Origin of the sequence: Streptomyces sp. Inha503, from assembly GCF_047215865.1 — a bacterium.
GTDB lineage: Bacteria > Actinomycetota > Actinomycetes > Streptomycetales > Streptomycetaceae > Streptomyces > Streptomyces lycopersici.
On sequence record NZ_CP178360.1, the window covers coordinates 4,175,557 to 4,402,961 of the forward strand.

216 protein-coding genes, 1 tRNA gene, 1 other RNA gene, 7 pseudogenes and 1 riboswitch (1 of these 226 running past the window's edge) are annotated in these 227,405 nt (G+C 69.9%); of the genes and pseudogenes, 142 read left to right on the forward strand and 83 right to left on the reverse strand.

The window, feature by feature from the left end:
- Both ACJX2R_RS17270 and ACJX2R_RS17275 read left to right on the forward strand, forming a co-directional pair.
- Positions 1-28 carry the final stretch of an MAB_1171c family putative transporter gene (locus tag ACJX2R_RS17270; protein ID WP_413100830.1) on the forward strand. 1,145 nt of this gene lie to the left of the window's left edge, so the window shows 28 of its 1,173 coding nt (coding positions 1,146-1,173); the start codon falls outside the window, past its left edge; its stop codon occupies positions 26-28.
- Positions 25-597: a hypothetical protein gene (locus tag ACJX2R_RS17275; RefSeq protein WP_413100831.1), complete on the forward strand. Its 573-nt coding sequence runs from the start codon at positions 25-27 to the stop codon at positions 595-597. Before ACJX2R_RS17270 ends, ACJX2R_RS17275 begins: the two co-directional genes overlap by 4 nt.
- Positions 598-961: 364 nt before the next feature.
- Here the strand turns inward: ACJX2R_RS17275 and ACJX2R_RS17280 are convergent, their stop codons facing one another.
- The 15 genes from ACJX2R_RS17280 to ACJX2R_RS17350 form a co-directional block, all read right to left on the reverse strand.
- Positions 962-1,456, reverse strand: coding sequence for a hypothetical protein (locus ACJX2R_RS17280; RefSeq protein ID WP_413100832.1), 495 nt, complete (start codon positions 1,454-1,456; stop codon positions 962-964).
- A 71-nt stretch (positions 1,457-1,527) separates the two neighbouring features.
- Positions 1,528-1,980, reverse strand: a complete 453-nt coding sequence (locus ACJX2R_RS17285; protein WP_413100833.1) for a hypothetical protein — start codon at positions 1,978-1,980, stop codon at positions 1,528-1,530.
- Positions 1,981-2,049: 69 nt separating this feature from the next.
- A complete protein-coding gene (locus ACJX2R_RS17290) occupies positions 2,050-3,105 on the reverse strand; it encodes a phosphoadenosine phosphosulfate reductase family protein (protein WP_413100834.1) in 1,056 nt (351 codons plus the stop codon).
- Positions 3,106-3,297: 192 nt separating this feature from the next.
- Positions 3,298-3,609, reverse strand: a complete 312-nt coding sequence (locus ACJX2R_RS17295) for a hypothetical protein (RefSeq protein WP_413100835.1) — start codon at positions 3,607-3,609, stop codon at positions 3,298-3,300.
- A 78-nt stretch (positions 3,610-3,687) separates the two neighbouring features.
- Complete coding sequence (locus tag ACJX2R_RS17300) at positions 3,688-4,092, reverse strand: hypothetical protein (protein WP_413100836.1); 405 nt, start codon at positions 4,090-4,092, stop codon at positions 3,688-3,690.
- Positions 4,093-4,171: 79 nt separating this feature from the next.
- Complete coding sequence (locus ACJX2R_RS17305) at positions 4,172-5,080, reverse strand: hypothetical protein (RefSeq protein ID WP_413100837.1); 909 nt, start codon at positions 5,078-5,080, stop codon at positions 4,172-4,174.
- Between the two features lie 101 nt (positions 5,081-5,181).
- Positions 5,182-6,732 (reverse strand): hypothetical protein, encoded by a 1,551-nt coding sequence (locus ACJX2R_RS17310; protein WP_413100838.1) that lies wholly within the window; start codon positions 6,730-6,732, stop codon positions 5,182-5,184.
- Between the two features lie 98 nt (positions 6,733-6,830).
- Positions 6,831-7,751, reverse strand: coding sequence for a hypothetical protein (locus ACJX2R_RS17315; protein ID WP_413100839.1), 921 nt, complete (start codon positions 7,749-7,751; stop codon positions 6,831-6,833).
- Positions 7,752-7,842: 91 nt separating this feature from the next.
- Positions 7,843-8,496, reverse strand: a complete 654-nt coding sequence (locus ACJX2R_RS17320; RefSeq protein WP_413100840.1) for a hypothetical protein — start codon at positions 8,494-8,496, stop codon at positions 7,843-7,845.
- A gap of 155 nt (positions 8,497-8,651) precedes the next feature.
- Positions 8,652-10,337, reverse strand: a complete 1,686-nt coding sequence (locus ACJX2R_RS17325; RefSeq protein ID WP_413100841.1) for a hypothetical protein — start codon at positions 10,335-10,337, stop codon at positions 8,652-8,654.
- 195 nt (positions 10,338-10,532) lie between these two features.
- Entirely contained in the window at positions 10,533-11,024 is a 492-nt protein-coding gene (locus ACJX2R_RS17330; protein WP_413100842.1) for a hypothetical protein, read from the reverse strand.
- 76 nt (positions 11,025-11,100) lie between these two features.
- The gene (locus ACJX2R_RS17335; protein ID WP_413100843.1) at positions 11,101-11,523 is read right to left on the reverse strand and encodes a hypothetical protein; all 423 of its coding nucleotides are present in this window, start codon (positions 11,521-11,523) and stop codon (positions 11,101-11,103) included.
- Positions 11,524-11,636: 113 nt separating this feature from the next.
- Entirely contained in the window at positions 11,637-12,014 is a 378-nt protein-coding gene (locus tag ACJX2R_RS17340) for a hypothetical protein (RefSeq protein WP_413100844.1), read from the reverse strand.
- 126 nt (positions 12,015-12,140) lie between these two features.
- The gene (locus ACJX2R_RS17345; protein WP_413100845.1) at positions 12,141-12,560 is read right to left on the reverse strand and encodes a hypothetical protein; all 420 of its coding nucleotides are present in this window, start codon (positions 12,558-12,560) and stop codon (positions 12,141-12,143) included.
- A gap of 69 nt (positions 12,561-12,629) precedes the next feature.
- A complete protein-coding gene (locus tag ACJX2R_RS17350; RefSeq protein ID WP_413100846.1) occupies positions 12,630-13,061 on the reverse strand; it encodes a hypothetical protein in 432 nt (143 codons plus the stop codon).
- 274 nt (positions 13,062-13,335) lie between these two features.
- On the opposite strand from ACJX2R_RS17350, the gene ACJX2R_RS17355 reads away from it, so the two are divergent.
- The 20 genes from ACJX2R_RS17355 to ACJX2R_RS17450 all read left to right on the forward strand — a co-directional run bounded on the left by ACJX2R_RS17355 (position 13,336) and on the right by ACJX2R_RS17450 (position 28,056).
- Complete coding sequence (locus ACJX2R_RS17355; RefSeq protein WP_413100847.1) at positions 13,336-13,758, forward strand: hypothetical protein; 423 nt, start codon at positions 13,336-13,338, stop codon at positions 13,756-13,758.
- Between the two features lie 57 nt (positions 13,759-13,815).
- Positions 13,816-14,505, forward strand: coding sequence for a hypothetical protein (locus ACJX2R_RS17360; protein WP_413100848.1), 690 nt, complete (start codon positions 13,816-13,818; stop codon positions 14,503-14,505).
- On the forward strand, positions 14,502-14,723 hold the full coding sequence (locus tag ACJX2R_RS17365; RefSeq protein ID WP_413100849.1) for a hypothetical protein: 222 nt from the start codon (positions 14,502-14,504) through the stop codon (positions 14,721-14,723). The genes ACJX2R_RS17360 and ACJX2R_RS17365 overlap by 4 nt, the downstream gene beginning before the upstream one ends.
- A 206-nt stretch (positions 14,724-14,929) precedes the next feature.
- A complete protein-coding gene (locus tag ACJX2R_RS17370) occupies positions 14,930-15,313 on the forward strand; it encodes a hypothetical protein (RefSeq protein WP_413100850.1) in 384 nt (127 codons plus the stop codon).
- 64 nt (positions 15,314-15,377) lie between these two features.
- Positions 15,378-15,905: a hypothetical protein gene (locus ACJX2R_RS17375; protein WP_413100851.1), complete on the forward strand. Its 528-nt coding sequence runs from the start codon at positions 15,378-15,380 to the stop codon at positions 15,903-15,905.
- A gap of 92 nt (positions 15,906-15,997) precedes the next feature.
- Complete coding sequence (locus ACJX2R_RS17380; protein WP_413100852.1) at positions 15,998-16,639, forward strand: hypothetical protein; 642 nt, start codon at positions 15,998-16,000, stop codon at positions 16,637-16,639.
- A gap of 96 nt (positions 16,640-16,735) precedes the next feature.
- On the forward strand, positions 16,736-17,260 hold the full coding sequence (locus tag ACJX2R_RS17385; RefSeq protein WP_413100853.1) for a hypothetical protein: 525 nt from the start codon (positions 16,736-16,738) through the stop codon (positions 17,258-17,260).
- A gap of 160 nt (positions 17,261-17,420) precedes the next feature.
- Positions 17,421-17,981 (forward strand): hypothetical protein, encoded by a 561-nt coding sequence (locus ACJX2R_RS17390; RefSeq protein WP_413100854.1) that lies wholly within the window; start codon positions 17,421-17,423, stop codon positions 17,979-17,981.
- Positions 17,982-18,074: 93 nt separating this feature from the next.
- Positions 18,075-18,929, forward strand: a complete 855-nt coding sequence (locus tag ACJX2R_RS17395) for a hypothetical protein (protein ID WP_413100855.1) — start codon at positions 18,075-18,077, stop codon at positions 18,927-18,929.
- Positions 18,930-19,000: 71 nt separating this feature from the next.
- Complete coding sequence (locus tag ACJX2R_RS17400) at positions 19,001-19,600, forward strand: hypothetical protein (protein ID WP_413100856.1); 600 nt, start codon at positions 19,001-19,003, stop codon at positions 19,598-19,600.
- A gap of 165 nt (positions 19,601-19,765) precedes the next feature.
- Positions 19,766-20,389 (forward strand): DNA cytosine methyltransferase, encoded by a 624-nt coding sequence (locus tag ACJX2R_RS17405; RefSeq protein ID WP_413100857.1) that lies wholly within the window; start codon positions 19,766-19,768, stop codon positions 20,387-20,389.
- A gap of 16 nt (positions 20,390-20,405) precedes the next feature.
- The gene (locus ACJX2R_RS17410) at positions 20,406-21,026 is read left to right on the forward strand and encodes a hypothetical protein (RefSeq protein ID WP_413100858.1); all 621 of its coding nucleotides are present in this window, start codon (positions 20,406-20,408) and stop codon (positions 21,024-21,026) included.
- Positions 21,027-21,226: 200 nt separating this feature from the next.
- Positions 21,227-22,552, forward strand: coding sequence for a DNA cytosine methyltransferase (locus ACJX2R_RS17415; protein WP_413100859.1), 1,326 nt, complete (start codon positions 21,227-21,229; stop codon positions 22,550-22,552).
- A 296-nt stretch (positions 22,553-22,848) separates the two neighbouring features.
- Positions 22,849-23,202: an HNH endonuclease gene (locus ACJX2R_RS17420; protein ID WP_413100860.1), complete on the forward strand. Its 354-nt coding sequence runs from the start codon at positions 22,849-22,851 to the stop codon at positions 23,200-23,202.
- A complete protein-coding gene (locus ACJX2R_RS17425) occupies positions 23,199-23,477 on the forward strand; it encodes a hypothetical protein (protein WP_413100861.1) in 279 nt (92 codons plus the stop codon). Before ACJX2R_RS17420 ends, ACJX2R_RS17425 begins: the two co-directional genes overlap by 4 nt.
- A 293-nt stretch (positions 23,478-23,770) precedes the next feature.
- Positions 23,771-24,373, forward strand: coding sequence for a hypothetical protein (locus ACJX2R_RS17430; protein ID WP_037946916.1), 603 nt, complete (start codon positions 23,771-23,773; stop codon positions 24,371-24,373).
- A gap of 291 nt (positions 24,374-24,664) precedes the next feature.
- Positions 24,665-24,904, forward strand: coding sequence for a hypothetical protein (locus ACJX2R_RS17435; protein WP_164433818.1), 240 nt, complete (start codon positions 24,665-24,667; stop codon positions 24,902-24,904).
- A 215-nt stretch (positions 24,905-25,119) separates the two neighbouring features.
- Positions 25,120-26,913, forward strand: a complete 1,794-nt coding sequence (locus ACJX2R_RS17440) for a hypothetical protein (protein WP_413100862.1) — start codon at positions 25,120-25,122, stop codon at positions 26,911-26,913.
- Positions 26,914-27,006: 93 nt separating this feature from the next.
- Positions 27,007-27,288 (forward strand): hypothetical protein, encoded by a 282-nt coding sequence (locus ACJX2R_RS17445; protein ID WP_413100863.1) that lies wholly within the window; start codon positions 27,007-27,009, stop codon positions 27,286-27,288.
- A 168-nt stretch (positions 27,289-27,456) separates the two neighbouring features.
- Positions 27,457-28,056 carry a hypothetical protein gene (locus tag ACJX2R_RS17450; RefSeq protein ID WP_413100864.1) on the forward strand — a complete coding sequence of 200 codons (600 nt, stop codon included), beginning with the start codon at positions 27,457-27,459 and terminating at the stop codon, positions 28,054-28,056.
- Positions 28,057-28,126: 70 nt separating this feature from the next.
- Here ACJX2R_RS17450 and ACJX2R_RS17455 read toward each other — a convergent pair whose 3' ends face one another.
- The 11 genes from ACJX2R_RS17455 to ACJX2R_RS17505 form a co-directional block, all read right to left on the reverse strand.
- Positions 28,127-28,510, reverse strand: coding sequence for a hypothetical protein (locus ACJX2R_RS17455; RefSeq protein WP_413100865.1), 384 nt, complete (start codon positions 28,508-28,510; stop codon positions 28,127-28,129).
- A gap of 235 nt (positions 28,511-28,745) precedes the next feature.
- Positions 28,746-29,144: a hypothetical protein gene (locus ACJX2R_RS17460; RefSeq protein ID WP_413100866.1), complete on the reverse strand. Its 399-nt coding sequence runs from the start codon at positions 29,142-29,144 to the stop codon at positions 28,746-28,748.
- A 147-nt stretch (positions 29,145-29,291) separates the two neighbouring features.
- The gene (locus tag ACJX2R_RS17465) at positions 29,292-29,483 is read right to left on the reverse strand and encodes a hypothetical protein (protein WP_413100867.1); all 192 of its coding nucleotides are present in this window, start codon (positions 29,481-29,483) and stop codon (positions 29,292-29,294) included.
- A gap of 118 nt (positions 29,484-29,601) precedes the next feature.
- Entirely contained in the window at positions 29,602-31,572 is a 1,971-nt protein-coding gene (locus tag ACJX2R_RS17470; protein ID WP_413100868.1) for an FtsK/SpoIIIE domain-containing protein, read from the reverse strand.
- Positions 31,573-31,907: 335 nt separating this feature from the next.
- Positions 31,908-32,129 (reverse strand): hypothetical protein, encoded by a 222-nt coding sequence (locus ACJX2R_RS17475; protein ID WP_413100869.1) that lies wholly within the window; start codon positions 32,127-32,129, stop codon positions 31,908-31,910.
- Between the two features lie 85 nt (positions 32,130-32,214).
- Entirely contained in the window at positions 32,215-32,466 is a 252-nt protein-coding gene (locus ACJX2R_RS17480) for a hypothetical protein (protein ID WP_413100870.1), read from the reverse strand.
- Entirely contained in the window at positions 32,463-33,377 is a 915-nt protein-coding gene (locus tag ACJX2R_RS17485) for a hypothetical protein (RefSeq protein WP_413100871.1), read from the reverse strand. The genes ACJX2R_RS17480 and ACJX2R_RS17485 overlap by 4 nt, the downstream gene beginning before the upstream one ends.
- A 238-nt stretch (positions 33,378-33,615) precedes the next feature.
- Complete coding sequence (locus ACJX2R_RS17490; RefSeq protein ID WP_413100872.1) at positions 33,616-34,500, reverse strand: phosphotransferase family protein; 885 nt, start codon at positions 34,498-34,500, stop codon at positions 33,616-33,618.
- A complete protein-coding gene (locus ACJX2R_RS17495) occupies positions 34,494-35,915 on the reverse strand; it encodes a helix-turn-helix domain-containing protein (protein WP_413100873.1) in 1,422 nt (473 codons plus the stop codon). Before ACJX2R_RS17495 ends, ACJX2R_RS17490 begins: the two co-directional genes overlap by 7 nt.
- A gap of 197 nt (positions 35,916-36,112) precedes the next feature.
- Complete coding sequence (locus ACJX2R_RS17500) at positions 36,113-36,316, reverse strand: DUF397 domain-containing protein (RefSeq protein WP_413100874.1); 204 nt, start codon at positions 36,314-36,316, stop codon at positions 36,113-36,115.
- Between the two features lie 13 nt (positions 36,317-36,329).
- A complete protein-coding gene (locus ACJX2R_RS17505; protein ID WP_413100875.1) occupies positions 36,330-37,229 on the reverse strand; it encodes a helix-turn-helix domain-containing protein in 900 nt (299 codons plus the stop codon).
- A 361-nt stretch (positions 37,230-37,590) separates the two neighbouring features.
- Here ACJX2R_RS17505 and ACJX2R_RS17510 point away from each other — a divergent pair, with 361 nt between their 5' ends.
- From ACJX2R_RS17510 to ACJX2R_RS17535, 6 genes are all read left to right on the forward strand, one after another.
- Positions 37,591-38,019 (forward strand): ATP-binding protein, encoded by a 429-nt coding sequence (locus ACJX2R_RS17510; RefSeq protein ID WP_413100876.1) that lies wholly within the window; start codon positions 37,591-37,593, stop codon positions 38,017-38,019.
- A gap of 4 nt (positions 38,020-38,023) precedes the next feature.
- A complete protein-coding gene (locus tag ACJX2R_RS17515; RefSeq protein WP_413100877.1) occupies positions 38,024-38,455 on the forward strand; it encodes a DUF6415 family natural product biosynthesis protein in 432 nt (143 codons plus the stop codon).
- 364 nt (positions 38,456-38,819) lie between these two features.
- Positions 38,820-39,680 carry a hypothetical protein gene (locus tag ACJX2R_RS17520; RefSeq protein WP_413100878.1) on the forward strand — a complete coding sequence of 287 codons (861 nt, stop codon included), beginning with the start codon at positions 38,820-38,822 and terminating at the stop codon, positions 39,678-39,680.
- Between the two features lie 325 nt (positions 39,681-40,005).
- Complete coding sequence (locus tag ACJX2R_RS17525) at positions 40,006-40,629, forward strand: hypothetical protein (protein ID WP_413100879.1); 624 nt, start codon at positions 40,006-40,008, stop codon at positions 40,627-40,629.
- A gap of 58 nt (positions 40,630-40,687) precedes the next feature.
- Entirely contained in the window at positions 40,688-41,164 is a 477-nt protein-coding gene (locus ACJX2R_RS17530) for a hypothetical protein (RefSeq protein WP_413100880.1), read from the forward strand.
- A gap of 362 nt (positions 41,165-41,526) precedes the next feature.
- A complete protein-coding gene (locus tag ACJX2R_RS17535; protein WP_413100881.1) occupies positions 41,527-42,429 on the forward strand; it encodes an endonuclease/exonuclease/phosphatase family protein in 903 nt (300 codons plus the stop codon).
- Positions 42,430-42,521: 92 nt separating this feature from the next.
- Here the strand turns inward: ACJX2R_RS17535 and ACJX2R_RS17540 are convergent, their stop codons facing one another.
- Positions 42,522-43,961, reverse strand: a complete 1,440-nt coding sequence (locus ACJX2R_RS17540; protein WP_413100882.1) for a Twin-arginine translocation pathway signal — start codon at positions 43,959-43,961, stop codon at positions 42,522-42,524.
- 353 nt (positions 43,962-44,314) lie between these two features.
- On the opposite strand from ACJX2R_RS17540, the gene ACJX2R_RS17545 reads away from it, so the two are divergent.
- The 11 genes from ACJX2R_RS17545 to ACJX2R_RS17595 all read left to right on the forward strand — a co-directional run bounded on the left by ACJX2R_RS17545 (position 44,315) and on the right by ACJX2R_RS17595 (position 53,734).
- The gene (locus ACJX2R_RS17545; RefSeq protein WP_413100883.1) at positions 44,315-44,953 is read left to right on the forward strand and encodes an rRNA adenine N-6-methyltransferase family protein; all 639 of its coding nucleotides are present in this window, start codon (positions 44,315-44,317) and stop codon (positions 44,951-44,953) included.
- Positions 44,899-46,134 (forward strand): metallophosphoesterase, encoded by a 1,236-nt coding sequence (locus ACJX2R_RS17550; RefSeq protein WP_413100884.1) that lies wholly within the window; start codon positions 44,899-44,901, stop codon positions 46,132-46,134. The genes ACJX2R_RS17545 and ACJX2R_RS17550 overlap by 55 nt, the downstream gene beginning before the upstream one ends.
- Positions 46,134-46,955, forward strand: coding sequence for a TauD/TfdA family dioxygenase (locus ACJX2R_RS17555; protein ID WP_413100885.1), 822 nt, complete (start codon positions 46,134-46,136; stop codon positions 46,953-46,955). The genes ACJX2R_RS17550 and ACJX2R_RS17555 overlap by 1 nt, the downstream gene beginning before the upstream one ends.
- On the forward strand, positions 46,952-47,497 hold the full coding sequence (locus tag ACJX2R_RS17560) for a dCTP deaminase domain-containing protein (protein ID WP_413100886.1): 546 nt from the start codon (positions 46,952-46,954) through the stop codon (positions 47,495-47,497). The genes ACJX2R_RS17555 and ACJX2R_RS17560 overlap by 4 nt, the downstream gene beginning before the upstream one ends.
- Positions 47,494-48,018 carry a dCTP deaminase gene (dcd, locus tag ACJX2R_RS17565; RefSeq protein WP_413100887.1) on the forward strand — a complete coding sequence of 175 codons (525 nt, stop codon included), beginning with the start codon at positions 47,494-47,496 and terminating at the stop codon, positions 48,016-48,018. The genes ACJX2R_RS17560 and dcd overlap by 4 nt, the downstream gene beginning before the upstream one ends.
- Before the next feature lie 4 nt (positions 48,019-48,022).
- Entirely contained in the window at positions 48,023-48,751 is a 729-nt protein-coding gene (locus ACJX2R_RS17570; RefSeq protein ID WP_413100888.1) for a PIG-L deacetylase family protein, read from the forward strand.
- Entirely contained in the window at positions 48,748-49,482 is a 735-nt protein-coding gene (locus ACJX2R_RS17575; protein WP_413100889.1) for a WbqC family protein, read from the forward strand. Before ACJX2R_RS17570 ends, ACJX2R_RS17575 begins: the two co-directional genes overlap by 4 nt.
- A complete protein-coding gene (locus ACJX2R_RS17580; protein ID WP_413100890.1) occupies positions 49,479-50,588 on the forward strand; it encodes a glycosyltransferase family 4 protein in 1,110 nt (369 codons plus the stop codon). Before ACJX2R_RS17575 ends, ACJX2R_RS17580 begins: the two co-directional genes overlap by 4 nt.
- On the forward strand, positions 50,581-52,233 hold the full coding sequence (locus ACJX2R_RS17585; RefSeq protein ID WP_413100891.1) for a proline--tRNA ligase: 1,653 nt from the start codon (positions 50,581-50,583) through the stop codon (positions 52,231-52,233). The genes ACJX2R_RS17580 and ACJX2R_RS17585 overlap by 8 nt, the downstream gene beginning before the upstream one ends.
- A 191-nt stretch (positions 52,234-52,424) precedes the next feature.
- A tRNA-Thr gene (locus ACJX2R_RS17590) sits at positions 52,425-52,499 on the forward strand.
- 128 nt (positions 52,500-52,627) lie between these two features.
- Positions 52,628-53,734: a UDP-N-acetylglucosamine--N-acetylmuramyl-(pentapeptide) pyrophosphoryl-undecaprenol N-acetylglucosamine transferase gene (locus tag ACJX2R_RS17595; RefSeq protein WP_413100892.1), complete on the forward strand. Its 1,107-nt coding sequence runs from the start codon at positions 52,628-52,630 to the stop codon at positions 53,732-53,734.
- A 2-nt stretch (positions 53,735-53,736) separates the two neighbouring features.
- Here ACJX2R_RS17595 and ACJX2R_RS17600 read toward each other — a convergent pair whose 3' ends face one another.
- A complete protein-coding gene (locus tag ACJX2R_RS17600) occupies positions 53,737-54,060 on the reverse strand; it encodes an HIT domain-containing protein (protein WP_413100893.1) in 324 nt (107 codons plus the stop codon).
- A gap of 464 nt (positions 54,061-54,524) precedes the next feature.
- Between ACJX2R_RS17600 and ACJX2R_RS17605 the strand changes: the two genes are divergently transcribed.
- From ACJX2R_RS17605 to ACJX2R_RS17770, 34 genes are all read left to right on the forward strand, one after another.
- On the forward strand, positions 54,525-54,857 hold the full coding sequence (locus ACJX2R_RS17605) for a hypothetical protein (protein ID WP_413100894.1): 333 nt from the start codon (positions 54,525-54,527) through the stop codon (positions 54,855-54,857).
- Positions 54,858-54,913: 56 nt separating this feature from the next.
- On the forward strand, positions 54,914-55,252 hold the full coding sequence (locus ACJX2R_RS17610; RefSeq protein WP_413100895.1) for a hypothetical protein: 339 nt from the start codon (positions 54,914-54,916) through the stop codon (positions 55,250-55,252).
- Between the two features lie 128 nt (positions 55,253-55,380).
- Positions 55,381-57,711, forward strand: a complete 2,331-nt coding sequence (locus tag ACJX2R_RS17615) for a phage portal protein (protein WP_413100896.1) — start codon at positions 55,381-55,383, stop codon at positions 57,709-57,711.
- The gene (locus ACJX2R_RS17620) at positions 57,711-57,923 is read left to right on the forward strand and encodes a hypothetical protein (protein ID WP_413100897.1); all 213 of its coding nucleotides are present in this window, start codon (positions 57,711-57,713) and stop codon (positions 57,921-57,923) included. Before ACJX2R_RS17615 ends, ACJX2R_RS17620 begins: the two co-directional genes overlap by 1 nt.
- Before the next feature lie 94 nt (positions 57,924-58,017).
- Entirely contained in the window at positions 58,018-74,535 is a 16,518-nt protein-coding gene (locus tag ACJX2R_RS17625; RefSeq protein WP_413100898.1) for a hypothetical protein, read from the forward strand.
- An 11-nt stretch (positions 74,536-74,546) separates the two neighbouring features.
- The gene (locus tag ACJX2R_RS17630; protein WP_413100899.1) at positions 74,547-74,783 is read left to right on the forward strand and encodes a hypothetical protein; all 237 of its coding nucleotides are present in this window, start codon (positions 74,547-74,549) and stop codon (positions 74,781-74,783) included.
- Between the two features lie 65 nt (positions 74,784-74,848).
- Complete coding sequence (locus ACJX2R_RS17635; protein ID WP_413100900.1) at positions 74,849-75,466, forward strand: hypothetical protein; 618 nt, start codon at positions 74,849-74,851, stop codon at positions 75,464-75,466.
- Between the two features lie 11 nt (positions 75,467-75,477).
- Positions 75,478-75,690 (forward strand): hypothetical protein, encoded by a 213-nt coding sequence (locus ACJX2R_RS17640; protein ID WP_413100901.1) that lies wholly within the window; start codon positions 75,478-75,480, stop codon positions 75,688-75,690.
- A gap of 60 nt (positions 75,691-75,750) precedes the next feature.
- On the forward strand, positions 75,751-77,724 hold the full coding sequence (locus ACJX2R_RS17645) for a 2'-5' RNA ligase family protein (RefSeq protein ID WP_413100902.1): 1,974 nt from the start codon (positions 75,751-75,753) through the stop codon (positions 77,722-77,724).
- Between the two features lie 252 nt (positions 77,725-77,976).
- A complete protein-coding gene (locus ACJX2R_RS17650) occupies positions 77,977-79,281 on the forward strand; it encodes a phage major capsid protein (protein WP_413100903.1) in 1,305 nt (434 codons plus the stop codon).
- 82 nt (positions 79,282-79,363) lie between these two features.
- Entirely contained in the window at positions 79,364-79,639 is a 276-nt protein-coding gene (locus ACJX2R_RS17655) for a hypothetical protein (protein WP_413100904.1), read from the forward strand.
- 134 nt (positions 79,640-79,773) lie between these two features.
- A complete protein-coding gene (locus ACJX2R_RS17660; RefSeq protein ID WP_413100905.1) occupies positions 79,774-80,883 on the forward strand; it encodes a hypothetical protein in 1,110 nt (369 codons plus the stop codon).
- A gap of 122 nt (positions 80,884-81,005) precedes the next feature.
- On the forward strand, positions 81,006-81,482 hold the full coding sequence (locus ACJX2R_RS17665) for an IPT/TIG domain-containing protein (protein WP_413100906.1): 477 nt from the start codon (positions 81,006-81,008) through the stop codon (positions 81,480-81,482).
- 178 nt (positions 81,483-81,660) lie between these two features.
- Positions 81,661-82,137, forward strand: a complete 477-nt coding sequence (locus ACJX2R_RS17670) for a hypothetical protein (RefSeq protein WP_413100907.1) — start codon at positions 81,661-81,663, stop codon at positions 82,135-82,137.
- Positions 82,138-82,147: 10 nt separating this feature from the next.
- On the forward strand, positions 82,148-83,011 hold the full coding sequence (locus ACJX2R_RS17675; RefSeq protein ID WP_413100908.1) for a hypothetical protein: 864 nt from the start codon (positions 82,148-82,150) through the stop codon (positions 83,009-83,011).
- A gap of 20 nt (positions 83,012-83,031) precedes the next feature.
- Complete coding sequence (locus tag ACJX2R_RS17680) at positions 83,032-83,667, forward strand: poly-gamma-glutamate hydrolase family protein (RefSeq protein WP_413100909.1); 636 nt, start codon at positions 83,032-83,034, stop codon at positions 83,665-83,667.
- A 5-nt stretch (positions 83,668-83,672) separates the two neighbouring features.
- Complete coding sequence (locus tag ACJX2R_RS17685) at positions 83,673-84,005, forward strand: hypothetical protein (RefSeq protein ID WP_413100910.1); 333 nt, start codon at positions 83,673-83,675, stop codon at positions 84,003-84,005.
- The gene (locus ACJX2R_RS17690) at positions 84,005-84,535 is read left to right on the forward strand and encodes a hypothetical protein (RefSeq protein WP_413100911.1); all 531 of its coding nucleotides are present in this window, start codon (positions 84,005-84,007) and stop codon (positions 84,533-84,535) included. The genes ACJX2R_RS17685 and ACJX2R_RS17690 overlap by 1 nt, the downstream gene beginning before the upstream one ends.
- 207 nt (positions 84,536-84,742) lie before the next feature.
- The gene (locus tag ACJX2R_RS17695; protein WP_413100912.1) at positions 84,743-84,964 is read left to right on the forward strand and encodes a hypothetical protein; all 222 of its coding nucleotides are present in this window, start codon (positions 84,743-84,745) and stop codon (positions 84,962-84,964) included.
- The gene (locus ACJX2R_RS17700) at positions 84,964-85,392 is read left to right on the forward strand and encodes a hypothetical protein (RefSeq protein ID WP_413100913.1); all 429 of its coding nucleotides are present in this window, start codon (positions 84,964-84,966) and stop codon (positions 85,390-85,392) included. The genes ACJX2R_RS17695 and ACJX2R_RS17700 overlap by 1 nt, the downstream gene beginning before the upstream one ends.
- Positions 85,393-85,579: 187 nt before the next feature.
- Positions 85,580-86,482 carry a radical SAM protein gene (locus ACJX2R_RS17705; protein WP_413100914.1) on the forward strand — a complete coding sequence of 301 codons (903 nt, stop codon included), beginning with the start codon at positions 85,580-85,582 and terminating at the stop codon, positions 86,480-86,482.
- Positions 86,483-86,489: 7 nt separating this feature from the next.
- Positions 86,490-87,239: an AAA family ATPase gene (locus ACJX2R_RS17710; RefSeq protein WP_413100915.1), complete on the forward strand. Its 750-nt coding sequence runs from the start codon at positions 86,490-86,492 to the stop codon at positions 87,237-87,239.
- Positions 87,236-88,105: a phosphotransferase gene (locus ACJX2R_RS17715; protein ID WP_413100916.1), complete on the forward strand. Its 870-nt coding sequence runs from the start codon at positions 87,236-87,238 to the stop codon at positions 88,103-88,105. The genes ACJX2R_RS17710 and ACJX2R_RS17715 overlap by 4 nt, the downstream gene beginning before the upstream one ends.
- Before the next feature lie 143 nt (positions 88,106-88,248).
- Positions 88,249-88,848: a hypothetical protein gene (locus ACJX2R_RS17720; protein WP_413100917.1), complete on the forward strand. Its 600-nt coding sequence runs from the start codon at positions 88,249-88,251 to the stop codon at positions 88,846-88,848.
- Positions 88,849-88,951: 103 nt separating this feature from the next.
- Positions 88,952-89,470: a hypothetical protein gene (locus ACJX2R_RS17725; protein ID WP_413100918.1), complete on the forward strand. Its 519-nt coding sequence runs from the start codon at positions 88,952-88,954 to the stop codon at positions 89,468-89,470.
- Between the two features lie 288 nt (positions 89,471-89,758).
- Complete coding sequence (locus ACJX2R_RS17730; RefSeq protein WP_413100919.1) at positions 89,759-93,802, forward strand: hypothetical protein; 4,044 nt, start codon at positions 89,759-89,761, stop codon at positions 93,800-93,802.
- Entirely contained in the window at positions 93,789-94,730 is a 942-nt protein-coding gene (locus tag ACJX2R_RS17735; protein WP_413100920.1) for a hypothetical protein, read from the forward strand. Before ACJX2R_RS17730 ends, ACJX2R_RS17735 begins: the two co-directional genes overlap by 14 nt.
- 107 nt (positions 94,731-94,837) lie before the next feature.
- Positions 94,838-95,812 carry a hypothetical protein gene (locus ACJX2R_RS17740; protein ID WP_413100921.1) on the forward strand — a complete coding sequence of 325 codons (975 nt, stop codon included), beginning with the start codon at positions 94,838-94,840 and terminating at the stop codon, positions 95,810-95,812.
- Entirely contained in the window at positions 95,812-97,011 is a 1,200-nt protein-coding gene (locus ACJX2R_RS17745; RefSeq protein ID WP_413100922.1) for a hypothetical protein, read from the forward strand. Before ACJX2R_RS17740 ends, ACJX2R_RS17745 begins: the two co-directional genes overlap by 1 nt.
- Before the next feature lie 54 nt (positions 97,012-97,065).
- Positions 97,066-99,585 carry a hypothetical protein gene (locus ACJX2R_RS17750; RefSeq protein WP_413100923.1) on the forward strand — a complete coding sequence of 840 codons (2,520 nt, stop codon included), beginning with the start codon at positions 97,066-97,068 and terminating at the stop codon, positions 99,583-99,585.
- Between the two features lie 16 nt (positions 99,586-99,601).
- The gene (locus ACJX2R_RS17755) at positions 99,602-99,976 is read left to right on the forward strand and encodes a hypothetical protein (RefSeq protein ID WP_413100924.1); all 375 of its coding nucleotides are present in this window, start codon (positions 99,602-99,604) and stop codon (positions 99,974-99,976) included.
- Positions 99,977-100,095: 119 nt separating this feature from the next.
- Positions 100,096-100,512 (forward strand): hypothetical protein, encoded by a 417-nt coding sequence (locus ACJX2R_RS17760; protein ID WP_413100925.1) that lies wholly within the window; start codon positions 100,096-100,098, stop codon positions 100,510-100,512.
- Positions 100,513-100,595: 83 nt separating this feature from the next.
- Positions 100,596-100,916, forward strand: coding sequence for a hypothetical protein (locus tag ACJX2R_RS17765; RefSeq protein WP_413100926.1), 321 nt, complete (start codon positions 100,596-100,598; stop codon positions 100,914-100,916).
- Positions 100,917-101,239: 323 nt separating this feature from the next.
- Positions 101,240-102,073 (forward strand): hypothetical protein, encoded by an 834-nt coding sequence (locus ACJX2R_RS17770; protein WP_413100927.1) that lies wholly within the window; start codon positions 101,240-101,242, stop codon positions 102,071-102,073.
- A gap of 585 nt (positions 102,074-102,658) precedes the next feature.
- Here ACJX2R_RS17770 and ACJX2R_RS17775 read toward each other — a convergent pair.
- The 7 genes from ACJX2R_RS17775 to ACJX2R_RS17805 form a co-directional block, all read right to left on the reverse strand.
- On the reverse strand, positions 102,659-104,266 hold the full coding sequence (locus tag ACJX2R_RS17775; protein WP_413100928.1) for a hypothetical protein: 1,608 nt from the start codon (positions 104,264-104,266) through the stop codon (positions 102,659-102,661).
- 349 nt (positions 104,267-104,615) lie between these two features.
- Positions 104,616-105,134 (reverse strand): hypothetical protein, encoded by a 519-nt coding sequence (locus ACJX2R_RS17780; RefSeq protein WP_413100929.1) that lies wholly within the window; start codon positions 105,132-105,134, stop codon positions 104,616-104,618.
- Positions 105,135-105,636: 502 nt separating this feature from the next.
- Positions 105,637-106,635 (reverse strand): hypothetical protein, encoded by a 999-nt coding sequence (locus ACJX2R_RS17785; protein WP_413100930.1) that lies wholly within the window; start codon positions 106,633-106,635, stop codon positions 105,637-105,639.
- Between the two features lie 142 nt (positions 106,636-106,777).
- Complete coding sequence (locus ACJX2R_RS17790; protein ID WP_413100931.1) at positions 106,778-107,557, reverse strand: hypothetical protein; 780 nt, start codon at positions 107,555-107,557, stop codon at positions 106,778-106,780.
- A gap of 19 nt (positions 107,558-107,576) precedes the next feature.
- A complete protein-coding gene (locus ACJX2R_RS17795) occupies positions 107,577-108,560 on the reverse strand; it encodes a hypothetical protein (protein WP_413100932.1) in 984 nt (327 codons plus the stop codon).
- The gene (locus ACJX2R_RS17800; RefSeq protein WP_413100933.1) at positions 108,557-108,847 is read right to left on the reverse strand and encodes a hypothetical protein; all 291 of its coding nucleotides are present in this window, start codon (positions 108,845-108,847) and stop codon (positions 108,557-108,559) included. Before ACJX2R_RS17800 ends, ACJX2R_RS17795 begins: the two co-directional genes overlap by 4 nt.
- 69 nt (positions 108,848-108,916) lie before the next feature.
- Complete coding sequence (locus ACJX2R_RS17805) at positions 108,917-109,495, reverse strand: hypothetical protein (protein WP_413100934.1); 579 nt, start codon at positions 109,493-109,495, stop codon at positions 108,917-108,919.
- Positions 109,496-109,923: 428 nt separating this feature from the next.
- On the opposite strand from ACJX2R_RS17805, the gene ACJX2R_RS17810 reads away from it, so the two are divergent.
- From ACJX2R_RS17810 to ACJX2R_RS17830, 5 genes and pseudogenes are all read left to right on the forward strand, one after another.
- A complete protein-coding gene (locus ACJX2R_RS17810) occupies positions 109,924-110,568 on the forward strand; it encodes a ParB N-terminal domain-containing protein (protein ID WP_413100935.1) in 645 nt (214 codons plus the stop codon).
- Positions 110,569-110,579: 11 nt separating this feature from the next.
- On the forward strand, positions 110,580-111,221 hold the full coding sequence (locus ACJX2R_RS17815) for a hypothetical protein (RefSeq protein ID WP_413100936.1): 642 nt from the start codon (positions 110,580-110,582) through the stop codon (positions 111,219-111,221).
- Between the two features lie 166 nt (positions 111,222-111,387).
- Positions 111,388-111,930: pseudogene (locus tag ACJX2R_RS17820) on the forward strand (GH25 family lysozyme); the annotation flags it as partial.
- Positions 111,916-112,233, forward strand: coding sequence for a peptidoglycan-binding protein (locus ACJX2R_RS17825; protein ID WP_413105880.1), 318 nt, complete (start codon positions 111,916-111,918; stop codon positions 112,231-112,233). The pseudogene ACJX2R_RS17820 and the gene ACJX2R_RS17825, both read left to right, overlap by 15 nt.
- Before the next feature lie 61 nt (positions 112,234-112,294).
- Positions 112,295-112,733: pseudogene (locus tag ACJX2R_RS17830) on the forward strand (single-stranded DNA-binding protein).
- 63 nt (positions 112,734-112,796) lie between these two features.
- Here ACJX2R_RS17830 and ACJX2R_RS17835 read toward each other — a convergent pair.
- From ACJX2R_RS17835 to ACJX2R_RS17845, 3 genes are all read right to left on the reverse strand, one after another.
- Positions 112,797-114,341 carry a hypothetical protein gene (locus ACJX2R_RS17835; RefSeq protein ID WP_413100937.1) on the reverse strand — a complete coding sequence of 515 codons (1,545 nt, stop codon included), beginning with the start codon at positions 114,339-114,341 and terminating at the stop codon, positions 112,797-112,799.
- 34 nt (positions 114,342-114,375) lie between these two features.
- On the reverse strand, positions 114,376-114,678 hold the full coding sequence (locus ACJX2R_RS17840; protein WP_413100938.1) for a hypothetical protein: 303 nt from the start codon (positions 114,676-114,678) through the stop codon (positions 114,376-114,378).
- Between the two features lie 67 nt (positions 114,679-114,745).
- The gene (locus tag ACJX2R_RS17845; protein ID WP_413100939.1) at positions 114,746-115,414 is read right to left on the reverse strand and encodes an RNA polymerase sigma factor; all 669 of its coding nucleotides are present in this window, start codon (positions 115,412-115,414) and stop codon (positions 114,746-114,748) included.
- Between the two features lie 252 nt (positions 115,415-115,666).
- Between ACJX2R_RS17845 and ACJX2R_RS17850 the strand changes: the two genes are divergently transcribed.
- Both ACJX2R_RS17850 and ACJX2R_RS17855 read left to right on the forward strand, forming a co-directional pair.
- Positions 115,667-115,912, forward strand: a complete 246-nt coding sequence (locus ACJX2R_RS17850) for a hypothetical protein (RefSeq protein ID WP_413100940.1) — start codon at positions 115,667-115,669, stop codon at positions 115,910-115,912.
- Between the two features lie 503 nt (positions 115,913-116,415).
- Positions 116,416-117,651 (forward strand): tyrosine-type recombinase/integrase, encoded by a 1,236-nt coding sequence (locus ACJX2R_RS17855; protein ID WP_413100941.1) that lies wholly within the window; start codon positions 116,416-116,418, stop codon positions 117,649-117,651.
- Between the two features lie 420 nt (positions 117,652-118,071).
- Here the strand turns inward: ACJX2R_RS17855 and rnpB are convergent.
- Together rnpB and ACJX2R_RS17865 are read right to left on the reverse strand one after the other, a co-directional pair.
- An RNA gene (gene rnpB, locus ACJX2R_RS17860) (RNase P RNA component class A) lies at positions 118,072-118,477 on the reverse strand.
- An 82-nt stretch (positions 118,478-118,559) separates the two neighbouring features.
- Positions 118,560-119,417: pseudogene (locus ACJX2R_RS17865) on the reverse strand (substrate-binding domain-containing protein).
- Here ACJX2R_RS17865 and ACJX2R_RS17870 point away from each other — a divergent pair.
- From ACJX2R_RS17870 to ACJX2R_RS17885, 4 genes and pseudogenes are all read left to right on the forward strand, one after another.
- Positions 119,377-120,462: pseudogene (locus ACJX2R_RS17870) on the forward strand (alpha-amylase family glycosyl hydrolase); the annotation flags it as partial. The pseudogenes ACJX2R_RS17865 and ACJX2R_RS17870 overlap by 41 nt on opposite strands.
- Positions 120,463-120,711: 249 nt before the next feature.
- On the forward strand, positions 120,712-121,515 hold the full coding sequence (gene yaaA / locus ACJX2R_RS17875) for a peroxide stress protein YaaA (RefSeq protein ID WP_413100942.1): 804 nt from the start codon (positions 120,712-120,714) through the stop codon (positions 121,513-121,515).
- A 131-nt stretch (positions 121,516-121,646) separates the two neighbouring features.
- Complete coding sequence (gene eda, locus ACJX2R_RS17880; protein WP_413105881.1) at positions 121,647-122,306, forward strand: bifunctional 4-hydroxy-2-oxoglutarate aldolase/2-dehydro-3-deoxy-phosphogluconate aldolase; 660 nt, start codon at positions 121,647-121,649, stop codon at positions 122,304-122,306.
- A 175-nt stretch (positions 122,307-122,481) separates the two neighbouring features.
- A complete protein-coding gene (locus ACJX2R_RS17885) occupies positions 122,482-123,105 on the forward strand; it encodes a hypothetical protein (RefSeq protein ID WP_413100943.1) in 624 nt (207 codons plus the stop codon).
- Here the strand turns inward: ACJX2R_RS17885 and ACJX2R_RS17890 are convergent.
- From ACJX2R_RS17890 to ACJX2R_RS17920, 7 genes are all read right to left on the reverse strand, one after another.
- The gene (locus ACJX2R_RS17890; protein ID WP_413100944.1) at positions 123,085-123,303 is read right to left on the reverse strand and encodes a hypothetical protein; all 219 of its coding nucleotides are present in this window, start codon (positions 123,301-123,303) and stop codon (positions 123,085-123,087) included. The genes ACJX2R_RS17885 and ACJX2R_RS17890 overlap by 21 nt on opposite strands.
- A 115-nt stretch (positions 123,304-123,418) precedes the next feature.
- Positions 123,419-123,832: a DNA-binding protein gene (locus tag ACJX2R_RS17895; RefSeq protein WP_413100945.1), complete on the reverse strand. Its 414-nt coding sequence runs from the start codon at positions 123,830-123,832 to the stop codon at positions 123,419-123,421.
- Positions 123,814-124,110: a hypothetical protein gene (locus ACJX2R_RS17900; protein WP_413100946.1), complete on the reverse strand. Its 297-nt coding sequence runs from the start codon at positions 124,108-124,110 to the stop codon at positions 123,814-123,816. The genes ACJX2R_RS17895 and ACJX2R_RS17900 overlap by 19 nt, the downstream gene beginning before the upstream one ends.
- 59 nt (positions 124,111-124,169) lie before the next feature.
- The gene (locus ACJX2R_RS17905) at positions 124,170-125,480 is read right to left on the reverse strand and encodes a bifunctional RNase H/acid phosphatase (protein WP_413100947.1); all 1,311 of its coding nucleotides are present in this window, start codon (positions 125,478-125,480) and stop codon (positions 124,170-124,172) included.
- Positions 125,481-125,484: 4 nt separating this feature from the next.
- Positions 125,485-126,228 carry a zinc ribbon domain-containing protein gene (locus tag ACJX2R_RS17910; protein ID WP_413105882.1) on the reverse strand — a complete coding sequence of 248 codons (744 nt, stop codon included), beginning with the start codon at positions 126,226-126,228 and terminating at the stop codon, positions 125,485-125,487.
- Positions 126,229-126,267: 39 nt separating this feature from the next.
- The gene (locus tag ACJX2R_RS17915; protein WP_413100948.1) at positions 126,268-127,116 is read right to left on the reverse strand and encodes a Nif3-like dinuclear metal center hexameric protein; all 849 of its coding nucleotides are present in this window, start codon (positions 127,114-127,116) and stop codon (positions 126,268-126,270) included.
- A 91-nt stretch (positions 127,117-127,207) separates the two neighbouring features.
- Positions 127,208-128,242: an ABC transporter substrate-binding protein gene (locus ACJX2R_RS17920; RefSeq protein ID WP_413100949.1), complete on the reverse strand. Its 1,035-nt coding sequence runs from the start codon at positions 128,240-128,242 to the stop codon at positions 127,208-127,210.
- A 227-nt stretch (positions 128,243-128,469) separates the two neighbouring features.
- On the opposite strand from ACJX2R_RS17920, the gene ACJX2R_RS17925 reads away from it, so the two are divergent.
- Both ACJX2R_RS17925 and ACJX2R_RS17930 read left to right on the forward strand, forming a co-directional pair.
- A complete protein-coding gene (locus ACJX2R_RS17925) occupies positions 128,470-130,707 on the forward strand; it encodes a hypothetical protein (protein WP_413100950.1) in 2,238 nt (745 codons plus the stop codon).
- Between the two features lie 137 nt (positions 130,708-130,844).
- Positions 130,845-131,006 (forward strand): hypothetical protein, encoded by a 162-nt coding sequence (locus ACJX2R_RS17930; RefSeq protein WP_210947434.1) that lies wholly within the window; start codon positions 130,845-130,847, stop codon positions 131,004-131,006.
- A gap of 144 nt (positions 131,007-131,150) precedes the next feature.
- Here ACJX2R_RS17930 and ACJX2R_RS17935 read toward each other — a convergent pair whose 3' ends face one another.
- The 3 genes from ACJX2R_RS17935 to ACJX2R_RS17945 form a co-directional block, all read right to left on the reverse strand.
- A complete protein-coding gene (locus tag ACJX2R_RS17935) occupies positions 131,151-132,104 on the reverse strand; it encodes a 3-oxoacyl-ACP reductase (protein ID WP_413100951.1) in 954 nt (317 codons plus the stop codon).
- Entirely contained in the window at positions 132,089-133,174 is a 1,086-nt protein-coding gene (locus tag ACJX2R_RS17940) for a Zn-dependent alcohol dehydrogenase (RefSeq protein ID WP_262703238.1), read from the reverse strand. Before ACJX2R_RS17940 ends, ACJX2R_RS17935 begins: the two co-directional genes overlap by 16 nt.
- Before the next feature lie 118 nt (positions 133,175-133,292).
- Complete coding sequence (locus ACJX2R_RS17945; RefSeq protein ID WP_413100952.1) at positions 133,293-134,147, reverse strand: MaoC/PaaZ C-terminal domain-containing protein; 855 nt, start codon at positions 134,145-134,147, stop codon at positions 133,293-133,295.
- 317 nt (positions 134,148-134,464) lie between these two features.
- Between ACJX2R_RS17945 and ACJX2R_RS17950 the strand changes: the two genes are divergently transcribed.
- The 3 genes from ACJX2R_RS17950 to ACJX2R_RS17960 all read left to right on the forward strand — a co-directional run bounded on the left by ACJX2R_RS17950 (position 134,465) and on the right by ACJX2R_RS17960 (position 137,537).
- Positions 134,465-135,652 carry a sensor histidine kinase gene (locus ACJX2R_RS17950; protein WP_413100953.1) on the forward strand — a complete coding sequence of 396 codons (1,188 nt, stop codon included), beginning with the start codon at positions 134,465-134,467 and terminating at the stop codon, positions 135,650-135,652.
- 41 nt (positions 135,653-135,693) lie between these two features.
- Entirely contained in the window at positions 135,694-136,299 is a 606-nt protein-coding gene (locus ACJX2R_RS17955; RefSeq protein ID WP_413105883.1) for a response regulator, read from the forward strand.
- A gap of 140 nt (positions 136,300-136,439) precedes the next feature.
- The gene (locus tag ACJX2R_RS17960) at positions 136,440-137,537 is read left to right on the forward strand and encodes a dihydrodipicolinate reductase (RefSeq protein ID WP_413100954.1); all 1,098 of its coding nucleotides are present in this window, start codon (positions 136,440-136,442) and stop codon (positions 137,535-137,537) included.
- On the opposite strand, the gene ACJX2R_RS17965 is transcribed toward ACJX2R_RS17960, so the two are convergent.
- The gene (locus ACJX2R_RS17965) at positions 137,534-138,553 is read right to left on the reverse strand and encodes a 3-hydroxyacyl-CoA dehydrogenase NAD-binding domain-containing protein (protein WP_413100955.1); all 1,020 of its coding nucleotides are present in this window, start codon (positions 138,551-138,553) and stop codon (positions 137,534-137,536) included. The genes ACJX2R_RS17960 and ACJX2R_RS17965 overlap by 4 nt on opposite strands.
- The gene (locus ACJX2R_RS17970; protein ID WP_413100956.1) at positions 138,553-139,962 is read right to left on the reverse strand and encodes an aspartate aminotransferase family protein; all 1,410 of its coding nucleotides are present in this window, start codon (positions 139,960-139,962) and stop codon (positions 138,553-138,555) included. The genes ACJX2R_RS17965 and ACJX2R_RS17970 overlap by 1 nt, the downstream gene beginning before the upstream one ends.
- 338 nt (positions 139,963-140,300) lie before the next feature.
- On the opposite strand from ACJX2R_RS17970, the gene ACJX2R_RS17975 reads away from it, so the two are divergent.
- The 5 genes from ACJX2R_RS17975 to ACJX2R_RS17995 all read left to right on the forward strand — a co-directional run bounded on the left by ACJX2R_RS17975 (position 140,301) and on the right by ACJX2R_RS17995 (position 144,525).
- Complete coding sequence (locus tag ACJX2R_RS17975) at positions 140,301-140,894, forward strand: class I SAM-dependent methyltransferase (RefSeq protein WP_413105884.1); 594 nt, start codon at positions 140,301-140,303, stop codon at positions 140,892-140,894.
- Between the two features lie 123 nt (positions 140,895-141,017).
- Complete coding sequence (locus ACJX2R_RS17980; RefSeq protein ID WP_413100957.1) at positions 141,018-141,953, forward strand: N-acetylmuramoyl-L-alanine amidase; 936 nt, start codon at positions 141,018-141,020, stop codon at positions 141,951-141,953.
- A 162-nt stretch (positions 141,954-142,115) separates the two neighbouring features.
- Positions 142,116-142,955: a hypothetical protein gene (locus ACJX2R_RS17985; RefSeq protein WP_413100958.1), complete on the forward strand. Its 840-nt coding sequence runs from the start codon at positions 142,116-142,118 to the stop codon at positions 142,953-142,955.
- Between the two features lie 188 nt (positions 142,956-143,143).
- Positions 143,144-144,154 carry an LLM class F420-dependent oxidoreductase gene (locus tag ACJX2R_RS17990; protein WP_413100959.1) on the forward strand — a complete coding sequence of 337 codons (1,011 nt, stop codon included), beginning with the start codon at positions 143,144-143,146 and terminating at the stop codon, positions 144,152-144,154.
- 77 nt (positions 144,155-144,231) lie between these two features.
- Positions 144,232-144,525 (forward strand): hypothetical protein, encoded by a 294-nt coding sequence (locus ACJX2R_RS17995; protein ID WP_043237004.1) that lies wholly within the window; start codon positions 144,232-144,234, stop codon positions 144,523-144,525.
- Positions 144,526-144,925: 400 nt separating this feature from the next.
- Here the strand turns inward: ACJX2R_RS17995 and ACJX2R_RS18000 are convergent, their stop codons facing one another.
- The 3 genes from ACJX2R_RS18000 to ACJX2R_RS18010 form a co-directional block, all read right to left on the reverse strand.
- Positions 144,926-146,038, reverse strand: a complete 1,113-nt coding sequence (locus tag ACJX2R_RS18000; RefSeq protein ID WP_413100960.1) for a prenyltransferase — start codon at positions 146,036-146,038, stop codon at positions 144,926-144,928.
- Positions 146,035-146,769 (reverse strand): class I SAM-dependent methyltransferase, encoded by a 735-nt coding sequence (locus tag ACJX2R_RS18005; protein WP_262703228.1) that lies wholly within the window; start codon positions 146,767-146,769, stop codon positions 146,035-146,037. Before ACJX2R_RS18005 ends, ACJX2R_RS18000 begins: the two co-directional genes overlap by 4 nt.
- 94 nt (positions 146,770-146,863) lie before the next feature.
- Positions 146,864-148,207 carry a glycosyltransferase family 4 protein gene (locus tag ACJX2R_RS18010; RefSeq protein WP_413100961.1) on the reverse strand — a complete coding sequence of 448 codons (1,344 nt, stop codon included), beginning with the start codon at positions 148,205-148,207 and terminating at the stop codon, positions 146,864-146,866.
- Between the two features lie 392 nt (positions 148,208-148,599).
- On the opposite strand from ACJX2R_RS18010, the gene ACJX2R_RS18015 reads away from it, so the two are divergent.
- Together ACJX2R_RS18015 and ACJX2R_RS18020 are read left to right on the forward strand one after the other, a co-directional pair.
- Positions 148,600-149,214, forward strand: a complete 615-nt coding sequence (locus tag ACJX2R_RS18015) for a TetR family transcriptional regulator (RefSeq protein ID WP_413100962.1) — start codon at positions 148,600-148,602, stop codon at positions 149,212-149,214.
- A gap of 201 nt (positions 149,215-149,415) precedes the next feature.
- On the forward strand, positions 149,416-150,036 hold the full coding sequence (locus ACJX2R_RS18020) for a response regulator transcription factor (RefSeq protein WP_413105885.1): 621 nt from the start codon (positions 149,416-149,418) through the stop codon (positions 150,034-150,036).
- 48 nt (positions 150,037-150,084) lie between these two features.
- Here the strand turns inward: ACJX2R_RS18020 and ACJX2R_RS18025 are convergent, their stop codons facing one another.
- Together ACJX2R_RS18025 and ACJX2R_RS18030 are read right to left on the reverse strand one after the other, a co-directional pair.
- The gene (locus tag ACJX2R_RS18025) at positions 150,085-150,318 is read right to left on the reverse strand and encodes a ferredoxin (RefSeq protein ID WP_037947116.1); all 234 of its coding nucleotides are present in this window, start codon (positions 150,316-150,318) and stop codon (positions 150,085-150,087) included.
- Positions 150,318-151,784: an aldehyde dehydrogenase gene (locus ACJX2R_RS18030; RefSeq protein WP_262703225.1), complete on the reverse strand. Its 1,467-nt coding sequence runs from the start codon at positions 151,782-151,784 to the stop codon at positions 150,318-150,320. Before ACJX2R_RS18030 ends, ACJX2R_RS18025 begins: the two co-directional genes overlap by 1 nt.
- Positions 151,785-151,916: 132 nt before the next feature.
- On the opposite strand from ACJX2R_RS18030, the gene ACJX2R_RS18035 reads away from it, so the two are divergent.
- The 8 genes and pseudogenes from ACJX2R_RS18035 (at position 151,917) to ACJX2R_RS18070 (ending at position 161,602) form a co-directional block, all read left to right on the forward strand.
- The gene (locus tag ACJX2R_RS18035; protein WP_413100963.1) at positions 151,917-152,969 is read left to right on the forward strand and encodes an MBL fold metallo-hydrolase; all 1,053 of its coding nucleotides are present in this window, start codon (positions 151,917-151,919) and stop codon (positions 152,967-152,969) included.
- Between the two features lie 111 nt (positions 152,970-153,080).
- Positions 153,081-154,607, forward strand: coding sequence for a cytochrome P450 (locus ACJX2R_RS18040; protein ID WP_413100964.1), 1,527 nt, complete (start codon positions 153,081-153,083; stop codon positions 154,605-154,607).
- 86 nt (positions 154,608-154,693) lie between these two features.
- Positions 154,694-155,233 (forward strand): GNAT family N-acetyltransferase, encoded by a 540-nt coding sequence (locus tag ACJX2R_RS18045; RefSeq protein WP_413100965.1) that lies wholly within the window; start codon positions 154,694-154,696, stop codon positions 155,231-155,233.
- A 56-nt stretch (positions 155,234-155,289) separates the two neighbouring features.
- Positions 155,290-155,364, forward strand: a riboswitch (cobalamin riboswitch).
- Positions 155,365-155,537: 173 nt separating this feature from the next.
- Positions 155,538-156,809 (forward strand): prenyltransferase/squalene oxidase repeat-containing protein, encoded by a 1,272-nt coding sequence (locus ACJX2R_RS18050; RefSeq protein ID WP_413100966.1) that lies wholly within the window; start codon positions 155,538-155,540, stop codon positions 156,807-156,809.
- On the forward strand, positions 156,806-157,549 hold the full coding sequence (locus ACJX2R_RS18055; protein ID WP_413100967.1) for an SCO2322 family protein: 744 nt from the start codon (positions 156,806-156,808) through the stop codon (positions 157,547-157,549). Before ACJX2R_RS18050 ends, ACJX2R_RS18055 begins: the two co-directional genes overlap by 4 nt.
- Positions 157,546-158,713, forward strand: a pseudogene (locus ACJX2R_RS18060) (energy-coupling factor transporter transmembrane component T); the annotation flags it as partial. The gene ACJX2R_RS18055 and the pseudogene ACJX2R_RS18060, both read left to right, overlap by 4 nt.
- Positions 158,714-159,119: 406 nt before the next feature.
- Positions 159,120-160,748 carry an ABC transporter ATP-binding protein gene (locus tag ACJX2R_RS18065; RefSeq protein ID WP_413100968.1) on the forward strand — a complete coding sequence of 543 codons (1,629 nt, stop codon included), beginning with the start codon at positions 159,120-159,122 and terminating at the stop codon, positions 160,746-160,748.
- The gene (locus ACJX2R_RS18070; protein WP_413100969.1) at positions 160,745-161,602 is read left to right on the forward strand and encodes an ECF transporter S component; all 858 of its coding nucleotides are present in this window, start codon (positions 160,745-160,747) and stop codon (positions 161,600-161,602) included. The genes ACJX2R_RS18065 and ACJX2R_RS18070 overlap by 4 nt, the downstream gene beginning before the upstream one ends.
- Before the next feature lie 58 nt (positions 161,603-161,660).
- Here the strand turns inward: ACJX2R_RS18070 and ACJX2R_RS18075 are convergent, their stop codons facing one another.
- The gene (locus ACJX2R_RS18075) at positions 161,661-162,227 is read right to left on the reverse strand and encodes a hypothetical protein (RefSeq protein WP_413100970.1); all 567 of its coding nucleotides are present in this window, start codon (positions 162,225-162,227) and stop codon (positions 161,661-161,663) included.
- 362 nt (positions 162,228-162,589) lie between these two features.
- Here ACJX2R_RS18075 and ACJX2R_RS18080 point away from each other — a divergent pair, with 362 nt between their 5' ends.
- Entirely contained in the window at positions 162,590-163,771 is a 1,182-nt protein-coding gene (locus ACJX2R_RS18080; RefSeq protein WP_413100971.1) for a UDP-N-acetylglucosamine--N-acetylmuramyl-(pentapeptide) pyrophosphoryl-undecaprenol N-acetylglucosamine transferase, read from the forward strand.
- Between the two features lie 47 nt (positions 163,772-163,818).
- Here the strand turns inward: ACJX2R_RS18080 and ACJX2R_RS18085 are convergent, their stop codons facing one another.
- The 4 genes from ACJX2R_RS18085 to ACJX2R_RS18100 all read right to left on the reverse strand — a co-directional run bounded on the left by ACJX2R_RS18085 (position 163,819) and on the right by ACJX2R_RS18100 (position 165,554).
- The gene (locus ACJX2R_RS18085; protein WP_262703217.1) at positions 163,819-164,307 is read right to left on the reverse strand and encodes a hypothetical protein; all 489 of its coding nucleotides are present in this window, start codon (positions 164,305-164,307) and stop codon (positions 163,819-163,821) included.
- 93 nt (positions 164,308-164,400) lie between these two features.
- Positions 164,401-164,529, reverse strand: a complete 129-nt coding sequence (locus tag ACJX2R_RS18090) for a hypothetical protein (RefSeq protein WP_413100972.1) — start codon at positions 164,527-164,529, stop codon at positions 164,401-164,403.
- Positions 164,530-164,872: 343 nt separating this feature from the next.
- Positions 164,873-165,055 (reverse strand): hypothetical protein, encoded by a 183-nt coding sequence (locus tag ACJX2R_RS18095; RefSeq protein ID WP_262703215.1) that lies wholly within the window; start codon positions 165,053-165,055, stop codon positions 164,873-164,875.
- 85 nt (positions 165,056-165,140) lie between these two features.
- Positions 165,141-165,554, reverse strand: a complete 414-nt coding sequence (locus ACJX2R_RS18100; protein ID WP_413100973.1) for an ATP-binding protein — start codon at positions 165,552-165,554, stop codon at positions 165,141-165,143.
- A gap of 459 nt (positions 165,555-166,013) precedes the next feature.
- Here ACJX2R_RS18100 and ACJX2R_RS18105 point away from each other — a divergent pair, with 459 nt between their 5' ends.
- The 3 genes and pseudogenes from ACJX2R_RS18105 to ACJX2R_RS18115 form a co-directional block, all read left to right on the forward strand.
- A complete protein-coding gene (locus ACJX2R_RS18105; protein ID WP_317259599.1) occupies positions 166,014-167,006 on the forward strand; it encodes a hypothetical protein in 993 nt (330 codons plus the stop codon).
- A complete protein-coding gene (locus tag ACJX2R_RS18110) occupies positions 166,991-167,530 on the forward strand; it encodes a GNAT family N-acetyltransferase (protein ID WP_262703734.1) in 540 nt (179 codons plus the stop codon). Before ACJX2R_RS18105 ends, ACJX2R_RS18110 begins: the two co-directional genes overlap by 16 nt.
- 118 nt (positions 167,531-167,648) lie before the next feature.
- Positions 167,649-169,205 (forward strand): annotated as a pseudogene (locus ACJX2R_RS18115) (IS1182 family transposase); the annotation flags it as partial.
- Positions 169,206-169,417: 212 nt separating this feature from the next.
- On the opposite strand, the gene ACJX2R_RS18120 reads toward ACJX2R_RS18115, so the two are convergent.
- Together ACJX2R_RS18120 and ACJX2R_RS18125 are read right to left on the reverse strand one after the other, a co-directional pair.
- Positions 169,418-169,819, reverse strand: a complete 402-nt coding sequence (locus ACJX2R_RS18120) for a DUF3592 domain-containing protein (protein ID WP_413105886.1) — start codon at positions 169,817-169,819, stop codon at positions 169,418-169,420.
- Positions 169,820-170,247: 428 nt separating this feature from the next.
- A complete protein-coding gene (locus tag ACJX2R_RS18125) occupies positions 170,248-171,417 on the reverse strand; it encodes a steroid 3-ketoacyl-CoA thiolase (protein WP_413100974.1) in 1,170 nt (389 codons plus the stop codon).
- Between the two features lie 251 nt (positions 171,418-171,668).
- On the opposite strand from ACJX2R_RS18125, the gene ACJX2R_RS18130 reads away from it, so the two are divergent.
- Positions 171,669-172,901, forward strand: coding sequence for a cytochrome P450 (locus ACJX2R_RS18130; RefSeq protein WP_413100975.1), 1,233 nt, complete (start codon positions 171,669-171,671; stop codon positions 172,899-172,901).
- A gap of 107 nt (positions 172,902-173,008) precedes the next feature.
- Positions 173,009-173,608 (forward strand): HD domain-containing protein, encoded by a 600-nt coding sequence (locus tag ACJX2R_RS18135; protein WP_262703738.1) that lies wholly within the window; start codon positions 173,009-173,011, stop codon positions 173,606-173,608.
- Positions 173,609-173,690: 82 nt separating this feature from the next.
- On the opposite strand, the gene ACJX2R_RS18140 is transcribed toward ACJX2R_RS18135, so the two are convergent.
- The 3 genes from ACJX2R_RS18140 to ACJX2R_RS18150 all read right to left on the reverse strand — a co-directional run bounded on the left by ACJX2R_RS18140 (position 173,691) and on the right by ACJX2R_RS18150 (position 177,601).
- Positions 173,691-174,326 (reverse strand): superoxide dismutase family protein, encoded by a 636-nt coding sequence (locus ACJX2R_RS18140; RefSeq protein WP_413100976.1) that lies wholly within the window; start codon positions 174,324-174,326, stop codon positions 173,691-173,693.
- Between the two features lie 99 nt (positions 174,327-174,425).
- Positions 174,426-176,513, reverse strand: coding sequence for a bifunctional glycosyltransferase 87/phosphatase PAP2 family protein (locus tag ACJX2R_RS18145; protein ID WP_413100977.1), 2,088 nt, complete (start codon positions 176,511-176,513; stop codon positions 174,426-174,428).
- 275 nt (positions 176,514-176,788) lie between these two features.
- Positions 176,789-177,601 carry a helix-turn-helix domain-containing protein gene (locus tag ACJX2R_RS18150; protein WP_413105887.1) on the reverse strand — a complete coding sequence of 271 codons (813 nt, stop codon included), beginning with the start codon at positions 177,599-177,601 and terminating at the stop codon, positions 176,789-176,791.
- A 148-nt stretch (positions 177,602-177,749) separates the two neighbouring features.
- Between ACJX2R_RS18150 and ACJX2R_RS18155 the strand changes: the two genes are divergently transcribed.
- Complete coding sequence (locus ACJX2R_RS18155) at positions 177,750-178,160, forward strand: DUF2000 family protein (protein ID WP_413100978.1); 411 nt, start codon at positions 177,750-177,752, stop codon at positions 178,158-178,160.
- A gap of 60 nt (positions 178,161-178,220) precedes the next feature.
- Here ACJX2R_RS18155 and ACJX2R_RS18160 read toward each other — a convergent pair whose 3' ends face one another.
- Positions 178,221-179,135: an AraC family transcriptional regulator gene (locus ACJX2R_RS18160; RefSeq protein ID WP_413100979.1), complete on the reverse strand. Its 915-nt coding sequence runs from the start codon at positions 179,133-179,135 to the stop codon at positions 178,221-178,223.
- A 134-nt stretch (positions 179,136-179,269) separates the two neighbouring features.
- Here ACJX2R_RS18160 and ACJX2R_RS18165 point away from each other — a divergent pair, with 134 nt between their 5' ends.
- The 5 genes from ACJX2R_RS18165 (at position 179,270) to ACJX2R_RS18185 (ending at position 184,624) form a co-directional block, all read left to right on the forward strand.
- Positions 179,270-180,253 carry a zinc-dependent alcohol dehydrogenase family protein gene (locus ACJX2R_RS18165; protein ID WP_413100980.1) on the forward strand — a complete coding sequence of 328 codons (984 nt, stop codon included), beginning with the start codon at positions 179,270-179,272 and terminating at the stop codon, positions 180,251-180,253.
- Between the two features lie 482 nt (positions 180,254-180,735).
- Entirely contained in the window at positions 180,736-181,062 is a 327-nt protein-coding gene (locus tag ACJX2R_RS18170; RefSeq protein WP_262703744.1) for an antibiotic biosynthesis monooxygenase family protein, read from the forward strand.
- Positions 181,063-181,435: 373 nt separating this feature from the next.
- Complete coding sequence (locus ACJX2R_RS18175) at positions 181,436-182,632, forward strand: helix-turn-helix domain-containing protein (RefSeq protein WP_413100981.1); 1,197 nt, start codon at positions 181,436-181,438, stop codon at positions 182,630-182,632.
- 133 nt (positions 182,633-182,765) lie between these two features.
- The gene (locus ACJX2R_RS18180; protein WP_413100982.1) at positions 182,766-183,674 is read left to right on the forward strand and encodes a zinc-binding dehydrogenase; all 909 of its coding nucleotides are present in this window, start codon (positions 182,766-182,768) and stop codon (positions 183,672-183,674) included.
- 32 nt (positions 183,675-183,706) lie between these two features.
- Positions 183,707-184,624, forward strand: a complete 918-nt coding sequence (locus ACJX2R_RS18185) for a cupin domain-containing protein (protein ID WP_413100983.1) — start codon at positions 183,707-183,709, stop codon at positions 184,622-184,624.
- 135 nt (positions 184,625-184,759) lie between these two features.
- Here ACJX2R_RS18185 and ACJX2R_RS18190 read toward each other — a convergent pair whose 3' ends face one another.
- Both ACJX2R_RS18190 and ACJX2R_RS18195 read right to left on the reverse strand, forming a co-directional pair.
- On the reverse strand, positions 184,760-186,055 hold the full coding sequence (locus ACJX2R_RS18190) for a sialidase family protein (RefSeq protein ID WP_413100984.1): 1,296 nt from the start codon (positions 186,053-186,055) through the stop codon (positions 184,760-184,762).
- Positions 186,056-186,236: 181 nt separating this feature from the next.
- Positions 186,237-187,592, reverse strand: coding sequence for a phosphatase PAP2 family protein (locus ACJX2R_RS18195; protein ID WP_413100985.1), 1,356 nt, complete (start codon positions 187,590-187,592; stop codon positions 186,237-186,239).
- A 249-nt stretch (positions 187,593-187,841) separates the two neighbouring features.
- Here ACJX2R_RS18195 and ACJX2R_RS18200 point away from each other — a divergent pair, with 249 nt between their 5' ends.
- The 6 genes from ACJX2R_RS18200 (at position 187,842) to thrS (ending at position 193,681) form a co-directional block, all read left to right on the forward strand.
- Positions 187,842-188,576 carry a response regulator transcription factor gene (locus tag ACJX2R_RS18200; RefSeq protein ID WP_413100986.1) on the forward strand — a complete coding sequence of 245 codons (735 nt, stop codon included), beginning with the start codon at positions 187,842-187,844 and terminating at the stop codon, positions 188,574-188,576.
- Positions 188,573-189,352 (forward strand): sensor histidine kinase, encoded by a 780-nt coding sequence (locus ACJX2R_RS18205; protein WP_413100987.1) that lies wholly within the window; start codon positions 188,573-188,575, stop codon positions 189,350-189,352. The genes ACJX2R_RS18200 and ACJX2R_RS18205 overlap by 4 nt, the downstream gene beginning before the upstream one ends.
- A 182-nt stretch (positions 189,353-189,534) precedes the next feature.
- Positions 189,535-190,779 carry a cytochrome P450 gene (locus tag ACJX2R_RS18210; protein ID WP_413100988.1) on the forward strand — a complete coding sequence of 415 codons (1,245 nt, stop codon included), beginning with the start codon at positions 189,535-189,537 and terminating at the stop codon, positions 190,777-190,779.
- Between the two features lie 47 nt (positions 190,780-190,826).
- The gene (locus ACJX2R_RS18215; protein ID WP_413105888.1) at positions 190,827-191,024 is read left to right on the forward strand and encodes a ferredoxin; all 198 of its coding nucleotides are present in this window, start codon (positions 190,827-190,829) and stop codon (positions 191,022-191,024) included.
- Positions 191,021-192,211, forward strand: coding sequence for an NAD(P)/FAD-dependent oxidoreductase (locus tag ACJX2R_RS18220; protein WP_413100989.1), 1,191 nt, complete (start codon positions 191,021-191,023; stop codon positions 192,209-192,211). The genes ACJX2R_RS18215 and ACJX2R_RS18220 overlap by 4 nt, the downstream gene beginning before the upstream one ends.
- A 213-nt stretch (positions 192,212-192,424) precedes the next feature.
- Entirely contained in the window at positions 192,425-193,681 is a 1,257-nt protein-coding gene (gene thrS / locus ACJX2R_RS18225) for a threonine--tRNA ligase (RefSeq protein WP_413100990.1), read from the forward strand.
- Positions 193,682-194,073: 392 nt separating this feature from the next.
- On the opposite strand, the gene ACJX2R_RS18230 is transcribed toward thrS, so the two are convergent.
- The 3 genes from ACJX2R_RS18230 to ACJX2R_RS18240 all read right to left on the reverse strand — a co-directional run bounded on the left by ACJX2R_RS18230 (position 194,074) and on the right by ACJX2R_RS18240 (position 196,611).
- Positions 194,074-195,219: a serine hydrolase domain-containing protein gene (locus ACJX2R_RS18230; RefSeq protein ID WP_413100991.1), complete on the reverse strand. Its 1,146-nt coding sequence runs from the start codon at positions 195,217-195,219 to the stop codon at positions 194,074-194,076.
- 115 nt (positions 195,220-195,334) lie between these two features.
- Positions 195,335-195,874: a hypothetical protein gene (locus tag ACJX2R_RS18235; RefSeq protein ID WP_413100992.1), complete on the reverse strand. Its 540-nt coding sequence runs from the start codon at positions 195,872-195,874 to the stop codon at positions 195,335-195,337.
- Positions 195,871-196,611 (reverse strand): hypothetical protein, encoded by a 741-nt coding sequence (locus ACJX2R_RS18240; RefSeq protein ID WP_413100993.1) that lies wholly within the window; start codon positions 196,609-196,611, stop codon positions 195,871-195,873. The genes ACJX2R_RS18235 and ACJX2R_RS18240 overlap by 4 nt, the downstream gene beginning before the upstream one ends.
- A gap of 126 nt (positions 196,612-196,737) precedes the next feature.
- Between ACJX2R_RS18240 and ACJX2R_RS18245 the strand changes: the two genes are divergently transcribed.
- The gene (locus tag ACJX2R_RS18245; protein WP_413100994.1) at positions 196,738-197,277 is read left to right on the forward strand and encodes a GNAT family N-acetyltransferase; all 540 of its coding nucleotides are present in this window, start codon (positions 196,738-196,740) and stop codon (positions 197,275-197,277) included.
- A gap of 73 nt (positions 197,278-197,350) precedes the next feature.
- Here the strand turns inward: ACJX2R_RS18245 and ACJX2R_RS18250 are convergent, their stop codons facing one another.
- A complete protein-coding gene (locus tag ACJX2R_RS18250) occupies positions 197,351-199,459 on the reverse strand; it encodes an MFS transporter (RefSeq protein ID WP_413100995.1) in 2,109 nt (702 codons plus the stop codon).
- 188 nt (positions 199,460-199,647) lie between these two features.
- Here ACJX2R_RS18250 and ACJX2R_RS18255 point away from each other — a divergent pair, with 188 nt between their 5' ends.
- Entirely contained in the window at positions 199,648-200,754 is a 1,107-nt protein-coding gene (locus ACJX2R_RS18255) for a peptidoglycan-binding domain-containing protein (protein WP_413100996.1), read from the forward strand.
- A gap of 410 nt (positions 200,755-201,164) precedes the next feature.
- Positions 201,165-201,815, forward strand: coding sequence for an HAD-IA family hydrolase (locus ACJX2R_RS18260; RefSeq protein ID WP_413100997.1), 651 nt, complete (start codon positions 201,165-201,167; stop codon positions 201,813-201,815).
- A 92-nt stretch (positions 201,816-201,907) separates the two neighbouring features.
- On the opposite strand, the gene ACJX2R_RS18265 is transcribed toward ACJX2R_RS18260, so the two are convergent.
- Entirely contained in the window at positions 201,908-202,489 is a 582-nt protein-coding gene (locus ACJX2R_RS18265; RefSeq protein WP_037947190.1) for a TMEM165/GDT1 family protein, read from the reverse strand.
- 1,404 nt (positions 202,490-203,893) lie between these two features.
- On the opposite strand from ACJX2R_RS18265, the gene ACJX2R_RS18270 reads away from it, so the two are divergent.
- The 6 genes from ACJX2R_RS18270 to ACJX2R_RS18295 all read left to right on the forward strand — a co-directional run bounded on the left by ACJX2R_RS18270 (position 203,894) and on the right by ACJX2R_RS18295 (position 211,153).
- Entirely contained in the window at positions 203,894-204,553 is a 660-nt protein-coding gene (locus tag ACJX2R_RS18270) for an HNH endonuclease family protein (RefSeq protein ID WP_413100998.1), read from the forward strand.
- A 130-nt stretch (positions 204,554-204,683) separates the two neighbouring features.
- The gene (locus tag ACJX2R_RS18275) at positions 204,684-206,492 is read left to right on the forward strand and encodes an alkaline phosphatase D family protein (protein WP_413100999.1); all 1,809 of its coding nucleotides are present in this window, start codon (positions 204,684-204,686) and stop codon (positions 206,490-206,492) included.
- Positions 206,493-206,748: 256 nt separating this feature from the next.
- Complete coding sequence (locus tag ACJX2R_RS18280; RefSeq protein WP_413101000.1) at positions 206,749-208,803, forward strand: FAD/NAD(P)-binding protein; 2,055 nt, start codon at positions 206,749-206,751, stop codon at positions 208,801-208,803.
- 138 nt (positions 208,804-208,941) lie between these two features.
- Complete coding sequence (locus ACJX2R_RS18285) at positions 208,942-209,421, forward strand: DoxX family protein (protein WP_413101001.1); 480 nt, start codon at positions 208,942-208,944, stop codon at positions 209,419-209,421.
- A gap of 258 nt (positions 209,422-209,679) precedes the next feature.
- On the forward strand, positions 209,680-210,369 hold the full coding sequence (locus ACJX2R_RS18290) for a DedA family protein (protein WP_262703765.1): 690 nt from the start codon (positions 209,680-209,682) through the stop codon (positions 210,367-210,369).
- A gap of 85 nt (positions 210,370-210,454) precedes the next feature.
- Positions 210,455-211,153 carry a lytic transglycosylase domain-containing protein gene (locus ACJX2R_RS18295; RefSeq protein WP_413101002.1) on the forward strand — a complete coding sequence of 233 codons (699 nt, stop codon included), beginning with the start codon at positions 210,455-210,457 and terminating at the stop codon, positions 211,151-211,153.
- Here the strand turns inward: ACJX2R_RS18295 and ACJX2R_RS18300 are convergent.
- Entirely contained in the window at positions 211,137-211,919 is a 783-nt protein-coding gene (locus tag ACJX2R_RS18300) for an alpha/beta fold hydrolase (RefSeq protein ID WP_413101003.1), read from the reverse strand. The two genes, ACJX2R_RS18295 and ACJX2R_RS18300, sit on opposite strands and share 17 nt — an antisense overlap.
- 343 nt (positions 211,920-212,262) lie before the next feature.
- Between ACJX2R_RS18300 and ACJX2R_RS18305 the strand changes: the two genes are divergently transcribed.
- From ACJX2R_RS18305 to ACJX2R_RS18320, 4 genes and pseudogenes are all read left to right on the forward strand, one after another.
- Positions 212,263-213,255, forward strand: coding sequence for an MASE1 domain-containing protein (locus ACJX2R_RS18305; RefSeq protein ID WP_413105889.1), 993 nt, complete (start codon positions 212,263-212,265; stop codon positions 213,253-213,255).
- A gap of 163 nt (positions 213,256-213,418) precedes the next feature.
- Complete coding sequence (locus tag ACJX2R_RS18310) at positions 213,419-214,450, forward strand: methyltransferase domain-containing protein (protein WP_413101004.1); 1,032 nt, start codon at positions 213,419-213,421, stop codon at positions 214,448-214,450.
- A gap of 21 nt (positions 214,451-214,471) precedes the next feature.
- A pseudogene (locus ACJX2R_RS18315) lies at positions 214,472-215,145 on the forward strand (nitroreductase).
- A gap of 328 nt (positions 215,146-215,473) precedes the next feature.
- Positions 215,474-216,067: a helix-turn-helix domain-containing protein gene (locus tag ACJX2R_RS18320; RefSeq protein ID WP_413101005.1), complete on the forward strand. Its 594-nt coding sequence runs from the start codon at positions 215,474-215,476 to the stop codon at positions 216,065-216,067.
- Between the two features lie 29 nt (positions 216,068-216,096).
- Here the strand turns inward: ACJX2R_RS18320 and ACJX2R_RS18325 are convergent, their stop codons facing one another.
- The gene (locus ACJX2R_RS18325) at positions 216,097-216,702 is read right to left on the reverse strand and encodes a ClpP family protease (RefSeq protein WP_262703773.1); all 606 of its coding nucleotides are present in this window, start codon (positions 216,700-216,702) and stop codon (positions 216,097-216,099) included.
- 1 nt (position 216,703) lies between these two features.
- Positions 216,704-217,357 (reverse strand): ATP-dependent Clp protease proteolytic subunit, encoded by a 654-nt coding sequence (locus ACJX2R_RS18330; protein WP_413101006.1) that lies wholly within the window; start codon positions 217,355-217,357, stop codon positions 216,704-216,706.
- 332 nt (positions 217,358-217,689) lie between these two features.
- Here ACJX2R_RS18330 and ACJX2R_RS18335 point away from each other — a divergent pair, with 332 nt between their 5' ends.
- On the forward strand, positions 217,690-218,355 hold the full coding sequence (locus ACJX2R_RS18335; protein WP_413105890.1) for a restriction endonuclease: 666 nt from the start codon (positions 217,690-217,692) through the stop codon (positions 218,353-218,355).
- On the opposite strand, the gene ACJX2R_RS18340 is transcribed toward ACJX2R_RS18335, so the two are convergent.
- Positions 218,334-219,062 carry an SDR family oxidoreductase gene (locus tag ACJX2R_RS18340; RefSeq protein ID WP_413101007.1) on the reverse strand — a complete coding sequence of 243 codons (729 nt, stop codon included), beginning with the start codon at positions 219,060-219,062 and terminating at the stop codon, positions 218,334-218,336. The two genes, ACJX2R_RS18335 and ACJX2R_RS18340, sit on opposite strands and share 22 nt — an antisense overlap.
- A gap of 195 nt (positions 219,063-219,257) precedes the next feature.
- Between ACJX2R_RS18340 and ACJX2R_RS18345 the strand changes: the two genes are divergently transcribed.
- Positions 219,258-219,734, forward strand: coding sequence for an RrF2 family transcriptional regulator (locus ACJX2R_RS18345; protein WP_262703865.1), 477 nt, complete (start codon positions 219,258-219,260; stop codon positions 219,732-219,734).
- Positions 219,735-219,817: 83 nt separating this feature from the next.
- On the opposite strand, the gene ACJX2R_RS18350 is transcribed toward ACJX2R_RS18345, so the two are convergent.
- Entirely contained in the window at positions 219,818-220,486 is a 669-nt protein-coding gene (locus ACJX2R_RS18350; RefSeq protein WP_413105891.1) for a nitroreductase, read from the reverse strand.
- Between the two features lie 112 nt (positions 220,487-220,598).
- Here ACJX2R_RS18350 and ACJX2R_RS18355 point away from each other — a divergent pair, with 112 nt between their 5' ends.
- Positions 220,599-221,249, forward strand: a complete 651-nt coding sequence (locus ACJX2R_RS18355; RefSeq protein ID WP_413101008.1) for an FMN-dependent NADH-azoreductase — start codon at positions 220,599-220,601, stop codon at positions 221,247-221,249.
- Between the two features lie 134 nt (positions 221,250-221,383).
- Here ACJX2R_RS18355 and ACJX2R_RS18360 read toward each other — a convergent pair whose 3' ends face one another.
- Together ACJX2R_RS18360 and ACJX2R_RS18365 are read right to left on the reverse strand one after the other, a co-directional pair.
- Positions 221,384-221,869 (reverse strand): MarR family winged helix-turn-helix transcriptional regulator, encoded by a 486-nt coding sequence (locus ACJX2R_RS18360; RefSeq protein WP_413101009.1) that lies wholly within the window; start codon positions 221,867-221,869, stop codon positions 221,384-221,386.
- A gap of 97 nt (positions 221,870-221,966) precedes the next feature.
- Positions 221,967-222,833, reverse strand: coding sequence for a TetR family transcriptional regulator (locus tag ACJX2R_RS18365; RefSeq protein WP_413101010.1), 867 nt, complete (start codon positions 222,831-222,833; stop codon positions 221,967-221,969).
- A gap of 143 nt (positions 222,834-222,976) precedes the next feature.
- Here ACJX2R_RS18365 and ACJX2R_RS18370 point away from each other — a divergent pair, with 143 nt between their 5' ends.
- Together ACJX2R_RS18370 and ACJX2R_RS18375 are read left to right on the forward strand one after the other, a co-directional pair.
- Positions 222,977-224,119 carry an FAD-dependent oxidoreductase gene (locus tag ACJX2R_RS18370; RefSeq protein WP_413101011.1) on the forward strand — a complete coding sequence of 381 codons (1,143 nt, stop codon included), beginning with the start codon at positions 222,977-222,979 and terminating at the stop codon, positions 224,117-224,119.
- Between the two features lie 26 nt (positions 224,120-224,145).
- Complete coding sequence (locus tag ACJX2R_RS18375; RefSeq protein WP_413101012.1) at positions 224,146-224,490, forward strand: hypothetical protein; 345 nt, start codon at positions 224,146-224,148, stop codon at positions 224,488-224,490.
- Positions 224,491-224,549: 59 nt separating this feature from the next.
- Here the strand turns inward: ACJX2R_RS18375 and ACJX2R_RS18380 are convergent, their stop codons facing one another.
- A complete protein-coding gene (locus ACJX2R_RS18380) occupies positions 224,550-225,071 on the reverse strand; it encodes a cupin domain-containing protein (RefSeq protein ID WP_413101013.1) in 522 nt (173 codons plus the stop codon).
- A 1,015-nt stretch (positions 225,072-226,086) separates the two neighbouring features.
- On the opposite strand from ACJX2R_RS18380, the gene ACJX2R_RS18385 reads away from it, so the two are divergent.
- Both ACJX2R_RS18385 and ACJX2R_RS18390 read left to right on the forward strand, forming a co-directional pair.
- The gene (locus tag ACJX2R_RS18385) at positions 226,087-227,091 is read left to right on the forward strand and encodes a tetratricopeptide repeat protein (protein ID WP_413101014.1); all 1,005 of its coding nucleotides are present in this window, start codon (positions 226,087-226,089) and stop codon (positions 227,089-227,091) included.
- Between the two features lie 65 nt (positions 227,092-227,156).
- The gene (locus tag ACJX2R_RS18390) at positions 227,157-227,387 is read left to right on the forward strand and encodes a cold-shock protein (protein ID WP_413101015.1); all 231 of its coding nucleotides are present in this window, start codon (positions 227,157-227,159) and stop codon (positions 227,385-227,387) included.
- Positions 227,388-227,405: the final 18 nt, after the last annotated feature.

Here is a 227,405-nt window from a genome sequence, read left to right on the forward strand (position 1 = left end):
GCTCACCTCCATAGGAACGGCCGCATGACGCTCACCGCCACGGCTCGGACTGTCACCGACGTTCTCCAGCCGCGTAACGTCCTCCTCATCGGCATGCTCGGCATCGGTCTGGCCGCCGCCGGCGACTGGACTGGCATCCTGTGGGGCCTGCTGGGTGCCCTATGCGCAGGAATCATCCCCGCCGCCTACATCTCGTGGGAGCGTCGGCGCGGCACCTGGGGTGACCGGCACGTAGTGGACCGCACGAAGAGGGCCCCGATCTTCTTCGTCATCCTGGCGTCGATCGGCCTCGGCTCGCTCGCCATGGTCCTCGGCCACGCGCCGACCGGCATCCTCATCGCCATGCTCGCCCTCTGGGCCATGACCATCGGCCTCTTGGCCGTGAACACCATCTGGAAGATTTCGGTGGACAGCGCGGTCGCCTCTGCGGTCGTCGCGATGCTCGCCGCCGTCCACTCTCCCTGGTGGATCGCCGCGTACGGCCTAGTCATAGCCGTGTGCTGGTCCCGCGTTGCGCTGACCTACCACACCATCGCACAGACCGTCGCGGGCGCGTCCCTCGGCGCAGCCACCGCGGCAGCGTTCGTCGTTTTGTAGCCACTCCACGCACGACCAGAGCCCGGCCGGTACGGAAGCGTCGGCCGGGCTCCGCTGCTGTCTGCGGTGATGGTTATGCCCTCGATGTTGTCGATGAGCCTGTGGTGACCCTTGGGAGTAGCGCCGCGGCTGAGGGTCGGCAAGGTGCTCTATGCCACTCACGTCAGTCGCACCCCCGCGGGTCGGCCAGCAGACGACCGCCATGCGGATCCACTCCAGGACCAGGAGGCGGCCGTCGTCCGTGGCGGCGACCTCCGAGACCCTGTCGGGTGTCAGGGTGGTAGGCGACTGCACGGCGAGCTCGTAACCGCCCTTCAGGGCCGTGCCACGTCCAGGTCTGGGCCCGCCGCACGTGCTGCGCACGTCAGGTGGCTTGGTCGCCGAGCTCGGCGCGGGCCTGCCGCTCACTGCCCCACGGCCCCACCGGCTCGTGCCAGTTCGGGTCGCTGGGCATGCCCCACCACTCCCGCGGCGCCCGCCGGACGATCCGGTAGCGGGGGCCGTCCCACCGCGGGTCGCGGGGCAACGCCAGCCAGGCTTCGCGGCCCCGCGTCCACTCCTCCGTGCCCACGGAGTTCGCGATCTGCTCGCGTAGGTCCCGACGCCGGATGTGCGCGAAGATGAGCCCGCACCCCGGATGTGCGCTCAGGTGCTGTACCCATGTCACGTTCGCCTCCGAGGATAGATGGCCCATGTACGGCTTCGCCGTCCACTCCGGGTACCGGGAGCGGTGGTAGTGGTGCACTACCAGGACCACCCCGTCGATGTCGGCGTACTGCACCTCGCGGTACCGCTTCTGGTGCGGCGCTTGACCAGTCAGCGGGTCGGTATAGCTCAGGTGGATCTCGTCAGCCTTCACGGTGCCGGTCCCTTCGGTACCTCGTGACGACCATGGTGCGCGGGCGTCACCGACACCGCGCGGCCGCAGGGTCAGAACAGTCCATACTGTCCCGCGTCCTCGAGAGCCTGCCGCTCGGCGGCCGCCTCTTCGGCGGCGGCCTGCTTGCGCAGCAGCGCGACGAGCGGAGCTTGCCGCTCGGCCTGGGCCCGCTTGCGGGCCTGTAGTTCCTCCGACGTCGCCCACCGGACCATGACCTCGTGATCGCCAAGACCCGGCGCGTCGGAGAGGACGGTGCACTTCACGTACGGCTGCTCCAGGCGGTGCCGGATCTCCCGCATGGTGGCGAACCAGTCCGGGCCGTACGCGCCCGCGATGACGACCAAGGTCCCGGCCTCGTCGCGGTGCTGCCGTACGGCGAATCCGTCGTGTTCGTGCCGACCGGTCGGCCCCCTCTGCTGCTCGACCTCGGTGAGGTGGAGGTGGGTGAGGCCACCGGCCGTGAGGTGCCTGGCGATGGTGTGGGATCGGGTGGTGCGGGACATGGGGTCACTCCAGTTCGGGTCTGCGGGCAGGTTGCTCTCCGGCCCGTGGTGGAACGGCGCGAGCGGGTGTCAGACCGCCAGGTCGAGGTGTCCTCGTTCGAGGCGCGCCAGGTACTTGCTGGTGGCTTTCTTGCCCACGTACCCGGAGAGCGCGGTGCCGCGCGGGGGTCGCTGTAGCTCGCCGTGCTCGTCGTCCAGTGCCTTGGCCCGCGCGACGATCTCCCTCATGGACAGGCCGTGCTTGAAGTCGGCGCGAACCTTCGCTTCCACGTCGACGTACTGGGCGGCCTTCTCCGGGCGCAGCCGGGCGGCAAGGACAACGTCCGCCTCGCACCCGAGCACGCAGAATGAGCAGGACAGACGGCTCATACCCCAGTCGTACGCCTCGTGGTACGGCAGGCCGGAGCGGGCGATCTCTTTCCAGACCTGGGCATCTGTCCACCCGTGGATCGGCCTCCACGTCGTGACATGCCTCTTTCCGTTGCTCGCCGGGCGGTCGATCTCGACGGCCGTGAGTTTGGCGCGCGGAGCCGACTCGGCGGCCCGCTGACCCATGCAGTTCAGGATGTGCGCTGGGCGCCCCAGGTCGCCGAGTTCGGCTACGAGCCGCGTCATCAGCTTCCGGATCGGGCCCCGCTTCAAGTCCGAAGTGCACCACCTGGCTGAGGACGAAGGCCACGCCGGGGCGACTTTCGCCGTGGCCGGGTCGAGACCCTGTTCGCGGGCCTCCTTCTCCGTCTTCGCTTTGAGCTTGAAAAACCTCTCGACAGTGCGTGCCAGCAGGTCGCCGCCCGCTGCCTTCACGACCTCGAACCGCACGCCGAGGCGGCGGGCCTGCTCCTCGGCGAGCTTGCGGGTCCCCTCCCACTCGATGTCGCCCAGGTCGGCGTGGACGATCACGACGCGGTGCAGCAGACCGAGCTTGGCGGCCAGGTCGCACACGTGGGACGCCATCGCCTGGGAGTCCTTCCCACCACTGGAGTTCAGGAGAATCCAGTCGGCGACGCGCAGCAGCTCGGCGGGGACGGTCGTGGTCGGCACATCGGGCACAGACGGGTGGATGCAGCGGGCGCGCTTCTTCTTCGGGGCGGGGACCTCAGCGAATAGGGCGAGTTGGGCGGTCATGGTGTCCTCGGCAGGAGCATGCGGGGCGACGGCTGAAGGGGCACGGGGCGCGGTAAACGTGACAGCGCCTCCGCGATGGAACGGCTACGGGCAGCCGGGGCGTCCGGCCCATTCCTCGCGTCGGGAGGCAGGAACGGTCGACCGGCGGTTGGGGCGGGGCCGGGGCGCGGGTGTGCGCCCCGGCAGAGCGATCTAGGAGGGGTTCTCGACGATCCACTCGGCATATTCGTTGCCCTGGACGACCCACACGTCCTCGCGGTCGGTCACCCAGCCCTGGCCGGACTGCCACCGCTCGGTGCGCAGGAAGGACATGGGCACATGTCCCTCTTCGCGGACCTCGTCGAGGTTCAGAACGGTCCCGGTCCAGGCGTAGACGGTGCAGTCGGATCGCTCCTGGGTAGCGCCGAGATCGAGCCGGACGCGCATCCCGTGGGTGCGCACGATGTCGCCTTGGGCGAGCTTGCTGGTGTCCTTGATGGTGACGTTCGTCGTAGGGCTGGTCATGACTACCTCCTGATGTGGTGGCGAAAGGTGGGGAAGGCACCGGGGAGCGGCGGGCGGCGTCGCACCCCGGCCGGGGGCTCAGGCCACGAGCGCGGCGCGGGCCTCGGTGTCCCAGTCGGGGATGGCGCGGCCGATCTCCGCGTAGCGGGCAGCGCGCGCCGTGGCCTTGCCGGGCCCGGAATACGGGCAGCCCTTGTGACGGCGCGGTGGGGCCGGGTTGGCGTCCTTCCGGTCCCGCATGTGGCTGTAGTAGACGTCGATGTCCTTGCAGCACAACAGGCAAGTGAGAGCCCATCGGTGCTCGCTGCCCGGGTAGCCCCTATGGACTCCGGCGCAACGGGTGCGGGTGCAACCCTCGGGCTCGTCGACCGGGGTCGCACGCGGCGCGTAGCCGAGTTCCAACATCCGCGCCCACGCGACGACGAGACTATCCCGGTTGCGAGAGGTGTCGGGCAGGAAGACGGACAGGTACGGCGCGGTCATGGCGCTGACCTTTCAGGAGTTGGTGTGAGGGGGAGAAGATGCCGGGGCACGGCGGTCAACGTCGCGCCCCGGCGGGCGGTCAGGCGGCAAGGTCGAGGGAGGAATCTGCGCTGTCCTGCCGCCACTCGGACAGGGAGGCCAGAAGGCAGTTGCGCCAGGCGAGCGCGTACCGGGGGCAGTTGGAGCACGTCTTGTGCGTGCAGCCGGGTAGCGGCGCATGACGGCGGGCGTTGAACGACCAGGCCAAGGAGTCGGAGCTGTAGAGCAGGTGGTGAACCTCGCGCAGGCCGGTCACCTTGAATCCGAAGCCGTGCAGGCGGATGCCGAGCCCGTACAGCGTCTCCACGATCCGGACGGCCTCCCTGGTGGACTGGCGTCGGCATACCGAGCCGAGCCCAACCAGCGGCTCCACCGTGAGGTCAATGCCCATCGCGGCGTACATGTCGACGCACCGGAGATAGTCGTCTCGCGTCCAGCCCTGGAGGACAGGCATCCACGGAAGGTCATCGTCGTGCCACATAAGGTTGAGGTACGAGGCGACTGTGCGGCACTGGTGGTCGTAGACCGTCTGGCCGGTCTTGGCGAGGATCTGCGGCTCACACATCCAGTCCTGAATGGCTGCCCGCTCCAACTCGCCGATCTCGTCGGCGTACCTGCGCACGGCGGCGGCGTACTGGGCCGGGGTCACGGTCCACTCGCCGTACAGGCTCAACTCGGTGAATCCGCCGGAATCGAGCATCCAGGAGGTGACGGCGCGCGGGAGACGGCGGCGCCGGACGAGGCGGCGGTGTGAGACGCAGAGTGGCACAGCCAGGCTGCCGCCGAACTCAGGCCGCTCCAGCCATGACGGCTGGTGTGTGCCCAGGTACGACCAGCGGTCGGTTTCGCCGTACTGGAGGTACGTGCGGCCGGGGTCGACAGGGCCTGGCGGTAGTGGGGGCTCGACCACTGCGGACGCGGGTATGTCGAAAAGGGCAGCGGGCTGCACAGGAGTCCCTTTCGGTTCGGGTCTTGTCGTCGGCGGTTGCTCTCCACCAACACCAAAAATACTACAGCATGCGTCACATGCTGGTCTACTTGGCCACCGGATTAGGCAGTCAGCTCCACATCCGACGCACGCTGTCCCTCGCTCGGCGCGAGCGGACGCACCGGTACCGGCCCCGAGGACCGGTCCCGCTCACGCACCACGAGCGGCCGGATCGGCTCCCATCGCGTTCCCGTTAGCCCTGTGACCTGGGTCCATTTCGCCTCGAACCCGGCGTCCGGCTTCTTCGCGGTGCGCTGCTTGTCCTCGACCCCCGCCGGGGCCGCCACAAGATACGCGTTCGCCGACGGATAGCCATCCACAGCCTCCAGGTAGTGCGCCCGCCGGATCACCGACTTCTCCCCGGCCCGTATCCGCGCACCGGCCGCCCGGCCCCACCGCAGCAACGTCATCTCCGCGTCGAACCGCGAGCCCTCCCATACGGTTCGCACCGACCTCCACGCCTGGCCCTTCGCCTGCTCCCCGCGGCAGCGGGGGTCGGAGCCGGCACACCACGGGGCGCTCGCGCCCGCTCGGTGGTGGCGCCTGCACGCCGTCGACCGCTTCGCGCGGCACCACCACCGCGGCGACGAGCATCGCTTGCCGTGCCAGGTCTTGCAGTCATTCGTGCGGCCGGACAGGTACAGGCGCCGCACCTCGTACAGCGCGAACGGCGCCTCGTCCAGGTTCCGCTCGAACCGCGTCAGCAGCTCGTCGTTCCACGCTACGTCCTCGGCGAGCTGCTGGTACAGCGACCGCTCCCCGTACAGCGCCACCTTCTCGTTCAGGGCGCGCGATGCGTACTCCATCATCAGCACCGCCGAGCCAATCTCCGGGTGCTCCCTCAACCGTTCCTCGTGCCGATCCCGGGACGCGCACACGCCGCTGAACGGGCACTGCGCGCAGTAGCTCTTCTTGATCTTCTCGCCGAGCCGAGCGTGGACGTACGCCTCGACCGCCGACCGGTCCATCCCGTCCGTCTCGATCAGCGGGTAATACGGCTCGCACACGACACGGCCTGCCTCGGCATTGATCCGTTCCTGGATCTTCGTGTCCTTCTCCGCACGGTCGCGCTCCCCAGCGTGGTAGCCGATGACTCGCCGGAACGTGGCGGTGTCGAACTCGTAGGCGGCCCACGCGTCCAGACACCATCCCTTGAACCGAATAGAGCAGGTCCTACGGCCGGAAGCCATCTGGGGCACGGTGCCGGCCGCGCGCAACTCGGCCGACAGCCGCCACGGACCCGCCGCCCATATGCGCGACGGTGTACGGGTGTCGTCGAGTATCAGCACTCCGTCGGCATCCCGACGGCCGCCGCGTGCGATCTGGACCGTGCGTACCCTCCGGGCCGCGAGGAGCGGCAGCACCCGACGCTCAACGTACGAGAGCGAGTCAGGCCACTCGTCGCCAGTCACCGCATGCACGACGATCAGGTCGGACAGATCCGGCTCCAGGCCGTACGTCTGTGGGTCGGCAAGGAACTTCAACAAGATCGCCGTACTGTCCGCACCCAGTCCGTACGAGAGGACAGTAGGCCGCTTCCCGACGGTGGGGGCGGTCGCTGGCACGAACGATTCGGGCAGGGTGAACAGGGCGGTCTGAGCCGTGGCAGCCACGAGCAGGGCCTTTCGGAAGTGGGTCTGGGCGGGTCGCTCTCCCGCCAGGGAAAGCCGGGGCGCCGCGCAGGACGCCCCGGTGGTGAGGGTGGAGACGCTTACGGGCGGCCGGGGCGGCCAACATGGCGAGCAGTACCCGTCCGCTCCTCCCGGGGGAGCGCGGAGCGGTCCACGGGCGGACGCGGGACGGGACGGCCGTACGCGCCGCTGCGCCACGCGGACGCTCCACCGACCCCGAACTCCCTGATGGCAGCTTCCTGAGCACTGTGCCGCCACTCACCACGAAGCGCCATCGTGCGTAGATGGGGATACCGGCTACGAAGGACCGTGCCGTGCGCGCGGGCCAAGCGGGCACGCGCGGCCCTGACCGGCCCGCCCCCAGGGGACGATGCGGGGAGGCCGCGGACCCGCCGGGGTTCGGGCCGCAGCTCGACTGCGGGCACCTCCCGCTCGCCGCAGACCCCGGTGAGCGGCCACACGCGCACGGTGCCGTCAGCCATCGGCCAGCCGTTGATCTGCACGCGCGTGTCCGGCTGCCCGGGGCGCCTCCAGATGCCCCTGGAGTGCACGGGAAACCGCTCGGCGAAGGCCGGTGCCGTGAGCGGCATGCCCACCAGCTTCCGGCCGCGCGTGGTGATGTATGCGCTGACGCCGAAGCGCCATCGGTCGGTGGCCTCCACGCGATTCCCGGCCCGGTCGCGGAAGACGACCAAGCCATCACGGCTCAGGCCGCGCCCCGCCGCGTAGTTGAGGCCCGGTACAACACCCGTCCTCGGGTCGGCGCGCTTCAGCGCACGGAACCGGTCGACCGGCAGCAGCACGCCCCGCCCTGCGCCGGTGAGCCACCGCGTCCCGGTCCGGGGGTCGGTGCGGACCCACTCCTCGGGGAGCGAGTTGAGGACTCCCCTGTGGATGTCGGTGGGCAGGCGGCCGCCCGTGTCGATGGCGGCGAGCATGGCGCGGCGCTGTCCCTTCGGTATCTTCTGGATGAGGTAGGACAGCTTGTGTTCAGGCAGCATGGAAGGGCCTTTCAGTTCGGGTCTGGGCGGGTTGCTCTCCCGCCTGCGTTGGTGCCGGGGCGCAGCGGCGCGGCCGCGCCCCGGAGGGCGGTCAGTGGGTGGGGTGGGTGAGGTAGTCGGCGATGGCTTCGGCGGCGGACGCCGAGTCGGCGCCGCAGTCCACCGGCCCTCCGTCGCCGCTGATGAACAGCGGGTCGCCGACCGGATAGCCGTTCTCGTCGTGGACGAACACCGACCAGCCGGTGTGTGCGGCCGGAACATGCTCCACCGACGAGTCGCGGTCGGCCACGGACAGGTGGGCACCGTTTCGGACGTCAGCCGTGCAGGTGGCCAGGTCCAGGGGGATGGCGTAGCTCATGCCGATGTCGTCGCTATGCGTGGTGATGCCCCACTCGACCAGCGCGGCGAGCAGCACGGCTCCGGCCGTCAGGCGGGGCGTGGTGAACCACTCGGCGACAGCCCGCGCGCACAGGTTCACGTCATCGGCCAGCGCCGATCCGCTCTGCGGCTCGTACACCGTGGCGATCTGCTGGTAGTCCGGTGCGCCCTCCGGCGCCCATGCCGTGGCGTGGCAACCGGGAGAAGCAGTGCCAGGCGTGGTCAGCACGATGTGCTCGCCCGCCATGGCTTTCTCTTGGGGGATGGTGGCCGGGTGCGCGATGAGCAGGCCCTCGTCCACGTCGTAGAAGGCGGAGATTCCGTGCGTGGCCAGCGCATCGAACAGCATGGTGGTGATGTTGGGCATGGTGTGCCTTTCTGCGGTTGGGGTCTTCGTTGGCGGGTGCTCTCCACCAACACGTCAAATAGTACAGCACGCAACACCACATTCGTACTCGTCCCTGGAAAATTGGGCCGGTCTACCCTCCAGTGCTGCGCGCTGTGCCAAACCAGTGCGCTGGCCTAGTTGGTCATCATGTTGGTGAGGTGGGGCCCGATGTACCCGACTACCAGACGGCCGACCGCCTCGCCTTGCGCACCTTTCGTGCCGTCCAGGAAGTACACCCGCGGCGCGATGCGGCCGCGCGCGGCGAGCTTCAGGTGCGCCTGCATCTCCACTCGCCCGCCACCGGGGGCCGGGAACAGTCGCTCGTGCCCGTACTTCTCCATCGTCGGCACGCTCTCTGTCATCGCGACCTGCCTGACCGGGTACGGTTTCGCACCCACGGGCGGGGTCATGCAGAACTGGTAGAAACCGCCGTTGAACCCGTCCTTTGCCGCCGCAGCGTACGACTCGAGCGACACCAATGCCGTCCATCCTTTCGCCGCCCAGGTGCGCGACATCGGGTGCTCGTCGAGCCCGATAGCTATCCGCGGGTCCGCCGTCACCATCAGGTGGTCCAGCTCCCCAAGACGCTCCCACAGCTCTTCGAACGACCTCGGGGCGCCCGGCACACCGTCGGCGGCCTCGGCGACCTCTTCTGCCCGGCCCTGACGCAACAGCAAGAGCCGGAGCCGATCCGCCTCGGCCAGCGCCTGCGCCAGTGCGTCCAGCGTCGTCAGGTGGTCCTCGATCTCGCTGTCCCGCTCGCCGATGACCGCCTGGAGCTGCGCCTGCATCGACGCGCGCGTCCGCTCGCCCAGGTCGATCTCGCTTCCAAGCTCGGACAGTTCCTTGTCCGCCTGTTCCAAAAGCCCGTTCAACAGGCTCACCTCGGCGCGCATGTCCTCGTTGCCCTCCCCAGACCTCTGCACCGCAAGGGCCGTCAGTGCCCGTGCCTTGTCCATCACCTCCGCCCGCTCCTGACGGTGTTGCTCGGCCACACGGTCCGGGAACGTCACCCCGGCGAGCAGCGGCGGCAGCGGCCTTTCCAGGGCAAGGGCATGCACACGGCGTGCGACACCGTGCCATGCGTTGTCGGACGGGTCGGTCCACCGCGTGGGCCCCAGCACTCGGTGTCGTGCCGCGTCCGGCGCCCAGTCGGGGTCGACCAGCGGCATGAAGGTGCGCACCGCGCCGGGTCCGACTCGGTGGTTCTCACCGATCGCCTGGAGGAACGCGTCGACCGCCGCGAAATCCCACAGCAGGTATAAGGACGCGTCCCCGGCGAGTAACTGCATGGTGCTGGCTACGCGCTTGGACCACAGGGGGTCGGGCTGCACCGGTCTGGCAGCGACGACGACAGGCAACTGCCGCTCCGGGGCACACAGCACGTCGACGAGCTGATTCACGCGATCGTGGGTGACGCGCAGTGCGTTGATGCTCAGTCTCGACACCCCGTCGTGCGGCTCCAGCTCGCCCACCAGGTCGCGGACGAGTCGGGGCTTGCTGGGGCGCAGCGTCTGGGTGGTGTTCGAGAAGCACTCCAGGTCGACGCACACCGCGCCGGGGCCCGCAGCGGAGCGGACGGCTGTCACCGTGGTGCGCCAGGTCGCCTCGGCTTTGTCCTCGCGAAGCTGGAGGCGGGTGGCTGACTCGGTGCCGGCCTCGTCGTACGCGGCCTGCGAGAACAGCAACGACGACTCGCTGAGCTGGCATTGGCCAGTGCCGAGCTGCACGGCCGTGCGCGGGAACTTCTTCATCAGCCACGCTGCGGACAGCCAGCGGACGGTGTCGAGCAGTGTCCCGGCATCGGGGACGGCGAACACGGACCGGTGGGCGAGGGTGCTGGCAGGTGTACTCACGGAATCCTCAACGGGGGCAGGACCTGGCGCGTGACCACGCCAGTCGGAAGGGCTCCGTGCGCAGGGCAGAGCACCTTTGAACGGGCACTGACAGCGCACGGGAGATCAGGGGAAGATGGCCGACAGTTGACCCCCACAACGGGGGGTGTCAGGCAAGGTTCAGCGGTGGATCTGCCGGAGGTGGCGGTACCAGTGCAGGAGAACGCCCGTCGGCTGCTCGTCGAGCCAAGCGTGCCGTTCCTCGGCGGCCGCGTCCTCCCACACAATCACTGGGCCTGTCGCGCTAGCCACGGGGGTGAATCCGGACTCCAACACGATCTCGGTCACGAGGGCGCGTTCGTGGTCGGGCAGCGACGGGTTCGCCGACTGGTTACGGCGTGCGAACGTGTCGAGTTGCTGGAGGAGCCAGTCCCTCTCGGTGATGTGCGGACCGATCTCCTCGGCCGCCGCCGCGATGGCCGACCACCGGTCAACCGCCCGGACCTCTGTGGACCGAAGGCGACGGGCGAACATCTCCTGCCACACCTTGGCGTACGGGCCCAGGGAACCGCCTGGTTGGACGATGGCGCGCGCCGGGACTACGTGGAGCACTTCCCCGCGCTGGTGCACAACGGTGAACGGGCGGGTGGGTTTGTCGAGAGAGACGGGCATGACGGATGGGTCCTTCCAGGAGCCGGGGAGGGAGTGGAGAAGGGGGCGCCCGCCGGAACGGGCGCCCGGAGCGCGATCACGACCCGAAGTGGCTGCGCCCGTCGTGGTGCAGGTGGATACCACTGCGCACACGCACGTGCTCCGTTGCGGCGTAGTCCTTCCAGGTGCGCGCGGCCATGTCCCAGCCGCTCGCGCCGACGATCGAGCCGTAGAAGTAGCCGACGTCGTACGTGCGGTACTGGCCAACACCCTGTGCTTCGGGGTACGCCTGAACAACGGCTTCAAGGAGGGCGCGGATGGCACGAGTCTCGAAGGTGTCGGCCTCGAAGCGCCGCGACTCGAAGTGGCAGTAGCCGTAGTCCCTGACGCTCTCGCGGGACGATACGGCCAGCCGGATGGCGATGCCGTCGGGCAGCACCGCGACGGGGCGGTGCCACTGGTCGACGGTGATGGTGATCTGCGCCGGGGTCAGCTCAGAAACGGGTATCGAAGCGGTCATCAGAACGGGTCCTTCCAAGGGAGGGCGGACGGAATTTCGAGCGTTTTGAGCGGCCTCTACGCGCGCGCACGCGTAAGTGCGCGCGCTGTTCCGGCTCGCTGTGGCGGGTGTGGTTAGTCGCCCCGGTGGAAGTGGGCGGCGACGCCGGGGAACGCGTTCTCGTCGGCGTAGAAGACGTCTTCGAGGGCGAGCAGCGCCCATTCCTCGTAGTGATCACGCAAGGCGAGTCCGGCCGCGTGCGCTTCGCTGCGAGCGGTGTACGTGAGGATCTTGTAGTGCGTCTCGAACAGCTCCTCGTCGAGGACATCGCGCTGCATGGTGGCTTCGACGGGGTGAGCGGCTACGCGCTCGACTCTCAGGATTCTCCGCTCGGGAATGTCGTCCTCGTTGACGAGTCGGCTGTAGCCGCTCTCGTCGTCGACGACGAGTAGGAAGTTATCCCACTCCTTGCTGAGACGGATTCGGTAGAGGGGGGCGGCGTCGAGAGACACGGGGGTCCTTCCGGGACGGGGATGGTGTGCTGTGGGGGCGGTGCGCCCGGCGCTGGCATCGGGCTGCCCGGCGCGCAGGGTGGGGCGGCGCGCCGCCCGCCGGGAGAGGGCGGGCGGCGCGGCAGGTCACTCCGTGATGGGCTCGCCGAGATCGCGCATCGCCTCGATGAGCGCGAAGTGCTTGAGGGGCGCGTAGCTCTTGAGGATGTCGGTGTGCCAGGAGGCGCGACCTTCGGGGGTCAGGGCTCGGGCCCAGGCGTGGCAGTCGCGGTAGACGGTCCATGCTGCCTGGTGGCTGATGCCGACGCGGTTCATGTAGTCCTGGATGACGATCGCCCGCTCGTGGGCGGCGACGGCTCGGACGCGCGCGGCGTCGGCGTCGGTGGCCGTCACCTCGAACAGGTCGAGGCAATCACCCCAATACGCGTCGAAGTACAGGAGATCGCGGTCTTCCTGGGTGTCGGGTGTGGGGAGGACGTCGTGCACGGTGCCGTCCTGCATGAGGACGGTGAAGGAGCGGGGCGTCTTCTCAGGTGTGAAGGGCATGGGTGCCCCTTTCGGTTTCGGGTCTGCCCCGGTTGCTCTCCGGGGTCGTGGTGGGGCGGAGCGAGCGGATCAGGCGGGGATGGGCTCGCCGAGATCACGCATGGTCTCGACGAACGCGAAGTGGATGAGAGGGCCGATGGGCGGGTTGTTGGCGAGGTCGGGGTTGAAGTTCGCGGCGCGCTCTTCGGGAGTCAGGGAGCGGACGTAATCGCGGAAACTCCGGTAGATGCGGGAGGCGTCGCGGAAGGTGTTGTTCTCGTCGTAGTCCAGGTAGGTCTTGATGACGGCTCGACGCTCGGCTAGAGGCATGGCTTGAACGCTCGCGTCGTAGCCGTCGATGGCCCTTACCTCGATCATGTCGCGGCAGTCCTTCAGGTACCACTCGGCGCTCAGTCTGCTGCGTTCTTGGTCGCCAGCGGGGGTGAGGAGTACGGCGTGCACGGTGCCGTGCTGCATCAGGATGGTGAAGCTGCGGGTGGTTTTGGCGAGCGAGATGGACATGGGTGTCCCCTTCGGTTCGGGTCTGGCCCGGTTGCTCTCCGGGCGGCGGGTCGGTGCGCCCCGCCAACACAGAGAATAGTACAGGTCGCGACAGACAATCACCTAGCCGTGCCCAAAAAATCCCTCTGACCTGCACGTATATAGCCCGAGATTCCTCGGCGAGTGACGCGAACTGTACTTATCGTGTTGAGGTGTGTAGTGTCCTGCTCCGCACCACCGGCCCGGAGAGCAACCGGGCCAACAGACCCGAATTGAAGGGGACTTCCCTATGCGCATGCCGCGCCTTCTCACCCGCCGTCCGCGCCCCCTCACACTCCTCGCCGGGGGACTATCCACTGCCGCATTCGGCACCCTCGCAACCTTCGGAAGCGTCTACGACGGACAGAATGCCGGAGCCACCCTCGGCACCCCCGGGTGCTCCGTCGGCATCGAATGGCGCGGGGACCCCGGCTTCTTCGGCTCCTGCACCGGCACCGACCCGGAGGTGCCCGACGAGTGCAAAGGCGCGGGTACCGCCACCGACTTGTGCGTGACGGTAGCGAGCCGACCCGCGTACGGCTGGATCAACCCCGGAGGCTCCCGCACCGAGAACCCCGAAGGTCGAACCCAGGTGCGCGACCTCGACGAGGTACCCGGTACGCCGGAGTTCATGGCCGCGCTGCGCGCCCTCGACGCCGAATGGTGCGAGCACCACTGACCACCCCTGCCGGGGCGCAGCCGCGCGGCGGCGCCCCGGCCCCCGGAAAGGACTGCCATGCCTGTGTTCTTCGACCTCGATCCGACCATTCGTCCTGTGCGCCTGAGCGCCCGCCCGGCCGACACACACCCGTACGACTTCGATCAGGCCGCCGTGCGCATCGTCCGCGCCGACCGGATACAGCATGGGGACGTGGTGCTCGGCGAGGTCTACGGTTACGACCCGGGTCACGACGCCGGAGTCAGCTACCTGCCGTACGGTTGCGTCCCGTATGCCGCCCGGCCGCGTCCCGTTGACCCTGCGTGCCCGTGCGAGCTGTGTCGCCAGCATCGTGCGGCCCCACACACATACCTCACCGACCCGATCGCGCTCACCGTCTGGCCGCGCCAGGAACTGGGACTGGACCCGGTGTGCCAGCTCAACAACGCCGACGAACTCCTCGTCGTCGTGCCTGCCCGCTGGGCGGCGTACGGGGCGGTCCAGGTCCGGGCTCACGAGAGGCGCTACAGCCGTGAGCACGTCGAGCAAGCCGCCAACGACGCCTTCGACTGTCTGCGTGCCTTCTTCGACTTCAGCCACCGAGGCGACCGGCGACTCTTCACGGGGGCCCTGCTCGCCTTCCTGGACGACCCGAACAGCCCGTACCCGTTCAGCAGTTGGGAGCCGGAGGTGGAGGCGCAGGATGAGGACGGCCAGGCGACCGTGATCGACTCGCAGAACGCCGAGAAGACGGAGGAGGGCCAGTGACGGGCCCCAAGTGGTCGCAGATGGGCCGCGCCGAATTCGACGGGTCCGCGCCGCTCGCTCTCATCGACGAGGCCACCGCGCGGACCGGCGCCCGTGTGCCGGCCACCCCGGACGCGTATGGCACCGCCGCCCTGTTCGGCGACGAGGTGCCCGCGCGTCGGGCCGCGCCCCGCCGGAAGACGCAGCCCGCCGAACCGCAGGGTGACACCTTGTTCTGACTCACATTCCCGTAGCACAGCACGCGTTGCTGAACAGTGACACGCGCACCCCACCGCATGCGCAGCGGTCACGAAATTCCCTGCTCAGTAAGCATTTAGCCATCGCGCCGCGTACCCCAACTGAACCCATGACGACGCGTGCTGTACTATTTTAGGTGTTGGCGGAGAGCAACCGCCGACAAGACCCGAACCGAAAGGTGACCCTGATGGCTTCTGCCAACTTTCGCCGCGCCGCCACCGTCATCCGCGACCGCGCCCGCGCCAACCGCGCTGAGGCCCGCGCACGCCGCTCCGCCGCCACCGCCGCCCGCCGTGTCCGCACCGGTCCCCGTTCACTGGCCACTCACATCATCGCCACTGGCGCCCCGCTCGACATCGTGAGCGGAGCCGCCGATGCGCTTCGCACTCAGGCCCGCAAGGCAGGCGTACGGGGCCGTGCCGCCCGCATCCGACGCACCTTCAACGGCCGCGCCCGTCGCGTCGTCACCGTCTACCGCTACACCGCTGAGCAGGTCGCCCAGATCGTCGCGAACTACAAGCCGCGCAAGGCCGAGTACAAGGTCATCCGCGCCGCCCTCGCCGCCGCCTGACGGACACAAGCCTGCGCCGGGGCGCACACTCTGCGCCCCGGCCCCAGACACCGGAGACCACCACATGAACGCCAACGCTCCACGCGCCACGCTCACCGCCACCGAGGCTGCCGCACTGCGCGCCCGCATCACCGCCAACATCGCCCGGGACCGGTCCGCCCCGCCCGCCACCCGGGGCGCACTCCGTTTCATCGCATCCCACCTGGACCGGGCCGCTGAAGCACTCGAGCGTAAGGCGCTCAAGGACGCGGCCCAGATCCTCAGTGACGCCCGCGAGATGGCACAGCTCCACCCGGACACCCAGTTCCCCGCGAACTTCACGGACTACATCGAAGCCCCGCTCACTGGCGTCGCCTTGCCGACGCTCGCCCCGTTCAACCCCGTCACTCCTGCACTCGCCCAACAGGAGACCGACCTCCGGCACCGCCTCATCCTCGTTCACGAAAAGCTCACACGCGCCACCAGCGAGCCCGCCATCGACGCGTGGCTCCCCATCGCACTCGCCCTCCAGCGCGACCTGATGAAGCTCGCCAGAGCCGTCCGTGTCGACAACGCACGGCCCTGCAACCAGGGCAAGCCCACCGACGCTTGACCACGCCAGCCACCGGGCGGGACCAAGCACTACCCGCATGACCACATGACCCGGCCGGAGAGCAACCGGCCCGACCCGAAAGGCACCAACTGATGAGCACCGTCACCACGCTCGTCCCCGAGGCCCGCGCCGCCTACGGCGTGTACGCCACCTTCCCCCGTCGCCGGTACGCCGCCGACATGCTCATTGAGCGGATCACCCCGATGCAGGCGCACGCGTCGGCCCGAGCCGAGAACAGCCGCGCCTGGAGCACCGCCGCCAAGCAGCTCAGCGGTGCCATCGACGCCGTAAGCGCGGCCATCGACACGCCGCTCTTGGGCGGACGCCCGATCCGTCGGGCCGCCATCGCGATCGTGCTGGACGCCATCCTCGCCTTCGAAACGGCGCACGCCACTTCCCTCCCGTGCGACGACCACGGGCGCTACAACCCCGCGCCCGGCACCGAATACGAGTTCAGCGTCTCTGACATCGGCCGCGCCGCCGTGCAGCTGCTCGGCCCCGACTGGCACGCCGAATCCACTTCGTGGGGCGTCGGGGCGCGTCTGGCGCGCAACGGCGAGCCCCGCAGCACCTTCACCCTCGGCGTTGATGAGATCGATGACGACCTGTACGTCAGGTCCGACCTGATCGAAAGCACCGTCTACCTGTCCGACGCGTGTGCCGTCGACGGCCTTGACGTGCTCGCCACCCGCGTCGCCGACACCGTGCGCAGCCTCCGTAACGGCGAGGGCTGATCACCCACCAAGACCCCGCCCCGGCCACCCGGCCGGGGCCCTGGGCCCGGAGAGCAACCGGGCCCGCCCGACCCGAGCAGAAAGGGCCCACACGCCATGAGCATCATCGACTTCCCCGACGACGACCGTATTCACATCGTCGACATCGACGTCAGCACGCTGCGCCCAGGCGACATGCTGGCACTCACCGAGAACAGCCCCGTCAAGCTGTACTCGCGCGACGCCGTCCGCACTGCGATGACCGACGGCGTGACCATGGCAGCTGACGAAGCGAACATCAGCAGCGGCGACAGCCGATTCGTCTGGGCCCACGCCGCCGCCATGACGCTGCTCGACAACCCGTCCGCGAACTGGGCCACCGTGAGGAACGCGCACTACGCGCCCGGCCCCGCCCCGACCGACGATGACGACCCGCAGTACACCCGCGATCAGGTCTCCCAGGCCGTGAACAACGGCATCGACCTCGCCGCCAAACGCGAGCGACACACCGTCGCGGACGACCTGGACAACCTGATCGTGAACGCGGCGCTCACGCTCCTCGACGATCCGGACGCCGACTTCCACAAGGTGGCCACGGAGAACTACGACGAGTGCCCGAGCGTCATCCGCTCCTGGCTCTGACCACCTGCGGGCGCGCCTACGCGGCGCGCCCGCCCTGGGGCCGGGGGACAGCCAGGACCGGCTGAACCAGAAGCCCCTATCGCGCGGGGTCCCACTCCCCGCGCGATCCCTTCCCGGCGGACAACAGCCGCCGGGCCGACCCGATTTGAGAGGCCCCCTGATGACCGACACCTACATCTGGAAGCCCGCTACCTGCTATGTCTGCGCCGATCCGGACTCACGGCTTGCCTCTGGTGACAGTGACCGTCCCGACATCCTCATCTGCAACCGGTGCCCGTCTCACGGCCACCCGCCGTACCGCGACCTACTCGACGTCGCCACTGCGCTCACGCCGCCCCAGAAGCTCACCATGCGCGCGGACACGCTCATGGTCGGCACGCCTGCCGAGCCCGACGGTCTCACCCCGTACACCCTGGGCGTGGCCAACCTTGCGGAGTCCAAGCGGCTGCGACCGACCTGGCGTACCGGCAAGGTGACCCACACGCTCGTCCTCAGCTCGCCCGGCCCGCACGGCGTGTCCGGCCATGTCACCGTCGGCGCCCGCTCCGGAAAGATCCTGCGCGCCTTGCTCAAGTACCCGTCAGACAGCGTCACCACGCAGGCCAACGCCACTGGAACCAACGCCGTACGCGAACTCCTTGCGGGCGTATCCCCGTCGCAGTGCCCGCCCAACTGTGACGCCCCCACCGTGGACACCTGCCTCAATCGCGCTCCCCAGTAGCCCCGCCCCAGGCAGGGGGCGACGCAAGTCGCCCCCTGCCGTTCCACTCCCCGGCGGAGAGCAACCGCCGACCAAGACCCGAGGAACCACCTGATGGCCACTGCCACCGCCCCCGTGCCCGCCCCGTCGGCGCTCGCCCATCGCGTCGCCGCGCAGCTCCCGCACCGCGACGGCAACGGGTGGACGACCACGCCGTACGCCGCGTGGTGGACCCCCCGCCCTGCCTACCGCCTCGCCCAGACCGGGCGTCCAGGGGCGCTCATCCTTGCCGAGCACCCCTGGCGTACCGAGATCGCGTGGCAGCTCGACGACCGCGAGCCGTATGACCCGGACCTATCCCTTGACCGGATGGACCCGGAGCCCGTGACCCGCGAGATCCTGCGGCTCATCCTGCCGCGCCTGGACGACGCATCCGCAGTGGCGTACGCCCACCGCCCCGCCGAGGCCAACCGGCTGCGTCACCTCGAGCTGATCGGCAGCGCTATGCGCGCGCACGGCGCTGCGCCGCGCACTCTCGTCGGCAACCAGCCGAATAGCCACCTCGTGGCATGGCGCAGTCAGGGCGTGCGGTACGTGGTGACGCTCGTCGGTGCGCAACCGGCGTGCGACCTGTCCGTCACCGGCCCCTTGACCGTCATGGAACGAGTGCTGCCGTTGTTCCTGCCGGAGCCCGCTGCCGAGCCCTCCACCTTGCCCTCTACCTTCCCGGTGCCCGCCGTCAGCACCCACCTGGGCCGCCATGTGGCCGCGTACCTGGCGCAGTTCACACCCGTCGACCAGCTCGACGACGGCGGACTCGCCTTCGGCGCAGCGACCGGTCCGTTCGGTTACGTCGCCCCATCCGACGCCCCGGGCGACCGCCTCCGCGACACCGCGCCCATCTCCGCCGAGCTGCACGGCGTCGGCGTTGACCACCTGGTCCACCTCGCCCCGATCCTCGCCCGCTGATCCACCCACCCCATGGTCAGCCCTGGCCCGAACGCCGGGGCGCACCCTCCCACGGACCGGAGACCACTCCCATGCTCGAGAACACCCCCACCCCCGTGGAGACCTTCCCGCCGCTCATCGGCGCCCAGGTCGAGCCGCATGCCGCCGCCGTCCGCCAGGACACCTACACCGAGGTGGCCGCGATGCTCCGCCGTGGCGGCCTGCCGATGTCGGGTGGATTGGTGGAGGCACACCGCGACCTGACCGACCTGCACCGGCCAGAGCAGCGCGCCGAGTTCGCCCGCGAGGTGCGCCATGCAGGGCCAGCGGTGGCGCTGCGCCCGCTCCTCGATGCCCTCGCCCCGCAGACGCTCACCGATATCCGCGAGACCGTGGCCGATGCCGAGGAGGCCGCCTGGCGACGTGTCATCGCCCGGCGTCTGCGTGCCCTGGCGCCTCGCTACGAGGCCGCCGTGTTCACGGCGGTGGAAACCAAACTGGGGCAGGGACACGACGACTACAGCACCAACGATGTGGAGCTGTACGCGCCCGGCCAGGACGACCCGAACGAGACCGTCGATCTCGACGACGCGCCGCTGACGCGGGCGCTCGGCGCACTCACCGAACTGCTGCACCCGGACGAAGGCGCTCGGCTCACCATCGACTTGGACGCCAGGGGCCGCACCGGCTGATCACCCCGAGCCCCGAAACCCCGCTGATCTGCTGCCGGGCGTGACTGACCTCACGCCCGGCAGCGGCGCTCCCAGCGGACAGAAGCTGACCCCGAGCGACAGCCTTCCGACTCCTTCGCGCGCCCGGATCTCCGAGGCCGCCGCTCCCCTCGGGAAGGAGTCCCTTTGTGCCTCTGCGCCCCTGAGCGCACCCCCCGCCCTCGCATCCCGTCCCACCCCCGTATCGGCTCCCTTTGCAGCGGTTACGGCGGCTTGGACCTGGCGGTACAAGACCTGCTTGGCGGAGAGGTCTTGTGGCACTGCCAGTACGACCCCGACGACGCCGAACAGCATGCCGCCCGCATCCTGGCTCACCACTGGCCGCAGGTTCCGAACTACGGGGACATCGCCCGCGTCGACTGGAGCACTGTCCCACCCATCGACGCCCTCACGGCCGGTTTCCCTTGCACTGACGTCAGCCTCGCGGGGCAGCTCGCGGGTATCGGGCCCGGCACCCGCTCCGGTATCTGGGCCCACGTCGTCCGAGCCATCCGCGCCCTTCACCCAAGATTGGTAGTGATCGAGAATGTCCGAGGTCTTCTCTCCGCACCGGCCGCTCGCAGCCTGGGACCAGGGGGCGGGCCAGTGGATGGCGAGCAGCGACCCGGGCCTCTTCGAGGTCTTGGTGCCGTACTCGGAGATCTGGCCTCCCTCGGGTTCGATGCGGAGTGGAAGATGCACCGTGCCTCGGATGCCGGAGCGCCGCACCGCCGTGAGCGCGTGTTCATCCTCGCCTGGCCGGCAACATAGAGCCGTCGGTTCCGGCATGACCTACCGGCGCGCCGAGGTGGAGCGCGGCCGCAGGCAGCCGCCCCTGCGGCGGCACGCGGCCCCCTCCGGTTCGCCGGGTGACTGCCCGTCGGCTCCGCCGTTGCTGAAGACGCCCACGGCACAACTCGCGGTGAATGGTGGGTCCCAGCACCCTGACAAGCGGCGCGAGGGCGGGCACGGGCCCACTCTCGCCGATGAGGTGGAGCACTTGCTGCCGGGCGCTGCCCACTACATCGAGGAGCCACCCAGTGGCCCCGGCAGCGCCGAGGAGGGGTACCAGCTCGCAGTGCCGCTCACCACGCCCCCGCGCGGCGCCTGTTGCCCCCGCCTCCAGGCCCCGGGTGAAGCCGTATGGGGACGGTACGCCCCGGCCATCGCCAGGTGGGCGCAACGGATCGGTCGGGCGGCTCCGCTCGCAGTCGACGCTCGTGGCCGTCTCGCCACGGTATTCGTGGAGTGGATGATGGGGCTCCGCGACGGCTGGGTGACCGCCGTGCCTGGTCTGCCGCGGGCGGCGCAGCTCGCTGCTCTGGGGAACGGAGTGGTGCCCGCGCAGGCGACGGACGCTCTCCGGGTGTTACTTGAGCGCGCGCACGGCGAAGTTACGGCCACATAGCGGTGCGGCCGTGCCCGGCTCTCTGCCGAGTGGGCCGGGCACGGCTTTCGACTCACGCGTGACGGACAGACGGGATACGCCAGGGAGCGGCACCGGTCACGTATGAAGTGCTGAAACACAGCAAGAATGACGCGTGCTGTAGTATTTTTGAAGCTGGTGGAGAGCAACCACCGCAAGACCCAGATCGAAAGGCCCGGAACGTGCCCGAGCTGACCGCAGCCGAACAGAGCGTCGTCACCACTGCCCTCTCCTACAAGGGGACCGGCACCCCGATCCCCGCCCACGTCAGGGATCAGTTAGACCAGATCGCCGCGCCATGGCCCGGCCGATGGCTCCTTCCCTGGGAGGAAGGCGAGCCGGAACGCGTCGTAGAGCTGTGCGCAGGTCCGGGCGGATGGGGCGAGGGACTGAAGACCGTTCTCGGCATCACCCGCTTCGACGTCGTCGGCATCGACATCGACCAGGACGCATGCGCCACCGCCCGCGCCGCCGGTCACGTCCGCATCTGCGCCGACGTGACCCAGCTCGACCCCGAGCACCCCGCACTGCGCGGCACCCGCGGCGTCATCATCAGCCCCCCATGCCCCAGCTTCTCGACAGCGGGCAAACGCGCCGGGCTCCTGGAGGCCAACCTGAACATCCTGTGCGAGACCATCTCGTACGTCGGCGAGGCCGCCGGGTTCATCCGCCTCGACGAGGTGTGCTGCGATGAGCTGTACCCCGACCTCGAGGGCGACTGCCCGCTATGCGGGGAGTACGGCTACCACGAGGGGTACGCTCCGCGCTCCGGCGCCACCTGGGCCGAGGTCCGCGCCATGCTCGACGGGCTCACCGACCCACGCATAGCCATCATGGCCGAGGTCGCCATATGGCCGCTCGGACTCCAGGCGGCGGGTGCACCGATCGAGTGGATGGCCATGGAGCAGTCCAGCAACCTGCCTGAGCGCGTCCTTGAAGACCTCTCGATCGAGTTCGGGTGCGCCGACTGGTTCCGTACCTCCTGGGCCATCCTGGAAGCCGCAGACCTCGGCGTCGCCTCCCGCCGCAAGCGAGTGTTCATGATCGCTACCCGACACAAGTGGGTCGACATCGCGCCTCCCGCCGCGGCCCTACCGGTCACGACGATGGCCGCAGCACTCGGCTGGGATGAGGGCGAGCGGATCAACACCCGAGGCAACCGGCCCATGGATCCGGTCACCGGCCGTGCCAAGGGCGGCAACTGTTTCAACGCCGACAAGCCGTCCTGGTGCCTCACCGGCAAGACCCGAACCTGGGTCCGCGAACGCGATGGTCTGCGCCTCACCCCCGCGGAGGCCGGAACCCTTGTCAGCTTTCGCGCCACCTACCCTTGGCAAGGCTCCCGTTCCTCCTCCTTCCAACAGGCTGGAGACGTCGTCTGCCCCGTCGTCGCCGCGTTCGTCCTCGCTGCGATTCACGGCATCGACTGGGAGCCTCTGGTTCGCGACTACCTCACCGGCCTCTATCACTACGACGACCTATGGGCCGAGTACGAGCTAACCGTCTGACCCACCAGCGCGGCCTCGCCACCACTCGGCGGGGCCGTGGTCGGGATGTCTTCCCCCGGCTCGTCCTCCCGCACCTCCCGGGACGGCTGGAACCGGCTCGGGTGCGCCCCCATAGCCCCGGCTGCGGCCACCTACTCTTCCGCGCGACAACGACCGAATCCCCGGGTGCGTCGCCGCAGGCCCCCGGAGAACGCGACGTAAGGCGGGGCCACCGTTCACTCTCCCGTCGCTCGCCCTGTCGTTCCCCAACGGACCGCACCCTGCGGCCCGGCGGCCGGGCAGGACGGAGACCGATCGTGGCCCGACGACGCACCGGCCCCTCGGACACAGTCCGCGACCTCGTCTACCAGCGCGACGGTGGATGTTGCGTGCGGTGCGGTTCCCTGCATCGGCTGACGATCCACCACCGCGTCAACCGCGGCATGGGCGGCGCTCGCGAGCCCTGGATCAACCAGGCCCAGAACCTGCTGCTGGTTTGCACGACGTGCAACGGCTGGTTCGAGGACAACCCGAAGCCGTCGTACGAGGCCGGATGGAAGGTCCGTCGCCCCCAGCTCCCCCACGAGGTCGAGGTCCAGTACGCCGACGGGCGCATGTACCGGCTCACCCCGGACGGCATGCGCACCACAACTGCGGTAGCGACCCGATGAGGCGGTCGAACCCCGGGTTCATCGACTTCGGCCGCTGGACGGCTGGCACTTGGACCACGGCGCCTGGCATCTGGTTCGCGATTGGCTACGCCTACAGCCGCGATGAGAGTCCGTACGGCGTCTGCGGGCCCGCCATCACGATCGGCCGTCGCACATGGGCGGTCTTCGCCCTGTACTCCCGCGCCGAGCACGAGGCACGGAAGCGCGATCCGTGGGCGAAGGCGAGCGAGGAGTTCCAACCGCTCCCCCGGTGTCGACGGTGGTGGTCGTGGTGACGCGCCTGACCGGGCTCGGCGTGCTGCGCCGCGCCGTGGTCCCGCGCACGACGGTCGGCCGGATAGCCTTCACCGACGCCCCGCACCCACGCGATCCAGGTACAGGGTGCGACGTCTACGGTCGGATGTTCTTGGTGGGGCGGTTAGGGTTCGCCCTGCTCAGAAGGAGTGCGCGGCGGGCACTATGACAAGGTCGCGTCTACCGCTGTACTATTTCCGGGTTCGTTCGGCATGGGGTTGCCCCAGCCTTCGCCCGGTACCCGCGCGGTGCCGCCGTCCAACGGAGGCCAGTCATGCCCGCTGCGCACCACAACCTCACGATCCCCGACCACAAGATGCTGCGCGCCGAGGCTGAGCGCGAAGTCAAGGAGGAGCTGGGCGCCATCGCCCGGCCCGACGAGCGGTTCAAGCGGGGCTGCGAGATTGTCCAGCAGGCTGACCTGGAGATCGCCGCACACACTGAGGAGCGCAACCAGGCCGCCCTGTCCCTGTGGTTCTACGAGGGAATCCGCGGCCTGGACAAGGTTCTCGGCATCCTCCCCAATGCGTACTCGGAGATGCGCCGCATCGCCCTGCACGGCGACAAGAAGGCGACGATCAACCCAGGCGGCGACCTGAAAGCCCGCATGACCGCCGAGGAGCGTCGCCGCGCCGCCGAGAAGGCCGGCGTGCCGTACATCGAGGACGCCGCCGACCGGCTGCCGTCCCTGGCCGCGACGGTGTCGGTAGCGACGGCGCGCAGGAAGGCCGCGATGCCGTTCCTGTACGACGTCACGCTCGTCCTCACCGAGGAGCCGTACGAGTGGACCACAGACCGCATCGCCGCGCATGGTGACGTCACCCCCGCGTACGTGCGCAACCTGAAGAGCCGGGCGAACCGACGCCGCGGGCGCTGACTCGCCCGTCCCTCAATCCGGCCCTGATGCATCACCGGGGCCGGGTTTTCAGTCGCCGGTGACCGGCGCCTGAATTTCCGGTGCCGGTGAAACCGGGTCCCGGGAGTCCGGGTTCCGGCAGATCAGGCGCCTTTAGTAAGATCATCAAGCATCACTATCAAGTAGTTACGGTGCCTTCGCTTCGCTCAGGCACCGTCGGCGTCAGAGCGGTTCCGGTGTCCCCCCGACCACAGGGATTGGCGCGGCTGTCACAAAGTCGGGAGAGGCGGCGTTCCCCCCGGCATGACGACCATGCCCAGCCCTCTGCCCCTGGCCCGCCACTACTACGAGATCCGCCGTGAGGTCCTGGCCGCGTGCGGCACACAGATCACACCCTGGTACCGGCTCACCGCCGACGAGCGTGCCGTCGCCGTCACCGAGGCGGAGATCGTCCTCGAGGCAGTGCGCCGCGCGAACGAGGAGCACGCCGCGCTGCTGGACGTCGCCGCCCACAAGCCCGCTGTCGACACCCCGGGCATGGTGCAGGCGTAACAAGATCGGGCCTGCCAACGTACATATAGGTGCTGAGGCCCGCGCGATTTCTCCCCCTCTGGTCGCGCGGGCCTCGAGCCAGACTTCCGGCGCGGAGCGCAGATGACGCGTGACGTTCATATTGCGCCGGAAGCCGCGGTTTGGCCGGGACGTCAGGGCATGGGCACCCAGCCAGACCGCGACATAAACCAGGCCCGATCGGCACCGTCCACCGCATGTCCCGCATGCAGCCTGACCAGCCGGCACGCACCCGCGTGGCCCCCTCGGCGTCCAAGCTGCGGCACGCCCGCCCCGGCATCGCCTCCCGCGATGCCGCCAACGTCGCCGACATCCTGTTGCGCCTTCCGCCCACCGAGCGCCGCAACGCCTTCAAGCACCACCTCACCGACCGGGAACGCGCCGTCGTCTTGACGGAGGTCGAGCGCGCCACGGGCTCCCTGTATGGCCTGTGGCGCGACACCCCGAGCGGCTTCGTTGAAGACGTCCTTGGCGAGAGCCTGTGGTCGAAGCAGCAAGCCGTGCTCGACGCGATCGTCGACCACAAGAGGGTCGCCGTCCCGGCCGGGTTCGGCGTCGGCAAGACGCACCTCGCTGCCCGCGCAGCCGTGTGGTTCACCAACGTGTATCCCGTCGGGACGGCTCTGTGCATCACCACAGCGACGCGTTTCCGTCAGGTGCAGCGGCAGCTCTGGCCGCACATCCGCAAGGTCGTGCCCCGCGCCGGCCTGCCGGGCGCTTGCGACACGGTCCAGTACAAGATGCCCGACCCGTACGGCAATGACTTCGTGGCCGCGTACGGCTTCTCCGCCCCGGCCAACGACGAGGCCGCGATGCAGGGCATCCACATGCCTCACCTGCTGCTCATCGTCGACGAGGCGGGCGGTATCGCCCCGATGATCGGCCACGGCACGAACAACCTGCTGACCGGCGGGCACGCCGCGATGCTCGCCATCGGCAACCCCGCGATGGACGACCCGGCGAGCTGGTTCGAGGAGCTGTGCATCGAGGGCGACGACCCGAGCGAGCCGACCACCGTCACGATCCCGATCTCGTCGCTCGACTCCCCGGCGATCACTGGCGAGCTCGCCCCGTACTGCACCGACTGCCCCCACGGCGTCGCCCGGCACTCCCTCGCCGATCACATGCCCGACCAGGACTGGGTGGACCGCACCATCCGCTCGTACGGCGAAGACCATCCATATGTAATCGCCAAGGTGTTCGCCAAGTTCCCGAAGGGCGGCGGTGGCATTGTCGTCCCGCCGAGCTGGGTCGAGGCCGCCATGTCGTACGAGGATCCGACAGGCGACGGCTGGCATCGGATCTGCGACCTCGGCTTGGAAGGAGAGACTGCCGAGCACACCGTCTGCGAAGGCGCCTGGGTCCGCCTCGGCTCCGACATTGCCGCCGATGGAGGAGATGAATTCACCGTGTACCGCTCCGTCGGCGATGCCGTCGAATTCCGGCACGCGTCCGCCGGTGCCGCGAACGACAACCAGGTGTCCGTCGCCGAGCGCGTCCTCGAGGAGATCCACGCCGCGCAGCGCCTCGCCGACGCCCTGAACTCCCCGCACCCCGTGCGCGTCAAGATTGACCAGAACGGAATCGGCCACGGTGTGGTTTCCATGCTCCAGCGGTGGGCAGAGACCGGGCGGCACCGCGCGCAGATCGTCGGCGTCATGGTGTCGGAGTCCCCGAGTCAGGACGACCCAGGGGCCGTCATGCGCCCGTGGCGTAAGCGTGACGAGATGTGGCTAGCAACCAGGAGCCTCCTCCAGCCGGACCCGTCGTCTGGTCGGGGGCGGCTGCGGCTTCACGTCGACAAGAAGGCGGCCGCCCAGCTCTCCACACCTAAGCTGCTGTCGACGACGAGCGGCTACACCCAGGTCGAGAGCAAGCGGGCGATGAAAGCACGCGGCATGAAGTCGCCGGATCGTGCCGAAGCCGTGTTGCTTGCCTTGTACGAGCCGGAGCCCCTACACAAACCACGCCGCCGTGGCCTCCTCAACTGAAGAATGCATGGCCGATGACACCTTGAAGGCATGCGGGGGCAGCGGCGCACTTCACAACCCTCGCATTCCCGCGTCGCGCTACTCTGCCTGTCCATGGCGGATCCGTTCCTTGCAGCTCTCGACCAGGCCACCCGAACCGTCGTCGCGCGAGTCCGCGGTGAGCTCCCGGCTGTGGCCCCCACCACGAAGGCGACACGGCCGACCGAGACGATCACCCACTACTACTGTTGCGATCCGAAGCGGGCGCTGTGCGGGCTCGATCTGAGCGACATGCCTCCCGCCGGCGACGGCGAACAGGACTGTGTCGTCTGCGCCGACCTCGACGCCGCGAACGCGGGCTGTCCGATCTGCGCCAACGGCCAGAGCATGGTCTGAACCCGCCGCGGCCGACGCGTCGAGGGGAAGATGGCCGTATGGCCCAGCGCCGATCTGAAACGCCCGGGGCATGCTCCGCGTGACCGCTGTGTAACAAGCACACCAGCGTTCGGCGCCAGAGCCGCAACAGCCGCTCAGTCTCCTGGCGACAAACAGGACGCTGCCCGCGTGGACAAGATTGAAGACCTCGCGGTCGCGGTCGCCGTCGCCGTCCTGACCTGGTGGCTGACCAACCTCTCCCGTAAGCGCGCCGATCGCGAAGCCGAGAGAAGCGCTCTCCAGATCCAGGCTGACGCCCTGGTTGTCGCCGTGGCGGACGTGCGGGGCGCGGCTGCCTCCGCCCGAATCTTGTACGAGGGCTGGCCTGAACGTGCCCGCTCCGGGCTCTTGGCCGCCCTCGCCTGCGCGGGAGCAGCGGCCCGCACACGGGTTGCTGGCGGCTCTGACCGGCTCGCGTTCGTCGCTGGGCTCGGGGCAGCGGCCCACCTCCTTGGCGCTGACCGACGAGCGAGCAAGCAGCACGCCGCCACAGTGCAAGGGCCGATGCTGCGCCTCGCCACCGCCGCGGCCCCGCTGGTACGCCACCCCGACGAAGGCGTCGCCACCGCCGCCGACAACCTGTTGGCCGCAGCATCGAGGGTGGAGGATGCTACCCGCCTGGACGCCGCCCTCGACCGATTCGGCCGCGAGGTCTCCCGAGCCCTCCAGTCCCGAAGGTTCCGGCTGCGGCTCCGCTCCCGCGTTCAGGAGCCCCACGGCAGCCGGTAATGATGGCCTCGGCGGAACGCCGAAGGGCCGCCGGAACGTGTCCTCCGGCGGCCCCTCATCGGCTCCTGGATCAGGCCGCCGGGTACGAGCCGGTCACCGTGATGATCTCCGCATACTTCGCGCCCTCGGCATCGCCGTAGAGGTGGTTGACGTTCTGGAGGGCGGCACCGTTGGATGTCCCGGTCACGCGCAGCCTGTCGATCTGCGAGCCGTCCGACCCGGCGTAAATCTGCGCCTCACCGGTCCAGATGCCATGGTCGGCGTCGCGGCCATCCAGGCTGAGGCTGAACACGTAGCGGACGCCCGACTTCGCGGGCTTCGGCAGCGTCAGGCCAAACCCCGCGCTGGACGCCGCAGTGGTCTCCATCTGCGCCACGATCTGCGCTGTGAAGGTCACCAAGCCGTTCACCTCGACGTACTCGCCGGTGCCAACCGTGCCGTCCGAGCCGTTCACGTTCGTCAGCCTCGGGGTCCACTGAGTCATGAGAAAGGTCCTCCTGAGTATCGGGAACCTGCCAGATCGACAGGCCCGCGCACTCTGGAGGACTGGGTGTCTTAGCGTCGCGTCCTCACTGCCGCGGCTCGCTTCGGCTGTGCGGCAGAACCCACCGCAGGAGCGGCCGAGGCGCTGCGCCGTGCCGCTCCGCGGTCACTTCCTCTCCGCGCGGCCGAGGCGTACCGTCCTTGCGCTACTGCGTCGGGTGCTCGTCGAGCCAGTCGGACAGGTCATGCGCCGAACCGAGGACCGCCGGACGATTGGTGAAGGCGTCCTCACCGACATCCATCCCATCCTGCATTTTGTCGAGCAGGACGTACGCTTCCCGCCAGAACTCCGGACCGGTCGCCTTGTCGGCGTTCATCGCCTTCCGCAGTGCTCGCGCGGGCTTGACCACAGCCTGCATCTTGTCCCAGCACTCCCCAGCCGCCTCCGGACAGCCGTCGCTGGTATCGAACTCGTCGACCGCGTTCTGGAACGTCTTCGTCGCCTCGCTGACGCTTGGTGCCTTCGGCTTCGCGGCCGGCTGCTTCTGCGCCTCAGTCTCACCGCCGCAGGCGTTCATCCCCATCACTGCGGCTGCGAGCAGCACGCCCGCCGCGGTCCTCCCCCACGTGTATCTCCCCATAAGAGGGGATCATGCCATGAACAGCCTGTCCGTCCCATGGCGTACTGTTCGGTTCGCCGATGATGCCCGCGCCTGGGCAACGGCCGAGGGGCCCCTTTCGAGGCCCCTCGGTCACTTCTTCTTCCCTCCGAACAGGCCCCGTAGGGCCCGAGCGGCTACCGCGATACACAAGGCGCACACCCCGGCGGCAACCAGCGCGACCACCAGGCCAATGAGCAGCATCACGGCGATGGCCGCCGCGGCGAACCCGAGCGCGACATAGCGGCCCCATCGGTCCGGCTGCTTCACGATGATCTGCTGCACGGGCTGGCCGTGTGCGTGGCCGCACTGACAGGCCGTCGGCAGGGCACCGTGGTATCGCTCAGCAGGCATGTGCGGCGCTATCTGCTCGTACGGGAAGACGTGCGCAGGGATCACGGGTTTACCGGGCAACGGTGTTCTCCTTCTCCAGGGACGGGACAATGGGAGCGGGGGCGTGTTCGGTGGCGGTGAGGACGTAGACCTTGGCGCGGCCGCGGACACCGGAGTCGTCGACCCAGCCCTTCGCGACCCACTGGGAGATCGGGCCCTGTACGGAGGTGCGGTGGCCCGCGATGCCCTGGGCAACGGCCTCTTGGAGCGTCAGCCCTCCGGGGCCTGCCTTCCGCAGGGCCTCCCACAGCGCAAGTCGGTTGTCCGGGATGCGGGAGCCGTCCGGGAACGTCGGTACCGGGCGCAGCCGCGGCCGCGCGGCGGGCTCCGTCGGCCCCGGTGCCGGCGGAACCGGGGTTCCGCCACCGGACCCTCCGCCCCTCGGGCCGCCCGCCGGGGCGGTCGGCTCCAGCAGCGCACCGTCCCGGGAGACACCGCCGTACTCGGCGATCGTCGCGGCGATGTCCTCGTCGGTCGGGTAGTAGGCGCGGCGCTCCAGGGGCGTCTTGTGGGCCTTGTCGCGGGAGGCGATCATCAACTTCCCTGGCAGGTTCAGTAGGTCGAGCCGCCAGCCCTCGCCGTGAGCGCCCACTCCGAAGATCAGGTTGGTCGCGGTCGGCTCGGTGACGCCCAGGCCGATGCGCACCTGGTACTGCTGCCGGGCATCGGTCGAGTCGCCGAACACCTTCGCCGACGGGGACTGAGTCGCCTCGACGAACATGATCGCGGCGAAGCGCGCGAGCTGCTTGAGGGATTCCAGTTCCTTCGCCAGGTCCGGGGCACGCCGGATCAGCTCCGCCAGCTCGTCTATGACGATGAACCAGGCTGGGCGTCCGTGCTTGGCAGGATCCCACTTGCGCACCGGGACGCCGGTCTCCCGGCGCCACTGCGACATCAGCTCGCCGCGCTCCTTGATCTCCTGCCGGACCATGTCGAACAGGGTCTTGGCTCGGCTCGCGGTGTCCGCCAGGGCGAGTGCGCACGACTCCCACGGGCCCAGCTCGACCGCGCCCGGCTTCATGTCGACGAGCAGGACTTCGGCGTCCTGACAGGCGACGAGGTTTCCCAGGATCACGTTCAGCACACCCGACTTGCCGTTGTCCGTCGCGCCCGCGACCAATACGTGGTTGTAGAGCGGGTGAAAGCCGAACGGAGTCCCGTCCGGGGACAGGCCGAGGGGAAGCCACTCAGTGCACGACGTCATGGCCGGGCCCGGCCACGCGATCGTCTCGGTCAGCGGGTCCCGCACCTGCATCTGTACGAGGAGCTGGTTCTCCCGCTCGCCGACCCGCAGCCGCAGCGCGCCGGGCAGGTCGAGGTTGGCCGCGAGCTGCTTCTGCTTGGCGATGACGACGGCGGCGGAGGTGTTCTTGCCCGGCGGCAGCGTCACCACGCAGTTCCAACCGGTCTCGGTGTACGTGATCCGGGACACGTCCTGCGCTGGGATGCCCAGGGCGACCAGGGCGCGGCGCAGCGCGGTCTCCTCTGTGCTGTCGCCGGTAACGCCCGGGGTGTCGATGTTCAGACCCATGGAGTTGGGCGGGGAGCCATTCTTCGCGGCTTTGATCTGGAGGTTCATGCGGTCGTGGCGGGTCTTCACCAGCCAAGGTCCGTACGCCCAGTACGCGCCGACCATCGTCGCGCCAGTCGCCATGAACGACGGCACGGACGGGCCCAGGGCGGCGCCGAGCCACGTGTCGACGGACATCACCGTGCCGCCGAGCCCGGCTAGGGCCGCCGTGGTGTTCTTGTGTTCAAGGCCCTTCCAGCACAGAGCGCCTGTGGCGGCCGTGGCTAAGCCGTAGCCCGCGTGATCGGTCCAGCCGATACCAGTGGCGTGGTGCCACCACGACATCGTGGTCAGGCCGAACGTCGCGGCGGCCGGAATGAGTTCGTAGCGCAGCCGCCCGCAGAAGCGGCAGACAGCGACGGACGCGCTGGTCACCGCGGCTGCAACACGGCGCAGTCGGGCGTCTTTCATCGGGGGCCTTCCACAGAGAAGTGACGTGACGAGGGAGAGGGGAAACCCCTGCCTGGGACACGTCACATCACCTGAAGAAGGCGACGAGGAGGGTACACGCGAACATCGCGGTGGCCTTTCGTTCGAGTCTTCCGGCGGTTGCTCTCCGCCGAGGAGGTGGGCCCATAGCCCTGTATTCGGTTAGGTGGTCACTGTAGCGCGACAGCCCGTCGTACGGCTGCGATGGTTACCGCTCTCCACCGTCAGGAACCATCAGCGCGCCGACGGCCCGCCTCGTACCCGCGGTCCCAGGGATCTTTCAGTTTCCGGCGCGGGATGGGTGACGAGCCACGGCATCAGGGCCTCCACGAGGTACCGGTGCGCTGCGGGGCCTGGCCGGGGATCTCCCGCTCGGTCTCCTCGATGCTGGCGCCCATCTCCATGGTGTGGCTGATGTAATCGGCGAGAGCTTCCACCCGCTGGTCGACACGGCCGGACTCCTCGGACGGCGGGACCGACAGCAGGACCTGCGTGAGGTCCGGGTGCCGGTCGGACGGACCGACTCCGTCGTGGGACAACGCAGCTCGATGTTGAGCCAGCCCTCCGGGAGCAGCCACTCCCCCTTGTGGCGGGTCGGCGACGGCTGCGGACCGATCTCCCCGCTCAGACGGTGCACACCCCCACCGTTTCGTTGATGATCGTCTCGGCCTTGGTGTGGCAGTCCTGGCACGCTCCGCCGTGGTTGCCGCAAATGGCCGCCGCCAGAGCATCCAGTGCGCCCGTAGAGGCGATGTTCAGCAGGGCCGGGGCCTTGCGCGCGCACGATGCGCACGAGCCCGTCTTGCCCTCCCTGCGGCCGCACGCGATCAGCGCGACCTCCCTCAGCAGGTTCGCGGATGATTCGGTGGTGGTCACGTGCGGACTCCCTTCGGGGACTTGGGCTTGAAGTGGGCGATCAGATCCAGGTCCGCCGCGCCCGTCTGCTCGTACACCCGCATCTCCTGGCAGTACGGGCATCGGTAGGCAACAAACCGGCACAGCGGCTCGTCCTGACGGCCGCCCGCCATCACGCACGGTCCAGCGTCGCCACACCAGTCGCACGCCGATGAATAGTGCGACAGCTTCGGTGCCTCGACCCACGGAGACCATTGGATCGGCCGCCCACCGCGCTCGGCCGGCAAGCTTGGCAAGGTGTATGTCGGCAGGTCCGGGACGGCCCACATGCGGCGCGCCTTTCGGTCCGGCGCCGGATCCGGCAGCGTCTCGATCGTGCCTGTGGACAGGAGGCGGGCCGGTTCTGGCTCGGTCTCGCCGCGCAGTGCCCGTAAGCACGCCACGCAAAGCCGCTCCTCGTCGACAGGGCCGCTCCAGGGCCGTACGCCTGGCGCCGACTCGAGGTCCGGGTGGCATTCCACCGGCACGGTGAACATCGCCGTGGAGGGCACCGCAGCGCCCTCGACCACGATGTGCAGCGCCATCCGGCCCGCCGCACGCACGATGACCCGCCCGACCCATTTCGGGGCCGACGTCTCGACAGCCAGCGCGGTCACGCCTTGTTCTCCTTCCACAGAAGCGGCAGCCGCGACTTCATCACGAAGACCTGCGGCAGCAGTCCAAAAGTAGACCTGCTCCGAGTCCCCAACTGGGGCGGTGATCTCCTCCACCTCCAGCGCGGCCGTGCCAGCGTCGGTGAGCTGCCACCGCAGCCCTTGCCGACCGTCCACCTCAAATTCGGCATTCGCGGCTATCGCCCGCTCCTTCTTGGTTTCGGGTCTTCCGGCGGTTGCTCTCCACCGGGTTGCCAGGGCCCAGAGCACACCGATCATGGGAACGACGCGGCGCTCAAGGATGTGACAGTGCAGCTCAGGCTATGCGAGGCAGTACACCAGCGGCTGAAACGACCAGCGCGCGAACGAACCAAGTCGTGGCCCTGGTAAACCCAGCAGGGAAGGCGCACACGATCACGGCCACCCCGATGGCGCGCGCCATCGACGGGTGCGTCAACACCAGGCGCTCGCTCTCACGAGGGATGAGTGAGGGGTACTGCGGGCGTGGTCCAAACGATCAAGCGACAGCACTCCAGCCCCATGGACGTGGCCCACGCCGTCCCCGCACACAGGCGATGCGATACCGGGCCTGAGCGAGGGCCTGCGGGTTCTCGTCCGCAATCTGAAGAGCAAAAGTGACCTTTCGGAGCTCACGAATTCCGCGTAGCGTCGGATATCCGACCCAGCTCATGACGTCGCATCCGTAAGCCTCGCAGAAACGGCCGTATCCTTCTTTCGAGACTGAGCCGAAAGTTTCGTAATCAACCGCAATGCAAGCCAGGTCCCACTCCGGTGGCCCCTGCGAGGTGCGTTCGAAATCCATCAGCACTGCCCCGCTCGGCGTGACTACGCAGTTTCCACCCCATGCATCGCCATGTATCAAGCACTCCGGAAAGCCGAGCGGCAGCTCCTTCCACTCCTGCCGCAGGTCCTCGAGCCAACGGAGGAGCCACTGCTGGTCGTCATTGTCGAGGGAACGAGCCCCCGATAACCGACCTTCGATCCGAACAAACGGATCCAAATGTCCTATGGCGAACGGCGGTAGCGGAAGGGCATGCAGTCGCCGCAGAAGGGGGGCTATATCTACCTCGGTACCATGCCGGTGGGGAGGAAGCTCCTCCCAGAATGTCGCTGCTCGCGTACCACTGTGCACGGGCTGTTCTACTGGCAACGGTCGGACAGCCGGAATGCTGGCTTCAGCGAGCCAACGAGCCACTGCTACCTCACGAGCCGCTGCATACTCCTGGCCAGCGCGCGCGATACGAACCACGATGTTGCCTGGCAACCGCCACAGGTCGTTCTCGGCGAGCCGGATAGGTTCTGCTCCCTGTGAAGATAGGCCAGCAGCAGCAGTAACCTCTCGCAAGATGGCGAGAGATTCCTTGGCTCGAGGCGTCAACATGCCGAGACCGTCCTCCGGATCCGCTCACGCAGTCCCGCCACTTCCGAATTCTTCGCGTACTTCGCCGACGCCCTCGCCAGGTCCTGCACGTCGGTGACAGCTCGCTTGGACCGCAGTTGGCCGATCTCATCCAGCGCCCGGTGAGCGATACACACCGCCTCTTGAGGATCACCAGTAGCCATGGTCAGCGTTCCTAGCTTAGTGCCGGAGAGTGCACGAGAACGCACGTAAGACTCAGCGTGGTTATCGATTGCTGTTTCCAACCGCTCGATCGCGAGCCTCGGCGATTGACCGGGGAGCAAGGCGATATCGAATGCGGCATGTCCAGTGTCGCCATGATGTTGAGCGTAGTCGTAGTACGCCAGCCAGGATGCGTCCTCTCCGTCCTCGGCCAGGCTGAAAGCCTCGTCTGACTGGCCGATGGCGGTCAGGGTCTCCTGCCGGTTCCCAATCTTGGCCCAGGCTCGAGCACGGGCTATGTGTAACATCGCCCGCTCGCGGGGGGTGAGGCGATCGGACCGCACCAGCCCCATATCGGCATAGGTCAAGCCTCCATCCAGGGCTCCGCACCAAATAGCTTGCCGGGCACGCCAGTTAAGGGCAAACGCTCTCAAGTGCCAGTTATCCGCCTTCTCTGCACACTGTGCTCCAAAGTCCAGCAAACGGGCAGCGTTTCCATGCTCGTAGGCATCGAACGCGCTCGCACCCATCACGATGGCGAGATGCCCGACGACAGTGAACAACTCCGCCTCGTACTCCGATGGGCACTTGACGTCGAGCAGGCCCTGGGCCCAGGCCAGTTGGCCGAAGGCAGCTGTTCGAACGATCCCACCGCCGCCGTACAGATTGTCCCAACTGGCATGGTTCTCGGCAGCAGCACGGACCTGTTCAAGGTCGTCCGGCCGCACCACATCAGGCAACTGCGCGTGGACCGTCTCCCGAATCAGATCACCGAAGGATGCCGGGTCGAGGACGGCTAGGCCGCCAGCGGCAAGTAATGCACGACGCTCCACGGCGGACAGGCTCCGATCCAGGAAGGCGAACGGGTCTGTATCAGGCATGCCCGCAGCTTGTGCCTTCCTACCTTCCATCGCAGTTGCCGCTGAAGAGGTGCCCTTGCCGACGATCGGCCTGTCCGCATCAGCACGCCGCTTGTCCGCATCCTCTTCCACTCGGCGCCACAGCCTACGGAGAGCACCGCCAGCATCTAGCGCGTCGTCCAACACCGCAGCGAGGTGGGCGTTGCACGATCGCTCAGCCTTCTCGATTTTCACAATGGAAGCCCCACTGAGGTGCACTTTTGCACCGAGCGCCTCGGCAGACATGCGCCGGGCTGTGCGCCAGTTGCGGAGTTCCATACCAAACCAATGGGCCATGGACTCGGTATCGTCCAAGGGCTTCGGTTTCTGTGGCACAGCGTCCTCCTCGACACCCTCATGCGGACAGCTTTAGCGTCATCAGGCGGTCCGCATCAGGAGCCAACTTCGCGAGTTGGAGTCCGGCGGACCGGTACTGCACCTCTTGGATACCGCAACCCAGTGTCACGAAGCCACCACAAAGCCCGGCCCGAGGCCCTCGCGGGCCTCGGGCCGGGCTGGCGGTCCGCAGCAGATCAGTTCCGCCGAAGAGTCCTGGTACGCACAGCGACGGTGAAGGCACCCCATGCCGCTTGGGAGAAGGTGAGGTGCGGGCCATCGGGCGTCTTCGAGTCCCGGACCAGGAGGCTCTGGGGCAAGTTGGCGCACTCCACGCATTCGTTGTTGGGTGAGCCACTGTAGGAGCTCTTGAACCACTCAAGTTGGGGCTGTTCGGCCACGTACGTTTCCTCGCTACTTCCGGTTTCGCAGATGCGTCTTGCTGACCTCGGCAATCAACTCGGCCGAGGAGGCGGTGTCCAGCGCCTCTTGGCGCAGGAAGGAAATCGCACTGGCGTACTCTTCCCGAGCGCTTGGTTCCTCGAGGAACAGAGAGCCGACCGGGTTCTCGATGAAGATGACGTCCAGTGATGGATCCGGGCCGCCGTACACAACGAAGCTGTTGAGGGCCGCGCTGTATGCACCAGCGGAGAAGGGCAGTATCTGGATACTGATGTTGGGCTCCTGGCTGCGCTGTAGCAGGTGGTCGAGCTGTGCCGTCATAACGTCCGGCCCGCCCACCTCACGCCGAATGACCGCCTCGTCCATCACCACCTGGTACTTCGGAGGGGACTGGCGATCAAGGATTCGCTGCCGTTGCATCCGCATGGACAGGTACTCGTCGACCTCGGCAGGAGGGAGCGCACTGCTGGGTGTGGCCTTGATAGACCGCGCGTACTCCAGCGTCTGCAAGAGACCAGGGATCACGCCCACCGTGTAGTGGCTGATGCGCGAGGATTCGTCCTCCAGGGCGAGCAACAACCGCATCGGGCTCGGCAGCTTGCCCGCATAGGGAACCCACCACCCCTCCACGGCCTTCGAGTTCTTGGCGAGGTCGACCAGGGCCTCGCGCTCCTCGTCCGAGGCGTCGTACGCACGACACAGTTGATCTACCCAGTTCCACCGCACGTTGCCCTTGGCGCGCTCGTACCGGCTCACAGTTGCCTTCGAGACGCCGGCACGTTCACCAGCCTCCTCAGCGCTCCAACCACGGGCTTCCCGAAGCGCCAGAAGGCGGAAGCCAAGCTGCCGCCGCCGAGCTGTCGGCCCCGCAGCCTCCACCGACTCGGCCGGTTCCATCGGCTTCTCCGTCATCGCGGTACTCCCTCGGACTAGTCGCAGCCAGTCTCCCCTTTGCTGGCGCGTAGCCGCCATAAGGGGGAAGTTACACGGCAGAGTCGACGAACCGTGATCGAGTACCGCAACGGTGGTAACAGCCATGCGGACACTCTCTCTGTGAGCGTTACAGAGGGAGAGGACCCACTGCAATACTCCAACCGATCGCTCCGGACGGTGTCTGTGATCTCTGGGACGGAGTGATCACGAAGTGAGTGCGGGTCGCCTCATGACAAGGACATTCGCGATGGTCGAGACCTTACGGAGAACGCCTCCCCGAGAGCGGAGCCTGGCCATGGAACCAGGGGCGCGGCCGAGGGGTCTTCGCACGCATGACGTCGTGACGGTGTGCTTCGAAATCAGTCCGCGCAACGCTGGAGAGGTCATACCTGACCAGGACGCGCAACGCATCTCCCAGATGCGCCACCTGGCCAGGGCGCGGCTCGTCTACTGGAAGCTGCCTGCGTTGGCCGGTGACGTGACGCTGCTCGTGTCCGAGCTGGTTACCAATGGCGTCAAACACAGCTGCGGTACCCAGATCACCATGACGCTCTGCATTGACGATGGCGAATTGCAGCTTGAAGTCAGGGACGAGACCGCCCAGCGGCCTCAGGTCCAACATCCAAACGACGACGCCGAAAGCGGTCGTGGACTCCAGCTCGTACAGTGGATCACCCAGCAGCACGGCGGTTCTTGGGGCGTCAGCTCCGACGGCACCAGCACCTGGTGCTCGATCCCTGTCCCCTCGCCCGGACGGGACGGTGGCTAAGGGAATGGTCGCTGCACACGCCATCGGGACGAGCGGAGTGCGGGAAGCCGTCCGGTGGGTGCCTCCACTGGACGCGAAAACGCTGGAGCACATCCTGGTCAAGATGCGGGGCTGGGATCCGCTCGACTGCGACGCGATCTTCGAGGACCTGGCCGACGCCTTGGACCACCAGGCGCCTGAGGACAGCGAGGCCGATCAACTCGCCTGTCGCCTGAGCGACAACCTCGGGCAACTCGTCAACATCGCTCAGGCCGGGTGCGCGGACCAGCGGGATCACGAGACGACAGTACTCGTCGAGCGGGCCCACACCGTGCGCTCCAAAGAGAGGCCGATCGGCCCCTGGACGGCCATCAGCCACTTGCGACGACTGGCGTGGGTCACCAGCGAACTGCTGGAGCGCCTTCCCCAGACAGGGCGCATCGATGTCACTCCATGATCGCGTCAACTGGACCACCCCCGCGTCTGGTGGGTGCCGGCCGCCGCCCCTGCTCCAACTGCCAGGAAGGGAGGGGCGGCGGCAAAACCAGCCGTGACACCAACCCTCAAATCCTGGCGCTGCCTTCTCGCCCGCGTCGACACCGACGTCAACTACCCCTCTGCCAATTCCACCATCAGGCCAGACAGGACTGAATCCCCCTCGACCGCGGTGTTCACTTTCCCGCGTCCGAGATGCCTCTGCCGCCGCCGGGCTGACCGGCGGAGGCAGAGGGAAGGCCCCTCCGCCTCGAACACTCCGAGGCGCGGGTGGGTCGCCACCAACCCGAACGACCCGGCGAACCAGACCATATGGAGATACACGCGTGACCGTGATCGATGTCCTTGATGAGACCGGGCGCGAGCGTCAGCTCGCCGACCAGATCACAGGGATGCTGGAAGATACAGCCGAGCTGGTGTCGGACATCACTGCTCTGAGTCCACCGGCCGTGCTGAGGTTCCGGCTGCTGAGCCCCTCGGCATGGCGCGCGGAGTCGCTGGCGTATATACGCCGCCAGGTCGAGGCCAGCTTCGCCCGGTCCGCACCCTCCGCGGACGAGGAAGCCGAGGCGCGGAAGACAGAGATCACCTACCGTGCATCGACTCTGGCGAGCTGGTGGATGACGGAAGGCAGGACGATGCTCGACAGTACGGGCGAACCGCAGAGCCTCATCGCGCCCAAAGCGCTGCACCATACGGGGCTGCGTTACGCCGGCAACCATCTATACCGGCTCGTCGTGCACGAGGCTGTCCACCAGTGGCAGATAGCCTCCAGCAGTCCCGCGATCATGCCCGTTCCGGTACTGGACCGCGACCTCACGGCTCCCCACCAGGGCCTGATCTATCTGGCGGAGGGCCACGCTGACTGGGTGGTGCAGGAGGTCGCGCGTCGGCTGTTCGGGCCGGACACAGCGCCTGCTGCGGATCTGCGGCGGTCGTGGCGCTACCGCGGGCAGACCGCGTTGATCAAGTGGATGGCCCGCAGGGTCGCCAACGCCGACGCGGTTGAGCGGGCGGAGGAGCAGATGCACGATCTACGCGGTCAGGGCCTGCACTGGGTGGCATTAGCCATCAAGGGGGCCGGTGGCGTGATCCCGTTCAACAGGGTCTGGCAGGACACCTCGTACGTCCCCACGGCGGACGAGGTTGCCTACCCGGAGAGGTGGCTCAGCCGCGTGGGTTTCTGACCCATGAGCACCTGCGCCCCGCCCGTCCTCGTGGCGTCCTTCCGCGGCCACGGACCACATACCCTGCCGGTCGGCCTGACGCCGCTTCCCATGGTTGCCGCGTAACCCGGCCGCACCACACTCCCTCTCCGGCTGGCATTACACGGCAGGACCACATTCCCCCGCCGTCCTGCCACAGCCGGAGAGGGGCTTTCACCGCACGTCGGAAAGGACTGACATGCATCGGAGCGAGTTCCTTTATCCCCCCGGCGGACCGCCGCCGGATCGCCCCACTGCTGGTCTTCCACGTCCACGGCCCCATCAGCACTTCGCGGGCAGCATCCGCGTGCCCTTCATCGCTCCGTGGACTGGAGAAAATGCACGTCAGCCCACGATAACGACGCGACTGGGCCGCATCGGCTATGGGATCGGCTATGCGGACGAATACGGCATCGCTGATCGTATGCGGGGCGCATTGTGGGTCAGGATGCCGGTCAAACCCGGAGCGGGTGGGCCGTTGCTCGGCCGGATACACGCCCTGCGTCAGCGGCAGGCGATGTATCACATGCTGTGTCAGGGCTGCGGCCAATCCACCGTTGGTTGCCGACGCGATCAACGGCATCTCTTCCTTATGGCCTCGGCAACCGGACAGCCGATTGCCGAGGGAGACAAAACCGTCACACCCCCTTCATGCGCGGGCTGTGCTGTCGAGGCGGTACAGGAAGGCCCGCCCTCGCGGAGACGGCATGTGGCGGTACTGGTGGAGCACGCCCTGGTCTGGGGTGTCGCCGGCATCGTGTACTCGCCCGACACCCTTGCGCCGGTGCCCCGTGACAACGGCAACGAATTCGCACTCGTGGAGTACAACGACCCGAGACTCCCATGGACACTCGCATATCGCGAAGTCGTCTCGCTGCACGGCTGCACGGCCGTGGACCTTGAAGACCTGATCGAACAGGCCACCGCCTAAGCCGTCCAACCCCGTGTCATCGCATCCCTACATATCCCGGAACTGGAAAGGAGCCATAATGACCAGCCAACCGCGCAAACCACCGGGCCGTTTAAGGCTGTCTGCTCGCGAGCGCGAAGCCCTCCAGCTCACAGCGAGTGGTATGACGCCGACGGAAGCGGCCACAGAGATGGGCGTTTGTACATCCAGGGTGAACGACTGCCTGCGGGACGCCTCAGCCAAGCTCCTCTCCCCCGAACGGCCGGGTGCCGTGCACCGGGCCTACCTGCTGGAGGAAATTCCTCCGCCCGACCGCACAAACGACGGTGTGGACCTCGTACTCAGTACGGGGCAGCACGAGGTTCTCCGCGGCTTGGCAGATGGCCAGGACGTGGGATGGATCGCTGCGAACAGAGGGGTGTCTACGGATATCGTGCGGAGAGACGTGCGAAAGCTGATGGCACTTGTGGACGCCAAAACCGGAGCCCATCTCATCCGTCGTGGATGGGAGTTGGGCCTTCTCGAACCGCAACGGGACCTCCTTGAGCGACTGTAAACAATTACGCGCTGTCCTCTTTGAGGAATAGAGCCATGACTGACAAGTTGAAAGCTCCGTCGCGTACAGATCAGATCGATCGCAGTTTCAACGCGATCACGGCCGAGGAGCACGCCGTCCTCGTTGACGCGAACGCGCTCGCCGCCTGAAGGAATCCTCTGCGCTGCCGCGCTGAAAACGTGCGAGCGCTCCCAGGACTGGGGCTTCCTCCCGGTCGTGAGGACCATCCCCCTGTATTGGAAGGTCCCCGGCCGTGCCTCTCGGAGGAGGCGGCGCCTGAGCGCCCCGGCTGCGGCTCGTGGGGAAGCCGCGGCCGGCCCACCATCCCCATACCGGTTCCACCAACCACCTGAAAGGGCTCCATGGACGCCAGCAGCACCATCGATGTGGCTGTCTGGAACATCGAGGCAGACGGCGGCTGCCAGGGTGAACGCCGTGACCTCGCCCTGGACATCCTGGCCGAGCACGAGCCGGACGTCTGGCTCCAGCAGGAAGCGAAACACAGCCGGGAAGGCGGCCAACGACTCAAGAACAGCGCGGCGAAGCGGCTCGGGCTCCGCGGCTTCCTGGCAGAGCCCAACCCCTACGTTGATGCCGACATCGCCACCGCCGTGTACCTACGCCCCGAACTCTTCCACGTCCGCGAGGAGCCGCCGCGCGCGAAGCCATGGTGGCTGCACCCCTGCCACGTACAGGCGCAATTGGGCGACTGCCCTGTGCCGCTGAACATCGTCTCCGCGCATCTGTGCTTCTTCGACGCCAATCAGCGGCTCACCGAAGCTGGGTGGCTGACCACTCTCGCCGAGCCCGGCATGGTGACCCTCATCGGCATGGACAGCAACAGTTACCCGAGGGCTCCTGAACCGGTGACCTTGCCGGACTGGGACTCGGTCACCGATCGCGCGCACATGGTCCACCGCACCTACGTGGATGCCGACGGCCACCGGCGTAGCGACACTCGTCCTGACGCCGCCCTCATAGACGCCGGATATGTCGATCTCGCTCGGCACGCCGCTGACCATCTCGGGGTGGACAGCAAGGTGGCGCTCGCCCCTACGGCGGGGTTCGACAAACCGCATCAGGGCGGTCCACAGCGCATTGACCGCGGTTACGCGGCTGGTGGTGCGGCCGTTGCTCTCGACCATGTCGAGGTCATCGACACCGATGACACCCGCGCCGCCTCCGACCACGCCCTAGTCCTGTACCGCTTCAACCGCGCTCGCCTGGAACGCGTACTCACGCAAGCCGCACCATGCGCACGGTGATCAGACGGCCCGTCGGCATCACCGAAGTGGGCCGGTGCCCCATCCAGCAGCTGTTACGACCGCGATACGCGGCTCTGGTCGTGAGAGCAGCTTCACGCGGGGGCAGCGGTGCCGTGGGCGTCGATGATCGCAGGGAGGGCGCGCACACGGTCATGCAGTTCGTCGACACCGGTTGCGTGCGTCGGGCTGAGAACGGCGTCGAGCTGCGTGAGGCGGCTTCTGGAAGTGGAGCGAAGCCGTGCTGCGGGTACGCGGGCCAGGACGTCCAGAGCGCGTTGCGCGGCATCGGCCGGTTGGGTGGGGGCTTCGGCTTGGGCCAGGAGCAGGGCGGCGGCGGCCCAGCCGGGGGTGGCCGCGGTACAGGCGTTCATGGACGTCTCGGCGGTGGCCACCGCCCTGTCGGTCCTTCCCAGGGCGCGATCGGCGTCCGCTTCGTGCAGCCGGTGTTCTGCGATGTCGTAGCCGAACCTGCCTGGCGCCCAGCCCGCTGCGTCGGTCTCCAGTTCATGCGTCGCGGTCGCCAGCGCAGCGTCAGCCTCCTCTTGACGGTTCAGTGCGGCCAAGGACGGAAGCAGTGCCCATGCGTGGAGCTGCGCCCGAGGCAATCCGGAGGGGGCGCAGGCCAGGCCGCGTTCAGCGTGGGCCAGAGCGAGGATGTGCTGGCTGGCCACACGGGCGACCATCGCCTGAGCGCCCCAAGCCCACGCTGTGAGTCGCGCGTCTCCACTGCGGTCGCCGTAGGTCGTGGCCGTAGCCAGATGTGCCCGTGCTCCGGCGTGGTCGCCAAGGTGATATGCGAGGTTGCCCAGGAGTGCGGAGAGCCAGCCGACGCCTCGCCGCAGTTCGGTCTCGATTCGCTCCGGCGTCGACGCGTCGCAGGTGAGGGCTTGCACCAGCAGGCCCCTGGCCGCACGCACTTCGGTGAAGAGCACGTGGGGCGGGTGCTTGCTGTAGCCGAGCGCGTAGTGCTCGATCGCTGCCTCGGTCAGGTCCACGACCGCAGTACTGCCCGACGGGTCGGCGAGCAACGCGAGATGCAGAGATTCCCGGACGGCCGGCAAACCGGCGGAGGTCGTCATGGTCACCATGCTTTCCCGTGCGGGAAGGACGCACGCTTGGGGCCCGGGAGCACTGTATCGAGTGGCCTGAGTCCACTCGGGTTGTTCGTGGTCAGGGGCACGGTCAAGCCCGAGCTGCTCCGGCCGGGCCTGGTAGACCGTGCACAGGACCTCGACGTACTCCAGGCTGGGCCTCTCGTAGGGCCGGTGTTCCCATCGGCAGAGCATCGACTCCGACATGCCCGGTGGCATCAGCCCGCGCGACCGGTACAGGGCGCCGACCCGCTCGATGGTGCGGGACCGAGGCCAGCCGAGCGCGAGGCGCCACGCCTCCAACGAGTGCACTTCGGGCAGCTCGGCGCGGATCACGTCGGCCGTCTGCTCGACTCCGCTGCCGCTGTGCAGGCACCGTTCCCTGATCTCGGCGGCGGCCTTCTTGATAGCGGCGCGACGCGATCGACTGACCGTAATCATTTACGCACCCCCCGCAATGAGGCTGGCTGCGCGTCACAGTATCCGAGCTTCCGTGCCGGTGGGAGTACGTCCTGTCGCGACGGCGCCGACATTGCGAGTTGCCCGCAATACGCGCAAGTAGATCCGGCAATGACCTGGGAACCACCTGCCAGCACGATGAATGAGTGCCGTGGCCAATCCGGTACGGCGCCCACGATCAGGAGATTGGCGTACCCCGCCTCTGGCCAGAGGCACTTGTCGTCGGCCTGTCGACGTCGCGTGCGCGCTGCCCACCTTCACCACGGTTGTTCGACCGTGCCCCTCGTCCAATGGGAGCGACCTCAGTGACCGTCATACCTCCGAATCTTGAAGGGATGCCCGCGAGCGCGACGGGACACACCCACCAGCGGGCACGTATGCCGTCGGCTGGCGAAAGCCGGGTCACCGCCGACCTTCTCGCGGAAGCCGGCTTCGACGTCTGTACCGATCTCGGCCAGCACTTTCTGCGATCACAGGATGCGGCGTACCGGCTTTTGGACTGCGCCGACCTGGGGGATGAGGACCAGGTCCTGGAGGTCGGTGCGGGCCTGGGGACGCTGTCCGGCACGGTGGCGGAGAGCGGACGTCGAATCTGGGCGGTGGAGAAGGACCAACGGCTGGGGTCCATCCTCCAGGACGTGCTGGACCGGTTCGGCCCGCGGGCACGCGTCAGCATCTCGGACGTACGCGACGTTGACCTTGACGAAGGGCTCGTTGCCGGCACTGTGCTCCTGGCGATCATGCCGTTCGACTGGGAGCTCTCGGTGGTGCTCACCCGGCACGTTTTCGCCTCCACACCGAAGGTGGAGCGGGGGCTCGTGGTCGTGCCGAGCAGGACGCTGGAGCAGTACCAGGCGGCGGGAGAAGAAGGAGGCACACTGCGGCTGCGCGAGGTCGACGGGATCTCTCGCTCTGAGTTTTGGCCGAAGGCGCCCGAAGCATTGCGCGTTGTGTCTATCGAGAGGTGCCGATGAACACCTCGCTGATCGTAACGACCGACTTCCATTCGAACGTGCCAGAAGGACGGGCCCTTCTGGCCACTCTGCGCAAGTATCGCCAGGCAGGCGGTGCAGTAATGGTGGACGCCGGAGACTTCTTCGGCGGCACCGCCTTCCACGCATTCTCCCAGGGGACAGTAGAAGAACGACTTCTCGGAGACCTGTACGACGCGCTCGTGCCGGGTAACCACGACTTCTCCGACCTGCTGCGACTGCGGAGCCCGGACCGGTTCCCGCCGGTGGTGTGCGCGAACCTGCGACCTCCGCGAGGGTTCTCGGCCCGCTGGGAGAGCGGGCTGCTGCTCCCGGGGTCCGCGCCAAGGGTGGGCATCGTCGGCTACCTGGGCCGACAGGCGTACGAAGCCGTCCCCGTCCAGGAGCGTGCCGGATTCGACTTCGTGGACCCGACCGCGGACCTGATCGCGGCCGAGCGAGACCGGTTGCTATCCGCCGGGGCCGACCTCGTGATCGGCGTGAGCCACAGCGGCTTCGCCCTTGACGTCGCCGATCAGGACAACGACTGGCCGCTGTCCCTGGTCGTCTCCGGGCACTGCCACAGCACCTCGTACCACTGGGCATCGGAGGATCGACACGTCATCAAAGCTCCGGAGACAGGGCAGGGACTCCTCCGGCTCAACCTCGACTCCCGCGGCCGCCACCAATTCACCGTCGAAGCCCTCCCCACCAACTCTCCAGCGGCTTCGGATGGGCTTGAGGAGGAAATGGCCCAGTACACGGCTTGGGGAGCCGAGCTGATCGGAGCTCTGCCCGCGCCCGTCCCGGATCGAAAGGACGTGGCGTGCCTGCTGGCCCAGCGGGCGCAGGTCACCACCGGCGCTGACGCCTTCCTCATGAGCCTGTGGGCTTTGCGCCAGGGACTGCCGCAGGCCATCACCCGCCGGGCCCTCATGAACTGCGTCCCCTTCGACTCCGACCTCGTCCTCCTCGACGGTGAATACCGCGTTGAAGGGGTCGTGGACCAGTCGCGCCGGATTGGCGAAGAACCGGTCCTCTACCACCCGGCCGCCGGGGCGGGCCCAGCGTACTCACTGGCGACCACAAGCTATCTCGCCGACCGGCTGGGCCTCACTGCGCAGCCCATCTTCCCGCCGTGCACGCTGCGCGGCATCCTCACCGATCTCGTTACGGAGACCTGATGAGCAACGTGCTGACCCTGGAGGGCCACGACTTGGTGCATGGCCCCACCGCGCCGCGTGAGTTCGCAGCCCGCCTCACAGGCGACGGCGCCGGAGTCGCAGTGGTTTCGCTCCAGCGGGACACAGACCACCGCCGCGCCCTGGACTTGAGCCTCGGGCTGCTGTCCGCGCTGGGCCCGGTGCTGAGCGTGTATCCCGACGACGGCTGTTGGAGCGACCTGGCAGTGCGCACGGACGTCGACCCCGCGCGAACCCACGGCGTCGGTGAGAACCGGCTCCATGTCGACTTGGTGGACCGCGAGCTGAGCCCCCGCTACATCGCCCTGTACTGCGTCCGCGCCGATCCACTGACCGGGGGCGCGTCAGCTCTGTCCGATCTATGGGCCGCAGCAGACGATCTGACGACCACCGACCGGGACCTGCTCAGCAGACCCGCTTTCTCCTACTGGCCCGATAAGGGCGTGCACGGAGTCGGCGAGAGCCTGCCTCACTTCCCCATCCTCCCTGAGCAGATCGACAACAGCACACCGATCCGCTTCACCAGCAAGATGCAGCCCCACCTGCGGCAAGGCCAGCTTATGAACGCGAGTGAAGGCACCCTCCCCTACATCATCCGGGCGTTCGACCGGCTAGTGACCGCCGCCTACAAGCACCGCACCACCGTCCGTCTAGCCCCGGGGCAGCTACTCGTCTTCGACCAGTGGCGCTACGCACACGGCCGGATGCCGCTCGGACGCGGCCAGGAGACGGTTCCCGAAGACCGGCGGCGCCTGCTCAAGCAGGGCTACGTAGGCCACGTGGGCACCGGAGGTGTTCGGTGATTCTCACCGGATCCGCCATCGAGAATGCCGTCCGCCGCGGGGACCTCACCATCGATCCGTTCGACCTGGATCTGGTCAACCCCAACAGCTACAACTATCGCCTGGGGGATGTGCTGAAGATTCCCATCGATGGGCCAGCCGATCCCCGCAGGGAGACGGCGCTGAAGACCATCCACATTCCGGCCGACGGGTACGAGCTGCAACCGGGCACGCTTTACCTTGGGGCGACAGCCGAGCGGATCGGCAGCGCCCGCTACGTGACGAGTCTCATCGGGCGATCCTCCCTCGGACGCCTCGGCGCTTTCCTACAGATCTCCGCCGACCTCGCGCAACTCGGCGCGCTCCACCAGTGGACACTGGAGATCGTCGTCGTACAGCCCCTCACCATCTACGCCGGAATGCGCGTGGGCCAGGTGTCCTTCTGGGAGCGGGCCGGTGCGCAGATGCCTTACGTCGGCCACTACGGACGACTCGATGACCCATCGCCCTGCTCCCCCAGCGCCCTGGCCGGCACCCCGGTGCAAGAGGGGAGCGCGGCGTGATTCTCACCGGTCCCGAGATCCACAGCCGAGTCAAGGCCGGGGAAATTCAGATCGATCCGTTCGATCCTGCTCTCCTGAGCCCCAACAGTTACGACTTCCACCTCGGCAGCACGATCGGCTGGTACACCGAACGACGCCTCGACTGTGCGCGCCGGAACCCGTTCGAATCACACACGATTCCGTCCGAGGGCATGCTCCTCACCCCGGACCGGATCTACCTTGCCGCTACCGCACAGCGCATCGGTAGTGACCACTTCGTACCGATCATCCGTGCCCGCTCCTCCGTGGCCCGGCTCGGTCTGTTCGTCCACGTCACCGCAGACCTGATCGACATCGGCTCTCACGGACACCTCACGCTGCAACTGCACGCGGTGCAACCCGTGAAGATCTACCCGGGCCTACGGATCGGGCAGGTCACGTTCTGGACAGTCCAGGGCGACGTCGTTCTGTACGACGGCAAGTACCAGGGCGCCACCAGCGCGATGCCTTCCCAGATCCATCGCGACTTCGAGGGGCGGTAATCCAGTGCCCCACGCCTCCGCGACGAGTCCGAACAGTCTGGAGCACGTCATCACCGTGGTCGCGCATCCCGACGATGCCGAACTGCTCGCCTACGGCACTCTGCGGCGCTACCGCCAGCTCGGCGCCAGCGTCACCGTACTGATGGCGACCCACGGCGCCAACGGCGTCTCCCTCGCCGACGCGGCCCGCGGCGTCCGCCTCTCCAAAGAGCAACGTGTGCGCGAAGTGCGCCTGGCCTGGGACGGCACAGGCGTCGAGGTTGCTTGCCTCGGCCTCACCGATGGTGCGCTTCACTCCGACCAGCGCCTGATCTCAGCCCTCGAGGGCGAACTGGCGCGCAGGAGCTGCACAACCGTGATCACGCACAGCCCGCATGCCGACAACGACCACCAGGACCACCTTGCGCTCGGCGCAGCTACCGCCAACGCCGCCACCCGAGTGCCGTCCTGCCACACCGTGCTGTACGGCGAACCGCACGCTCCTCGCAGCGGGTTCGCCCCGACCGTCCTGGTCGACATCACGGACTTCCTGGACGACAAGGTCAAGGCCCTAGCGCGCCACGAGACGCAAGAAGGCCGCTGGTACCTGGGCGAGCCCTACACCCGTCAACGAGCGGCAGCGGCCGGATGGCGGCTGCGGCCCACTGACGCCGCGTCGGGCCGCGGCTACGAGGCGTTCGAGACTCCCCTGCTCACCCTGCTGCACCGTGTTCCGGCACTGGAGTGCCCATGATCTACATCGAACAACCACCGTTCCTGCCATGGCTCGGCTTCTGCGAGGCACTCATCGCCTGCACCACCATCGCCCTGTACGACGACGTGCAGTTCGTTGAGCGCGGCTGGCAGAACCGCAACAGGATCAAGACCGCCAACGGCATCAGTTGGATCACCGTGCCGGTAGCCCGGAACACCGGCCAGCTCATCCGCGACACACGGATCGCGAACAGTTTCGACGCGGTGAGCATGGTCAGGGCGATCCGCCTGGCGTACGGGCGCAGCCCGTACGCCGACGAAGCCCTCCAAGTCATCGAGCCGCCCCTGTCGGCGGGCCACCAGTGGCTGGCCGACCTCAATGTGGACCTCCTCACGCAGATCGCCACAGCACTCGGCTCACGCGCGTCCCTCCTGCTCACTTCCCGCATGTCCTCGACGGGCTCCTGCAACAAAACCGAGCGCCTGGCCCGCATCTGCACAGCCGCTGGTGAGCGGGACCTGTGGGCAGGTTCGGGCACACGGCAGTACCTCGACACCACGGCACTCGCCAAGAACGGGATCACCGTCACCTGGAATGAGTACGCCAGTCGCCATCCCCGCTACGCCCAGGCGTGGGTGAAACAGGGCTTCACCCCGAACCTGTCGGTCATCGACGCGGCCTGCGCCATCGGCTGGGCCGGCGTCTCGGCCATGCTCCGCGCTGGCCTCGACGACTACCGCACCACCGCATCCACGGGAGACGCACCATGACCCGCCCGCGCATCATCACCGGGATCGATCTGCCCCTCCAGCCGTCGTGCGGCTCCACCATCTGGGCGAGCGACGTGTACCGCCAGCTCGCCCCCGACTTCCGCACCACGTTCCTGGCATTGCCCAGCCACGAGGTGTGGCAGCACGGTTTCGAAGAAACCGTCGCACTGCGCGCAACAAAGCAGTCGTACGGCCCGAACTTCGCCCAGTACACCAATGCGCTGACCGAGGAGGTCAAGCGACTGCTGCACGACCGGCGTCCCGACCTCATCCACGCCCAGCACCTCGGCTTCGGGCTCGCGCTCGCCTTCGCCCGCGCCGCGGGCCAAACGCCCATCATCGCCATCGCGCACGGCACCGACGCCATTGCCGCCACCGAGAACGATCAAGCCCGAGATGCGCTGATCGAGATCGTGGCTGCCAGTACAGCCGTCGCGGTACCAAATGCCGCGATGGCCGAGCAGGTCAATGCCCTCACCCGCGGGAGATACAGCAGCCGATTAGTCACCGTGCCTTGGGGCGTTCCCTTACCGGAGCATCCCACCGCCCTGCCCACTGACGGGCATCGGCTACTGCTGGTACACGCGGGACGCCTCGACTCGAACAAATCCACGATCACTGCGATCGAGGCGCTGAAGCTCACAATCAGCGAACATCACCTCACGGTCATTGGCAGCGGCAGCGAACTGCCCCGCCTCACTGCCCGAGTCGCCGAGCTCGGCCTGAGCCATCGGGTCCGGTTCGAGCCGTTTCTGCCTCGCGAGGTCCTGTGGCAGCGCTTCGCCAACTTCGATGCGTTCCTGCTCACCACCAAGCAACTGGAGGCGTTCGGTCTGGTCGCCGTCGAGGCCCAGGCGCACGGGCTCCCCGTCCTCTATGGCGACTTGCCCGGCCTGCGCCGCACTCTTGGCGCCGGCGCCCTGGCGTACCCGCCGGGGGACGCCGCCGCTCTGGCCGCGCGCATCGACCGTCTCGCCAACGACTCCGGGCTACGCCGCACCCTCAGCAGCGCCGCAGCAAGCAACGCCCGGCGGCACGACATCACCGCCACCACCGCCCACCTGCGTGACTTGTCGAAAACCGTGATGAGGAGGGCCCGTGTCTGACACACCTTTGTACGCCAGCCGCCTGTGGCCGCCCGTGCGCCGCCGCGCAGTCAACACGACCGTGTCGACCCTCGAGCTGCTGGAATCCCTCGGCTACATCGCCAAGACCGACGCCACCGGCGTGTTCACCCTGCTGCCGCTGGGGCTCCGCGTCCACGACCGACTCTCCAGAATCGCTCGCACAGCATTCGAGGAGCGTGGTGCAAACACCGTCGGATTCCCCGCGCTCCAAAGCCGCTCGCTGTGGGAACAGTCCGGCAGGTGGGCCGCCTACCAGGCTGAGGGGGCGTTGTTGACCGTGACCAGCCGCAGCGGCGAGCAGATGTGCTTGGCCCCGACGTCCGAGGAGATCGCGGTCGCCACCGTGCGGGAGCACCTGCTCTCCTACCGCGATCTCCCGGTCCGGCTGTTCCTCAGCACCTCCAAATACCGCGACGAGATCGCTCCACGGGGTGGGCTGATGCGCGGCCGCGAATTCACCATGGCGGACGCCTACACGTTCGATACCGGCCCGGACGGCATGCGCGTATCGATCAACTTCCTCAACGACGCCTGCCGCGCCGCTCTGCTCCGCATGGGCCTCACCGGCGTCTTCCAGGCTCAGGCAGATGGCGGGAGCATCTCAGCCGGACCGTCCACCGAGCACTTGGTCCTCGGCGAGACCGGACAGAGCACCATCCTTGTCTGCGACCACTGCGGCCACCGTGGCGACGACGCCGTCCTGCGGGCCCGGCCCGCTCCGCAGAAGGATCCGATCGTCAACGTCATCACCTTCGCACTCACCGCTCACGACGGCACTTCGACCCCGGCCGCCGTGGCGATCCGCTCGGACCTCCAGGTCAGCCCCCGAAAGCTCGCCGCCGCCACCGGCGCCGTCCGCGTCGAACTCTTGAACCCCGCCGAGTTGCCCAAACACTTCGGAAAAGAAGCCGGCACCCTCACCCCCTGGGATGGTGGCAAAGCAAACACACTCTTCGACACCTCCGTCGCCCACCTGGAGACCTTCTCCATCTCCGACGGCGCCACCGGACTGCGCCACCATGTGACCTGGTCAGGAACGAAGGATTTACCCGCCCTATCGCCCACCGCCGCCGACCTCCACTGCGCCGCGCAGGGGATGGGATGCGGCCAATGCGACGACGGGCACTACCGCGAAGCCCGAGCCATCGAACTGGCTCACGTCTTTGAGTTGGGCACCCAGTACACCGCCGCGATGAACTTGTCATTCACCGACGAGCACGGCGCGGCGCGTACTCCCTATGCAGCATGCTCCGGCATCGGCATCACAAGATGCCTCCAGACCCTCGCCGACCTGCACCGTGACAAGGACGGGTTGCGCTGGAAGCCAGCAACCGCCCCGGCCGCCCTCCACATCATCGTGCTGCGCCCCGATCTGCCCGTCATGCGCGAACGCTCCGAACAGGTCGTCCAGCGCCTCTGCGACCGCGGGGCACCCCTGTTCGTCGACGACCGACCAGAACCGGCCGGCGAGAAGTTTCACTACGCCAACCTCCTCGGCCTCCCGCACGCTCTGGTCCTCTCCCCCCAGCAGAACGAGAACGAGGTCGAACTCATCGACCGGTGGACGTCCCGGGCCCACCAAACACCTGTCAGCCAGATCCCGGACACCTGGAGTCTGCGCTAACACACCCAATCACTCGCTGACCCCGTTTCGAGTCGCCGCTCAACTACTATCGATCGGCGCCAGAATCCGCATGCAGAAAAACAAGAAGATAGAAATCGAAAGCTGCTCAGCGAGGTGGCAAAAATTTGCCACCAATACCGAACTGGACGTTGACCGCCCCATCTCTCGCCTCTAATCTCGAAAGCAGTAGCCGGGTCGTAGCTCAAGGGCAAGAGCACGGCATAAGTGTTGCCGAGGAGCTGGTTCGAGTCCAGCCGACCCGACCAGTACCACACGCGGACCACCCTGCTCAGACGTCCAGAGCTGGGAGCCGTCCATCATTCGGACTATCCCGTCCCATCCGAAACAGTGAAGACGCTCAATTAACCCAAAAAGCGAACCAGGTGCGGTGCAGATGAAAATTGGCATTACCGGAGGCGGGAGCGCCGGACACGTTGTCCCGGCCCTCGCCGTGGCAGCCCGACTCCCCGCTCAGGGGGCGAAAGAGCTCGTATTCTTCGGACGTCCCGGAAGCATCGAGCACGAATACGCCGAGAAAGCTGGTATCCCATTCAGCCCCGTCCCCTCCGCAGGGCTGAAGCGCTACCGCTCGTGGAGCAATCTGCTGATGCCGTTCACCGTTCTCCACGGGATCGGGGCGGCTGTGACTGCCATGCGACGCGAACGCCCTGACGTCCTGTTCTCCAAGGGCAGCTACGTATCCGTACCCGTCGGGATCGCCGCCTGGCTCTGTCGAGTGCCGATCGTGGTCCACGAATCCGACCACTCTCTCGGCCTCGCCAATAAGATCGTTGCCCGAATGGCCACCCGAGTCTGCCTGTCCGTCGCGGCCCCCGCCGACACGCCGCGCTGGATCTCCCGGAAGTCCACTGTCACCGGCCTCCCACTGCGACACGACCTCGCTGTCGGCGCCCCGGAGCGACTGCGTCACAAGCTCGGCATCCCCGTCGGCAAGCCGGTCCTGCTGATCTTCTGCGGCAGCAGCGGATCCCAGCGCGTCAATGCCGCCGTACGGAGCCAACTCGCTCTGCTGCGCGAGCATTTCTCCATCCTGCACGTCCGAGGTAAGGGCAATCTGGACCCTTCCCTCCAGGGCGTACCGGACTACTGGCAGATGGAATACCTGCACGATGAGATGGCCGACGCCCTGTGGCTCGCCGACCTAGTGATCGGACGCGCCGGCGCCACGACGCTTGCCGAAGTGGAAGCGCTCGACAAGCGTGCGGTTCTCGTCCCGCTGCCCGCGGCAGTCAGCCGTGGCGATCAGCTCGACAACGCCGACGCCTTCGCGCGTCGCCGCCCGGGGCAGTGCATGGTCGTCCCCGACGACGAAAGCCTCAAGGACGGAGAGGAACTGGCCGAAGCGTGCCTGAAGCTGTCCGTTGGCCTTGGCCGCGCCACGCGAGAGCGCCCGGACCCGGAGTCGGTCTACCGGGCCGCCGACCGTATCGCACAGGAGACCATCGCTACAGCCCGACCCGGGCGTAGCCGCCGCACCTAGCCTCAGCCGTCGTGGTGCCCGTACATCGCCAGGATCTGCTCGTCGGACTCGCCGCGGTGGTAGACGTGCCAATGAAGGTGCTGCGATTCCTGATACAGCCCGACGTTCGTGGTCACTGAGGCGGCGCCGTGTGTCTGCTTCACCTGAGCAGCCACTTTGGCGACCACATCGACGACCTCAGCCAGCAGCTCCGGGCCGCCCTCTCCGAGGTCGATGAGCGACGGAGTGTGCTCCTTGGGCACTACCACGATGTGCACGGGGTAGGACGGCCGGGTGTGGTGGAAAGCCAGTACCCTGTCCGTCTCCATCACGCGGTCGATCTTCACGTGCCCGGGGATTGCCTGGTGGCAGTAGAAGTCCGAGATCGTAGGGGCCACAGGTGCAGCGGTCACAGTGCGTCACTTTCGTATCGTGTTGCTGTTATGGCCGCAAGACTACCGTCAGCTCTCTATCCCCTCGCTGCACATCAGACCCGGGATAGGCATCGCCGCACACAGGCAAGCCACGCACCGGAGACGACGCCCCATGACTTGGAACGGCAGAATAAGGGTGTAACGGGACGCGGCTGTTTGGCGTTCGGGAGTGAAAGGGGGTTCGGCCTGAACGTCCACCCCCGCAGCACTCCGGAGGAATGGTGACGACCGCGATAGCTCCCCTTTGGCCCGAGACAGATCGGTCCGACTGGCAAGAGAGCCTGTTCGCTTGGCTCCCCGACCCGGTTCGGGAATCTGTGCAGAAGGCTGCTCGGCCACCGGAGCCACCCGCCGCGCAGGAGGAGAAACCTCGAGACTTGACGCACACCTGGGTCGTGGCCGCTGAGATCCAGGTGGAGCCGCGCATCGCGAGCATCGCCGACTTCCGCGGCTCCTTCAAGACGACCGCAGGGCAGCGCGTGGACGCCTTGGAGGTCTACTGCAAGGGCTGCCGACGTCCGTACGACGATGTGAAGGGCCAGGACTGCGAGGAGAAGGTGGACAACCGGCACCTGATCGGCGGGGACCAGTCGACGCGGAAGAAGCGCAAGGTCCCGTCGCCCCCGAAGGATGCCAAGATCATCCCTGGTGAGAAGGTTCAGCGGCGCGGCATCAGCGCCTACATGGCCGGGGTGAGCCGCCCTCGCTGAGCCCCCCATAAGCCAGCGCGCGACATTACCCCGGCGCCGCACCCATCGTGCACCCCGTGAGTACACCGCCTGAGCCACCCTCGCTGAGAAGCATCGCCCGCGAAGTCGCCGGACTTCTCCTCGTCGCCGCTGGCGTCCTCGTCGTGCTCGTCACCCTGGGCGGCGTACACCCGCTACTCACCGCCAGTGCGGCCGCAGCGAGCATATTCGCGGTCTTCCGCTTCCTGGCACCGCCGAGGACCAACGCCTCCCGGGCCATCACCGGCGTCATCAGCACCATCGTGCCTGCGTCTGCCATCGGCTGCGCCTTTACGTACTACCCGTTTCTTGGGTGGGTCGAAGTCGGCGCGGCCCTCAGCACGGCGGGCATGTGGCTGGCCAGTGAGGGGGACTGATGTCGCGCCAGTTCCTGCCCCGCCTCCGCCGCCTCCTCATACCGCGGACGGCCGTGCCCCTCGAGGAGAAGTCCGCCACGCCGACTGGCAACTCGTACGTCTCTCTGACCTACGCGGGCACCACCACGGTGTGGGGCACCGAGGACCGCGCCGCGGGCTGGGACCTCGACCGCGTCATCCAGGAAGGCTACGAGCGCTCCATCTGGACGTTCAAGTCCGTCGAGGCAATCTCCAAGCACCCGGGCGCGCTCACCGTCGAGATCGGACGCGGCGGCGACGAGCGCCAGTTCGCGGAAACCCTCGCCGATCACCCGCTCCTGCACGTCCTGAACGTCCAGGCCAACCCGCTGGAGCGGGCCACCGTCTTCAAGAAGCGGCTCTCCGCGCAACTCCTCTTGTCTAAGAAGGGCGCGTTCGTCGAGATCACCCGCAGCCGCGGAGGCACGATCACCCGGCTCGACCTGATGCCCCCGAACCGGGTCGAGCCGATACCCGACCCCCACGGCGACTATGTCTCTCACTTCGAGTTCACGACGTACGACGGCCGGGTCCGCGAGCTGGACCCCAGCCGCGTCGTCTGGCTTCGTGACCCCCACCCGACCGACCCCTTCTGCGGTGTCACACCTTTGGAGGCTGCCGGGCTCTCCGTCGATCTGGACGTGAAGGCGCGAACGTACAACATCACCTTCATTGACAATGACGCGCGCCCATCGGGGATCGTCGGCATCGACGTCGACGGCCTGGACCAGCGTGAGATCGACCGGATTCAGCAGCGCCTCGCCCCCGGCGCGCAGCATGCCGGCGAAACCGTCGTCGTCGGCAGTGGGCCTGGTGGCCTCAATTACGTCGACACCAGCACGCGGCCGCGCGACATGAACTACGAGACGCTGGCCCAGACTGCGAAAGACGAGATCTTGTCGGCGTTCGGCGTTCCCGAGAGCATCGTCGGCAACGCAAGCGAGCGAACGTACGCCAATGCAGACCGTGAGTCGTGGACTTTCTGGGAGCACACCGAACTCCCACACCTCGCGTTGATCGCCTCAGCGTTCGACCTGGACCTGGACGATGGCTGGTCGCTGCGCTTCAACACCTCGTCCGTGGAGGCTCTGGAGTTCCCCCGCCGCCAGCGTAGAGAGGAAGCACGAGCCGAGTGGAACGCCGGGCTGATCACGGTCGATGAGTACCGAGAGATCGCCGGACGCCGCCCATTCAACGTCCCGCATACCCGCGCGCTGTGGATCAGCCCGCAGAAGGCTCCCGTGCCTGCCAGCGCCAAGGACGCGGCCGCGCTCGGGGTGGCCCAGGATCCGGCCGGAGGCGCGCCGGGCATGCCGGGCACAGGCGGCTCGCCCCCGCCCGCCATCGCACCGTCCGGCCCCGAGGGTGGCTCGGCAGCGGACGCGGTTGCCGACGCTCGCGTGCAGGATGCGCAGGGAACCGCCGCCGACGCGGTAACAGCCGCCCGCGAGGCATCCGGCCACCCGATGGGCGGAGAGTCAGCAGCGGCCACTGTCGAGCAGGCCCGCGACAACATGCCGCTTACCCTGCCCGGCGACGCAGCAGACGACGTCGCGGCCGCGCGCTCCTCCGTCAAGCAGCCGGGCGCTGGGGAGGCTGCGGCTGACGTTGATGCCGCCCGTTCCCGCCTCGAGCGCAAGGAGCTGCCTAACGATGGGTTCGAGGTCGCCGACAGCGACATCGACACGACCACCGCAGCCGTCAGGGCTGTGCTGGCCGCGCTCCTTGCCCGGCAAGAAGGTGTCATCGTGGCCCGCTTACACGCGCCCAAGACGCGCAAGGGCACCCGCTACTGGCAGCCAGACGGCGACACCGACCTACGCCGTGGTGACGACCCGATCGACGGCACACGTGTCGTCAGCGCCGGGCGATGGGAGGAGGAGACCGCCAGCACCTTGACCCCGATCCTCCAGCAAACTGCGGCGACCACCGCGGCGGTGCTCAGCACGAGCATGACCGGCGCTGCGACCGTGCCGCCGGGCGCGGCCGCCGCAGCGCTCGCCGCCACGGCTATGGCCGGACGCGCCGTCGCCGGGCTGCTCTCCGAACTCGCCACCGCCCTGGACGTTGCGCAGGCAGGGGATGCCACTCTCGACGGCCTTACCGACACCGTCACCGCCTTCTACCGGGCTCGAGCCGCGAAGTTCATCGCGCTGCTCGCCGAATCCTGCGCCGTCGCCACCGTGAACGGCGCGGCCGACGCAGCAGCCGAGAGCGCAGGCCCCGCCGTGCTGCGGATGTGGGTCACCCGCGGCGACACCCGCGTACGACCCGCACACCAGAAGCTCAACGGCACCACCCTGCCCGCAGGCGTCCCATACGCGGTCGACGGCTCCGCCCTGCGCTTCCCCGGCGACCCGTTCGCCCCCACCAACCTCACCGTCAACTGCCGCTGCCGACTGCACTACCGCACCGGTCCCACCACCGAGGAGACCCCCTGATGTGGCCTGCCATATGGATCGTCTGGACCTGCCTGTTCGCCGGGTTCGAGACGATCGCCCTCATCAACAAGCGCGAGAATGACACCCTGAGCGAGAACCTCCGACTCCTGTTTCACACCCGTACGTCCAAGGCCGGGCGCGCAGCATTCGCGGTGGGGTGGTGTGGGTTCTCCGCCTGGTTCGCCATCCACATCCTGACCGAGACGATGTAGCCGCTCGCCGAGCAGGTAGGGAATGATCTCGGTCGACGCGGGACGGCTCGGCAGCGCGCGACGCTAACCACCCGCGCTGTGCATGGTCCGCGCCATGCAGAATCGCACCGCTTCCTCGGTCGGGCTGAGTCGCGCCCTTGAGACCAAGTCCGTACGACGGCCGTGGAACCCTGCCCTCCATCCTCGGGATTCGAAGGGCCGGTTCATCGAGACCGGTGGCATTGCCCGCCTCTGGTCGGGGAAGCTCGCCCGCGTTGTCCGCGCCCTTCCGCGTGACCGTGTCCTCGTCCAGGACCGCACCGCCGATGGCACGTACACCGGGCAACGTCACAGCACCAGTGCCCGTTGGATCACGATGGTGGCGCGCCCTGACGGCAGCGCTCCCACCTCGAACCAACAGAAGGTCGAGGTCGAAGACGCCCGCCGCGAGCAGGACGAACGGCGCGGCCTGGGCCTGTCCCGCGACGACCACGGCGACCCGGATACCCCGGACACGCCACACGACGTCGACGACGAGGGCAACGCCATCGGCGACGACGAAGGCGACGGCCCCGGCGACGACCAGGACGAGCCCGAGGGAGGGCACCACGACGTCGACATCGAGGCCCTGCCCAACCGCAGGGCCCGCGCCGGGGCCCGGTTCGAGGACACCGCAGCGGTGCGCCGACACTTCCTCGACCTGGCCCAGCAGCCAGGCGCCAACGCACCGGCGCTGCGCCGTCTGGCCGGTGACGAGGACCTGGAGATCACCCCGTCCGGCGGCCTCGTCACCACCCGCGACGATGCGAACGGCCGCTGGTACCTCACCTCGACCGGCACCGGCGGGTTCCTTGACGTCGGCGACTTCGCCACCCGCGATGAAGCCGAAGCGGCGGCCGAGTACATCAACGAGCACGTCCGCAACGGGCACATCATGCCGGGCGAGTTCAACGAGCCGATCGACTTCTCGGACCCCAAGATCGGCGACTGGTTCCTGACATGGCGCTCCACCAAAGGTGAGGACGCTGAGCAGGCCATTCGTCGCGCAGTGCGGGATTTCGGCGCCTCCCGCGAGAACGGAAACGCTCCGCAGCCCCCGGCGCCCAAGCGGCAGCGCCCCCAGCCCCGCGAGCGTTTCACCACGCTCCAGCAGGTCCGCGACAACTGGGCCCAGCGATCCGAGGCCCTGCGCGCCTCCAGCAGCGAGCAGGACCGGCGCAACGCCCAGGACCTCGACAGTCTCATCAAGGAGCAGCGCCTCAAGCTGGTCGGTGACGGCCAGTTCGCCGCCCGCCGGGTCGAAGGCGACTGGTACCTGTACGCCACCGGCACCGGTCAGCAGATGCCGTGGTGGTTCGACCGGCAGGCCGACGCCAAGGGGTTCGCCGAGCACATCGTCGGCAGGCTCAAGGACGAGCAGGGCAACGCCCTTGACTTCTCCGACCCCAAGTTCGATGAGTACCGCAGGACGTGGCGCTCCGCCGAGGGCCGCGACTACCACCAGGAGTGGACGGCCGCCCGCGCCCTGTGGGACCAGGAGCACCCGCCGAAGCACAGCATCGCCACCGACCGGCTCGCCGAGACACTGCGCCGCCGTCCCTTCGGCGACGACGAGGACCAGGTCCCGAAGGCGGACGCACCCGCCGAGCAGACCCCCGAGCCCGCCGCCGATGCGTCGGCTGTTCCCGCCGACGTCCCCGAGCCGCAGAACGCCCCGGACGAGCAGCAGAGACCGGAGACTGAGCCCGAGGCCGACCCCCAGCCGGAGGAGACCCCGGAGCCCAAGGCCGACGGGCGGCCGGCAGGCGTACCGGAGGACGCTGAGCCCGTCGATGGCGTGGATGGCTACTGGACCACCTGGTCCTCCGGGAACGTCACCGTGTACGCACCGGACGGCAAGCTCGTCGGACGCGTGGTCGGCGGCTACGCCGACAGGCACGCCACAGTCGACGGCGTCTACATCCCGATTGGCGACAGCTTGTCCTCGGCGGACCAGATCATCGCCCGCCACCACCTCGCCACCACCAACCCGTCGCAGGCCGACCATGTGCACCTGGCGTGGACCACCCACAAGGGCAAGCGGGTCATCGCCGTCCGCGGCACGATCAAGAACGACGCACGGGACGACAGGGCCGTCGGCGCCGCCGGAAAGCTGGCCTGGTCGCCCGTCCAGAACGCAAGAATCACCGGCACCCAGTGGAAGCCGGAGACCCGCGACCGCAAGGCTGCGCAAGTCCTCGCCGCGTTCGCCCGCCAAGGCCGCAATGTCCGCATCACCGACGAGGACGCCAACACCCGTGCCTCCGACGCCCCCGAACACCTCGACGAGGACGCCAAGAAGTTGCGCGCCTTGTCCGACGCAGACCTACGCGGGCACCGTGACAACCTCAAGATCCACGCCCAGGTCGCCACGACTCCGACCCGGAAGCAGCGGGCGCGCGCCGCTCTACAGAAAGTCGAGGCGGAACTCGACCGGCGCCGCATCGCCAAGAATGACGAAGACAGCCGCGACGAGCCGGAGGCGAAGCCGAGCGCGCAGGACCGCGCGGCCTCGATGAGCGATGACGACCTCACCGAGGCCATCAACCGCTCCGAACGTGACCGCAGTACGTATGGCTCCCGCCGCGGTGATCTCCTCAACGAGGACGAGCAGGCCCTGTACGCCGACCGTCGTCGCCGCACGAACGAACGGCTCTCGCAGTACGGCGCCCCGGAGAACCTGGGCGACGACGAACTCGCCGCGTACGCCAAGGAGCTGGAGACCCGGCAGCGCACGCACAAGCCGTCGAACACGAACAACCAGGACGAGGACCTGGCCCCGGAGCGCGACCTGCACAACGAGCTGGGCAACCGCCTGGAGGAGGCCGAGACCGAGCAGCAGACCCGGCAGCTCCGCGACATCCAGCAGCGTCCACCGGTCCAGGACCTCGACGACGGCGCCCTGGAGGCGGAGTTCCTGGGGCTGCCCATCCGCATGCGGCGCCTCGGTGACGAACAGAACAAGATCCTGGCCGCCCGCCGACACGCCGTGTACGAGGAGCGGCAGAACCGCAAGGCAAACGTCTACCGCAACGGACCCGACCCGGCCGGACTCAGCGACGGGGATCTGATCAAGGAGTTCCGGAACCTCCACAAGAACCGGAACCTCGCCAGTGGCCGGGAACTGGAGGCACTGGAGGAGCGGCTGAAGGCCCTCTTCGACGAGCAGAACCGCCGCGGCGCCGAGGGCCGTGAGCAGACCGTTCGACGGGCCGACACCCGCGAGGACCCGATCCGTGCTGGCGGCTCGTACGGCACCTCCGTCCGGGTCGATGACAACGACTACGGCAAGGTCAGCTACCACGAGTACGACTCGTACGCGGGCGGCCACAAGGCCGGATGGAATGCGCAACGCCAGAGCCACGGCGGCATCCTGGGCGCCTTCCCGAGCATGACCGAGGCTCTGGCCGCCATCGTCGACAGCTACGACACCGACCCCGCCACCGAGCCGGTGCGCCTGTACGGCTCCGTGCGGCGCGTGTGGGTGCCGAAGATGTTCTTCGAGCTGTACCAGTCCTCCCGCCGCGCCGACTCCTTCCCTTCGGCGAGCAAGGAGCGTCAGACCCTCTACGACCTGTTCAAGAGTCACGGTTACGGCTGGTCCGACGATCGGAACCCGCTGACGGGGAAGACCGGCAAGGGCGCCAACCTGGACGTACCCGAGGGCCTGCTCGCCGAGTTCCACCGTGTCACCGAGGAACTGTCCCGCGAGATGATGCTGCGGGCCAGCGACCGTGAATTGGACTCGTCAGACCGGTCGAAGGCCCGTAGCCGGCTGGCCTCCATCAACGCTGCACTGCACGGGATCGACGCGCAGCGCACCGCAGTACGCAAGGATGGCGGGGACGACGACCGCAAGGTCATCTCCCGCCAGGAGATCGAGGCGCAGCAGGCAGCCCTGCGCGCGGCTCTCAGAACGGACGAAGGGGCTGATGGTGAGCATCTACAGCCAGGTGGCCAGGGATCACTGGACGCGGCACCGGCCGCGGGAGCTGGCGCAGATGACCGATCCGGAGACGTTCTTCCTGAACAAGGGCAGGGAGATCGAGACGGCGATTCTGGTAGCCGAGGAGGCGCTGGAGGAGACCGTGCCGACGGCGACGGAGTACGAGGCTCGGGCGGGTCAGATCAAGCAGATCAGGCGGGACGCGACCGCGATGGTGCTGCGGGATCTGCTGCCGGAGCCGGAACCGGAGACCGAGGGGGCGCCGACGCTCAGCCCGGAGATGCGGGATCTGCAAGCGCTGAAGGACGCGGTGTACGACATGTAGCACCGCGCTTCCGGCCGAACCCGGCCGACGCCGCCACCAAGGGACCAATCCAGCGTGCCGCCGCGAACGTCGAGGCGATCCGGGTCCTGAAGCGGCTGGAGCGGGAGAACCGTCCGGCCACCCAGAAGGAGAAGGTCACCCTCGCCCGCTGGACCGGGTGGGGCTCGGTTCCGATCATGTTCGCGTCGGAGCCGAACGAGAAGGAGCCGCGCTACCAGCAGGGCGGTGCCCGGTACGGCAAGTTCGCACAGGACCACGCCCGTTGGGCGGAGTACCGCGAGCTGCGCACCATGCTCTCCAACGAGCTGACGCCGCTGGAGTGGCAGCAGGCTCGGCGTGGCACGCTGTCGATGCACTACACGCCGCAGCCCATTGCCGAGGCGATGTGGGACGGCTTGAAGGCGCTCGGGTTCGACCGCGGTGACGTCCTCGAGGCCGGGTCCGGCTCCGGCACGTTCTTCGGCGTGTCCCCGGAGGGCGCCCGGCTCACCGGCATCGAGCTGGACCCGACGACCGCGCGGATCGCGAAGGCGATCTACCCGGACGCCAACGTCCTGAACGAGAACTTCGCCGAGACCGACGCCCACCCCGGTACGTTCGACGCGAGCATCGGAAACGTCCCCTTCGCCTCGGTGCCGTTCGGCGACAAGCGGTACCCCGCGGAGAGCTTGCACAACGGGTTCATCACCAAGGAACTCGCGCTGACGAGGCCGGGTGGCATCACCCTACTCATCACCTCCCGGCACACCCTCGACTCCAAGGGCGACAGGGCCCGCAAGCAGATCGCCAAGTACGGCGACCTCATCGGTGCTGTCCGCCTGCCGTCCGGCGTCTTCAACGATGCTGGCACCAGCGTCGTCACCGACGTCCTCGTGCTGCGGCGCCGCGCCGATGGTGACGAGCCGGGCGACACCTCGTGGCTGAATGCGCCCGAGCGGAGGATCGGGAACGTCCGCGAGCACGTCAATGCGTACTTCACCGCGCATCCCGAGCATGTGCTCGGCGACCTGACAACCGAGTCGTCCCCGTACGGGCCGCGCCTGACCGTCAAGGGCAACCCGGCCAAGGCCGCCGAACAACTCCGGGACGCGTTGAAGGACATCGCCGACAAGGCGAAGGCTGACGGCAACGGCTACGAGCCGCACCCCGACGGCGACAATCGGCCGCCCGTGTTCTTGCAGACCGCGCGGGAGAAGCACGCCAACGACTGGACCGGCCGCCTCTACGAGGGTGACGACGGCAAGCTCTACCAGCACGTCAACGGCGGCAACCCCGTCGCTGTCGAGCCGTCCGACGACCGAGGTGACCAGCTCCGCGCCCTGATGCAGCTGCGCGACGTCGCCGCCGAACTACGGGCGCTGGACCGCAAGAACGACGAAGACGAACGCGCCGAGAAACTGCGCGCCCAGCTCCGCGACCTGCACACCGCGTACGTCGAGCAGTACGGCCCGCTCTCGAAGCCGGGCCAGTTCCGCAGTATGAAGACCGGCACCCGCCCGGACGGGTCGGAGGAGCGCACGCCGACCGCGTGGGGCTACTTCCGCTCCGACCCGGATGCCGGGTCGGTCCTCGCCCTGGAGCGGTGGGACGCGGACAAGCAGGAGCCGATCCTCTCGCGCGTCTTCACCGAGCGGGCCGCGGCCCGCCGCCAGCCGCTCTCGCGCACCGACGACCCTAAGACGGCCCTATCCGCGGTCGTCGCAGCGACCGGAGAGGTCGACCTCGGCAAGATCGCGCGCCTGCTGGACATGGACCCGCAGGACGCCCTCCGGGCGCTGGGCGCGGAGGTCTTCACCGACCCGTCCACCGGACGCTTGGAACTGGCCGGCGCCTACCTGTCCGGCCCTGTCCGCGACAAGCTCGAAGCCGCGCGCCGCGCTGCCGAGAAGGACCCAGCGTTCGCCGTCAACGTCTCCGCGCTCGAGGCGGTCCAGCCGACTGACCGCACCATCGGCGAGTTCACCCCGGAGATGGGCGCGCACTGGACGCCGCCGGAGCTGCTTCAGGGCTTCCTACGCGAGTACCTGGGCGACCGGACGCTGCGCGTTGCGCACGACGACCGCTACGGCTGGATGCTCTACACGGGCAAGGTCCCGCAGGCCAACAACGTCATGTATGGCGTCCCGGCCAACGAGGAGAAGGGTACCAAGGGCAAGGGCGCCGTCGAGATCGCCCGCGCCATCCTCGGCCACGGCTCACTGACGATCTACCACGACGACAAGCGCCGGGACGTCGATGAAGAAACGTCCCGCCTGGTCCGGCAGAAAGCCGACCAGATGCGGTCGGAGTTCGCGAAGTACGCGACGGCCAACGCCGAACGCCTCACGCGGCTGACTGACTCCTACAACAAGATCATGAACGGGCACGTCGTCCGTTCGTACGACGGCATGAGCCCGTCCTTGGACGGCTTCACCCCGGACCGCACCCCGCACTCCTGGCAGTTGAGCGGTGCCGCCCGCATGCAGTTCGAGCGGTCGGTGATCCTCGCCCACGAAGTGGGCCTAGGCAAGACGTCCACGCTCGTCCTGGGCACCCAGGCGCTCAAAGCATCCGGGCAGATCGAGAAGCCGTACGCCGTCGTCCCCGACCACCTCGCGCAGCAGTGGTACGACGAGGCCCGGTTCCTGTACCCCAACGCCGAGATCCACCTGATCACGAGCGGGGACCTCGCCGACGGGCGCCGCGACAGCACACTGGAGTGGCTGCGCGCCAACAAGCCGGACCTGGTGATCTTCACAGAGCCCGCGTTCGGCTCGATCAAGATGTCGCCGGAGGCGCAGGAGGAGTACGAGTTCCGGGAGCTGGAGGCTCTGCGAGAACAGCTCGACCGGCAGTACGAGGACGCGACCAATCCGGATCATCCGTTCATCGTCGCCAAGATCGAGCAGCGGATCGCGACGGTCCAGAACAAGATCAGCAAGAACGCGGCACCGATGCGCACGCCGGGCCAGACGTACTGGGACGACCTCGGATTCGACTACGCGGTCATCGACGAGGCCCACCGGTACAAGGGCGTTGGCTTCCGCTCCCGCGAGGGTGGCGGCGACCCCGCGTCGATCCGCGGCATTGACCTGCACCAGAAGCTCACCGACCTGCACCGCCGCCGCGCCGGCCGCGCCACCGTCACCCTGGCCACCGGCACGCCCCTCAGCAATTCGATCACCGAGCAGTTCACCATGCTCGCACTGGCCGCCCCGTGGGTCCTGGACTCCTACAACGCCGGAGCCCCGGACCTGTGGGCCGCGACGTTCGGCCGCAAGACACTCCGCGTCGAGAACGCCCCTGACGGCTCGGGTCTGCGAATCGTCGAGCGGTTCGCCGAGTTCCACAACCGCCGTGCCATGAAGACGATGTGGGGCCTCGTCGCGGACACCAAGCGCGCTGACGACGTTGGCATCCCGCGTCCGAAGATCGCGAACGGTGGCCCCAACCTGGTCATGGTCAACCCGACCAAGGACCAGACAGCCCGCCTCAAGCGGCTGGTCGCCCGCGGCCGCGCGATTCACAACGGAGACGTCGACCGCTCACAGGACAACATGCTCGCCGTGTCCAACGAGGGCACGTCCGTGGCGCTGGACCCGCGGCTCGTCGACGCCAAGTCCCCGGCGGGCAACAAGCTCGCCGCCGTCGCTACCAGGCACGTCGAGCGTTACAACCAGCACAAGGACCGCGTCTACAAGACGTATTACGGCAGCACCGAGGACCACCCGGTTCCCGGCGCCCTTCAGATGATCTTCCTGAACGAGGGAGTACCGGGCGGCAACAACCGCGGCAGCTTCGACGCGTACGCCGAGCTCAAGCAGCTCATGGTCGCAGGCGGTATCCCGGCCGAGCGGATCGCGTTCGTCCAGGACCACAAGAAGACGGGCAAGCCCGAGGAACTGGCCGAGCTGTTCCGCAAGGCCCGCGACGGCGACATAGCCGTCCTCATCGGCTCCAGCAGCGTCGCCGGCACCGGCATGAACGCCCAGAACCGCATGGTGTCGCTGACCCACGTCGACCTCGACTGGGGCGCTGCGCAGATGGAACAGCGCAACGGCCGCATCCTGCGCTACGGCAACCAGAACGCTGAAGTCGAGATCGACGTCTTCGCAACCAAGGGCAGCCTCGACGGGTGGAAGGCCGGGTTCGTCGCCTCCAAGGCCGAGGGCCTGATCGACATCCAGCGCCCGGAGATGGCCGACAGCGACACCCGCGACACCGTCACGGAACTCGACGTCGACTACCCCGACTACGAGACGATGGAAGCCGAGATCGGCGGCAACCCCTACATGAGCCAGCTCATGAAGGCCCGCCGCATGCTGCGCGACCTGGAGATCGACCAGCACAACGAGGCCGCCGAACGCGTCCGCCGTCAGGAGACCCTGGCCGACCTTCAGCAGGAACTCGCCGACACCCGTGACGGCATCGCCCGCCGCGAGGAATCCCTGCCCCGTATCCGCGACGTCCGCGACTCCTTCGCTATGAACCTCGGCGGCATGTCGTACACCGAGCGCTCCGACGCCGCGGCAGCCCTGCACCGGCAGGTCACCACCCAGCTCCTGGAGCACGACCGCGACGGCATGGGCCCATGGAAGGTCCTGGGCCAGTTCGGCGGCCTCGACTTTGGTGTGCGCACCGAACGCCGCGCGGACGGCAAGCTCGTCGCGCACGTCGGCTTCCCCGAACTGGCCCGCTCCGACTTCGAGCGCGGACCGGAGGATCTGAAGAAGAAGGGCGCCGGGTCGGGCATGATCACCCGACTCACCAACGCGCTGGAGAAGGCACCCGCCCTCCAGCAGGCGGACCGAGCGCGGCTGCCCGAACTTGACGAGCAGATAGCCCTCCTCCAGTCGGCGCAGGTAGCCGCGGACTTCACACCGCAGATCGAGCACGCGCGGGCCCGCGCGAACCTGCTGGACGACGTGGTCGGCCGGATCGCCGACCTTGACAAGCTCCCCGAGATCGACGAGGACGAACTCGACAAGGAGCTGACCAAGGCGCAACGCCAGGAAATCGTCGAGGAACGGTACGAGGCCCGTATCCCGCTCAAGGCCGCGGTCGGCGCCGCAGTGCTCACCCTCGAAGACTTCGACCGCAAGTTTCCCGAGCCGGAGCGTGCCGAGAAGCCGGAGATGCCGGAGGAGCGGGACCGGGTCCGGCTATCCGCCGAGGAAGTCTCCCAGACCCTCGACCAGATCCGCCCCGACGGAGACGACAGCAGCGACACCACGGAGGAACAGACCGCTGACGAGCCGGACACCACAGTGGCCACGGGGGACGGCGGTAACGGTGGCCGCGACCTCCCGTCGACGCCCGCCGCACCCAGCGACGACGACCCGGAGGAGCACGAAACCGACCAGCATGCACCGGCTCAGGGAGGCAACCTCATCGCGGGCCGCTTCCGGTTCAACGAGCCCGTAACCGACCCCGACGGCCAGGGTTGGTACGTCAACAGTGAAAACCCTGACGGCTCAGTCAACGTCGGTAATGGCCGCGGCCGCGCCACATTCCGGCCGGACGAGCTGACCAGCACGCGTAGGGATACCCCGGACGCAACAAGCACGCCCGAGACGGACACCGCCGACGACATGGTCAGCCTCGATCGTGACGAGGTAGCTCAGCAGCTCGACGCGATTCGCCCCGAGGGCACCAAGGCGCCGTCGGCTATGTCCGATCAGGAGATCGCCGACGAGATCGTGGCCCTGGTGGAACGGGAGATGGCCAACGGCGAGCTGATCGGATCCGATCGCACCCGCATGGCCGTGTTGGAAGCGGAGAAGGACCGCCGTGCGGGGCGCACGCCGAAGCCCGAGCCGAGGAAGACTGAGCCCACCGAGCCGGAAGGTGGCCTCTTCAACGTCGATGTGCCGGAGCAGCGGGCTCCCCAGGTCGCCGATCCGAACAACCCACTCGACCAGCCCGATGATTCGTTCGGCACGCCGGATATGTTCGCGGACCACGAGGGCCGTGACACCAGCCGTCTCCGCCCGGTCCATATGCGCCGCCCCGAGGAACTGGCGGAGGGCGACCGGTACACCGATGCGAACGGACGCACGCACACGGTCACTGAGCCGCCGAAGGTCACCGGCCGGGGCCGGGTCCGGATCGTCACCGACGATGGTGAGAGGGAACGGTTCTACGGCCGCGACGCCCAGCTTCGGCTGCGACATCCCGACGAGGAGATCACCGACGACAACCGCGACGAGCGACCCACGTCTGACCCCCACCACGGCGGCGAAGGCGATGTTCTCGACGCTGACCGCTCCGACAACCACGACACCACGGGGAGCGCCGCGGCCGACAACCGCGACGCCAGCGACACCGCCCGGCCGGAGAACGAGGGCGCCGCACGCGACGAGGTCCGCGAGCCGGAGCGACACGACGACCAGCAGGAGGAGGACGACACTCAGCGGCAGAACGAGGATGACGACCAGCACCACCGGCGAGACCGGCGGGACACCGACGGCGCCTCGCCCGCCGACGCTCCCGTCGGCGCCGACGGTGGCCCGCGGGTGCCGGAAGGCCCCGACCTCAACGACGAGACCGGGGCAGGTGCTGACGAGCCGGACGCCCAGGGCGACGAAGACGACCGTGACCGGCGTCGCCGTCGGCGCCGTGGAGACCGAGGCGACGACGGGCCGGGCAGCCCCGGCATGCCCCGGCGTGACCTGCCGCGCATCCCGGCCAGCAGGGGCAGCGGCGGTGCGGACGGCAATGGCGCGGGACGCGACGGCGAGCCGCCCGACCATGGGTCGCCCCGTACCGTGGCCGACCTGCGCGACGTGTGGCGCCGCGGTGACCGGCTGACTGCGGAGGAGAACACCCCTGAGCGGCGCAGGTTCCTCGCACAGCTCGCCGATAACCCCACACTCACGCTGTCCTCCGGCGGCGGCCTGGTCACCTGGACGACCGACGACACCGCCGACGGGATGAGGCTCTGGCAGTTCGCCCAAGCCCGCAACGGTGGTCGCTTCGGCAGTATCACGCTCATCGCGCGTGACGCTCACGACGCCCGCGACCTTGCCGACCTGTTCGAGATCACCACCGACGCGGACGGAAAGCCGATTGACTGGCACCAGCCCATTAGCCCGGCGGCTATCGACCAGTGGCGCGACCGCCAGGGCCGTACGCTGCCCGAGGCCCTGCGTGCGATGCGCGACCTGTTCCAGGAGGGCGACGACCCGGACAGCAGCAGTCCGGAGCCGACGCCCGCCGTCACGCTCCCGGATGACCTGACCGGCCTAAGCGACGATGAACTCGCCGCCGCGTGGGGAGCGGGACTCTCCGAGAACGACCAGATGCGTGTCGCCGCGGAGATGGACCAGCGCGACGCCGCCGACCAGCGGCTACGGGATGCCATCCCGAGCACGCCGGCAGCCGACGATGAGGAGGTTCGACGCCGCGGCGAGGCGATGGACGCCGCCCTGGGCTTCGGTACCTCCGACGTCACTCGCCGCCCCCAGACCCGCGAGAAGCGCCTCCAGCGTGAGTTCCAGGACATCGACGAGGCTCGCTACTCCGCCGCGATCGACGCCACGAACGGCTACTTCTTCAGTAGGGCAAGCCGGAGCCTCCCGCCCGTCAGTGAGCGCGATCTATTCTCCGGCGGCTCTCTGTCCCGGTTCGGCCGGTGGCAGGACTACGCCAGCGAGGAACTGATCGAGTGGTTCGCCGCCAACGGCGGACGCCTCACCTACAACCAGTTCAAGCAGCGACGCCGCGCGGACGAGAAGGTCGAGCGCCAGCAGTACGAGGAGGAGCAGCGCCTCGCCGCAGCTGCCACTGACGAGACCACGCCTGACGTGGGCACCATCACGGCGCCCGGCATCGACCTGCCGTCGTTCACCCTGATGCCGGAGCCCGAGGAGGACGCGAATCGCCGCTTCGGCGGCGCCGACCAGGTGCGCGCCTTTGCCGAGCGCGCCGAACTCCGCCTGACCACCGTCGGCACCGGCACATTCGACGTGTGGATGGACGGTCGTCGGATCGGCACCGTGCGCGACGTAGCCCAGAACTCGGACAACCACGGGCCGATGTGGGACGCGACGCCGTTGTTGACGATCAACCATGACCACAACAGCCGCTCCGCCACACGGAACCTGGCCGTCGCCAACCTGGTCGTGCGGGCCGAGCAGAACCCTGCCAACGCCGCGAACCCCAGCGCGGATGCCTGGGACACGGTGAAGGCACATCTCGCCGGCCACAACCCGGAGCTGCCAGAACTCCCCGAAAGCCTCAGCAACGATCCGTCGGTCCAGGAGCGCTACGACCGGCTCGTCCACCTCATCGAGTCGATCCGCTCGCAGAAGTCGCCGAGTGGGAACTTGGCGCAGGACTTGGAGCATGTCCGAGAAGAGTTCCAGTGGCTGCGCGACGCCCTGTCCACTGCTCAGGGCAAGCCGCAGGACCACGATGCGCTCAAGGACCTTGAGCGCCGGTCCTTCTGGGCGGAGCGACTGCGTGCCGGGTTCTCCCAGGACGAGAGCCGGGTTCCGGGCGCACCTGTCGACGAACCGGACGGAGCGGTCCCGGCCGCGCCCAGCACTCCACGAGAGCCATCCGTCGGCGAGGGGATGCCCGCCCGCGGCGACGCCGACGAGCCGCGTACGGGCACGGCAGACCAGCCATCCCCGGCCGAGAGCACCCCGCACGTCCCGGACAACCGCCGCAGGGACGACACCCCCGACGCCGCGGCGGCCCCCGGGGCGAATCGCGCCGACGACTCAGAGTCCGCGCGCACCAGCACCGACGACGCACCGGCACAGAATGCCGACCCAGCCTTTGAGCCCCATCGGGAGCCGGAACGGACGCAGACCTCCGACAACACCGACGAGGCCACTCCCGAGCCCGAGCTCCGGCCGGAGCCCGAGCCCATCGGCGGGCAGCCCGCGCACTGGGCCAGTGTCGGCCAGCTCCAGCCCGGAGACATGGCGCGCATCGACGGCACGACTCGCCAAGGCCGCGCCGTGACCCGAGCCGGATACGTCCTCGACACCCCTGAGCGAATCACCGTGACCCACCGGGGCCGCACTGAAGACATGTGGCGTACGACGATCGGCGAGACCCCTGACGGCCGCACGGGCAGCCGAGGCACGGTCTACACTCCGCTCAACGCCAACGCTGCACGCGCCGAAGCTCCCGAGAACGCTACCCCCGGCGCCCCCACGAGCGGTGCCCAAGGCGACGTCATCAGCGGCGACCTGCCGGACACCATCGCCACCGACACCCGTGGCCGCGGCCTCTTCCCCGGCAGCCATGTCACCGGCACTGGAGGCCGTGAAGGCACCGTCACCGGTGTCACCGACTCAACGGTCTCCGTGCGGTGGACCAACGGCGACACCGAAAACGGCGTCGCCCCCACGTCCCTCACCGTGGACGATTCCGATGACCAGCGCCCAGCAGGCTGGACCTCCACCGGCCAGCGAATTCGCACCGGCCACGTGGTCTCCGACGAGCACGGAGCGCTCCTCGGCCCGGTCGACGAGGCCGACGGCGACCGCATCACGGTCACCACCTCCCAGGGCACCGTCATGCGCGACGCCGCTCGCCTCCGCGTCGTCGGCGAAGTCCGCGACGGCACTCCCGAGGCCGCTCCCATCACGGACATCAGCGAGCCGACCGCCGATGAGATCACGGAGGGCGACATCGTCATTCTCGACTTTGACGGCATGCCGACCACCGTGAGGGTCCTAGACACCAACCGCGACGGCGACCGCGTCACCCTCGACTACGCCGACACCACGACGGGCGAACTGGGCACCATCGACATGGACGCCACAGCCGTCATCCACAAGGCCGAGGGGGCGAACGGCACCGCCCCGGCCCTCGGCCCGGACGACGCGCCGGCCGCCGACGACCTCACGGTGCACGAGCCACTGCCCGCGCTCGCCCCTGTCACCGGCCCCACCGTCGACCCGGACCTCACCCCGGAGGATCGCGACGCCATCGCCGACCACGGCACCAGCCCCGAGGACGATCCGGAGGCACAGCAGGCCACCGCCCGGCTCGGCGCCGACCTTCCCGTCACGCCGGACCAGGCCGCCGCGCTCGCCGCCCAACTCCGGGCGAACGCCGACTCGGCCACTCCCGAGGGACGGGCCGCTCTGCGCGCGGCCGGTCACCTCGACCGCGCCGCAGGTCGCCCGGCTCCAGAAGGGCTCGACCGCCCTCGCCCGTCCAACGCCGCCCAGATCAGCGAGGGCGACGTCATCGCTATGCCTGACGAGCGCCGCAGCAACGAGATTCACGTCTACCGCGTCATCGACGTGGAGGAAGGACCCGGCGGGGTGCGCAGCCTGCTTCTGGAGGACGAGAACCGGCAGTGGAGGCGTCGCCTGGTCCACGCCGCCATGCCCGTGTGGCAGCTCCCCGAGCCCTCCCCGGATGCCGACGGCGCCGCGGACCCGGCGCCCGCCCCCACTCCGCGCGACTCCAACCCGCCGCTGGCCTCGCTGCGGCGTCAGATCGTCGCCGGCCACAGCCGCACGGTGGCCGTGCGCATCATCGACGAGGCCGTTGCCGGGACCGAGCCGCCCGGCAACATCCACGCGCTGCGCGAGCAGATCGCCCAGCGCCTGACCCCGGAGGCTCTGCAAGACGCCCGCAGAGCCGCCCGCCAGGACGCGAGCGCCGCCCTGAACACCGCAGGCATCACTGGCCGCGACCGCGCCGCCATCCAACAGGCCCTCCGTCGGGCCCGTGAAAAGGCGCACGAGCGGACCGTGCGGGCCGCGCTCCGCACTATCAACGACCTCGCACCCCTCCCCGGCGAGTCCAATGAGGACTTGGCCCAGCGGGCGGCCGGTCTCCTGCGGCTTATCCCGGACCAGGTCAATACCGCCTCCCCTGTGCCTCGTCATAGCACCCCGGCCACGTCAGGCAGGCGTTCCACGTCAGTTGGTGGCGGGTCCTCCGACGCCGCCACGCACGTCGACGACGCTGTGACCGCGCTCCTGCGGCAGCTCCAAGAGGCCGGGGGTAATCCGGCCGATATCGACGCGCTCACCCGGATCCTGACGACGCAGCTCAACGGCACCCGCCAGGCGACCGCCCGGCGCATCGTCCGTCGGGCGGCCCCGGACACCGGTCGGCAGCCTGGTCTCCTCGCTCGCGTGATCGCCCTGCTGGGGCGCATCGGCCGTCGCCTGATCGAGCTGGTGAAGGCCGCCGCCCGGAAGATTGCCGAGTTGTGGCGCAACTCGCGTGACCGGCTGTCTCGGCTGAAGGTGTTCCTGCGTCGTCTGGTACGCCGGGTACGCGACTGGCCGGAGTCCCGCCACCTGGCGCGTCTGCACGCTGCGCTCAATCTCGCGGATGTCGAGGGCGAGTCGCTGGCCGCGCGGGTGTCCCAGTGGGCGGATCTGCTGCCCGAGCGTGGCCGCTTCGGTCAGACATCCCGCCGCGTCTCGTGGTGGAAGCCGACAACGTGGGCGCGGCTCGCCGCAGGCCGACTTCCTGGCCGTTCCAGCAGCACCCGGTGGGTGCCGGACCGGGCCTCCGACGGCGGTCCGGGCCTCTCCACGCTGCGGCAGATGGCCGCCCTGCGGGCCGCTGGCACCGACGTCGACCAGGACGTGACCCGCCGCCTGGCCGATGCGCTCGGTGGCGACTTCGGCGGCGATCCGCATGGCACCCTTCAGCACGCGGACGACTACGTGGCCGCCACCGAGCGCCGCTTGCTCAACCTCCAGGCTGCCCGGACCAGCAGCACCATCCAGGACCCGGACGTCGAGGTGGAGATCGCCGCCGCCCGGATGGAGGCTGCCGCCGCACGCCGCGAGTGGGAGGACCTGCGCAGCCGGTACGCCGCCGCGGTGCCCGACGCCGTCGCAGCGGCCCTGGCCGACGTCCGCGACCTTGGTCCCCGGGGCAACGCGGGCATCGTCTTCGGCCCGGAAAGCACCCCGGACGCCGAGCGCGCCGTCCGCGACGTGCAGCGCCTCATCCCAAGGGACTGGCTCGCTACCCCGGACGGCCGCCGACTCACCGCCGTCGACGGAGATGTCGGCCGCTACGAGCCCGACGCACGCCGTGCGACCGTAGCCGACCTCGGCGACGCGGGAGTCGGTACGGCCGCGCACGTCCTGGCGCAGCACCTGGCCGGGCACTTGCCGGACCTGGATACCGCGCAGAGGGTGTTCTGGTTCACGCGGACGCACACCGGTCGCCCCGGCGCCCGCATCCTCGACCGCACCGCCTTGGGGCGCCTCCTAGCGCAGCAGCAGACGCAGCCGGACACGGGTGACAGCCTCGCCCGGTCCCTGCAAGCGATGTTCACCGGCGACTGGTACCTCGACGACGACTTGAGGTCGTTCCTCCTCGGCCTGCTCGCCACTCGATGAAGGAGAAGACGATGCTCCCCACTGTCACCGGCCGGTTCGACGACGGATCCGCCTACCAGGTGCAGGTCACCGGGGACGCGGATCGGCCGGTGGTCGGCTCCGTCCGCGCGGCGGCACTCGTCGAGTTGCATACGGGCGAGTCGATCGCGCTGACGCCTACGGGCCCGCTGCGCACGGTGGCCGGAGACGACGAGAAGGCTGTTCTCGCCGTCCTCCGCCGGTACACCAACATCATCGATAAGGGCTGAGCAGCACGGAATTTGGGACGAGCAGCGCAGGACACTAGCCGGTCACCCTACCCACCCTGCGCCACGTGACCAGATACGCAATCGCCATTAAGGCACTCCCCAAGGGCAGCAAGCCGTTCAGGGACGACGAAGACCAGGAGCAGGACGTCTCCGCCGCGGGCGGCACCGAAGCCGCCGCACCGTCACCCGAGAGCGACCCGAGCGCAGAGCGCGTGGCCACCCCCGATGAAGACACCCCGGACCCAGAGGTTCCGGCAGACGAGGAGGTATCCGAGAAGGAGGCCCCGGATAAGGAAGTGCCTGAGCCAGCCAACGGCACCGAGACAGCGGACAGCGAGCTTGCCGACCCCACCCCAGGACCGGAGGATGACTCGGGCCGCCCCTGGTCCGGCGACATGTACGACGAGGGCGACGAGACCGACCCCTCCGCCGCGTTCGCCGCCTACAGGGGCGCCAACGGCGAGGAGGCATGGCTCGATCAGGCTCCAGACGGCACACTGACCGGATGGGTCCGCGACGACGTCGGCCAGGTGTGGCGGTACACCGACCCAGACGTATGGGCCATCGACGTCGACGACGCCCAGATGACCCGCACCCACAGCCAGCCCAACGGCGGCGGGGACGGTGGCGAGTCAGCCAACCATGGCGGACAGGACCCGTTGTTCCCCCCGAAGCAGACTTAGGAGCCGTACCGGTGGAGTTGAACCGCCAGACGTATCTGGCGCTGCTCAACGAGGGCAAAGCCGCGTTCGCTGCCGGAGACCCCTCCGACGCCTGCCCCTACGACCAGTACAGCGCCGATCCGGAGCAGCAGTTCGGCGCCCGATACTGGACCCAAGGATGGATCGCGGCACGCACCGCTGCGGAGGCGCAGAACCCGGAGGCAGAGGCGAGCGCAGGACAGTAGCCCAGCGAGCACGGCACGGTCCCGGCGGTCAACCGTCCATCCGCCGGAGGGTCCCTCATCGTGCCGACAGCCCACACGCCCCGAGCACCCGCACCCCGCAAGGGCATCTGCACGGCGATCTTCGCCGTCACCGGTGTCGTTGATGAAGTCGCGGACCTCATCACTCCCGGAGCTTTTGCCCACACCCTGGCGACCAGGCCCGTCAAGACCGTCTGGCACCACGAGTGGAAAGAGCCCATCGGCGTCGTGCTGGACATCGCTGAGTGGCAGCCCGGCGACGCCCGGTTTGCTGACATCCCGAACTGGCCAGCCGGGGCCGGAGCGCTCGTCGCGACCATCGCGTTCAACCTTCGCACGTCCAAGGGGCGCGACGTCTATGAGCAGGTACGGCAGTGGCACATCCACGGACAAGCTCAATTCTCCATCGGCTACCGCGTCCCACCGAGCGGGGCGACGAAGCGCTCCGACGGTGTCCGCGTGATCCACGAGCTCGACCTGTACGAGGTCTCTCCGGTCCTGCACGGCGCGCACCCCCTGACGCAGTCGCTACAGGTCAAGGCCGACTCGCGCATGGCCGAGCTGGAGCACAAGACCACCGCGTTCAGCAGCTACATCGATGTCAAGGCCGCCGAGCAGCAGGGCGGCCGCGGCGCCATGGTGGCGCTCTACCTCCCCGCCGATATCGCGGAGAAGATCGCCCACAGCGACGGGACGGAACCGCGCGACCTACACATCACCCTCGCTTATCTGGGTGAGGCCGACGAACTCCCCGGCCACCCCGACGACCTCGCCCGGATCGTCGCCACGGCGCTCGACGGCGCCGAGCCGATCGGCGGAACGATCGGAGGCATCGGCCGCTTCCCCAATAGCGGAGATGGAGAGCCGATGTTTGTTCCGGTCGACGTGCCGGGCCTGAGCGAACTTCGTCGCCGAATCGTGGACGTACTCGAAGTGTCCCCTCTGGCCGGAGCCCTGCGCACCAACCACGGTTTCACCCCGCACATCACGCTCGGATATGACCTGCCCGCCGACACCCCGACCGTGCCGCCCACCCCCGTCGCCTTCGACACTGTGCACGTCGTTCGCGGGCCGGACGCCACCCCCATCCGCCTCACCGGTGCCACCTCCGACGAACCGGCGCCCATGACTGGACTTGCACCATCGGGCAGGAACGTTGAAATGCGGGCCAGCGTCGAAGCGAAGACCGCCCGCGCCGCGGTCCTGGAGGCGAAAGCCGCGGTGGGCGCCAGGAACCACGCCGCCGAAGGCGGCCCCCTCGCTGCCCGTGTGCCGGAAAGCAAGAGCGCTCGCGCCGCCGTCATCGAAGCCAAGTCCCGCATCATCCCAGGAGCCGCCGTGCCGTCCATCCAGCCCCTGCCCGCGTCGTACGAGGAGATCCGAGACCGCGTCGGCGCGGCCGTCCGTCGCCTGCTGGCCAATGAGGACGGCGCATGGGCGTGCGTCGAGGCCACCTACCCCGACCGCGTCATCGTCTCCGTCCACCAGGACGGTACCGACCCCGCCACCTACGCCGTCCCGTACGAGAACACCGGCCTCGAGATATCCCTCGGCATCCCGCAGCCCGTCGAGCTGACCACGGTCGTCATCCCCGATCAGGGCCCGGCTCGTGAAGCGGACAGCAGCGAAACGACCGATAGCCGCGTCGTCCAGCCGACCATGCGCGCTCTCTCTGACGCCACCGCCCGAATCCGGGCCACCGACGATGCCGAGCAGCTTGGCCCTGTACGTGCGACCGTCGGTGACCTCCTCGCCGCGCTCTCCTCTAAGGGACTCGACTTTGACCCCGACGACGAGCCTGAGCAGGAGCGGCCTCCTGCCGTGCCCTCCCCGATGGCGGGCAGCGGCATCGACTTGTGGGACGACGATCCATACGACGAACCACACGACACCGCACCTGGTGCCGACTACGCGCCGGGCGACGGCGGCGACGAAGAAGGCGATGGCAGCGAGAAGGGCACCGTCCGCCTCGACCCCGACGAGGTCAAGGCCCAACTCGCCGCGATTCAGGGGTAGGCGCATGCAACCCAGTCTCACAACCAGGTTGCGGTCCTCCTCACAGACACGCGGCGGCACGACCGTCGAGAACAACGGAACAGCAGGTCAGGGCCCATCTAGTGCCTTCCCTTGAACTCGTGAGATGCAACAGCGCGCGACGTTAAGCACCCCCGCTCTCTCAAATACATCGCGTTGTCGGGTCGTCCCGGTGCTGGCCGGGCGAGCGACGCACGTCAACCGCACCCAGCATCAGGGAGAGAGCACCCCGCAATGGCTGAGAACAAGAGTCTGGTCAACAGCCTCAAGGCCCAGCTCGCCGAGAAGTCCGCCGAGGCCGAGCGGATCTCGCGGACCTTCAAGGTGGAGGACAACGGTGGCTTCGTCGTGTCCACCGAGCAGGCCGCCGCCTTCAAAAAGGTGTCCGCCGAGGCGATGGAGCTCAAGCAGCTCATCGCCGACGCCGAGGGTCTGAGCGAGGTCAAGCAGTACCTCGCCGAGCCCGACTCCGTGCCCGCCGCGGGCCAGCACTACGGGCAGAAGCCGTCAGGAGCCATGGAGGGCAAGTCCCTCGGTGACCTGTTCGTCGAGAGCGATGCCTACAAGAACGCCGCCCAGGCCGGATTCCGCGACCGCCCGTACGTGCGCGCGGAGATGGAGGGCAAGAGCATCTTCAGCCTGTCGGCCGGCACCGTCACGCACCAGACCCTCGGCTCCGCGCAGAACCTCGGGCTGGCCGAGCGCGAGTACCGCAAATTCCACATCCGCGACCTGTTCCCCAAGAGCAGCACCAAGCAAGCCGTGCTCTACGGTGCGCGCGAGACCGGCTGGACCAACAACGCCAAGCAGGTGAAGGAACGCTACGCCGCCGACGGCACCAGCCCGGCGACCGGCGCCGACACCGACACCTGGGGTCGAGCGCCGCGCTCCAAGCTCTCGCTCGTCCCGGTGATGTACCCCGTCAGCGAGATCGCCCACATGCTGGACGCGCACAAGAACATTTTGGCGGACGAGCCCCGGCTGAAGACCTTCATCAGCGGCAGGATGATCGAGGGGGTAAAGTACCAGGAGGACTGGGATCTCTTGCACTCCGTCGGCGACGGCCAGAGCCTCACCGGAATCTTCAACACCCCCGGTGTCCAGCAGTACACGGGACTGAACACCGACCAGTACAGCGTTCAGATCAGGCGAAGCATTACTAAGGCCCTGCTCGCCGAATACGACCCGACCGGCATCGTGTTGAGCCCGACCATGTGGGAGCACGTTGAGGTCGAGGAGGACAAGACCGGCGCGTTCCGCGTCGCCTTGCAGATCGCCGTCGGGGCGACCAAGCGCGTCTGGCGTCTGGACGTCGTGGAGACGACCGCCATGGCGGATGACAACTTCCTGGTCGGCGCCTTTGGCCTTGGCGCTCAGCTTCACGACAGGGAATCCGTCTCCGTCACCGTCAGCTCGGAGAACGCGGACAACTTCGAGAAGGGCCTGATCACCTTCCGCGCGGACGAGCGTGTTGCTCTGGAAGTCCCTCGCCCCGAGTCCTTCGTGATCGGCACTTGGACCCAGCCCACTACGGGCTGACCGCTGGTGAGGGAGGCGCCGCCCGCCGTGATGGCCCCTCCCCTCCGTCTTCTTCTGCACGCCTCGACACGGAGGAACGCCGGTGACGAACAAACAACTCGTTGGGCTCGGCGCCGAACTGGACGCGCTGATCGAAGCGCCGACAGCACGCAAGGGCCCGCTGTGCGGCGTCGGTACCGTACTCATGTCGGTCGACGAGGAGACCGCGGCAACGCTGCGCCGCATCCTCGAGAACCGCACGGTCTCTTCCACCGCCATCGCCGAAGTACTCAGTCAGCATGGCCAGGCGGTCACTGCCTACACCGTGGCCCGCCACCGCCGCCGCAGCAGGGCCAACGGATGCCGGTGCGCGCGATGACCCTGACGAACGACCTGATGTCCCTGCTCCAGCCCACCCCCGCCGCTCAGTCAGAGCCGAGCGAGGTCCTGCGGGCCCCGGCCCCTGCGCCCCGCGGCTGGGAGGCCGGGGTCCGGTATGAGCCGGGCGGCACAATGGTCGTCACCGCCCCGGCAGCCGAGCAGCCTCCCAGCAGCGAAGCAGATTGGTGCGCCAGCGTCGAAGAACTCGGACTCGCGATCCCCGACGGCTGGAGAGTCCGCCTTGTCGAGGCCCGCCATGACCCGGCCGCTTGGCACCGCTACGCCCAGGGCGAGGACGCGGTCACCCGGCCGGTCTGGCGCTGCCGCTACGTTGTCGAACCCGCCGCCCCCGCATGGCTCTCCGCAGGCGACGTCGACACCCTGGTCCGCGCCGCGATGCGCGGCCGCCGCAAGCCTCGCACGACCACCGATACCGCGGAGCGTGCCCTCGTCGTCGTGTATGCCGACGCGCAGGCTGGCAAGGTGGGCAGGGACGGCGGAGCCCCGGAGCTGATCGGGCGCGTGGCCGAACGGTTCGACAGACTCTACGACCATGTACGGGACCTGAAGGCCATCGGCCAAGACCCCACGGCCGCGTACTGGCTGGACGCCGGGCACTGCATCGAGAATTACGAGAACACCGCGCAGCAGGCGCAAACCAACGGCCTGTCCATGACGGAGATGATCCGCGTGTACCGCCGGATCACCTTTGAGGGTCTGGACCGCCTCGCCGGACGCTTCAGCCGCGTCGTTGTAGCGACGTGCGGTTCCAACCATGGCCGGGTCCGTCGCGGCCGCGAAGCCGTCGGCCCGCCCAACGACGACTGGGGTATCGAGGTCATGTCGCAGATCGCCGATGCGTATGCCCGCAACACCGCTGCGTACGGGCACGTCTCGTTCGTCCTGCCGGAGAAGTGGCGGGAGACCGTGAGCCTGGACATCGCGGGGACCACCGTGGGCCTGGCCCACGGCCATCAGTACCCCAGGCCAGAGAAGGCTGGAGATTGGTGGAGGGCGCAGAGCTTCGGCCGACAGGCCATCGCGGACGCCACCATCTTGGTCACCGGCCATTACCACCATTTCCGTGCCCAGCAGCTCGGCAACGGCCGCCTTCACATCCAGGCGCCCACCCTCGACAACGGATCGGACTGGTACGCGGCCCGCTCCGGTGAGGTCTCCTCCGCCAGCCTGCTCGTCTTCAGCGTTGGGCCGAACGGCTGGGACCACCTCCGACTGCTGTAGCGAAGACCCCAAGCAAGATCATTCGCCCAGTTGCGCAACTGCGCCTGCCGCCCGTAGCGCGCGACCCAAGCACGTGTCGGGGGGCATCCTCTCCCGAACCATCGCGTCGGAGGAAGGACACCATGGGCCTATATCGCCAGGATGGCACCCGCATCACGAAGGCAGCGTTTCCCGCAGCCACGCTCGACGATCCGCCCGTCAGGGTCACCGAAGACATCTACGTCTCCGAGCCGTACGGGCGCGGCGACGGGCAGCCCGAAGGCTCCAAGCGCTTCCTGCTCTACCAGGCCGGGGCCATCGTCCTGCGCTCTGCTGTCGACCGGCTGTTCACCGCGGCGATCGTCGCCAGCATCAGCCCCGTCAAGGGCCCCGCCGCAGGCGGCACCACCATCACGATCAAGGGTGCCCACCTCGACGGTGTCTCCGCCATCACCTTCGGCGGCACCGTCGGCGTCGACCTTCACGTCCGCTCGGCCACCGAGCTGACCGTGAAGACGCCGCCCGGTGAGGCTGGAGCCGTGGCCGTCGACCTCACCGACGACAGCGGCACCGTCTCCAAGGCCAACGCCTTCACCTATGAGGCCCCGGCCGGAGGCTGACCGGAACGACGAAGCTGAGTCAGGGCCCCGTCCCCGTCGCCCGGCCCCCCGATTTCTTGACGCCCGCGGGCCCAGACCTTCGAGCCAGACATCGCGACCGTCCCGCACCGCGCGACACAAGCCGAACCCTCTGTGCAGGGTGCGCGCGATCGGACCGACATCGTTTGAGGAGCCACCCATGGCCGCCACTGCCCGCACCCGCAAGACCACCGCGAAGACGGCCGCTGAAGAGGCCCCGGCCGAGGCGACCGCCCCGGAGGCTGAGACTCCCGAGGTCGGCTCGGCCCCCGCCTCGCCGGACGCCGCCCCGCTGGAACCGCCGCACGTCGACGAGGCTCCGGAGCCCCCGGCGCCGAGCCCGTACGCCACGCCGACGGAAGTCATCCCCGACGAGGAAAACCTGTCCGACGTCATCCTCGACGACGCCACAGGTCAGCCGCCCGCGGACGTCGACACCGTGTTCGTGCCGCTCACCCCCTTCGGCTCGACCCGCCAATGCGCCGTCCGCCTGGTCGAGCGCACCTTCCTCGGGCCGCACCGCAACCCCGTCACGCGGCTCCTTCAGCCCAAGGGCGCCGTCGTCTCCGAGAGCATCGCCGCCCGCATCCGCGAACGCCTCGACGCGCAGGCCGCGCGTCTCGGCAGCAACCAGTAAGGGAGAGGCGGTGTCGATCTACGACCACAAGCCCATGTGGGCCGGGGCTCACTACGACCCGGGCCCAGCCGGCGGCGAGGTAACACGCCTCGACCTGTACGCCACACCCGAACGCGACGGGCCGGTGGTCGCTTCGGCAGCACCCGCCGTCCGCCTCCGCGCCGGGGTATACCGGTTCGATCTGCCCACCGCTACCCAGGGCCGGTACTGGGGAACGGTCACTTTCACCCCCAGTTCGGCCGCGCAGCCCGTCACAGACACGTCCGTCCGCCTCGACCTGCCCACGGGCCAGGGCCTGGTCGGCTCACCCGAAGCAGTTGCGGACGCCCTCGGTGTCCCGCTTCCCCTGACCTCCGCCCAGCGCACCACCTACGAGGAGGAGATCCGCAATGCGCAAGCCGACGTCGCCGCGTACCTCAACCGGTCGCTGGTGCCGACCGCAACCACGGTGCGCGGCATCACCCCCCACTGGACGGACGCGCTCGACGACATCGACGCCTGGCCCCTCCACCTCAACGACATCGCCGAGGTGGTCACCTACCGGGCCAACCCCGACGGAACGTACGACGTGGATCTCCTCATCGGCCTGAATGGCGCCCAGGAGGAGACGGTGGTGCGGTACGTCGTCGCACACGCCGCCGAGTCCGTCCGGCAGCGCCCCGACCAGAGCACGGGGCCCGCCCGCCGAGTCTCCTCGGTGAGTGCCGAAGGCCAGTCGGTCTCGTACGAGTCCACCCCGACCATCGGGCAGGCGGGAGCTCTTCCCACGCTCAACAGCCTCAACCGGCTGCGTCGTCTGGTGTTCCAGCCCCTGTCCCGCCCGCCGCGCGCCCCGTGGCCGTACTCGTCCGGCCGCACGCGTCGCTGGCGCTGACGGGAAGGAAGGAACCCCCCATGGGGGACCTCTACCAGTCGTATGCGGAGCTGGCCAGCGGCCAGATCGAAGGCATCCACTACCAGCGCACATGGCGCACCAGCGCGTTCTCCAGCCTGCTGCACCTGGCCATACACGGAGGTGGAATCGAGCAGGCCACTACCGAACTTGCCGACGCGGCCGCGGGCGATGTCCATGACTTCTACACCCTCGACGGATTCAAGGAACCAGGCGCCAACACCGAGTTGCACATCACCTCAACCCGGTTCGACGAGCCGCAGGGCCTGACAATGGCGAAGGCCGCGAGCCACATCGTGTCCTGGCACGGCGCGGCCGGCACCACAGCGCTGACCTATCTCGGCGGGCTGGATTACAACCTGCGCGACCAGATCGGCGAGGCCCTGGCCAACACGGGCTTCGCGGTCAGCGTGGCTTCCGAAGACCTCAGCGGAACCGATCCGGCGAACATCGCCAACCGCGGCACCCGCCGCATGGGCGTGCAGCTCGAACTCACCAACGCCCAGCGCACCCAGTTCTTCCAGGGCGGCGACATGAGCCGCGCGAACCGGAAGAACACCACGGCCGCCTTCACCGCGTACATCACCGCGGTGACCACAGGCATCCGGCAGGCCCTCGTCACCCCCGGAAAGGGCTGAGGGCTGTGGCTATCGTCCTGCCGAACCGGCTGCTGACGCTGTACGCGCTCGAGCACCCGTGGACCCGAGACGCCAACGGCATCCCGGTACCGCCGAACCCGAACCAGCAGCGGGAGCAGCGTGGCTCCTGGCCCGGCTCCGCACTGGAGCAGCCGGACGCGACCTGGTCGCTTCGCCTGGACCCGGCCGCCTGGCCCGTGGAGCCCAGCGACGTCGTCACCGACGAGACTGGCATGACGTGGACCATCACCACCGCTCGGCTTCACCAGGTGCCCGGCTGCCCGGCTGTCGACTACGTCCAGGCCACCGCCACCCGCAATCCCCCGGACGTGCCGTGATGGCGAAGTTCACCCCGAACCCGTCGCTGGAAGCTCTGCTCGCGCGGATGATCACCCCGTACGTCCAGCGCATCGCCCACCAGGTCGAGGTCGAGGCCAAGCGCTTGGCCCCGCCCACGAAACAGTGGGTCACGATGGCCGACGACAAGGTCCGCCCTGCCCACCTCCAGGCGCAGGGCCAGGTCGTCCCCGGAAACTTGCGTTTCAAGGTCAACAGCATGGATTGGGACCGCAAGCACCGCGGCGCCGGTCCCAATACCTACATGCTCCAGCCCCGCGACCAGTCGTCCCGCGCCGTCGCGAACCTGAAGAACTGCCGCTGCACCACGGTGATCGACCCGGAAGGCATCGCCCGGAACATCAGCACCGGCCAGCCGATCATCACCGGCAAGAAGGTCACCGTGACCGTCACGGCGCGTGGCCCGATGGTCGTCGAGGCCGAAGTGGGCACCGTCTACCCCGGCAATCTGTTGGCCGACGGCACCCACTTCATGGCCCACGCGGCGGCGATCGTGGCCGCCCGACGCTGACTCTGGTAGCCGGTCCCTCCCCTGACCAGCGCCTCCCTGCGGAACGTGTGCGTCGGGACCTGGCCCGCGAGGTGAGATACCTGGGTTCACTCCCGGGTGCGCGCACGCGACCTGGGTCCATGACAAGAAGCCCTGGAACGTGTTGATCATTCGGCACATCACGAGTGCACGCGACACAAGCAGACCGCACCACCCACAGTGCGCGCCATGACTGCGAAGAACCTCACCAAGACCGCCGCTCCGGAGTCCCCGGCCGACGAGGTCAAGACCGTCCACGTCAGCTCCGTCCCCGGCTTAGGGATGGAGACCATCACCCTGTCGCACCACCTCAACATCGAGGGCACCAACCACCGGCCGGGCGACAAGATACGAGTGCCCGCCGACTACGCCCGACACCTGCGCCAGCAGGGTTACGTCGCCCGCACCTGATGGCCGCCCCCCTCGAACTCGCCGACGCCGATCCGGTATCAGCGATCCTCACCTGGCTCCAGAAGCACACGCGCGTGACCGATGCCCTGGGCGGCCCCGGCCGCGTGTCCGGGATCTCCGAGGCACCATGGCCGCACCTGCGCGTCACCCACGGGCCCGGCGGGGATATGCGCACCCTGACGTGGGCAACGGAGCCCGAGGTGACCCTGGAGGCGTATGGCGATCCGGGCGGCTGGCCGGGACAGGCCGAGCTGCGGCGAATCATCCTTGTCTGCGCGGCCGCCGCCATGGAACTGCCCGATACCCCGCACACGCCGGGGCAGCCCGTCATCAGCGGCATCCGGCCTTCCGGCACACTCCTGTGGTCGCCGCTCGTCGGCGGGCAGCCGCGCTGGCTCCTCGGTCTGCTGGTCACCCTGCACCCGTAGGGGCACCGACAGAACTCTGCGGCCAGGAACCGCGCACTCGTGTATCGAGATCGTCTCCCGCTCCATCCGGGATCGCTTCTCGCTATGTAGACCGTCCACCCTCGGCAGCTGGGCAGGCGTCTCCCGTGTGTCCGTGTTCACCCGCACGGGTAGCAACCTCTAGCCCAGTCGAGTGGAAGGGGACACGGTGCACGAGATCGGCTTCGCTTGGTTGGAGATCACCGGCAAGTGCCAGCTCCTTTGCGAGCACTGCTATCCAGCGTCAGGGCCGGACGGGACGCACGGAACGATGCGCTCAGAGGACTGGCGCCGCGTGGTTGACCAGCTCGCGGAGCGGGGCGTGGGCATGGTGCAGTTCATTGGAGGGGAGCCCACCTTGCACCCGGATCTTCCCACTCTGGCCGGGCACGCTCTCGATCAAGGATTGCGGGTCGAGATCTTTTCCAACCTCGTCCACGTCCCCACCGCGGTGTGGGAGGTTCTGGAGCGTCCGGGTGTCTCCCTCGCAACGAGCTACTACTCCGACGACCCCGCTGAGCATGCCGCGATCACCCGCCGCCCCAGCCATGCACGGACCAGGACGAACATCGCCGAGGCCGTACGGCGGAAGATCCCGATTCGGGCCGGGGTGGTCGATGTGCGTGAGGGGCAGCGCTCAGCCGCCGCGCAGCAGGAACTGATCACTCTCGGCGTACCCGAGATTGGCACGGACCGGCTGCGGCAGGTGGGACGCGGCGTACGCGACCAGCAGCCGGACGCCTCTCAGCTGTGCGGGCGCTGCGCCTCGGGCGTGATCGCCATATCGCCGGACGGTGAGGTGTGGCCCTGTGTCTTCTCCCGATGGCTGCCCATCGGCAACGTCCTGGAGACGGCGCTGGCCGAGATCCTCGACAGCCCCGAGGCGGAACGGGTCCGGAGCGAGCTGCGACTAGAGTTTACCGAGAGGCAGACGACCTTGCCGGAGGCCGGGAAGAAGCCCTGTGACCCGCAGTGCGGCCCGTCATGCGGTCCCGCATGCAACCCGTCGTGCTGGCCCACGGGGACCGGCCCGTGCAGCCCAAAGGGAGGCTGCCAACCCAACTACGACTAGGAGCTTTGTGTTCGTCGACCGGGTCTACGTACCGGAGAAACTGGCCCCTGACCGCGCCCAGCGCGGTCGGTGGCCGTTCACTGTGCCGTGCGTCGCCGAGCTGCTGGAACACGGGCTGGCCTTTGCGCAGCCTGTTACCTTCCTTGTCGGGGACAATGGCTCAGGCAAGTCCACACTCGTCGAAGCCATCGCGGAAAGTTTCAAGCTCGACGCCTACGGCGGGCGACTCGGACGGCTCCACGGGCGGCCCGATCCCACCAAGACCCCCTTGGGCGAGGTGCTGCGGGCAGATACCACCTCAGCGGGCGCGCGGATGCTGGCCGGCCCTCGAAAGAAGAAGAAGGGCTTCTTCCTCCGCGCCGAGACTGCGTTCGACATGACCGAGAATCTGGGCGGCGTGCCGGGCTACTGGGAGGAGGACACCAGCGCCATGAGCCACGGCGAAGGATTCCTGGCCATGTTCCGCTCGATGTTCGACGCGCCCGGCTTCTATGTCATGGATGAACCCGAAGCCGCCTTGTCCTTCACAGCCTGCCTGCAACTGGTCGGCCTGATGCACCAGCTCGGCCAGTCCGGAGCGCAGGTCATCTGCGCCACCCACTCGCCCATCCTGGCGGCTACTCCCGGAGCCGACATCATCGAGGTCGGCGAGCACGGCTCCCGCCGCGTGAAATGGGAAGAACTGGAACTGGTTGACCACTGGCGCCGCTACCTGTCCGACCCTCGCGCCTACCTGCGCCACATCATCGTCCCGTGAACGCAGCCGACACCGACCCCGACGTTGAAGAAGCCGACCGGCGCTTCCGCATCTGGATGCGGAAGAACCTGGAACAGGCCGCGCACCACTTCGGCCTCACGATCGCGGCAGAGCCCACTTTCGGTTGGCTCCTGCGCTCGATCGGTGCACCCGCCGACGGGACGGAGGGCCGGATGTGGCTACGCGTCGTCTCCGAGCGGCCCGAATGGGCACACGGCCGCGCCTGGACCGGCAACGCCGACGCCAACGCTCTACGCGGCCTGCCGAAGCCCCACCTGCTCGACGTCTACGAGTGGGCCGAGGGAGACTGGCGGCGCCAGCGCGCCGAAGTCCTATCTCTCCTCCCCGGAACCTCCTGCTCCCCCACTGCGGACGCACACCCCGGCATTGCCCCGCCTCCTCCTTGGTGGAAGGACCTCCGGGACGCTGTGTCCCGTCTCGCCGAGACACCCACCGACCGCATCAGCATCGATCAAGACAAGATCGACCGCCGCGTCCGCGACGCCTTCGGCGACTCCGCCGAGGTCCGCATCGAGCACTGGGAGACCGTGCACGCGGATTTGCACTGGGGCAATCTGCTCATCGAACCCTTGGGCTTGCTCGACTGGGAGCTGTGGGGTCGGGGGCCTGTCGGCACTGACGCCGCCACGCTCTACTGCTACAGCCTCGCTGTTCCTGACCTGGCACAGAAGGTACGAGATTATTTCCCGGTGCTCGACACACCCGATGGACACCGCGCCCAGCTCTACGTCAGTGCCCGCCTCCTGCACCGATCCGGCTTCGGCGACCATCCCCACCTCATCGAGCCTCTCCGCCATCACGCGCGAGCGCTCCTGACGTCGCTGAACGTGCGGCCTGGGCAGTGAGAGGGGCAGCCCGCCTTGCAAAAGGCTCGAATTCGCCCCTTCCAGTTGGAGACCCATAGCGTTCCAGTCAGGCCGCGACGTTAACCCCTTGCTCTCCCCAAGGTTCCGGGGCCACATCACCGGAACCTAGGGAGAAGCCCGTCATGGCAGGCGAGACCGCCAACAACAACGAAATCGTCATCCCCTCGCTCACCCGTGTGTGGCTTGCCGAAGTCGGCACCGCCGCGCCAGCCGACGCCACCGTCGTAATGCCTGCGGGCTGGCGCGCCGTCGGCCTCACTACCGAGGACAGCTTGAAGTTCAATAACGAACCCAATTTCGAGCAGGTTCGCAGCGCACAGTCCTCGTACCCGACCCGGACCTTCCAAACGCAGGACGCGTCGACCATCGAGGTCGACCTCCAGCAGTGGTCTGGGGAGAACTTCCGGGCCGTGTATGGCGGCGGCGAGGTCACCGAAATCACAGCCCAGGACTCCAAGAAGCACTACAAATTCACGCCACCGAGGATCGGGGCACGCACTGAGATCGCCGCGTGCATCGAGGTGATCGACGGCGGCAAGAACTACCGCTACATGGTCCCGCGCACCATGCAGATGGAAGGCGTCAACACCGAACTGGCCAAGACGAAGGAAGCCGTCCTGCCTCTGCGCCTGGCCGTGCAGTCCGGCGACGATTCCGACGCCTGGTACGTCATCACCAACGACCCGAGCTTCGCCCCGGTCGCGCCGCCGACGGACGGCTGACCTCTCACCGCGGCAGCGTGCGACGCAAGCCTCACCGACTTGGCAATGTCCGCGTGCTGCCGCACCCGCGACTCAGCCCGCACACACGAGAGGCCAGCCCTTCATGTCCTTCGTCATCGACCTCGACGCCGCCGAACGCCGAGAGGTCCAGTACCCCCACGGCATTCCGGTGCTCTTCCACGGCGAGCAGTTCATCTACCCGGCAGAGCTGCCCGCCAAGACGCTCGACCCGTTACTCGCCGACGAACTCGACCTCGTCGGCCTGCTCCGCGACGTGATCGACGCCAGCGAGAACCCGACCGCCTCCGTCGTCATCGATCTCATCTTCAAGCGGCCTCATCTGCCACGTCAGTTCGTCGAGGCGATCTACGAGGTACATCGCATCCTCCTCGGCACGGAGGAGTACAAGCGGTTCGAGAACCTGAACCCGTCTCTCCCTGCGTACATCCGCCTCACCCTGGGCCTGATCAAGGTCTATGGAGTTGACCTGGGAAAGTCCTTCGGACTGGGCGACTCCTCCGAGAGCGATGGGGAGACGTCGAGTCCGACCTCAGCCGATTCCACGGACTCGACGCCCGTGGAATCTGGCGACGCCCCGGAGAGCCCGGCTTCCTCGGGCTGAGGCGTCTGATCGTCCTGATCGACGGCCTCCCCGAGGAGTCCCGTATCCAGTCCGCCCAGATCGCCGGGTGGACCAAGGAGACGGAACTCCTGGCGCAGCTGATCGAAGAGGTCAGCATCCTGGCCGCTGACCGGCGTCGTGAAGAACCGACGTCGGTCCCTCGTCCGTACCACCCCGCCGACGCCGCCCTCGAGTCATCTGGCGCGCAGTCGCAGCCGCAGCCCGCCCTCAAACTCACCGGACACCGGCAGATGCTCGCGGCCGCAATGCAGAGAGGAATGGTCCGCCGTGGCTGAGGGCATGCAGGCAGGCCGCCTTGACGTGCCGGTCGTCGCCAACCTCGCCGGATTCGCGCGTGAGCTGCACACGAAGGTCGAGGAGGCCGCGGAAGGCTTGGCCGTCAAGGTCAAGGTCAAGGTCGACGCCAAGGGCCTACGCAAGAAGCTCGAGACCGCTGTCAAGGAGGCGTCGAAGGGCGTCAGCGCCAAGGTCAAGATCAAGATCGACGACCAGCGGCTCCGCGCCGAGCTGGACGACATCACGCGGCGCATCGCCGGTACTGACGTCCGCGTGCCTGTCCTGCCCAATGATGACTCGGCCAGCGGGAGTCGCAGCGGCGGCTTGCTGTCGGGCGTCCGCGACCTGATCCGCGGCGCGCAAGGCGAAGCCGACCGCACACCGGTTAACGTTCCGGTGCGGATGCGGATGCCGCACGGCCGCAGGTCGATGCGCATGCTCGGCATCGGCTCCCTGATCTCCCTCGCCCAGCCCGCCGTCGCCGCACTCACCCAGTACGGCGCCGGACTGACCGCGCTCGTCTCGGCCGCCGCGCCCGCCGTCGGCGTCCTCGGCGCGATACCCGGGCTGATCGCCGCAGCCGGTATAGCGGCGATCAGCACGAAGACAGCATTCGGCGGGTTCGGCGAGGCCCTGAAGCAGACCCTCAAGGCTCAGCAGCAAGCCGCCTCCGGCACCAAACAGACCAAGGCACAGCAGGAGGCCCTGGCTCAGTCGCTCAACGGGCTGTCCACCTCCGCTCGCAAGACCGTCACGACGGTTGCCAGCCTGAGCAGCGCGTGGCGCAAGATGCGCCAGTCCGTGCAGGAGCGCTTCTTTTCGCAGGTCGCGGACGAGGTCAAGCCGCTCTCGTCCGCGGTGCTGCCGCTCCTCAAGGACTCGCTCGGCGACACGGCTGGCCAGATGGGCAATCTCGCCAAGCGCGGCGCAGAGTTCATGCAGACCGGTCCGTTCCGCCGGGACTTCAAGAAGATCGCGGCCACCAACAGCACGGCCATTGGTCACATGAACGATGGGCTCGCCAACCTCGGGCACGCGAGCCTCGACTTCCTGGTGGCTTCCGGACCTTTCGTCGAGCGGGTCAGCCGCGGCGCGGAGAGGTTCACGCAATGGGCACGGGCCTCCGTCCAGGCCGGACGTGAGACCGGCTCCCTGTCCAGATTTCTTGATCATGCTGGGGACAAGGCGGCGCAGCTCGGCCGCTCCACCCGGGACCTGGTCAAAGGTCTCGGCGGCGTCGGCAAGGCGGCGCAGGACAGCGGTAACGCCCTGCTCGACGGGTTCGAGGGCACCATGAACCGCTTCAAGCAGTGGGCGAACTCGGCAAAGGGCCAGGCGTCGATGAAGCAGTTCTTCTCCGACGCCGCGCCCACGTTCCACGAATTGAACCTCCTGGTCGGGGACTTCTTCCGCGGACTGGGGCGAGCTGCGAAGGACAACGGGGTCACGGATCTGATCAGGCAGATCCGTACGGAGCTGATGCCCGCGCTTGGGAGCTTCTTCGATTCCGTCGGCCACTCGATTGGGCCGGCTCTGATCAGTCTCGTCTCCAATTTGGCTACCGCGTTCGGGAACCTCTCGGCGGCTGGCAGCGGGCTCGGCGTCCTCCTGGCCGCCTTCAATGGCCTGCTGCACGTCTTCAACTCGCTGATGGGTGCGATTCCCGGCGCGAACATTGCCCTGGCCGCGCTGCTCGGCACGATGCTCGCGCTCAAGGTCGTCTCCGCCGTCTCGACCGCGCTTCGCGGATTTGGCACGTCGGTGACCGCGGCCACTCGGTCCGCGACATCGCTGGGCAACGTCATGCGCGGCACCCTCGCGGCGGGAACGATCGGCCCCCAGGCCACCGTGTGGCAGCGCATGGGTAGCGCCTACCGCACCGCCGCCGCCGAAGGCGGACGCCTATCCGGCACGCTGCGCGGCATCGGAGCCGCGAACCGGGTGGCCTCCAGATCGCTCGGCGGCATGACGGCCGCGCTCGGCGGGCCTCTCGGTATCGCCATCGCCGGCGTCACGATCGGGTTGGGACTGCTCGCCGCGAAGCAGGAGGCCGCAGCCCGCGCCGCAGCCGCACACGAGGAACGCATCAGCTCCCTGGCACAGGCCCTCGCGGACTCGAACGGCCAGATCGACGCGAACGTCAGGGCACAGGCAGCGCAGTATCTCCAGGACGTCAAGCTCTCCGACGGCAAGGGCAAACTCGTTGATGTCCTCCGTAGCGCCGACGTGAGCTTGAAGCAGGTCACGGACGCATACCTCGATCAGGGCGGCTCCATTGACGGACTGGAGAAAAGGCTGCGCGGTCTCGCGAAGGAGACCGAGCGCTATGTGTCGATGGGCCCCAAAGCCGATGTCCTGAAGATGACGCCCCAGGGGGAGAAGTACAAGGCCGCCGCCGATGCGCTGAAGGGAATGAGCGGCGAGTTGGACAAGTCGAAGTCCAAGGCGAAGGAACTGAACGAGGCGGTCAACGGCACAGCCAGCACTGGCACGTCCGCGTACGACCGTCTCCAGGCCGCCGTGCAGGGCTTCGGCGACAAGACCAAGAACGCCGACGAGCGAGTCGGCAACCTGCGCCGCGCGCTCGACGCTCTCAGTGGCAATTCCCAGTCCTTCCACGACGCGACCGCTCAGCTCAACTCCGTGATGTTGCAGATCGACGACACGATGAAGGGCAACATTGACCGGGCTGAGGGCTGGGGCAAGGCTCTCGTCGACAGCGATGGCCTGGTGAACACTGCCTCCCGCAACGGCCAGACGCTGAACAGTCAGCTCACCGAAATGCGCGACGCGATGCTCAGTGTCGCCACCCGCGCGCAGGAGGCGGCTGAGCAGGGCCTGATGCCCATGTCCGCTGCGATGGACAAGGGACAGGGCGCGATGGAGCGGGCCCGCGCGAAGGCCATCCAGCTCGCGATGGACATGGGCATCCCCAAAACGCAGGCGAAGGCACTCGCCGACCAGATGGGATTCATCCCGGATACTGTCACCACGCTGATGACGACCAAGGGCATCCCGGAGTCCACCGCCCAGATTCTGGGGTTGCGCGGCAAGCTCGACAGCCTGGGCGCCGGGAAGTCCATCACCGTTAAGGCGCCGACTGCCAACGCGCGTAAGCAGCTCGAACTCCTCGGGTTCAAGGTGCAGACCCTGCCCGGCGGCAAGAACGTGAAGATCACTGCGCCGACGGGCGGGGCTCGCGTCAGCGTCGCCGCCTTGGCTCAGGACATTGCGAATGCGCCGAACCGGAAGAACGTCACGGTCAACGCGATCATCAAGAAGGCGACGGGCGACCTGCAAACGATCCGCGACAAGGTCGCGGGCCTGCCGCCAGGCAAGAAGCTGAAGATGGAAGCGCCGACGAAGACGGCACAGCAGATGATCAAGGACCTGGGTTTCAAGGTCAGGGACCTCAAGGGCAAGAAGGTCGAGATCACGGCTCCCACCGGATCGGCGACCACGCAGGTCCAGGCGATCCAGCGAAAGATCAACAGCCTCACCGGAAAGACCGTCCACGTCACGATCCAGTACACGACCAAGGGCAAGCCATACGTCTCCGAGAACGCGAACGGCGGCATCCTGCGGTACGCCGACGGGGGAATTCGCCGCGTCGGCGGCCGGATCAGGGCATTCGCGGCCGGAGCCGAACGGCACGTCGCGCAGATCGCTCGCCCCGGCGAGTGGCGGCTGTGGGCGGAGCCGGAGACCGGGGGCGAAGCGTACGTCCCCCTCAGCCCGTCGAAACGCACCCGGTCGAAGGCGATCGTCGAACAGGTCGTGCAGGAGTTCGGCGGTGTCGTGGCCTGGGCGAACGGGGCGCTGCGCCAATACGCCGACGGCGCGGTGGCCATCAACCGCAGCACCCGCGCGGCCGCGCCACGGGTTTCGGTTCCGCAGGCGGTCAGCCCTGCTCTCATCGGGGGTGACCTCAATCTCACGATGACCGGTGAGCCCATGAGCCCCGGAGCAGCACTGAACGATGCGATGTTCGAGCTGAGGCGCATACGCAGGGGAGGTGCCCATGTCGCTGGCTGAGGGCGAATGGCGGCTGTCGTACAGCGCGAACGGCGTGCACCCTGGTGCCTCGTTCACGTTCGGCACCATCCGGTCCGGCTACTACCTACTGGAACCGTACGAGATCGCGTACGGCGACACGGACGCCGGGGACACGCCGCTGCCGCGCGCCGACGGCATCCGGTTCGGGCAGGACTTCAAGGCCGCAGCCACCATCACCTTCGAGGTCGGCGTCGACGCTGTCGACGACGCGCTCACGCAGCAGGACAGGCACAGCGCGGCCCTCAACCGACTGTCCGTGTTCGGGCAGGCGTGGGACGCCGAGGCGTTGCGCCTGCGCTTCGCCACCCCCGCGGTGCTGTCGACTACGCAGGGCGGTCGGGCCCGCCGCTTCTACGGGCGGCCCCGCAAGTGGGCACCCGCCGCGTCGAGGTTGACCCGGCAGGGCTACACGCCCGTCGTGTGCACCTTCGCCTGCCAGGACGACACCGCGTACGACGACGTCGAGCAGAGCGTCCGCGTCGACATCCAGCCGCCGCCGCACCGTGGGCTCGTCGGCCCGCTGACGACTCCGCTGACAATGACGGGCGAGAGCAGTGGAAAGGTCGCCGGGGACGTCACCGTGGGCGGCACCAAGCCGACGTGGCCGGTCATCACGATCTGGGGCCCGATCATCCAACCCGCATGCGAAGTCGTCGGCCGCTGGAAGGCGTCCCTCGACCTCACGCTGGCCGCAGGTGAACGCGTCGTGATCGACCCCCGACCGTGGGCCCGGACTGTGCTGCGCAACGGCAACGCGTCGGTGGCTGGGCTCCTTTACCGCAGAACGCCGCGTCTCGAGGACATGCGGCTACCCGTGGGCCGACAGGACATCGTGCTCCGCGGCACGGACGCCACCGGCACCGCGTACATGACGGTGGCCTGGCGTGACGCGCACGCATACCTCTGACCTCGAACCGTGATCACCGCAAGCCGCCTCCGGCAGCACGCGACGCAAGGGGGCCGCCCGTTCAACACTCTCCGCCGGTTCAACCCAGCAATCAGCGGAGGAACAGCATGTGGGACAGCGTCCCGTGGTTCACCGAGGGCGGTGCCTCGCATTCGAGCGAGGTGGCGAGGCTCTTGGCCTACGCGGCCTTCGGCGGCGCCGAGGGCGTGGTCGGCTCCGCTGACCTCCAGGTGAAGGCTCTCAGCACCCCTGCGGCCGCCGTGCAGGTCCGCACCGGAGCTTGTGCCATCATCAATCGCGCCCAGGGCGGCGCCTACCAGGCATACGCCGCCCGGCTACCCACCGCCGATCAGGTGCCGATCGCCGCGACCGGCGTCTCCGCCCGCTCGGACCTGATCGTCGCCCGAGTGGAGAACCCGTACAGCTACGGGGAGACGTGGCCCAACCCAGCCGATCCGACGGTCGGCCCGTACGTCTACACCCGCGTGATCAGCGGGGTCCCAAAGACCACAACGACCGTGCGACAGGTCCGCAGCTCGGACTCCGCTATCGCGCTAGCCCGCATCGACCTGCCAGCCAACACCACGACCATCACCCAGGCCATGATCAAGGATCTCCGCACGATGGTCGCACCTCGCCGGGACCGCAGGCTCTACACCGCCTTCCCCAGCACCCTGTCGACGCTGACGTACTCCGACAACAAGTGGCACAACTGGCCGGGCGAACCCGCGAAGTGGGACATCGACGTGCCGACCTGGGCGACACGGCTGAAGATCGTGACCACCATCGCGGGCCTGCGGATGACGAAGGCCGACGTCTTCGCCTCCATGCAGAACGTGTTCGGGACGATCAAGGGGCAGAACACGGTGATCGACGACGACACCGGCAAGGAGACACGCCGCCAGACCGTGGTCATCGCCGACAACCTGAGCATCTCCAGCTCCGTGCGCGGCACCACCCAGCGCCTCTACCTCCAGACGTACATGTCGAAGATCGAGACCGGCGACCTCTCGGTGGACGGCTCGACGTCGATCGTCTCGGACGTCGAGTTCGTCGAGGCCCCGGACGAGGAAGAACTCTGATGCCGTCCGGGTGGCGGTTCATCGCACAACGCGCCCTGCCCGAGGAGATCCTGGACTGGGAGGTCCCGTTCGCGCTCAGCAGCAATCCCAAGCGTGATCTCAGCGGCCCCGGAGCAATGGCCGGCACGATCGAACCCGAGTACGCGCGCATGCTCGGCCCGGACAAGAAGCCGATCCTCCAGGAATGGGACACCAAGTTGTATTTGGAGGTCGATGGGGTGATCCGCTGGGGCGGGGTCGTGACCAAGACGGCGTACGACGGTCCGCAGGCGAGCATCCAATGCGAAGGGTTCTCCTGCTACCCGCAGGGCATCCCGTTCGAGGACTACATCGTTTCCGGTGCCCTGATCACCCCTAAAGATCCTTATGCCGGAAAGGATAAAAATCATGATGGTTGGGTGGACGGTAAGAAGGGCAAGCAGCGTGTCCCGGACCCTCCGAAGCCCTACGGCGGCCCTCGGATCGACGTCTACGACGCGGTCCGCAAGATCTGGTCCCACGTCCAGGGCAAGCCGTACGGGAACATCGGCCTGAAGATCGACAGCCACGATCTCGGCGAACTCCTCGGCGCCAAGGATGGCTCCGATCCGTGGGAGTTGGCGTGGTGGAACAACCCCGACTGCGGACAAACCCTCGACAGCCTGACCAGCACCACCCCGTTCGACTGGATCGAAACGCACGGCTGGGCCGGGTCCGGCAACTCGATCGAACACCGCATCCGGCTCGGCACACCCCGGCTCGGCCGGAAGCGCACTGACCTGCGCTTCGCCGACGGCGAAAACATCATCGCCATCGCGAAACCGGAGGGGATGGGCGATGACTTCGCCAACGAAGTCGTGGTGTTGGGCAAGGGTGAAGGCCGGAAGATGGCGCGCGCCCAGGTCCACCGGTACGACGGGCGCCTGCGTCGGGTCGCGACCGTCACCGACAAGACACTCTCCTCGTCCAAGGCTCTGAGCACCCGCGGCCAGCAAGAGCTGGCCGGCCGCACGCAAGCCCTCCAGATCCCGGCAATACAGGTCGTCGACCACCCCAACGCCCGCCTCGGCGCCTGGCAACTCGGCGACGACATCCGCGTCCAGGTCCATGTCCCTTGGGTCGGTGATGTCGACGTGTGGCACCGGATCGTCTCGGATGAGATCAGCGCGGACGGCACCGTGGTCCTCACCCTGAAGCGCTCCGACTCCTTCCACTACTGATCGCTGGGAACAACACGCGACACAAGGCACCGCGGGGACGCAGCATCCCGCGTCATGGTCACCTTCCTGGACACGCAAGCGGATGCCCGGCGCTTCGCTGCCCTCCTGGACGAGTACGACCGCCGCCTCAAGGCCCTCGAACGCTCCACGCAGGCCGCCCACACCTCTATCGAGGGCGGCACCATGGACATCTACGACGCCGACGGAAACCTCAAGGGGAGCGTCGGCGTGCAGCCCGATGGCGGGGTCGCTCTGGTCCCGGTCCACACGGACCCTCCGCCGACCCCAATGCCGCCGACCGTCGAGCCGGTGCTAGCCGGGCTCGTCGTCGGCTGGGACGGCACGTGGGATGACTCGTACGCCACGCCCACGGACTTCTCCCTCATACAGGTCCACCTTGGCCCCACCGAGGACTTCCCCCTGGACGCGACCACCCTCGTCGCCACGATCACCGCGGTGCTCGGTGGCACCGTGACCGTGGCGGTCGAGGGCTACGACTCGGTCTGGGTGAGGCTCGTCGCGCAGAACACCGCCTCGGTCACCGGGCCGCCATCGACGGCCGTGCAGGGCACTCCTCGGCAGGCCGTGCCGAAGGACCTGATCGACGGGATCATCGACGAAACCAAGCTCGCTGCACAGGCCGTGTCACAGGCCAAGGTGAAGCTCGGCGCGATCGGTGCCGACCAGTTGGCCGTCAACTCAGTCACGGCGGAGAAGATCGTCGCCCTCGGGATCACCGCCGAGAAGATCGCGGCGTTGGCCGTCACGGCGGACAAACTGGCCGCGCTGTCCGTGACGACGGACAAGCTCGCGGCAAACGCTGTCACCGCCTCCAAGATCCTTGCCGGGTCGATCGACGCCACCCACATCAAGGTTGGAGCCCTTACTGCGGACCGCCTGGCACTGGGCACCGACGGCAATATCATCGCCGATCCGTCCTTCGAGAACGCCATCAGCGCGCAGCGCGTCACTGCCTCCCCGTACTGGTCGATCGTGACGCCCGGCAACGAGACCCCCAAGGCGCTCCAGGTGAACGCCGCAAACCCCACTGCGATCACGCGCTCCATGACCCTGGCCGTCCAGCCGGCCGTTCCTGGGCAGAAGATGTGGCTGACCATTGACTACCTCGCCTCGGAGGACTGGTCCGGCGCCGGGATCAGCTTCTACGCGCAGTGGCAGGACGCAAACGGCCAGGTCCTCGGATACAGCACGATCACCACGGGGGACGCCGACGCAGTGCGCGGCTCGTGGCAGCGGCTGACTGGGGTGCCGGACGCGGCGGCTCCCGCCGGAACGACTCAGGTCCGCATCGCCTGCTCCACCGTGGACTCCACCGCAGGCTCCGTGGCATACGACAACGCCTCATGCCGGGTCGTCCTCGCGTCGGGCGTTGCCGGGGCCCGCGCCGAGCTCTCGCCGCAGGGCCTTCTCCTCTATGACTCCGCCGGGCAAGAGGCTGTCGCCCTGGTGACCGGCCGCCCCAACTATCTGACCTTGGCCACGGACGGCACACCCGTCGCAACGATCGACCAGGACGGCGGAGCAGGCTTCCAGCGGCTCGCCGTCGCGGAAAATCTCACAGTCGGCGGCAGCGACTGGACCGAATACCTCAACCAGCTCCCGCGCGGCATCCTTGCCATCGACTACCAGTCCAGCACCGTCACCGCGTCGGGCAGCGAGATGGGGTTCGTCGAGCTGGACTTCGAGGCGGATCCCGAACGCATGTACCGGTTCGTATTCGAGGCCCGCGCGAACCCGTCGGCCGCGGGAGGAGAGCTCCAGCTCCGGCTTCGCGACGGTGCCGCTGAGGCGCCCACCATCACCAGCAAGCAGCTCCACATCGCCGTCCACCACATGGCGCTCGGAAACAGCTTCACGGCGCGGCTAGAGCACATCGCTCCCGGCTCGGACCTTGGCGCTGGGATGCACCGCACCCTGATCACCTTCGCCAATGCGTACCAGCCCACCGGCCAGACGGTAGCGCTCTCCGGTGGCAGCGGGAGCCTCGGCAAGTACTACGTCGAGGACATCGGCCCCCGGATTCCGGAGACCGGCGGCTACAACACCGGTGGCGGGACGGCTACACCTCCAGTGACGAAATACAGCAAGACCTACGCGGCGAGCTGGAGCGGCTCGTACGCCAACCGCAGCTCGTACAACAGCTCCTACGGCAATCGGTGCGTGCAGGGCTACTACAGCTCGGGGAACGGGACACAAGCCGCCCTGGTCGGGTTCCCCTCAGCGCTCAGCATCGATCTGTCTGGGGCCAAGATCATCAAAGCCGAGATCTACCTCTACTTCGAGCACTGGTACTCGAACGCCGGTGGGAAGGCCGTCATCAAGGCCCACAAGCACACCTCCCGCCCCACCGCGTTCTCCAGCGACTCGGAGTCGCAGACGATCTCGTGGAAGCGCAACGAGGGCAAATGGGTCGACATCACCGGAGTCTTCGACAGCACATCCTGGCGCGGTATCGCCCTGGACCCCAACACAACCAGCTCCACGTACTACGGCATCGCCCGCGGTGTCGGCCAGACCAACCCCCCGCGACTGCGTGTGACCTACACCAAGTAATCCCGGAGGAACCACCGTGCCCGCCCTCTCCCTCACCGCCATGCACACCCTGGCTCTCTACGGCCCCTTTGCTGCCCGCGTCCGCATGGCCTGGACCTACGTGGCCCGCCAGGTCCTCGACGAGGACCCTGCCACGCCAGGCAACCCGCTGCGTGTCAGCCTGGCACGCTCGGTCCTCAACCCAACTGACCTGACCGGGGCCACCAGCGGACTCACGCCCGTCATCGCGACGTGCGAGACCGTCCTCACCGCGGCGGCCGACGCCCCGAGCCCAGAGCCAGCCGCGCTCTGCGACGCCGTCACCGACGACCAGCTCATCACCGCGGTGAAGGACGCCTGGAACATCACCGCAGGAGTGACCCCCGCCCTGGTGGACCCCAGCGCGACCTGATCTCCAGGACAGGACACAAACCGGTAGGTCCTGCACCGTACGACGCGCGAGTAGCCGCGGACCGGTCATCGGTCCCTGCTCCGCGCACCCACACGACCGGTCGACCGAGGAGAGTGCCAGTGGATGGGCTCGTGTCGCTGGCACCCGTACTCGCTCCCCTCTTCGGGATGATCGGCGCACTGGGCGGTGCCTGGCTGGTGTACCGACAGACCAGGCGCAAGACCGACAGCGATGCCCAGGTGGCTGCGGTGAGGACGGTCACCGACGGATTCACCAGCCTCCTGGAGCAGCAGCGCGCGGCGGCGAACCAGACCCTGGAGCGGATGGCGTCCCTCGAGGCCAAGTACAGCGACCTCGAGCGCCGTGTCGAGCACCTGCAAGAAGAGCAGCGGCAGTGGCGCCGGTGGAAGGCCGCCGCGATCGAGTACATCCACCTCCTGCGCGATCTGCTGGTCCGCGACGTGCCCCACTCTCCTCCTGCGCCCGAGCCGCCCACCGAGATCGCCGTCGACCTTGCCGACCGCGACGGCCCGTAACCCAGCGCGCAGCACGCGACACAAGGACGCTGGCGCCCGCACGCTCTGTCCGCACTACACCCCAGTAGAAGGGCAGAATCCCTATGTCGACCCTCGACTCGATCACCACTGGCGCCCAGATCGGCGCCCTCCTCCCACTGGTTACCGCCCTCGTGCAGCGCCCGGCCTGGTCGGCTGACGTGAAGAAGGTGGTGGCGGTCGTCCTCGCCCTGGTCGCGGGCGTCATCACCGTGGCGACCTCCGGCGGCTGGGAGCAGTTCGAAAACGGCACGATGACCTTCGCCACAATCGCCGCCGTCCTCGCGGCCTCGCAGTCCACATACGACCTGATCTGGAAGCCGAGCAAGGTCGCCCCGGCGATCGAGGCGGTTACCAGTCCGAAGCGCTCGGGACAGGCCGGATAGCGCCGCGTCCGGTAACCCGCCAGAACGCCGGCAGGTATCATCCGCAACAAGGTGGCCGCTTCGCCGCCGAACTCACTGCGTTGAGGGCTGCTGCTGGTCCCTAGGAGTTTGGGTATCCCTTTCCTCCGGGGTCTAGGCCAGCAGACACACAGTCCGAGACCACTGCGCGCGTGCAGAGCGCCCAGGGCCGGAACAGTGGTTGCTCCTGCGACGACCCGGCACACGGGGTGGGTTCGGTTGCGAGGCGGCCATCGTTTACCCACCGGCCGCCGCGTGCGGTACGGCGGCGCAGCAAGCCGCTAAGACCAGGAGGAACCGCGGGGATGACCGACGCGCAGCCGCCTGCCGAGCAAGTCACGGCAGAGGTCAGGCGCCTCAAGGAGATGTCGCACCAGGCGTTCTTCGAGGCATGGGCAACGTACGTACTGGGTGGCGTCGACCGGCTGGCGCCGCGCGACGTGCAGGCTGCGGCCTTCCGGTCACCGGATCTGGCCAGCCGCACACTCGCTGCCGCGGACCGCGTCGCCCGTGAGCTCAAGACGGTGCTACCTCGCCGCGACGGTGAGTCGAAGCGCGAGTACCAGGCCCGTATGAACGCCTTCCGCACTCAGCTCCAGGCGGCACGGCAGCCGATCGTCAACACGATCGAAGACCTCGCCGTGGACGAGGCGGAATACCTGGCACAGCTCGACGACGAGGCGTTCGCCGCGGAGTGGCTGGCATTCGTCCAGCAGGTCGCCGGCAGCACGCGGTCCGGCCGCGACTACGTGCAGGGCCTCGCGTTCCGCTCGCCGGAGGTCGCTCCCCGCACGCAGGCCGTGACCGTCCAGATGAGGCGCGTCCCGGAGCAATACCTGCCCACCAAGGAGGGCGAGTCACGCAAAGCGCATCACGCTCGCGTGACCCAGCTCCGGTCGCGGCTGGAAGCAGAGCTGCGGTTCTTGCAGTACACGCTGAACTACTCGGTGGCGCGATGGGGGCGGATGCCGACCGCGCCGAATCACCGGCTCCAAGCGATGCGTCTGCTCACCGAGAAGTACCCAGAGGAGTTCTCCCAGTTGCTCAACGCGGTGCGCACCGACGCGCGGAAGGCACGCGAGGAGGTGCGCCGGCAGCGGCGCTACGAGAAGCGGACGGCGGCGCGCCAGGCGAACTGACGACGCAACCTCCCCCATCCTGGGCGCGCCGCTTCTTCATGCCCGAGCCCGGCGCTCTCTGGTGGGCGCGCCCCGGTGGCGCGCATCGAATGACGTAGGGCGCGCCTGCACTCACACTAGAGTGCCCGCACCGACCGGGCGGTTGCGACAGCCGGACAAGGCGCGCCATAGGTGGCGCGCCTGGCGAATCCGCAGGTCAGAGCAGGCGACGCCACCTGGAGGCGCGCGCCTAAGTCGAGGGAGCGCCCGCGCCTCGACGCTACGCCGCACGCGCGCGTGGCGCGCCTGGTCGTGCGCGCCACTCGGACGAAGGCGCGCCCTTCCAGGCGCGGGGCGCGGCCGCGCGCTCCGGAAGCCGACACCTGGAGCGCTCCGGCCCGCTCGCGGGCGCGCGCCGTCATGGGGCGGTGGAGCGCGTTGCGGCTGCCGGGGTGTGCCACCGGGAGACAGCGAAGGCGCGCCTGCGTATGGCTGGAGTTGCGCACGCGTGCCCGCTGGAAGATGACGTGACGTGATGCGTGGCGCGCCGGACCATACCGTTCCCGGCGGATCAGGGGTCCCTGCGGCGCGTCACATCACGTCACCTCACCCGACCGTGGCGAGGTCGGTGTAGAGCGTCGCGAAGATATGGGCGATCTTCAGCTCCGGCTTCCCCGCGAGCCGGTAGGCGTTGGCGATCTCGCGCTCGCCACGCTCCTCCAACAGACCGATTACGGCGGGGCGGTGGTCGATGACGTGCTTCCGCAGCTTCGTCATCGGCGGCGGCGTCCCCTCGTCCGGGCCCGAGACGGCCTCCAAGTGCTCCTGCATCGTCATGCCCAAGATGCGGGCCTGGATCTCCGCCTCGGTGAGCAGCACCGCCAGGACCTTGTTGACCTTGTTCACCTGGGTAGGCCGGGGTCGGGGCAGGTCCTGCGGCTCTTCGGCCTCGCTGATCTCCTCGGGCTGCTCGGGCACCGGCGGTTCTTCGGCTGGGCCCGAGGGCGGCGTCCCCTCCTCGAAGGAGGCGGGTTCGTCCGCAGCGGTCGTCTCCCGTTGGTCGTGCGCTTGCCCGACCGGCGCCGAATGCTCGCCGGGCTGGTCTCCGTGCTCGCCCGCTGCCTCGTCCGCCTTCTCCTTGAGGTGGTCGAGCGACTTGGCGATCAGCGCGTCGGCGCTCATCCGCCCCCAGCCGGTGTCGGTGTGCACGGCCTTGAGCGTGCGACGGCCGTACTCCACGCGCAGCTCGCGAAGAGCAGTCTCCGGTTCGGTGGGGTGCATCAAGGCATCACGGATCAGACCGGCGGCCTGGGCACCGGTCAGGGCCGGAGCCTGCCGCGCGGTGGCCGGGTGCGGTTCGGCCTGTGAGGTCTGCTGCCCGTGATCCTGCAAATCGGCGTCCGGTCGCAGCTCAGACACCGAGCGGGTCTCGGCCGCGTCCTGCAACCCCAGGCGCCGTAGCAGTGAGTCGACGCTGAAGTCGGGGAACCGCTGGGTCTCGCCCGGCTGGATCTTCATGTGCAGGGTACGGACACCGGTGAGCCACGCTTCACCGAGCGAGTGAAGTTCCACAACGGCGTCGACGGCGGCGGGCAGGTTCTTCTCAGCCTTCACCTTTCGGGTGGTGTTACGGGTCGGCTTGTCGTTCTCGAAAGCGGTAACGATCTCCTGCCGGGCGATCAGCAGACACGGGCCGTGGTGGCGGCGCAACAGCCACAACACCGCGCCCCAGCGGTCCTTGGCCCTGTTCCACAGGTCGGAGTCGACGACCACCGGGTCGTCGAGAGTTGGCACGCGGGAGCGGTTGCGCTGTGCCTTGCGGATCGCGCGGTTGCGCGCGAAGAGGGCGATCTCGTCGCTGAGCATGTCCCACAGGGACGTCATGGAGTCGATGACGAGCAGGTTCGGCTTGCTGTCAACGCGGGGCTGAGCATTCACCCAGCGGATGGCATCAAGGATGTCCCGATACGACCCCTCATGCTCAACAATCTCGTAGTCGGCACCGGGGACACGGCCGTAGTAGTCGGCGGTCCCTTCCGTGCCGCCGATCTCGATCCAGTACGTCCGGCCAATCAGGTCGGAGCCGGATCCCTTGGCCGCCTCGTAGCTCTTGCCGGTCTTCTCCGGGCCTGCGAGCAACACGATCGGGGGGTTCGGTTTGCCGGTGGGCTTCCGGCTCTTGCGGGTGCGCTGCGGCGCGGTGATTCCAGCCACGAAGGGGGCCTTTCACTTCAGGTCTTCGTCCGGGTTGCTCTCCCGGATGTTGCGGCGCGCAGGAACCTAAGCTCTAGCCCCGACGCGTGCTGTACTATTTTAGCGCGAGCTGGCAGATAATCAATCCACTTGCAGCAGGCCATACGCCGGATTCTCTCCAGGCGGATCGCTGTCCCAGCGGGCTGATGGCGATATCTGAACCTCCCCGCCCGGTGCCCGCGGCGGCCTCAGAGTTGCTCGACTTGATTCCCCAGACCGACTGGCGCGGACCTGGGAATGTTCCTACCAGCGATACCCCCAGCGTCCGCCCCTCGGTCGGTAGGCGCACCCTATACAGCACCCGGGTTGCCTATTGACGACCGCTGGTGCCGTTGAGGTGCGTGCTGGCGGCTTCGACGAACGCCTTTGCCCTGTCCTTGAGGGTGTTGTGCCGCTCCTCGAACTCCGTGTTCGCGGGAGAGTCGACGGGGTCCTCGGCGTGCTGGAGTGCCAGCACGGCGCCGTAGACGTGGTTCGAGGCGAGTTCGATCCGGTGGGCCAGATCGGCGAGGTGCGCTGGCCCTTCGAGGCGGACGGCTGCGGCAGCAAAGACAAGGGCCTCGTTGTCCTGGGTGGTGAGGGTGTCGTTCCAGTGACGTTGCATCTCGGGGTCGATGGTGGCGAGGTACACCCGGAACATGTGGTTCTCGTACTTGGCGACCTCGGTGACGAGGGCGGCGTACGCCTCACGTTGATGTTGCCGACGAATAGCATCCACGGGTCCACGGTGGGCCGCCCGCGCTTGTGCGCGCCCTGCGGCGTAGGCGGCAGCGGCGGCGAGTACGGCGGTAGGCGTGGTGATGAGAGCGGCGATGACGGCGGAATCCATGACGGGTGATCCTGCCGCAGATCTACACTCTTATGTCCGTCGTTCCCGGCCACCATCAGCGCGGTTGAGGAATTCCCCCGGGCGTCAGCCGCCCAGTCCGTTTACAACCGGACGGAGTGGGGCGAGGAGTATGCCTGGTCGTCTCGAAGGATCCTCACAGTGCCGCCGGTGCCAGACGTCCAGGCCGCGCGCGTCGTACACAGCCCCCTCGTACGCCGATGCCGACCGGACCTGGGCCTGGTGATCTCCTTCGAGGAAACCTTGCCCAGGCCCCGCCAAGCACCGCCATGTCGGTCAGTCGCTTCACCCGGCCCGCAGCCGCCGCGCCGCCTCGAGCCCTCGCGGGGCCCGTGCCGGAAACCGTACCCCCATCTTGCCGGGTCAGGCGGCGCACGCGGGCCGCTGGACAAAGATTTCTTGAGTCGTCATGGGCCAGTCGTGCCAGCGGGCGGGCGACCCGATGCCGGGTGCGCCCGCCGCGATGTCGTGCAGGTGTGGAAAATCAGGATGCCTGAGTGGCCCCGTTACCAGCCGCAAGGCTGTCCATGTCTACTCCTTCGCCCTGCTCCGCCTGCCTCTCCGCGTCGTAGCGCGACTCGAACCGCGGGCCGACGTTCTTCCGGCCGTTCTGCGGGCTCTGCCCCAGGCGACGGCCGAGCTGGGAGTTGTTCAAGTCGCCGCGCGGTCCGAACCGGTGCTGCTCCCCAGCATTCCGGGCGGCCTTGTAGATGGCGTACAGGTCCTCCTCGGAGACGATCTCCACCGGGTTGGTCTCCGGTGTGCCCTCCGCCTCCTCCTGAGGCTTCTCCGTCTCCTCGGCCTTGGGATCGGGCCCCTTCTCGTCGTTCTTGGCGAGCGGCGTCGGCGCCGGGCCCTTGGGCTGGGCCGGGACCCTCGCGTCCGGGCGAGGTGTAGGGGCGGCCCTGCGCTGGTTAGCGGGCGCGGCCGCAACCGGGTCGAGCAGTGCGCTGGTCCCGTCCGCATCGACCCAGTCCGATCCGGCTCCGCGCGCCCGGACGAAGCCGGAAACGTGCAGACCGAAGCTGCCGCCGAGGGGCACCATCGCGGCGACGGCGCTGCCGACCGCAAACACGTACGCCTTGTTCTCGACCATGACGGCCGGAGCGGTGCCTGTGCTGAACCACTCAGACAGCGCGACCACGGCGTGTCCCACGTTCGCGGCGATCGAGATGCACAGCAGGAAGGCGAAGATGCCCCACAGCGACCAGTAGTAGCCACCGTCTGCGCCCTGGTCGGTGCGTTTGCGGATCGTGGTGACCGCCCCGGCGTTGAAGGCGAGGAGCAGTTCCAGTGATCCGGCCATCGCGCCGGCCGCGAAGGTGGGGAAACCGATGAGCTTCCCTGCCCAATGGAGCTGGTACAGAGAGGCGAGCATCATGCCGAAGCCCGCGGCCGCCGCTCCGAAGCGGAGGTTCCGGTGCCAGTCTCGCAGCTCCCGCTCGCCCTGGGTGATGGCTCGTAAGGTAGGCAGCTTGGGCACGACAAATCCCTTTCGTTCGGGTCTTCCCGAAGGGCCTATGCTCGTCGGTCCTCGGGCTGCCCAAACGATATAGCGTTCTCCGCCGGTGGCGCTTCCCCTTGGTTCGCTTACGGCCCGCCACCGGATGCGTGACGGCCGTGATTCACCAGTCCAGCGGCTTCCTGGGCGTGCGCCGGTCAGGCCCGGTGATCTTCACCAGGTAAGCGCGGTCCTCGATCCGGGATAGCAACCGCTCGCCGAGGACGGCGGCGATGTTGTCGCGTCGCAGGTTCGTGGAGAACGCGGTGGGCCTGCCCGCGGAGAGCCGGGAGTCAATCAGGTCGACTGTCTCACGGCGCGCGAACTCGGTTGCGACGCTGTCCATTTCGCCACACAGCTCGTCGAGGACGAGCAGGTCCGCCTCCACATGCCGCTTACGGACCGTGTAGGCCGTCATGTCGCCCGGACCGCCGTCGGGGCGGCGCCACGTCAGGTAGGTCGCGTGCTTGATGAACCGCACGAGCAGGCCCTGCTCGCTGGCCTCGTTGCCGAGAGCAGCCAGCGCGGTCGTCTTCCCCGTGCCGATGTTGCCCGGGGCGATGAGGTGCATGGTGGTCGGCCGGGCCCCGTGCCTCTTCGCTTCGACCAGCGAGTTCAGCCACCCGCGCAGTACCTTCGGGTGCTGGTTCGCGTCGAGGTCAGCGAATCGCCACTTCAGGTAGTCGTCGTGTGCGGCCTCGCGCATGCTGTTCCTCCAGGCGAGTGCGCGGGCGCTGGCCTGCGGGACAGCGACGTCCTCCCACAGCTCGCCTCTGTCCTCGTCCGCGGGGGCAGGCATGCCGAGCTGGGACAGGTCCGCGCCGCCGCGCCGCAGGATCTCCAGGACGTGGTCGGTGACCTCTAACAGGCGCCGCGGCTCTCGCGCAGCCTCCACGGTGCTCACCGCTCGTTCTCCTTCTTCATCAAGCGGGGACGATGCCGAACTCGGCGCCGTCGTCGGGGTCCTCCGGGGTGCTCACAGGGGGCGGCCCGCCCGCGATGCTCGCCCCCCAGGTCGCGGCATCGCTGTAGGGGGCGGGGCGACCGCCGTACTGGGCAGGCATCGGCTTGTTGTTGCGCTCGTCGCTCAGAGCCCGCTGGAACTGGGCCGCCGAGGGGAAGTGCAGCCCCGTACGCTGGAACGCTCTGGCGACCTGCTTCTGCGTGTATCCCGCGTCCAGGGCCTGCTGGGTCATTTTGCGGAGGCCCATGTACCACCCGGACTTCTGCTTACCCGCGTACGGTCCGAGGTGCTGCGTGGCGTGCTCGTAGTACCAGGTGGCAACTGCCTCGCCAGGCGTCTTCTCCTTCGCCGTCTTCGTCTTCTCCGCGTCCGCAGGGGCCTTGCTCTGCGACGCCTTCTTCTTCGCAGCGGAGCGGGTGGCGGCCGGAGGAGTCGCGCGCGGCTGCGTTTTCGGCTCCGGTTCGGAGGCGTCCGCGGAGGGCACGGGGTCCGGCACAGGCGAGTCCAGGTGGGGTCCGAAGCCATCGGAGCCGAGGCTGTCATCGGAGTAGCGGACGCAGAACGAACCGTCCTGCTGTTCGACGACAGGGACGTCCAGCTTCCTGCCGAAGACAACGTAGTCCTGAGCCCACTGCTCGACGGGGTATTCACTGATCGCGGCGCCCATGGCCGTCCTACCGTCGAGGAAACGGCGCCGCTCCAGCCGGTAGTAACCGTGCGCGGCCAGCTCGTGGAGGGCCTTGCGGACGGCGTCTCGCCCCTCGCGTCCGTCGCCGCGCGCGAGTTGTTCGGACCGTACGTTCCAACTGTCGTGCTGGTCGAGACAGTACGTCAGGATGCCGAGCGCTCTGTAGCTGAGGCGGGTGTCGCGGGCGGTCTTGGACTCGATCTGGACGAAGTGGGTGCGCCGGTTGACGCGCACCGCGCTGCGGTTGGCGGTCACTCTTCCACCTCGCTGGTCGTCTCTACGAGCCGGAAGTAGGTGTGCCACGTCTTGCGGCCGTGGTCGCCCTTCTCGTACACGCGCTGAGACTCGGCCAAGCCCGCCTCACGTAGTTCGGAGAGCGGTTCACGGGCCTGGTGGTTCGTCAGGCCACACGCATCAGCGGCGTCCTGAACGGTGACCCAGCAGCCCCTGCTGTAGAGCACCAGGTAGCAGTACAAGCGGAACGCACGATCGGATATGCCTCCGGCAAGCACCGGAGCAACGTCAACGGTACGGGTGGACAAGGCGGTGGTCCTTCGGGCTGGGGCCCGGCGGCAGGGGTGCGGCCGGGCCGTCGTACGGCCGGTACGCGCTTACTGCTCGCCGTCGCGGACCGAGGCGGCAGGGAGCATCGGAATGCCGCGCAGCAGTCCGTGGAGCTGTCCCTTGTGGTATGCCTCCAGCACGGCTTCCTGACCGCCGGGCTTCCAGGAGAGGGTCACGGTGCCGGTGGGCTTGCCACCGGGGATGTGGTTGACGCCGGGGATCACTTCGCCGGTGAGCTTGTCAACGACGGTGTCACTGTCCTTGTCGTAGGTGGCGCGCTTGAGCATGGCGTCACGGAACGCGGGCCGGGCCTGGATGATGACCTCGATCTCGCCGTGCTCCTCGGCGAACGCGGTGAACGCTTCCTCGTCGCCGACCTCGTACTTGTCCTTGGAGATGGCCACCGTGTGTGTAGCGACCGCGATGCCGTTGACCTTGGCGTCGACGCTGCGTTGGCCGGTGGGCCCGTCGTAGGCATCGAGGAGCGGGGCCTTGACCGTGGCGATCCGATCGTCGATCGCGGGGACGACGTGCGCCTTGAACAGCTTGGCGAAGACCGAGAGCAGCGCCGCGTCGCCCAGGGGCAGGGCGATGTCCGGCTTCTGATCGGCGTCCTCGTGCGACATCCTGGTCCTTTCTCGCCCAAGGCTCCGCCCAGGGCTTTTCGGGTCTTCCCCGGGCGGGGCGCAGAGGGCGTCGCCAAGAAGTACGACAGCCGCCGGAATCTGTTACACCTAGGCCCGGGAAGCTGGGTTGCTCTCCCAGCCACTCCAAATAGTACAGCACGCGTCGATCGGCGTGCGAAAGACGCCTCCGCGACACAAACTGCCTGCGCCCCCTACCTTCCGCTCGGCCCTCCAGCCCACGGTGACGTCGCCTCGGCGCTGGCAGGCCCCGGGGCCGCCCCATCCGGAACGAGGCGACCCCGGCCCGGCGGCAGGCGCGGCCCGGCCATGAGGCATGCCCCGCTTGCGAGGCGAGGCGCCGCGGTTGAAGTCCGCGGGCTCGCAGACCGCGCTCGCCGTCGGCATCCTGAACCGCCGGAAGGATCACCGTGACTGAGACCGTGCCCGCGCCCCGCTACACCACCTACGTGCCGCTGACTGACCTAGCCCCCGCACCGGGCAACCCCAAGAAGCACGAGGTCGAACGGATCATCGAGAGCATCCATACACACGGCTTCGTCGACCAACCCATTGCTGACGAGCGCACTGGCACCATTCTGGGGGGACACGGCCGCCGCGAGGCCCTGATAGAGATGCAGACCCGCGGGGAACGCCTGCCCGCCGGTCTGCTCCTGGACAACGATGGCGGATGGCTCGTCCCCGTCCAGCGAGGCTGGGCTTCCCGATCCGACGCCGAGGCCAAGGCGCTGAACATCAAGCTCAACAAGATCGGGGCAGACGGCGGTTGGCGACCTCGAGCCCTCGCCGCGTACCTCGAAGACATCGTGACCGCCGACGCCGAGCTGTTCGACTCGCTCGCAATCCCCGAAGACGAACTTGAAAGCCTGCTCCGCCGAGTTGACCCCGAGACCCTGCCCGGCGCCATCAACGAGGACCAGGCGCCCGTGCTGCACCTCCCGGACGACGGCGGAGACAGTTTGGGGGGAGAGAAGAGGCTCAGCCCCGACGATGAAGGACGCGCCCCGCTGACCACCTGCCCAGCCTGCGGCCACGCGTTCACGCCCAGCCGCTGAGGAGCCGCCCCATGTCCGAGCGCCGCAAGCCCCACCGCTCGAAGCCGGGCCGCCCCACCCTGCTTTCCGTAGACGTCGAGGCCCGCATCATCGCTGCCTCGCGCATCGGCATTGCCGTCGAACTCGCCGCCGAGGCGGCCGGCATCTCCAGCGCGACCTACCGTCGGTGGATGGCACGTGGCCGTGCCGAGGTCGCCGCGCGCGAGGATGGTCAGGTTCCGAACCGTGACGAGGACCCCTATGTCGAGCTCTTCTCGAAGGTCCGAACCGCCCGTGCCATGGCCGCGGCCCGAGCTATGGCCAACGTGAGGCGCGTCGCTGACGGCGGAGTCGTCACCAAGGTCACGACGAGGAAGTTCCGTGACCCAGAGACCGGCCAGATCGTCGAGGAGGTCACCGAGGACCGCACAGCCCCGGACTGGCGTGCCGACGCCTGGTATCTGGAACGGCAACACCGCAACCACTACGGCAAAGACGCCGCACTCGCCATCGAGATCACCGGCGTGGACAGCGGCGAAGCCGCCCAGGAGGAACGCATCGACCTTGGCGCGCTGGCCGAGCGGCTGAACAAGACCCTGTTCGCTGTGCAGTACCCCGATCCACCAGAGCTTGAGGACGGCAGCCTCGTCGACGCCGAGGTAGTCGAAGGCTGAACGCCATCATGGTGGTGCCCATGCCCAGCGCATCCATGGCCCCATCGTGTTCCCGTCCATCACGGCCGAGTCCGCCAAAGCCCGCGGATGGCAGCACGCGACACTAATCCCCCGCACCAGTCACGGTGCCGTCTCCATTCGCATCGGAGGAGGCAGCACCGTGACCATCAAGGGCATCGACGTCAGCGCGTACCAGAGCGCGACGTTCAGCACCAAGAGCATCGACTTCGTCTTCGTCAAGGCGACTGAGGGCCGCTCGTACGTCAACCCCCGGCAGTCCGCCCAGGCCGCGCATGCCCGCGACGCCGGGTGCGTCGTGGGCTTCTACCACTTCCTGTGGCCGGGCAACATCGAGGAACAGGCCCGCTACTTCGTCGAGAAGTGCGCGTCCCGCGAGGGAGACGTGCTCGCCGTCGACTGGGAGAACACCAGCTCCGGCACCCGCGCGTCCTGCGCGGAGAAGGACCGGTTCATCCGCGCGGTGAAGAAGCTCCGTCCCACGCACAAGGTGATCTTGTATGTGAACCGCGATTTCTGGCTGAACCGGGACACGACCTCGTACGCAGGGGACGGCCTGTGGATCGCCGACTACGTCACCGCGGGCAAGCCCCGCATCGAGGCGAAGTGGCTCATCCACCAGTACACCGATAAGCCGCAGGACACGAACGTCGCGAAGTTCGCCAGCCGGGCCGCGATGAAGACGTGGGCCACCGGCGGGGCCCCGTCGAAGGACGACGAGCCCGCCGACGACAAGCCGAAGCCGAAGCCGACTCCGCCGCCGTTCCCCGGCCGGGACAAGTTCGGCCCCGGTAAGAAGAACCGGTATGTGCAGCAGTGGGGGAAGCAGCTCGTCAAGAAGGGATTCGGCAAGCACTACCGCGTCGGCCCGTCGGAGGAGTGGACCGATGCCGACCGGCTGAACACGCGGGATCTACAGCTTGCCCACAAGGAGCTGAAGGGCGATGCGGACGGCCTGCCCGGTCCGCTGACCTGGCGGATCGCGTTCTCCTGACCCGTCCCCGGTCGGCCCGCCGCCTAGCGCGGGCCGGCCCAGTCCCGAAAGGGCCGCTCCTGTGGCAGGCGAGGCCATCATCACCTTGACCGGCAACCTGGTCGACGATCCCGAACTCCGCTTCACCCCCCTCGGGCGCCGCGGTGGCCAAGTTCCGCGTGGTCTCGCCCCCGCGCCTCTTCGATCGGCAGGCGAGCGAATGGAAGGACGGCGAAAGCCTGTTCCTGACGTGCGCCGTGTGGCGTCAGGCAGCGGAGAACGTCGCCGAGTCCCTGACCCGCGGCACCCGCGTCATCGTGCAAGGACGCCTGAAGCAGCGCTCTTACGATGACCATGAGGACATCAGGCGCACTGTGTTCGAACTCGATGTCGAGGATGTCGGCGTGAGCTTGAAGAGCGCGACGACGAAGGTCACCAAGACCGGCGCCCAGCGCGCGGCCGCGCCTGCGGGTCGTCCAGTGGCCGATGCCCAGTGGGCAGACCCTCAGCCGCCGTTCTAAGCCGAGGCGGCACCTGCGACGCGCCGCGCGGTGGACGAGTCCTCCGCGCGGCGCGTTGATGTTCTACTCGGCCGGGGTGTTCCCGGCTTGCGGCAACGCCAGCCGTTCACTGTCCGTGTCTCCTGCGGTGGCCGCCACGGAGGTATCCGTCGTGCCCGGGTCGGACATGACCGGCTGCTGGGTGGTTTCGCCGTCACTCCCGGCAAGGGGCCGTGGGTCAGTTGGTGCAGGCTCCTGCTGCTGCGGCAGCGTCTCGGTATCCGATGGTGTCGGGTCGGCAGGGGGCGTAGGCACCTGCTCCGGCTCGGGCGGCATACCCTTGCTGGGCGACGAGGTCGGGCCCGGCGTGGGCTTCTCCTCGTCCGGCTCCTGCGTCTGCGCCGTCTCGGTTGGCTTCGGGACCGACGTTGGATCGGTTCTGGGCGTTGTGGTCTCCTGCATGGACTCGGACACGCCACTGCCTGTGGGAGTCGACCCCGAGCCCGCAGGGTCGACGACCGGCACCACGGGCGTGTTCGTACTCGGGTCTGGCGCCGTTACCACCCCAGACGGTTCGATCCCCGCAGCGAGCGCCACGATGTCGTCCTCCCCCGCACTCATGCCAGAGGGAGAGTGATGAGTCACGCCGAGCACTGCTTGGGCGGCCATCAGCAGGGGGGTATCGATCGGGGCGTCCTGCGGTGCGGACAGGATCGTGTGCACATCCTGTTCGCCCAGGCCCAGGGTGCCCAGGGTGAGTGCGGCCAGCCGGGGTGGCAGTGGCTCGGCGATGTCCATGGGGGGCGCAACGGAGGGCACTTTCTTCGGCCCGGAGCGCAGCAGCTTCAGGTACTCCTTCAGCCGCTCCTCGTCCGTGCCCCAGAGCACGTACCGGCCTACACGGACCAAGTTGGGGTACAGCTCCTGAGATCCGTCTTGCTTGGTCCACGTGCCCGCGTATTCGGTGTCTGTGAAGATCCGCAGCCCAAGCCGCTCCGAGCCGTACGAGAAGGTAAAGATAGTGCTGTCCGGACCGGTGGCGGCCTTGGTGGACATCACCATCCCGTCGGCGTCGGTGCACTCCGCTTCTAAGTTGTCGATCGGGTTGCAGTCGATCTTCCCAGCTGCCGAAAAGTCCATGAACTTGGGATCGTCAAACGGCTCCGCCGTCTTCGTCCCGGTGGAACTCGAGCTTTTGTCCGGGCCGCTGGCCGCCGTACCGACTGTGCCGCTGCTGGTGAAGTGCCCCAGTGCCCAGGACCCGGCGAGGGCTGGCAGCAGCGCCGCAGCGATGGCCCACCTCTTGGCGCGGCCGCGGGGGCGCGCCGGATCAGACGGCCCGGCCGAGGGCGGCGGGATGTCCACAGGTGGCGCGGGCTCGAACGGGACCAGCAGCTCGTCGAAGTCTTCGAACTGACCGCACTCGCGCACCATCCGCTCGACCTGCTCCAGCGGTAGGTCCGGCATGGCAGAGCTGACCTGGCGCACTGCGGAGTCGAAGCTCTGCGGGGTCAGAAACAGGTGCCGCTCACCGTTCATGGTGACCACGCCCACGTCAGTGAGCTGTACGTCATCTTCATCGTCCGGATTGAGGACGTGAATCTGCACCGGCGGTACGGACGAGGTCACGACCGCTCTCCTCGCACGAGGGGTAAGGCGCTGCTCAACTCTGCCGATCTCTTTCCTTGCTCTGAAGGATGTGCGCGATGCGGGCAGCCGTCCGCTCGGCGCGCTCGGGCGTGATGTCCTCGATGTCTGTGAGGACGAGGTGGCCGCCGTCGGGCAGCTCGATCTCCGCACGGTGGATCTCCGGCTCTTCCAGGCCGTCGCCGGTGCCGGCGTCCTCGCGGGCCTCCTGGGGAGTCTGGGCGCGCGCATACTCGCGGAGCATGGCATCCCTGGTGGCGCGCACCGTCGCAGGATTACGTCGGTAGCCGGGGCTCAGCGCGCCCGCGGCTGCCAGCATCTGGCGTGTCTCCTCGTCGTGAGGGATGGGCCCGCCGTCAAGCGCCCGCTCCAGGCGCTCGCTCTGCTCAGCGCGTCGCGACATGCGCCATCGCCTCTCGTGTCTCAACCCGTTTACCGACAACTCTGTTTCTGCCCGCTGCCGCCGTCAGAAGCTCCTCAACCAGTTGGGAAGACGACTCCCCATCCGGCATGACCTCGGCGAGCTTGCGCAGCGACCGTACCGTCAATGTCCGGACGGCGCCCTCCGTCTTCCCCATGATCTGTGCGATGCGCCCCGAACTTAGTCCGTCGAAGAAGCGCAGGATCAGGACCTGCTGCTGCTGGGGCCGCAGCTTATGCAGGTGGGATGCGACGGCTTGGGCCAGTGCACGCCTTTCGGCGTAATCTTCCGGGCTCTGGTCGACGCGCGGCCGGTCGAGCTCGAGGTGATCGGCGTACAGCACTTCCGAGGGGCGCCGCTGCACGGAGCGTAGGTAGTCGAGCGTGGTGTTTCTGGTGATCGTGCGTAGCCAGCCCAGCAGGTTCGTACCTGGCCGGTACTTGCTGATGTTCCGGGAGACCTTCAGCCAGACCTCCTGGCTCAGGTCCTCCGCGACGTGCCCGTCGCGGACGTAACGCCGCACCCAGTGGTACACGGTGTCGTTCAGCTCGTCGTATAACGCCGCGATGGCGTCGGCCCCGTCCTCCCCGCCTGCTGCGGCGCGTCTGGCCAGGGATTCCAGAATGTCGGTCACGGCGTGATGCCCCCCAAGAACCGATGCTGCACTGACCCCCTGCAACGCCGCCCTCGGGTTCACCCTCCACTGCTCCCCCACAGGAGGAGGATTACCTTCCGGTGCGACGCTGAGGCAGCATAACCGACCTCTTACGAAATGCGCCGAACAGGTTAGCGATACCTCGCGACGCACACTGTGGTATATGGTGCCGACGCAGGCCGGGAGAGCAACCCGGCGACGGCCTAGACCCGAATCGAAAGGACCGCGGCCATGCCGCCCCCGTTCACGACTGCCACCGACCGCACCCTCATGCTCCTGCCGTTCGACAAGTGGATCTCCATCGACGCGGTCGCTCGGCAAGCCAAGATCGACAAGGACACCGCCCTCAGAGTCATGCGCGCGGGGCGCCGCCGTGGCGTACTGCGCACGCGCGGAAAGGGAACGGCCCAGCAGGTCATGCGCATCCACCCCGGCCCGCGCCGCACGAGCTATCGGTCCGCAGGGCCCAAGCTGTAGCGACTTCGCCACACGGCGGACACGTTGGACTTCCCACGGGTGTAACAGATTCCGCCGATCCACGTACTTGTCGGTGCCGGACTGAACACAACCGGCTCCATCCGGCCGGATCGGTCCGCCGGGGGGAACTTACGGATGAAAAAGGACGACTATGCCTCGTGGCGGTTCCAATGCATTGCTGAGTTTCGAGACGATTGCCGAGCGGATGGAACTCACAAAGCGCACCGTTCTCGATAACTACAGGATTTGGGAAATCCCCGTCGTGCGCATCAGTGATCGAATCCTTCGCGTCCGAGAGCGCGATTTCGAGGCATGGCTCGACGCACGTACAGAGTGAATTCCGCACACCAACGGGAGTGCCATAGCCGCGAATAGAGGGTGCAGCACCGACCGTTCCACCTCTCGCCCGACAGCTTGACCAGCCATGGCTGCGCCTACGTAGAGTCCAACTCCCCTGGCCAGGGAGTCACCTGAGAATCAACCGAGATCACGAGAGGCGTCCCGTGGCACGCAAGCCCACTGTCTACAAGCGGTGCGACTGCTCCGACCGGAACAGGCCCAAAAAGGGCGGATGTAACCACAGTTGGAGCTACAACCTCACGAACAGCGAGGGCAACCGGACGCGCGCCTCGATTCCCGATTCCGTCGGCATCACCCAGGCCCAGGCGCAGGCGGTTCTGGACGGAATGGCTCCCGGCGCAGCCCCCGAGCCCGTCGAAGCGAACCTCACCTTCCGGCAGTGGGCGGCTGACTGGCTCAGCAGGCGCCGGGTAAAGGACTCCAGCCTGGAGAAGTACGAGATAGCCATCCGCTTACATCTCAATCCTCGCTGGGGGAGACAACGCCTCAGAACCATCAAGAAGGCCCAGGTCGAAGCCTGGGTGCAGGAGATTGAGAACGACGAGAGCGTCGCCAACTCCACTGGAGAGGGACACTGGAAGGTCTTCCAGATGGTCATGAAGGACGCCCTTCAGAACGGGAAGATCAGCTCCAACCCGACCTATGAGGTCGACGGGCCCTACGTAGGCGAATCGCCGTCGTACGTCTTCAGCCCGGACGAGTGCTGGGCGATCTACGACGCGTTCCCGGAGCGCTACCGGCCCATCCCCATGATCGGCTTCGCCTGTGGCCCCCGACAGGCAGAGGCGTTCGGCGTCTGCGATGACGTCATCGACTTGGACCGAAGTGTGCTCACCGTGCAACGGCAAGTGCTCAAGACCAAGGAGACTGGCTACAAGCGCCTCATGGTGGACCGTCTGAAGACGAGCCCACGCCTCAACACGAAGGACGTGCCGATGCCTCCGTACCTCGTGGAGGCCCTGGCGGAGCATATGGAGCGCTTCCCGCCCCAGGCCACGGAGACAGTTCGGTGGGAACACAGGAAGAAGATCGACGACTGCAAGCGCGGCTCGGCACGAGCACTCTTCTGGACACCGCGCAACAACCTGATGTGCCGCAACTACTTCAACGATGACCTGTGGAAGCCCACGCTGCTGAAGCTGGGCATCAAGGATGAGGAGGGGAACGTTCCGACCTTCCACGACCTTCGACACACCTTCATCTCCACATGCCTCCAGAACGGAATACCGGAGCACACCGTGGCCGCGTGGGTGGGCGACTCCGTCGAGGAGCTTCGGCGCACGTACAGCCACCTCCTGAAGGACCACGCCGACACGCACGGCGCGGTAGCCGCCGGCCTGACGGCGCGGCCGAAGCTGTCCGTCGTGCGCGCGGCATGATGATCTACTTCCGTCCTCGCCCTCCACGGGCGCGGGGCTGAATCTCAGCGGGGCTGAGGCCGAGACCGGCCTCAGCCCCGCTCCCGTCTTCTCCGGCCACCGTCCCCGCCTGCCCCCTCAATCGCGGCGGCGTACCCCTCCAGTGAGCAGAGCTATCGGAGAGGTTCAAGGCAGCACGGCCGCATTGCGCGCTCGGGCACCGCGGCGAGGCATCCAGACGGCCCAGGCCAGAAGGCCACTCCGCAGGTCAGACCCCGCCCCCGCTGAACTCCGGCCCCGCGTCCCGTGGCTACTTTCATGGCTACGTACGTAGCCACACGGCCCCGTTTGAACCAGTGCGGACCGGGGTCTGGCCAAGCTCACGTTTCCACGAAAAAGGGCCCCTGACCAGCAATTTCCCTGATCAGAGACCCCTAGCGGCGGACGAGTCGGCCTGTACGCCGGGTTCTGTCTCCCGGGGGCCTCGCGGCCCTCGGGGAGGCGGCCATCCATCTAGGACCGGCGTTGCCGCCGGTCTCGTGCGGTCTACCCGCGGACTCGGGCGGGCAGCCCTCGATCGTCCGCGCAGAGCCGCCGTGCGGCGGCTCCTCTTGACCTTGCTCCAGGTGGGGTTTACCGAGCCGTCCGAGTCACCCCGGACGCTGGTGGTCTCTTACACCACCGTTTCACCCTTACCGGTCGCCTCGCGGCGTCCGGCGGTCTGTTTTCTGTGGCACTGTCCCGCGGGTCACCCCGGGTGGGCGTTACCCACCACCTTGCCGTGTGGAGCCCGGACGTTCCTCGGCGGGGCCCTGAAGGACCCCGACGCGACCGCCCGGCCGGCTCGTCCGCCGTGTTGACCATGATACCCGGCGGACGGGCGGCCCCGGTCGGGGCGGGGGCATGGGGCCGGGGGCCCGAGGTCGTAGTCAGGGGTCCTGGGCTCCCGCCGGGGGCGGGGTCGGTGGGGCCGTGCTGCCCCGGGGGATGACCCGGGTGGGGAAGACCACGTGGCGGGTGGGGTCGGCCTCCGGGTCGTCGATGATCGAGCGGGCCAGTTCCGCGGCGGCGCGGCCGATGTCCTCGACCGGCTGGGCGACGGTCGTGAGGTCGAGCCATTCGGCGAGGTGGTGGTCGTCGAAGCCCAGTACGGACATCCGGCCGGGGACGTCGACGCCGGAGGAGCGCAGGACCCCCATCACCTCGATCGCCACCTCGTCGGACTCGGCGAAGACGGCGGTGGGCGGGTTGCGCAGGCTCAGCAGGTGGCCGACGGCCTCGCGGATGCCGCGGCGGTGCCGGGCGACGGGGTAGAGGACCAGCTCCTAGTCGTACGGCAGCCCGGCCTCCTCCAGCGTCCTGCGGTAGCCGGTGAGCCGTTCCTTGGAGCTCCAGGGGAAGCCGGTGTCGTCGCTGGACTGGAGGAAGGCGATGCGGCGGTGGCCGAGTTTGAGCAGATGGCGCATGCCGCGCTGGGCGCCGTCCACGTCGTCGATGTAGACGCTGGGCCGCCCGGGGACGTGCTGGCTGACGAAGACCACGGGCATGCCCAGCGCGTCCAGCCGGGCCCGTTCCTCCGGGGTCAGGTCGAAACAGGTCACCAGCAGCGCGTCGGCGTTGCGCCGGGCGGGCAGCCGGTCGAAGAACGCACCGCGTTCGGCCAGGTCCGTGACGCTGTAGACGAGCAGGTCGAGCTCGGCCTCGCGCAGCACCCCGCTCACCCCGGCGATAGTGTTGCCGAGGAACCACGGCCTGGCCAAGGATCTGGCCGAACCGCTGCGCGACATCAGGGACGTACGGAGCTACGACCCGGACGAGCTGCCCGAGGACGGCAGCCATCCGCTGTGGGACCGCGATGAGGTGCACGGCATCTTCCGCGCGTGGCGCAAGGTGATGGACGAGTACGACCCGCCCCGGATCGCCGTGGCCGAGGCATGGGTCCGCAACTCCCGCCGCACGCCGTACGCCGGCCCCGACGAACTGGGCCAGGCGTTCAACTTCGACTTCCTCTACACCCCGCTGTCCGCGCCCGCGCTGCACACCGCCATCGACAGCGCGCTGCACGACGCCCGTACGGCCGGTGCGTCGGCCACCTGGGTGCTCTCCAACCACGATGTGATCCGGCACGCCACCCGGCTGGCGCTGCCGGACGAGCTGAGCCGGGCGGGGCGGGAGGCGTGGCTGCTCGCCGACGGCCGGGAGCCGGAGGCCGACCGGGAGTTGGGGCTGCGCCGGGCCCGTGCCGCGACGCTGCTGATGCTCGCGCTGCCGGGGTCGTCGTATCTGTACCAGGGCGAGGAGCTGGGCCTGCCGGAGGTGGCCGAGCTGCCCCGGGAGGCGCTCCAGGACCCGACCTGGGAGCGCAGCGGCGGACGGATCAAGGGCCGTGACGGCTGCCGGGTGCCGCTGCCGTGGACGAGGTCCGGCCCGTCGTTCGGCTTCGGCGCGAGGGGTTCCTGGCTGCCGCAGCCGGAGTACTTCGGCGAGTTGTCGGCCGAGGCGCAGAACGGGGTGGCGGGCTCCACGCTTGAGCTTTACCGGGAGGCGCTGCGGCTGCGGCGCGCGCTGGGCGGCGACGAGGGCGTGGAGTGGATCGGCTCGGTGGAGGAGCTGAGCGCGGGGGTGCTGCACTTCCGGCGCTCCACCGGCTGGCACAGCCTCAGCAATCTGTCGGCGGTTTCGGTGCCGCTGCCGGAGGGGCTGGAGGTGGTGCCGGCCAGCGGTCCGCTCGATGGGGGGCGGGTGCCGGGGCGGACGACGGTCTGGTTGCGGCCGGGGGTCCGGCGGGGCGTGACGCGTGCGGCGGGGCGTGACGCCTGCGGCGGGCTGTGACGCCTGCGGCGGGCTGCTTTCCCCTCCCCGCCCCTTCCCTCAACTGGGGCTCTGCCCCAGACCCCGCTCCTCAATCTCCCCCAGCTACCGCTGGGAGGTGCCCCCTGGAGGGGCTGGACAGCGGGGAGGGGAAAGACTCGCCAACCGCCCCGTAGCCGGAGGCCGTAGGCTGCGGGGCGGGGCGGGGCCGGATTTCCGGGCCGCCCCGCGCCCCGTCGCCGACGACCATTCGACCTTCGAGGAGAGACCGTGCTCGTCCTGCTGCCGCCGTCCGAGGGAAAGGCCACAGGAGGCTCCGGGTCCCCGCTGGACCTGGGATCGCTGTCGCTGCCGGGCCTGGGCGAGGCGCGGGCGGAAGTGCTGGATGAGCTGGTGTCGCTCTGCTCGGGCGACGAGGGGAAGGCCGCGGAGGCGCTGGGGCTCAGCGAGGGGCTGCGCGGCGAGATCGCCAAGAACGCGGCGCTGCGGGAGGCCGCGGCGCGGCCCGCCGGGGAGATCTACACCGGTGTGCTGTACGACGCGCTCGGCCTGGCCACGCTGCCTGCCCCCGCCCGCCGCCGCGCGGGGCGGTCGCTGCTGGTCTTCTCCGGGCTGTGGGGCGCCGTACGGATCGACGACCGTATCCCCTCCTACCGCTGCTCGATGGGCGTGAAGCTCCCGGGGCTCGGCGCGCTCGGCACGTACTGGCGGACCCGGACCCCGATGGCCGAGGTGCTTCCGGAGGCCGCCGGGGACGGGCTGGTGCTGGACCTGCGCTCGGCGGCGTACGCGGCGGCGTGGAAGCCCAAGGGGGCGGTGGCCGAGCGGACGGCGACGGTGCGGGTGCTCCAGTCGAAGATCGTGAACGGGGTCGAGAAGCGGTCCGTCGTCAGCCACTTCAACAAGGCGACGAAGGGCCGGATGGTACGGGACCTGCTGACCGCGGGCGCCGAACCGAAGGGCCCCGGCGAGCTGGTGGACGCGCTGCGCGGGCTGGGGTACGTGGTGGAGGCCGCGCCGCCGGAGCGGGCGGGGCGGGCGTGGGGGCTGGATGTGGTGGTGACGGAGGTGTAGGTGGGTACTCGATCGGGCGGTGTGTGGGCCCGGTCCTGCGAGCGGTCTGTGGGCCCGGCTCGGCCCGTCCCGTAAGCGCTCGTTGCGACATGCGCAACCATCATTGCGCAGTGCGCCGCCGCACGGGCAGGATGGGCGCCGTGATTAGCACCGCACCCTCCCCCGGTACCCCGGACTCCTCGCTGCTCGACCTCGCCCCCGTCATCCCCGTCGTCATCGTCCATGACGTGGCCGACGCGGTTCCGATGGCCCGTGCGCTGGTGGCGGGCGGGCTGCCCGCGATCGAGGTGACCTTCCGGACGCCCGCCGCCGCTGACGCGATCCGGGCGATCGCCGACGAGGTCCCGGACGCGGTCGTCGGCGCCGGTACGGTCCTGACCCAGGAGCAGGTGGAGACGGCCGTCGCCGCCGGGTCGCGCTTCCTGGTCACGCCCGGCTGGACGGACCGGCTGCTGGGGGCGCTGGACGCGTCCGGGCTGCCGTATCTGCCGGGGGTCTCGACCACCTCGGAGGTCGTGGCGCTGCTGGAGCGCGGGGTCGAGGAGATGAAGTTCTTCCCGGCGGAGGCGGCCGGGGGCACCGCGTATCTGAAGGCGCTCGCCTCGCCGCTCCCCCGTGCCCGCTTCTGCCCGACGGGCGGGGTCAACGCCTCGAACGCCCTCGGGTATCTGTCCCTCCCCAACGTCGGCTGCGTGGGCGGCACTTGGATGCTGCCGCCGGACGCGCTCGAGGCGGGCGACTGGGCCCGGGTCGAGTCGCTGGCCCGGGAGGCGGCGGCGCTGCGGGACTGACAACGCCAGCGGCGGCCACCAAGGACAGGTCCGCACACAACTGCGGGAGGACCGAGTTCGCCTGATCGCTCCCCGCGCCTGGATATGTTCGATGGGATGTACAACCCGCCGGGATGTACATCTCCCGGGGCCGGAAGCCTCCCGGGGGGTTCTCAGGGGTGGAACAGGGGTCTCGGTGACCGACCAGACGACGGGGTTTGTGAACGAGGTCGATCGGCGGCTTGGCGATCCGCTGAGGGTGTTGGAGCTGAGTCCGACCCGCCTCGACCATGTACAGAGCCCCTTCGGCCTGGACGCGATCACCTATCTGCCGTTCGACGTCACGGGCGTACTGATGGACGCCGAGACCCAGCATCTCGCGCACTTCCTGCTACGCGAAGATCCGGCCCTCTACGGCCTCACCGACGAAGCCGCCATCAACGCGCGGCTGGTCGGCGTCGAGGTCTACCACGACATCGATCTTGTGGCGGCACGCCAGATCTTCCACGACCGCAATCTGCTGGGCGTCATCCCGAACAAGAACGTCGCCCTCGCCTCGGACTCCTCCAACCTGGCGACCAACATCACGTTGACACTGCTCAAGGAGGTCGAGGTAGCTGGGCCCTCAGAGAACGGCCGGATTCCGGGTACGTCCTCGGGGGTGGCGTCCTCGGTCTGCCGGAGGCGTCGTGAGAGCTGTGCCAGGCGCTCCGGGGTGGTGGCCGTGGGCGGTTCGTCGACCGTGTGCTGGATCTCGTTCAAGAGATCCAGCGCGCGCTGGGTGTCCTCCCGGCGCTCGTTACGGCGCTGCAACCGATAGTTGGCCCATGGAGTTCCGGGCCGTGAAGGCCGAGCCGAACGTCTCCAGGATCCGGGTCAGTACGGCATGGATCTCCGTCGTCGCGATCTCGCGCGTGCACCCCTCGGGGAGATCTGGAATCGGACCGCTGGTCTTCTCGAACCCGGCCTTGCCGAAGATCATCGTGATCACGAACGAGCGGAGCGTCGACAGCGTCATCCACTCGGTGTCGGCCGCCTTCAACTGCCGCTGGCGGACGGAGACCCGTCGCTGGCCCGGGTGGACGGCCGCCTGGACTCCTACAGGTCGTCATGGGGCAGCGCACCACGCTCCGTCACACGGCGACCAGGCGCACCCGGTCGCCGCAGAGCTTGGTCATGTCGTCCACATCGGAAGTCAGCATGACGATGGGGTGCCTCTGCTTGAGGGCAGTCACCGCCACGGCCGCGTCGATCGCGTACTTGTGGCCGTGCAGAGCGGCCCCCATCAGCAACGCCGAGGCCGCCTTCGCCTCCTCCTCCCCCACCGGGAGAACGCGGAGACCGGAAAGGACCCAGTTCAGCCGGGCCTTGTCGATGCGCGCATGCACAGCCTCGATGACGGTGAGGGCGCAGACCACGGCTTCCATGCCCCGCCTCCGTGCCTCCGCAACCAGGGCGACGACCGGTTCGTCATCGTTCAGCAGCTTGGAGAGGCCCTCGCTGTCCATGACGAGCGTCCCATCGTGACTCAGCTTGCGGCGGGCCACTGCTCGTCCTCGGCGAACACCTCGTCGAAGACCTGACGCGCCCGCTCCTGCGCCGTCGCCGAGACCGGGCCCTTGCGCCGTTCATAGTCCGCCAGGTACTCGTCCAGAATCTGACCGCGCAGCTCACGCTCCACCGCTGCGGTGATGAACGCCGAGAACTCCCGCTTGCCGACGCGCAAGCGAATCGCTTCGGCGGTCCCTTCGGGGAGAGAGAGGCTTACCCGGGTGGCCGGCCCCTCGCCAATGCTGTACGACGCCTCAGCCTCATACTCAGACATACGACCCACTTTATCAAACGAGTAGGAAAGTGGGGTCGTTGGCGAAGGTGCCTGTGCCCCTACCGCAGATGCGCCGTCTCGTTCAGCAGCCGCAGCGACGCGTTCCCGTCCCCGTAGTACGCCACCGCCGTCAACGACGCCGCCGAGAGCTCCATGCGGAACAGGGACTCCGGCGGGGCGCCGAGGGCCAGCCGGACCAGGGTCTTGATCGGGGTGACATGGGTGACCAGCAGCACCGTACGGCCCGGGTAGCGGGCGATCAGCTTGTCGCGGGCGAGCGCGACCCGGCGGGTGACCGCCGCGAAGCTCTCGCCACCGCCGGTGGGGGCCACCTCCGTGGAGGCCAGCCATGCGTCCAGGTCGTCCGGGTAGCGCTCCTTGACCTCCGCGAAGGTCAGGCCCTCCCAGGCGCCGAAGTCCGTCTCCCGCAGCCCCTCTTCGACGCGGACGTCCAGGCCCAGGCGGCGGGCCACCACCTCGGCGGTCTCCCGGCAGCGCCGCAGCGGTGAGGTGACGACGGCCTGGATGGTGCCGCGTGCGGCGAGCGCCGCCGCCACCCGCTCGGCCTGGTGGCGGCCAACGTCGGAGAGTGCCGGGTCGGTGCCGCCGCTGCCCGAGAAGCGCTTCTCGGGGGTGAGCGGGGTCTCCCCGTGCCGGAGCAGGACGAACGTGGCGGGGGTGCCCAGATCCGCCGAGCCCCAGCCCACCGCCGGAGCGCCCGTGGCGGCCGTGACCCCGGTGGCGGCCGTGGCGGCCGTCGCCCCAGTGGCCCCGGTGACTCCCGCAGCACCCGTGGCCCCCGCAGCGTCCGCGGCCCCCGCAGCGCCCGCGGCCCCCGTGGCCCCCGCGGCGCCCGTGGCGGCGGGCTCGGCGAGGGCGTCGTCGGCGGGTGCGGCGGCCTCCGGCGCGCCCGGCGCCAGCGTGCCGCCGGGCGGCACCTTCGGCCGCCACTGCTCGCCCCGCTTGCCCGCGTCCATCGCCTCGTTGGCGAGCCGGTCCGCGTGCTTGTTGTTCTCGCGCGGGATCCACTCGTAACTCACCTGGCCGGGCGGGACGATCCCCTTGGCCTCGGCGGCGAGCGGCCGCATATCGGGGTGCTTGATCTTCCAGCGGCCCGACATCTGCTCGATGACCAGCTTGGAGTCCATCCGCACCCGGACCTCGGCCGCCGGGTCCAGGGCGTACGCCGCCCGCAACCCGGCGATCAGGCCCTTGTACTCGGCCACGTTGTTGGTCGCGGTGCCCAGGTACTCGGCCGCCTCGGCGAGCGTCTCACCGGTCTCGGCGTCGCGCACGAGGGCGCCGTAGCCGGCCGGCCCGGGGTTGCCCCGGGACCCGCCGTCCGCCTCGACGATGAAGCGCCGCGCCATCGGCCTACAGCCCCGACTCGGGCGTACGGACCAGGATCCGGCGGCAGTTCTCGCAGCGCAGCACCGTGTCGGGGGCCGCCGAGCGCACCTCGTTGAGCTCGGTGATGGCGAGCTCCTGGCGGCAGCCGTCGCAGCTGCGCTGGTAGAGCCGGGCCGCGCCGACGCCGCCCTGCTGCTGGCGCAGCTTGTCGTAGAGGGCCAGCAGATCGGCGGGGATGGTCCCGGCGATCACCTCGCGCTCCTTGGTGACGGTCGCGATCTCGGCGTCGATCCCCTCGGCCGCCGCGTCCCGGCGCGCGGTGGCGTCGCCGATCTTCGACTGGAGGGACTCCACCCGCTCGGTCAGCTCGGCGGCCCGCTCCTGGATGGACTCCCGGCGTTCCATGACCTCCAGGACGATGTCCTCCAGGTCGCCCTGGCGCTTGGCGAGGGAGGCGATCTCGTGCTGGAGGTTCTCCAGGTCCTTCGGCGAGGTGACGGCCCCGGAGTCCAGGCGCTTCTGGTCGCGGGCGGCACGCTGGCGCACCTGCTCCACGTCCTGCTCCGCCTTGGTCTGCTCGCGGGCGGTGTCGCTCTCCTCGGTCTGCGCGGCGATGAGCAGGTCGCGCAGCTGGGTGTGATCGGCGTTCAGCGTCTCGATCTCGGCGTGCTCGGGCAGCGTCTTGCGCTTGTGCGCGAGCTGCGACAGCCGGACGTCGAGCGCCTGGACGTCGAGTAGGCGGATCTGATCGGCGGGCGCGGCATTCAGCGTGGGGCTCCAGGGGAGTCGAGTGGGACGGAAACGAGGTCAGGGAGTCGAGCGAGGGGCGGCGGGGGCCGCGGCGTGGGCCGTCCAGGGGTCGGTCACGATACGGGAGACATGCGTCCGCAGACCCCAGCCGTGCCGGTCGGAGATCTCGTCCAACTGGGCCGCGGCCTGCTCGGTCCAGGGCCATTCGGTGGCCCAGTGCGCGGCGTCCAGCAGGGCGAGATCGCTGTGCTCCCGTGCCTCCGAGGACGGGTGGTGGCGCAGATCGGCGGTGAGGAACGCGTCGACCCCGGCCGCGCGCACCGCGTCGAAGAGGCTGTCGCCGGAGCCACCGCTGACGGCCACCCGGCGGACGGTACGGTCCGGGTCGCCCGCGGCGCGGACCCCCTGGGCGGTGGCGGGCAGCCGGGCGGCGGCGCGCTCGGCGAACTCCCGCAGCGTCTCGGGGTGGTCGAGCTCGCAGATCCGGCCCAGTCCGCGGCGGCCCTCGGGGTCGGTGGCGTCGGGCACCAGCGGACCGACGATCCGCAGGTCGAGCGCGCCGGCGAGGGCGTCGGAGACACCGGGGTCGGCGGTGTCGGCGTTGGTGTGCGCGACATGCAGGGCGATGTCGTTTTTGATCAGGGTGTGCACCACCCGGCCCTTGAAGGTGGAGGCGGCGACCGTGGTCGTCCCGCGCAGATAGAGCGGATGGTGGGTGATCAGCAGATCGGCGCCGAGGTCCACCGCCTCGTCGGCCACTTCCCGGACCGGGTCGACGGCGAACAGCACGCGGGTGACCTCGGCGTCGGGGTCACCGCACACCGTGCCGACGGCGTCCCACTGCTCCGCCCGCTCGGGCGGCCAGAGGGCGTCGAGCGCTGCGAGGACGTCGTTGAGTGCGGGCACGGGGCAAGGCTACCTCCCGGATCACGGCTGAGCCCTGCCCCGGCCTTCACTCAGCGCGACCACCGCGACGCCCGGCCGCCGTGGACGCGGATCAGTGGACGAGGTAGCCGCGCAGGTCGTCAAGGACCCGGTCGGCGGCGGTGACGCCGAGGCCCAGGTACCAGGTCTCCTCGTCCACGGATCGGGCCCGGCCCGCCTTGACCGCCTTCAGCTTCTTCCACAGCGGGTTGGACTGCGCCTGGTCGCGCTTGGTGGCCTTGGGGTCGCCGTAGACGCCGGTGAAGATCCAGTCGGCGTCGGCCTCGTCGATCCGCTCCGGGCCGATCTCCGCGGCGAGATCGTTGATCTGCTGGTTCTTCGGCCGCGGCAGACCGACGTCCTGGAGGATGGTGCCGATGAAGGACGCCTTGGCGTAGAGCCGGGTGGCCTGCGGCATGAAGCGGAGCATGGTGATCGTCGGCTTGTCCGCGCCGATGTCCTCGCCCAGCTTCTCGGCCTTCTTCTCGTACGCGTCGAGGTTGCGCTCGGCCTCGGCGGTGCGGTCCAGGGCCGCGGCGTTGAGGCGGTAGTTCTCCTTCCAGGTGAAGCCAGGGCGGATGGCGAAGACGGTCGGGGCGATCTGCTTCAGCTCGTCGTAGAGCGGCTCGGCGCGCAGCTTGCTGCCGAGGATCAGATCGGGGTGGAGGGCGTTGATGGCCTCGAGGTTGAGGTTGTTGATGGTGCCGACGTTCTTCGGGTTCCCGGCGTCCTTCTTGAGGTAGTCGGGCATGGCCTGGTCGCCCTCGGAGGGGGCGAAGCCGACCGGCTTCAGCCCCAGCGAGACCACGTTGTCGAGCTCGCCGACGTCGAGCACCACGACCCGCTTCGGCTTGCTCTTGAGCTCCGTCTCGCCCATCGCGTGGGTGATGGTGCGGGGGAACGTGCCGGGCTTGGCGTCCGTGCCCAGCTTCGCGGTCTCCTCGGCCGCCTTGCCGAAGTCCTTGCCGCCCTGGGCGACGGACTTCCCGCCCCCGCCGTTGCGCTTGCCGCCGTCCGCGCCGTCGTCCGAGGATCCACAGGCGGTGAGGGAGAGCGCCCCGGCCAGGGCGAGGGCGAGGGCGGCGCTGCCGCGGGCGCGCAGGGACATGACGGAGCTCCAGGGATAGCCGGGCGCGCCCGTGTTCACGAGCGCGCCGATCGCACTTAGGTGTGCCTTACTTTAATCACAAACCATCCCCGCGTCGCTTACAGCACATTCACCCCCGACCTCTCAGGCGAATCGGGCAAGAGCCACACTTACGGGTGGAGCGCACCCATTACGGCCTTCGGCAGGAAGTGCGAAAACTACGTTCAGTGGCCGGAGGTGACTGACCGATGACTGCCTGTGCCTTCGACACCGCCCTCACCGGGGGCGTCGGCGACCGGCCACGAGGGGGTTTCACCATCGCCTCGGACCGCTCGTACGGCGCGCGGCTCGCGCTCAGCGGGGAGGCGGGCTGCTGGTACCCCGAGCGCTGGACGCTGGACGGCCCGGAGCCCTACGCCGTACCGCTGCCCGCCGCCCAGCCCGAGGAGCCGGACAGCGAGTTGCTGCCGCTGGCCGACGGGCAGGTGCTCATCCACCGCAAGGTGGCCGGCCACCACGCCTTCTCGCTGCTCTACCCGGCCGGCCCCGGCACCGGTGAGCGCCCGCTCGGCGGCATCGACCGCGCCGAGGTCTCGCTGCTGCCGCCCGCGCCCGGCGGCCTGTGCGCGTTCGCGCTGGGGCGCGGGCCGCGGTCCACCTCCGTCTGGCTGCTGTTCGGCGGCGGGGTCCTCGCCCCCCAGCACCTGGTCGAGGTGCCCGGCCGCTGTACGGGCGGCAGTTGGCTGGACCGTACGGGCCGGCTGCTGGCCCTCGACCGCGAACTCGACGGCCGCACCAAGACCGTGGTGGTCGACTTGCGGCGCGGCGGCGAGATCAGCCCGCTGCTCCAGATCACCGAGCGCAGCGACGACCGGCTGCTGCTCGCCGACCCCGACAGCGGTCTGCTGCTCGTACGGTCCGACGCGCCCGGCGAGCAGCGGCTGGGGTGGGGCGTGCTGGGCAGCACCCGGCCGGTGCGGTTCCCGGACTGTCTGCGGCCCGCGGGCTGGTCGGAGGCCACGCCGTTCGCGGTGCAGCCGGGGCAGGTGCTGACGCCCGAGGGGTGCGCGGTCGCCTTCCGCATCGACGGACGGGGCGGCTCCGGGGCCGGGGCCGGCGCCGGGGCCGGGCGGCCGTGGGTGGGCGTATGGCGCCCGGCGGAGCGGCGGCTGCGCGAGTTCCCGGCCCCGGAGGGCTGGCTCCCGGGCGCGGGCCTGTGGACGAGGGACGGCGAGCTGTGTCTGCCGTACGTCACCCCCCAGGTGCCCTGCGGGCTGGCCCGGGTCCGCCCACCCGGGGCGGCGGGGTCGGCGCCGAGGCTTTCGGGGGGCGCGTGGGTGACGGCGGCGCCGGGCGGTACGAGCGACGCCACGCACAACGCCGCGAGCGCGGCGGAACCGTCAGGGGTGGCGTCGTCCGGGTCGGCGGAGGCGCGGTGGAAACCCGAAGAACCGACGGGGTCGAGGGGGCGGGACGACACGGCGGGGCCCTGGAGACCGGGCGACACGGCGGCACCGTGGGGGCCGGACGACGCGACGGGAGCGCGGCGGATCGCGCGCGTGACCCCGATGACCGAGCCCTCCGGCCCGGTGGCGGAGGTGTCCGGCCCGACCCCGGCCCGGACGCCGGAAGCGCTGTGGCGACGGGACGACACGCCAGGGGCGCGACGGATCGCGCCGGTGGCGCGGGTGTCCGAGCCACCCGGCCCGGTGGCGGAGGTGTCCGGCCCGACCCCGGCCCGGACGCCGGAAGCGCTGTGGCGACGGGACGACACGCCAGGGGCGCGACGGATCGCGCCGGTGGCGCGGGTGTCCGAGCCACCCGGCCCGGTGGCGGAAGTGTCCGGCCCGGCCACGGCCCAGGCGCCGGAAGCGCTGTGGCGACGGGACGACGCGATGGCTCCGTGGCAGCCGGACGAGGCGGCCGGGGCGCGGCGGGCCGCGCCGGTGACACCCAGATCCGGTCCGGTTCCGGCCGAAGCGCGGGTCGTTCAGGCGTCGCGGACGACGACGCCCGCGGCCGGGATCGCGACCAGGATCACACCGTGGACCCGGGTCGACGGGCCCGGCGCGTCCGTCCCCGTGCGGGCGTCCGGGCCGGAGCCCGAGCCGACACCGACACCGTCCCGGGCACCCGAGCCGATGCCGCTGCGGGAGCGGGCGCCGATGGCCGTACACCAGCCGGTGCCGATGGCCGTACACCAGCCGGTGCCGATGGCCGTACACCGGCCGGTGTCCGTGCACGAGCCGACGCCGCTGCCCGTGCACGAGCGGGTGCCGGAGCCCGAGTGCGGGTCCGGGGTCGAGCCGTGGGGTGGGACCGGGTCGTGGGCCGGGGTCGAGCAGGAGATGGGGCCCGAGCCGGAGCCCGCTCCCGGGACCGGTCTGACCCCCGCCCTGCGTCCCGTACCGCTCCAGCAGGCGCCGCTCGCGCGGCCACCCCGGCCCCGGCCACCCCGCTGGGTCCGGGATCACCCGATTGGTTAGACTCGGGCAGGGGCTGCGCAGTCCTGCGTTCCGTCCGCGCGCGGGACGCCTCGGGTGATGCGCATGGAACGTCGTGCGACATCGTGGTCAGCCCCTTTCGCACAGTACAAGCGATCTGACGGGGTGACGTACCCACCATGTCCGAAACCCACATCGACACGACCCAGGCGCGCCCGCGGGACGCCGCCGCGGCCCAGGCCGATGGCGCTCAGGGCAAGCACCGGGGGCAGGCCGCATCCGAGGAGACCCAGGCACCGGCCCACGGCCGCCACCGTCGCCCGAACGAGAACGGCTCCTGACGACCTCGGGACTTCGCTCCTGACGGCCTCGGGACCGCAGGCACCTCAGGGCCGTCCCCGATCGCGGGACGGGCTGGATTTCCGCCGGAAGTCCGGCCCGTCCGGCGATCGCGGGTCCCCCGGCCGTCCCCGGCCGACCGCACCTCACCCCCGCTTGAGCCCCAGCACCTCCACCGCCGCGAAGCCCTCCCCGCCCCGCTCCGCGAAGTACGGCGTCAGCGCCGCGTCCAGCTCCTCGAAGCCGAAGGCGTCCCCCTTCGCGTCCACCTTCGCCGCCACCTTCGGCCGCTCCAGGATCGCCAGCATGCCGCCGTGCACCACGAACACCTGGCCGTTCACCTTCGCCGCGGCCGGTGAGGCGAGATAGCCGACCAGCGGGGCCACGTGTTCGGGGGCGAGGGCGTCGAGGCGGCCGTCCTCCGGGCGCTCGAAACCGGCGAAGACGTCCTCGGTCATCCGGGTGCGGGCGCGCGGGCAGATGACGTTGGCCGTCACCCCGTACTTGGCGAGGGCCGCCGCCGTGGAGGTGGTGAGCCCGACGATGCCGCCCTTGGCCGCCGCGTAGTTCGGCTGGCCGGGCGAACCGGCGAGGAACGCCTCGGAGGCGGTGTTCACGATCCGGCCGTGCACCGGGCCGCCGTCCGCCGCCTTGGACCGCTCGCGCCAGTGCGCGGCGGCGAAGCGGATGGTGTTGAAGTGGCCCTTGAGATGGACCCGGATCACCGAGTCCCACTCGTCCTCGCTCATCGAGAAGACCATCCGGTCGCGCAGGATGCCCGCGTTGTTGACCAGGATGTCCAGCGCGCCGTAGGTGTCGATCGCGAGCCGGACCAGCTCGCCCGCCTGGGTGTGGTCGGCCACGTCGCCCGCGTGGGCCGTGGCCCGGCCACCGGCCGCGCGGATCTCCTCCGCGACCTGTTCGGCGGGTCCCGCCGAGGCCTCGCCGCTGCCGTCGCGTCCGCCCTGTCCGTAGTCGTTGACGACGACACTGGCGCCCAGCCGCGCCAGCTCCAGGGCCTCGGCGCGGCCGAGACCGCGCCCGGCGCCGGTGACGATCGCGGTCTTCCCGGTCAGCGGGCCGGTCACATCTCGATGCATGTGCGCAGCGCCTCCCCGGTCCGCATCTGGCCGATCGCGTCGTTGATCTCGCCGAGCCGCACCCGGTGGGTGATCAGCCCTTCGAGGTCTATCCGGCCCGCCCGCCACAGGTCGATGGTGCGCCGGTAGGAGCGGAGCACATCGCCACCGCCGTACAGCGAGGGCAGGATCCGCTTCTCGTCGAAGAACAGCTCGAACATGTTGAGCTGGAGGAAGTCGTCCAGCGCCCCGGCGCCGACCACGCACAGCGTGCCGCCGCGCCGGGTGATCTCGTACGCCCGGCGGGCGGTGGCGGAGCGGCCCACGACCTCGAAGACGTAGTCGAAGCCCTCGCCCGCCGTGACGCTGTTCTTGGCGGTGTCGAGACCGTCCGGGGTCACCGCCTCGGTGGCGCCGAAGCGCAGCGCGGCCTCGCGCCGCGACTCCACGGGGTCGACGGCGACGATCTGCGCGGCGCCCGACGCCCTCGCCCCCTGGATGACGCTGATGCCCACCCCGCCGCAGCCGATGACCGCGACCGACGAACCGGCCTCCACCCGGGCGGTGTTGAAGACGGCCCCGAGCCCGGTGGTCACCCCGCAGCCGATGAGGGCCGCGATGTCGTACGGGACGTCGTCGGGGATCGGCACGGCGCAGGGCGCGGCCAGGACGATCTCCTCGGCGAAGGTGCCGGTCCCGGACATCCCGAAGACGTCCTCCGGACTGCCGCCGGGGCGCCGGAAGTTGGGGGTTCCGGCGTTCATGAACCCGGTCAGGCACAGCTCGGTCTGACCGCGTTGACAGGACGGACAGCCGCCGCACGCGGGCAGCCAGCACACCAGCACCCGGTCGCCGGCGCTCAGCCCGGTCACCCCGTCGCCCACGTCGACGATCTCGCCCGCGCCCTCGTGGCCGGGGACGAACGGTGCGGGCTGCGGCAGCACCCCGGCCATCGCGGAGAGGTCGGAGTGGCACAGCCCGGTGGCCCTCAGCCGCAGCCGGACCTTGCCGGGGCCGAAGCCCACCGCCTCGATGTCGTCGAGGACTTCGAGCTTGTCCTGTCCCGTCTCGTGCAGTACGGCTGCGCGCACAGCGGCTCCTCGTGATGTCGAGCGTGCGTGATCTCAGGTGTGGCGGGGTCTCAGACGTGGCGTGGTCTCAGTTGTGGCGTGGCCTCAGGTGCGGCGTGGCCTCAGGTGTGGCGTCGTCTCAGGTGTGTTCGACGATGGTGTCGGTGAGGACCGGTGCGTCGTCCCGCTCGACGGCGGTCGCCGTCACCTGGACGCGCCCCTCGTCCTGCCACATCCGGACGCGCAGGGTCTCCCCCGGGTAGGCCACTCCGGCGAAGCGGGTGGTGTACGAGCGCACCCGGTCCACCTCCCCGTCCAGCTCCGTGTCCACGACCGCCTTGAGCACCATCCCGTACGAGCACAGTCCGTGCAGTATGGGCTTCTCGAACCCCGCCAGCTTGGCGAACTCTGGGTCGGCGTGGAGCGGGTTCCAGTCCCCGGAGAGCCGGTAGAGCAGCGCCTGGTCCTCGCGGATGGCCCGCTCCACGGTGCGGTCCGGCTCACGGGCCGGGGGCTCCAGGCGGTCGGAGGGGCCGCGCTCACCGCCGAAGCCGCCCTCGCCCCGGACGAAGATCCGGGTGTCGCAGGTCCACAGCGGGCCGTCCGCGTCGGCCACGTCGGAGCGCAGCACGATGACCGCCGCCTTGCCCTTGTCGTAGACGGCGGCGACCTTCGAGGTCTGGGTGGCGTCCCCGCCGAGCGGGATGGGCCGGTGCAGTTCGACGGTCTGGCCGCCGTGCAGGACGGCGGCGAGGTCGACGTCGATACCGGGTGCGGCCATGCCCCCGGCGACCGCCATCCCGCCGCCCGCGACGGTCGCGAAGCTGGGGAGCACATGGAGCTTGCTCTCCAGGGTGTAGCGGAGTTCCTGGGGGTCGGTGGCGGGGACTCCGGCCCCGATGCCCAGGTGGTAGAGCTGGATGTCCTTCTGCCCCCAGTTGAGAGCCGTGCTCCGGGGTTCGGCCGAGACGGCCTTCACGACATCGATGGGCATAGGGCGACACCACTCCTTGGTCCGCTCGCCGGTCCACGGTCCGAAGACCCCGGCCCGCCCGTCCGCACCGTCGGCCGCGCCGGGGTCGTCGCTGGTCGGCAGGGTCGCGTCGTCCGCGCGGACATGTAGAACGCGTTCTAGCCGATGGCACCCTGTATAGCCCAATCGCCCCGAAGGGGGAAGGGTGTCGACGGCTTGTGCTGACGGGCCGTCAGGTTGTGTCGGCCGGGGTGCCGAAGGCCTGAGGACAAATGTCACGGCCATCCCCCGACATCCGCATCTGCCCAGCTCATACGGGGATCCGTAAGGTCGGACGCATGTATGCCACCGCCGCGCGCATCGAGCGCCTCAAGCCACCGGGCCGCCGGGCCTTCGTGCCCTGGCTCTTCATGCTCACGGGGGACGTACAGGCGCTCTTCAAGGGGAAGACGCCGCTGCCCTGGCTCGGCGGCGCGGGGGTGGCGGCCTTCATCGCGCTCTACCTCACCACCGTCTTCACCGGCCTCGACGAGCGCCGCCGCCACACCAGGACCCCGACGCTGGCGCTCGCCGGGCTGGCGGCGGTCACCTACGCGCTGGGCATCGGCTACGCCGGGAACTGGCTGCTGTGCTTCCCGTTGCTGTCCCTGGCCTCCGGGATCGTGCTGCGCGGGGGGAGGCGGCAGCTGGGGCCCGTCATCCTCGTGCTGTCCGTCTCCTCGGGAGTCATCGCCGGGCTCCGCGGCGGCCCCTCGGACTCGCTCACGGTCTCCTACGGCACCATGCTCTCCGGCCTGGTGACGGCGGCCATCCTGTCGCTCTTCGAGACCGTGGCCCAGCTCCGCGCGACCCGCCAGGAGCTGGCCCGTACGGCGGTGGAGAGGGAACGGCTGCGGTTCTCCCGCGATCTGCACGACCTGCTCGGCCACACCATGTCGGTCGTCGTGGTCAAGGCGGAGGCGGTGCGCCGGCTCGCCCCGAAGAACCTGGAGGCCGCGCTGGGGCAGGCCGCGGACATCGAGGCGGTGGGGCGGCAGGCGCTCACCGAGATCCGCGAGGCGGTGACCGGCTATCGCGAGGGCAGCCTGGCCACCGAGCTGGACCGGGCCCGCTCGGCGCTGGACGCCGCCGGTATCGAGGCCGTCGTCCGCCGCGAGGGGCCACCGCTGGCCCCGCAGACCGAGGCGCTGCTGGGGTGGGTGGTCCGCGAGGGCGTCACCAATGTGGTGCGGCACAGCGGGGCGTCCCGGTGCGAGATCGAGGTGCGCGGCGGCATGGACCGGGTACGGCTGGAGATCACGGACGACGGGGGCGGCGTAGGCTCCCGTGCCACCGGTACGAACCCGGACGGCAGTCCGAAGACCGGCGGTACGGGGCTCAAGGGCCTGGCCGAGCGGCTGTCCACGGCGGGCGGCTCGCTGGAGTCCGGCCCCGCCGGGCGCCGGGGCTTCCGGCTCGTCGCCGAACTGCCGGTGGATACGGAGGACGTGGTGGGGGCCGAGGTCGAAGGAGCCCGGACGGCGTGAACGAGGCGGAAGACGCGAAGGGCGTACGGGACGCGACAGGCGTGATCAAGCTCCTGCTCGCCGAGGACCAGGGGATGATGCGGGGCGCGCTCGCCCTGCTGCTCGGGCTCGAGGACGACTTCGAGATCGTCGCGCAGCTCGGGGACGGGGACGAGATCGTGCCCCGGGCCCTGGAGACCCGGCCCGATGTGGCGCTGCTCGACATCGAGCTGCCCGGCCGCAGCGGTCTGGACGCGGCCGCCGCGCTGCGCGAGGCGCTGCCGGAGTGCCAGGTGCTGATCCTCACCACCTTCGGCCGCCCCGGCTATCTGCGCCGGGCGATGGAGGCGGGAGCGGCCGGGTTCCTGGTCAAGGACGGCCCGGTGGAGGAGCTGGCCGTGGCGATCCGCCGGGTGCTGGCCGGTGAGCGGGTGATCGACCCGGGCCTGGCCGCCGCCGCCCTCAGCGCGGGCCCCAACCCGCTGACCCAGCGCGAGCGCGATGTGCTCGCGGCGGCGGTGGACGGGGCGACGGTGGCGGACATCGCGGCCAAGGTGCACCTCTCCCCCGCCACCGTGCGCAACTATCTCTCCTCGGCCATCGGCAAGACCCAGACCCGCAACCGCATGGAGGCCGTCCGCGCCGCCCGCCAGAACGGCTGGCTGTAAGCCGCTAACAGGAGCCGCCGCGGGCGTCCGCGGCGGCAGGACGGCCATCCATCGGCGTTTCCGCGCGTTTCGGTGGGGCGCAAGACCGAGTAGACCGATAAGGAGATCCCTCGTCGAGACCGGCAACACCGGAGGAGAGCATGACCGACAGCGCCACCAACGTCGCCATCTACGGTCCAGGGTCCATGGGATTACACATCACCAGGCTGCTGCACGAGCGCGGAGTGCCGATCGTCGCCGCGATCACCCGGCCCGGCTCCGACAAGGTGGGCGAGGATCTGGGCACCCTCGCGGGCCTTCCCCCGCTCGGGGTCCCGGTCCGCTGCGACGCCGAGGAGACGCTCGCGGAGACCGCGCCGGACGCCGTGGCGGTCGCCGTCGACACCTATCTCAACCAGGCCATGTACGACATCTACGCGACCATCGTCCGAGCGGGCGCCAATGTGCTCACGCTGGCCGAGGAGATGCTGTACCCGTTCCCGACCTCCGGGGCGCGGGCGCGGCAGCTCGACGAGCTCGCCAAGCGGCACGGGGTCACCGTGACCGGCACCGGACACCAGGACCCCTACTGGGTCGGCCTGGTCTCCGTCCTGGCGGGCTCGGCCCAGACGCTGCACACGGTGGAGGGCGAACTGTCCTGGAACGTGGACGACTTCGGCCCGGCCGTGGCGCGGCAGCAGCATGTCGACAGCACGGTGGCGGAGTTCGGCGAATGGCTCGCGGGCGCCGCCCGGAAACCCACCTTCGGCCGGACCGCGCTCTACGCCCTGGCCGCCGCCATCGGGCTGACTCCGGGGCGGCCGGAGACCCGGACCACGCCCTTCGTCGCCGCGCGGACGACTCCCTGCGCGGCGCTCGGCAAGGACATCGCCGAGGGCAGGCTGCTCGGCTACACCGACACGGACACCCTGCACACCGAGGAGGGCGTGGACCTGGTCATCAGCTCGACCGGCAAGGTGTACGAGGCGGACGAGGCCGACTTCAACGAGTGGCGCACCACCGGGCAGCCGACGCTGCGGCTGCGCAACGACCGGGTGATGACCCGGGACACCACCTGCACCACGCTCATCAACCGGATCCCGGACGTCGTCCGGGCGGAGCCGGGGCTCGTGACCGTCGACCGGCTGCCGCAGCTCCGCTATCAGGCGTCCTTGGGGAAGGCGTCCTCGGGGAACGCTTCCTCGGGGAAGGTGTCCCCTGTGAAGGCGTCCCCGGGCAGGGCAGCCGCCGCCGGTTAGGGCGGCGGCGCGGACGGCTCCGCGCGGCGGCCCCAGCGCCGGTTGTGCCGTTCCAGGAGCAGCAGCAGGTCGATCAGAAAGGCGTCCCGTTCCTCGACCAGTTCGGCCACCGACCGTCCCCCTGCCGCCTCCTCGCTCCCGGTGACCATCCGCTCGTACAGCTCGTCCGTCAGCTCGGGAGCGTCGAGCCTGGTCAGGGGATCGAGCAGCCCCGGGCCGAACTGGTCGAGCATATGGGCCATCCCGCCGGGGCCGCCCGCCAGATGGGAGGTCAGACACGGCCCCAGCAGCGCCCAGCGCAGCCCGGGACCGTGGGCTATCGCGGTGTCCACCTGGCCGACGGTGGCCTCACCGGCGGCGACCATGTGCAGCACCTCGCGCCACAGCGCCTCCTGGAGGCGGTTGGCGATGAACCCGGGCAGCTCCCGGTCCAGGGTCAGGGGCGTCTTCCCGGTGTGGCGGTAGAAGCGTTCGGCCCAGGCGACCGTGGCCGGGTCGGTGGCCCGGCCGCCGACCACCTCCACCAGGGGGATGAGATAGGGCGGGTTGAACGGATGGCCGACCACGAACCGTCCGGGGGTGCGGCACTCCGTCTGCATATCGGTCATGGCGAAACCGGATGTGCTCGAGGCGACCACGACGCCCCGGGGTGCCGCCGCGTCGATCGCGGCCAGCACTCGGACCTTCGTGTCCAGCCGTTCGGGGACGGATTCCTGGACGAAGTCGGCCGCGGACACCGCCTCGGCGAGGGAGCCGGTGAAGCTCAGCCTGTCCCGCCGTGCCCCGTCGGCGAGGCCGAGCCGCTCCACGGCGGGCCAGGCGCGGTCCACCAGCGCGTTCAGTCCGTCGGGGGCGCCCGGCGCGGGGTCATGGGCGATCACGTCGTAGCCCATCCGCAGGAAGTGCGCGGCCCAGCCGCCGCCGATGAGGCCGGTGCCGACGACGGCGACGGTGCGGACCGACTCCGGCTCCCGTATGCCTTCCGGCGCGGGCTTCTCCCGCTTCCCGGCGGCCATCAGCGGACACCGCCCGGGGCGCCCTCGCGCACATCCCGGCACAGCCGCTCGAAGTTGGCCACGTACCGCCGCACATCGTCCTGGGTGTGCTGCACCGACAGGGTGAACTGCTCGGACTTGCCCCACGACGGCAGCAGGACTCCGCCACCCACCTGGTAGAGCCAGTGGGCGCGCCGCCACGGGGCGGGCGAGCGGAGGAAGTCGCGGTAGCCGCGCAGCCGGTCGGTGAAGATGACCGCGCCCTTGGCCCCTGCGGAGACCACACGGCCCGGGATGCCGTAGCGCGCCATCAGCTCGCTCACCCCGGTCACGATGGTGGTGCGCAGGGCCTCCAGATGCGCGTATGCCCCGGGGGTGAGGACTTCCGTCAGCATCGCGCGGGCCGCCGCCATGGTCATCGGGTTGCCGTTGAACGTACCGACCTGCTGGTAGCTGTTGTCCGCGATCAGTTCCATCAGCGCGGCGGTGCCGCCGATGGCCCCGCAGGGGAGCCCGCCGCCGAGCGCCTTGGCCAGGCACACCAGGTCGGGGGTGACGCCGAGCAGTTCGGTGGCTCCGCCGGGTGCCACCGCCAGACCCGTCTTCACCTCGTCGTAGGCGAGATACGCGCCGTGGGCGTGCAGCAGGTCGCGCAGTGCGGCGAGGTAGCCCGGGGGCGGGAGCACCACGCCGATGTTCAGCATCACGGGCTCGACGATCATTCCGGCGATGGAATCCGGGTTCTCCTCCAGTGCGGTGCGCACCGCGTCGATGTCGCCGAACGGCACGGCGAGCGTCAGATCGGCGGACTCCGGTAAGTACGCCGGCCCGGACGGCACCGAGCGCGGCCGGTGGTCCGGTCCGATGTCACCCTGCTCCGGGAGGGGAAACGTGGACACCTGAACCGAGTCGTGGTGTCCGTGGTAGGCCCCCTCCACCTTGATGATCTTCTTGCGGCCGGTGGCCACCCGCATCAGGTGGACGGCGTCCATGGTGGCCTCGGTCCCGGAGTTGCCGAACCGCCACAGCGGCAGGCCGAACCGTTCCGCCAACAGCCGTGAGACGGCGATCAGATCCTCGGTCGGCAGGCCGAAGTGGGTGCCGAGACGCGCCCGCCGCTCGACCGCGCCGACGATGGCCGGGTGGGCGTGGCCCGCCAGATTGGCCCCGAAACCGCCGTGCAGATCGACGTACTCCGTGCCGTCGGCGTCCCGGACCCGCCCGCCCTCGCCCCGCTCGATCCAGATCGCACCGGGCTCGGCGTCCTGCCAGGACGAGGCGACGCCCCCGGCGAGGGTGGCACGCGCGGCCTCCCGCAGCTCGAACGACCGCCGCATCCGGTCGACGAGCCGCTGCTCCGAGGCCTCGATGAGCTTGCCCAGCTGGGCGAGATCCCGCTCTTCCGCTCGTGTGGTTGGCGCACTGGTCATGATCCACCTCTCACGGAGCAACGGCGCTCCGAGCGCCCGGACGGCCAGATCGGACTCCAGATCGGACTATGGATCGTCGGCACCGGGAATCAGTGGGGGCTGGATACCCGGACCGCGGTCGAACCGCTGCCCCACACCGGGAAAGTCAAGTGATTTCCCTAGGCGAAACCGGCTTAAATGCGAATGAACGGCCCGTCAAGAGGTCGTGGCCCCCGGGCACCGTGAACCGGTGGCGGGGGGTGCGGCAGGATGAGCGGGTGACTCAGTCTGCTGCCGCCGCCGCGCCCGCGGCCCCCGACCGCACCGTGCTCGACGCCTTCGAGGCGGCGAAGGGCTTCATGCCTCTGGACGAGGGGCTCGCCCTGTACGCCGCGGCCGTGCGGGCGGCGGCGCCGGGGCTGCCGCTGGTGGAGGTCGGCACGTACTGCGGGCGCTCCACGATCCTGCTGGCCGACGCCGCCCGCGCGGCCGGGACGGTCGCCGTGACCGTGGACCACCACCGGGGCTCCGAGGAGCAGCAGCCGGGCTGGGAGTACCACGACCCGGAGGTGGTGGACCCGGAGGTGGGGCGGATGGACACGCTGCCCACCTTCCGCCGCACCCTCCACCGGGCGCGCCTCGAGGACCACGTCATCGCCATGGTCGGACGGTCCCCGCAGGTCGCGGCGGTGTGGGGGAAGCCGGTCGGGCTGGTGTTCATCGACGGCGGGCACACCGACGAGCACGCGAACGCCGACTACGAGGGCTGGGCGCCGCATGTCGCGCCGGGCGGGCTGCTGGTGATCCACGACGTCTTCCCCGATCCGGCCGACGGCGGCCAGGCGCCGTACCGGATCTACCGCCGCGCGCTCGCCTCCGGCGCGTTCACCGAGGTCTCCGCCACCCGCTCACTCCGCGTCCTGCGCCGCACCGCGGCCGCCACGCCCGCCTGAGCGCGAGGGCGCGCGCGGCTCGTCCTCCGATGGCCGCCCCGACGGCCGCCCCGACGGCGGACGGCGGCCGACGCCCCCGCCCGGCACCCGGCGCGTATCGGCCGGGCCGCTACCATCGCCCGCGTGTCCAACGGCAGCTTTTTCCCAGAGCCCGGTCGTCGCCGCGGCACCCTCGCCATCGTGCTGGTGGCGCTGATACCGACCTGCTTCGTCGGCTGGCTGCTGTGGAGTTCGCTGGGCGGTTCGAAGGACGACGGGACGGGCGGGACCGGCGGGCCCACGACCTCCTCGACGTCCTCCCCGCCGCCCCCGCCGTCCGGCGCGTCCGCACCACCCGCCCCGCCCGGGGAGTCCGGAAAGCCCGGAAAGCCCGGGGAGCCCGGTAAGCCCCTCAAGGGCAAGGTCGTGGTGATCGACCCCGGACACAATCCGCGCAATCGCGACCACCCCTCGCAGATCGCCCGGCTCGTGGACATCGGCACCGAGACGAAGGAGTGCGACACCACGGGTACGGCCACCAACTCCGGCTACCCCGAGGCGTCCTTCACCCTCGATGTGGCTCGCCGCGCCCGCACCCTGCTCGAAGCGCGCGGCGCCACCGTGCGGTTCACCCAGGACGGCGACCGGCCGTACGGGCCGTGCGTGGACGAGCGCGCGGAGATCGGCAACAAGGCCCACGCCGACGCCGCGGTCTCCGTGCACGCGGACGGCGCGGCCGCCGGGGAGCGCGGCTTCCATGTGATCCTGCCCAAGTCCGTACGGGGCGGCGGCGCGGACACCTCCGCCATCACCGCGCCCTCCCGCCGGCTCGGCGAGCGGCTGCGCGCCGATTTCGCCGAGGCCACCGGGAGCGCGCCCGCACAGTACATCGGCGACGGCAGCGGGTTGGACGTCCGGGGCGACCTGGGCGGGCTCAACCTCTCCACCGTCCCCAAGGTGTTCATCGAGTGCGGCAATATGCGCGACTCCCAGGACGCCGCCGAACTGACCGATACGGCGTGGCGCGAGCGCGCGGCGCGTGGTATCGCACAGGGCATTACGGACTTCTTGAGCGAGTAGCGCCGCCACAACCGAACGGGAGGTCACGACCGGGATACCGATGGGACACCCCCGGTCTCCGGCGACGGATTCACCCGTACGATGGGGCCCACCCCCGACGCCTTCGCGCTATCGCGCCTGGCGGCAGCGCTCGTACAGACGAAACCGACAAAGGACCTCACGTTGAACATCCGCTCGCTCACTCGAGGCGACGGCGTGGTGATCGGAGCAGCGGTGTTGCTGTTCATCGCCTCCTTCCTCGACTTCTACACCGTCGACTGCGGCGGTAGCAGCTTCTGCAAGGACGCCGGTGAGAACGGATGGAAGTCCGACTTCTTCCCCGTACTGCCATCCATCTTCCTGGCCGGCGTGATCGCCGCGGCGCTCATCGTCGCCGCACGTTTCCAGCCCGCGGGCCGCAACCTCTTCGGGCTCTCGCTCGAGCAGTGGGGCTCGGCGCTCGCGGTCTTCGCGGCCTGGAGCTCGCTGTGGACGATCATCGGTGGCCCGGACGGAGTCGACAAGGGCGTCGGGCAGATCCTCGGCCTGATCGCCACCCTGGCGATGGCGGCCGTCGCGCTGCTCTCCCAGCGCGTCCCGGCCCTCAAGGCCCCGCTGATGAACGCCTCCGCCCCGGCCCCGTCCCCGTACGGCGCCCAGGGCCCGCAGCCGGGGTACGGCTACCCGGGTCCGGGCGGTGCCCAGCCCGGCGCCCCCGCGCCGTACGGTGCCCCGCAGCCCGGCCAGCCCGGTCAGCCGCAGCCCGGCCAGTCCTTCGGCGGCCAGCAGGCTCCGGCCCCCACCCCGCCGGCCGCGGGTGGCGGGGACTTCGCCCCGTTCTGGTTCGCGGTGCCGGTGGCCCGTCCGCTGTACGCGGAGGACGGTTCGTCGAGCACCATCGCCGAACTGGCCCCCGGCACCTGGTACCTCGCGGTGGAGCAGCGCGGTCAGGCGCTGGTCGCCCAGACGCAGGACGGCCGCCGCGGTGTGCTCCAGGACACCACGGGGATCCAGCGCGGCTGACCCGCGCATGCGCGTCGCATGACTTGACCGTGTGCGTCGCATGACATGGCAACGGCCCCTCGCCCGGAACGCTCGGGCGAGGGGCCGTTGCCATGTGCGGCCCCGGCCCGTACAGTCCGGCCGGTGTGCGGCTGACGTGCCGTCAGCCGCCGTTCTCCACCCTGTCCGGCGGAACGAGGGGGCTTGACATGCGGCTCGGCCTGGCGCTCGGCTACTGGGGCCGCGGCCCCGACCCCCACCATCTGGAACTCGCCCGGGAGGCGGAGCGGCTGGGCTACCACTCGGTGTGGACCGCCGAGTCCTGGGGCTCGGACGCCTTCACCCCGCTCACCTGGCTCGCCGCCCACACCACCCGGATCGCGCTCGGCACGGCGGTGGCGCAGATGGCCGCCCGCACCCCCACCGCCACCGCGATGCAGGCGCTCACCCTGGACCATCTCTCCGGCGGCCGGATGATGCTGGGGCTGGGGCTGTCCGGGCCGCAGGTGGTCGAGGGCTGGTACGGGCGCCCGTTCCCCAAGAGCCCGCTGACGGCGACCCGGGAGTATGTCGAGGTCATCCGGCAGGTGCTGAACCGCGAGGCCCCGGTGCGGCTCGACGGGCGCTACCACCCGCACCCCTACGCCGGGCCGGACGCCACCGGCCTCGGCAAACCCCTCAAGCCCATCGTCCATCCGCTGCGCGCCGACCTCCCGGTGCTGCTCGGGGCGGAAGGGCCCAAGAACATCGCACAGACCGTGCGCATCGCCGACGGCTGGCTGCCGCTGTACTGGTCGCCGTCGCGGACGGAGCTCTACCAGGCGACACTGGCCGACGCCCGGGACGGCTTCATGGTGGCGCCGATGACACAGGTACGGGTGTGCGCCGATGTGGCGGAGGGGCTGAAGCCGGTCAAGGCGATGCTCGGCTTCTACATCGGCGGAATGGGCCACGCGGCCCGGAACTTCCACGCCGATCTGATGGCCCGCTTCGGCTACGAGGCCGAGGCGCGCCGGGTGCAGGAGCTGTTCCTGGCGGGGCGGCGCGCGGAGGCGATCGAGGCCGTGCCGGACGCCTTCGCCGATGAGATCTCGCTGGTCGGGCCGCGTGAGCGGATCGCGGAGCGGCTGGAGTTGTGGCGCAAGGGCCCGATCACGGATCTGCTGGCGCTGGCGCCGGACCTTGGGACGCTGCGGGTGCTGGCGGAGCTGGCGGGCTGAAACACGGACTGGAGCGTGTCGTATGGGTGTGCCGCGGGGCTGAGTTTGGCTCCGCGTCGCGGGGCAACCCGTGAGGTATGTCACGAAGTTATCGCCACGGAAGCAATCAGGCGGCGACCGTCGTGGCGGTCGTCGCGGACGTCATGGCCGTCATCCTCGGCCTCTGGATCCTGTTCGCCCTTCTCGATGCCAACCGCGCCAACGACCTCGTCACGGTGGTCCATGACGCGGCGAGCTGGCTCGCGAGCTGGTCCCATGACCTCTTCACGATGGACACGGACTGGCTCCGGACCGTCCTCAACTACGGCCTCCCGGCCGTGGTGTACCTCTTCATCGGCCACGCCATCGCGGGCCGACTCCGCCGCGGCTAGCGGGCACCTGCTGGGCCGTGCCGCCTGCGGCGGGCCACGCGGCGGAGCCGCATATCGATGCTTCCCCCTCCCCGCCCCTTCCCACAACTGGGGCTGAAGCCCCAGCCCCCGGGGCAGTGCCCCGACCTGCCACCGATCGCCCGCGGCGCCGTCGTGGCCGATCGCGCCCACGCGGCGGAGCCGCATATCGGCACAGCCCCGCGCCCCTTCGGGGCGCGTCCGACTTCCGCCGATGGCTCCGCCCCGAAGGGGCGCGGGGAACTGCGCGACCGGCCACGACGCCGTCGCGGGTGATCGACAGCGCACTGGACCCCGGGGGTCTGGGGCGTCAGCCCCAGTTTCGGGAAGGGGCGGGTAGGGGAACAGCCCGCCGCAGGCGCCGAGACCCGTCGGCTACGACCTAGGCGCAGCAGTCCGAGTCCAAGCCCCGCGGCAGGCGCTCACCGCCGAAGACGGCCGTCGTCGCCTCGTCACCACCCAGCGCCGCCACGGCGAGCAGCAGCGACCCCGCCGTCCAGGTCGTGCGCTCCTCCGGCCAGACCGCGTCGTCCTCGAAGACGTAGCCGGTCCAGTACATGCCGTCCTCGGCGCGCAGCGTCGGCTGGATCCACCGCAGGATGTCCACCGCGCGGTCGGACTCCCCCATCGCCCACAGCGCGAGCGCCAGTTCGCAGCTCTCGCCGCCGGTGACCCAGGGGTTGGGGGAGACACAGCGCACCCCGAGCCCGGGGACCACGAAGCGGTCCCAGCCCTCCTCGATGCGCTCCTTGGCGGCGGCGCCGGTGACCGCGCCGCCGAGGACCGGGTAGTACCAGTCCATCGAGTAGCGGTGCTTGTCCAGGAACCGCTCGGGGTGGTGGCGTATGGCATGGCCGAGCAGCCCGGCCGACAGCTCCCAGTCGGGCTGGGGCTCCTCGCGGTGTTCCGCGATGGCCAGGGCGCAGCGCAGCGCCTGGTAGACGGAGGAGGAGCCGGTCAGCAGGGCGTCGGGGTCCACGGTGCCGTCGGCGCGGTGCCGCCAGCCGATCTGGCCGCCGCTCTGCTGGAGCCCGAGCACGAACTCGACGGCGGCGAAGACGGTGGGCCAGCTCTGGTCGAGGAAGGCGTCGTCGCCCGTGGAGAGGTAGTGGTGCCAGGCGCCGACCGCCACGTAGGCGCAGAAGTTGGACTCCCGGCCGCGGTCGGTGGGGTCGGCGGCGGCCACGCCGTCCGGGGTGTCGGGGTAGGCCGCGTACCAGGAGCCGTCGGGGTTCTGGTGCCGGGCCAGCCAGCGGTAGGCGGCCGTGGCGCGCTCGTGCTCGCCCGCCGCGTCCAGCGCCATCGCGGATTCGATGTGGTCCCAGGGGTCGAGGTGGTGGCCGCGGAACCACGGTATGGCGCCGTCCGCGCGCTGGACGGCGGCGATGCCCTCGACCGTGCGCAGCACCTGCTCGGGGCTGAGCACCCCGGGCAGCGCGAGCCGTTCGGTGCGGGGGCCGGGGCGGGGGCCGGGGCGCGGTCCGAGGGCCGTCACGCCCGGTCCTCGCGCGGGGCGTGGGGCTTGGTCGCGTACGCCACGAAGCTCTTGCCGATGACGGGGTTCAGGGCGCGCTCGGCGAGCCGCGTGGCCAGCGGCTTCTTCATGATGTCCCACACCAGCAGCTGGTGGTACGCGCGCACCGGGAGCGCCTTGTCGTTGTCCACTCCGAAGGCGCACTTGAGCCACCAGTAGGGGCTGTGCAGCCCGTGGGCGTGGTGGGTGCCGTACGGCCGCAGTCCGGCCTCGCGCATCTTCTCCAGCAGCTCATCGGCGCGGTAGATGCGGATGTGGCCGCCCTCGACCTCGTGGTAGGCGTCCGACAGCGCCCAGCAGACCTTCTCGGGGCCGTAGCGGGGCACGGTGACGGCGATCCGGCCGCCGGGCCTGAGTACCCGCACCATCTCGGCGAGCACGCCCTTGTCGTCCGGTATGTGCTCCATCACCTCGGAGATGATGACCACGTCGAAGCTGTCGTCGGGGAAGGGCAGGGCGAGGGCGTCGCCCTCCATGGCGGTGGCGGTGGCGCCCGCCGGGGCCTCACCGGCCTCCTTCATGGCGGCGAACCACTTGGCCACCTCGCGTATCTCCTCGCCGTTGCGGTCGAGCGCCACGACCTGGGCGCCGCGCCGGTAGCACTCGAAGGCGTGCCGTCCGGCGCCACAGCCGAGGTCGAGGACGCGATCGCCGGGGGCGAGGGGGAAGCGGGAGAAATCGACGGTCAGCACGGGGGTCTGCTTTCGTCCGGCGGATTCGTGAGGCGGGAGAGGTCGGGGGCGGGAGGCGTCAGGGGGTCGGGAGAGACACGGGCGGAGCCGGGGCTCAGCGGCGGGCGGCGGCGGTCCGCGCCGAGGCGCCGATCGCCCGGCGGTACTGCTCGACGGTGCCGCGGGCGGCCTGTTCCCAGGTGAAGCGCCGCAGCACCCGTTCCCGCCCGGCCGCGCCCAGCCGCCGTCTGAGGTCGGCGTCGCCCAGCAGCCGGATCAGGGCCGCGGCGAGCGCGTCGGCGTCGCCGGGCGGTACGGCCAGACAGGTCTCGCCGTCGACCCCGGCGACCTCGGGTATGGCGCCGCCGGTGGTGGCGACCAGCGGGGTGCCGGTGGCCATGGCCTCGGCGGCGGGCAGCGAGAACCCCTCGTACAGCGAGGGAACGCAGGCGATCTGGGCGCCGCGCACCAGGTCCACCAGTTCGGCGTCGCTGATGCCCTTGACGAACTCGACGGCGCCCTCGAGCCCGTGGCGCGCCATGGTGGCGGCCACCGGCCCCTCCTCCGGCCGCTTGCCGACGACGACCAGATGCGCCCCGGGGTTCTCGGTGCGGACCTTGGCGAGCGCCTCGATCAGATACACCAGGCCCTTCAGCGGTACGTCCGCGCTGGAGGTGGTGACGATGCGGCCGGGGACCTCCGGGACGGCGGGGTCGGGCGAGAACAGGCCGGTGTCCGCGCCGATGTGCACCACATGGATCCGGTCCGGGCGCACCCCGAGGTCGTCCGCGATCTCCCGGCGGGAGGAACCGGAGACGGTGAGCACCGAGGGCAGCCGCCGGGCCACCCGCTTCTGCATCCGGGTGAAGCCGTACCAGCGGCGTACGGAGAACCGGCGCTTCCAGCCGGCGGCGGCGTCCAGCTCCAGCCGGCGGTCGACGGTGATCGGGTGGTGGATGGTGGTCACCAGCGGGAAGCCGAGCTTCTCCAGGCCCAGCAGCCCGTAGCCCAGGGTCTGGTTGTCGTGGACGACGTCGAACTGGCCGGGGCGCGCGGCGAGATGGCGGCGGGCGCGCAGGCTGAAGGTGAGCGGCTCGGGGAAGCCGCCGGTCCACATGGTGGAGACCTCCAGGGCGTCGATCCAGTCCCGGTACTCGTCCCGCCGGGGGGTGCGGAACGGGTCGGGCTGGCGGTAGAGGTCCAGGCTGGGCAGCTCGGTGAGGGTGACGCCCTCCTCGGTGTCGAGCACCGGGTACGGCTGGGCGCCGATGACCTCGACGGTGTGGCCGAGCCGGGCGAGTTCGCGGGAGAGGTGGCGCACATAGACGCCCTGGCCCCCGCAGAACGGATTCCCCTTGTAGCTGAGCAGCGCGATGCGCAGCGGCCGTTCCCCGGCGGCGGTGGGGGGTGCTGCTCGAAGCGGGTCGGCCCCGGTCTCCTGCGCGGCCTCTGCGGTCACTCGCGCCCCCTCCTTGGTGCAGTTCAGCGGGAGCGTATCCGCTTCCGTTTATCTAGAACAAGTTTCACTAACGCATCCCCTGAGGAGTCACGAAGATACCTGCCCCGGGCGACCTCTCCAGGACCGGGGCAGGTGATCCCTACCACTCGGTAGCCGGGGCCTGAGGAGAAGTTGACGACGGAGGTGCGCACCGCGCGCGGCCCCGCCGACGCGACCCCGGCCCGCCGCTCGACAGCAACCTGCCTCAACTGCGCGGACACGGGCGCTTCGGGGAGGACCCGCGCTAGCCTAGAACGAGTTCCAGTGACTCGCAGGCCCGGGACGGTCCTGTCATCATGCACGATGTCCGCTTGTCGCCGACCCGCAGACGCAACACATTCGAAGTGGGACAAATGACCGCAGAAGTCAAGCCGGCCGCCCTCCAGCTGACCGAGCGGCAGGAGGCGCGCCGCCGGCGCATCCTGCACGCGAGCGCCCGGCTGGCCAGCCGGGGCGGCTTCGACGCGGTCCAGATGCGCGAGGTCGCGGAGAACTCCGGAGTGGCGCTCGGCACCCTCTACCGCTACTTCCCCTCCAAGGTCCATCTGCTGGTCGCCACGATGCAGGATCAGCTCCAGCACATGCACGAGACGCTGCGCAAGCGGCCGCCGACCGAGGAGGAACCGGCCGCCCGGGTCGCCCAGACGCTGATGCGCGCCTTCCGCGCACTCCAGCGCGAACCCCATCTGGCCGACGCGATGGTGCGCGCGCTCACCTTCGCCGACCGGTCGGTCAGCCCGGAGGTGGACACGGTCTCCCGGCTCACCACCGCGATCATCCTCGATGCGATGGGCCTGGACGAGGCCCCGACCGCCGAGCAGCTCTCGGCGGTCCGCGTCATCGAGCACACCTGGCATTCGGCGCTGATCACCTGGCTCTCGGGACGTGCCTCGATCGCCCAGGTGAAGATCGACATCGAGACCGTCTGCCGTCTGATCGACCTCACCGCTCCCACCTCGGCCCGATAGCCGGACGGACGGTACATCAGGGGCGCGCACGCCAATTCCTGCGCCCCTTCGAGCTTCTGGAAAGAGTTTGTGCGCCCTCGCGCCCCCCATTGGCTCAAATTCCGCGTTCACGCCCTACCCAATCCCGGTATTCATGAACGGCGCGCGACAGAGCGACAACGGCGCGCGACGAGAGAAGGCATCGTGGGGGTGGAGAAGTTCGTGATCCGATTACTTCTGGTACACGAGTCAGGATTGCTGCGGTCGGCCCTGGCATCCGTCATAGGGGCCGAACCAGACATCGAGGCGGCCGGGTGCTCCTGGCCCGACGCGCGTAGCAGAGCCCGTTCCTTACGGCCGCAGGTGTGCGTGGTGGACACGGACAGCCCGGCGGCCGACAAGGCGGCGCGGAAGGGCGAGTGGGGGAAGTTCGTGGCGTCCGCCTCCGGGGAGGGCGGGGACTGCGGCCTGCTGGTGCTGGTCAACTCGGAGCGGCCGGGCCCGCTGCGCCGCGCGCATGAGGCCCGGGCGCTCGGCTATGTCGACAAGGACGCCCCGCCACAGCGGCTGATCGAGGCCATCCGGCAGGTGGCGAAGAAGGAGCGGTACGTGGACGACGCGCTCGGCTACGGCTTCCTCCAGGCGGCCAAGATCCCGCTGACCGAGCGGGAGTTGGGCGTGCTGTCGCTGGCCGCCGACGGCGCCTCCATACCGGAGATCGCCCGCACGCTGCATCTGTCCACCGGGACGATCCGCAACTACCTGGCCGCGATCACCCGGAAGACCGGGGCGCGCAACCGCGTGGACGCCATACGGATATCGCAGTGCGAGGGCTGGGTCTGACTACCGCGGTACGAGGGCCGCTGAGCCGGCGGGCGGCGGCCAGGAGAGCTATTCGTCGGGGGGAAAGACCTGTTCACCGGTTTCCGACAGCCGGATGGCGATCGCCTCGACCGGGCAGCCCTCGGCCGCCGCCAGCACCGCCTCGGAAGCGTCGGCCTCCGTCTCGACCGGATGCGACTGCCGCGCCCCGTCGAGCCGGAAGCCGCCGGGGGCGGTGCTCACGCACATCCCCGAGCCGATGCACACGCCGCGGTCCACCTCGATCCGCCAGCGGTCCCCCATCAGCTCGGCTCCCCGTCCCACCCCTGGGGCAGGTGGATCATCTTGTGCTCCAGGTACGCGGAGAACCCCTCCGGGCCGAACTCCCTGCCCAGACCCGAGTTCTTGTAGCCGCCGAACGGCCCGAGCATGTCGAGGCTGAAGGTGTTGACCGAGTAGGTGCCGGTGCGGACGCGCCGTGCGAAGTCGATGCCGTGCCCGACGTCCGCCGTCCAGACGGAGCCGGACAGCCCGTAGTCGGAGTCATTGGCGATCCGGGCCGCCTCCTCCTCGTCCCCGTACGGCAGCAGACAGATCACCGGGCCGAAGATCTCCTCACGGGCGATCCGCATATCGTTGCCGACGTCGCCGAAGAGCGTGGGCTCCACGTACCAGCCGGTCTGCTGGGCCTCCGGACGGCCGCCGCCGGTCAGCACCTTGGCGCCCTCCCGCTGGCCCAGCGCGATGTAGTCCAGCGAACGGCGCTGCTGCCGCCGCGCCACCAGCGGCCCGACCTGGGTGGCCGGATCCAGCGGGTCGCCGACGACCAGGGCGGAGGCAGCGGCCGCGAACCGCTCGGCGATCTCGTCGTAGTGAGCGCGCGGCGCGAGGATCCGGGTCTGGGCCACACACGCCTGTCCGTTGTTCATCCAGGCGTTGGGCACGATCCCGGCGACGGCCGCGTCCAGGTCCGCGTCCGGCAGGATCACCGCGGCCGACTTGCCGCCCAGTTCCAGCGTGACCCGGGTCAACTGGCGCGAGGCCACCTCCATCACCCGCTTGCCGGCCGCGACCGAGCCGGTGAACGACACCTTGTCCACGCCCGGGTGGCCGACCAGGTACTCGCTGACCTCGCGGTCGGCCGGAAGGATCGACAGCACCCCCTCGGGCAGCCCCGCCTCGGCCGCGATCTCCGCCAGGATGTAGGAGTCCAGCGGCGTCTCGGGGGACGGTTTGAGGATCACCGAGCACCCCGCGAGCAGCGCGGGCGCCAGCTTCGCGGCCGCCACGAACTGCGGTACGTTCCACGGCACCACGGCCGCGACCACCCCGACCGGCTCCCGCCGCACCAGCAGCGGGCCGAGCACCCCGGCCCGCCGCTCCTCGTAGACGAAGTCGCGGGCCACGGTGATGGCGGCGTCCCACACCATCATCGCGCCGAGCGCCTGGGCGAGGACGCTCCAGGAGTACGGGGAGCCGTTCTGCGCGCTGATGACCCGGGCGATCTCCTCATGGCGTACGGCGATGGCGTCCTTGATCCGGGTGACCACCGCGATCCGCTCGTCCAGGCTGGTCCGGGCCCAGGGGCCCTCGTCGAACGCCGTCCGCGCCGCCGTGACGGCCCGGTCCACATCGGCGCGCGAGGCGTGTGGCACCCGGCCGATGATCTGCTCGGTGTGCGGCGAGACGACCTCGATGGTGTCCTCGCCCGCCGGATCGGCCAGCGCGCCGCCGATGAAGAGCTGCCCGTGCTCGATGAGGTCGTTCATCGCTGATGCCTTCCGGCCGATGACTGAGGGTGATCCCCGCCAATGGAGGCGGCCAATATCTGACGCTGCATCAGAACTGATACCAGTTCTAGCTATAGTGGGCAATGCTTGTGTCGAGGAGAGGGGGAGCCGATGGCGCAGGTGACGCGGGTGACCGACCATGGCGGCGGAGTGTGGAGCATCCCGGTCCCGATCCCCGACAACCCGCTCGGGCACACCCTGGTCCACCTCCTCGACACCGACCGCGGCCCCGTCCTGATCGACACCGGCTGGGACGACCCCACGGCCTGGGACACCCTCACCGCCGGGCTCGCCGCGTGCGGCGCCTCCGTCTCCGATGTCCACGGCGTCCTCGTCACCCATCACCACCCCGACCACCACGGGCTGTCCGGCCAGGTGCGGGAGGCGTCCGGGGCGTGGATCGCCATGCACACCGCCGACGCCCAGATCGTCCGGCGCACCCGGGAGGCCGAGCCCTCCCGCTGGCTGGACTACCTGGAGGAGAAGCTCGCCGCGGCCGGGGCGCCCGAGGAGCATCTGGCCCCGCTGCGCGCCACCCGCGCGTCCGGCCGTACGCGCCTCCCGGGGCAGCGGGCCGCGCTCCCCGACCGCGAGATCGTCCCCGGTGAACTCCTCGATCTGGCGGGCCGGCGGCTGCGCGCCATCTGGACCCCCGGCCACACCCCCGGCCATGTCTGCCTCCACCTCGAAGAGGCCCATCCGGCGGCCGGTGAGGGCCCGTCCGGCCATGGGCGCCTGTTCTCCGGGGACCATCTGCTGCCCGAGATCACCCCCCATATCGGGCTCTACGAGGACCCCGACGACATGACGGTCACCGATCCGCTCGGCGACTACCTCGACTCCCTCGAACGCGTCGCCGCCCTCACCCCCGCCGAGGTGCTCCCCGCCCATCAGTACGCCTTCACCGACGCCCCGGCGCGGGTGCGGGCGCTGCTGGACCACCACGAGGAGCGGCTGGCCGGGCTGCTGGCGCTGCTCACCACCCCGCTCACCCCGTGGCGGCTGGCCGAGGCCATGGAGTGGAACCGCCCGTGGGAGCAGATCCCCTTCGGCTCCCGCAATATCGCGGTCTCGGAAGCGGAGGCGCATCTGCGCCGGCTGGTGAAGCTGGGCAGGGCGGAAGCGGTGCCGGGGAGCAATCCGGTGATGTACCAAGCGATTTGAGTGACGTATGGGGTGCCCGTCCGACGAACCGGAAGCTAGCCTTACCCGGCCCGGCGCACACCGCCGCACACAGCCGCGCCCCCCGTAACAGCCGTATCAGCAGGAGCATGCGTGACGAGCCCCACCCGCGATTCCGACCCGATACCAGGACCCACGGCCGACCCGACACCGCCCCCGGGCTGCCCCGCCCACTCCAGCCGGGCCCCGGCCGGGTACGGGCTCGAGTCGCTGCACGGCCCCGAGTTCGCCGCCGACCCGTCCGCCACCTACGCCCGCCTGCGGGAACACGGACGCATCGCGCCCGTGGAGCTGGCCCCCGGCGTCCCCGTCTCGCTCGTCACCAGCTATCAGACCGCGCTGGACATCCTGCGCGGCCCCGAGACGTTCTCCAAGGACGCGCGCCACTGGCAGGCGCTCACCGACGGCACCATCCCCATGGACAACCCCGTGGTGCCGATGATGATGTACCGGCCGAACGCGCTGTGCAGCGACGGCGAGGAGCACCACCGGCTGCGCTCGGCGATCTCCGACACCCTCGACCGCCTGGACATCCACGCGCTGCGCCGCTACGTGGAGCGGAGCGCCGACTTCCTTATCGACCTCTTCGGCCCCAAGGGCGAGGCCGATCTGCTCAAGGAGTACTCCGCCCGGCTCCCCCTGCTGGTCTTCAACCAGCTCTTCGGCTGCCCGCCCGAGCTGAGCGACAAGCTGGTGCGGGCGCTCTCGGCGCTCTTCGACATCACCGAGGACTCCGAGCAGGCCAACGCGCTCCTCGCGGAGACCCTTTTCCAGCTCATCGCCCTCAAGCGGGAGAACCCGGGCCCGGACATGACGTCCTGGCTGATCGCCCACCCCGCCGAGCTCACCGACGAGGAGCTGATCCACCAGATCGTCGTCCTCGTCGGCGCGGGCACCCAGCCCCAGCAGAACCTGATCTGCAACGGGCTGCTGCTCCTGCTGTCGGACGAACGGTTCCGGGGCGATCTCGCGGGCGGCACCATGCTGATCGAGGACGCGCTCAACGAGGTCCTGTGGAAGGACCCGCCGCTGGCCAACTTCTGCGTCCACTACCCGCGCCATGACGTCACGGTCGACGGACACCGGCTGTCCAAGGGCGACCCCGTCGTCATCAGCCTCGCGGCCGCCAACAACGACCCGTATCTGCTGTCGAACCGGCGCGGCAACCGGGCCCATCTGGCGTGGAGCGCGGGCCCCCACACCTGCCCCGCGAAGGACCCGGCCCAGCTGATCGCCTCCGTCGCCATCGAGAAGCTGCTCGACCGCCTGCCCGATCTCGAACTCGCCGTTCCCGCCGAGCGGTTGGAGTGGCGGCCCGGCCCCTTCCACCGGGCCCTGGCCGCGCTGCCGGTGCGCTTTCCGCGGACCGCCGCCAAGTCCGATGAGGCGCTGGCCGAGATGGCGGCGGCGGCCACCGCGGCCATCTCGGGAGCCGTGGGCAGGACGCCCACGGTCACCCGCGCGGACACCCCGGACGACGACGGCCCCGGCGGGACCACGCCCTCGCCGGACACCGCGACCGCCACCACGGAGCCGCAGCCGGAGCCCGAATCCGGCGCCGAACACGAGGCCCGGCGCCGCTGGTGGAAGTCCCTGGCCCAGTGGTGGCGCCGCGGGTAGCGGACGGCCGCCGGGAGCGCGGGCCGGGCGGGGGCACGGCGCTATCGGATTGCCGGGTGCTGCCCGGCCGCGTAGCGTCGCGGCGCATGACCCCGACGCTGCGCACCGCGCGCCTGCTGCTCGAGCCGTACCGGCCCGAGGACGAGGACGCCTTCGTGGCGCTGTTCCAGGACCGGCGGGTGTGCCGCTGGCTGGGGGACGGCAGACTCGCCCCGGAGGCCGAGGACCGGGCGCTGTTCGGGCGGATCCTCACCAAGGTCTACGCCCGGCGGCTGTTCGACGTATGGGCCGTCCGCGAGGACGGCCGGTACGTCGGCCACGCCGAGATCAAGCCGACCGAGGCCGTCGGCGGCCACGAGATCGTCTACGCGCTGGCGCCGGAGGCGTGGGGGCGCGGTCTGGGGACCGAGCTGGTCGAGGCGGTCGTCGGCCACGGCTTCGGCGCGCTCGGGCTGAGTGAGGTGCACGCCACGGTCATGGCGGCCAACGAGGCGTCGATGGCCCTGCTCACCCGGCTCGGCTTCGCGCACCGCCGTGATATCGAGGAGGAGGACGGCACGACGACGCGCTGTCTCGCGGTCGTCCGGGACGCAGGCCGTCGATCGGCCCCATCCGTGGGCGGCTGAAGGCGCCCGACAAGTCGGCGGATAAGCTGTCCGTAAACTTCATACGCGTCCGATCGGGGGAAGCCGGTGCGATTCCGGCGCTGACCCGCAACCGTGAGCGCGTCCCGCGGGGCGTGCGAGCCGGAACACCCGGGCGGGCGCGACGACGCAGGCTCCCGCCGCCGGACGACCGGTGGCGGCACCGTCGAGGTATGCGGAGCTGAGCCGGGTGCCAGGCGTGCCGCGGAGGGTTCCGCGTGCGGCGCGGCTGGACGGCCGTGCGCGGCTGCGTGCGCCCGTCCACCGACCGAGAGGCACCACAGCCATGAACATTCGCCGCAGCGTGGCGGCTCTTTCCCTCTGCGCCGCACTGGGCGCGGCCGCCGCGCCTGCCGCCGTGGCCGACGACGGCCCGGCCGGGCGTGCCAAGGGGCTCTACGGCGCCAAGGACCCGAAGTTCGACGGGGTGTGGCGGCAGTCGCTGGCGCTGCTCGCCCAGGACGCGGTGGGCGTCACCCCGGCGAAGTCGGCCATCGACTGGCTGGCCGGGCAGAGTTGCGCGGACGGCGGCTTCGCGGCGTACCGCGCGGACACCTCCAAGGCGTGCGACCCGAAGAAGGGCGAGTTCACGGACGCGACGGCGGCGGCGGTCCAGGCGCTGGCCGCGGTGGGCGGGCGCTCCGGCACCGTGGAGAAGGGCATCGGCTGGCTGAAGCGCCACCAGAACGAGGACGGCGGCTGGGGCATGAACCCGGGCGGCCCGAGCGACGCCAACTCCACCGCGGCGGCGGTCGGCGCCTTCGCCGCCACCGGCCAGGACCCGGCGAAGGTGACGTCGGCCCCGGGCAAGGGCGGCAAGACCCCGTACGACGCACTGCTCGGCCTCCAGCTGGACTGCTCGGCGAAGGCGGCGGAGCGCGGGGCGTTCGCGTATACGGCCGCCAAGGGCAAGCCCGTCGCCAATGAGCTGGCCACCGCGAGCGCCGCGCTGGCCGCGCGGGGCAAGGGCTTCGTCTTCGAGACCGTCGGCAAGGACAGCGGCGCCGGGCCGAAGCCGCTGCGCTGCGCGGGCGGAAAGGGCGGAGCCGGTTCGCCCGAGGACGCCGCCGAGGCCGCCCTGGCCCATCTCTCCCGCGTCATGTCCGACAGCGGTACGCATCTGAAGTCCGCGATGCCCGGCGCCAAGGACCAGCCCGACTTCGGCGGTACGGCCGACGCCGTGATCGCGCTCGCCGCCGGGGAACACAGCGCGGCCGCGAGCAAGCCCCTCCAGTGGCTTCAGAGCAAGGACAGCGGCGCGGCGGCCTGGGCCAAGGGCGACCCCGGCGCCCTCGCCAAACTGGTCCTCGCGGCCCACGCGGCCGGTGCCAACCCCCGTGACTTCGGCGGCACCGACCTCGTACAGCGGCTGAACGCCACCGGCCCGAAGCCCGAGGCGGCGGCCCCGGGCGCGGAGTCGGACGGAAGCGGTAAGAGCGAGAAGAAGGACGACGGCGGCGGCGGGGTCGGCGGCGTCTGGTGGACGGTCGGCGTCTGCGCGGTCGCCGGTATGGGCATCGGCTTCCTCCTGAGCGGCCGGAAGAGGCGGCAGCTTTGACCCCACGCAGGTATGCGGCCCCGACCCGCCCCCGGGCGGCTTGGGTCCCGCGCATCCACGCGGCCCGGCTGTCGCTGCCCGTCGTCGCCCCGCTCTCCGCCCTGTTCGCGATACTCGGCCTGTTCGCGATGCTCGGCGCGGCGCCCGCGCAGGCCGCCGACGGGTATCGCTACTGGTCGTTCTGGCAGCGGGGCGGGGGCGGCGGCAGTTGGAGCTATGCCACGCAGGGGCCCTCCTCCGCGCGGCCCGGTGATGGCGACATGATCGGCTTCCGTTACGCGGTCAGCGAGGACTCGGACGACGCCACCCGGCCGCGCGGCATGGCCGACTTCGCCGCCGTCTGCGCCGACACCCCGGCCACGGACGGCACCAAACGGGTCGCGGTGGTCATCGACTTCGGTACGGCCACCGACGCACCCGACCGCCGGACGCCGCCCGCACCCCGTACCGAGTGCGCACGGGTCGGGAAGGACGCGTCCGCCGGGGATGCGCTCGCCGCCGTCGCGAAGCCGCTGCGCTACAACTCCACGGCGCTGCTGTGCGCCATCTCCGGCTATCCGGAGACGGGCTGCGGGGACAAGGTGGACACCTCCGTGGACGCCCACGCCGCTCCCAAGGGCGACGGCGGCAAGGCGGACGACGGCGGCTCGGGCCCCTCGGCGGGGCTGATCGGCGGGCTCGCCGCCGTCGTGCTGCTGGGCGCCGCGGCGGTCTGGCAGGCGCGCCGCCGTCGCGTATGAGCACACGGAAGACCGCCATGGCAGCGCGCACCACGCCCGAGGCCACCGCCCCGCGCCACCGCGGCGCCGGGTTCCGCGTCCGGCCAACCGGCAGTACCCCGCGCGGCGGAAGCGCCCTGCACGCCGGGGCCTGGTGGCTGTGGGCGCTCGGGCTGGCCACGGCCGCGTCCCGGACCACCAACCCGCTGCTGCTCGGGCTGCTCATCGCGGTCGCGGGCTATGTGGTGGCCGTGCGCCGCACGGACGCGCCATGGGCCCGCTCGTACACGGCGTTCCTCAAGCTGGGTCTCGTGGTGCTGGCCATCCGGCTGTTCTTCGCGGTCTTCTTCGGTTCGCCGATCCCCGGGACGCGGGTGCTCTTCACGCTCCCCGAAGTCCCGCTGCCCCACTGGGCGCAGGGGGTGCGCGTCGGCGGCCGGGTGTCGGCCGAGGGGTTGGTGTTCGCGCTGTACGACGGGTTGCGGCTGGCCACCCTGCTGATCTGCGTCGGCGCCGCGAACGCCCTCGCCAGCCCGGCACGGCTGCTCAAGTCGCTGCCCGGCGCGCTCTATGAGGCCGGGGTCGCGGTCGTGGTGGCGATGACCTTCGCACCCCATCTGGTGGCGGACGTGACTCGGCTGCGCTCGGCCCGTAGGCTGCGCGGCCGCCCCGACCGCGGGGTGAAGGCACTGCTCCAGGTCGGGCTGCCGGTGCTGGAGGGCGCGCTGGAACGCTCGGTGGCCCTGGCGGCGGCGATGGACGCACGCGGCTACGGCCGCACCGCCCAGGTCCCGCCCGCCGTCGCCCGTACCACCACCGCGCTGACGCTGGGCGGGCTGCTCGGCGTCTGCTGCGGTACGTACGGCCTGCTCGCGGCCGAGGGCGCGGGCTACGGACTGCCGCTGCTGCTGGCCGGACTGGCCGCCGCGCTCGGCGGTCTGTGGCTGGGCGGCCGCCGCTCGGTGCGCAGCCGCTACCGCCCGGACCGCTGGGGCGTACGGGCGTGGCTGGTGGCGGGGTCGGGAGCGGCGGTCGCGGCACTGATGATCCGGGCCGCCTCCTACTCCCCCGAGGCCCTTCAGCCATCGGTCGTCCCACTCATTGCCCCGACCCTGCCGCTGTGGCCCGCGGCGGCGGTGCTCCTGGGCCTGCTCCCGGCCGTCGCGTCCCCGGCACCGGCACCGGCACCAGCCCGCGAACCGGCCCCGCCGGACAAGGCTCCCGCCAAACCGGCCCACGCCCGGGACCGGCAGCGCCCGGAATCCCCCGGCCCCGACACCCGGTCCCCGGCCAAGCGGCACCCGCGACCCGACGACGCGGCCACGGATCCGCCCCCGGACACCGCGCCCGCACCGGTACCGCCCCCAGCCACGAACCGCGAACCGGCCCCGCCGGAAGACGCCCCCACCGAACCGGACCGCGCCCGGGACCGGCGACGCCCCGAGCCCCCGTACCCCGGCGCCCGGCCCGCCACCGAGCCGCACCCGCGGCCCGACGACGCGGCCCCCGACAACCACCCCACCCCCGAAACCCCGCCCCGCGCCGAAGGCGATGCGCGAGCCGAGGCGGGGCCCGAGGAGGGCAGTACGCAGTGATCCGCTTTGAGCAGGTGTCGGTCCACTACGACGGTGCGGCGCGGCCCGCCCTCGCGGGGGTGGATCTGACCGTCCCCGAGGGCGAGCTGTGTCTGCTCGTGGGCCCGTCCGGGGTCGGCAAGTCGACACTCCTCGGGGCCGTCTCCGGTCTCGTACCGCATTTCACCGGTGGCACCCTGCGCGGCCGCGTCACCGTCGCGGGCCGGGACACCCGCACCTACAAGCCGCGCGAACTCGCCGACGTCGTCGGCACCGTGGGCCAGGATCCGCTCGCGCACTTCGTCACCGACACCGTCGAGGACGAGTTGGCGTACGGCATGGAGTCGCTCGGCACCGCCCCGGACACCATGCGCCGCCGGGTCGAGGAGACGCTTGACCTGCTGGGCCTCGCCGAGCTGCGGGACCGTCCCATCGCCACGCTCTCCGGCGGGCAGCGGCAGCGCGTGGCGATCGGCTCGGTGCTCACCACCCACCCCCGCGTCCTGGTCCTCGACGAGCCGACCTCGGCGCTGGACCCCGCCGCGGCGGAGGAAGTGCTGGCCGTGTTGCAGCGGCTGGTGCACGACCTGGGCACCACGGTCCTGATGGCCGAACACCGCCTCGAGCGCGTGGCGCAGTACGCGGACCAGATGATCCTGCTCTCCTCCCCCGGCGCCGCCCCGCTGACCGGCGCACCGGCCGAGCTGCTGCCGGTGTCGCCCGTCCAGCCGCCCGTGGTGGCACTGGGCGGCCTCGCGGGGTGGCCGGCGCCGGTGCCGCTGTCCGTACGGGACGCCCGCCGCAAGGCGGGGCCGCTGCGGGAACGGCTCGCGCCGCTCACCCCGCGGCCGGTGGCCGATCCGCCGCCGGGCGGCCCGGTGGGCGAGGTCGCGCGGCTGTCCGTACGGCACGGCCGGGTGGAGGCGCTGCGCGGGGTGGACCTGACGGTGCGGCCGGGCGAGACGGTGGCGCTGATGGGACGCAACGGGGCGGGCAAGTCCACGCTTCTGGCGAGCCTGGTCGGGCTGCACGAACCCGCCTCGGGCTCGGTGCGGGTCGGCCCGGACCGGGTCGTACCGCACCGCACCCGCCCCGCCCGGCTCCTGCGCCAGGTGGGCCTCGTACCACAGGAGCCGCGCGACCTGCTCTACGCGGACACGGTCGCCGCCGAGTGCGCGGCGGCCGACCAGGACGCGGGCGCCGCGCCCGGCACCTGCCGTGAGCTGGTCGGCCGGCTGCTGCCGGAGGTGGCGGACACCGCCCATCCGCGCGACCTTTCGGAAGGACAGCGGCTGGCGCTCGCCCTGTCCGTCATCCTCACCGCCCGGCCGCCCCTGCTGCTGCTCGACGAGCCCACCCGCGGGCTCGACTACGCGGCGAAGGCGCGCCTGGTGGAGGTGGTACGCGGGCTGGCCGCGGACGGCCACGCGACCGTACTGGCCACCCACGATGTGGAGCTCGCGGCCGAACTCGCCCACCGCGTCGTCATCCTGGCCGAGGGCGAGGTGGTCGCGGACGGCCCCACGGCGGAGGTGGTGGTCTCCTCCCCCGCCTTCGCCCCACAGGTGGCCAAGGTGCTGGCCCCACTGCCGTGGCTGACGGTGCCGCAGGTACGCGAGGCACTGGCCCTGGAGGAAGCCCCATGAGCCGGACCGCGCCGAGCGGACCCCACCGGGCAGCGCGGGAAAGCGGCGGCGGGACGAAGGCCATACGCCTCGGCCCGCGCTCGGTGGCGGCGCTCGCGCTCGTCTCCGCGATCGGTGTCGTCGCCTTCGGCTGGCCGCTGTTCGCCCCGGGCGACTCGGGGATCACCACCCACGCCGCCGACGCGCCCTGGCTGTTCGCCGCGCTGCTCCCGCTCCTGCTGGCCGTCGTCGTGGCGACCATCGCGGACACCGGCCTGGACGCCAAGGCCGTCGCGATGCTCGGGGTGCTGGCGGCGGCCGGGGCGGCCCTGCGTCCGCTGGGCGCGGGGACGGCCGGGATCGAGCCGATGTTCTTCCTGATGGTGCTCTCGGGACGGGTGCTGGGCCCCGGTTTCGGCTTCGTCCTCGGCGCGGTGTCGATGTTCGCGTCCGCGCTGCTCACGGGCGGGGTGGGCCCGTGGATGCCGTTCCAGATGCTGGCGATGGGGTGGGTGGCGATGGGCGCGGGGCTGCTCCCCGGCGCCGCCCGGCCGCCCGGCCGGGCGGAGTCGCTGCTGCTCGCGGGGTACGGGGCGGTGGCGTCCGTGGCCTACGGAACGGTCATGAACCTCCAGGGCTGGACCCTGATGCAGGGCATGGCCTCGGGCATCTCCTACGTCCCCGGCGACCCACTCGGCGAGAACCTCGCCCGCTTCGTGGCGTACTGCCTGGCCACCTCGCTGGGCTGGGACCTGCCGCGCGCCCTGGTCACGATGGTGCTCACCCTCACCCTCGGCGGACCGGTGCTGCGAGCGCTGCGCCGCGCCACCCGCCGCGCGGCGTTCGAGGCGCCGGTGGCCTTCGAGGACGGGTAACGGGCGGGCCCGGCGCGTTGTCCGCACCGGGCCCTCGATCACTCCTGCTGGTGGGGCGTCAGCTCTGGTGGAAGACGCTGGCGTCCCACTGGGCAACCCACCTGCCGTCACCGAACCCCAGGTTGGCCGTGCACTTATAGGTGTCACCGTCGCAGTTCAGGGCGGTCACCGGCACCGGCGCCGCGGCCTCCCGCGGAGCCTTGACCGTCTTCGCCGACGCGGTGGGCACGGCATTGGCCACCGCCTGGTGGAACACATTGGCGTTCCACTGGGCGACCCACCTGCCGTCACCGAACTGAAGCCCGGCGGTGCACTTGTAGGTGTCCCCGTCACAGGTGAGGGTCGTGACCGGAACCGGGGCCGCGGCGCCGCGCGGCGCGTCCGCCGACCGGGCGGCCCGCTGTTGGCTCGCCGCGCTCTGGTGGAATACGTTCACATTCCACTGCGCGACCCACCTTCCGTCACCGAACCGCAGGCCGGCCGTGCATGTGTAGGTATCGCCGTCGCAATTGAGGCTGGTCACGGGGACGGGCGCGGCGTTGGCCGCCGGGGCGACCGCCGTGGCGGCCAGTGCCAGGGCTCCCAGCCCCAGGAACGTACCGGTGAGCATTCGGCGAGCTGACATGTCGTCGCTTCCCTTCGACTCCGGCCACACAAGGTGCAATTGATGGCAAAACCATCTCAAGTGGCCAATCCGATGACATCCCAGAGATTAGCTGCCCTTCCATACTTTTCATCTGCTCGTACTACATGAACTCATATGCGACATAGCCCCCGTGACGGCGAGGGCGGTCACCCGTGGATTGACGATTCCAGGCATACGAAAACGGCGGCGCCCCAAGGGGCACCGCCGAAAAATCGTTACCGCCGAAATCCAACCCTAGGATTCCGGTCGATCAGCGCTCGCCCATAGCCACACTCTCGCCGATGGCGGGGCGCGGCTGGAATCGTCCTCCGGGCTGCGGACGGGCCAGTAGGGTGCGCGGGGTGAACGAACCTGCTTCCCGTCTCCCGAGCACCTTCCGCCTCATCGTCACGGGGGGAGGCACCGGCGGCCACACGTACCCCGCGCTCACCGCGGTCCGGGCGTTGCAGGCCCGGCTGGCGGCCGAGGGCCGCGCGCTCGATGTCCTCTGGATCGGCACGCCTGACGGACTGGAGGCCCGCGTCGCCCCGGCCGAGGGCATCGCCTTCAAGACGGTCGCGACGGGCAAGATCCGCCGGTCCGCGAACCCGCTCAAGATGATCAGCCCGGCGAATGTCAAGGACATGGCACGGGTGCCGCTCGGTGTCGCTCAGGCCCGCAAGATCGTGTCGAACTTCCGGCCGGATGTCGTCCTCGCGACCGGCGGGTACGTCGCCGTCCCGGCCGGTCTGGCGGCACGGATGTGCAAGCGTCCACTGGTGCTCCATGAGCAGACCGTGCGGCTCGGGCTGGCGAACCGGAAGCTGGCCGGGTCGGCGGCGCGCATCGCCGTGTCGTCGGAGTCGACGCTCCCGCTCCTCCCGGAGGCCGTACGGCCCGCGGCCGTCGTCACGGGGAACCCGATCCGGCCGGAGGTCCTGACCGGGCACGCCGATAAGGCAGTCGCCGCCCTCGGGCTGGTCGGCTTCGACCGTGGGCTCCCGACGCTGTACGTCACCGGCGGCGCGCAGGGCGCGCAACAGATCAACAGCGTAATCCGGGACGCGCTCCCGTGGCTGCTGGAGCGCGCGAACGTAGTGCACCAGTGCGGGCCGGCGAACGTCGAGGCCCTGCATGCGAGCGCATCGGCGCTCCCGCCGTATCTCGCGGGGCGGTACTACCTCACCGGGTTCGTCGGCCCGGAGCTGCCCGACGTCCTAGCGCTCGCCGACGTCGTGGTATCCCGCAGCGGCGCCGGCACTCTGGCGGAGCTCACCGCCCTCGGCAAGCCTGCCGTGTTCGTGCCGCTCGCCTCCTCGGCGGGAAACGAGCAGGCGCACAACGCCCAGCACCTCGAGGACGCCGGCGCCGCAGTCGCGCTCACCGGGGAGATCACCGCAGCGCGGTTGCAGGAGGCGCTTGGGCCACTGCTCACCGACCCGGCGCGGCGCGTGGGGATGGCGGAAGCGGCCCGGGCACACGGACGGCCGGACGCGGCGGACAGGCTCGTGGACGTGCTCCTGTCCGTCGCGGCCAGCGGCTGACCGGCCGGGCCGGGGCATGATGTGCCCGTCCAGGCGCTCGGAACCCGTCAGCGCATCGGGCAGGGGATTGTCGGGCGGATGCGGTTCGCAGTGCATGCGACGACCTGGACCGAGGCGAATCCGGTACCCCGCAAGTACCACCCACCGACGACATCGCCGCCCCAGCCGAGCCGGTCATCCGCTGCCGCGAACCACTCGGCCTGCCGGGCCGAGTTCTTGTCGTGGTCGGTGAGGAAGGACGGGCTTAAGTCGCTGACCTGGTCTCTGTACCAGGCGGAGGCTTTGTCGGGTGCCTCGAAGGTGCCCTTGATCATTCTGGCCGGGCGGAGCAGCCAGTGAGGTACCTCCAGCGGCGGTACCTCGCTCGCCATGAAGGCAGGACTGGCCGCCGCGATCTGTTTCCACTCCTGGGGCGAGATATCCCGCACGACGAGGTGCGGCGGCCGCCGGGCGGACTCGTCGTCGTACGTGCGGCGCTCTCCGGTCCAGCGGTAACAGTGCCAGTGAGCCGGCATGACCGGGGGCGGAGCCGTCATCTGGGATACCTCCTGGTAATGGGAGCGGCCCGCCCCAGGCCGGGTGGATCTGTCCAGGGCAGGCCGCCGCTTATCTATGGCGCTTGACGCTGGTTACCTCGCGTACTGGCGGCCGTCGTCCGAGTCGCCGGGCGTCCCGCCGCTCGGCGACGGGGCGTTCGTGTCCGGCATGGTGTTGCCGTCTTCCGGGTCCTGGCGGACGACGGCGTGTTGTAATCGCATGGGGTCTCCTGTGAGTTCACTCGCGCAGGGGTGTCCCCGCGCGATTGCGCGGTGCTCGTCCCGGCCACTGGCCTGCAAGCGGGAGGCCGGGGCGAGCTTTCCTGAATGGGGACTCCGACCTTGCGATCCCCAAATCGGGGCCGGAGTCCTTGCCCTGCGGCGGCTACGCCTGGGCCGCGCCTACCGCAGGGGGCTTGGAGGGCGGGCCGCTGGGGCCGTGGTCCGGTACGGGGGCCCGGACCACCAGCGACCCACCCGGCTTATGGGATGGGGGCGACCGCGAAGCAGAGCCAGACCGCGAGCAGCCCGGCCCGCGTAGCGGTCGACCGCCCACGGTGCTGCCTCATGCGCCCTCCGCCGACCGGGCCAGCCGTGCTGCCGTCTCGTAGGCGCTGAGGAGTTGCTCGCCGGTCTCGCATACGGCGCCGGGCGTCCAGCAGGCCGGGCAGCCCGCAGCGTGCTCGATAGCCGTCCGCCACGCCTCCTCAGCGTCCAAGGCGACATCGGTCCGCTCGCCGCCCGCCATCAGTAGCGCGCCTGCGGCCTGGCCCAGAACGCCGCGTTGGAGCCACGCGGGCGGCCATGCTGCGGGCAGTCGACGCTGCGGGTGATCAATCGCACTTCATCTCACCCCAGACCTGCTTGCCCCAGCGGTATCGGTCCGTCCCCCATCGGTCCGTGAGGGCATCGACCAACAGCAGCCCCCGGCCTCGGGTGTTGTCGCCGTTGGAGTCCGTCCGCATGTAGGGAACGTTGCGCGAGCGGTCCACAACGCCGAAGCGGACTAACTTCTCGGTGGGCCGGGTGACGACGACCCGGATGGATTCCAGTCGGGCGTGGTCGACGGCGTTGGAGACCAGCTCCGTGATGACCGTCTCGGCGTCCTCGATCAGGTCCTCCAGGTGCCAGGCCGCCAGGGCGGTGCGTACGAGCTTGCGGGCGATGGCGGCGCTCTCCGGCCCCCGGGGGAGCGTCTGGGAGTACCCGGGGTGCCCCGTAGGGCGGGACTCGACAGTCACAGTCATCAGGACCTCGGATGGGTGTGTGAACCGCTCGCCGGGTTTCCCCGGGAGCGGCGGGTTCCTTGGCCAAGTCAACGACCCGCTCCGCTCCGATTGGAGGAAAAGTCCGCTGGATGTACATCCGGGCCGACCGGAAATTTCTGTGCGATCCCTGCTAACCGAGGGGGACTCGGTCACTACCGTGGGTATGTGGAGGAGAACGAGCGCCTCGGCAGCGCCGTGCGGAAGCGCGCCTTCAAGCAGCACGAGTTAGCCGACGCGGTGAACACTCAGTTGATCAACAACGGGTACGAGGGCACAGTCAGCGACCGGACAGTCCGCAACTGGCTGACTGGAAAAACGAGATGGCCCCACCCCCGGCAGCGCGAGGCACTAGAGGCAGTATTCGGACAGACCGCCGAGGAGCTGGGCTTCCGCCCACCGGCGAGACGACGACGATCCTCGACTCCTCCGGAGGACCCTGTGGACCGTAGGAACTTCCTCACAGGCGCGACCGGTACGACGGCGTCGGTGGTCGTCCCCTTCGTCGGTGCGCCTCCGAAGGTGGGCACGTCCGACGTCATCCGGCTCCGCTCGGGCCTGGACGCCCTGATGGCTCTGGACGACACCCGGGGAGGCCACGAGAGCCTGGAACGAGCGGCGCTCGCCGGAGCCGAAGACGCACTGGCCAAGCAGAAACTCTCCGCTACCCAACGCATCCGCCAGAGGCTCTTCTCGGTGGCCGCCGACTACACTGCCACGGCCGCCTGGAGCGCCCTGGACGCCCGGCAGGGAGACCGTGCTCAGGCCCTCCTCGGCCGCGCCCTGTACCTCGCCGGGATGGGCCGGGACCCTATCGTGGAGATGAGGGTCTGGAACTCGTACGCCATGCTCGCGCACCAGCGTGGCGAGCACGCCGAGGCGGTGGACTCCGGCCTCGCCGCCCAGACCACGGCCATCACGAAGCGAGACCCCTTCTTCGCCTCCCTGGCCCACGCCCGGACGGCTGTTGGCCACTCCCACCGCGGCGACCGGCAGGCCGCCCTGCGGTCCCTGGGGCACGCTCAGGACGCCCTGGGGAAGGCGTCGCTAGACGATCCCCGGCCGAGTTGGATCGCATTCTACGGCCAGGCCGAGCTGACCGCGATGACCGCCATCGTCCGGGACCGGATCGGCGACTCGGCAAAGGCCGAGGCGGCCTCACACAAGGCCCTGGCCTCCATACCCGAGCAGTTCCGCAGGAACAGGGCTCTGGCCACCACACGACTCGCCTTGGCCCAGATCCACCAGCGGGACATCGACCAGGCGTGCTCCACGGCCTCCATCATCTTCGAGCTGATGGCCGACTCGCCCATCCCGGGCCGGATGCGGTCCCTTCTCGGCGACTTCTACCGGGACTTGATCACCCTTGCGCCGGACGCGGCGGTCGCCCGAGAGTGGGGGGACCGCTTCCGAACCGAATGGAGCCGAGCTTGAACGCGCCCGAGCTGGTGGTCCGCCGCTTCACGCACAAGGACCTCCCGCAGATTCGCCAGGCCCTGATCGGCATCCACAGGGACGCGTACGCGGACGCGATGGATGACGAGTTCAACCAGCGCTTCCCCTGGTTCGTGGACCACTGGGGCGGTCACCCGGAGTTTTCCTGCATCATCGCGTTCGACGGCGACGAAGCGGTGGGCTTCGCCTACGGCGCCCCGGCCAACCCCGGTCGTGAGTGGTGGCGCGAACATCTTGACCCGGTCCCGGAGAAGAGCCGCACGTTCTCCTTCTCCGAGATGGCCGTCCGTACGAAGTGGCGCAAGAAGGGACTGGCCGAGTGGCTGACCCGCGCGCTGATGGAGGAGCGGGACGAAGACCTCGTGGTCCTGCTCGCCGACACGAAGCACCCCCGGGTCCAGGCCCTGTACGAGGACTGGGGCTTCCGGAAGGTCGGGGAGCGTCAGCCCTTCCCGGACTCCCCGGTCTACGCCGTCATGCTCGCCGAGTTGCCCCTGTCCTGACCCCGAAGACTCTGTTGCTGAATTGGCGGCAGGGGTGCGGGGCAGTTCGGCATGATCGTCGGTGCGGTCGTCCTGTCTGCCCTGACCGCAGGGGGTTGGTGTGGTGTCCATGCGGCCGATGGGGTTGCCGCCCGTTCCTGAACAGACCGCGAGGACGGCCCGCGCCGCTTTCCCTGGCGGCAGCCTGCCTATGCGCCTGCGTGATCACCTTGGCGAGGTGTTCAACGACGCGTTGTTCGCCGATGCGTTTCCCGGCCGTGGGGCTCCCGCCCAGTCCCCTGCCGTGCTCGCTCTGGTGACGGTGCTGCAGTTCACCGAGAACCTCACCGACCGGCAGGCTGCGGACGCGTCGCGGGACCGTCTGTCATGGAAGTACGCGCTGGGCACGGAGCTGTCCGATGCCGGCTTCGACTTCTCCGCGCTGTCGAAGTTCCGTGCCCGGCTGGTCGGGCACTGCCGTGAAGCCGGGCTGATCAAGGCCGGTGGCAAACAGCGCACCGACTCCACCCACGTGATCAGGGCGGTCCGCGACCTGAACCGCACCGAACTGGCAGGGGAGAGCGTGCGGGCCGCTCTGGAGGCTCTGGCCGTCGCGGCGCCGTCCTGGCTGGCCGGGGTGATCGACGTCGCCGAGTTCGCCGAACGCTACGGGCCGCGCATCGAGGGCTGGACGATGCCGCGCTCGAAGACCAAGCGGGACCGGCTCGCGCAGGTCTTCGGCCAGGACGCGCTGGCCTTGTGCCGGGCCGCCTGGTCCGACACCGCCCCGGTGTGGGTCCGCGAGATCGAGGCGGTGGCCCTGTTGCGGCAGGTACTGGTGCAGAACTTCACCATCCGTGCCGATGCCCGGGGACGGGAGGTGATCAAGAAGCGGGACGCAGACGACGAGGGCGTCCCGCCCGGCCATATCCGCCTGGCCTCCCCCTACGACCCCGATGCCCGCTGGTCGGCCAAGGGCGACGAGGTGTTCTGGACGGGCTACAAGGTCCACCTCACCGAGACCTGCGACATTCAAGCCGAAGCCGAAGTCGGCGTGCCGCGACTGATCACCGATGTGCACACCACCACGGCGACGGTTCCCGACGTCAAGACCACCGTGCCCATCCAGCAGAACCTGGCCGAGCGGCAGGTCGCCCCGGGCGAGCACTACCTCGACTCCGGATACCCCTCCGTCGACCTGGTCGTGGAAGCGGCAGGCCGGGGCATCAGCATGGTCACTCCGCTATTGGTCGACCACTCGCCCCAGGCCAAGGCCGCCGAGGGCTTCGACAAGAGCGCGTTCCGCATCGACTGGAAGGCCCGTCAGGTCCGCTGCCCCCAGGGCGCCACCAGTGCCGGCTGGTACCCGGTCACCCGGCACGGCCGCGACGCCATCGTGATCGACTTCGCCCGCGCCGACTGCCGTCCCTGCCCCTCCCGGACCGCATGCACCACCTCCGTCCGCGGCACCCGCATGCTCACCCTGCGGCCGCGTGAACTCCACGAACGCACCACCGCGGCCCGCGCCGAGCAGCACACCAAGTCCTGGAGAACCAAGTACGCCCTCCGCGCGGGCATCGAGGGAACCGTCAACCAGGCCCTCGACGTCACCGGCATCCGCCGGGCCCGCTACCGCGGCCTGCCGAAAGTCACCCTCCAGCACGCCTTCTCCGCAACGGCCCTCAACATCGTCAGACTCGACGCCTGGTGGACCACCGACCCACTACGCAAGCCCAGCACCAGCCGACTCGAGCGCCTCCAGCTGCCAGCTCGCTGGCTGAGGCGTTCCAGCCGGGTGGAGCGGGGTTTGCTTAGCGGGTCGGTGGTCCATGGGAACGCATCGCCAAGGACGCCATGGCCGCTGTCCAGCGCGGTCGGGACGCCGCGGCCGGCGACTCGTGCTCCTGGTCACGGCTGCACCAGGATGAGCACGGCCACGAACGCCTCGATCACTCCCACGAGCAGCCAGAACCGCACGGACGCCATCATGTGCCGCCGTGTGTCCACACAGGCCGACTTCGGTTTGTCCGGCAGGTACACCACGGGCACATGCTGCCCGGTCGGCAGTCCCAGCCCGCCGCCGGTCACGCGGGGTTTGAACTCCACCTGTTGCCCGCGCATGTCGGTGAAGGCGATGACGGGGACCCAGTGGCCGTCCCCGTGGCTGCTGGCGTCACTCTTCACGTGCACCTGTCCGACGACGACGCCGCTGGTGCGGATCCCGTGCTGTCGTAACTCCCGCATTCGTACGTTGCTCCGCAGCGCGCCCACGAAACACAGCACCGCCAACACCGCAAACACGTAACCCACAACAGCTCCTGTCCCACCGCCAGTTCACCGTCGGAGGGAAGGACGCCCTGCGGCGCAGCCTAGTTGCCACCTGTAGGGACCGGCCCCGCCGAGGTACGCACCGGCCCCCCTGTGCTCGCGCGGCTGACCATGCCGTGGCGCCACGAGAGCACAGCCAGGTACTGCGGCTCTGTGAGTTGGAACGACCGTCACCCCACACCCCTGCAGCCAATTCAGCAGCAGAGTCCCCGAACGCACGAAAGCGCCCCGACCTCCCGGGCTGGTACCGCTTGGCGGGAGCCGGAGAGGTGGCCCGCCCCGTGCCCTAGGGGCGCCGCCGTGTTGGCCGGGTTCAGCGGCACCTTCGTGGCGAAGGCGGCGAACTTCACGTAGAGGCCCCCGCCCGCCGGGTGGCGGCCGGAGTCCGACCCCGACCGCCACTCGCCCCCCTACAGCCGCTGAATGATCGTGCCCGTGGCCAGCGCACCTCCCGCGCACATCGTGATGAGCGCGAACTCCTTGTCCGCGCGCTCCAGTTCATGCAGCGCCGTCGTGATCAAGCGCGCCCCCGTGGCCCCCACCGGGTGTCCCAGGGCGATCGCGCCGCCGTTCACGTTCACCTTCTCCAGGTTCTGTTCGAAGACCTGCGCCCAGGACAGCACCACCGAGGCGAACGCCTCGTTGATCTCGATCAGGTCGATGTCCTTCAGGGTCATCCCGGCCTTGCCCAGGACCGCCTTCGTGGCGTCGATCGGGCCGTCCAGGTGGAAGTGCGGATCGGTGCCGACCAGGGCCTGGGCCACGATGCGGGCGCGGGGGCGGAGTTTGAGGGCGCGGGCCATGCGTTTGGAGGCCCACAGGACCGCGCAGGCGCCGTCGGAGATCTGGGAGGAGTTGCCCGCGGTGTGCACGGCGGTGGGCATGATGGGCTTGAGCCCGGCCAGCGCGTCCATGCTGGTGTCGCGCGGGCCCTCGTCCCGGTCGACGGCGCGCCACATGCCCTCGCCGGCCGTCTGCTCCTCCTCGGTCGTGGGCACCTGCACGGCGAAGGTCTCGCGCTTGAACCGTTCCTCGGCCCAGGCGCGTGCCGCCCGCTCCTGGGAGATCAGCCCGAGGGCGTCCACGTTCTCGCGGGTCAGGCCGCGATTGCGGGCGATGCGCTCGGCGGCCTGGAACTGATTGGGCAGGTCCACGTTCCACTCCTCGGGGAACGGTTTGCCCGGGCCGTGTTTGGAGCCGCTGCCCAGCGGCACCCGCGACATGGCCTCGACGCCGCAGCCGATGCCGATGTCGATGACACCGGTGGCGACCATGTTGGCGACCATATGATTGGCTTGCTGCGAAGAGCCGCACTGACAGTCCACCGTCGTGGCCGCGGTCTCGTACGGCAGTCCCATCGTCAGCCAGGCGGTGCGCGCGGGGTTCATCGACTGCTCCCCGGCGTGGGTGACGGTGCCGCCGACGATCTGCTCGACGCAGTCGGGCTGAATGCCGGTGCGGGCGAGGAGTTCGCGGTAGGTCTCGCCGAGCAGATAGGCGGGGTGGAGGTTGGCGAGCGCGCCTCCGCGCTTGCCGATGGGCGTGCGGACGGCTTCGACGATGACGGGTTCGGCGGCCATGGCTGTCTCGTCCTCTCATCGCATCCACGGGGCTCCCGGCAGCGCCCGCAGTCAGAACTAGTACGCGTTCTAGTTCTTCAGCTCAGTCTGCTGAGACCCGACCCGGGGGCGCAAGGGTTGTGCAGGGGTTGCGCGGACCAACAGGCGCATCGATCCCCCGAAACAATGGCCGCGATTTCTCTTGCTACTTGTAGAACCCGTTACTACCTTGCGGACACTTCTGATAGGCCGTCAGATCTCTGGAGTGGCCGATGTCCTGCCCAGCGCTCCCCGAAGGCTTTGACCTCACCGACCCCGACCTCCATCAGCATCGGGTGCCACTCCCGGAGCTCGCCCGGCTGCGGCAGACGGCGCCCGTGTGCTGGATCCCCCAGCCACACGGCGTGGCCGGCTTCGACGACGACGGCTACTGGGCCGTCACCCGCCACGCCGATGTCAAGGAGGTCTCCACCCGGCCGGAGATCTTCTCCTCCCACGCCAACACCGCGATCATCCGCTTCAACGAGCACATCCAGCGCGATCAGATCGACGTCCAGAAGCTGATCATGCTGAACATGGACCCGCCCGAGCACACCAGGGTCCGCCAGATCGTCCAGCGCGGCTTCACCCCGCGCGCCATCCGCGCCCTCGAGGACGCCCTGCGCGACCGCGCCACCCGCATCGTGGCCGGGGCCAGGGAGAGCGGCAGCGGGGACTTCGTCACCGATGTGGCCTGCGAACTGCCGCTGCAAGCGATCGCCGAGCTGATCGGCATCCCCCAGCAGGACCGGTCCAAGATCTTCGACTGGTCCAACAAGATGGTCGCGTACGACGATCCCGAACTGGCCATCACCGAGGAGATCGGCGCCGAGTCGGCCATGGAGCTGATCTCGTACTCCATGAACCTCGCCGCCGACCGCAAGGCGTGCCCGGCCAAGGACATCGTCAGCCGGCTGGTGGCCGCCGAGGACGAGGGCAATCTGGGCTCGGACGAGTTCGGCTTCTTCGTACTGCTGCTCGCCGTCGCCGGGAACGAGACCACGCGCAACGCCATCAGCCACGGGATGCACGCCTTCCTCACCCACCCCGACCAGTGGGAGCTGTTCAAGGCCGAGCGCCCCGCCACCGCCGCCGACGAGATCGTGCGCTGGGCCACCCCCGTGATGTCCTTCCAGCGCACCGCCACCCAGGACACCGAGCTGGGCGGGCAGCGCATCGAGGCGGGACAGCGGGTCGGCGTGTTCTACTCCTCCGCCAACAACGACCCCGAGGTCTTCGACGGCCCCGAGGCCTTCGACATCACCCGCGACCCCAACCCCCACCTCGGCTTCGGCGGCGGCGGACCGCACTTCTGCCTCGGCAAGAGCCTTGCGGAGCTGGAGATCCGGCTGATCTTCAACGCCATCGCGGACACCCTTCCGGACATCAGGCTCGCGGGTGAGCCCCGGCGGCTGCGCTCGGCCTGGCTGAACGGGATCAAGGAGCTCAGGGTGACGTACGCGTAAGAGGTCGCGGTGACCTACGCGTAAGGAGCTCGAAGTGACCTGTACGTAAGCTGTTCGTGCCGCGCCAGGAGTCCCACAACCCACCGGGCGGGGGCACACTGACCGCCATGAGCGAGATGTACGGCCCGCACGGTGCGGCGGGCGACCGTCGAAGACTCTTCGACTTCATAGCCCTCACCGCCCGCCTCCGTGAGATCGAGCGCGCCAACAACGCCACTCCGGAGCGCAAGGAGAGCGTCGCGGAGCACTCCTGGCACCTGGCGATGGTGAGCTGGATCCTGCACGCCGAGTTCGAGCGCGAGGCCGGGCAGCGGCTCGACCTCACCAAGATGCTCAAGCTCTGCCTGATGCACGACCTCGTCGAGATGGACGCGGTGGAGCGGGGCGCCGCGGGCGGTGAGCCACCGCGCCTCGCCTCGCTCCCCGCGCCGCTCGGGACCGAACTCCTCGCGCTGTGGCGGGAGTACGAGGAGGGCCGTACGCCCGAGGCGTGCCTGGTGCGCGGGGTGGACCGGCTCAACCCCACCCTGATGCGCTGTCTGACCGGCCAGGGCTGGGGCGATATGGCCACCGACAGCCACGCCCCCGTGGACGCCGAGGCGCTGGACGGGCTGAATCTGCCGCGGGTGGCCGTGAGCGAGACGCTGCGCGCGCTGTACGAGGAGATCAGGGACGCCTCGGTGGAGGGCGGACTGCTGCCGCCGTGAGGCCTGGGCGGACTGCTGCCGCCGCGGCCTGACCGCCCTCCACCGAGCGCCGCCCGATACGCGATGTGCGGACGGAACGCCGCTACTTGAACGGCACGTTCACACACGCCACCCGGGCGCCCGCCTGCCCGGCCTTGCCCGACGTGGTACCCGTCGCATGCCTGTGGATCACCACGGAACGGGCCTCATCCGGCCGGAAGTTCCACTTCACCCAGGACTTGGCCCAGCCCTTGCCGTTGCTCCTGGTGGTGAGGTCCAGCCACACCTCGTTGTGCGGGTTGGCGTACTTCGGGTTGGTCGAGGGCTGCCTGGGGTCCTGCTTGTTCTGGTAGTGCGGCCCCGACGAGTCGGGCTTGGTGCCACACGGCTTCGTGTGGACGTGGATCCCGAAGTGGTGATCGGCCGCGAGGCCACGCACGCTGATGAACACGAACGTGCCCTTGTGCATCTTGTACTCGCCGCGACCCTCCCCACCTTCGTGGTGGTTCTTCATGCCCTTGCCGCTCAGCCGCGCCTCCGCGATGAACACCGACGCGGACGTCGGCACCAGCGACTTGTCGTACGTCACCGCACCGGCGGTCTTCGCCTGCGACGCGGGCTGGAACCTGTCGTGGACGAAGACGAAGGGGTGCGGCGGCGGCGCGGCGACCGCGGGTGTCGCGATGGCCATTGAGGCGCCCATCGCGACCGCCGCGGTTACTGCCTTCACCAGGGACATCCTTGATCCCTCCTCGGTCGGGGTCCCCGCTCCCCGTCTCGATTCCCGGATCCCCCCGTTTAACGCGTTTTCACGCCTTTCCGCCCCCTTCTCACCACGCTAGACCCGCTGGTCATGCCGCTCAACGCGAGCCCCAGCCCCCTTTTCGGGGGACTTGCCCGCCCCTGACCGGCCCTCCTCCGCGGCCTCGGCGTCGTCGTGCCGTCCACCGCGCTGCCGTACCAGCAGCCCCGGGACCAGCCCCCTGGCTCGGGCGACCGCGGCGCCCATCGCCGCCGACAGCGGTGGCGCCTCCTCGTGCGGGCGCCCGCCCACGCCGAGGAACACGTACTGGAGCGCGAACCCGGCCGTGACGATGACCGCGCCGCCGATCGCGTCCAGCACATAGTGGTTCGCGGTGCCCACGATGACCGCCGTCGTCAGCAGCGGATACAGGATGCCGAGCACCTTCGCCCAGACGTACGGCGCCACGATCGCGATGACCACCCCGCACCACAGCGACCACCCCACGTGCAGCGACGGCATGGCCGCGTACTGGTTGGACAGCTTGGTGAGCGCGCCGAAGTCCGGGTTGCTCAGATCCTGCGGACCGTGCGCGGTGTCCACGTAGCCGAGCCCCATCAGCCGCGGCGGGGCCAGCGGGTAGAGCCAGAAGCCGACCAGGGCGAGCAGCGTGGCGAAGGCCAGCGGGGTGCGGGCCCAGCGGTAGGTCGCGGGGCGGCGCAGATACAGCCAGCCCAGCAGGGACAGCGGAATCAGGAAGTGGAAGGTGCTGTAGTACCAGTTCATGAAGTCTTTGAGCCATCCGGTGTCGGCCACGATGGCGTTGAACCAGTGCTCGATGTCGATGTGCAGCCAGCCCTCGAGGGTGAGCACCTGGTCTCCGTGACCCTCGGCCACACCGCGCTCGTCCGGGGCGTGGCCGCGGATCCAGGAGTACGCGAAGTAGCCGACGCGGATCAGCATCAGCTCGAGCATCAGGTTCGGGCGGGACAGCGGCCGCTTGAGGACGCGCAGCAGCGGCACCCAGGCGAAGCGGCTCCTGGCCGGTTCGGCGACCGGCGTCGGCTCGGGGTCGTCCCACCGCGGCGAGGTGCGGGAGAGGAACGGCACCAGACAGGCGGCGGCGAGCGCGGCGAGCAGCGGCGCATTGTAGCCGATATGGCCGAGGATCTCGATGTCAGGCAGCAGCGCGGTGCGGTTGAGCGACATCGCCAGTACGACCAGAACCGGCCACACCAGCCGGTCGGAGCCGCGCCGCCCCACCCGGCCGACCGCGGCCAGCAGGATCCACAGCTGCTGGTGGAGCCAGGAGGTGGGCGAGACCGCGAGCGCCACGCTGCCGGTGATGGCGGCGGCGAGCAGCAGCTGCCCGTCCCTGGCGTAGCGCACCGCGCGCCGCAGGCCGATCACCATGACCGCGACCGCGAGCACGGCCAGCAGCGCGAGCTCCATCGGGCCCTCGACGCCGATACGCAGCAGCAGCCCGTGCAGCGACTGGTTGGCCAGGCTGTCGGCGGGGGCGCCGAGCCCGAAGCCGCCGATGTGGTGCCCCCAGTACGTCCCCGAGTCATGCGGCATGGCCGCCCAGGCGAGCGCGGTGCACACGGCGAACGTGGCGCCCGCGAGCACGGCGGCCCGGCGCCGTCCGATCAGCCACAGCACGACGCCGAACAGCAGCAGCGCGGGCTGGAGCGCCGCGGCCACTCCGATGAGCACACCGGCCTGCCGCCCGGAAGTCCTGGGCAGCACGGTGAGGACGACCAGGAGCACCGGGATGATGCTGGTCTGGCCGAGGGTGAAGGTGTTGCGCACCGGAAGCGACAGCACCAGCAGGCTGATGGCCAGCGGTGCGGCGATCAGCGAGGTGCGGCGGGAGACCGGGCCGGGCAGCGACCGGGCCACCACCAGCCCGAGGACCACGACCAGCAGCAGGGTGCCGAAGGTCCAGGCGACCCCGAGGCTCTGCTCGGCGGCCCGGGTCAGCGGTTTGAGGACGAGCCCGGAGAACGGGGTGCCGGTGAAGGAGTTCCCGTCGTACAGCGACCCGCTGACATGCAGCACACCCTGGTCGCCGATCCAGGTCTCCAGATCGGTCAGCCGCTCATCGGGCGGCAGCCGCAGCACCGCCGCCGCCTGACGGACCGCCAGCACGCCCGCCAGCAGCCACAGGGCCACCAGCCCCATTCTGGTCCGTGACGTCCGCGCCCCTACGGCGCCGGGGGCCGGCCCCGTGTCCGGGCTTCTCCCCAGTCCGCTCCGCTCCACGTTCGCCACGCCGTGCCGCTCCCCCACTCGCCCTCTTCATCTGTGCCGGATGTTTGGAGACCCTACTGAGCCCTCTACTCAGACGCGGAACACCCCCTCTTCACCTGACTGTCGTCCGGGGTTGTCCGAAAGATGTCAGCCTTTGGCAGGGTCCTTGCGCTCCGCGAGGGTCCGTACGGTCCGGGCCAATTTCATCAGGGCCGCGGGGTGCGCCGCGAATCGGGACTCGCCGCGCGCTGAAATGTTCCCGGCGTCACTCCGAAGCACCGCACGAACCACCGGTGGAAGTGGCTCTGGTCGGCGAACCCCGCCTGGGCCGCGGCCTCCGCCGCGCTGCTGCCCGCCACCAGCAGCCCGCGCGCCCGGCGCAGCCGTAGCTGCCGCTGGAAGTCGCTCGGCGCCATCCCGTACGCGGCGCGGAACGCCCGGTAGAGCGCGAAGCGGCTGCACCCGGCGGCCTCCGCGAGCCGCGCCGCCGGGATCTCCTCCGCGTACGCCTCCTCCAGCAGCGCCCTGGCCCGCCGCGCGGCCCGCACCTGCTCGCCGCTCCCATCGGCAAGCTCCCGGGCCCACAGCGGCCCGGTGGCCCCGCGCCGCACCATCGCCCCGACGGCCGCGGTCAGCCGCTCGTCCCGCACCAGCTGCCCGGCGCCGCCGACCAGGGCGGTGTGCAGCCGCAGCAGGGCGCGGGGCAGCAGCGGATCGGACACCACGGGCCGGTCGAACAGCGGCAGCGCCGCCCGGCCGTCCGCGCTGTCGGCCACATCGGCGAGGACATTCCGCACCACATCGGGACCTATATGGACGATGCGGTACTTGTAGCCCAGCTCGGCGGCCGCCTCCCCGTCATGCGGATCGTCGGGATTGAAGACCATCACCATCCCCGCCCCGCTGGTGCGCAGCGCACCCCGGCACCGGAAGCGCTGGGCGCCGACCTCGGTCACGGCGAAGGAGTAGGTGTCATGGCTATGGGGATGAAAGCGATGGCTGAAGAAGTGCGCGTGCATGGCCTCCACGGGCCGGTCGGGATCGCGCCAGTACCGGGCCCAGTCCTCCCGGCCCCGCTCCCCTTCTCCGACGGCGTCCACGGATCCATTGTGCCGTGGCGCACGAGCGTTCAAGACCGCAGGTCGCGGCAGTGGCGAGAGTGACGGCATGCGCTTCGACACCAAGATCGCCGTCATTGTCCGCTCCGACCTCGCCGACTGGCAGAAGCTGAACGTGACCGCCTTCCTCTCCAGCGGCCTGGCGCACGCCTCGGACGAGATCGTCGGCAAGCCGTACGAGGACGCCTCGGGCAATGTCTACCTTCCGATGTTCCGCGAACCGGTCCTCGTCTACACCGCCGACGCCCCCGCCCTCACCCGCACCCACGCCCGCGCCCTCTCCCGCGACCTGGCGATGTCCCTCTACACCGAGGAGCTATTCGCCACCGACAACGAGGACGACAACCGCGCCACGGTCCGCGCCGTCGAGGCCGACACCCTGAACCTGGTGGGCCTCGCGGTCTACGGGCCGCGCGGCCAGGTGGACAAGGTGACGAAGGGCTTGCGGCTGCACGGCTGAGGGCCCGGCGCCAAGGCCATGAGGGCTCAATGGCCATGAGGGCTCAATGGCCATGACGATTCAGAGGCCCCTCAGCTTCCGCCAGGCGCCGGGGGTGACGCCCTCCCTGCCCGAGAAGGCACGGCTCAACGCGCTGCCGGTGTCGTATCCGACGCGGACGGCGATCTCCTGGACACTCAGCGGCGTCTCGCGGAGCAGGACCTTGACCCGGTACATGCGCCATGCCGTGAGGTAGCCCAGCGGGGTGTCCCCCGTCCTCTCCTTGAACAGGGCGGCGAACGCCGAGCGTGACATCCCCGCCGTGCGGGCGAGTTCGTCGACCGTCCACGGATGGGCCAGGTCCGCGTGCAGCTCCTCCATGGCGACCGCCAGCCGCGGGTCCCGCAGCGCGGCGATCCAGCCGACGGTCCCGCCGCCGACATCCGTACAACAGGTCCGCAGCGCCTGGACGAAGAGCACATCGGACAGCCGGCTCATGATGAAGCCACCACCGAGCCCGCCCGCCGCGCTCTCCCGCGCGATGAGGTCGAACGTGGTGCGCAGGAGTTGGCTGGACGCGTCGTCCAGGTTCAGCCGGAACACCGGCGGCAGGAGCGCGAAGAGCGGTTCTGCCGCCACGGCGTCGAAGGCGAATCGGGTGGAGACGATCCGCGTGAGCTCACCGTCGCCCCCGACCCGCGCCACGTTGCCCGGAGCCTGGGAGACCAGGCCGTCGCAGTCGACGACCTCGCTGCCCTCCTCGTCCTGAAGCGTGAACCTCACCCCCGCGCGGACGAGGAAGCAGTCGTTCGTCTCCAGCCGTTGCGGCCCGGCGAGCGTGTCCGCGACGAGCCGGCACGCGCCACGGGAGATCAGGACCAGCCGGGCGAGGTGCCGGGGAGGGAATGAGATTCCCCAGGGCGCACGGGCGTCCACCCGTACGTACCGCGCGTCCTCGATCTTCATCGTGGCGAGGAGATCGTCAATCGGATCCATTCCCACTCCCCTGAACCCTCCTGGCCTCTCCTGGCCTCTCCTGGACGATCTGCGTCAAACAATGGACGCCAAGATACAGATCGTCCAGCCGGGCGCGCCTACCGTGGAGGCTCCATACGAACGAAGGGTGGGAAGTGCGAACATTTCAGGTGGGAGCGGACGGTGGCCGGGTCACCTCGGCGGAGCGCCCGGTGCCGAGCCCGGCAGCGGGCGAAGTACTCGTACGAGTGAAGGCCAGCTCCCTCAACGCACGCGATCTGCTCATCGTCACCGGCCGGTACTCCGTCGACGTGCCGCCGGGGCGCATCCCGCTCTCCGACGGCGCGGGCGTCGTGGAGGCCGTCGGGGACGGGGTCTCGCGGTTCCGAGTGGGAGACCGTGTCGTGGGTACCTTCCATCCGACCTGGCTGTACGGCCCGTTCCCTGAGTGGGGGCAGTTGCGCGGCACGCACCGCGACGGCTGGCTCACCGAATACCTGGCCCTCGACGAACAGAGCCTGGTCGCCGTGCCGGACCAGCTGTCCTTCGAGGAAGCCGCCACGCTTCCGTGCGCCGCGCTCACCGCGTGGTCGGCCGTGAGCGGCATCGGCCCGGGGGACGCTCTCCTGGTTCAGGGCTCGGGCGGGGTATCGGTCTTCGCGCTGCAATTCGCCCGCCTGGCCGGCGCCCGCGTCCTGGCCACGACGTCCAGCGACGCCAAGGCCAGGCGCCTCGGCGCTCTCGGTGCGTCCGATGTCGTCGACTACACCAGCACACCGGAGTGGGGCGCGCGAGTACGGGAACTCACCGGCGGTGGCGCTGACCGCGTCGTCGAGATCGGCGGCGCCGGAACGCTCTCCCAGTCCATCGACGCCGTCGCCCACGGCGGTCAGATCGCCCTCGTCGGCAATCTGGCGGCGGGCGGCGGCATGGACGTGACGCGGTTCTTCCGTCGCGCCGCGACCCTCCGGTCGATCAGCGTCGGCAGCCGGAGCGACTTCGAACGGATGAACAAGGCCATCGCCCAGCACCGGCTCCGGCCCGTCATCGACCGCGTCTTCCCCTTCGAGGAGGCCCCGGAGGCGTTCGCGTACTTCGAGAAGGGCCCACGCTTCGGCAAGGTCGTCATCACCCACTGACCGCCGCCTTCAAGCGCCGTTGACCGCCCGAAAATCAGTGGAGCCGCACTCCGGTGTGCGTTAGCGTGCTCCAGCCCACCGTCACCCCGTCAAGGACGTGCCGATGTACACCAAGTGAGACCCCCCAAGCGCTGATCCGTCGCGCGTCGCACCTGTGCGCCGTGCTCCCTTTCGCTGCGGTCTTCTCACTGGAACCGGTGTAACTGTATGTCCAAAAACTGGGCGATTGTGCCCACACTGATAGCCGAACTGCTCCGGGACCCCGTCGTACGTCGCCGCGACACGGGCGGCCCGGGTCGGACCGACCGGCCCGCCTGGCAGTCGCCGTACGGTCCGCCGCCGCACCGGTCACACCGCGGCCGGTGGGCGCCCGTGCCGGGATGGGCGGGGCCTCGATCCGCTCTGCGGCGTGTCCGGTCCGCCTGACAGGCCCCGGCGTCGTAGCCCGCGGCCTTCCCCGGTGATGCGGCAGGATGGTGGACATGAGCATCGTCAAGATCAATGTGCTGGCGGTCCCGGAGGAGCAGCGCGAGGTGCTGGAGAAGCGCTTCGCCTCACGGGCCGGGACGGTCGAGAACTCCGACGGCTTCGAGTGGTTCGAGCTGCTACGCCCGGTCGAGGGGACTGACCAGTACCTCGTCTACACGCGCTGGCGCAGCGAGGAGGACTTCCAGGCGTGGATGGAGGGCCCGATGAAGGCGGCCCACCAGCGCGGCGGCGAGGACGCTCCGCAGCAGAAGCCCGCCGCGTCCGGCTCCACGCTGTGGTCCTTCGAGGTCGTCCAGCAGGCCGCACCCAAGCAGGGCTGATCCCCGGACCCCTCGCCACCACCGCCGGCCCCCTGGCCCTGGCCAGGGGGCCGGCGGTTTTGTGTGGCACCCGTCATAAGGGCTGACGGGTGCTCACGTGCCCCGATGCACATCGGGGGCACTGGCACGGCGGCCACACCGATGTCTCAATCGGCCTCAGGGGCTCGGTGGTCCTGACCACCAGCGTTGGCCCATAGGTCCTTCCGCCGTCCCGCGACACGCGCATGGTCATCATCGCGCGGCCCTTCAACGTGTCCGACATGTTGTCGCTCCCGTCAGCGGTCCTTACGTACGTCAAAGACAACCGGGCATGTGCGGTCGCAGTTGGTGATCACCTGGTGACTGCGCGGTGACAAGCCGTACCCTGGTCACCATGAACAGCGGGGAGTTCAGCCAGAGAGTCCGCGACCTGATCCGTGACCGGAACATGAGCGTGCGAGCGGTCGCCCGCCACCTGAACTACGACCACGCCTACCTGTCCCGCGTGCTCTCCGGGAAACAGCAGCCGTCGACGCAACTCGTGACGGCGCTGGACAAACTGCTCGAGACAAACGGGGAACTCGCCGAAATCGCGGTACGAGTAGCACCACCAGCGGAATCACCGGAAGCGACTGAATCACCGTCCATCGCTGATCGGATGCTCAAGCTCAACGAGGCACGCGGAGCCGACTTCGCACAGGCCATCCGCGAGACTTCCCATCGGCTGGTCGTCCTGGACAACGAACTCAGCGGGGTATCCATCGCGGAGCCCGCGGGCCGTGCGTTCAAGATCGTGCATCGGCGGCTCGGGGCCGGAGACTACGATCCCCGGTACGAGCGCGACATTCAGTCGGCGGCTGCGGAACTCGCCGAAGTCGCGGGCTGGGTTCTTTGGGACGCGGAAAGAGACGACGCCGCCCAGCGCTTCAACCATGAGGCCCTATTGCTCGCCAATGTCTCCGGGGATCGCTCCATCGAATTGCTGACGCTACAGAACATGGCGATGCAGAGTGAATGGCGTGGACGGAACCAGGAGGCGCTGTCCATCGCCCGGTCGGTACTCAACCGTAGACGGCTGTCCCCGCGCGTCGAAGCAATGTTCCGCATCCGTGAGGCCAAGGGGCTGGTTGGCACGGGCCGTACGTCGGACGCGACCGAGTCGCTCGAACGCGCCCGGTCGCTCATCGAGAACAGTAACGATGTCGGCGAACCGGCCTGGGCATGGTGGTTGACTAGCGGGGAGATTGACCGCCAGTGGGGTCACACACTTCAGATCGCAGGTGACGTGGGGAAAGCCATCGAGCGGCTACTGCAATCCGTACAACCAGGGCGTGACGTCACGACTGGCTACTCAAGCGAGCGAGTCGCACGGCTCGCCCAATGCCTACTGGACGTCAATGCCTGGCGCGACGCGGAAGACGTCATCAGGTCCCTGGTCACCGCCGCACCCGGAATCTCCTCAGGACGGACCCTCCGCCTCATCGGTAACGTCGCCAAGCGGCGCGAAACGCTGAACGGTGCGCCGACCAGCCTTACGGACACTCTTGAGCACCTGGCGGAAAAGCTCGATGAGGACCCCTTCACGCTGTGATACGCGAGTCGTGCTGACACAGATCGTCAACTGATTGATTCTCACGGGACTGGCCGCTGTCCTGGCCGTGCGTAAGGGTTTTGCGTACCGCGCCGAGTGTTCAGGCGCATCCACGAGAGAAGGAAACACATCCATGCGCGCCCTTGTGGTCGATCACGGCGAGGCCGGACCCGTCCGGTTCGCCGATGTCGATGAGCCCGTGCCGTCCAGCAACGAGGCGTTGGTCGAGATACGGCACATCGGTCTCAACTTCGGAGAGCTGAATTACGTGCACCAGTGGCCGGCCGGCACTGTGCACGGTCACGACGCGGCCGGCGTCGTGGTGCGCGCCGCATCCGACGGTTCGGGGCCGCCCGAGGGTGCGCGCGTCGCGGTGGGAATGGCTCCCCACGCGTGGGCGGAGCGGGTGGCGGTCAGCCCCGCCTCGCTCGGCACCGTCCCCGAGGGCGTGGACCTGGCCGACGCCGCCGCGCTGGGGATCGCCGGAGTCACCGCGTTGCGGGTACTGCGCAAGCGTTCCCTGCTGGCGCGCAACGTCCTGGTCACCGGCGCCAGCGGGGGCGTGGGGCACTTCGCCGTCCAGCTGGCGGCGCTGGCGGGCGCCCGGGTGACGGCACTCGTCGGTTCGCCGGACCGGGCCGCCGGACTCCGGGAACTCGGCGCCGACGAGGTCCTGACCGACCTGGCCGAGACCGAGGACCGGTTCGACCTCGTCCTGGACACGGTCGGCGGGCCGCTGGTGGGCCAGGCGTGGAGTTCCCTCGCCGAGGGCGGCACCATCCACCTGGTCGGTTACTCCTCGGGGCAGGAAACCACGTTCCCGTCAGGGGCCTTGTTCGGCTTCGGCGAACCCCGCGCCATCGCCACCTACGGCGACATGACGCCGACCAGCGGGGAGCTGACGGACCTGCTGGGCCTCATGGCCGCCGGAAGGCTCTCGGCACCGGTCGGACTGCGCGGCGACTGGCAGGACGTGGACGACGCCGTCCGGGCGCTGTTCGCGCGGAAGGTGCACGGAAAGGTCGTTCTCGACGTGGCCTGAAACCCTGGACGACGGTGGACGAGAATGGACCCATGGACGTGCTGGCGGAGGTCTTGCGTGTTTCGGGTGCGCGTGGGGCGCTCGGGGTCAGGCTGGAGGCCGGAGGAACCTGGGGCCTGTGGCTGGACTCCTATCCGGGAGCGGCGCTGCACGTGGTGTCCCGTGGCACGATGTGGCTCCACATCACGGGCGAGAAACCTCTTCAGGTGCGGGCCGGAGACGCCGTCCTGGTGTCGCCGGGCACCGCACACGGGATAGCCGGCGGCGCCAGCGTGACGATGGGTTCCTGCGACCGTGAGGCGGCGGCCCGGGCCTTTGGCGATGGCCGAGCCCTGCGGCTGGGCTCGGCGCCGGTGCAGACGGAAGTGATCGTCCTGCACTATGAGCAGGACCCGGAGGTGAGCACACCGGTGCTCACCTCCCTCGCCCGGCCGATGCACGTCACAGCCCACCAGAACGCGCAGCTCAGAAGGACCGTCGAACTCCTCGCCGCAGAGCTCGCACAGCCGCAGATCGGCACCACCGCCGCCATCAACAGCATCGTCGACCTTCTGCTCGTCCAGTTCGTACGCGCCTGGCTGGCCCGCCACCCGGAGGAGCGGTCCGGCTCATGGCTGGGAGCGATGCGTGATCCGATCGTGCGCGACGCCCTGGCGTGTGTCCACGGCCAACCGGAACACCCCTGGACCACGGAGACCCTGGCCGCCGCGACGAGCGTCTCCCGGGCGACGCTGACCAGGCACTTCCGGTCCGCCCTCGGACAGACGCCGGGCGCGTACATGACGCAGTGGCGCATCGACCTGGCGTCCGTCCGGCTCCGCGATACCGATGAGCCGGTCGAGTCGATCTCCGGCGCGGTCGGCTACGCCTCTCCGCACGCCTTCAGCCGTGCCTTCCGACGTGCCCGGGGCATGGCCCCGGGCGAGTACCGCTCTCGACTCCGCGAGTGATCGGGCCCCGTGGAGGGGCGGGTCATGACGGGCGCCCGCCGAACTGCCAGCGGTGGACCTCGATGTCCGCGTACCGGTCCGGAGTCAGGACGGCGCGGGCCGTCTCCGGGCCGGACGCTCGGACCAGAGCGCCGATCACATGCCATCCGTGGCGTGGTACGGGCGGCACACTTCCCCGGCGTAGTCGGTCGCGATCTCCAGCAGCTGGCGCCCGTCGGCCGAAGGCAGGAGGCTGGAGCTGTAGTTGGGGCAGAAGTCGACCTTGTCGGACTTCACGGCGACGGGGGCCGGAATCTCCTTCCAGGCGCCCTCTCCGCCCTCGCTGTTGGTCCAGACGGTGCGCCCGCTGCCCTCGGCCTTGCTGCCGTCCGCGTTGTACATCACCTGTCCCACCAGCAACAGCTTGCCCTGCGGATTTCCGTCCTCCGGCGCCCAGGCCAGGGTCGGCGCGTGCCTGAAGTACTTGCCGTCGGCCGTCTCGGGCCGGGTGCCGAGGTTGGCGGGGTCGCCCCAGTCCCAGCCGTCGGAGGAGGTGCGCACGTGCACGACGCAGGAGAACTTGGGGTCCTTGGAGCAGATCTCGTACGTCATGACGTACTTGCCGTCCGGCACCTTCCGTACGACCGCCATCCCGGGGCGGTCGGAGACCGGGGCGCTGGCGACGGTGTCGTGCAGGCCGTCCCATGAGACGCCGTCCCGCGAGCGTACGGCGACGAGCTTCTGGCTGTGGTTCGGATCGGTCTCGTCGGAGTAGTGGCAGACCAGGTTGCCATCGGCGTCGATGGAGAACTCCGGCTCCCACAGTCCCTTGGCGTTCGTCGCGGTGGCGACCGTGGACAGAGGGCTCCAGGTGCGGCCCACGTCGGTGCTCTTGAACACCCGTATCGACATATGGCGGCTGGATTCGGGCTCGTCCTGGCCGAATGAGGCGGCCCAGAGCAGCGTGCCGGCCGGCATGTCACCGACCTGTTGCGGCAGTTCATAGAGGGTCGCGCAGCACAGCCCCTTGCCGTCGTCGGCGGACTTGGGGTCGGCGACCGTGCCCACCTGGTTGAAGTTCGCTCCGCCGTCGGTGCTCTCCTGGATGGCGCCGACGCCGTTGCCGCCGTTGGGGACGACGGTCGAGGCGAGCACGCGGCCGTTGTCCTTCCCGCTGTGCTCCAGACGGATCGCCCGGGGGTAGAGGCCCGTGCCGTCGCGCAGCGGCTTGGGGCCCGTCTTTCGCAGGGCTGCCGCGCCGCCCTCGCCGTTCTTCGCCTCGGCGTCGGGGGAGCCGGAGCCCTGGGAGGCGGCGTCCTGGGAGCCGGTGGAAGACCCGGCTTTGGTGTCGCCGTCGCCCTGGCAGGCGGTCAGCCCGAACGCGGCGACGGCGGCCACCGCGGCGGCGGCGACCTTACGAGCGTGGTGATGTCCGGTGCGGCGGCGTGACATGAGACTCCCCCCTGTGTCGCGGGTGGCCCCCGTCCCTGTCCTTCGGGGGCCCGTGACACCAAGGCTGTCCACCGCCGCTGATGATCCCCTGCCGATCGGCTAACGCGTCGCTAACCGCCCTCGCCATGTGGTCGACGGCCGCATCATGGCCGTCTCATGGCCGCCTTACGGTCAACACGGCTCACACCATTTCGGGCTGCGGTTCCGGTCGCAGCGCGGATGCGGCCTTCGGCTGCCACAGCCTGGTGGTCCGCACATAGCCGTGGATCACCGAGCCCATCGCCAGCAGGAGCAGAGGTCCGAACACCCATGGATGTCTGCCCATCTCCACCGGCAGATAGCGATAGGCCACCAGGAGCGCGGCGAAGACCGCCGCACCGTGGGCGACCAGCTGGGTTCCCGACCGGTCCCAGCCACGTGCGAGCGAGCGCAGCGCCGCCTCGATGGTGAGCGCGAACACCACGCCCGCGACGAGATCCACGCCGTAGTGGTAGCCGAATCCCAGCGTCGCGCCGAGCGTGGCGACCAGCCAGAACGTTCCTGCGAACCGCAGGATCCGTGGGCCCTGGCGGGAATGGATGAAGATCGCGGTGGCCCACGCGGTGTGCAGACTGGGCATGCAGTTGCGTGGCGTGATCTCGTCGAACGGCATCGAGTGCGGGGCGCTGATGGGCGGCGGCGTGTGCGGCCACAGATTGGCCAGCGCCCAGTGCTCACCGCCGGTACCGAAGGCCCCGCCACCGTAGGCGAAGATCGGTCCGACCACCGGGAAGATCATGTAGATGGCCGGTCCGAGGAGGCCGATGGCGAGGAAGGTGCGCACCAGATGGTGGCGCGGGAAGCGGCGCTCGGCCGACACCTTGCGCAGTTGATAGATCGAGACGACGACCGCGGCCACCGGAAGCTGGATATAGACGTAGTCGAGAACATGGGCGCCGATCGGCCCCATGGCCTCGACGATCCGGCCCGCCAGCCACGACGGGTTGCCCAGCGCGTGATCGGCGGCCGCCAGGTACGGATCGAGCACCGTCGGGCGGGACTTCGCCGTGATGAGCAGCCAGGTGTCGCCGGTCTTACGGCCCGCCACCAGCAGCAGCCCCAGCCCGACGCCCTTCAGCAGCAGGGCGCGTTCCCGGCCGGTGCGGCGCGTGACCGCGATGACCGCACAGCCCAGCAACACCCACAGCGCGCCGTTGCCGAAGGGGTGCCCTTCGGTCACCTTCGCGTCGGCCACCCACCGCACCAGGAAGATGACGATGTCGATGCCGATCGCGACACCGGCCGCGATGAACCGCTCCCGCCAGGTGAGCACCACCATCATCAAGCCCATACCGGCATACAGCAGAAAGCCCGATTTGGGGGCGAATACCACCTCTTGCACCTGATTGGTCATCGGCCCCGGCAGGCCGTAACGTCGGGCGGTGATCTCCAGCGCGACGAGGAACCCGAGGAGCACCACACCCGCCGCGGCCCACAACACCGTCCGTGGCCGGCGCCACGCGGCGAACGTTATTCGGCTGTTTATTCGCGAAAACATCCGCGATGCTATAGATATCAATTGTTTGGCCGATTTGCTCGATGTGGGCTGTAGGTCACTCTTCGCACCGGATAGCACGGTTTTCCGGTGAAGGGCGGGCGATGGGGGCGCTCGTCGTGAGTTCGGATCATGCTATCTGAGCGATGCCGCACAATCCGGTAAGGCATCCCGCTCCGCCCTGTCCGGATCTCATCGGTCGCGGTCAAGGCCCCGGTGCCCCGGAACGGTCGGTTCACGTACTGTCATGGCGTGTACGGGAGTGTCAGCGAGAAACCTGCGCCGGCCCGTGGCAACGGGCAGCGCATCCTGGTGGTCGACGATGAATCGAGAATCGCCGAACTGCTCTCGACCACCCTCGAGCTGGCCGGTTACCGGGTCGGCACCGCGGCCACCGGCGGGGAGGCGCTCGACCGGGTCGGGCGGGACCGGCCCGATCTGGTGATCCTCGATGTGATGCTGCCCGATCTGGACGGTTTCACGGTGTGCCGACGCCTGGTGGCGGCCGACGAGAACCATCCACCGGTGCTCTTCCTCACCGCCCGCGACTCGCTCGACTCGCTGGTCACGGGCCTCGGCATCGGCGGCAACGACTACGTCACCAAGCCGTTCCGGATCGCCGAGGTGCTGGCCCGGGTGCAGGCCCTGCTGCGCACCCGCAACCGGCGGCGGGAGGAGTCGCCGCCGGCTTACGCGGATCTGGTGCTGGACGAGACGACCCGCCAGGCGCGGCGCGGGCGGCGGGCGCTGGAGCTGACCCCGGCGGAGTTCCGGCTGCTGCGCTATCTGCTGGTCAACGCCGGGCAGGTGCTGTCCAAGGAGCAGATCGGCGAGCATCTGTGGGTGGCGGACCACCGGCGTTACGGCGACAACGCCATCGAGAAGCTGGTCTCCCGCCTCCGTCACAAGGTCGACAAGGCCGGACCCGCCCTGATCCACACCCGCCGTGGCTTCGGCTACTGGCTCGGCGGACTCGCCTCCGGATGAGCACGTACGAGCGCCAGCAGCGGCTGGAGGTCCTGCTGCACGAGCTGCGCACCTCCCTCACCACCATCCGGGGCTGGGCAGAACTCCCGCTGCAAGGGCTCAGCGACGACCCCGAGCTGATGGTGCGCGCCCTGCGCCGGATCCAGGACGAGGCCGACCATATGCACCAGGCGGTCCAGCAGGTGTTCCCCCGTGCGGACGTCACCTGGGTACGGCCGCTGGAGCGGGAGCCGGTGGATCTGCGGGACGTGGCGGACGAGGCTGTGGCCGATCTCGGGCTGCTCGACCCCGAACGCCCCATCGCCCGCGAGAACTCCGGCCGGGCGACCGTCGTCGCCGACAACCGCATGCTGCGGCACGCCGTGCGCAATCTGCTGGACAACGCGCTGCGCCACACCCCCGCCGGATCCCCGGTGACCGTGGCGGTACGCGGCCGGGTGGCCGGGGACGGGAGCGGGACGGGGACAGGGGACGGGAACGGGACGGGGGACGAGGCCGGGACCGGGACCGGGGCCGGGATCGGCGGAACGTCACGTGTCGAGCTTTCGGTCAGCGACCAGGGGCCCGGCATGGGACCGCGGGACATCGCCCGGCTCACCTCCCCGCGCGACGAGGACGAGGACGGCCGGATCGAGCTGGGCGGCGGCATCGGCCTCACCATCGTGCGGAGGGTGGTCGAGCGGCACGGCGGGGAGGTGAGCGTCAGCAGCGCACCGGGCCGCGGCACCACGGTCACCGTGGCCTTCCCCACTGTCAGCGTTTCGTCAGGAAACTGACCGGGGGGAGTCAGGTCGACCGGGTTCGCTGGTCATCACGTCCCCGGAACGCGAAGGTTCACGGCCCCGGAAGACCCCGGAACGCGAAGGTTCGCGTCCCCGTAACGCCAAGACACCCGTCCCCACCGACCCACCGAAGGTTCACGCTCCGCTCCCATCGGAACCCCCACCCGAGGAGAGACATGACCGAGACGCTGGCAGAGACCGCGCCCGAGGCGGAAGAACCGCTTCCGGAGTTTCCGATGCCACGGGCGACCGGCTGCCCCTTCGACCCTCCCCCGACCGCACGGGCGCTGCACTCCGAACGGCCGGTCGCGCGCGTACGGCTGTGGGACGGCAGCGCCCCCTGGCTGGTGACCGGGTACGCCGACCAGCGCGCCCTGCTCGCCGACCCGCGGGTCAGCGCCGAGAGCACACGGCCCGGGTATCCGCACGCGAGCGCCGGCTTCCGCGAGAACGCCGGGCGGCGGCGGTCCTTCGTCACCATGGACGACCCCGAGCACGCCCGGATCCGCCGGATGGTCACGGGACCGTTCGCCATCAAGCGGATCGAGGCGATGCGGCCCGAGATCCAGAAGATCACCGACGAGCTGATCGACACCATGCTGGCCGGGCCGACCCCGGTGGACCTGGTGCGGGCGCTCGCCCTGCCGCTGCCGTCGCTGGTGATCTGCAAGCTGCTCGGGGTGCCGTACGAGGACCACGACTTCTTCCAGCGGAACAGCTCGAAACTGATCAACCGGCACTCCTCGGTCGAGGAGGTGGTCGGGGCCAACGAGGCGCTGACCGACTATCTGGACGGGCTGGTCGCCGCCAAACTCGCCCACCCGGCCGACGACATGCTCTCCGAGCTGGCCGCCCGGGTCACGGCCGGTGAGCTGACCCAGCGCGACGCCGCCAACATGGGCGTACTGCTGCTGGTCGCGGGCCATGAGACCACCGCCAACATGATCGCCCTCGGCACCGTGGCCCTGCTGGAGAACCCCGACCAGCTCGCCGTCCTGCGGGAGACCGAGGACCCGAAGGTGATCGCCCGGGCCGTCGAGGAGCTGCTGCGCTATCTGACGATCGTGCACAACGGCCGCCGCCGGGTCGCGCTCGATGACATCGAGATCGGCGGTGAGACCATCCGCGCCGGTGAGGGGATCATCATCTACACCGGCACCGGCAACTGGGACACGGAGGTCTTCACCGAGCCCGAGCGGCTGGACATCGGCCGCGACGCCCGCCGCCACATGGCGTTCGGCTTCGGCGTCCACCAGTGCCTGGGCCAGCCGCTGGCCCGGATGGAGCTCCAGGTGGTCTACGGCACGCTCTACCGCCGTATCCCCACCCTGCGGCTGGCCACCGGAATCGACCAACTACCGTTCAAAGACGACGGTTTGGTCTACGGCGTCTACGAGCTGCCCGTCACCTGGACGTCATGAGCGACGAAGGCGGCGGGGACGGCAGCGGCGAAGGCAAGGGAGTCACCATGCGTGTGGAAGTCGATGTGCCCAAGTGTGTGGCGTCGGGTCAGTGCGTGATGATCGCACCCGATGTGTTCGACCAGCGGGAGGAGGACGGCATCGTGGTCCTGCTGGACGAACAGCCCGCGCCCGAACTCCACGCCGATGTGCGGGAGTCCGCGGTGATCTGCCCGGCGGCGGCGATACGGGTGGTCGAGAATTGAAGCACGTGGTGGTGGTCGGTGGCTCCGCCGCCGGTCTGGCGGCGGCGGAGACGCTGCGCCGGGAGGGCTACGAGGGCACGCTCACGCTCATCGGCGATGAGCCGTACCACCCGTACGACCGGCCGCCACTGTCCAAGCAGATCCTCGGCGGGCAGTGGGAACCCGACCGGGTGCCGCTGCGCACCCCCGCCGATCTGGACGCGCTCGGCCTCGAACTGCGCCTCGGCGTCGCCGCGACCGGGCTCGACCTCGCGGGCCGTACGGTCGCGCTGGCCGATGGGGCGCGGGTGCCGTACGACGGCCTGGTCATCGCCACCGGCGTCCGCCCGCGCCGGCTGCCCGGCGACGGCGGGGAGCGGGCGCATGTGCTGCGCACCCTGGACGACGCCCTGGCCCTGCGGGACCGGCTGGGCCCGGGTCGGCGGCTGGCGGTGGTCGGCGCCGGGTTCCTCGGCGCCGAGGCGGCCGCCGTCGCGCGGGGGCTGGGCGCGGAGGTCACGCTGCTGGAACCGGCGCCGGTGCCGCTGGCCCCGGCGGTCGGCGAGCGGGTCGGCCGGATGCTCTCCCAGGCCCACCACGACCACGGTGTGGATCTGCGTACCGGGGTCGCGGTGGCCGAGGTGGCCGACGGCGGGGTGCGGCTGACGGACGGCACGCTCGTCGAGGCCGACGAGGTGCTGGTCGCGATCGGCTCGGTGCCCAACACCGGCTGGCTGGAGGGCAGCGGGCTCACCCTGGGCGACGGCCTGGAGTGCGATGAGTACAGCGCCGCCGCGCCGGGTGTGTACGGCGCGGGGGACGTGGCCCGCTGGCACAATCCGCTGTTCGGCACGGCGATGCGGATCGAGCACCGGACCAACGCCACCGAGCAGGGCATGGCCGTGGCCCGCAACCTCCTCCGCCCGGACGAGCGGCGGCCGTTCGCCCCGGTGCCGTACTTCTGGTCGGACCAGTACGACTTCCGCATCCAGGCGCACGGGTATCTGCGCGGGCACGAGGAGGTCGCGGTGGTGGAGGGCGAGCTGGCGGAGCGGAAGTTCCTGGCCGTCTACCGCTCCGGGGACCGGGTGGCCGGTGTGCTGGCCGTCGGGATGCCGCCGAAGGCGGTGCGTACGTGGCGGCAGGCGGTCGCGACGCGGGCCGCGTGGCGGGACGCGGTGGGGGAGCTGCTGCCGGAGGGGGCGTAGCGGGTACACCGCGCGGTGTGCGGGCCGTGGCCCGGCGTGGCGTACGCCCGGGAAATTGCCGGGCGGGCCGCGCCGGGCCTTGCTACGGTGACCGGCATGAAGCGCGCTGCCACTGCCATGACGACGACGCCGGAGAGTGTCCCGGCGCGCTGATCGATGTTCTGATTCGACTTCTGATCCGAAGCCCCGGGGCGAGTGCCCCGGGGCTTCGCCGTGCGGTCACTCGCCGACTTCGACGAGGAGACCGCGATGTCCGACCACCGCAAGCTGGGCCGTGAACTGGGCCTGTTCGACACCGACCCGCTGATCGGCGCGGGCCTGCCGTACTGGCTGCCGGACGGCGCGACCGTACGGCACGCCCTGGAGGAGTACATCCGCGCAGCCGAGCGGCGGGCGGGCTACCGGCATGTGTACTCGCCGGTGCTCGGCAAACGGGAGCTGTACGAGCTGTCGGGCCACTGGCAGCACTACAGCGACGACATGTTCCCCCCGATGTCTCTGGGCGCGGAACAGGTCGTGCTGCGCCCGAGCCTGTGCCCCCACCATGCGGTCATCTTCCGCTCCCGAGGCCGCAGCTACCGCGAACTGCCGCTGCGCATGGCCGAGTTGGGCGGGATGTACCGCTCGGAGCTGTCGGGGGTGCTCGGCGGGCTGACCCGGGTCCGGGCCATCCAGCTCAACGACGCCCATATCTTCTGCACCCTGGACCAGGTCGCCGACGAGGCGGGGGCCGCCCTGGAGATGATCCGCCGGGCGTACGAGGCGCTGGGCATCACCCCGGCCCGCTATCGGCTCTCCCTCCCGGGCCCCGGCGGCAAGTACGTCGCCGCGCCCGAGCTGTGGCGCCGCTCGACCGCCCTGCTGACCGATGTCCTGGACCGCTCCGGGCTGCCGTACGAGGCGGTGGAGGGCGAGGCGGCGTTCTACGGCCCCAAGATCGATGTGCAGGTCGCCGACGGCGCGGGCCGGGAATCCACCCTGTCCACCGTCCAGGTCGACTTCCACCAGCCCGAGCGGTTCGATCTCCACTACATCGGCCCGGACGGCGCCCGGCACCGTCCGGTCATGGTCCACCGCAGCATCATCGGCAGTGTGGAGCGGGCCGTGGCCCATCTCATCGAGGAGCACGGCGGGGCCTTCCCCGCCTGGCTGGCCCCCACTCAGGTGGTGGTCCTGCCGATCTCCGGGGCCGAGTTGGCGCGAGCCGAGGAAATCGTCCGGCGGTGCGATGATCTCGGCCTGCGCGCGGAACTCGCCGGACCGGACGACGGCAGCCTGGGCGCCCGCGTCCGGGAGGCCCGCCTGGTCCCGTACCAGGCCGTCGTGGGCGCCCGGGAGGCGGCCGACGGCCGGGTGGCCCTGCGGCTGCGGGATGGCCGCCGGTTGGACCCACTGCCGGTGGGGGAGGCGCTGGCGCGGATCGGCGCGCGGGTGAGGGCGCACAGCCCCGACCTGTGGGATGCGGCATAGCGGGAGTCCGCGGCCCCGTGACGCCTGCGGCGGGCTTGTTCCCCTCCCCGCCCCTCCCCGAAACCGGGGCTCCGCCCCAGACCCCGCCGGGGCTCCGCCCCAAACCCCGCAAGGGCTGCGCCCTGGGCCCCGGCGCGGCTCCGCCCAAAGACCCCGCTGGGGCACCACCCCGAACCCGCAAGGGCTCCATCCCCGGACCCCGGCGGGGCTCCACCCCGAACCCCGAGGGGCCGGGGGCGAAGCCCCTGCCCCCACGGCGGAGCCGCATACCAACGCTGCGGGACATCGCCCATCCCAGCCCCTCCGGCGATTGAGGAGCGGGGCCCGGGGCGGAGCCCCGGTGGGGGTGGGGGCGGAGCCCCCGGATCGGGAAGGGGCAGGGTGGGGGGTGGTCAGCCGCCCAAGCACTTCCGCACGGTGGCGACAAGACGAGAAGCACGGGCATCGCCGTGCCCGATCATGCGGTTGGCCACATACGCGAAGCCCACCCCGAACTCGTCGTCGCCGAAGGCGAACTGACCGCCCGCCCCGTCGTTCCCGAAGCTGCGCTCCCCCAGCATCGGCCGGAAGGACGGCGAGTCCAGCAGAAAACCCGAGCCCCAGCGCGCCCCCATGTCGAAGCCCAGCCAGCCCTTCCCGGACGAGACCTCGCGGACCGCGTCCGTCACGGTCTCGGGGGCCAGCAGCCGCCGTTGGCCCTCGATGCCGGTCACGGCCGCCGCGTACAGCCCGGCGAGCCCGCTCGCCGACGCGGTGGCGCCGGCGCCGGGGAGCTCCATGCCGAGCAGCGCTGGGTCGTTCCAGCCGTGCGGCTCGTCGAGACCGGGGAAGACCAGCGCGCCGTTCATGGTCACGATGCGGGTCAGCAAATGTTCGGGCCCGGGCATCCCGGGCCGCCCCTCGGCCTCGACCAGCCGGGCCCGCCCGTCCATCTCCGCGCCGGGCAGCCCGATCCAGGCCCGCAGCCCCAGCGGGTCCCCCACGGCCCGGCGGAAGTACGCGCCCGGGGTGTGCCCGGTGATCCGCCGGATGACCTCACCGATGAGGAAGCCGAAGACATGGCCGTGGTACTCGTACGCCGTGTCCGGCTCCCACAGCGGCGTCTGCTCCTCGACGGCGCGGATCACCGGCGCCCAGTCGGCGATCTCCTCGAACGTCAGCACCCCGTCGAGCACGGGGACCCCCGCCCGGTGTCCGAGGACCATACGGCAGGTGATGGCCTCCTTGCCGTACCGGCCGAACTCCGGCCAGTACCGGCTCACCGGGGCGTCGAGGTCCAGCCGCCCCTCCTGCGCGAGGAGGTGGGCGCAGACGCTCACCAGGCCCTTGGCGCAGGAGAACACCGGCACGACGGTGTCCCGCTCCCACCCCCGCCCGCTCCCCTCGTCCGCGACCCCGCCCCACAGCTCCACGACCTTGCGCCCGCCGGCGAAGACCGTGGCGGCCGCCCCGAGTTCGGGAAACTCCTCGAAGTTCCGCGCGAACACATCCGCGACGCCGCCGAATCCCTCGTCGACCCACCCGCTGTACGCCCTCATCGCCCCCGGCCCTCCATGAACCCCGCGTAACCACAACCGCGCCACGGTAGGCCGTACCCCACCCCCACCACGAACGATTTACGAAGGCCCGTCCGCCCGACACCCCGTAGGGCACTCAGATGCTGATGAGGCGCTCCAGCACATTGCGGTAGCCCCGCATCGCCAGACGCAGCTCCTCCGTCGCCGAGCTGGCCGCGTCGTCCTCGTGCCAGGCGGCACGGAGGGTGGCGCGGCGCTCGGCCAGGAGGTCGGTGAGGCGGGCGACCACCTCCACGAGCAGGGCGTCGGCCTCCTCCACGGCGCCGCGTGGGGAGTCCACGAAGCCGCTGACCGCGTACCGCAGTCGCTGGGTCAGCTTGTCGTGCTCGCTCGTGGGCAGCACGGGGAAGCTGGGGCCGTTCGGGGTGTTCGACGGCTCGCCCGACGGCTGGGCGGAGGACCCGTTCGTCGGCGTGGGCCGGCCGCCGTTCGTCGGCTCGTGCTTCGGCATCGTCGCGTGCCAGGGCGTCATCGGCTCCGCCGCCTCCGTATTGCCCGGCGGCCGCTGGGGCAGCGGAGCCACTTCATGCTTCTCCAGCCCATGGCGGCGCTGCCCGTCGTTCTCCGTCGGATCGGTCGGATCGGTCGGGTCCGTCGGGTCCGTCGGGTCCGTCACCAGGCGCCGCCCTTCCTGGTGTGGCCGAACCGCGTATGGCCCGTACCCGTACCGGTACCCGTCCGCATCCCGGTCCCGGCCCCTGGCAGCCACCTCCGAACGCCGCTTCCGCTCCGCCGCTCGCCGTGGTGGTGGTGCTGCCGCGCGGTCTCGGAGGCGGTCGGGGTGGCGTGGGTTCCGTGGGTGCCATGGTGCGGCGGCCTGACCAGATCCTCGAAGAACGGCCTGGCGTGCACCACGGCCTCGCGCAGTTCCTCGGTGTCCGCGCGCCCCTCGCGGGCGCGGGCGGCCGTGTCGTGGAGCTGCCGGTAGCCCTGGACGTGGTCGGCGTGGTGTACGGACAGCGCCGCCACCTGCTCCTCGTAGTGGCCCGACGGATAGCCACGGTCGCGGGCGAGCCGGGCCAGGAGCTGATCGGCGCCGGTCACCGCGTGTTCCGGGGCCTCGATGAACATCTCCTGCATACCGGCCCATTCGGCCACGTACCGCTCACGCAGCTCACCGGACAGGGGCTCGGTCCTCAGATCGCCGTACCGCCGCAGCCGTTCCTCGAGTTCCCGAGCCGCCGCCTTGGTGTCGCCCGCGTGCTGGGCGACGTTCAGTTCGTACTCGGGCCCGAAGCGGCGCCGCAGAGCGCGCTCCCCGCGGCCGGCGCCCGCGCGGACGACGCGGATGATGAGCGCGGCCGCGAGGACGACCGCGACGACAACCACGATGCTGATCGCACCAGTTGACATGGTCTGCTTCTGCCTTCCCGCTGGCTTCCCCCTCCGCGTTCGGGGGGCTCCTCTCTCCGGGTAGCCCGGTCTTGGTCCCTCAAACTGCGGTGCGTCGGAGGTGCGGCGGGTGCCAGGATGCGGACCATGACGAGTACGCCTCATGCCCGAGCCGGTGAGCGCGCTCACGCCTCCCCCGCGTGGACGGTCGTCGCGCGGCCCGTCGACGACCCCGTCTCGGCCATGCTGCTGCGCGAGTACCTCGTCGATGTCGCCGACCGCTACTACCAGCTCCACGAGGCGCGGAACTCGACCCCGGAGGAGATCGAGCAGGCGCTCGCCGAGATGCCCAGCGACGATCTCGCCCCGCCGCAGGGCGTGTTCCTGCTGGCCCACCACGAGGGCGAACTCGCCGGATGTGCGGGGGCGCGGCTGGTGGACGCGCGCACGGCGGAGCTGAAGCGGGTGTACGTACGGCCCGCCAAGCGGGGGCTGGGCGGGGGCGCCGCACTGCTCGCGGCCGTCGAGGCGGCGGCGGGCGAACTGGGCGCCGGGCGGATCGTGCTCGACACCCGCCTCGATCTGGTCGAGGCCCGCGGGCTGTACGCGCACCACGGCTACCGGGAGGTTCCGGCCTTCACGGACGGGCCGTACGCCGAGGTCTGGATGGCCAAGGAGCTGGGCTGATCCGAGTGCCGGGCCCGGGTCCGGGTCCGGGGCCGGGGCCGGGTCAGGGTCCGGGGCCGGGTCAGGGGCCGGGTCAGGGGCCGCGCGGCGGCGGTGGTCTGCGGTGGTCCGGGCGGGGCGTGCCCTCCCTCGGCCGCTCCGCGTCCGAGCCGCACAGCTCCCGCGCCAACTCGTCCACCAGCTCGGTCAGATCGGTCGGGCGGTCCGGTGACCACCAGTCGCCCAGCAGTTCCGCGAGGGACGCCTCGCGGGCCCGGTAGAGCCTGGTCGCGAGCTCGCGGCCGTCGTCCGTGAGGAGCAGCTCCAGCCCGTAGCGGCGGCCGAGGCCCCGCGCCTCGATCTGCCGGACCGCCTCGGTGATGGCCCGCAGCGGTACGGGCGTGCGCTCGGCGAGCAGCGCGGGTTCGACCGAGCCGTAGTGCTGGATGCGCAGCAGCATCCAGCTCGTGGCGGGGCTGAGGTCGAGACCGGCGCGCCGGGTGATGTCCACGTAGATCTTCCGGCGGCCCTCCCGGCTGCCCAGCAGGGACAGCGCGCGGGCGCATTCGTCGCGCGAGGTGCGTTCCACCGGGTTGCTGGCGAGTATCTCGCTGCCGTCGGGCGCGGTGACGCTGGCGCGCAGCGGCTCCTCCCGGAGGTACCAGGCGAGGAGGAACGCGAGCAGTACGACCGGCACCGCGTACAGGAAGACGTCGGTGATGGAGACGGAGAACGCGTGCCGGACGGCGGCCTGGTCCGCGGGCGGCAGCCGGCCGAGGGTGCGGGGGTCGGAGGTGAGGGCGCCGGGGGTGACTCCGGGTGGCAGACGCCGTCCGGCGAGGGCGTCGGCGATATGCGGGCCGAGGTTGTTGGCGAAGATCGTGCCGAAGACGGAGACGCCGAACGAGGCGCCGATCGAGCGGAAGAACGTCGCGCCGGAGGTGGCGACGCCCAGGTCCTGGTAGCGGACGGAGTTCTGCACGATCAGCACCAGCACCTGGATGACCAGGCCGAGACCGCAGCCGAAGACGAAGAAGTACGCGCTCATCTCGGCCACCCCGCTGGACTCCCGCAGCTGGTGCATCAGCAGCAGCCCGACGGCGGTGACCGCGGTGCCCAGGACCGGGAAGACCTTGTAGCGGCCGGTGCGGCTGACCAGATGGCCGGAGACGGTGGAGGAGACCAGCGTGCCGAGGACCAGCGGCAGCAGATGGAGGCCGGACGTGGTCGGCGAGACGCCCTGCACGATCTGGAGGAAGGTCGGCAGGTAGGTCATGCTGCCGAACATCGCGAAGCCGACGATGAAGCCGATGACCGCGCAGAGCGTGAAGGTGCGGCTGCGGAAGAGGGTGAGCGGCAGCACGGGTTCGGCCGCGCGGGTCTCCACCCGTACGAAGGCGGCCAGCAGCACCATGCCGACGACCGCGAGCCCGACGATCTGCCAGGAGCCCCAGCCGTAGGTGACCCCGCCGAGAGAGGTCATCAGCACCAGGGCGGCGGCCACCACGGCGATCAGGAAGGTGCCGAGGTAGTCGATGGTGTGCGAGGTGCGGCGCACCGGGATGTGCAGGACGGAGGCGACGACGAGGAGGGCGACGATGCCGAGGGGCAGATTGACGTAGAACACCCAGCGCCAGCTGAGACGGTCCACGAACACCCCGCCGAGCAGCGGCCCCAGCACACTGGCGGCGCTGAAGACGGCGCCGAAGAGGCCCTGGTAGCGGCCGCGGTCACGGGGCGGGACGATATCGCCGACGATGGCCATCGACAGCACCATGAGGCCGCCGCCGCCCAGCCCCTGGAGCGCGCGGAAGGCGATGAGTTCGGCCATGTTCCCGGCGAGGCCGCACAGCGCGGAGCCGATCAGGAAGATGACGATCGCGGTCTGGAAGAGCCTCTTACGGCCGTACTGGTCGCCGAGCTTGCCCCACAGCGGGGTGGCCGCGGTCGAGGCGAGGAGATACGCGGTGACGACCCAGGACAGATGCTCCAGGCCGCCGAGGTCGCTGACGATCGTGGGCAGCGCGGTGGAGACGATCGTCTGATCGAGCGCGGCGAGCAGCATGCCGAGCAGCAGCGCGCCGATCGCCACGAGGACCGCGCGCCGCGGCCGGTCCCGTCCCGGGCCGGGGTCGGGGGCCGCGGCGCCGGGGGTTCCTGGGCCTCCTGGGGCCGGAGCCGGGCTGCCGGCGTCCCGCGCCATGGCGACTCCTCCTCGCTCCCCTCCCGTCCCCTCCTCATCTCTTCATCCTCATCCTCTTCATCCTCATCCCATCCTCACCTTTATGCCCCGTTACGGCCCGCCGGACCGGTCCGCACGGCGGGCGAACACCTGCGCGGAGGGCGATCGGATGCGCATAATCGCTGCGAACTCCAGGGAGGGAAAGTTCCGTGACGGCAGAGTCCTGCCCGCACTGCTTCGCACCGGCGCGCGCCAACGGCCGCCCCGGCTGTACGTGTGCCGAACGCGCCGCCGCGTCCACCGCGACGGCAGGTGCGACCGATGACCAGACCCGGCCGATCCCCCAGGTGACGCTCCCGGAGGAGCGCCCGGCCGGCCCCGATCCGCGCGATCTGCGCCTCTTCGAGGAGGCGGAGAGGGTGGCGAAGGCGGCGGCGGAGACGGCACCGAAGGGGGAAAACACCGGGATCCCCGGGAGCACGGGGATTGCCGGGATCGCCGGGAGCACCGCGATCGCCGGGAGCACCGGGAGCACCGGGAAGGGGGACGGTGAGGAGACGCGGGTGATCGACCGCGTCGAGGAGAGACCCGGCGGGGACGAGGGGTACGAGGCCGACGGCGACGGCGACGCCGACACCGACGCCGCCGGAAACACCCCTGGCCCCGGCCGTCACCGCAAGAGCAAGCGCAAGGTCGTGGGTGCCGTGCTCGCGGGCGCGGCGGCCGTGGCGGTGGCCGGTTCGCTGGTGATCGGCACCGGTCTGCTCGGCGGTGACCACAAGGAGGACGGCAGCGGCGGCGGCGCGAGCGATCGCACCCTCGCCGACAGCACCGTCAGCCCTCCGGCCGAGGAGGAGCTCCCGACCGAAGGGCCCGGCACGTCGTCCGGCTCCCCCTCGTCGAGTGCGACGCCCCACCCCTCGGCGTCCGGCTCGGCGCGGGCCGGTGCGGCCCCGAGCCACGGCGGCGGCCCCTCGGGCTCGGCCCGCCCCTCGGCGTCGGCCTCCGCGACCGACTCGGCGACGAAGCCCGGCCCGAGCGCGTCCGGCGCTCCGACCTCCACCCCGTCCGACACGCCCGAGCCGCCCGGCCCGCCGGTGCTCCGCGAGGGCGACAGTGGACCCGAGGTGGTCGAGCTCCAGAAGCGGCTGACCCAGCTGTTGCAGTACATCGGTGTGGCGGACGGGAAGTACGACGGGGGACTGCGGAGGATCGTCTCCAGCTACCAGGACCAGCACGACATCACGGGCGATCCGGACGGCGTCTACGGGGAGAACACGCGCCGCGACCTCGAATCGAGAACCGACGAGCCGTAGGGGGATGAGCCGCCACGAGCCCTATGGCTGCCGGGTGGGTCTTCCCCCTACCCGCCCCTTCCCGAAACTGGGGCCCCGCCACGTGGCGGGGCCCATATCGATACTGCGGGAAGGGGCGAAGCCCCGGCCCGGCGCCTGGGGCGGCGGAGCCCCGGCGGGTCCTGGGGCGGGGCTCCAGTGTGGGAAGGGGCGGGTAGGGGAACAGCCCGCCGCAGGCGGCACGGTCCGTCGGACACGCACGGACACGCACCAAGCGCCCCACCCCCCTGGCGCATAGCGCCCCCGCTTTGTATCGTGAAGGAACAAAGTGGTTCCGCCCGTTTTCCCTGACCGGCGGGCGGAGCCGCTTGTTTCCCTTTCCGTTGCGCATTTCCGCGGTCCGCACGCCGCGCTCGCGACCAGGAGTCCCCATGTCCCTCACCGCCCGCGCACTCCTCCTCGACATGGACGGCACCCTGGTGAACTCGGACGCCGTGGTCGAGCGCTACTGGCGGATCTGGGCCGCCGAGCAGGGGCTCGACCCCGAGCAGGTCCTCAAGGTCGTCCACGGCCGACAGGGTCACGCCACGATGGCCGCGCTGCTCCCGGACCGCCCGGTGGAGCGGAACCTGGCGGACAACCGCTGGATGCTGGAGCGCGAGACCACCGATCTCGACGGCGTCGTGCCGGTGCCCGGCGCGCCCGCCTTCATGGCCGCGCTGGCCGCACTCCCGCACGCCCTGGTGACCTCCGCCGACGAGGCCCTCGCCAGCGCCCGCATGGGCGCCGCCGGACTGCCGATGCCGGAGGTACGGGTCACCGCGGAGCGCGTCGGCGCGAGCAAGCCCGACCCGGAGGGGTTCCTGAAGGGCGCGGCCGAGCTCGGCTTCGCCCCCGCCGACTGTGTGGTCTTCGAGGACTCGGAGGCAGGCATCGCGGCGGGCCGGGCGGCCGGAATGCGAATCGTCGGCATCGGCCCGCGCGCCGGGGCCCACGCCCCGGACGCGCATGTGCGGGACCTGGAGCAGGTGCGGATCGAGGCTCTGCCCGACGGCACGATGCGGCTGCACTTCTCGGACTGATCGCTTCTCGGACTGAGCACTTCTCGGGCTGATCGCCGGGGCCCACGCCGTACGGCGGTCGCACCCCGGACGCCCGGGGGTGCGACCGCCGGTCAGGCCGCGATGGCCTCGTACAGGCTGAAGCCGGCCAGCGCCAGCATCACCAGGGCCGCGATCCTGGTGATCAGCCGCAGCGGTACGTACCGCATCAGGGTGCGGCCGCCCACGATGCCCAGACCCGCGACGGCCCACAGGGCCAGCAGCGCGCCGACGCCCACCGACAGGGGGTCGTCGTAGCGGGCGGCGAGGTTCGCGGTCATGATCTGGGTCAGATCGCCGAACTCGGCGATCAGGATCAGCGTGAAGCCCGCCCCGGAGACCTTCCAGAAGCTCTGGTCGGCGGGCTTGCGGATCTCTTCCTCGTCGTCGTCCTTCTTGAAGAGCAACATCGCCGCTCCCCCGAGGAAGAGCACCCCCACGATCGCCTGGAGCAGGCGGTGCGGCAGCAGCGTGAGCACACTGCCCGCCGCGATCGCGAGCCCGACGTGGAGGGCGAAGGCGGCGGCCACGCCGACGAAGACGTACGACGCGCGGTAACGGGTGCCGAGCATCAGCCCGGCCAGGGCGGTCTTGTCGGGCAGCTCGGCGAGGAAGACGACGCCGAAGACCACGGCGGCGACGGTGATGCTGAACACGGAATGGATACCTCGTAGATCGGGCCGCGCCAAGGGCCCCGGGGGAGGGATCGCTTCGGCACGGCAGCGTCGGACACTGCGGCCGAAGGTCTCGCTGGCGTACGGCCTCCGCGTCGCGCGGTGATCATCCGTACGCTCCGGGCGCCGGCCCGCACCTCGAGGGGCGGGCAGTATGTCGACGGTCCGGCGAGGAGCTACTCCCCTTCTGCTTCCGCCAAGCATACGGGACCCCCGCCGCACCCAGCCGCCGGGCCTCCGCCCCGGCCCCACCGTCATCGGTCCGAAGAGCCGCACCGCGCCTGCCCGCGCGGATGAGCTGGCGCGAGGGCGCTGGGATGTATGACGAGCCCCACAATCCCAGCGTCCGGTCAAGCTCCGCCGACAGCGCGCCCCACGGGGCGTCCGGTTTTCCCCTCCCCGCCCCTTCCCGATACCAGGGGCTCCGCCCCTGGACCCCGGGGGCTAGGCGCGGAGCCCCACCACGCGGCGGAGCCGCATACCGATGCCACGGGAAGGGGCGAAGCCCCGGTTTGGGACCTGAGGCGGAACCCCGGATCGGGACCTGCGGCGGAACCCCAGTTGCGGGGCCTGAGGCGTAGCCCCGGTCCGGGGCCTGAGGCGGAACCCCGGCCTGGGGCCTGGGGCGGAGCCCCGGTTTCGGGGGCTGGGGCGGAGCCCCGGTTTCGGGACCAGGGACGGAGCCCCGGATCGGGACCTGCGGCGGAACCCCAGTTGCGGGGCCTGAGGCGTAGCCCCGGTCCGGGGCCTGGGGCGGAACCCCGGCCTGGGGCCTGGGGCGGAGCCCCGGTTTCGGGGGCTGGGGCGGAGCCCCGGTTTCGGGACCAGGGACGGAGCCCCGGATCGGGACCTGCGGCGGAACCCCAGTTGCGGGGCCTGAGGCGTAGCCCCGGTCCGGGGTCTGGGGCGGAGCCCCGGTCCGGGGTCTGGGGCGGAGCCCCGGTCCGGGGTCTGGGGCGGAGCCCCGGTTTCGGGAAGGGGCGGGGAGGGGAGCAGCGCGCCGCAGGCGTCACCACCCGCCGGACACCCCCAGGCCACCCGGACCGCCCTCGCCTCCCGGCGCGCCCTCGCCGCCCGCGCGCCCGGCTCGCGGGCGGCTTGCGCGCTCGCCGGGCGGCGGAGCCGCGAGCGCCGCCCCGGGGCACGGCGTTGAGCGGCGGCGATGCCTCAACCCCGGGCGCGGGCGCGCGCGGTACATAGGCGCAACGCGAGCACGCGACGACCGCGCCGGGGCGGGTGCGCGGCACCAACTGCCTCCCAGAACCCCTTGCGTTGACATGACCGCGTCGTCACTCTGTTACCTGGCGCCCACCCCACAGCAACCCGGCGCCGCAACCATGGCCGAGCACCAGTGGCCAACGACCCCCCACCCTCAAGGGAGTTCGCATGTCGGACACGTCTTCTCGCCGTCGCGTCTACGCGCGTCGCGCCTCCGTCTTCGGCGGGTTCGTCGCCCTGCTGGGCACGCTCGTGCTGAGCGGGCCCGCCGCCGAGGCTTCCCCGCCCACCCCGCCCAGCGCCGCCACCGCCCGTACCCAGCTGGCCTCGCTGACCGTCAAGGCCGAGGGCTCGTCCGACGGTTACAGCCGCGACAAGTTCCCGCACTGGATCACCCAGAGCGGCGCCTGCAACACCCGCGAGGAAGTCCTCAAGCGCGACGGCAAGAACGTCCAGACCGACTCCAGCTGCGCGGCCACCAGCGGCACCTGGTACTCCGAGTACGACGGCGAGACCTGGTCCGCCTCCGGCGACGTGGACATCGACCACGTGGTGCCGCTCTCCGAGGCGTGGAAGTCCGGCGCCAACAGCTGGACCACCGCCCAGCGCCAGGCGTTCGCCAACGACCTGACCCACTCCCAGCTCATCGCCGTGACGGACAACGTCAACCAGGCCAAGGGTGACCAGGACCCCGCCGAGTGGCTGCCGCCCCGGAGCGCCTACCACTGCATGTACGCCCGGATGTGGGTCTCGGTGAAGTACACCTACAAGCTCACCCTCGACTCGGCCGAGAAGTCCGCGCTCAGCGGCATCCTCAACGGCTGCTGAGACACCGCGCCGAGACACGGCACCACCGGACACATCCCCCGGCACACCGCCGGAGGAACCGCCGCACCTCCTCCGTCGTTCCGTACCGTACGCATGACGAGCACATCGAAGAACGACGGAGGAGGTCCGGATGGCCGGGCTGCGCCTGGGACCACTGCTGCGCCATGTCGACTGGGAGACCGGCACCGGCGCGACCGTCTGGGTCGAGGCCGACCGGCCCTGTGAGGCCGAGGTGCGGTGCGCCGACGGCGCGGGCGGCACCGCCCGCACCTGGCGGATCGCGGGCCATCACTACGCCCTGATCCCGGTCACCGGGCTGCGGCCGGGCGGCGAGACCGCCTACCGGGTGCTGCTGGACGGCGAGCAGGTCTGGCCACCGCCGGACTCCCCGTTCCCCGACAGCACCATCCGCACCCCGGCCACGGCCCCGGCCACGGCCACGGACCCGGGGGGCGACCCCACGGTCCCGGGCCCCGCGCCCGTGCGCGTGGCCTTCGGCTCCTGCCGGTGGGCCGCACCACCCTCCGACGCCTCGCACGACCCCGTGGGGCCCGACGCGCTCGACACCCTCGCGCAGGCGCTCGCCCGCGCCCCGGAGGCCCCGCGCCCCGATGTGCTGGTGCTGCTGGGCGACCAGGTGTACGCGGACGAGACCTCCGCCGAGACCCGCCGCTGGCTGGCCGAGCGCCGCGATCTGAGCGAACCGCCGGGCGAGCAGGTGGCGGACTACGAGGAGTACACCCGGCTCTACTACGAGTCCTGGCTGGACCCCGAGGTGCGCTGGCTGCTCTCCACCGTCCCCAGCTGCATGATCTTCGACGACCACGATGTCATCGACGACTGGAACACCAGCGAGGCGTGGCAGCGCCGGATGCGCGCGACCCCGTGGTGGCGGGAGCGGATACTGAGCGGGCTGATGTCCTACTGGGTCCATCAGCACCTGGGCAACCTCTCCCCCGCCGAACTGGCCGCCGACCCGCTCTACGCCGAGGTGCGCGCGGCGGAGGACGGCACCGAGGCGCTGCGGGAGTTCGCCGCCCGCGCCGACGCCGATCCGGGGTACACCCGCTGGAGCTACCGCCGCGACTTCGGCCGCACCCGGCTGCTGATGATCGACACCCGCGCGGCGCGGGTGCTCGAGGAGGGCCGGCGGGCGATGCTGACCGACAAGGAGCTCGCCTGGGTGCGCGAGCAGGCCATGGACGGCGTGGGCGGCTTCCCCGGCCCGGAGCGGCCCGGGGCTGCCTCCGGCGGCTACGAAGAGGGCCACGACGGCAGTCACCACGAGGGCAGCTACGACCATCTGCTGCTCGGCACCTCGCTGCCCTGGCTGCTGCCGCACTTCGTGCACGACGTGGAGGCGTGGAACGCCTCGGTGTGCGGCGGCAGACGCGGTGGGCGCTGGGCGCGGATCGCCGAGGATCTGCGGCAGCGCGGCGACTTGGAGCACTGGGCCGCGTTCCCCGAGTCCTTCGACGCGCTCACCGACACCATCGCCACGGTAGGCGGCGCGCCGGGCGCGCCCGCCACGATCAGCGTGCTCTCCGGCGATGTGCACCACGCCTATGTGGCCACCCCGGACTGGTCGCGGTGGCCGTCCCGGCCGCCCCGCAGCCAGGTGCGCCAGTTGACCTGCTCCCCGGTCCACAACAGCATCTACGCCTCGATACGGCTCGGCTTCCGCTTCGGCTGGAGCGCGGCGGGGCGCGCCCTGGGCCGTGCGTTCCGGCGCCATGGGCGGGTGCCGCACCCCCGCTTGAGCTGGCACAAGACGGGCGGGCCCTGGTTCGGCAACCAGCTGATGACGCTGACCCTCCGGGGCCGTACCGCGCATCTGCGGCTGGACCAGGCGCAGTCGGACCCCGCGGGCGGCGGCGCCCGACTGGTGACGGCGCTGGAGACGGACTGGGCGGGCCACGGGGCGTCCGGCGGATCGTGACGCCTGCGGCGGGCCACGCGGCGGAGCCGCATATCGATGCTTCCCCCGCCCCGCCCCTTGAGCACCGTTCCGCGCCGTACGGCATGTGATGACGCGGTACGCCACATGATGACGCCGTACGTCACGTGATGGCGGCGTGCGTCCGTGATACGGGCCACAACGGAGCGGCAGGTTCCGGAGACCGGGGAGATTCGTGTGGAGCGGGCGGCATGATGGGCGCGCATCCTGCGTCACATCTGCCCCGGGAGACACAGCCTTGGCCGGAGACTCTCACGCGATAGCCGTCGTCGGCGCCGGGCCGCGCGGCACCAGCGTGCTGGAGCGCCTGTGCGCCTCGGCCCCGGAGCTGGCGCCCGGCACCCCGCTGACCGTGCACATGGTGGACCCCTCCCCGCCCGGTGCGGGACGGGTCTGGCGCACCGCCCAGCCGGACGAGTTGCTGATGAACACCGTGGCCTCGCAGGTCACCCTGTTCACCGACGCGAGCGTCGAATGCGGCGGACCGGTACGGACCGGGCCGAGCCTGTACGAATGGGTCACCGCGCGCGGCCTGGCGCCCGGCCTCGGCCCGGACGACTACCCCAGCCGCGCGCTCTACGGCCGCTATCTGGAGTGGGTGTTCGGCGAGGTGGTGCGGGGCGCGCCGGACACCGTGACCGTCCGGGCGCACCGGGCCCGCGCCGTACGGCTAGAGGAACGGGCCGACGGCGAGCAGGTGCTGACCCTGGATGACGGGAGCCGTCTGGAGGGGCTGCGCGCGGTCGTCCTGGCGCAGGGCCATCTGCCGGCGGCCACCGACGCCGCGGAGCGGCGGTACGCGGCCCACGCGGAGCGGCACGGGCTGCGCTACTACCCGCCCGCCAACCCCGCCGATGTCGACTTGTCGCTCATCGCACCGGGCGAGCCGGTGCTGCTGCGCGGCCTCGGCCTCAACTTCTTCGACCACATGACGCTGCTGACGGCGGGCCGGGGCGGCACGTTCGTCCCACACGCGCACGGCGGCCTGGTCTACCGGCCCTCGGGGCTGGAGCCACGGCTGTACGCGGGTTCCCGGCGCGGCATCCCCTACCACGCGCGGGGCGACAACGCGAAGGGGCCGTGCGGTCGGCACACCCCGCTGCTGCTGACCCCCGATGTGCTCGGCCACTTCCGCAAGCGCGCGGACGTCGGCGATCCGCCGGACTTCCTGGCCGAGATATGGCCGCTCGTGGCCAAGGAGGCCGAGACGGTCTACTACGAGGCGCTACTGACCCTCCGCGCACCCGACACCCACGCCCCGGCCACCCCGGCCGCCCTGGAAACCCCGCCGGCCCCGGAGGTCCCGGCCGCCCTGGAAACTCCGCAAGCCCCGACCGCCCCGCAAACCGCGGAGGCCCCCGAGTCCGGCCCCAGAACCCCCACCCCGTTCACCCCGACACACTTCAGGCGTCACTTTTTGGCCACCGAGCACGGCAGCCCCGAAGAGGCCGCCGTGCTCGCGGAGTACGGCGTTCCGGAGGCGGAGCGCTGGTCCTGGGACGCGGTGGCCCAGCCGTACCGCGGACGCCGGTTCACGGGGCGTGACGAATTCCGGCGGTGGCTGCTGGCCTACGCCCACCAGGACGTGGCGCACGCGCGGCTGGGCAATGTCGAGGGCCCGGTCAAGGCCGCCCTCGACGTGCTGCGCGACCTCCGCAACGAGCTGCGTCTGATCGTCGACCACGGCGGCCTGACGGGGGCGTCCCGCCAGGCCCATCTGGACCGCTGGTACACCCCGCTCAACGCCTTCCTCTCGATCGGCCCGCCGCGCCGCCGGATCGAGGAGATGGCCGCGCTGATCGAGGCGGGTGTCCTGGACGTCCTCGGCCCACGGCTTGAAGTGACCTTGGAGAGTCCAGACCAAAGGGGGGATGGGGCCGGATTCACCGCGCGGTCGGCCGAGGTGCCGGGTCCGCCGGTGACGGCCACGACGCTGATCGAGGCGCGGCTGCCGGAGCCGGATGTGCGCCGGACCGCCGATGAGTTGCTGATCCATCTGCTGGAGACCGGGCAGGGCCGTCCGCACCGGGTGGAGGGCTATGAGACCGGCGGCCTCGATGTCACCACCGCCCCCTACCGGCTGGTGGACGCCCAGGGCCGCCCGCATCCGCGGCGGTTCGCCCTCGGGGTGCCGACCGAGGGGGTCCACTGGGTGACGGCCGCGGGCGCGCGGCCGGGCGTCAACTCCGTCACCCTCTGCGACACGGACGCGGTGGCACGGGCGGTGCTGCGCGTGACGACCGCGCGGGAACCCCGGCAGGAAGCTGCCCCGATGTGCGCCGTGGGGCTCTGAGGAGCGGGTTCGGAACGCCAGAACAGGGCCTCCGGGACAGCCATATTGGCAGGAACTTGAACTTGCAACAAAAGATGAGGGGAACCTAACCTGGCGTTCCGCTGTTCCCCGTCCCCAGGAGCAAGGAGCTCCCCTCCCATGCCTTCTTCCACCACCCCCCGCACCCTCGGCGAGGCGCTCGACAGTGCCAAGCCGTATGTCCTCTCCCTCTTCCGCATCGTGGTCGGGCTGCTGTTCTTCTGCCACGGCGCCTCGTCGCTGCTCGGCTGGTTCGGCGGCATGATGGGCACCGGCAAGACCATCGAGGCCGGCACCTGGCCGGGCTGGTACGCGGCCGTCATCCAGCTCGTCGGCGGCGCGCTGGTGATGCTCGGCGTCGGCAGCCGCAGCGCGGCCTTCATCTCCTCGGGCTCGATGGCCTACGCGTACTTCCATGAGCACCAGCCCGAGAAGCTGTGGCCCATCCAGAACGGCGGCGAGCCCGCCGCGATGTTCTGCTGGGCCCTGCTGCTGCTCGTCTTCACCGGTCCCGGCCCCTGGGCGCTGGACCGGATATTCGGCTCGCCCCGCGCGAGCGAGGCGGCGCCGGAGGCGCCGCGCGAGCCGTCCCGGGTCTGACGGACGGCGGCCGGACCTCACACGGACGGCAGCCGGACGACACCTCGTCCAGCCGTCAGTTCCACGCATTCGACATCACGTCACGCATCGCGCCATGCGGGGTCGAACGCCCCGCATGGCGCGATTCGAACAACATCATCACACCCCTTACCGATATCCTCTTCAGTCACAGGCGTACGCTGTATGGCTGTTACAGGCTGACGCCTGCCGCTTCCCGGCGACATGCGCAGCGGGGGGACCGGGATCGGGAGTAGAACGTTGTTGGAACATTTGGGGTCGCTGACCAACACCCCATGGATCTATGCGGTGATCGGGGCATCCGTCCTGCTCGATGTCTTCCTGCCCGTTCTGCCCAGCGGAGTTCTGGTGATCACCGCCGCCACCGCGGCCGCCGGCACCACCGTTGACGCCGTCGGCGTGGTGCGCCAGGCCGGCGCGGCCGACTTCCCCGCCATGTTCGGGCTGATGCTGTGCGCCGCGACCGCCTCCGTCCTCGGGGACATGGTCGCCTACCGGCTGGCCTGGCGCGGCAGCGACCGGCTCGACCGCGCCATCGCCCGCTCCCGCCGACTCACCTCCGCCCAGGAGCAGTTGGGCACCGCGCTGGTGCGCGGCGGCGGTCCGCTCGTGGTGATAGCCCGCTTCGCGCCCGCGGGACGCTCGGTCGTCAGCCTGAGCGCGGGCGCGGCCCACCGGAGGGTGAAGGAATTCCTGCCGTGGTCGGCGGTGGCCGGGCTGGCCTGGGCGGCGTACAGCGTGGCCCTCGGCTATGTAGGCGGCCAGTGGCTCGGCGCCACCTGGCTCGGCACCGCGGTTTCGGTGCTCGCGCTGTTCGCGGCGGGCGCCGGTGCCGCGTATGTGATGAAGCGTCCGGGTGAGGGCGCGACGGGACCGCTCCCCGCGGGCCCGGCCGGGCAGCCGCTGCCCGGCGCCCACCAGGCGCGGTAGGGGCCGTGTCGGCGAACGATTACTTATCGGCCCGCGATACCGGCTACGGTCCCTGCATGCGTACCCCCATCGTGCCGGTTCCGGCATGCTGACCCGCGCCGCCGGGATGGTCGCCGCGTTCCTCGCCGGCCTCGCCCTGGTCGTCGCCGCGGTCCTGGTCGTACGGCATCTCACCGAGCCCTCGGAGCCCGAGCTGCCGGTGATCCCCGACGCCAGGCGCCCCGTCGTGGAGGCCGCGGTCCGCACCTGCTCCCCGCTGAGCGTGCCGCTGCTGGCCGCCCAGATCGACGCGGAGAGCGGCTGGCGCCGGGACGCGGACTCCGGGCACGCCCAGGGCATTTCGCAGTTCTCCCCGGTCACCTGGAAGGAGTGGGGCCAGGACGGCGACGGCGACGGCAAGGCCGATGTCTGGGAGCCCCGCGACGCCATCCCCTCACAGGCCCGCTACATGTGCCATCTGTACGACGTGGTCAAGGTGGTCCCGGGCGGCAAGGCCGGGATCGGGGCGACCCGGCTCGCGCTCGCGGCGTACAACGCGGGGCCGAACGCGGTGCTCAGGGCGCGCGGCATCCCGAAGATCCTCGAGACGCGGGAGTATGTCGACAAGATCTTGAAGGAGCTGCTGCCCAAGTACCGGAAGAGCGAGGAGAGGTACCAGGAGAGCGAGGCGAAGCACACCGGCAGTGCCTCCGCCTCACCCTCCACACCGGCCTCCCCCTCGCCCTCCGGCGATCCGTCCGGGCCCGCCTCCGGCTCCTCACCGGCGGCTACGCGTCGGCCGTGATGAAGTCCTCCACCGCCCGTACGAGTTCCTGCGGTGTCTCATCGGCGGGATAGTGCCCGGCGTACTCCAGCTCCACCAACTCGGCGTTGACGTACCAGCGCAGCCAGGTCTGCCGCATCACCTCCGCCGTGAGCGCGGGGTCGTGGGCGCCGACCACGATCCGGACCGGCACCTGGGCACCGGCTATGTCCTCGTGGAAGTCCTCCAGCGCCCAGGAGTCCAGCCATGCGCGGAGCGCCTTGGGGTCGCTGTGCTCCACTGAGTGCCGCACCATCAGATCCAGCCAGGCGGCCGGGTGGCGGCCGCCGGTGGTGAGGTCGATGATCTCCCGGCGGTTCTCCGGGTGGTCGGCGGCGGCCGCGAACAGCTGCCACTGCTCGCCCTCCATCGGCACCCCGCTGGCCGGCACCGGCGCGACCCCGACCAGCCGGCGGACCCGGTCCGGGGCGGCCGCCAGGACGCGCTGGGCGACGGCCGCGCCCATCGAGTGGCCGATGAGCGAGAACCGCTCCCAGCCGAGGTGATCGGCGAGCGCGAGCAGATCGCCCCCGGCCTCGCCGGTGGTGTACGCGCCGGGGATGTCGCGCGCCTCGCCGTAGCCGCGCAGATCGGGCAGCACATAGGTGAACCCGCGCCGGTCGACGTGCGGCAGCATCGCGGCGTACGCGGCCCGGTCCGAGAACCAGCCGTGCACCGCCATCACATGGTGCGGCCCGTCGCCGACGGTTTCGTACGGTGGAACGAGGGGTGGAACGATCGGTCCCATGGCACCTCCGGTCCCATTCGAATACGGGCGCGCGGCGCGTGCCCGTGCGGGACAACGGTGACGTCTCCCGCTTCGGGTGGGCAAGCCCGATGCGCATATGCGTGCCCGCGATACGCCCCGGGAAGGCGTCGTATCGCGGGCGCGGGGTCGTCCGTGTGGCGGGGATCCGTCGGCGCGGGACGCGGAGCGGAAGCGGGAGCCGAGCGACACGGTGACCATGTGGTGGAAGCGGACGCCCGGGGTGTCGGCCGTGCTGCGTACGGGCTAGCCGGGCCCCGGGGGCCGCGTGTCAGCCGCGCCGCCCGAGGACGCCCGTAGTCTGATGGCGGCTGTGGCGCGCGACATGGGGATCCGGCGGAACAACGGCCTCCGGCGTCACGGCGCCACCGCGCTGCGGCTCGTGGCCGTCGCCGCCCTCTACTACGCGGGCGCCAGGATCGGACTGCTCCAGGAGCTGGTGCGTGGTCAGGTCACCCCGCTGTGGCCGCCGACCGGCATCGCGCTGGCCTGTCTGCTGACGCTGGGCCCGCCGGCCTGGCCGGGCATCGCCCTGGGCGCCGTCGCGGTCAACGCCCCCATCGGCCCGTCGCCCCCGGCCGTCATCGCGATCGTGGCGGGCAACACCCTCGCCCCGGTCTGCGCGTATCTGCTGCTGCGGCGCGTGGGCTTCCGGGCCGCCGTGGACCGGCTGCGGGACGCGCTGGTCCTGGTCTTCCTCGGCGCGTTGGCGGGCATGCTGATCAGCGCCACGGTGGGCACCGCCGCACTCCTGCTGTCGGGCGCGCTCGCGGCGGGTGACTTCTGGACGGCCTGGTCGGTGTGGTGGACGGGCGACGCGATGGGCGTCCTGGTGATCACCCCCGTGCTGCTGGTGCTCCGCCGCGCCCGGCTCCCGCGCGGCGTCGGCCCGTACCGCCTGCTGGAGGCGGTGGCCCTGCTGCTGGGCACGGCGGCCGTCGCGCTGGTGGCCATGCGGACGGAGGTCAGCCTGCTCTTCCTGGTCTTCCCGTTCCTGATCTGGGCCGCCCTGCGCTTCCAGCTCGCGGGCGCCGCCCCGTGCTCGCTCATCGTCACGGTCCTCGCGATCGCCTCGACGGCGGAGGGCACCGGCCCGTTCTCCCACCACTCGCTCACGGCCCGGATGGTCACCCTCCAGGCGTTCAACGGCTCGACGGCCCTGACGGCCCTGCTCCTCTCCGCGGTCATCACCGAACGCAACGCCACCCGGCGCCAGATCGAACGCGTCTGCGCCCAGTTGGCCGACGTCGTCTTCCGCCTGACCCCGGACGAGCCCCGCCCACCCGAGGGCGACCGCAGCTCCCCGGACAGGCGATAGCGGGCCGTACTACGGCCGGCATGGTGTCCGGCGTCCACCGCTACCGGATACCCGGATACCCGGATACCCGGATACTCGATGCCCGGATACTACGTGACGCGTACTACGCGCCGTGTAGCATCACGAGAACCCGCACCGGAAGCCGATCACAGCTGGAGAAGGCATGCGCACCAACGACGCCCAGATGCTTGTGCTGTGCGCACTGACCGACGGGCCGCTGCACGGGTACGCCATCAACGCGGCCATCGAGCAGGTCTCCGGCCATCGCCTCGGACCCGGGAGCCTCTACGGAGCCTTGGCCCGGCTGGAGGCGAAGCAGCTGGTGAAGCCCTTGGAGGGAAAGGGCCGCCAGCGCCCGTTCCGCCTCACACCCGCGGGGCGGGAGCTGCTCGAGCGAGAGGCGCACTCCATGGCCCGCCTGTCCGGGCGGGTATTCGAGAGCGCCGTTCCCGACAGGATCGGCTACCTCGATCGACTGGCCGCGACGGACGCGGCGCGTTCCTACAAGGGCGTCATGCTCGACGCGCTGGACGCCCGGCCCGGTCAGACCGTGCTCGATCTGGGCTGTGGACCGGGCACGGATCTCAGCGCTCTCGCCGAGGTGGTCGGCCCGTCCGGCAGGGTGATCGGCATCGATTCCAGCCAGGAGATGGCCGAGCAAGCACGCAGGCGTACGGAAGATCTGTCCATGGTCGACGTGGAGTTGGGCGACATCCACACGCTTCCGCTCGAAGACGGCAGTATCGACCGTGCCCGGACCGACCGCACGCTCCAGCACGCGGCGGACCCGGCCGGGGCGCTCGCGGAGGCCCGGCGGGTACTGCGCCCAGGCGGCAGACTCGTCATGGGCGAACCCGACTGGGACTCGCTGACCATCGACTACCCCGACGTCGAGGTCTCGCGTGCGTACACCCGCCATGTGACGGACAAGATCGTACGCAACGGGGTCATCGGCCGGCAGCTGGCCCGGCTCGCGCTGGACGCGGGATTCGCGGTGCCGACCGTCGCCCCGGTCACCTCGGTCTTCCGTGAGGTCCAGGCCGCGGACCTGGTCCTCGGCCTTCAGCGCAACACCGAGCGCGCCGTGTCCGCGGGCTACCTGCCCGCCCCGGCATCGCGGAGGTGGCTCGACCATCTCGCCACGGAGCCCTTTTTCGCCGCCGTGACGCTGTACGTCGTCGTCGCGGAAGCCTGAAGCCTGAGGGGACGAGAAGACGTGGATGTGTATGAAGCCGTGGACAGTCGCAGGGCCGTACGGGCGTTCAGCGACAAGCCGGTGGCCAGAGACGTACTCGAACGAGTGCTGGCAGCGGCGACGCGCGCTCCGTCGAGCGGGAACCTCCAGCCGTGGCATGTGTATGTCGTGACCGGCGAGCCCTTGGCCGAGTTGAAGAGGCGCGCGACGGCCAGGGCGCTGGCCGGAGACCCGGGTGATGAGCGGGAGTATCCGATGTACCCGGCCGAACTGGCCTCGCCCTATCTGGACCGTTTCGCCGCCGCGGCCGCCCAGCGGTACGAAGCGCTGGGGGTCGAGCGCGACGACCCCGCCCGGCCCACGAAGATCGCCGCCTTGAACTCGGAGGCGTTCGGGGCGCCGGTCGTCCTGTTCTGCTACCTCGACCGGACCATGGGCCCCGGACAGTGGGGGGACGCGGGGATGTACTTGCAGACGGTCATGCTGTTGTTGAGGGCGGAAGGGTTGCACAGCTGTCCGCAGGTGATGTGGACGATGTATCGCGAGACCGTCAGCCAAATAGTCGGAGCCGATGATGGACTCGTGCTGTTCTGCGGCGTATCGGTGGGATTCGAGAAGGAAGGCGCGGCGCGGCTGCGTTGGCGGACATGGCGGAAACGGTGAGCTTCATCGGAGGGTGCCCCGCTGACCGGTGATCCCGCTGACCCGGCCTCATAGCCCGGTGGCGTCGCGGCCCCGTGGCGTCGCGGCCCCGTGGCGTCGGACCGTCTTTCCGCCGGGGGCCGGACCCGCGCTGTTGGGCCCGGCCCCCGCCGTGTCCGAGTTACGCAAGCAGCCCAGCAAGCGTGAATAAGGACAGTCATACGCTAGGGCCCGGCACTGACAACGGGGCTCCTCGCCGGGGATGCGCGGGGTGTGCGCGCCCGGTTCGCGCCATCCGCCCCACGCCGAACGCATGAGCGATTCGCCAAGGGCAGAACCTTGTCCCCTTCCCGTGGGGCGCGACGCTCCTACCCTGAGGGGGTGAGCAGCCACGCGTCGAACCGAGCCCGCGTCATTCCCCTGCGTCCGGCCACCGCGGACCCGGCGCCCCGGGCGGGAGCCACCGCCGGGGCCGGAGCCCCCGCGGCCGCCCCCGCCCCGACGGCGCCAGCCGTTCCCTCCGGTCCGGGCGGCCCCGGCGGACCGGAGCGGCCCGGCCGGGAGCCGGTGAAGGAGCCCTTGTGGCGGGATGTCGTCGGTGGCGTGCTGCGGCGCGAGCGCCTCGCCCAGCAGCGCACGCTCAAGGACGTGGCCGAGGCGGCCCGTATCTCGATGCCGTACCTCTCCGAGCTCGAACGGGGCCGCAAGGAGGCGTCGTCCGAGGTTCTGGCCGCCGCCGCCCGCGCACTCGGCCTCGGCCTGGCCGACCTCCTCGCGATGGCCCAGGGCGAGTTGATCCGGCTCGTCTCCGGCCCGCGGCGGCGCGACGGCGCGGCGATGTCGGTCACGTCCCTCACGTCCGTCACCTCCGCCACGTCCGTCACCTCCACCACATCCATCAGCTCCGCCACGTCCGTCGCGGACCGCGGGGCCCGGCACGCGGGGCGGCAGGGCGACGTACGCCTGGCCGCCTGAGGCACCGAACCCTCAGAACGCCCGAGCCCTCAGAACGCCCGGGCCATCCGCCGGCTCAGCACCTCGTCGGCGAGCCCGTACGCCACCGCCTCCTCCGCCGTGAAGACCTTGTCGCGGTCCATGTCGGCGCGGAGCGTGGTGGCGTCGTGGGGCGTATGGCGTGCCAGCACCTCCTCGACCTGCGAGCGGATCCGGAGCATCTCCTTGGCCTGGAGGCTGAGATCCGAGACCGTCCCCTGCGCACCACCGCTCACCGGCTGCCCCAGCAGCACCCGGGAGTGCTCCAGTACGAACCGCCGCCCGGGGTCTCCCCCGGCCAGCAGCACCGCCGCGGTCGAGGCCGCCTGTCCCACGCAGAACGTGGAGATGGGCGCCGACACGAACGTCATCGTGTCGTAGATCGCCATCAGCGAGGTGAACGAGCCGCCCGGGGAGTTGATGTAGATCGAGACCTCCTGCTCCGGGCTCGACGATTCGAGGTGGAGCAGTTGCGCGATGACGACGTTGGCGACGCCGTCGTCGATCTCCGTACCGAGGAAGATGATCCGCTCGGACAGCAGCCGGCTGTAGATGTCGTACGCCCGCTCCCCCTGCGTGGTGCGCTCGACGACCGTCGGAATCGTGTACTGCCCCATGTCAGATCCCCATCCTGCGCCGCGTACCGGCGGGCCGTACGTCCGCGAGCGACTCCACGACCCGGTCGACCATTCCGTACTCCTTCGCCTGCTCCGGTGTGAACCACCGGTCGCGGTCACCGTCGCGCGAAATCGTCTCCACGCTCTGCCCGGTGTGCTCCGCCGTGATCCGCTCGATCGACCGCTTCATGAATTCCAGATTCTCGGCCTGAATCGCGATATCGGCCGTGCTCCCCCCGATACCGGCGGACGGCTGATGCATCATGATGCGGGAATTCGGCAGCGCGTAGCGCTTTCCCGTCGTGCCCACGGTGAGCAGAAACTGCCCCATGCTCGCGGCGAATCCCATGACGAGCGTGGAGACGTCGTTCGGAATCAGCCGCATCGTGTCGTAGATCGCCAGCCCCGCGGTCACCGAACCACCCGGGCTGTTGACGTAGAGGCTGATGTCCGACCGCGGATCCTCGGCCGACAGCAGCAGCATCTGCGCACATACCCGGTTCGCGGACACCTCGTCCACCTGTGTGCCGAGAAAGACGATGCGCTGGGTCAGCAGCTGCGCGGCCAGGTGATCGTCGAACCGCGTGGGTGCCGTGTCCCCGTCCGCGGCTCGCGGACTCATTGCCGACTCCCAGCCGGTGGCGAATGTTCCCATCGGACCTCCCTGTGAATACCGCGGCCCTCACCGCCGCGGTCCTTTCACCATCGACCCAATTCGCCTGCTCCGTAAGGAATCTCGGCCCGCAGCAGATTCGCCCACGGCAGACCCGGCCGCCGCGCGAGGGGCGGTCTTGCGGGAGCGTCCCGCCGCTCCCGACACTGCGAGGGGGGCGGGAAACGAGCCGACAGGGGGCGCGAACAATGACCGTTCGAGGGCGACAACGACAGCGACAACGACGGGGACAGGGACAGGGACGGGGACGTAAAGCGGCATTACGGCGGTTGAGGGCACGGCTGCGCCGCACGGCCTGGAGCGGCGGCGCGGTGGTGGCCCTCGCACTGGCCCTGACCTGGAAGACGGTATGGCCGTACGTCCTCGGAGTGGTCCTCGTCGGCCTGTTCGGCGCCACCGGCTGGTGGCTGCGGAAAACACATCTGCGCACCGTGGCGCGACACCGGGCCTGGCAGACCGAACAGGAGAACGCGGCACGTGAGCGGTCCATGGCCGAAGTGGACGCCATGACCTGGCAGCGGTTCGAGAGTTACGTCGCGGAGCTGTGCCGCCGGGACGGCTGCACCCAGGTCGTCGTCTCCGGGAAGTCGGGCGACCTGGGCGCGGACGTCATCGGCCGCATGCCGGACGGACGGCTGCTGGTGATCCAGTGCAAGCACTACGCACCCCATCGCACCGTGCCGAGCGGCGATATGCAGAAGTTCCTCGGCACCGCGAAGGCCGAACACGGCGCGGACGTCGCGGTGTACGTCGCCACCTGCGCCTTCACCCGGGAGGCGGAGAAGCTCGCGATGAAGCACGGGATCCTCGCCCTGCACCGGAACCTCCTCGGGGCCTGGGTGCGGGGCGCCACCCTGGAGTCACTGCTCCCCCTCAACGGCGCGGGCGACGGCCGCATCAGCCGCACCGGCCGTAGACCCCGAAGCAATGGGCCCATGACACCCGTACCGCGCGCGGGTCAGGAGAGCCAGTCGACGTAACGGGTGGGGGCCAGCTGGGCACCCGTGTCGGTGAGGACGTCCCCCTGGACGACGGCGAACATCCCGGCGTCCGGGTCGGTGACGACGGTGCGGGGGTCGCCCTTCCGGGCCAGGGTGATCCGGCCCAGCTCGTCCAGCGGGAAGACCTCGGGCCCGGCGACGTTGCGAATGCCCCGCAGCGGGCCGCCCACGGCGGCCTCCGTCACCGCAGCGGCCACGTCCTTGGCGGCGATCGGCTGGATCGGCGTGGCGGGCAGCCGGACGGTGTCGCCGTCGGCGGTCCAGGACAGGACGGCGTCCATGAACTCCATGAACTGCGTCGCCCGGACGATCGAGTACGGGATCGGCCCGGCCGCGAGGATCTCCTCCTGGAGCACCTTGGCCCGGTAGTAGTCCAGCTCCGGCACCTGGTCCACGCCGACGATCGAGAGGATCACGAAGTGGCCGACGCCGCCCTTACGGGCCGCGGCCAGCAGGTTGTCCATCGAGGTCTTGAAGAAGGCCGGGGAGGCTTCGTCGAAGGTCGGGGAGTTCGTCAGGTTGACGACGACGTCGGCTCCCGCGACCGCCTCGTCCAGCCCCTTGCCGCTGATGATGTCGACGCCGGTGGACAGCGCGTGCGGTACCGCCTCGTGCCCGGCGGCGTTCAGATTCTTGACGACCTGGGACCCGATCAGCCCGGTACCGCCGATGACCGCGAACTTCATGACATGCCTTTCGTGGGAGTGGTGCGCATGGACGCCCGCATGGGCGCATGGCGCCTGCCTGGATACGGCGCATGACCACCACGTGGCCGCGCCGCCCATCAAACTCGGATACATCTTGTCCGAGAAAATACCCGGACACAAGTTGTCCGAGTAAGCGGGATGATCGGCGAGCTGATTAGAGTGGGACGGGTGAAGATGTCCGGCGGAGTCGAGTGGGCCCTGCACTGCTGCGTCGTGCTCACATCCGTCGAGGAGCCCGTCCCCGCGACCAGGCTTGCGGAACTGCACGACGTATCGGCGAGCTACCTGGCCAAACAGCTACAGGCACTCTCCCGGGCCGGGCTCGTCCGCTCCGTCCAGGGCAAGGCGGGCGGCTACGTCCTCACCCGGGAGCCCGCCTCGATCACCGTGCTCGACGTGGTCGAAGCGGTCGACGGCCCCAGCCCGGCGTTCACCTGCACGGAGATCCGCCAGCGGGGCCCACTGGCCACCCCCGCCGAGGCATGCACCACGCCATGCCCGATCGCCCGGGTGATGGGCGGCGCGGACGCGGCCTGGCGAGAGGCGCTGCGTACGGTCTCGATCGCCGACCTGGCCCAGGACGTGGCCTCCACCTCGGGTCCCACCGCGCTGGCCCGCGTCAGCGCGTGGCTGACCACCCCGCAAACCTGAGCCCCCTCACCCCCAGCGGCCGTCGACAGCCCCCACCCCGAACTGCCATCACCCCAACAGCCATCACCCCAACAGCCATCGACTCAGCAGCCGCCGACGAACCTGACCGTCTCGCCGAGCGGCGCCCGCCCCGTACGGGGCTGACTCGCGGCGACGTCCTCGTACCCGATCGACATACCGCAGAAGAGGATGAGCCCCTCCGGCGGTGAGACGATCTCCGCGACGGTCTTGTGGTACTTCGCCCACGCCATCTGCGTGCAGCTGTGCAGCCCTTCGGCGCGGAGCAGCACCATGACGGTCTGTAGAAACATGCCGACGTCGGACCACTGAGGCCCACCCAGGTCGCGGTCGATGTAGCAGAACAGGGCGGCGGGCGCGCCGAAGCATTGCCAGTTCGCGGAGGCGGCCCGCTGGCGCGCCTCCAGGTCCTCGCGGGGGATCCCGAGCGCGCCGTAGCGCTGCTCGCCGAAGGCGGCCCGGCGCTCGCGGTACGGGGACTTCAGCGCGGGCGGGTACTGCTCGTACTCCGGCTCATCCCAGGCGTCGCCCGCGTCCAGCCGCTCACCGGCCCGCTTCTTGAGCTCGGCCAGCGGCCCGCCGGTCAGCACGTAGGCGTGCCACGGCTGGAGGTTCGACGCGGACGGCGCCCAAGCCGCGGCGGACAACACCCGCTCCAGCGCCTCCCGCGGAACCCGCTGGTCGGTAAACGCGCGCACCGCCCGTCGGCTCGTGACGGCCTCGTAGACGTCCAAGATCACCCATCTCCCATCCGCGCAAGGCGCCGCACCTTCGTTACAGTCGAGACTGTATCATTCGATACCATCTTACTCTCAACCATCACCGAGCACTCATGGGAGAAAGTCCATGGTCACGCTGTTGCACATCGACTCGTCCGTACTTCCGGGCGAGGCGTCCGCGTCCCGTTCCGTCGCGGCCGCCTTCCGTACGGCATGGGAGGAGCAGCACCCGGAGGGCACGGTGATCTACCGCGACCTCGCCGCCGAACCCGCCCCCCACATCACCGCCGACGCCTGGTCCGCGGGCTACACCGCGCCGTCCGAGCGCACCCCGGAGCAGTCGGCGGCGTTCGCCGCGCGCGAGAAGCTCATCGAGGAACTGGAGCAGGCGGACGCCATCCTGATCGGCGCCCCCATGCACAACTTCTCGGTCCCGTCGACCCTCAAGACATGGCTGGACAACGTGCTCCTGCTCGGTCGCACCGCGGGCGAGTCCCCCTCCGCCCAGGGCACCCCGACCGTCGTCGTCGCCAGCCGCGGCGGCTCCTACGCGCCGGGCACCCCGCGCGAGGGCTTCGATTTCGTACAGAACTACCTGGAAGCCGTCCTCCACCGCACCCTGGGCCTGGACATCGACTTCATCGTCCCGGAGCTCACCATGGCCCCGCGCAACCCGGCCATGTCCGAGCTGATCCCCCTGTACGAGGCCTCCCGCGAGCGCGCCTTCGAGGAGGCGATCACAAAGGCGAAGGAGCTCGCGGAGCGCGTGACGGCGTAGCGCCTGGGCCGACGCCTGTCCGCGTAACCCCTACGCGCCATGGGCGCCGTGTGACGCCTCACCAAGGCAAGGCCGTCACACGGCGTCCGGCGTCCACTCCCCCCATCCCAGGCAACGGCCGACGCATAACGCCCTTACGCCCCACCCTCCACGGGATAGGCAAACCGGGTCAGCAGATCCTTCAGCCGCTCGGCCTCATCGGACCCCAGCTCGCCGACCAGCCGCTCGGCCAGCGGCTCCGCCGCCACATGGGCCGCGTCGAAGAGCTCAAGCCCCTGAGCCGTGATCTCCACAGCCCGCACCCGCCGGTCTCCCGGCACGGCCTTGCGCACAACCAGCCCCTTGCGCTCCAGGTCGTCCACAACGCGCATGATCCCCGCCTTGTCCGACCCCGTCGCCGCCGCCAGATCCCGCTGCACCGTGGGCCCGCAGTCGACCAGCACGATCAACACGGCAAAGTGCCGCAACTCAATGCCAAGCGGCCGAAGCGCCTCCGTCATCACCGCCGCCGCCCGCCAGTGCGCCCGACGCAGCAGCAAGCCGAGCGCGAACGGCGAGGTGTCCCCGGCACGGCCGGTCGCCCGCGAGGCGGAGGTGTGGTGAGGGAGATCGGCACTCATGGGGCCACATTACAGCCACTCATTCGTTCGATACGGTATCAATTGAAACCAAATCCGGCGAGCGAGCCGGGCCCATTCGCGGCGCCCCCGGCAGCACTCAGGTGGCGAGTGGTGGGGTGCGGTCCTGTTCGCTGGGCAGGTGGAGAGCCGTGATGCCGGTGAGGACGAGGTCGATCCCGGCGAGGAACTGCTCGCGGTCGTCGTGCTCGCGCATCTGGGCCGCGACGGCGCGGATGAACGGGTAGTCGTCGGGGTCAAGCTCTTCCCAGGCCTTCGACGCGGCGTCGAGGAACTCGGCGCGGTCCACGTCGGGCGCCAGGGTGCGGGCGCTCGCGTTGTTCGCGGCGTTCTGGCCGGTGGCGCCGAGGATGTAGTGCACCAGCGCCGAGGCCGCCGTGAACCAGTGACCCTCGGGCACGCCCAGCGCGCGGACCTGCCGACCGATGCTTTCGAAGATCTGCGGCGTCACCGAGCCCCAGGGGCTGCGGGAGAGCTGGAGGGCGAGCTGTGTGGGGAGCCATGGGTGCTCCTCGATCGCGTCGAACAGGCCGAACGCGATGGCGCGGATCTTGTCCTGCGGCGAGTCCGGGGATTCGGCGGGCCGGGCGGATTCGGTGGATTCGGTTGGCTCCGCGGACCTGGCTGGCTCGGCCCGCTCCGCGGACTTGGCCGGCTCGGCCGGCTCGGCGGACTTGGCCGGCTCGGCCGACTCGGCGGTGCGCTCCGCCGGCTCTGCGGCCAGAGCGGCGGCGACTACCGCGCCGGTCGCGGCGTCGAGCAGCTCTTCCTTGTTGGCCACATGCCAATAGATCGCCCCGGGCCCGGTGGCAAGGCGCTCGGTCAGGGCCCGGAAGGTCAGCCCGCCCTCGCCGGCCGTGTCGAGCAGTTCGACGGCGGCCTCGACGATGCGCTCGCGGGTGAGCGCCTCTGTGCGCCGCTGTGACCGGCGTGTCCGTGTTGCCATGCGGCCATTTTGACATGACTGGAGTGTTGTTCCAGAATGGAGCGGCGTTCCATTATGGAGCGGTGTTCCAATGCTGGAATGGCATACCCGCGAGGTCGGCCGGGTTGGCACCGGGCGGCCTCGATTCCGAAGGAGTAGTCACGATGCGCACTCCCGTCACGATCATCGGCGCCGGACTCGGCGGGCTCACGCTCGCCCGCGTCCTGCACGTCCACGGCATCCCGGCCACCGTCTACGAGGCGGAGGCCTCCCCGATGGCGCGTTCGCAGGGCGGGATGCTCGACATCCACGACTACAACGGCCAACTGGCCGTGCGGGCGGCCGACCTGATGGACGAGTTCCACGGCCTCGTCCTGGAGGGCCGCCAGGCGATGCGGTTCCTGGACCGGGAAGGGACCGTGCTGTTCGAGAAGGCCGACGACGGCACGGGTGGGCGCCCCGAGGTGCAACGCGGCGAGTTGCGGCAGATGCTGCTCGACTCGCTCCCGCCCGGCACCGTCCGGTGGGGCCACAAGGTCAGCGGGACGCGTGCCCTCGGTGAGGGCCGCCACGAGGTGACGTTCGCCGACGGCAGTACCGTCGTCACGAATCTGCTGGTCGGCGCGGACGGGGCGTGGTCGCGGGTCCGGCCGCTGCTGTCCACCGCCGTACCCGAGTACACCGGCCTGTCGTTCATCGAGACGTATCTGTACGACGCCGACACCCGGCACCCCGCCGCCGCGAAGGCGGTCGGCGGCGGGTCGATGATGGCGCACGCGCCGGGCAGGGCGATCCACGCGCACCGGGAGAGCGGCGACACCCTGCACACCTACGTATTGCTCCCCAGGCCGCGGGACTGGTTCACCGCGATCGACTTCACCGATGCCGCCGCGGCCACCGCGCGGATCGCGCGGGAATTCGACGGCTGGGCACCGGAGCTCACCGCGCTGATCACCGACGGCGACACCGAACTGGTCCTGCGCCCCCACTACGCCCTGCCGATCGAGCACCGTTGGGATCGGCTGCCGGGTGTGACCCTGGTCGGCGACGCCGCCCACCTCACGGCCCCGAACGGCGAAGGCGCCAACCTGGCCATGCTCGACGGCGCCGAACTCGGCAAGGCCCTCGCCGCGCACCCCGACGACGTCGAGACCGCGCTCGCCGAGTACGAGCGGACCATGTTCCCCCGCAGCGCCGAGGTCGCCGCCGAAGGCGTCGGCAGCGACGAGCTCATGTTCGGCGACGACGCGCCCCACGGCCTGGTCAGGGTGTTCAGCGAGTTCATCGGAAAGGACCGCGACCAATGAGCCCGGAACCGCCGTAGGTTGAGTGAGTGACGACTGCCGCATCGCAAGAGGCATTCCTGCGGGCGTTCCACGCTGAGCGCCCGGCGGTGACCGCGGAAGCGTTCGGCCGCGGCCGCGCCCCGGACGGCCGGTCCAGCTATGAGCTGCCGTCTCCGGCCTGTACGGCCTGGGTCCGCTCGATGGGGCGACCGTGGAGCGGTTGCGTGCGGCCTTCGATAGGCGACGTAGCTGTCATACCGGACGCCGATGGCCGCCTGGACGTCTTCGCCCTCTTCGGCGACGGCACCATCAGGTGCGCCTGGCAGAATATCGCCGGCAACGACAATGACTGGTCGGCTTGGCATTCGCTCGGCGTACCCGAAAGCTCGTAGGGTGGATGAGGGCTCGATAGGCGTGGATCACTCCTCTACTCCCTTACTGCTCTCTTCCCCTACTGCCCCTCGGGCTCGAAATCCTCCACGAAGTAGCTGTCGTGCCGGATCCGAAAGCGCTTGAGTTCCTCGCCGCCGCGCTGCGACATCTCCGCGACCCGCTCGAAGTACTCCTCGCGCGGGGCGCCCGGGGAGAAGAGCAGGAGCATGGACATGGGCTCGTCGGTCACGTTCTTGAAGGCGTGCAGACCGCCGACGGGTACGTACAGGAAATCACCCTCGCGGCCCGTGACCCACCTCTCGCCGTTGTAGAGCTCCAGCTCGCCGGAGAGAATATAGAAGGACTCCGACATCGCCTTGTGGAAGTGGGCCTTCGCTCCGGCGGCCTGCGCACCCAACTCCAGCTTGTAGAGGCCGAATTCGCCACCGGTCGACTCATTGGTGGCGAGGTAGTGCGTAGAGCTGCCGCTGGGCGAGGAGATGTCGGGCGGGGTGTTGGCCGGGCGAAAGGCCGCGTTCACCTCGCCCTTGTCACCGTGGTAGCGGGGCTCCGGGTATTCGAGGAATTCCGGGTACGACATGATGCGCTCCTCTTCGCAGGTCTCCACCAGCATGGTGGCTGCCGCCTCGGGAACGCGGCATCGGACCCGCGAACGATCTCGGGTCGGCCCGGGGCGGAGGACGGGAGACCTACGGGGTGGTGTCTGGCGGACCACGTGGCGGAGCCGCATATCGGTGCTCTCCCCTCCCCGCCCCTTCCCGTTACCAAGGGCTCCGCCCCTGGACCCCGAGGCCCGGGGCCCGGGAAACGCGGCCCGGGGCCAGGGGCCTGGGGCCGGGGAACGCGGCCCGGGGAGCGGGGCCCGGGGAGCGGGGCCCGGGGAGCGGGGCCCGGGGAGCGGGGCCCGGGGAGCGGGGCCCGGGGAGCGGGGCCCGGGAAAAGCGGCCCGGGGAGCGGGACATGGGGCCTGGGGCCTGGGGCTTGGGGCCTGGGAACGCGGCCTGAGGAGTGCGGCCCGGGGAGCGGGGCCCGGGCGGCGGGGCCTGGGGCCTGGAACGCGGCCCAGGGAACGCGGCCTGAGGACGCGGCCCGGGGCCCCGGGCCTGGAACGCGGCCTGGGGACGCGGCCCAGGGAACGCGGCCTGAGGAGCGGGACCCGGGGAGCGGGACCCGGGGCCTGGGACCTGGGGCCTGGAACGCGGCCCGGGGAACGCGGCCCGGGGCCCAGGGCCTGGGGCCCGGGGCCTGGGGCCCGGGGCCTGGGGCCCGGGGCCTGGGGCCCGGGGCCTGGGGCCCGGGGCCTGAGGCCCGGGGCCTGAGGCCCGGGGCCTGAGGCCCGGGGCCTGGGGCCCAGGGAACGCGGCCTGAGGAGCGCGGCCCGGGGAGCGGGAGCCGGGACCCGGGGCCTGGGGCCTGGGGCCTGGGAACACGACCCAGGGAACGCGGCCTGAGGAGCGCGGCCCGGGGAGCGGCCCGGCGCAGGCCAAGGCCCGTCGGACACCTCTAGGCGTGTTGCGACACGCTGAGGCTCCGGTGCAGGTACGCGAGCCTCGGAGCAGGCGGCGCACCTCCCGGATGGGGTAGCGTGCCGCCCCATGGTCGATGACGACGGGGGAGCTCGCCTGGTGCGGGCAGGGCAGTTGCTCGCCGATTCCTGGCGGGGGTTCTGGTTCGACAACGGTACGGAGGAGATCGCCGGCCGGCTGGCCGAGGCGGAACGCCTTTACGACTCGGTCGCGGGCCGGGGGGCGCCCGGCGACGCGGCGCCCGCCGAGGCGGAGGTCGCCGACGGCGAGGTCGTCGATGCCGAGGTCGCGGCCACGATCGCCATCGGACGTTCCACCATCGCCGCGTTCGCCCTGCGGCTGGCCGTGGATGTGGACCACGACCTCAACTCCGGGTGGGACTGGGACGACGAGGGCCCACCGCTCGGCGAGATGGAGTGGGACGAGGACGGCGCCACCGCCGCGCTCGCCGACCAGAGCGTCGCGGCAGCGCGGGCGGCGCTCGACGCCGACCCCGACGATCCCTTGGTCCCCTTGCAGTTGGGGCAAGCGCTCGCCTGGACCGGCGACCGCGAGGGTGCCGTCGCCGCGTACGAGGAGGCGTTGCGGAGGGATCCGTGGGACGGCACCGCGCATGAGTGCCTGGCGCAGCTCGAGGTGACGCCCGCGGAGCCGCCGCCCGCCGGGGCGGGCGATCCGATCAGCCGACGCCCCTATGGCTTCGCCGTCCTGCACGAGCAGGGCCGTATCTCAAATTCCGACTGGTTCGAGGAGCGACGGCTGTTCGGGACCCTCTCCGCTGCCCGCGCGGACGCCGACGCGTGTCTGCGGGAGATCGGGGACCTGGAACGAGAGTTCCTCGACGGCATGATGAAACTGGAGCTGGAGATACACCGGCCCGGCAGGCCCGTCACCACCTACGATTTGATCGCCCGGGTGCCGGATGCCCCGGATACCGGACCGTTCGACATCGACTGGTCGGGCATCCCCCTCGATGAACCCCTGGAATCACCACTGCCCCCTGGACGCCTTTTGCGGATGGACGACAGGGCCTGCTTCTACGGGTCCAGGGAGCCCAGCGCGGTGAGTCATTGAGCCCTGCCGCCGAGATCGGCATAAATGCAGAGCCGGGACCGGACCGAGCCCATAGGGTCCGTCCCATGGTGATTGCGACTGTCCGCGAGTGGAGCGACGAGGAGGGGTGGGGCGTACTCGATTCCCCCGGGACTCCCGGCGGCTGCTTCGGCCACTTCTCCGACATTCAGGTGACCGGCTTCCGCACGCTGTCGCCCGGACAGCAAGTGGACCTCACCTGGGAAGCCCCCGGCTTCAAACAGGACGGGTACGACTACCGCGCGGTGAGCATCGTGCCCCGGCCTGCTGAATCCTGACCGCTGACTCGCCCACGG

What these genes read in the sequence shown, in the direction of transcription:
- ACJX2R_RS18205 (WP_413100987.1), top strand. Translation starts at nt 188,573, where the DNA reads ATGAGCACGTACGAGCGCCAGCAGCGGCTGGAGGTCCTGCTGCACGAG.
- ACJX2R_RS17670 (WP_413100907.1), top strand. Translation starts at nt 81,661, where the DNA reads ATGGCCGCCACTGCCCGCACCCGCAAGACCACCGCGAAGACGGCCGCT.
- ACJX2R_RS18360 (WP_413101009.1), bottom strand. Translation starts at nt 221,869, where the DNA reads ATGAGTGCCGATCTCCCTCACCACACCTCCGCCTCGCGGGCGACCGGC.
- ACJX2R_RS17890 (WP_413100944.1), bottom strand. Translation starts at nt 123,303, where the DNA reads ATGACGCTGTCGACGCTCCGCTCGTTCGTGATCACGATGATCTTCGGC.
- ACJX2R_RS17440 (WP_413100862.1), top strand. Translation starts at nt 25,120, where the DNA reads ATGTCCCGCATGCAGCCTGACCAGCCGGCACGCACCCGCGTGGCCCCC.
- ACJX2R_RS18180 (WP_413100982.1), top strand. Translation starts at nt 182,766, where the DNA reads ATGCGCGCCCTTGTGGTCGATCACGGCGAGGCCGGACCCGTCCGGTTC.
- ACJX2R_RS18230 (WP_413100991.1), bottom strand. Translation starts at nt 195,219, where the DNA reads ATGAGGGCGTACAGCGGGTGGGTCGACGAGGGATTCGGCGGCGTCGCG.
- ACJX2R_RS17780 (WP_413100929.1), bottom strand. Translation starts at nt 105,134, where the DNA reads ATGGATTCCGCCGTCATCGCCGCTCTCATCACCACGCCTACCGCCGTA.
- ACJX2R_RS17825 (WP_413105880.1), top strand. Translation starts at nt 111,916, where the DNA reads ATGAAGACGTGGGCCACCGGCGGGGCCCCGTCGAAGGACGACGAGCCC.
- ACJX2R_RS18190 (WP_413100984.1), bottom strand. Translation starts at nt 186,055, where the DNA reads ATGTCACGCCGCCGCACCGGACATCACCACGCTCGTAAGGTCGCCGCC.
- ACJX2R_RS17300 (WP_413100836.1), bottom strand. Translation starts at nt 4,092, where the DNA reads ATGACCGCGCCGTACCTGTCCGTCTTCCTGCCCGACACCTCTCGCAAC.
- ACJX2R_RS17530 (WP_413100880.1), top strand. Translation starts at nt 40,688, where the DNA reads ATGACCAGCCAACCGCGCAAACCACCGGGCCGTTTAAGGCTGTCTGCT.
- ACJX2R_RS17960 (WP_413100954.1), top strand. Translation starts at nt 136,440, where the DNA reads ATGACCGACAGCGCCACCAACGTCGCCATCTACGGTCCAGGGTCCATG.
- ACJX2R_RS17320 (WP_413100840.1), bottom strand. Translation starts at nt 8,496, where the DNA reads ATGCCCAACATCACCACCATGCTGTTCGATGCGCTGGCCACGCACGGA.
- ACJX2R_RS17385 (WP_413100853.1), top strand. Translation starts at nt 16,736, where the DNA reads ATGAGCATCATCGACTTCCCCGACGACGACCGTATTCACATCGTCGAC.
- ACJX2R_RS18070 (WP_413100969.1), top strand. Translation starts at nt 160,745, where the DNA reads ATGAGCCGGACCGCGCCGAGCGGACCCCACCGGGCAGCGCGGGAAAGC.
- ACJX2R_RS18295 (WP_413101002.1), top strand. Translation starts at nt 210,455, where the DNA reads ATGCTGACCCGCGCCGCCGGGATGGTCGCCGCGTTCCTCGCCGGCCTC.
- ACJX2R_RS18370 (WP_413101011.1), top strand. Translation starts at nt 222,977, where the DNA reads ATGCGCACTCCCGTCACGATCATCGGCGCCGGACTCGGCGGGCTCACG.
- ACJX2R_RS17425 (WP_413100861.1), top strand. Translation starts at nt 23,199, where the DNA reads ATGAGGCGGTCGAACCCCGGGTTCATCGACTTCGGCCGCTGGACGGCT.
- ACJX2R_RS17975 (WP_413105884.1), top strand. Translation starts at nt 140,301, where the DNA reads ATGCCTCTGGACGAGGGGCTCGCCCTGTACGCCGCGGCCGTGCGGGCG.
- ACJX2R_RS17285 (WP_413100833.1), bottom strand. Translation starts at nt 1,980, where the DNA reads ATGTCCCGCACCACCCGATCCCACACCATCGCCAGGCACCTCACGGCC.
- ACJX2R_RS18240 (WP_413100993.1), bottom strand. Translation starts at nt 196,611, where the DNA reads ATGTCAACTGGTGCGATCAGCATCGTGGTTGTCGTCGCGGTCGTCCTC.
- ACJX2R_RS17930 (WP_210947434.1), top strand. Translation starts at nt 130,845, where the DNA reads ATGTCCGAAACCCACATCGACACGACCCAGGCGCGCCCGCGGGACGCC.
- ACJX2R_RS18025 (WP_037947116.1), bottom strand. Translation starts at nt 150,318, where the DNA reads ATGGGGGACCGCTGGCGGATCGAGGTGGACCGCGGCGTGTGCATCGGC.
- ACJX2R_RS17330 (WP_413100842.1), bottom strand. Translation starts at nt 11,024, where the DNA reads ATGCCCGTCTCTCTCGACAAACCCACCCGCCCGTTCACCGTTGTGCAC.
- ACJX2R_RS18155 (WP_413100978.1), top strand. Translation starts at nt 177,750, where the DNA reads ATGCGCTTCGACACCAAGATCGCCGTCATTGTCCGCTCCGACCTCGCC.
- ACJX2R_RS17620 (WP_413100897.1), top strand. Translation starts at nt 57,711, where the DNA reads ATGTGGCCTGCCATATGGATCGTCTGGACCTGCCTGTTCGCCGGGTTC.
- ACJX2R_RS17400 (WP_413100856.1), top strand. Translation starts at nt 19,001, where the DNA reads ATGCTCGAGAACACCCCCACCCCCGTGGAGACCTTCCCGCCGCTCATC.
- ACJX2R_RS17630 (WP_413100899.1), top strand. Translation starts at nt 74,547, where the DNA reads ATGCTCCCCACTGTCACCGGCCGGTTCGACGACGGATCCGCCTACCAG.
- ACJX2R_RS18125 (WP_413100974.1), bottom strand. Translation starts at nt 171,417, where the DNA reads ATGGCCGCCGAACCCGTCATCGTCGAAGCCGTCCGCACGCCCATCGGC.
- ACJX2R_RS17575 (WP_413100889.1), top strand. Translation starts at nt 48,748, where the DNA reads ATGATCTACATCGAACAACCACCGTTCCTGCCATGGCTCGGCTTCTGC.
- ACJX2R_RS18085 (WP_262703217.1), bottom strand. Translation starts at nt 164,307, where the DNA reads ATGACGGCTCCGCCCCCGGTCATGCCGGCTCACTGGCACTGTTACCGC.
- ACJX2R_RS18160 (WP_413100979.1), bottom strand. Translation starts at nt 179,135, where the DNA reads ATGGATCCGATTGACGATCTCCTCGCCACGATGAAGATCGAGGACGCG.
- ACJX2R_RS18330 (WP_413101006.1), bottom strand. Translation starts at nt 217,357, where the DNA reads ATGGGAACATTCGCCACCGGCTGGGAGTCGGCAATGAGTCCGCGAGCC.
- ACJX2R_RS18175 (WP_413100981.1), top strand. Translation starts at nt 181,436, where the DNA reads ATGAACAGCGGGGAGTTCAGCCAGAGAGTCCGCGACCTGATCCGTGAC.
- ACJX2R_RS18275 (WP_413100999.1), top strand. Translation starts at nt 204,684, where the DNA reads ATGGCCGGGCTGCGCCTGGGACCACTGCTGCGCCATGTCGACTGGGAG.
- ACJX2R_RS18095 (WP_262703215.1), bottom strand. Translation starts at nt 165,055, where the DNA reads ATGGCGGGCGGCGAGCGGACCGATGTCGCCTTGGACGCTGAGGAGGCG.
- ACJX2R_RS17935 (WP_413100951.1), bottom strand. Translation starts at nt 132,104, where the DNA reads ATGCATCGAGATGTGACCGGCCCGCTGACCGGGAAGACCGCGATCGTC.
- ACJX2R_RS17700 (WP_413100913.1), top strand. Translation starts at nt 84,964, where the DNA reads ATGGCCGCCCCCCTCGAACTCGCCGACGCCGATCCGGTATCAGCGATC.
- ACJX2R_RS17840 (WP_413100938.1), bottom strand. Translation starts at nt 114,678, where the DNA reads ATGCTGGCAGCCGCGGGCGCGCTGAGCCCCGGCTACCGACGTAATCCT.
- ACJX2R_RS17445 (WP_413100863.1), top strand. Translation starts at nt 27,007, where the DNA reads ATGGCGGATCCGTTCCTTGCAGCTCTCGACCAGGCCACCCGAACCGTC.
- ACJX2R_RS18270 (WP_413100998.1), top strand. Translation starts at nt 203,894, where the DNA reads ATGTCGGACACGTCTTCTCGCCGTCGCGTCTACGCGCGTCGCGCCTCC.
- ACJX2R_RS17695 (WP_413100912.1), top strand. Translation starts at nt 84,743, where the DNA reads ATGACTGCGAAGAACCTCACCAAGACCGCCGCTCCGGAGTCCCCGGCC.
- ACJX2R_RS17410 (WP_413100858.1), top strand. Translation starts at nt 20,406, where the DNA reads ATGACCTACCGGCGCGCCGAGGTGGAGCGCGGCCGCAGGCAGCCGCCC.
- ACJX2R_RS17770 (WP_413100927.1), top strand. Translation starts at nt 101,240, where the DNA reads ATGACCGACGCGCAGCCGCCTGCCGAGCAAGTCACGGCAGAGGTCAGG.
- ACJX2R_RS17735 (WP_413100920.1), top strand. Translation starts at nt 93,789, where the DNA reads ATGTCGCTGGCTGAGGGCGAATGGCGGCTGTCGTACAGCGCGAACGGC.
- ACJX2R_RS17650 (WP_413100903.1), top strand. Translation starts at nt 77,977, where the DNA reads ATGGCTGAGAACAAGAGTCTGGTCAACAGCCTCAAGGCCCAGCTCGCC.
- ACJX2R_RS18145 (WP_413100977.1), bottom strand. Translation starts at nt 176,513, where the DNA reads ATGGGGCTGGTGGCCCTGTGGCTGCTGGCGGGCGTGCTGGCGGTCCGT.
- ACJX2R_RS17925 (WP_413100950.1), top strand. Translation starts at nt 128,470, where the DNA reads ATGACTGCCTGTGCCTTCGACACCGCCCTCACCGGGGGCGTCGGCGAC.
- ACJX2R_RS17995 (WP_043237004.1), top strand. Translation starts at nt 144,232, where the DNA reads ATGTCACGAAGTTATCGCCACGGAAGCAATCAGGCGGCGACCGTCGTG.
- ACJX2R_RS18305 (WP_413105889.1), top strand. Translation starts at nt 212,263, where the DNA reads ATGGGGATCCGGCGGAACAACGGCCTCCGGCGTCACGGCGCCACCGCG.
- ACJX2R_RS18130 (WP_413100975.1), top strand. Translation starts at nt 171,669, where the DNA reads ATGTCCTGCCCAGCGCTCCCCGAAGGCTTTGACCTCACCGACCCCGAC.
- eda (WP_413105881.1), top strand. Translation starts at nt 121,647, where the DNA reads ATGGGCGCCGTGATTAGCACCGCACCCTCCCCCGGTACCCCGGACTCC.
- ACJX2R_RS17745 (WP_413100922.1), top strand. Translation starts at nt 95,812, where the DNA reads ATGCCGTCCGGGTGGCGGTTCATCGCACAACGCGCCCTGCCCGAGGAG.
- ACJX2R_RS17850 (WP_413100940.1), top strand. Translation starts at nt 115,667, where the DNA reads ATGCCGCCCCCGTTCACGACTGCCACCGACCGCACCCTCATGCTCCTG.
- ACJX2R_RS18310 (WP_413101004.1), top strand. Translation starts at nt 213,419, where the DNA reads ATGCGCACCAACGACGCCCAGATGCTTGTGCTGTGCGCACTGACCGAC.
- ACJX2R_RS17555 (WP_413100885.1), top strand. Translation starts at nt 46,134, where the DNA reads ATGAGCAACGTGCTGACCCTGGAGGGCCACGACTTGGTGCATGGCCCC.
- ACJX2R_RS17290 (WP_413100834.1), bottom strand. Translation starts at nt 3,105, where the DNA reads ATGACCGCCCAACTCGCCCTATTCGCTGAGGTCCCCGCCCCGAAGAAG.
- ACJX2R_RS18390 (WP_413101015.1), top strand. Translation starts at nt 227,157, where the DNA reads ATGGTGATTGCGACTGTCCGCGAGTGGAGCGACGAGGAGGGGTGGGGC.
- ACJX2R_RS18135 (WP_262703738.1), top strand. Translation starts at nt 173,009, where the DNA reads ATGAGCGAGATGTACGGCCCGCACGGTGCGGCGGGCGACCGTCGAAGA.
- ACJX2R_RS17905 (WP_413100947.1), bottom strand. Translation starts at nt 125,480, where the DNA reads ATGGCGCGGCGCTTCATCGTCGAGGCGGACGGCGGGTCCCGGGGCAAC.
- ACJX2R_RS17920 (WP_413100949.1), bottom strand. Translation starts at nt 128,242, where the DNA reads ATGTCCCTGCGCGCCCGCGGCAGCGCCGCCCTCGCCCTCGCCCTGGCC.
- ACJX2R_RS18140 (WP_413100976.1), bottom strand. Translation starts at nt 174,326, where the DNA reads ATGTCCCTGGTGAAGGCAGTAACCGCGGCGGTCGCGATGGGCGCCTCA.
- ACJX2R_RS17665 (WP_413100906.1), top strand. Translation starts at nt 81,006, where the DNA reads ATGGGCCTATATCGCCAGGATGGCACCCGCATCACGAAGGCAGCGTTT.
- ACJX2R_RS17395 (WP_413100855.1), top strand. Translation starts at nt 18,075, where the DNA reads ATGGCCACTGCCACCGCCCCCGTGCCCGCCCCGTCGGCGCTCGCCCAT.
- ACJX2R_RS17545 (WP_413100883.1), top strand. Translation starts at nt 44,315, where the DNA reads ATGCCCGCGAGCGCGACGGGACACACCCACCAGCGGGCACGTATGCCG.
- ACJX2R_RS18110 (WP_262703734.1), top strand. Translation starts at nt 166,991, where the DNA reads ATGGAGCCGAGCTTGAACGCGCCCGAGCTGGTGGTCCGCCGCTTCACG.
- ACJX2R_RS17815 (WP_413100936.1), top strand. Translation starts at nt 110,580, where the DNA reads ATGTCCGAGCGCCGCAAGCCCCACCGCTCGAAGCCGGGCCGCCCCACC.
- ACJX2R_RS17540 (WP_413100882.1), bottom strand. Translation starts at nt 43,961, where the DNA reads ATGATTACGGTCAGTCGATCGCGTCGCGCCGCTATCAAGAAGGCCGCC.
- ACJX2R_RS18300 (WP_413101003.1), bottom strand. Translation starts at nt 211,919, where the DNA reads ATGGGACCGATCGTTCCACCCCTCGTTCCACCGTACGAAACCGTCGGC.
- ACJX2R_RS18215 (WP_413105888.1), top strand. Translation starts at nt 190,827, where the DNA reads ATGCGTGTGGAAGTCGATGTGCCCAAGTGTGTGGCGTCGGGTCAGTGC.
- ACJX2R_RS18195 (WP_413100985.1), bottom strand. Translation starts at nt 187,592, where the DNA reads ATGTTTTCGCGAATAAACAGCCGAATAACGTTCGCCGCGTGGCGCCGG.
- ACJX2R_RS18015 (WP_413100962.1), top strand. Translation starts at nt 148,600, where the DNA reads ATGACCGCAGAAGTCAAGCCGGCCGCCCTCCAGCTGACCGAGCGGCAG.
- ACJX2R_RS17680 (WP_413100909.1), top strand. Translation starts at nt 83,032, where the DNA reads ATGGGGGACCTCTACCAGTCGTATGCGGAGCTGGCCAGCGGCCAGATC.
- ACJX2R_RS18170 (WP_262703744.1), top strand. Translation starts at nt 180,736, where the DNA reads ATGAGCATCGTCAAGATCAATGTGCTGGCGGTCCCGGAGGAGCAGCGC.
- ACJX2R_RS17505 (WP_413100875.1), bottom strand. Translation starts at nt 37,229, where the DNA reads ATGACGGAGAAGCCGATGGAACCGGCCGAGTCGGTGGAGGCTGCGGGG.
- ACJX2R_RS18260 (WP_413100997.1), top strand. Translation starts at nt 201,165, where the DNA reads ATGTCCCTCACCGCCCGCGCACTCCTCCTCGACATGGACGGCACCCTG.
- ACJX2R_RS18150 (WP_413105887.1), bottom strand. Translation starts at nt 177,601, where the DNA reads ATGCACGCGCACTTCTTCAGCCATCGCTTTCATCCCCATAGCCATGAC.
- ACJX2R_RS17275 (WP_413100831.1), top strand. Translation starts at nt 25, where the DNA reads ATGACGCTCACCGCCACGGCTCGGACTGTCACCGACGTTCTCCAGCCG.
- ACJX2R_RS18090 (WP_413100972.1), bottom strand. Translation starts at nt 164,529, where the DNA reads ATGCGATTACAACACGCCGTCGTCCGCCAGGACCCGGAAGACGGCAAC.
- ACJX2R_RS17345 (WP_413100845.1), bottom strand. Translation starts at nt 12,560, where the DNA reads ATGCCCTTCACACCTGAGAAGACGCCCCGCTCCTTCACCGTCCTCATG.
- ACJX2R_RS17595 (WP_413100892.1), top strand. Translation starts at nt 52,628, where the DNA reads ATGAAAATTGGCATTACCGGAGGCGGGAGCGCCGGACACGTTGTCCCG.
- ACJX2R_RS18385 (WP_413101014.1), top strand. Translation starts at nt 226,087, where the DNA reads ATGGTCGATGACGACGGGGGAGCTCGCCTGGTGCGGGCAGGGCAGTTG.
- ACJX2R_RS17515 (WP_413100877.1), top strand. Translation starts at nt 38,024, where the DNA reads ATGGTCGCTGCACACGCCATCGGGACGAGCGGAGTGCGGGAAGCCGTC.
- ACJX2R_RS17490 (WP_413100872.1), bottom strand. Translation starts at nt 34,500, where the DNA reads ATGTTGACGCCTCGAGCCAAGGAATCTCTCGCCATCTTGCGAGAGGTT.
- ACJX2R_RS18355 (WP_413101008.1), top strand. Translation starts at nt 220,599, where the DNA reads ATGGTCACGCTGTTGCACATCGACTCGTCCGTACTTCCGGGCGAGGCG.
- ACJX2R_RS17970 (WP_413100956.1), bottom strand. Translation starts at nt 139,962, where the DNA reads ATGACCAGTGCGCCAACCACACGAGCGGAAGAGCGGGATCTCGCCCAG.
- ACJX2R_RS17315 (WP_413100839.1), bottom strand. Translation starts at nt 7,751, where the DNA reads ATGCTGCCTGAACACAAGCTGTCCTACCTCATCCAGAAGATACCGAAG.
- ACJX2R_RS17750 (WP_413100923.1), top strand. Translation starts at nt 97,066, where the DNA reads ATGGTCACCTTCCTGGACACGCAAGCGGATGCCCGGCGCTTCGCTGCC.
- ACJX2R_RS18035 (WP_413100963.1), top strand. Translation starts at nt 151,917, where the DNA reads ATGGCGCAGGTGACGCGGGTGACCGACCATGGCGGCGGAGTGTGGAGC.
- ACJX2R_RS17945 (WP_413100952.1), bottom strand. Translation starts at nt 134,147, where the DNA reads ATGCCCATCGATGTCGTGAAGGCCGTCTCGGCCGAACCCCGGAGCACG.
- ACJX2R_RS17690 (WP_413100911.1), top strand. Translation starts at nt 84,005, where the DNA reads ATGGCGAAGTTCACCCCGAACCCGTCGCTGGAAGCTCTGCTCGCGCGG.
- ACJX2R_RS17660 (WP_413100905.1), top strand. Translation starts at nt 79,774, where the DNA reads ATGGTCGTCACCGCCCCGGCAGCCGAGCAGCCTCCCAGCAGCGAAGCA.
- ACJX2R_RS17295 (WP_413100835.1), bottom strand. Translation starts at nt 3,609, where the DNA reads ATGACCAGCCCTACGACGAACGTCACCATCAAGGACACCAGCAAGCTC.
- ACJX2R_RS18245 (WP_413100994.1), top strand. Translation starts at nt 196,738, where the DNA reads ATGACGAGTACGCCTCATGCCCGAGCCGGTGAGCGCGCTCACGCCTCC.
- ACJX2R_RS17430 (WP_037946916.1), top strand. Translation starts at nt 23,771, where the DNA reads ATGCCCGCTGCGCACCACAACCTCACGATCCCCGACCACAAGATGCTG.
- ACJX2R_RS17350 (WP_413100846.1), bottom strand. Translation starts at nt 13,061, where the DNA reads ATGTCCATCTCGCTCGCCAAAACCACCCGCAGCTTCACCATCCTGATG.
- ACJX2R_RS17375 (WP_413100851.1), top strand. Translation starts at nt 15,378, where the DNA reads ATGAACGCCAACGCTCCACGCGCCACGCTCACCGCCACCGAGGCTGCC.
- ACJX2R_RS17805 (WP_413100934.1), bottom strand. Translation starts at nt 109,495, where the DNA reads ATGTCGCACGAGGACGCCGATCAGAAGCCGGACATCGCCCTGCCCCTG.
- ACJX2R_RS17625 (WP_413100898.1), top strand. Translation starts at nt 58,018, where the DNA reads ATGCAGAATCGCACCGCTTCCTCGGTCGGGCTGAGTCGCGCCCTTGAG.
- ACJX2R_RS18075 (WP_413100970.1), bottom strand. Translation starts at nt 162,227, where the DNA reads ATGTCAGCTCGCCGAATGCTCACCGGTACGTTCCTGGGGCTGGGAGCC.
- ACJX2R_RS17485 (WP_413100871.1), bottom strand. Translation starts at nt 33,377, where the DNA reads ATGATCGGTGTGCTCTGGGCCCTGGCAACCCGGTGGAGAGCAACCGCC.
- ACJX2R_RS17900 (WP_413100946.1), bottom strand. Translation starts at nt 124,110, where the DNA reads ATGTCTGAGTATGAGGCTGAGGCGTCGTACAGCATTGGCGAGGGGCCG.
- ACJX2R_RS17580 (WP_413100890.1), top strand. Translation starts at nt 49,479, where the DNA reads ATGACCCGCCCGCGCATCATCACCGGGATCGATCTGCCCCTCCAGCCG.
- ACJX2R_RS17380 (WP_413100852.1), top strand. Translation starts at nt 15,998, where the DNA reads ATGAGCACCGTCACCACGCTCGTCCCCGAGGCCCGCGCCGCCTACGGC.
- ACJX2R_RS18325 (WP_262703773.1), bottom strand. Translation starts at nt 216,702, where the DNA reads ATGGGGCAGTACACGATTCCGACGGTCGTCGAGCGCACCACGCAGGGG.
- ACJX2R_RS18365 (WP_413101010.1), bottom strand. Translation starts at nt 222,833, where the DNA reads ATGGCAACACGGACACGCCGGTCACAGCGGCGCACAGAGGCGCTCACC.
- ACJX2R_RS18285 (WP_413101001.1), top strand. Translation starts at nt 208,942, where the DNA reads ATGCCTTCTTCCACCACCCCCCGCACCCTCGGCGAGGCGCTCGACAGT.
- ACJX2R_RS17965 (WP_413100955.1), bottom strand. Translation starts at nt 138,553, where the DNA reads ATGGCCGCCGGGAAGCGGGAGAAGCCCGCGCCGGAAGGCATACGGGAG.
- ACJX2R_RS18345 (WP_262703865.1), top strand. Translation starts at nt 219,258, where the DNA reads ATGTCCGGCGGAGTCGAGTGGGCCCTGCACTGCTGCGTCGTGCTCACA.
- ACJX2R_RS18100 (WP_413100973.1), bottom strand. Translation starts at nt 165,554, where the DNA reads ATGACTGTGACTGTCGAGTCCCGCCCTACGGGGCACCCCGGGTACTCC.
- ACJX2R_RS17335 (WP_413100843.1), bottom strand. Translation starts at nt 11,523, where the DNA reads ATGACCGCTTCGATACCCGTTTCTGAGCTGACCCCGGCGCAGATCACC.
- ACJX2R_RS18050 (WP_413100966.1), top strand. Translation starts at nt 155,538, where the DNA reads ATGAACATTCGCCGCAGCGTGGCGGCTCTTTCCCTCTGCGCCGCACTG.
- ACJX2R_RS18185 (WP_413100983.1), top strand. Translation starts at nt 183,707, where the DNA reads ATGGACGTGCTGGCGGAGGTCTTGCGTGTTTCGGGTGCGCGTGGGGCG.
- ACJX2R_RS17470 (WP_413100868.1), bottom strand. Translation starts at nt 31,572, where the DNA reads ATGAAAGACGCCCGACTGCGCCGTGTTGCAGCCGCGGTGACCAGCGCG.
- ACJX2R_RS18030 (WP_262703225.1), bottom strand. Translation starts at nt 151,784, where the DNA reads ATGAACGACCTCATCGAGCACGGGCAGCTCTTCATCGGCGGCGCGCTG.
- ACJX2R_RS17950 (WP_413100953.1), top strand. Translation starts at nt 134,465, where the DNA reads ATGTATGCCACCGCCGCGCGCATCGAGCGCCTCAAGCCACCGGGCCGC.
- ACJX2R_RS17355 (WP_413100847.1), top strand. Translation starts at nt 13,336, where the DNA reads ATGCCGCGCCTTCTCACCCGCCGTCCGCGCCCCCTCACACTCCTCGCC.
- ACJX2R_RS17535 (WP_413100881.1), top strand. Translation starts at nt 41,527, where the DNA reads ATGGACGCCAGCAGCACCATCGATGTGGCTGTCTGGAACATCGAGGCA.
- ACJX2R_RS17740 (WP_413100921.1), top strand. Translation starts at nt 94,838, where the DNA reads ATGTGGGACAGCGTCCCGTGGTTCACCGAGGGCGGTGCCTCGCATTCG.
- ACJX2R_RS18340 (WP_413101007.1), bottom strand. Translation starts at nt 219,062, where the DNA reads ATGAAGTTCGCGGTCATCGGCGGTACCGGGCTGATCGGGTCCCAGGTC.
- ACJX2R_RS17435 (WP_164433818.1), top strand. Translation starts at nt 24,665, where the DNA reads ATGCCCAGCCCTCTGCCCCTGGCCCGCCACTACTACGAGATCCGCCGT.
- ACJX2R_RS17360 (WP_413100848.1), top strand. Translation starts at nt 13,816, where the DNA reads ATGCCTGTGTTCTTCGACCTCGATCCGACCATTCGTCCTGTGCGCCTG.
- ACJX2R_RS17990 (WP_413100959.1), top strand. Translation starts at nt 143,144, where the DNA reads ATGCGGCTCGGCCTGGCGCTCGGCTACTGGGGCCGCGGCCCCGACCCC.
- ACJX2R_RS17720 (WP_413100917.1), top strand. Translation starts at nt 88,249, where the DNA reads ATGGCAGGCGAGACCGCCAACAACAACGAAATCGTCATCCCCTCGCTC.
- ACJX2R_RS18250 (WP_413100995.1), bottom strand. Translation starts at nt 199,459, where the DNA reads ATGGCGCGGGACGCCGGCAGCCCGGCTCCGGCCCCAGGAGGCCCAGGA.
- ACJX2R_RS17390 (WP_413100854.1), top strand. Translation starts at nt 17,421, where the DNA reads ATGACCGACACCTACATCTGGAAGCCCGCTACCTGCTATGTCTGCGCC.
- ACJX2R_RS17765 (WP_413100926.1), top strand. Translation starts at nt 100,596, where the DNA reads ATGTCGACCCTCGACTCGATCACCACTGGCGCCCAGATCGGCGCCCTC.
- ACJX2R_RS18380 (WP_413101013.1), bottom strand. Translation starts at nt 225,071, where the DNA reads ATGTCGTACCCGGAATTCCTCGAATACCCGGAGCCCCGCTACCACGGT.
- ACJX2R_RS17370 (WP_413100850.1), top strand. Translation starts at nt 14,930, where the DNA reads ATGGCTTCTGCCAACTTTCGCCGCGCCGCCACCGTCATCCGCGACCGC.
- ACJX2R_RS18210 (WP_413100988.1), top strand. Translation starts at nt 189,535, where the DNA reads ATGACCGAGACGCTGGCAGAGACCGCGCCCGAGGCGGAAGAACCGCTT.
- ACJX2R_RS18045 (WP_413100965.1), top strand. Translation starts at nt 154,694, where the DNA reads ATGACCCCGACGCTGCGCACCGCGCGCCTGCTGCTCGAGCCGTACCGG.
- ACJX2R_RS17725 (WP_413100918.1), top strand. Translation starts at nt 88,952, where the DNA reads ATGTCCTTCGTCATCGACCTCGACGCCGCCGAACGCCGAGAGGTCCAG.